194 protein-coding genes, 2 pseudogenes and 1 riboswitch (1 of these 197 only partly in view) are annotated in these 224,160 nt (G+C 74.8%); of the genes and pseudogenes, 84 read left to right on the top strand and 112 right to left on the bottom strand.

Going from position 1 to position 224,160, the window contains the following annotated elements; all coding sequences use genetic code 11:
* On the top strand, positions 1-369 hold the 3' end of the coding sequence (locus tag HCN08_RS10990) for an FtsW/RodA/SpoVE family cell cycle protein (protein ID WP_167982786.1). It extends 1,020 nt beyond the left edge of the window; only the last 369 of its 1,389 coding nucleotides appear in the window; its start codon lies off the left edge, out of view; its stop codon occupies positions 367-369.
* Complete coding sequence (locus tag HCN08_RS10985; RefSeq protein WP_322974372.1) at positions 366-1,835, top strand: penicillin-binding transpeptidase domain-containing protein; 1,470 nt, start codon at positions 366-368, stop codon at positions 1,833-1,835. The genes HCN08_RS10990 and HCN08_RS10985 overlap by 4 nt, the downstream gene beginning before the upstream one ends.
* A gap of 24 nt (positions 1,836-1,859) precedes the next feature.
* Here HCN08_RS10985 and HCN08_RS10980 read toward each other — a convergent pair whose 3' ends face one another.
* The 3 genes from HCN08_RS10980 to HCN08_RS10970 form a co-directional block, all read right to left on the bottom strand.
* Positions 1,860-2,726: a polysaccharide deacetylase family protein gene (locus HCN08_RS10980; RefSeq protein ID WP_167982785.1), complete on the bottom strand. Its 867-nt coding sequence runs from the start codon at positions 2,724-2,726 to the stop codon at positions 1,860-1,862.
* A gap of 148 nt (positions 2,727-2,874) precedes the next feature.
* Positions 2,875-4,059: a CapA family protein gene (locus tag HCN08_RS10975; protein WP_167982784.1), complete on the bottom strand. Its 1,185-nt coding sequence runs from the start codon at positions 4,057-4,059 to the stop codon at positions 2,875-2,877.
* A 23-nt stretch (positions 4,060-4,082) separates the two neighbouring features.
* Positions 4,083-5,189: a ferritin-like domain-containing protein gene (locus HCN08_RS10970; protein ID WP_167982783.1), complete on the bottom strand. Its 1,107-nt coding sequence runs from the start codon at positions 5,187-5,189 to the stop codon at positions 4,083-4,085.
* A 258-nt stretch (positions 5,190-5,447) separates the two neighbouring features.
* On the opposite strand from HCN08_RS10970, the gene HCN08_RS10965 reads away from it, so the two are divergent.
* Entirely contained in the window at positions 5,448-6,350 is a 903-nt protein-coding gene (locus tag HCN08_RS10965; RefSeq protein WP_407648735.1) for an AurF N-oxygenase family protein, read from the top strand.
* 71 nt (positions 6,351-6,421) lie between these two features.
* On the opposite strand, the gene HCN08_RS10960 is transcribed toward HCN08_RS10965, so the two are convergent.
* Both HCN08_RS10960 and HCN08_RS10955 read right to left on the bottom strand, forming a co-directional pair.
* Positions 6,422-7,132 (bottom strand): TetR/AcrR family transcriptional regulator, encoded by a 711-nt coding sequence (locus tag HCN08_RS10960; RefSeq protein WP_167982871.1) that lies wholly within the window; start codon positions 7,130-7,132, stop codon positions 6,422-6,424.
* A 99-nt stretch (positions 7,133-7,231) separates the two neighbouring features.
* Positions 7,232-7,681, bottom strand: coding sequence for a hypothetical protein (locus tag HCN08_RS10955; protein ID WP_167982781.1), 450 nt, complete (start codon positions 7,679-7,681; stop codon positions 7,232-7,234).
* Between the two features lie 296 nt (positions 7,682-7,977).
* Here HCN08_RS10955 and HCN08_RS10950 point away from each other — a divergent pair, with 296 nt between their 5' ends.
* Together HCN08_RS10950 and HCN08_RS10945 are read left to right on the top strand one after the other, a co-directional pair.
* Positions 7,978-9,330, top strand: a complete 1,353-nt coding sequence (locus HCN08_RS10950) for an AAA family ATPase (RefSeq protein ID WP_167982780.1) — start codon at positions 7,978-7,980, stop codon at positions 9,328-9,330.
* 59 nt (positions 9,331-9,389) lie between these two features.
* Positions 9,390-9,950 (top strand): RloB family protein, encoded by a 561-nt coding sequence (locus HCN08_RS10945; RefSeq protein ID WP_167982779.1) that lies wholly within the window; start codon positions 9,390-9,392, stop codon positions 9,948-9,950.
* A 133-nt stretch (positions 9,951-10,083) separates the two neighbouring features.
* On the opposite strand, the gene HCN08_RS10940 is transcribed toward HCN08_RS10945, so the two are convergent.
* From HCN08_RS10940 to HCN08_RS10930, 3 genes are all read right to left on the bottom strand, one after another.
* The gene (locus tag HCN08_RS10940; protein ID WP_167982778.1) at positions 10,084-10,674 is read right to left on the bottom strand and encodes an AAA family ATPase; all 591 of its coding nucleotides are present in this window, start codon (positions 10,672-10,674) and stop codon (positions 10,084-10,086) included.
* 166 nt (positions 10,675-10,840) lie between these two features.
* Positions 10,841-11,164, bottom strand: coding sequence for a hypothetical protein (locus HCN08_RS10935; protein WP_167982777.1), 324 nt, complete (start codon positions 11,162-11,164; stop codon positions 10,841-10,843).
* Positions 11,165-11,823: 659 nt separating this feature from the next.
* A complete protein-coding gene (locus HCN08_RS10930) occupies positions 11,824-13,566 on the bottom strand; it encodes a hypothetical protein (protein WP_206318617.1) in 1,743 nt (580 codons plus the stop codon).
* On the opposite strand from HCN08_RS10930, the gene HCN08_RS36905 reads away from it, so the two are divergent.
* A complete protein-coding gene (locus HCN08_RS36905) occupies positions 13,565-14,059 on the top strand; it encodes a Scr1 family TA system antitoxin-like transcriptional regulator (protein WP_407648734.1) in 495 nt (164 codons plus the stop codon). The two genes, HCN08_RS10930 and HCN08_RS36905, sit on opposite strands and share 2 nt — an antisense overlap.
* A gap of 52 nt (positions 14,060-14,111) precedes the next feature.
* Positions 14,112-14,324 carry a DUF397 domain-containing protein gene (locus tag HCN08_RS10925; RefSeq protein WP_167982776.1) on the top strand — a complete coding sequence of 71 codons (213 nt, stop codon included), beginning with the start codon at positions 14,112-14,114 and terminating at the stop codon, positions 14,322-14,324.
* A 286-nt stretch (positions 14,325-14,610) separates the two neighbouring features.
* Here HCN08_RS10925 and HCN08_RS10920 read toward each other — a convergent pair whose 3' ends face one another.
* From HCN08_RS10920 to HCN08_RS10910, 3 genes are read right to left on the bottom strand one after another with little or no spacing between them, the layout of a single operon-like run.
* A complete protein-coding gene (locus tag HCN08_RS10920; protein WP_167982775.1) occupies positions 14,611-15,003 on the bottom strand; it encodes a DUF742 domain-containing protein in 393 nt (130 codons plus the stop codon).
* A gap of 34 nt (positions 15,004-15,037) precedes the next feature.
* Positions 15,038-15,460, bottom strand: coding sequence for a roadblock/LC7 domain-containing protein (locus HCN08_RS10915; RefSeq protein WP_167982774.1), 423 nt, complete (start codon positions 15,458-15,460; stop codon positions 15,038-15,040).
* Entirely contained in the window at positions 15,457-18,027 is a 2,571-nt protein-coding gene (locus HCN08_RS10910) for a sensor histidine kinase (RefSeq protein WP_167982773.1), read from the bottom strand. Before HCN08_RS10910 ends, HCN08_RS10915 begins: the two co-directional genes overlap by 4 nt.
* 131 nt (positions 18,028-18,158) lie before the next feature.
* Between HCN08_RS10910 and HCN08_RS10905 the strand changes: the two genes are divergently transcribed.
* A complete protein-coding gene (locus HCN08_RS10905) occupies positions 18,159-18,596 on the top strand; it encodes a hypothetical protein (protein ID WP_206318616.1) in 438 nt (145 codons plus the stop codon).
* On the opposite strand, the gene HCN08_RS10900 is transcribed toward HCN08_RS10905, so the two are convergent.
* The 3 genes from HCN08_RS10900 to HCN08_RS10890 form a co-directional block, all read right to left on the bottom strand.
* Complete coding sequence (locus HCN08_RS10900) at positions 18,585-23,306, bottom strand: hypothetical protein (protein WP_240969977.1); 4,722 nt, start codon at positions 23,304-23,306, stop codon at positions 18,585-18,587. The two genes, HCN08_RS10905 and HCN08_RS10900, sit on opposite strands and share 12 nt — an antisense overlap.
* Positions 23,307-23,387: 81 nt before the next feature.
* On the bottom strand, positions 23,388-24,323 hold the full coding sequence (locus HCN08_RS10895) for a hypothetical protein (protein ID WP_407648732.1): 936 nt from the start codon (positions 24,321-24,323) through the stop codon (positions 23,388-23,390).
* Positions 24,320-25,858: a hypothetical protein gene (locus HCN08_RS10890; protein WP_240969976.1), complete on the bottom strand. Its 1,539-nt coding sequence runs from the start codon at positions 25,856-25,858 to the stop codon at positions 24,320-24,322. The genes HCN08_RS10895 and HCN08_RS10890 overlap by 4 nt, the downstream gene beginning before the upstream one ends.
* 130 nt (positions 25,859-25,988) lie before the next feature.
* On the opposite strand from HCN08_RS10890, the gene HCN08_RS10885 reads away from it, so the two are divergent.
* From HCN08_RS10885 to HCN08_RS10875, 3 genes are all read left to right on the top strand, one after another.
* On the top strand, positions 25,989-26,777 hold the full coding sequence (locus HCN08_RS10885) for a LamB/YcsF family protein (protein WP_167982771.1): 789 nt from the start codon (positions 25,989-25,991) through the stop codon (positions 26,775-26,777).
* 135 nt (positions 26,778-26,912) lie between these two features.
* Positions 26,913-27,536: a 5-oxoprolinase subunit B family protein gene (locus HCN08_RS10880; protein ID WP_167982770.1), complete on the top strand. Its 624-nt coding sequence runs from the start codon at positions 26,913-26,915 to the stop codon at positions 27,534-27,536.
* A gap of 163 nt (positions 27,537-27,699) precedes the next feature.
* On the top strand, positions 27,700-28,581 hold the full coding sequence (locus HCN08_RS10875; RefSeq protein ID WP_167982769.1) for a 5-oxoprolinase subunit C family protein: 882 nt from the start codon (positions 27,700-27,702) through the stop codon (positions 28,579-28,581).
* On the opposite strand, the gene HCN08_RS10870 is transcribed toward HCN08_RS10875, so the two are convergent.
* The 4 genes from HCN08_RS10870 to HCN08_RS10855 all read right to left on the bottom strand — a co-directional run bounded on the left by HCN08_RS10870 (position 28,470) and on the right by HCN08_RS10855 (position 33,498).
* Positions 28,470-29,465: an SGNH/GDSL hydrolase family protein gene (locus tag HCN08_RS10870; protein WP_167982768.1), complete on the bottom strand. Its 996-nt coding sequence runs from the start codon at positions 29,463-29,465 to the stop codon at positions 28,470-28,472. The genes HCN08_RS10875 and HCN08_RS10870 overlap by 112 nt on opposite strands.
* Positions 29,466-29,555: 90 nt before the next feature.
* The gene (locus tag HCN08_RS10865) at positions 29,556-30,704 is read right to left on the bottom strand and encodes a glycosyltransferase (protein ID WP_167982767.1); all 1,149 of its coding nucleotides are present in this window, start codon (positions 30,702-30,704) and stop codon (positions 29,556-29,558) included.
* Entirely contained in the window at positions 30,701-31,819 is a 1,119-nt protein-coding gene (locus tag HCN08_RS10860) for a glycosyltransferase family 4 protein (RefSeq protein ID WP_167982766.1), read from the bottom strand. Before HCN08_RS10860 ends, HCN08_RS10865 begins: the two co-directional genes overlap by 4 nt.
* A 251-nt stretch (positions 31,820-32,070) precedes the next feature.
* A complete protein-coding gene (locus HCN08_RS10855) occupies positions 32,071-33,498 on the bottom strand; it encodes a HEAT repeat domain-containing protein (RefSeq protein WP_167982765.1) in 1,428 nt (475 codons plus the stop codon).
* 404 nt (positions 33,499-33,902) lie between these two features.
* Between HCN08_RS10855 and HCN08_RS10850 the strand changes: the two genes are divergently transcribed.
* Positions 33,903-35,369, top strand: coding sequence for a PP2C family protein-serine/threonine phosphatase (locus HCN08_RS10850; protein ID WP_167982764.1), 1,467 nt, complete (start codon positions 33,903-33,905; stop codon positions 35,367-35,369).
* A gap of 51 nt (positions 35,370-35,420) precedes the next feature.
* Here the strand turns inward: HCN08_RS10850 and HCN08_RS10845 are convergent, their stop codons facing one another.
* The gene (locus HCN08_RS10845; protein WP_167982763.1) at positions 35,421-36,899 is read right to left on the bottom strand and encodes a DNA-binding protein NsdB; all 1,479 of its coding nucleotides are present in this window, start codon (positions 36,897-36,899) and stop codon (positions 35,421-35,423) included.
* Positions 36,900-37,135: 236 nt separating this feature from the next.
* Between HCN08_RS10845 and HCN08_RS10840 the strand changes: the two genes are divergently transcribed.
* Entirely contained in the window at positions 37,136-38,218 is a 1,083-nt protein-coding gene (locus HCN08_RS10840) for an aminoglycoside phosphotransferase family protein (protein WP_167982762.1), read from the top strand.
* A gap of 74 nt (positions 38,219-38,292) precedes the next feature.
* Here HCN08_RS10840 and HCN08_RS10835 read toward each other — a convergent pair whose 3' ends face one another.
* From HCN08_RS10835 to HCN08_RS10825, 3 genes are all read right to left on the bottom strand, one after another.
* Positions 38,293-38,793 carry a hypothetical protein gene (locus HCN08_RS10835; protein WP_167982761.1) on the bottom strand — a complete coding sequence of 167 codons (501 nt, stop codon included), beginning with the start codon at positions 38,791-38,793 and terminating at the stop codon, positions 38,293-38,295.
* Between the two features lie 22 nt (positions 38,794-38,815).
* Positions 38,816-41,503 carry an ATP-binding protein gene (locus HCN08_RS10830; protein WP_167982760.1) on the bottom strand — a complete coding sequence of 896 codons (2,688 nt, stop codon included), beginning with the start codon at positions 41,501-41,503 and terminating at the stop codon, positions 38,816-38,818.
* Positions 41,504-41,752: 249 nt separating this feature from the next.
* Positions 41,753-42,481, bottom strand: coding sequence for an ABATE domain-containing protein (locus HCN08_RS10825; RefSeq protein ID WP_167982759.1), 729 nt, complete (start codon positions 42,479-42,481; stop codon positions 41,753-41,755).
* Between the two features lie 48 nt (positions 42,482-42,529).
* Between HCN08_RS10825 and HCN08_RS10820 the strand changes: the two genes are divergently transcribed.
* Together HCN08_RS10820 and HCN08_RS10815 are read left to right on the top strand one after the other, a co-directional pair.
* Complete coding sequence (locus HCN08_RS10820; RefSeq protein WP_167982758.1) at positions 42,530-43,183, top strand: pyridoxine/pyridoxamine 5'-phosphate oxidase; 654 nt, start codon at positions 42,530-42,532, stop codon at positions 43,181-43,183.
* Positions 43,180-43,905 carry a maleylpyruvate isomerase family mycothiol-dependent enzyme gene (locus tag HCN08_RS10815; protein ID WP_322974371.1) on the top strand — a complete coding sequence of 242 codons (726 nt, stop codon included), beginning with the start codon at positions 43,180-43,182 and terminating at the stop codon, positions 43,903-43,905. The genes HCN08_RS10820 and HCN08_RS10815 overlap by 4 nt, the downstream gene beginning before the upstream one ends.
* Positions 43,906-44,070: 165 nt before the next feature.
* Here HCN08_RS10815 and HCN08_RS10810 read toward each other — a convergent pair whose 3' ends face one another.
* The 3 genes from HCN08_RS10810 to HCN08_RS10800 all read right to left on the bottom strand — a co-directional run bounded on the left by HCN08_RS10810 (position 44,071) and on the right by HCN08_RS10800 (position 46,485).
* A complete protein-coding gene (locus HCN08_RS10810) occupies positions 44,071-44,310 on the bottom strand; it encodes a DUF397 domain-containing protein (RefSeq protein ID WP_167982756.1) in 240 nt (79 codons plus the stop codon).
* A 172-nt stretch (positions 44,311-44,482) separates the two neighbouring features.
* Positions 44,483-45,793, bottom strand: a complete 1,311-nt coding sequence (locus tag HCN08_RS10805; protein ID WP_206318615.1) for a HAMP domain-containing sensor histidine kinase — start codon at positions 45,791-45,793, stop codon at positions 44,483-44,485.
* A 23-nt stretch (positions 45,794-45,816) separates the two neighbouring features.
* Entirely contained in the window at positions 45,817-46,485 is a 669-nt protein-coding gene (locus tag HCN08_RS10800; protein ID WP_167982754.1) for a response regulator transcription factor, read from the bottom strand.
* 137 nt (positions 46,486-46,622) lie between these two features.
* Between HCN08_RS10800 and HCN08_RS10795 the strand changes: the two genes are divergently transcribed.
* From HCN08_RS10795 to HCN08_RS10775, 5 genes are all read left to right on the top strand, one after another.
* Positions 46,623-47,075 (top strand): hypothetical protein, encoded by a 453-nt coding sequence (locus HCN08_RS10795; RefSeq protein ID WP_167982753.1) that lies wholly within the window; start codon positions 46,623-46,625, stop codon positions 47,073-47,075.
* A 127-nt stretch (positions 47,076-47,202) separates the two neighbouring features.
* Positions 47,203-47,790 carry a TetR/AcrR family transcriptional regulator gene (locus HCN08_RS10790; RefSeq protein WP_240969975.1) on the top strand — a complete coding sequence of 196 codons (588 nt, stop codon included), beginning with the start codon at positions 47,203-47,205 and terminating at the stop codon, positions 47,788-47,790.
* Between the two features lie 158 nt (positions 47,791-47,948).
* On the top strand, positions 47,949-48,536 hold the full coding sequence (locus HCN08_RS10785) for a DUF4865 family protein (protein ID WP_167982751.1): 588 nt from the start codon (positions 47,949-47,951) through the stop codon (positions 48,534-48,536).
* The gene (locus tag HCN08_RS10780) at positions 48,533-48,979 is read left to right on the top strand and encodes a carboxymuconolactone decarboxylase family protein (RefSeq protein ID WP_322974370.1); all 447 of its coding nucleotides are present in this window, start codon (positions 48,533-48,535) and stop codon (positions 48,977-48,979) included. Before HCN08_RS10785 ends, HCN08_RS10780 begins: the two co-directional genes overlap by 4 nt.
* Positions 48,976-49,911, top strand: a complete 936-nt coding sequence (locus HCN08_RS10775; RefSeq protein WP_167982750.1) for a phosphotriesterase family protein — start codon at positions 48,976-48,978, stop codon at positions 49,909-49,911. The genes HCN08_RS10780 and HCN08_RS10775 overlap by 4 nt, the downstream gene beginning before the upstream one ends.
* A gap of 19 nt (positions 49,912-49,930) precedes the next feature.
* Here the strand turns inward: HCN08_RS10775 and HCN08_RS10770 are convergent, their stop codons facing one another.
* Positions 49,931-50,692: an alpha/beta fold hydrolase gene (locus HCN08_RS10770; protein ID WP_167982749.1), complete on the bottom strand. Its 762-nt coding sequence runs from the start codon at positions 50,690-50,692 to the stop codon at positions 49,931-49,933.
* Between the two features lie 261 nt (positions 50,693-50,953).
* Positions 50,954-53,206 carry a serine/threonine-protein kinase gene (locus HCN08_RS10765; RefSeq protein WP_167982748.1) on the bottom strand — a complete coding sequence of 751 codons (2,253 nt, stop codon included), beginning with the start codon at positions 53,204-53,206 and terminating at the stop codon, positions 50,954-50,956.
* A 311-nt stretch (positions 53,207-53,517) separates the two neighbouring features.
* Here HCN08_RS10765 and dhaK point away from each other — a divergent pair, with 311 nt between their 5' ends.
* The 3 genes from dhaK to HCN08_RS10750 all read left to right on the top strand — a co-directional run bounded on the left by dhaK (position 53,518) and on the right by HCN08_RS10750 (position 55,693).
* Complete coding sequence (gene dhaK, locus HCN08_RS10760; RefSeq protein WP_167982747.1) at positions 53,518-54,510, top strand: dihydroxyacetone kinase subunit DhaK; 993 nt, start codon at positions 53,518-53,520, stop codon at positions 54,508-54,510.
* 116 nt (positions 54,511-54,626) lie between these two features.
* Positions 54,627-55,289, top strand: a complete 663-nt coding sequence (gene dhaL, locus HCN08_RS10755; protein WP_167982746.1) for a dihydroxyacetone kinase subunit DhaL — start codon at positions 54,627-54,629, stop codon at positions 55,287-55,289.
* Positions 55,286-55,693, top strand: coding sequence for a PTS-dependent dihydroxyacetone kinase phosphotransferase subunit DhaM (locus tag HCN08_RS10750; protein WP_167982745.1), 408 nt, complete (start codon positions 55,286-55,288; stop codon positions 55,691-55,693). Before dhaL ends, HCN08_RS10750 begins: the two co-directional genes overlap by 4 nt.
* Positions 55,694-55,750: 57 nt before the next feature.
* Here the strand turns inward: HCN08_RS10750 and HCN08_RS10745 are convergent, their stop codons facing one another.
* From HCN08_RS10745 to HCN08_RS10735, 3 genes are all read right to left on the bottom strand, one after another.
* Positions 55,751-56,041, bottom strand: a complete 291-nt coding sequence (locus HCN08_RS10745) for a hypothetical protein (RefSeq protein ID WP_167982744.1) — start codon at positions 56,039-56,041, stop codon at positions 55,751-55,753.
* Positions 56,042-56,205: 164 nt separating this feature from the next.
* A complete protein-coding gene (locus tag HCN08_RS10740) occupies positions 56,206-57,252 on the bottom strand; it encodes a questin oxidase family protein (protein WP_167982743.1) in 1,047 nt (348 codons plus the stop codon).
* A 168-nt stretch (positions 57,253-57,420) separates the two neighbouring features.
* Entirely contained in the window at positions 57,421-57,930 is a 510-nt protein-coding gene (locus HCN08_RS10735) for an NUDIX hydrolase (protein WP_167982742.1), read from the bottom strand.
* Positions 57,931-58,119: 189 nt separating this feature from the next.
* Here HCN08_RS10735 and HCN08_RS10730 point away from each other — a divergent pair, with 189 nt between their 5' ends.
* A complete protein-coding gene (locus tag HCN08_RS10730; RefSeq protein WP_167982741.1) occupies positions 58,120-59,208 on the top strand; it encodes an O-antigen ligase family protein in 1,089 nt (362 codons plus the stop codon).
* Positions 59,209-59,279: 71 nt separating this feature from the next.
* On the opposite strand, the gene HCN08_RS10725 is transcribed toward HCN08_RS10730, so the two are convergent.
* The gene (locus HCN08_RS10725) at positions 59,280-59,816 is read right to left on the bottom strand and encodes a hypothetical protein (RefSeq protein ID WP_167982740.1); all 537 of its coding nucleotides are present in this window, start codon (positions 59,814-59,816) and stop codon (positions 59,280-59,282) included.
* A gap of 45 nt (positions 59,817-59,861) precedes the next feature.
* A complete protein-coding gene (locus HCN08_RS10720) occupies positions 59,862-60,632 on the bottom strand; it encodes a glutamate racemase (RefSeq protein ID WP_167982739.1) in 771 nt (256 codons plus the stop codon).
* Positions 60,633-60,709: 77 nt separating this feature from the next.
* Between HCN08_RS10720 and HCN08_RS10715 the strand changes: the two genes are divergently transcribed.
* A complete protein-coding gene (locus HCN08_RS10715; protein WP_167982738.1) occupies positions 60,710-61,879 on the top strand; it encodes a glycosyltransferase in 1,170 nt (389 codons plus the stop codon).
* Positions 61,880-61,910: 31 nt separating this feature from the next.
* Here the strand turns inward: HCN08_RS10715 and HCN08_RS10710 are convergent, their stop codons facing one another.
* Positions 61,911-62,912 carry a TerD family protein gene (locus tag HCN08_RS10710; RefSeq protein WP_167982737.1) on the bottom strand — a complete coding sequence of 334 codons (1,002 nt, stop codon included), beginning with the start codon at positions 62,910-62,912 and terminating at the stop codon, positions 61,911-61,913.
* Between the two features lie 257 nt (positions 62,913-63,169).
* Between HCN08_RS10710 and HCN08_RS10705 the strand changes: the two genes are divergently transcribed.
* From HCN08_RS10705 to HCN08_RS10685, 5 genes are all read left to right on the top strand, one after another.
* A complete protein-coding gene (locus HCN08_RS10705) occupies positions 63,170-63,787 on the top strand; it encodes a DUF6643 family protein (protein WP_167982736.1) in 618 nt (205 codons plus the stop codon).
* 38 nt (positions 63,788-63,825) lie between these two features.
* A complete protein-coding gene (locus HCN08_RS10700; RefSeq protein ID WP_167982735.1) occupies positions 63,826-64,650 on the top strand; it encodes an MOSC domain-containing protein in 825 nt (274 codons plus the stop codon).
* 104 nt (positions 64,651-64,754) lie between these two features.
* Positions 64,755-65,405 (top strand): Rv1733c family protein, encoded by a 651-nt coding sequence (locus HCN08_RS10695; protein ID WP_167982734.1) that lies wholly within the window; start codon positions 64,755-64,757, stop codon positions 65,403-65,405.
* Positions 65,406-65,624: 219 nt separating this feature from the next.
* Positions 65,625-68,036, top strand: a complete 2,412-nt coding sequence (locus HCN08_RS10690; RefSeq protein WP_167982733.1) for a right-handed parallel beta-helix repeat-containing protein — start codon at positions 65,625-65,627, stop codon at positions 68,034-68,036.
* A 165-nt stretch (positions 68,037-68,201) separates the two neighbouring features.
* Positions 68,202-69,026: a DeoR/GlpR family DNA-binding transcription regulator gene (locus HCN08_RS10685; RefSeq protein ID WP_167982732.1), complete on the top strand. Its 825-nt coding sequence runs from the start codon at positions 68,202-68,204 to the stop codon at positions 69,024-69,026.
* 164 nt (positions 69,027-69,190) lie between these two features.
* On the opposite strand, the gene HCN08_RS10680 is transcribed toward HCN08_RS10685, so the two are convergent.
* The 5 genes from HCN08_RS10680 to HCN08_RS10660 all read right to left on the bottom strand — a co-directional run bounded on the left by HCN08_RS10680 (position 69,191) and on the right by HCN08_RS10660 (position 73,626).
* Entirely contained in the window at positions 69,191-69,568 is a 378-nt protein-coding gene (locus HCN08_RS10680; protein WP_167982731.1) for a hypothetical protein, read from the bottom strand.
* A 111-nt stretch (positions 69,569-69,679) separates the two neighbouring features.
* A complete protein-coding gene (locus HCN08_RS10675; RefSeq protein ID WP_167982730.1) occupies positions 69,680-71,089 on the bottom strand; it encodes a hypothetical protein in 1,410 nt (469 codons plus the stop codon).
* 156 nt (positions 71,090-71,245) lie between these two features.
* Positions 71,246-71,920 (bottom strand): cytochrome b/b6 domain-containing protein, encoded by a 675-nt coding sequence (locus HCN08_RS10670; protein ID WP_167982729.1) that lies wholly within the window; start codon positions 71,918-71,920, stop codon positions 71,246-71,248.
* Positions 71,904-72,737, bottom strand: coding sequence for a molybdopterin-dependent oxidoreductase (locus HCN08_RS10665; RefSeq protein ID WP_167982728.1), 834 nt, complete (start codon positions 72,735-72,737; stop codon positions 71,904-71,906). The genes HCN08_RS10670 and HCN08_RS10665 overlap by 17 nt, the downstream gene beginning before the upstream one ends.
* A gap of 52 nt (positions 72,738-72,789) precedes the next feature.
* Complete coding sequence (locus HCN08_RS10660; protein WP_167982868.1) at positions 72,790-73,626, bottom strand: alpha/beta fold hydrolase; 837 nt, start codon at positions 73,624-73,626, stop codon at positions 72,790-72,792.
* A gap of 171 nt (positions 73,627-73,797) precedes the next feature.
* Between HCN08_RS10660 and HCN08_RS10655 the strand changes: the two genes are divergently transcribed.
* Complete coding sequence (locus HCN08_RS10655) at positions 73,798-75,141, top strand: aminotransferase-like domain-containing protein (protein ID WP_167982727.1); 1,344 nt, start codon at positions 73,798-73,800, stop codon at positions 75,139-75,141.
* A gap of 270 nt (positions 75,142-75,411) precedes the next feature.
* Positions 75,412-75,978, top strand: coding sequence for an ATP-binding protein (locus tag HCN08_RS10650; protein ID WP_167982867.1), 567 nt, complete (start codon positions 75,412-75,414; stop codon positions 75,976-75,978).
* Positions 75,979-76,084: 106 nt separating this feature from the next.
* Here HCN08_RS10650 and HCN08_RS10645 read toward each other — a convergent pair whose 3' ends face one another.
* Both HCN08_RS10645 and HCN08_RS10640 read right to left on the bottom strand, forming a co-directional pair.
* Complete coding sequence (locus HCN08_RS10645; RefSeq protein ID WP_167982726.1) at positions 76,085-76,399, bottom strand: SHOCT domain-containing protein; 315 nt, start codon at positions 76,397-76,399, stop codon at positions 76,085-76,087.
* Positions 76,400-76,528: 129 nt separating this feature from the next.
* Positions 76,529-77,752 carry an ROK family transcriptional regulator gene (locus HCN08_RS10640; RefSeq protein WP_167982725.1) on the bottom strand — a complete coding sequence of 408 codons (1,224 nt, stop codon included), beginning with the start codon at positions 77,750-77,752 and terminating at the stop codon, positions 76,529-76,531.
* A gap of 17 nt (positions 77,753-77,769) precedes the next feature.
* Between HCN08_RS10640 and HCN08_RS10635 the strand changes: the two genes are divergently transcribed.
* Positions 77,770-79,173 (top strand): MFS transporter, encoded by a 1,404-nt coding sequence (locus HCN08_RS10635; protein WP_322974369.1) that lies wholly within the window; start codon positions 77,770-77,772, stop codon positions 79,171-79,173.
* 80 nt (positions 79,174-79,253) lie between these two features.
* On the opposite strand, the gene HCN08_RS10630 is transcribed toward HCN08_RS10635, so the two are convergent.
* A complete protein-coding gene (locus HCN08_RS10630) occupies positions 79,254-79,655 on the bottom strand; it encodes a MarR family winged helix-turn-helix transcriptional regulator (RefSeq protein WP_240969974.1) in 402 nt (133 codons plus the stop codon).
* 85 nt (positions 79,656-79,740) lie between these two features.
* On the opposite strand from HCN08_RS10630, the gene HCN08_RS10625 reads away from it, so the two are divergent.
* Positions 79,741-81,324, top strand: a complete 1,584-nt coding sequence (locus tag HCN08_RS10625; RefSeq protein ID WP_167982723.1) for an MFS transporter — start codon at positions 79,741-79,743, stop codon at positions 81,322-81,324.
* A 236-nt stretch (positions 81,325-81,560) separates the two neighbouring features.
* Here the strand turns inward: HCN08_RS10625 and HCN08_RS10620 are convergent, their stop codons facing one another.
* From HCN08_RS10620 to HCN08_RS10610, 3 genes and pseudogenes are all read right to left on the bottom strand, one after another.
* Complete coding sequence (locus HCN08_RS10620; RefSeq protein WP_167982722.1) at positions 81,561-82,226, bottom strand: response regulator; 666 nt, start codon at positions 82,224-82,226, stop codon at positions 81,561-81,563.
* Positions 82,223-83,488, bottom strand: a complete 1,266-nt coding sequence (locus HCN08_RS10615) for a sensor histidine kinase (protein WP_167982721.1) — start codon at positions 83,486-83,488, stop codon at positions 82,223-82,225. Before HCN08_RS10615 ends, HCN08_RS10620 begins: the two co-directional genes overlap by 4 nt.
* Before the next feature lie 202 nt (positions 83,489-83,690).
* Positions 83,691-84,434: pseudogene (locus tag HCN08_RS10610) on the bottom strand (TetR/AcrR family transcriptional regulator); the annotation flags it as partial.
* A 151-nt stretch (positions 84,435-84,585) separates the two neighbouring features.
* On the opposite strand from HCN08_RS10610, the gene HCN08_RS10605 reads away from it, so the two are divergent.
* Positions 84,586-85,077, top strand: coding sequence for a nitroreductase family deazaflavin-dependent oxidoreductase (locus HCN08_RS10605; protein WP_167982719.1), 492 nt, complete (start codon positions 84,586-84,588; stop codon positions 85,075-85,077).
* 21 nt (positions 85,078-85,098) lie between these two features.
* On the opposite strand, the gene HCN08_RS10600 is transcribed toward HCN08_RS10605, so the two are convergent.
* Positions 85,099-86,349 carry a geranylgeranyl reductase family protein gene (locus tag HCN08_RS10600; protein WP_167982718.1) on the bottom strand — a complete coding sequence of 417 codons (1,251 nt, stop codon included), beginning with the start codon at positions 86,347-86,349 and terminating at the stop codon, positions 85,099-85,101.
* Between the two features lie 160 nt (positions 86,350-86,509).
* Between HCN08_RS10600 and HCN08_RS10595 the strand changes: the two genes are divergently transcribed.
* A complete protein-coding gene (locus HCN08_RS10595) occupies positions 86,510-87,883 on the top strand; it encodes a dipeptidase (RefSeq protein WP_167982717.1) in 1,374 nt (457 codons plus the stop codon).
* Positions 87,884-87,946: 63 nt separating this feature from the next.
* Here HCN08_RS10595 and HCN08_RS10590 read toward each other — a convergent pair whose 3' ends face one another.
* A complete protein-coding gene (locus HCN08_RS10590; protein ID WP_167982716.1) occupies positions 87,947-89,077 on the bottom strand; it encodes an NUDIX domain-containing protein in 1,131 nt (376 codons plus the stop codon).
* A gap of 23 nt (positions 89,078-89,100) precedes the next feature.
* The gene (locus tag HCN08_RS10585) at positions 89,101-89,679 is read right to left on the bottom strand and encodes a winged helix-turn-helix transcriptional regulator (protein ID WP_167982715.1); all 579 of its coding nucleotides are present in this window, start codon (positions 89,677-89,679) and stop codon (positions 89,101-89,103) included.
* Between the two features lie 141 nt (positions 89,680-89,820).
* Between HCN08_RS10585 and HCN08_RS10580 the strand changes: the two genes are divergently transcribed.
* On the top strand, positions 89,821-91,338 hold the full coding sequence (locus HCN08_RS10580) for an MFS transporter (RefSeq protein ID WP_167982714.1): 1,518 nt from the start codon (positions 89,821-89,823) through the stop codon (positions 91,336-91,338).
* Between the two features lie 177 nt (positions 91,339-91,515).
* On the opposite strand, the gene HCN08_RS10575 is transcribed toward HCN08_RS10580, so the two are convergent.
* A complete protein-coding gene (locus HCN08_RS10575; protein WP_167982713.1) occupies positions 91,516-92,484 on the bottom strand; it encodes an ROK family protein in 969 nt (322 codons plus the stop codon).
* A 497-nt stretch (positions 92,485-92,981) separates the two neighbouring features.
* Here HCN08_RS10575 and HCN08_RS10570 point away from each other — a divergent pair, with 497 nt between their 5' ends.
* Positions 92,982-93,968, top strand: a complete 987-nt coding sequence (locus HCN08_RS10570; protein ID WP_167982865.1) for a LacI family DNA-binding transcriptional regulator — start codon at positions 92,982-92,984, stop codon at positions 93,966-93,968.
* A 118-nt stretch (positions 93,969-94,086) separates the two neighbouring features.
* Here the strand turns inward: HCN08_RS10570 and HCN08_RS10565 are convergent, their stop codons facing one another.
* The 7 genes from HCN08_RS10565 to HCN08_RS10535 all read right to left on the bottom strand — a co-directional run bounded on the left by HCN08_RS10565 (position 94,087) and on the right by HCN08_RS10535 (position 100,450).
* On the bottom strand, positions 94,087-95,049 hold the full coding sequence (locus tag HCN08_RS10565) for an electron transfer flavoprotein subunit alpha/FixB family protein (RefSeq protein WP_167982712.1): 963 nt from the start codon (positions 95,047-95,049) through the stop codon (positions 94,087-94,089).
* 54 nt (positions 95,050-95,103) lie between these two features.
* On the bottom strand, positions 95,104-95,889 hold the full coding sequence (locus tag HCN08_RS10560) for an electron transfer flavoprotein subunit beta/FixA family protein (RefSeq protein WP_167982711.1): 786 nt from the start codon (positions 95,887-95,889) through the stop codon (positions 95,104-95,106).
* Positions 95,890-96,132: 243 nt separating this feature from the next.
* Entirely contained in the window at positions 96,133-96,459 is a 327-nt protein-coding gene (locus tag HCN08_RS10555; protein WP_167982710.1) for a TlpA family protein disulfide reductase, read from the bottom strand.
* 34 nt (positions 96,460-96,493) lie between these two features.
* Positions 96,494-97,090, bottom strand: a complete 597-nt coding sequence (locus HCN08_RS10550; RefSeq protein ID WP_167982709.1) for a transglutaminase-like domain-containing protein — start codon at positions 97,088-97,090, stop codon at positions 96,494-96,496.
* Positions 97,091-97,152: 62 nt separating this feature from the next.
* Positions 97,153-98,274: a threonine aldolase family protein gene (locus HCN08_RS10545; protein ID WP_167982864.1), complete on the bottom strand. Its 1,122-nt coding sequence runs from the start codon at positions 98,272-98,274 to the stop codon at positions 97,153-97,155.
* Positions 98,271-99,029 carry an SDR family oxidoreductase gene (locus tag HCN08_RS10540; RefSeq protein ID WP_167982863.1) on the bottom strand — a complete coding sequence of 253 codons (759 nt, stop codon included), beginning with the start codon at positions 99,027-99,029 and terminating at the stop codon, positions 98,271-98,273. Before HCN08_RS10540 ends, HCN08_RS10545 begins: the two co-directional genes overlap by 4 nt.
* Positions 99,030-99,052: 23 nt before the next feature.
* Positions 99,053-100,450, bottom strand: a complete 1,398-nt coding sequence (locus HCN08_RS10535) for a DUF6421 family protein (protein WP_167982708.1) — start codon at positions 100,448-100,450, stop codon at positions 99,053-99,055.
* Between the two features lie 225 nt (positions 100,451-100,675).
* Here HCN08_RS10535 and HCN08_RS10530 point away from each other — a divergent pair, with 225 nt between their 5' ends.
* The gene (locus tag HCN08_RS10530) at positions 100,676-101,344 is read left to right on the top strand and encodes a glycerophosphodiester phosphodiesterase (protein ID WP_167982707.1); all 669 of its coding nucleotides are present in this window, start codon (positions 100,676-100,678) and stop codon (positions 101,342-101,344) included.
* 24 nt (positions 101,345-101,368) lie between these two features.
* On the opposite strand, the gene HCN08_RS10525 is transcribed toward HCN08_RS10530, so the two are convergent.
* Positions 101,369-101,902: a GNAT family N-acetyltransferase gene (locus HCN08_RS10525; RefSeq protein ID WP_167982706.1), complete on the bottom strand. Its 534-nt coding sequence runs from the start codon at positions 101,900-101,902 to the stop codon at positions 101,369-101,371.
* Positions 101,903-102,229: 327 nt separating this feature from the next.
* Here HCN08_RS10525 and HCN08_RS10520 point away from each other — a divergent pair, with 327 nt between their 5' ends.
* The 8 genes from HCN08_RS10520 to HCN08_RS10485 all read left to right on the top strand — a co-directional run bounded on the left by HCN08_RS10520 (position 102,230) and on the right by HCN08_RS10485 (position 109,225).
* Positions 102,230-102,781, top strand: coding sequence for a DUF5134 domain-containing protein (locus tag HCN08_RS10520; protein ID WP_167982705.1), 552 nt, complete (start codon positions 102,230-102,232; stop codon positions 102,779-102,781).
* Between the two features lie 193 nt (positions 102,782-102,974).
* Positions 102,975-103,916 (top strand): M56 family metallopeptidase, encoded by a 942-nt coding sequence (locus HCN08_RS10515; protein ID WP_167982704.1) that lies wholly within the window; start codon positions 102,975-102,977, stop codon positions 103,914-103,916.
* Between the two features lie 88 nt (positions 103,917-104,004).
* Entirely contained in the window at positions 104,005-104,703 is a 699-nt protein-coding gene (locus HCN08_RS10510) for an HAD family hydrolase (RefSeq protein ID WP_167982703.1), read from the top strand.
* 190 nt (positions 104,704-104,893) lie between these two features.
* Complete coding sequence (locus HCN08_RS10505; RefSeq protein ID WP_167982702.1) at positions 104,894-105,562, top strand: TetR/AcrR family transcriptional regulator; 669 nt, start codon at positions 104,894-104,896, stop codon at positions 105,560-105,562.
* Between the two features lie 66 nt (positions 105,563-105,628).
* Entirely contained in the window at positions 105,629-106,306 is a 678-nt protein-coding gene (locus HCN08_RS10500) for a uracil-DNA glycosylase (RefSeq protein ID WP_167982701.1), read from the top strand.
* A gap of 26 nt (positions 106,307-106,332) precedes the next feature.
* A complete protein-coding gene (locus HCN08_RS10495) occupies positions 106,333-107,175 on the top strand; it encodes a phospholipid scramblase-related protein (protein ID WP_167982700.1) in 843 nt (280 codons plus the stop codon).
* A 7-nt stretch (positions 107,176-107,182) separates the two neighbouring features.
* Positions 107,183-108,151 carry an N-acetylglucosamine kinase gene (locus tag HCN08_RS10490; protein WP_167982699.1) on the top strand — a complete coding sequence of 323 codons (969 nt, stop codon included), beginning with the start codon at positions 107,183-107,185 and terminating at the stop codon, positions 108,149-108,151.
* A gap of 183 nt (positions 108,152-108,334) precedes the next feature.
* Positions 108,335-109,225: a sirohydrochlorin chelatase gene (locus HCN08_RS10485; protein WP_167982698.1), complete on the top strand. Its 891-nt coding sequence runs from the start codon at positions 108,335-108,337 to the stop codon at positions 109,223-109,225.
* Positions 109,226-109,327: 102 nt separating this feature from the next.
* Here HCN08_RS10485 and HCN08_RS10480 read toward each other — a convergent pair whose 3' ends face one another.
* Entirely contained in the window at positions 109,328-110,368 is a 1,041-nt protein-coding gene (locus HCN08_RS10480; protein WP_167982697.1) for a lactonase family protein, read from the bottom strand.
* A 241-nt stretch (positions 110,369-110,609) separates the two neighbouring features.
* Here HCN08_RS10480 and HCN08_RS10475 point away from each other — a divergent pair, with 241 nt between their 5' ends.
* Positions 110,610-111,149, top strand: coding sequence for an Lrp/AsnC family transcriptional regulator (locus tag HCN08_RS10475; protein ID WP_167982696.1), 540 nt, complete (start codon positions 110,610-110,612; stop codon positions 111,147-111,149).
* A gap of 22 nt (positions 111,150-111,171) precedes the next feature.
* Here the strand turns inward: HCN08_RS10475 and ligD are convergent, their stop codons facing one another.
* Positions 111,172-112,185, bottom strand: coding sequence for a non-homologous end-joining DNA ligase (gene ligD, locus HCN08_RS10470; protein ID WP_167982695.1), 1,014 nt, complete (start codon positions 112,183-112,185; stop codon positions 111,172-111,174).
* 67 nt (positions 112,186-112,252) lie between these two features.
* Between ligD and HCN08_RS10465 the strand changes: the two genes are divergently transcribed.
* Entirely contained in the window at positions 112,253-113,329 is a 1,077-nt protein-coding gene (locus tag HCN08_RS10465; protein WP_167982694.1) for an ATP-dependent DNA ligase, read from the top strand.
* Between the two features lie 24 nt (positions 113,330-113,353).
* Here the strand turns inward: HCN08_RS10465 and HCN08_RS10460 are convergent, their stop codons facing one another.
* A complete protein-coding gene (locus HCN08_RS10460) occupies positions 113,354-113,776 on the bottom strand; it encodes a YjbQ family protein (protein WP_167982693.1) in 423 nt (140 codons plus the stop codon).
* A 191-nt stretch (positions 113,777-113,967) separates the two neighbouring features.
* Between HCN08_RS10460 and HCN08_RS10455 the strand changes: the two genes are divergently transcribed.
* The 5 genes from HCN08_RS10455 to HCN08_RS10435 all read left to right on the top strand — a co-directional run bounded on the left by HCN08_RS10455 (position 113,968) and on the right by HCN08_RS10435 (position 119,126).
* Positions 113,968-114,810, top strand: coding sequence for a glycoside hydrolase family 3 N-terminal domain-containing protein (locus HCN08_RS10455; RefSeq protein ID WP_167982692.1), 843 nt, complete (start codon positions 113,968-113,970; stop codon positions 114,808-114,810).
* Positions 114,807-115,916, top strand: coding sequence for an NAD(P)-binding domain-containing protein (locus HCN08_RS10450; protein ID WP_206318612.1), 1,110 nt, complete (start codon positions 114,807-114,809; stop codon positions 115,914-115,916). The genes HCN08_RS10455 and HCN08_RS10450 overlap by 4 nt, the downstream gene beginning before the upstream one ends.
* A 200-nt stretch (positions 115,917-116,116) precedes the next feature.
* Entirely contained in the window at positions 116,117-116,947 is an 831-nt protein-coding gene (locus HCN08_RS10445; RefSeq protein ID WP_167982691.1) for a (Fe-S)-binding protein, read from the top strand.
* Positions 116,944-118,458, top strand: coding sequence for a lactate utilization protein B (locus HCN08_RS10440; RefSeq protein WP_167982690.1), 1,515 nt, complete (start codon positions 116,944-116,946; stop codon positions 118,456-118,458). The genes HCN08_RS10445 and HCN08_RS10440 overlap by 4 nt, the downstream gene beginning before the upstream one ends.
* Positions 118,455-119,126, top strand: a complete 672-nt coding sequence (locus HCN08_RS10435; protein WP_407648731.1) for a LutC/YkgG family protein — start codon at positions 118,455-118,457, stop codon at positions 119,124-119,126. The genes HCN08_RS10440 and HCN08_RS10435 overlap by 4 nt, the downstream gene beginning before the upstream one ends.
* Before the next feature lie 16 nt (positions 119,127-119,142).
* On the opposite strand, the gene HCN08_RS10430 is transcribed toward HCN08_RS10435, so the two are convergent.
* Positions 119,143-120,957, bottom strand: coding sequence for an ABC transporter ATP-binding protein (locus HCN08_RS10430; protein ID WP_167982688.1), 1,815 nt, complete (start codon positions 120,955-120,957; stop codon positions 119,143-119,145).
* A gap of 99 nt (positions 120,958-121,056) precedes the next feature.
* Here HCN08_RS10430 and HCN08_RS10425 point away from each other — a divergent pair, with 99 nt between their 5' ends.
* The gene (locus tag HCN08_RS10425; RefSeq protein ID WP_167982687.1) at positions 121,057-121,515 is read left to right on the top strand and encodes a MarR family winged helix-turn-helix transcriptional regulator; all 459 of its coding nucleotides are present in this window, start codon (positions 121,057-121,059) and stop codon (positions 121,513-121,515) included.
* 26 nt (positions 121,516-121,541) lie between these two features.
* On the opposite strand, the gene mscL is transcribed toward HCN08_RS10425, so the two are convergent.
* Positions 121,542-121,982 carry a large conductance mechanosensitive channel protein MscL gene (gene mscL, locus HCN08_RS10420; protein WP_167982686.1) on the bottom strand — a complete coding sequence of 147 codons (441 nt, stop codon included), beginning with the start codon at positions 121,980-121,982 and terminating at the stop codon, positions 121,542-121,544.
* A 95-nt stretch (positions 121,983-122,077) separates the two neighbouring features.
* A complete protein-coding gene (locus HCN08_RS10415; protein WP_167982685.1) occupies positions 122,078-123,814 on the bottom strand; it encodes a carbohydrate-binding module family 20 domain-containing protein in 1,737 nt (578 codons plus the stop codon).
* 338 nt (positions 123,815-124,152) lie between these two features.
* Between HCN08_RS10415 and HCN08_RS10410 the strand changes: the two genes are divergently transcribed.
* Positions 124,153-126,024, top strand: coding sequence for an ABC transporter transmembrane domain-containing protein (locus tag HCN08_RS10410; RefSeq protein WP_167982684.1), 1,872 nt, complete (start codon positions 124,153-124,155; stop codon positions 126,022-126,024).
* Positions 126,021-127,802 (top strand): ABC transporter ATP-binding protein, encoded by a 1,782-nt coding sequence (locus HCN08_RS10405; RefSeq protein WP_167982683.1) that lies wholly within the window; start codon positions 126,021-126,023, stop codon positions 127,800-127,802. Before HCN08_RS10410 ends, HCN08_RS10405 begins: the two co-directional genes overlap by 4 nt.
* A 20-nt stretch (positions 127,803-127,822) precedes the next feature.
* Here the strand turns inward: HCN08_RS10405 and HCN08_RS10400 are convergent, their stop codons facing one another.
* Positions 127,823-128,617, bottom strand: a complete 795-nt coding sequence (locus tag HCN08_RS10400) for a metal-dependent hydrolase (protein ID WP_167982682.1) — start codon at positions 128,615-128,617, stop codon at positions 127,823-127,825.
* Between the two features lie 136 nt (positions 128,618-128,753).
* Between HCN08_RS10400 and HCN08_RS10395 the strand changes: the two genes are divergently transcribed.
* The gene (locus HCN08_RS10395; RefSeq protein ID WP_167982681.1) at positions 128,754-131,267 is read left to right on the top strand and encodes a DEAD/DEAH box helicase; all 2,514 of its coding nucleotides are present in this window, start codon (positions 128,754-128,756) and stop codon (positions 131,265-131,267) included.
* Between the two features lie 90 nt (positions 131,268-131,357).
* Here HCN08_RS10395 and HCN08_RS10390 read toward each other — a convergent pair whose 3' ends face one another.
* The 3 genes from HCN08_RS10390 to HCN08_RS10380 form a co-directional block, all read right to left on the bottom strand.
* Positions 131,358-132,587, bottom strand: a complete 1,230-nt coding sequence (locus tag HCN08_RS10390) for a DUF6397 family protein (RefSeq protein WP_167982680.1) — start codon at positions 132,585-132,587, stop codon at positions 131,358-131,360.
* A gap of 180 nt (positions 132,588-132,767) precedes the next feature.
* Positions 132,768-133,169 carry a roadblock/LC7 domain-containing protein gene (locus tag HCN08_RS10385; RefSeq protein WP_167982679.1) on the bottom strand — a complete coding sequence of 134 codons (402 nt, stop codon included), beginning with the start codon at positions 133,167-133,169 and terminating at the stop codon, positions 132,768-132,770.
* Positions 133,170-133,287: 118 nt separating this feature from the next.
* Positions 133,288-133,623 carry a YnfA family protein gene (locus tag HCN08_RS10380; RefSeq protein ID WP_167982678.1) on the bottom strand — a complete coding sequence of 112 codons (336 nt, stop codon included), beginning with the start codon at positions 133,621-133,623 and terminating at the stop codon, positions 133,288-133,290.
* Positions 133,624-133,794: 171 nt separating this feature from the next.
* Between HCN08_RS10380 and HCN08_RS10375 the strand changes: the two genes are divergently transcribed.
* Complete coding sequence (locus tag HCN08_RS10375; RefSeq protein ID WP_167982677.1) at positions 133,795-134,652, top strand: hypothetical protein; 858 nt, start codon at positions 133,795-133,797, stop codon at positions 134,650-134,652.
* A gap of 25 nt (positions 134,653-134,677) precedes the next feature.
* Here HCN08_RS10375 and HCN08_RS10370 read toward each other — a convergent pair whose 3' ends face one another.
* The 4 genes from HCN08_RS10370 to HCN08_RS10355 form a co-directional block, all read right to left on the bottom strand.
* A complete protein-coding gene (locus HCN08_RS10370; protein WP_167982676.1) occupies positions 134,678-136,066 on the bottom strand; it encodes an FAD-dependent oxidoreductase in 1,389 nt (462 codons plus the stop codon).
* Positions 136,067-136,215: 149 nt separating this feature from the next.
* Positions 136,216-136,779 (bottom strand): NADAR family protein, encoded by a 564-nt coding sequence (locus HCN08_RS10365; protein WP_167982675.1) that lies wholly within the window; start codon positions 136,777-136,779, stop codon positions 136,216-136,218.
* An 84-nt stretch (positions 136,780-136,863) separates the two neighbouring features.
* Entirely contained in the window at positions 136,864-137,046 is a 183-nt protein-coding gene (locus HCN08_RS10360; protein ID WP_167982674.1) for a hypothetical protein, read from the bottom strand.
* Between the two features lie 139 nt (positions 137,047-137,185).
* A complete protein-coding gene (locus HCN08_RS10355) occupies positions 137,186-139,555 on the bottom strand; it encodes a Tex family protein (protein ID WP_167982861.1) in 2,370 nt (789 codons plus the stop codon).
* 291 nt (positions 139,556-139,846) lie between these two features.
* On the opposite strand from HCN08_RS10355, the gene HCN08_RS10350 reads away from it, so the two are divergent.
* Positions 139,847-140,890 (top strand): acyl-CoA desaturase, encoded by a 1,044-nt coding sequence (locus HCN08_RS10350; RefSeq protein ID WP_167982673.1) that lies wholly within the window; start codon positions 139,847-139,849, stop codon positions 140,888-140,890.
* 43 nt (positions 140,891-140,933) lie between these two features.
* Here the strand turns inward: HCN08_RS10350 and HCN08_RS10345 are convergent, their stop codons facing one another.
* Positions 140,934-142,361, bottom strand: a complete 1,428-nt coding sequence (locus HCN08_RS10345; protein WP_322974368.1) for a M1 family metallopeptidase — start codon at positions 142,359-142,361, stop codon at positions 140,934-140,936.
* 105 nt (positions 142,362-142,466) lie between these two features.
* Between HCN08_RS10345 and HCN08_RS10340 the strand changes: the two genes are divergently transcribed.
* Entirely contained in the window at positions 142,467-143,195 is a 729-nt protein-coding gene (locus HCN08_RS10340) for a MerR family transcriptional regulator (RefSeq protein WP_167982672.1), read from the top strand.
* 94 nt (positions 143,196-143,289) lie between these two features.
* On the opposite strand, the gene HCN08_RS10335 is transcribed toward HCN08_RS10340, so the two are convergent.
* Genes HCN08_RS10335 through HCN08_RS10325 form a run of 3 tightly spaced genes read right to left on the bottom strand, consistent with a single transcriptional unit; the run spans position 143,290 to position 147,942 of the window.
* The gene (locus HCN08_RS10335; protein WP_167982671.1) at positions 143,290-145,467 is read right to left on the bottom strand and encodes a 3-hydroxyacyl-CoA dehydrogenase NAD-binding domain-containing protein; all 2,178 of its coding nucleotides are present in this window, start codon (positions 145,465-145,467) and stop codon (positions 143,290-143,292) included.
* 47 nt (positions 145,468-145,514) lie between these two features.
* Positions 145,515-146,729, bottom strand: a complete 1,215-nt coding sequence (locus HCN08_RS10330) for an acetyl-CoA C-acetyltransferase (RefSeq protein WP_167982670.1) — start codon at positions 146,727-146,729, stop codon at positions 145,515-145,517.
* Between the two features lie 43 nt (positions 146,730-146,772).
* Positions 146,773-147,942 (bottom strand): CaiB/BaiF CoA transferase family protein, encoded by a 1,170-nt coding sequence (locus HCN08_RS10325; protein WP_322974367.1) that lies wholly within the window; start codon positions 147,940-147,942, stop codon positions 146,773-146,775.
* Between the two features lie 219 nt (positions 147,943-148,161).
* Here HCN08_RS10325 and HCN08_RS10320 point away from each other — a divergent pair, with 219 nt between their 5' ends.
* Together HCN08_RS10320 and HCN08_RS10315 are read left to right on the top strand one after the other, a co-directional pair.
* On the top strand, positions 148,162-148,527 hold the full coding sequence (locus HCN08_RS10320; RefSeq protein ID WP_167982669.1) for a nuclear transport factor 2 family protein: 366 nt from the start codon (positions 148,162-148,164) through the stop codon (positions 148,525-148,527).
* Positions 148,528-148,603: 76 nt separating this feature from the next.
* The gene (locus HCN08_RS10315) at positions 148,604-150,061 is read left to right on the top strand and encodes an MFS transporter (RefSeq protein ID WP_167982668.1); all 1,458 of its coding nucleotides are present in this window, start codon (positions 148,604-148,606) and stop codon (positions 150,059-150,061) included.
* 114 nt (positions 150,062-150,175) lie between these two features.
* On the opposite strand, the gene HCN08_RS10310 is transcribed toward HCN08_RS10315, so the two are convergent.
* The 6 genes from HCN08_RS10310 to HCN08_RS10285 all read right to left on the bottom strand — a co-directional run bounded on the left by HCN08_RS10310 (position 150,176) and on the right by HCN08_RS10285 (position 154,979).
* Positions 150,176-150,616: a nitroreductase family deazaflavin-dependent oxidoreductase gene (locus HCN08_RS10310; RefSeq protein ID WP_167982667.1), complete on the bottom strand. Its 441-nt coding sequence runs from the start codon at positions 150,614-150,616 to the stop codon at positions 150,176-150,178.
* A 58-nt stretch (positions 150,617-150,674) separates the two neighbouring features.
* Complete coding sequence (locus HCN08_RS10305; protein ID WP_167982666.1) at positions 150,675-150,860, bottom strand: hypothetical protein; 186 nt, start codon at positions 150,858-150,860, stop codon at positions 150,675-150,677.
* A 196-nt stretch (positions 150,861-151,056) separates the two neighbouring features.
* Positions 151,057-151,614, bottom strand: coding sequence for a PspA-associated protein PspAB (gene pspAB / locus HCN08_RS10300; protein WP_167982665.1), 558 nt, complete (start codon positions 151,612-151,614; stop codon positions 151,057-151,059).
* Positions 151,614-152,516, bottom strand: a complete 903-nt coding sequence (htpX, locus tag HCN08_RS10295) for a zinc metalloprotease HtpX (protein ID WP_167982664.1) — start codon at positions 152,514-152,516, stop codon at positions 151,614-151,616. The genes pspAB and htpX overlap by 1 nt, the downstream gene beginning before the upstream one ends.
* A 130-nt stretch (positions 152,517-152,646) precedes the next feature.
* On the bottom strand, positions 152,647-153,600 hold the full coding sequence (locus tag HCN08_RS10290) for a quinone oxidoreductase family protein (RefSeq protein WP_167982663.1): 954 nt from the start codon (positions 153,598-153,600) through the stop codon (positions 152,647-152,649).
* 182 nt (positions 153,601-153,782) lie between these two features.
* Positions 153,783-154,979, bottom strand: a complete 1,197-nt coding sequence (locus HCN08_RS10285) for a citrate synthase/methylcitrate synthase (protein WP_167982662.1) — start codon at positions 154,977-154,979, stop codon at positions 153,783-153,785.
* 110 nt (positions 154,980-155,089) lie between these two features.
* Between HCN08_RS10285 and HCN08_RS10280 the strand changes: the two genes are divergently transcribed.
* The 3 genes from HCN08_RS10280 (at position 155,090) to HCN08_RS10270 (ending at position 159,322) form a co-directional block, all read left to right on the top strand.
* Positions 155,090-156,439: a citrate/2-methylcitrate synthase gene (locus HCN08_RS10280; protein WP_167982661.1), complete on the top strand. Its 1,350-nt coding sequence runs from the start codon at positions 155,090-155,092 to the stop codon at positions 156,437-156,439.
* A gap of 620 nt (positions 156,440-157,059) precedes the next feature.
* Positions 157,060-157,434 carry a thioredoxin gene (gene trxA / locus HCN08_RS10275; protein ID WP_167982660.1) on the top strand — a complete coding sequence of 125 codons (375 nt, stop codon included), beginning with the start codon at positions 157,060-157,062 and terminating at the stop codon, positions 157,432-157,434.
* 190 nt (positions 157,435-157,624) lie between these two features.
* Positions 157,625-159,322 carry a bifunctional 3'-5' exonuclease/DNA polymerase gene (locus HCN08_RS10270; protein ID WP_167982659.1) on the top strand — a complete coding sequence of 566 codons (1,698 nt, stop codon included), beginning with the start codon at positions 157,625-157,627 and terminating at the stop codon, positions 159,320-159,322.
* A gap of 33 nt (positions 159,323-159,355) precedes the next feature.
* On the opposite strand, the gene HCN08_RS10265 is transcribed toward HCN08_RS10270, so the two are convergent.
* From HCN08_RS10265 to HCN08_RS10220, 10 genes and pseudogenes are all read right to left on the bottom strand, one after another.
* Positions 159,356-159,568 (bottom strand): hypothetical protein, encoded by a 213-nt coding sequence (locus HCN08_RS10265; protein ID WP_167982658.1) that lies wholly within the window; start codon positions 159,566-159,568, stop codon positions 159,356-159,358.
* Positions 159,565-159,996, bottom strand: a complete 432-nt coding sequence (locus HCN08_RS10260; protein WP_167982657.1) for a hypothetical protein — start codon at positions 159,994-159,996, stop codon at positions 159,565-159,567. Before HCN08_RS10260 ends, HCN08_RS10265 begins: the two co-directional genes overlap by 4 nt.
* A gap of 58 nt (positions 159,997-160,054) precedes the next feature.
* Complete coding sequence (locus HCN08_RS10255; protein WP_167982656.1) at positions 160,055-161,545, bottom strand: sensor histidine kinase; 1,491 nt, start codon at positions 161,543-161,545, stop codon at positions 160,055-160,057.
* A gap of 197 nt (positions 161,546-161,742) precedes the next feature.
* A pseudogene (locus tag HCN08_RS10250) lies at positions 161,743-162,465 on the bottom strand (response regulator transcription factor); the annotation flags it as partial.
* A 281-nt stretch (positions 162,466-162,746) separates the two neighbouring features.
* Positions 162,747-164,054 (bottom strand): glycoside hydrolase family 16 protein, encoded by a 1,308-nt coding sequence (locus tag HCN08_RS10245; protein WP_167982654.1) that lies wholly within the window; start codon positions 164,052-164,054, stop codon positions 162,747-162,749.
* Between the two features lie 229 nt (positions 164,055-164,283).
* On the bottom strand, positions 164,284-165,261 hold the full coding sequence (locus HCN08_RS10240) for a lysylphosphatidylglycerol synthase transmembrane domain-containing protein (protein WP_322974365.1): 978 nt from the start codon (positions 165,259-165,261) through the stop codon (positions 164,284-164,286).
* Between the two features lie 276 nt (positions 165,262-165,537).
* Complete coding sequence (locus HCN08_RS10235; RefSeq protein ID WP_167982653.1) at positions 165,538-167,460, bottom strand: ricin-type beta-trefoil lectin domain protein; 1,923 nt, start codon at positions 167,458-167,460, stop codon at positions 165,538-165,540.
* 212 nt (positions 167,461-167,672) lie between these two features.
* Positions 167,673-168,698 carry a LacI family DNA-binding transcriptional regulator gene (locus HCN08_RS10230; protein WP_167982652.1) on the bottom strand — a complete coding sequence of 342 codons (1,026 nt, stop codon included), beginning with the start codon at positions 168,696-168,698 and terminating at the stop codon, positions 167,673-167,675.
* A gap of 152 nt (positions 168,699-168,850) precedes the next feature.
* Complete coding sequence (locus HCN08_RS10225; RefSeq protein WP_167982651.1) at positions 168,851-169,591, bottom strand: class I SAM-dependent methyltransferase; 741 nt, start codon at positions 169,589-169,591, stop codon at positions 168,851-168,853.
* Positions 169,592-169,683: 92 nt separating this feature from the next.
* Positions 169,684-170,721 (bottom strand): enoyl-CoA hydratase/isomerase family protein, encoded by a 1,038-nt coding sequence (locus HCN08_RS10220; RefSeq protein WP_167982650.1) that lies wholly within the window; start codon positions 170,719-170,721, stop codon positions 169,684-169,686.
* An 81-nt stretch (positions 170,722-170,802) separates the two neighbouring features.
* A riboswitch (ZMP/ZTP riboswitch) is annotated at positions 170,803-170,900 on the top strand.
* Positions 170,901-170,921: 21 nt separating this feature from the next.
* Between HCN08_RS10220 and HCN08_RS10215 the strand changes: the two genes are divergently transcribed.
* A complete protein-coding gene (locus tag HCN08_RS10215) occupies positions 170,922-172,367 on the top strand; it encodes a glycine hydroxymethyltransferase (protein WP_167982649.1) in 1,446 nt (481 codons plus the stop codon).
* A gap of 72 nt (positions 172,368-172,439) precedes the next feature.
* Here the strand turns inward: HCN08_RS10215 and HCN08_RS10210 are convergent, their stop codons facing one another.
* Positions 172,440-172,721, bottom strand: coding sequence for a DUF4190 domain-containing protein (locus HCN08_RS10210; protein WP_167982648.1), 282 nt, complete (start codon positions 172,719-172,721; stop codon positions 172,440-172,442).
* Between the two features lie 70 nt (positions 172,722-172,791).
* On the bottom strand, positions 172,792-172,944 hold the full coding sequence (locus tag HCN08_RS10205) for a hypothetical protein (protein WP_167982647.1): 153 nt from the start codon (positions 172,942-172,944) through the stop codon (positions 172,792-172,794).
* 107 nt (positions 172,945-173,051) lie between these two features.
* On the opposite strand from HCN08_RS10205, the gene HCN08_RS10200 reads away from it, so the two are divergent.
* The 4 genes from HCN08_RS10200 to HCN08_RS10185 all read left to right on the top strand — a co-directional run bounded on the left by HCN08_RS10200 (position 173,052) and on the right by HCN08_RS10185 (position 176,528).
* On the top strand, positions 173,052-173,726 hold the full coding sequence (locus HCN08_RS10200; RefSeq protein WP_167982646.1) for a TetR family transcriptional regulator: 675 nt from the start codon (positions 173,052-173,054) through the stop codon (positions 173,724-173,726).
* 317 nt (positions 173,727-174,043) lie between these two features.
* On the top strand, positions 174,044-175,150 hold the full coding sequence (locus HCN08_RS10195) for an AraC family transcriptional regulator (protein ID WP_167982645.1): 1,107 nt from the start codon (positions 174,044-174,046) through the stop codon (positions 175,148-175,150).
* Entirely contained in the window at positions 175,147-175,425 is a 279-nt protein-coding gene (locus HCN08_RS10190) for a hypothetical protein (protein ID WP_167982644.1), read from the top strand. The genes HCN08_RS10195 and HCN08_RS10190 overlap by 4 nt, the downstream gene beginning before the upstream one ends.
* A gap of 293 nt (positions 175,426-175,718) precedes the next feature.
* Positions 175,719-176,528, top strand: a complete 810-nt coding sequence (locus tag HCN08_RS10185) for a DUF6227 family protein (protein ID WP_167982643.1) — start codon at positions 175,719-175,721, stop codon at positions 176,526-176,528.
* A 15-nt stretch (positions 176,529-176,543) separates the two neighbouring features.
* Here HCN08_RS10185 and HCN08_RS10180 read toward each other — a convergent pair whose 3' ends face one another.
* From HCN08_RS10180 to HCN08_RS10115, 14 genes are all read right to left on the bottom strand, one after another.
* Complete coding sequence (locus HCN08_RS10180; RefSeq protein ID WP_167982642.1) at positions 176,544-177,500, bottom strand: carbohydrate kinase family protein; 957 nt, start codon at positions 177,498-177,500, stop codon at positions 176,544-176,546.
* A gap of 93 nt (positions 177,501-177,593) precedes the next feature.
* Positions 177,594-178,163, bottom strand: a complete 570-nt coding sequence (locus tag HCN08_RS10175) for a hypothetical protein (protein ID WP_167982641.1) — start codon at positions 178,161-178,163, stop codon at positions 177,594-177,596.
* Positions 178,164-178,328: 165 nt separating this feature from the next.
* Entirely contained in the window at positions 178,329-179,525 is a 1,197-nt protein-coding gene (locus tag HCN08_RS10170) for a glycoside hydrolase family 6 protein (protein WP_167982640.1), read from the bottom strand.
* A gap of 243 nt (positions 179,526-179,768) precedes the next feature.
* Positions 179,769-180,671, bottom strand: a complete 903-nt coding sequence (locus tag HCN08_RS10165) for a carbohydrate ABC transporter permease (protein WP_407648740.1) — start codon at positions 180,669-180,671, stop codon at positions 179,769-179,771.
* A 5-nt stretch (positions 180,672-180,676) separates the two neighbouring features.
* The gene (locus HCN08_RS10160; RefSeq protein WP_167982638.1) at positions 180,677-181,573 is read right to left on the bottom strand and encodes a carbohydrate ABC transporter permease; all 897 of its coding nucleotides are present in this window, start codon (positions 181,571-181,573) and stop codon (positions 180,677-180,679) included.
* A complete protein-coding gene (locus tag HCN08_RS10155; protein WP_167982637.1) occupies positions 181,573-182,913 on the bottom strand; it encodes an ABC transporter substrate-binding protein in 1,341 nt (446 codons plus the stop codon). Before HCN08_RS10155 ends, HCN08_RS10160 begins: the two co-directional genes overlap by 1 nt.
* A gap of 10 nt (positions 182,914-182,923) precedes the next feature.
* Positions 182,924-184,360, bottom strand: coding sequence for an aldehyde dehydrogenase family protein (locus HCN08_RS10150; RefSeq protein WP_167982636.1), 1,437 nt, complete (start codon positions 184,358-184,360; stop codon positions 182,924-182,926).
* Positions 184,361-184,574: 214 nt separating this feature from the next.
* On the bottom strand, positions 184,575-185,786 hold the full coding sequence (locus tag HCN08_RS10145; RefSeq protein WP_322974363.1) for an ROK family transcriptional regulator: 1,212 nt from the start codon (positions 185,784-185,786) through the stop codon (positions 184,575-184,577).
* A 265-nt stretch (positions 185,787-186,051) separates the two neighbouring features.
* Positions 186,052-188,895: a DUF5682 family protein gene (locus tag HCN08_RS10140; protein ID WP_167982634.1), complete on the bottom strand. Its 2,844-nt coding sequence runs from the start codon at positions 188,893-188,895 to the stop codon at positions 186,052-186,054.
* On the bottom strand, positions 188,892-190,013 hold the full coding sequence (locus tag HCN08_RS10135; protein WP_167982633.1) for an ATP-binding protein: 1,122 nt from the start codon (positions 190,011-190,013) through the stop codon (positions 188,892-188,894). Before HCN08_RS10135 ends, HCN08_RS10140 begins: the two co-directional genes overlap by 4 nt.
* 82 nt (positions 190,014-190,095) lie before the next feature.
* Complete coding sequence (locus tag HCN08_RS10130) at positions 190,096-191,658, bottom strand: vWA domain-containing protein (RefSeq protein WP_240969973.1); 1,563 nt, start codon at positions 191,656-191,658, stop codon at positions 190,096-190,098.
* Positions 191,655-193,043, bottom strand: a complete 1,389-nt coding sequence (locus tag HCN08_RS10125) for a hypothetical protein (RefSeq protein ID WP_167982632.1) — start codon at positions 193,041-193,043, stop codon at positions 191,655-191,657. The genes HCN08_RS10130 and HCN08_RS10125 overlap by 4 nt, the downstream gene beginning before the upstream one ends.
* On the bottom strand, positions 193,043-193,558 hold the full coding sequence (locus HCN08_RS10120) for a hypothetical protein (RefSeq protein WP_240969972.1): 516 nt from the start codon (positions 193,556-193,558) through the stop codon (positions 193,043-193,045). The genes HCN08_RS10125 and HCN08_RS10120 overlap by 1 nt, the downstream gene beginning before the upstream one ends.
* A 221-nt stretch (positions 193,559-193,779) precedes the next feature.
* Positions 193,780-196,488, bottom strand: coding sequence for a glycoside hydrolase family 3 C-terminal domain-containing protein (locus HCN08_RS10115; protein ID WP_407648729.1), 2,709 nt, complete (start codon positions 196,486-196,488; stop codon positions 193,780-193,782).
* Between the two features lie 626 nt (positions 196,489-197,114).
* Here HCN08_RS10115 and HCN08_RS37065 point away from each other — a divergent pair.
* Together HCN08_RS37065 and HCN08_RS10105 are read left to right on the top strand one after the other, a co-directional pair.
* On the top strand, positions 197,115-200,204 hold the full coding sequence (locus HCN08_RS37065) for a galactose-binding domain-containing protein (protein WP_167982631.1): 3,090 nt from the start codon (positions 197,115-197,117) through the stop codon (positions 200,202-200,204).
* Positions 200,205-200,347: 143 nt separating this feature from the next.
* Positions 200,348-201,400, top strand: a complete 1,053-nt coding sequence (locus tag HCN08_RS10105; protein ID WP_167982630.1) for a LacI family DNA-binding transcriptional regulator — start codon at positions 200,348-200,350, stop codon at positions 201,398-201,400.
* A 117-nt stretch (positions 201,401-201,517) separates the two neighbouring features.
* Here HCN08_RS10105 and HCN08_RS10100 read toward each other — a convergent pair whose 3' ends face one another.
* The 4 genes from HCN08_RS10100 to HCN08_RS10085 form a co-directional block, all read right to left on the bottom strand.
* On the bottom strand, positions 201,518-202,282 hold the full coding sequence (locus tag HCN08_RS10100) for a 4'-phosphopantetheinyl transferase family protein (protein ID WP_167982629.1): 765 nt from the start codon (positions 202,280-202,282) through the stop codon (positions 201,518-201,520).
* A complete protein-coding gene (locus HCN08_RS10095) occupies positions 202,279-203,145 on the bottom strand; it encodes a metallophosphoesterase family protein (RefSeq protein WP_167982628.1) in 867 nt (288 codons plus the stop codon). Before HCN08_RS10095 ends, HCN08_RS10100 begins: the two co-directional genes overlap by 4 nt.
* Before the next feature lie 134 nt (positions 203,146-203,279).
* Positions 203,280-204,470 carry a thiolase family protein gene (locus HCN08_RS10090; protein WP_167982627.1) on the bottom strand — a complete coding sequence of 397 codons (1,191 nt, stop codon included), beginning with the start codon at positions 204,468-204,470 and terminating at the stop codon, positions 203,280-203,282.
* 18 nt (positions 204,471-204,488) lie between these two features.
* Positions 204,489-204,980, bottom strand: coding sequence for a MarR family winged helix-turn-helix transcriptional regulator (locus tag HCN08_RS10085; RefSeq protein WP_167982626.1), 492 nt, complete (start codon positions 204,978-204,980; stop codon positions 204,489-204,491).
* A 60-nt stretch (positions 204,981-205,040) separates the two neighbouring features.
* Here HCN08_RS10085 and HCN08_RS10080 point away from each other — a divergent pair, with 60 nt between their 5' ends.
* Positions 205,041-205,496 carry a VOC family protein gene (locus HCN08_RS10080; protein WP_167982625.1) on the top strand — a complete coding sequence of 152 codons (456 nt, stop codon included), beginning with the start codon at positions 205,041-205,043 and terminating at the stop codon, positions 205,494-205,496.
* A 35-nt stretch (positions 205,497-205,531) separates the two neighbouring features.
* Here the strand turns inward: HCN08_RS10080 and HCN08_RS10075 are convergent, their stop codons facing one another.
* Positions 205,532-206,527: a tellurite resistance/C4-dicarboxylate transporter family protein gene (locus HCN08_RS10075; protein WP_167982624.1), complete on the bottom strand. Its 996-nt coding sequence runs from the start codon at positions 206,525-206,527 to the stop codon at positions 205,532-205,534.
* A gap of 162 nt (positions 206,528-206,689) precedes the next feature.
* Between HCN08_RS10075 and HCN08_RS10070 the strand changes: the two genes are divergently transcribed.
* The 4 genes from HCN08_RS10070 to narI all read left to right on the top strand — a co-directional run bounded on the left by HCN08_RS10070 (position 206,690) and on the right by narI (position 213,547).
* Entirely contained in the window at positions 206,690-210,409 is a 3,720-nt protein-coding gene (locus HCN08_RS10070; protein WP_167982623.1) for a nitrate reductase subunit alpha, read from the top strand.
* Positions 210,409-212,097: a nitrate reductase subunit beta gene (gene narH, locus HCN08_RS10065; protein WP_167982622.1), complete on the top strand. Its 1,689-nt coding sequence runs from the start codon at positions 210,409-210,411 to the stop codon at positions 212,095-212,097. The genes HCN08_RS10070 and narH overlap by 1 nt, the downstream gene beginning before the upstream one ends.
* Before the next feature lie 68 nt (positions 212,098-212,165).
* On the top strand, positions 212,166-212,831 hold the full coding sequence (narJ, locus tag HCN08_RS10060) for a nitrate reductase molybdenum cofactor assembly chaperone (protein ID WP_167982855.1): 666 nt from the start codon (positions 212,166-212,168) through the stop codon (positions 212,829-212,831).
* Positions 212,828-213,547 carry a respiratory nitrate reductase subunit gamma gene (gene narI / locus HCN08_RS10055; RefSeq protein ID WP_167982621.1) on the top strand — a complete coding sequence of 240 codons (720 nt, stop codon included), beginning with the start codon at positions 212,828-212,830 and terminating at the stop codon, positions 213,545-213,547. Before narJ ends, narI begins: the two co-directional genes overlap by 4 nt.
* A 13-nt stretch (positions 213,548-213,560) precedes the next feature.
* Here narI and HCN08_RS10050 read toward each other — a convergent pair whose 3' ends face one another.
* Positions 213,561-213,971: an RNA-binding S4 domain-containing protein gene (locus tag HCN08_RS10050; protein WP_167982620.1), complete on the bottom strand. Its 411-nt coding sequence runs from the start codon at positions 213,969-213,971 to the stop codon at positions 213,561-213,563.
* A 138-nt stretch (positions 213,972-214,109) separates the two neighbouring features.
* On the opposite strand from HCN08_RS10050, the gene HCN08_RS10045 reads away from it, so the two are divergent.
* The 6 genes from HCN08_RS10045 to HCN08_RS10020 all read left to right on the top strand — a co-directional run bounded on the left by HCN08_RS10045 (position 214,110) and on the right by HCN08_RS10020 (position 224,057).
* Positions 214,110-215,024: a LysR family transcriptional regulator gene (locus tag HCN08_RS10045; RefSeq protein WP_322974362.1), complete on the top strand. Its 915-nt coding sequence runs from the start codon at positions 214,110-214,112 to the stop codon at positions 215,022-215,024.
* A 192-nt stretch (positions 215,025-215,216) separates the two neighbouring features.
* Complete coding sequence (locus HCN08_RS10040; protein WP_322974361.1) at positions 215,217-216,488, top strand: EfeM/EfeO family lipoprotein; 1,272 nt, start codon at positions 215,217-215,219, stop codon at positions 216,486-216,488.
* Positions 216,485-217,738 (top strand): iron uptake transporter deferrochelatase/peroxidase subunit, encoded by a 1,254-nt coding sequence (gene efeB / locus HCN08_RS10035; RefSeq protein ID WP_167982618.1) that lies wholly within the window; start codon positions 216,485-216,487, stop codon positions 217,736-217,738. The genes HCN08_RS10040 and efeB overlap by 4 nt, the downstream gene beginning before the upstream one ends.
* Positions 217,739-218,004: 266 nt before the next feature.
* Positions 218,005-219,924 carry an alkaline phosphatase family protein gene (locus tag HCN08_RS10030; protein WP_240969984.1) on the top strand — a complete coding sequence of 640 codons (1,920 nt, stop codon included), beginning with the start codon at positions 218,005-218,007 and terminating at the stop codon, positions 219,922-219,924.
* 226 nt (positions 219,925-220,150) lie between these two features.
* Complete coding sequence (locus HCN08_RS10025; RefSeq protein ID WP_167982616.1) at positions 220,151-220,849, top strand: maleylpyruvate isomerase family mycothiol-dependent enzyme; 699 nt, start codon at positions 220,151-220,153, stop codon at positions 220,847-220,849.
* Positions 220,850-221,426: 577 nt separating this feature from the next.
* Positions 221,427-224,057: a discoidin domain-containing protein gene (locus HCN08_RS10020; RefSeq protein ID WP_407648727.1), complete on the top strand. Its 2,631-nt coding sequence runs from the start codon at positions 221,427-221,429 to the stop codon at positions 224,055-224,057.
* Positions 224,058-224,160 lie beyond the last annotated feature (103 nt).

Below are 224,160 nucleotides of genomic sequence, written 5' to 3'. Positions count from 1 at the left end.
TCGGAGCTGATCGGCTTCGCCGCGAAGTCCGACTTCATCCTCGCCACCGCCGGCGAGGAGCTGGGCCTGGCGGGGCTGTGCGCGCTGCTGGCGCTCTACGCCCTGCTGGTGGCGCGCGGCCTGCGCGCCGGGCTCGCGCTGCGCGACCCGTTCGGGCGGCTGCTCGCGGTGGGCCTGGCGACGATCGTGGCGCTCCAGGTCTTCGTCATCACCGGCGGCGTCACCGACCTCATCCCGCTGACCGGCATGGCGATGCCCTTCCTCGCGCAGGGCGGCTCGTCGGTCGTGACCAACTGGATCATCGTGGCGCTGCTGATCCGGGTCAGCGACAGCGCCCGCCGCCCGCCGCCCCCGGAGGACCCGCCGTGACCCGCTGCATCCGCCGCTGCGCCGCGCTGACCGCCCTGCTGCTGGTGGCGCTGCTGGTCAACGCGGTCCGGGTGATGGTCGTGGAGTCCGGCACGTACGCGAAGGACCCGGCCAACCGGCGGATCGCCATCGCCCGCTACGACCGCCCGCGCGGCGGCATCCTGGTCGGCGCCCGCCCGGTCACCGGCTCGCGCGACACCGGCGGCCAGTTGGCGTACACCCGTACGTACCGCGACGGGCCGCTGTACGCGCCGGTCACCGGTTTCGCCTCGCAGACGTACGGCACCTCGCTGCTGGAGGGCACCGAGGACGGGCTGCTGGCCGGGACCAGCCCGCAACTGGCGTCGGTGCCGCTGTGGTCGGAGATCACCCGCGACCGGCAGCGGCCCGGCGACGTCCACACCACCATCGACGCCGCCGCGCAGCAGGCCGCCTACGCGGGGCTCGCGGGCCGGCGCGGGGCGGTCGCGGCACTGGATCCGGCGACCGGGCGGATCCTGGCGCTGGTGTCGTCGCCGTCGTACGACCCCGGGCTGCTGGCCGGCACCGGGCCCGAGGTGGCCGAGCAGTGGCGCAGGCTCAACGACGACCCGGCGCAGCCCATGCTGGACCGGGCGATCCGCCAGACGTACCCGCCGGGCTCGACCTTCAAGGTGGTCACCGCCGCGGCGGCGCTGGAGTCCGGCGCGGTGACCGACCTCGGGGCGCCGACCCGCTCGCCCGACCCGTACCGGCTGCCGGGCACGACGTGGTCGCTGACCAACGAGGGCCGCGGCTGCGCGGACGCGAGCGTGCTGGACGCCTTCCGGGTGTCGTGCAACACCGTCTTCGCCAAGCTCGGCGCGGACGTCGGGCTGGCGGCGATGGTGCGGCAGGCGGAGGCGTTCGGCTTCAACGACACGCGGCTGCGCATCCCGCCGGGCGTGGCCAAGAGCAACTTCGACCGCACGATGAGCCCGGACCAGGTGGCGCTGTCCTCGATCGGGCAGTTCGACACGACGGCGACGCCGCTGCAGATGGCGATGGTGGCCGCCGCGGTCGGCAACGGCGGCGAGCTGATGCGGCCGTACCTGGTGGACCGGGTCACCAACCACGGCGGCGCGGTCGTGCAGCACACCCGGCCGCAGCCGCTGCACCGGGCGGTGTCGCAGGGCACGGCGGCGCGGCTGCGGCAGCTGATGGAGGCGGTGGTCAGCGACGGCACGGGCACCAACGCGGCGATCCCGGGCGCCGTGGTGGGCGGCAAGACCGGTACCGCGCAGCACGGCGTGGGCAACAAGGGCACGCCGTACGCGTGGTTCATCAGCTACGCCCGGCCGCTGGGGTCCAGCCGGGCGTCGGTCGCGGTCGCGGTGGTGGTCGAGGACGCGGAGGCGGCCCGGGCGGACATCTCCGGCGGCGGCAGCGCGGCGCCGATCGCCCGGGCGGTGATGCAGGCGGTGCTGGCCGCGCCGCCGCGGCCGTAGCGGGCCGGGCCCCCGCAGGCCGGCTCAGTCGACCTTGGGGAAGCTCGTGGCGTAGTGCTGCTGGGCGAGCCAGGTCAGCGTCTGGTCCAGCGCTTCGACGGTCTGCGAGCGGTTGCCGCCGCCGTCGTGGAAGAGGATGGTCGGCCCGTTGTGGATCTCGGCCTTGACGGTGCCGACGATGGCGCCGACGCCGGGCCGGGAGAAGTCCTTGGTGTCGACGTTCCAGCCCAGCGGGCGCATGCCGTGCTGCGCGGCCAGCTCCCGGCTCGCGGGCGTGAAGGCGCCGCCGGGCGCCCGGTAGTAGCGCACGGGCGCGCCGCCGGACGCCTGCTCGATCATGGCGTACGCGTCCAGGATCTCCTTCTGCTGGTACGCGAACGGCTTGTGGTCCATCGCCTCGTCGTGGTGGACGGTGTGGTCGCACAGCCGGTGCCCCTCGGCGACCACCCGGCGCACCAGGGCCGGGTTGGCCTGGGCCTGCGGGCCGATCATGCAGAAGGTGGCGTGCACGTGGTGCTTCTTGAGCACGTCGAGGACCTTGGGCGTCCATATCGGGTCGGGGCCGTCGTCGATGGTGATGTTGACGGCCTTGCCGCCGGACTCGGTGGCGTGCTGGATGGAGGCGGGCACCGGCGGGACGGCGGGGGTCGCGGAGGTCGGCGTGACCGTGGGCGCGGCGGAGGGGCTGTGCGGGGTGGCGCTGCCGGTCTGCCCGAGGTTCTTGCCCGAGGCCGCCGCGGCGGTGCCGTCACCGCCGCCGCCGGGCGCGACGAGCGCGGAGACCAGCGCGGCGACCACCACGACAGCGACCGCGATGCCGATCGCCGCGGCGCGCGGCGCCGCCTTGAGCCGGGCCGAGAAGCGCCCGCCGGATATCCGCCAACCCGTCATGATCTGTGACCGCCCGCCCAGTTCGCTGCCGACCCTTGCCCGCGGACCCACCGTCCGTACAGGCTCTGCGCACGGATAGATGCGGGGGTCCACGGTACGGTTCCGCCGGCGGGGCGCGGCCGGGGGGTCGTTACACGTTCAGGACATATCAGCGCGGAGCGGTCGCCAGGCCCGTGCAGGTGCGCAACTGCCCGTACCGGTCGGCGATCTGCTGCCCGGCGGCGCCGGTCTGCGGCTGCGGTACGCCGTTGCCGTCGACCAGGGCGGGGGTGAAGACCGCCTTGGTGACCTTGCCGCCGGTGACGGTGAGGGTGGTCACGCCGGTCTGGTCGGAGTGCGGGTAGGGCGAGGAGCCGTACCAGAGGAAGTTGCCGAAGCCGTAGGCGACGTATGTGGGGCCGAGCATGCCGGAGCCGAGCATGACGTGGGCGTGGGTGCCGACGACGGCGGTGGCGCCGGCCTGCGAGAGGTCCGCGGCGATGGATTTCTGCTCGGGGCCGGGGCAGCTGCGGCCCTCGGTGCCCCAGTGCAGGTAGACCACGACGACATCGGCCTCCCGCTTGGCGGCGCGCACGGCTTTCAGCAGCTCGGCGCGGTCCAGCGCGGAGGCGATGCCGGGCTTGCCGGGGCCGGCGCGGAAGACCTGGTTGGTGTAGTCCTGCACCTGGCTGGCGGCGACGACGGCGAGGCGTACGCCGTTGATCGTGGTGACGTACGGGCGGTAGGCGGCGGTGTCGTCGGGGCCGATGCCGACGACGGGTATCGGGGAGGTGCGCTGGGCGGCGAGGCTGTCGGTCAGCCCCTGCGGGCCGTAGTCGACGGCGTGGTTGTTGGCCATGGTGACGGCGTCGATCCCGGAGCGCTGGAGGGCGCCGAGGGCGTCGGGGGTGGTGCGGAAGTGGTACTTCTTCGGCTGCGGGGTGCCGCGGGTGGTGATCGCGGTCTCCAGGTTGACCATCGCGAAGTCGGCGGCGGTGAGCTGCTGCGCCAGGGGGCCGAGGGCGGGGTCGGTGCGCAGGCGGTTCGCGGTGCGGTCGGTGAAGTGGACGTCGCCGGCGAAGGCGAGGGTGAGGGTGCCGGGCGGCTCTTTCGGGGCCGCGGTGCCGGCCGGGGTGCCGGTCCCGGCGGTGGCGGAAGGTTTCTGCGCCGGGGTCGTGGCGGAGTGCGGCCCGGACGCCGCGGCCGGGCTGCCCCCGCGCCCGTAGCCGGCCCACGCGGTGACCGCGGCGGCGAGCACCAGCACGGAAAGGCCCACGGCCGCGTTCCTGCGGCGCCGGCGGCGCGCCCTGGCCCGGCGGGCGGCACGCCGCGATATGGGCCCCTCGTTCGTCATCGGACAAGCGTACGATCCAGCTGCTACGTATCCGCCCCCTGGGTGATGGTTTCGGTGACTTCGGCCACCCGTGCCTGTTCCTCGGCCGCGAAGCGCTCGGCGTCCAGCCGCTCGGCGACCTCCTCGTCCTGCGTCATGAGCAGGTCCAGGTTGGAGTCGCCGAGCTCGAAGACGCCGAGGTCCACGTACGCCTTCTGCAGCCGCGGCCCCCACAGGCCGATGTCCTTCACGCACGGCACGATGCGGGAGAACAGCAGCTTGCGGAACAGGTGCAGGAACGGCGACCGCTCGGTGATCTTGGCGGCCTCGGCCGCCGGCACGCCGAAGTTCTCCAGCACCTCAAGGCCGCGCAGCCGGTCGCGCATCAGGTAGCAGCCCTCGATCACGAACTCCTCGCGCTCGCGCAGTTCGGCGTCGCTGAGCTGCCGGTAGTAGTCGCGCAGCGCCATCCGCCCGAAGGCGACATGCCGGGCCTCGTCCTGCATGACGTAGGCCAGGATCTGCCGGGGCAGCGGCTTGTCGGTGGTGTCGCGGATCATCCCGAAGGCGGCGAGCGCCAGGCCCTCGATGAGCACCTGCATGCCGAGGTAGGGCATGTCCCAGCGCGCGTCGCGCAGGGTGTCGCCGAGCAGCGCCTGGAGGTTGTCGTCGACCGGGTAGAGCATGCCGATCTTGTCGTGCAGGAAGCGGCCGTAGATCTCGGCGTGCCGGGCCTCGTCCATGGTCTGCGTCGCGGAGTAGAACTTCGCGTCCAGGTCGGGCGCGGACTCCACGATGCGGGCGGCGCACACCATGGCGCCCTGCTCGCCGTGCAGGAACTGGCTGAACTGCCAGGCGGTGTAGTGCTGCCGCAAGCGCCCCCGGTCCGCGGCGGACATCGCGTCCCAGTAGCGGGTGCCGTACAGGGCCATCGCCTCGTCCGGGGTGCCGAGCGGGTCGTACGGATCGACCTCCAGGTCCCAGTCGATCCGCCGTACGGCGTCCCACTGCTTGTCCTTGCCCTTCTGGTACAGCGCCAGCAGCCGGTCGCGGCCGTCGTCGTACTCCCACGTGAAGCGGGCCGCGCCCTGCGCGGGCACCTCCCACGTCCACTCGGCGGGCGGTGTGGTGTAGCGGCCTTCGGTGGACATACGCGGCTCCCCTTTTTCCCGCTCACTCGCCTCCGGGCGCTTCTATCCGGTGTCGACGGTCGACCATGCTCGGTTCCTCGTTCCTCGTTCCTCGGAACCTCCGCGTGCTCTCCCTTTCGACACCGGCGCGCCCTTTGGCTCGTTCGCTGCCATGGCCTGCCCAATCGTTCGCGCACAGGGGCTTGACGGCCTTGTTGACACAGAGTCTCATAAGAGGCGTACCGCTGGTAACCCTCGTGCACCGGAGGCATGTTCGCCATGGACGCCACACTGACCGACCGCGAGAAGACCGCGGAACGCCTGCTCGCGGCGTCCGCGAAGCACTCCTTCGACCCCGACAAGGAGCTCGACTGGGACGCCCCCTTCGAGGAGGGCCGCTGGTTCTGGCCGCCCGAGCTGCTCTCGCTCTACGACACGCCGCTGTGGCGGCGGATGGGCGACGAGCAGCGGATGGAGCTGAGCCGCCACGAGGCCGCGTCGCTGTGCGCGATCGGGGTGTGGTTCGAGACCATCCTCATGCAGCTGCTGCTGCGCCACACCTACGACCTCGACCCGACCAGCGGGCATGTCCGCTACGCGCTCACCGAGATAGCCGACGAGTGCCGGCACTCCAAGATGTTCGCCCGCGCGGTGACGAAGATGGGCACGCCGGCGTACCGGCCGAGCCGGCTGGACCGGCAGCTCGGGCGGATCCTCAAGACCGTCTCCACGACGCCGGGTTCCTTCACGGGGACGCTGCTGGCCGAGGAGATCCTGGACTGGATGCAGCGGCTGACCTTCCCGGACGAGCGGGTGCAGACGCTGACCCGCGGCATCACCCGTATCCACGTGGTGGAGGAGGCCCGGCACATCCGCTATGCCCGCGAGGAGCTGCGCCGCCAGATGGCGACGGCGCCGCGCTGGGAGATCGAGTTCACCCGGCTGACGTCCGCGCAGGCCGCGCGGGTGATCTCGCGCTCGCTGATCAGCCCGCGGGTCTACGCCGAGGTCGGCCTCGACCCGAAGGAGGCGGTCGCGGCGGCACTGGCGAGCCCGCACCGGCAGGACGTGATGCGGCAGTCGGCGAAGCGGCTGACGGACTTCTTCGACGAGATCGGGCTCATCCGCGGGCCGAGCCGCCGGGTGTGGCGGGCGTCGGGTCTCATGCCGCTGCCGGCGTGAGGAGGCCCTGGCGGCGCCGGACGCGGCGGCGCTGAGTGCGGGACGGCCGGCGGCCGGCGGCTGGCGGAACGTTACGGCTTGGTCGCCGTCGGGTCGAGCAGGTGCGCGGTGGCCGGGGCGAGGGCGGCCAGGCGGGCCAGCAGCGCGCCGGCCGGGCTGTCCGCGGTCTCCTGCGGCAGCGCGCGGGCGGCGGCCTCGGCGGCCTCCGGGTCGGTGGTCGCGGTGACCAGCAGCAGCCCGGTGAAGTGGTCCACGAGCCAGTCCCGCAGCTCCCCGCGCGGCGGCTCGCGGCCCTCGTCGATCCAGATGAGGGAGACCGCCTCGACGCAGGCGATCCACGACCGCACCATCATCGCCAGCCGCGGCCCCGGCGCGCTGACCCCCAGATGCGCGAGCACCTGCTCCGCCGCCCGCCGCCGCACCCCGTCCACGATCGCGTCCGTCCGGCTCGTCTCGGCGACACTGCCGCCGCCCAGCAGCGCCCCGTACGCCGGCGCGTGCTCCTCGACGTACGCGAGGTAGCGGTCCAGCGCCGAGGCCAGCCGCCCGGTGGGCGGCCCCTCCGCGGGCACCGCGAACCGCCCGATCAGCTCCTCGGCGGCCCCCAGCACGGCGGCCTCGTACAACTGCTGCTTCCCGCCGGGGAAATACCGGTACACCAGCGGCCTGGACACCCCCGCGGCGGCGGCCACGTCATCGATCGACACATCCTCCGGCCGCCGATGCCCGAACAGGTCGACCGCCGCCCCGAGCAACTGCGCCCGCCGCGCCTCGACACCCATCCTCCGGTAGCCCACGGCCCCACCTTATGACCTCCGGTCCGGATACATGTTCGGCCGCGGACCCGTATCCGGGTGCGCAGGTGCGGGCCTCTCGAAACGTCAGCCGAGCGTGACGGACGGCGACCACAGCAGGGAGTACTGGGGACCCTTCGCCAGACCCTGCACAGAATGTCCGGCGGCACCGGCCTTTGTCGGCGTGAAGCACGCCTTGTCCGTGCCCGCCGCAATGACGCCTGCACAGTACGCGTCATACTGAGCTTGTCCGGACAAAATACTGATGGTGTCGATGTGGTAGTTGCCCGCCTGGGAAGCCCTGACCACGGTGACCGCCTGGTAGTTGGTGCCGCTGACGACAATGCACTCCTGCGCAAGCAAGCCGGGCTCTTCGTCGATACCGGCCGTTCCGGAACAGTGCCAGTTTGACCCGATTCCGTAGAAATTATCCCAACTACCGAAGTCGGCCTGGGCGGTTCCGGCCGCACCGAGTACGGCACTCCCCGCGAGCACGAGACCAGCGCCGACCGCACTCCAGATCCTGCGAAAGTTCATGATTTCCCTTCCGTCCGCCCGCAAACGCCACGGAGTGGCGTCCGAGCCACGAACCCATCTTGCGCACAGCGGGGGTGAATTGCACGCGCGGACCAGGGCCATCGACATCGACGACGTGGCCGCGGCACCGCCCCTGTCGATCTCGGAGCCACGAGGACTGCGCCCGGGGCGCGTGGCACGAGAGCGGGGGCCAGCCGGGGGTGCGGCCTCGGCGAAAGATCAGGCCACGTCCTCCAGATGGGTTACCACCTGGCATCATGCTTGATATAGCGCAGGTTTCCTGCAAATATTGCCGTGTGGACAAGGTCGATGAGTCACTGAACGCTTCGGTCCTTCTGTCATTCCAGGCAGAGAACGTCCGGTCCTTCCGTGGTGACTGGGAGTTGTCCCTGCTTGCCACAAGCCTGGCCGAGAAGCCAGTGGTGCGAAGGGTGGTCTGGCGATCGGGCGGCCGGACCATCGGTGTCCTGCCGGTCGCGTGCATCTACGGTGCCAACGCCTCCGGCAAGTCGAACATACTCAGGGCCATGGCCGACATGCGGGAACTCGTCTTGCAGTCCTTCCGCCTGGGCTCCCCCGGCGGAGGAGTCCCTCGGCGGCCGTTCCTCTTGGACCCAGAGGCAAGGCGGACACCATCCCGGTTCGAGGTCGACCTGGTGGTGGACGGCGTCCGTCACGGCTACGGCTTCGTAGTGGACGACCAGCGGGTCGTGAGCGAGTGGGCTACTCGATACCCACACGGCCGCGCCGCGCTTCTATTCAATCGCACCGGCGACGAGGTGGAACTGGGAGCCGGTAACCGGGCCCGCGGGCAAGCGGTTAAGGCGCTGCTGCGCCCGAATGCCCTGTTTTTGTCCACAGCTGCGTCGGCGGCCCACCCGGACCTCCTGCCGCTTTACACATGGTTCGAGCGGAACTTGCTACTCGCAGATGCACGCACCAGGACTTTCCGACAGGCGGTGACTCGGCAGCTGCTCGACGATGAGGCACGCCGTTCACAAGTCCTGGCCCTCCTACAGGCAGCAGACCTGGGAATCATCGGAGCCAACCGGCATGAGATGGATCCGGTGATGCAGGAGCGAATGCAGCGCGCCGTCCGTATCCTGTCCGGTCGCGAGGACGATGACAGCAGCCCAGCCGACATTCTGGACTTCGAAACCCTCGACTCGAACCTGGTCCACCGAGGCGCCGTCGACGACATCGAAATGACCGCAGACGACGAGTCGCTGGGCACCCTTGTATGGTTTGGCCTCATCGGTCCAGTGCTTCAGGCCCTTGCCCAGGGAACGGTGCTCCTGGCTGATGAGCTTGACGCGAGCCTGCATCCAGCGCTGGTCTCCCAGCTGGTCCAACTCTTCCAGGACCCGGAGACCAACCCGCGTCACGCCCAACTCATCTTCAATTCCCACGACGTGACCTTGATGGGGGACTCCGTCACCGAGCGTCTGATCGGGCGTGACCAGGTGTGGTTCACGGAGAAGTACAGTGACGGCAACACGCACCTGTTCGCCCTTGCTGACCTTGATCCGCGCAAGGAGGAGGCAATCGCCCGACGCTACCTAGCAGGGCGCTACGGAGCGATTCCGATCCTGTCCTCGGAGGACTTCGCCGCCGCAACCGCGCCCGCAACCTCTGGCAGGCCCACGTGAGCCGTGGCAAATCCGGCCCTCCACGTAGAACCCCGTCGGTTTCCGCCCAACGCCTGAGCTTGCTTGTCATCGCGGAGGGCCAGGCTACCGAAAAGCAGTACCTGACCGACTGGCACCGCCGGTACCGGCACCGCGTGAATGTCGAGTTCTCTCCCGTTCACGGCACGCCGTTCCACCTCGTGGAGGAAGCCGTCCGGGTCAAGCAGCAAGAGGCCCGGGAGGAGAAGAGAGGGCGCGGACGAGCCCACGACCAGATCTGGTGCGTTTTCGACCGCGATGAACACCCCCTCCTGCCGGAGGCTTTCAAGCTTGCGCAGGACCACGGCGTGCGAACGGCGTTCTCCAACCCATGCTTGGAGCTGTGGTTCCTGTGGCACTTTCAGGACCAGACCGGACACATAGAACGTCACGATGCACAGCGTGCCGCCCGCGGCCATCTGGGCTGCGATAAAAATCTCACCGCGGCGGCGCTAAAAGCCCTCGCCCTCCCCGAACGGTTCGCCGTGGCCAAGAAGCGTGCGCTCGCACTCGAAGCCAAGCATCTGGGCGATGATTCACCCGCAGCGAGCAACCCCAGCAGCGATGTGTGGCAGCTCATTGACGAGATCCAGGGAAATTGACCCCGCCCTGCGGCCGGCGTGCTTTCGCGGTACAGAACCGGGGTGCCTTCTGCGACCCGCCGTGTGATCAGTCGCCTACTGGACGACGCGATACGCGCGAAGCGGCGTCGGCCCGGTGTTCACGGCGAGGACGTTACGTGATCGAGTCGGCCGGGTTGAGGAGATAGGCGCCGCGCTCCACGCCTTGGAGGACGGTGGCGGCGGTCGCCTCGGAGGTCAGGGCGGTGGAGTCCAGGGCGTGGGGCTCATAGCTGCCGAGGTCGGTGAACTGCTGGTGCAGGGAGCGGATCGGCTCGGGGTCGGTGAGGGCGTCGTCGCCGGTACGGGTGGTCGCCCGGTCCAGGATGGTGCGCTCGTCCGGGCGGAGGATGACGTAGCTCAGTGGCAGGGCCTGCTCGTGGGCCGTCGTGCGGAAGAGGTCGATGAACCAGGGGCCGACGATGCCGTCGCAGATCACCTGGTAGCCGCCCGCCGCGTAACCGAACGCTGCGGAGACCAGCACCTGGAGCACGACCTCGTTCTGCCGGTGCGCCTCGGGCAGGTAGGGCGCGACCCGGCCCCGCTTGATGTACTGCCAAAAGTCATCGCTGTGCAGGTGCACGCTGGGTTCGAGCCGATCCGCCAACAGCCGCGCGACGGTGCTCTTTCCGGCCCCGGGCGGCCCGGTCAGGACGATCACCTGCCCGCGCCGAGCGGACAACAGGGGCTGGGGCGACTCGTTCATCCCGCCACCGTCCCACGCCCGGCCGGCCCGGCGCTGCCGAATTTCCCGCCCGCGCGCCCAACTGCCGCCGGGTGGGCGCACGGCGGACCCGGTGAATTCGGCGGGTTGCCGAGCGGGCCGGCGGGGAGGAACCCCGCCGGCCCATCGGTGTAACGGGAAACCACCGTCAGCAGTGGTTGACCGTGCCGGACACCAGGACCAGATAGTCCGCGGCGTATATCCACCGGCCGGTGCCGACGTTCACCCAGTAGTTGCCGTAGTAGTTGTAGGTGTAGCACCAGGCGTTGAGCTTCACGAGGCCCTTGATGCTGGCGCTGTCCGTGCACTCCCCCGCGGGTTCCAGGTGCGCGAGCGCACCCGTGCGCACCGTTTCCACCACCCCGTTGGACTTGTCCGACACCGCGACGTGCGAGCACGGCGAGGACGCGGACGCGCTCGTGGCCCCGACGCCGACGGTCAGCGCGGCGGTCGCCACCAGGGCTGCGGTCAATGCGGTGACGGTTCGTGTACGAGTCTTCATTTCCCCCCTCTGGTTGATCTGTCCGGCGTTACGCAATCACGGGGCGTCGATTATCCGACAGGCGGTTTCCAGCCAAAGGCCGGGCCCCAGCAGTGGAATTCATAATTCCAGGGAAAGCGGACGACCCGGAAGGGGAAATTCCTTGAGAACCGGACACCGGTATTCCCGTTCCGACGGAACACCGGAATGCCTTTCCCGCAGCACGGCACCGCCTCACACCGACCCACGCCCCCACGACACCCTCGACCCGCCTGGTGCGGGAAACGGACCGACCTGGTCAGTTCCGGTTTGCCGCCGCGGGCTTCACCTCGCCCGCCCCGCGCGGAAGCGGGACCACGCCGCGAACCTTTCGGCGTTCGCCTTCTGCGTGGGGACGGCGTTCGCTGTCGCGTGGTCCACAAGCTCGTCCAACCGGGCACTGGGGCCGTCCTCGGCGATCAGCAGAGCCTCGGCCGTGCTCGACGAGAACGATTGCACCGTCACGACCGCCAGTTGCCCTCCCGGTTCACCGATCGCCAGGGCGCCCCGAGCCCTTGAATCCCCCGGCGCGCGCCGCGGGTCCGACGATGTCCCTGAGCGCGGCCTTGAAAGACACCTGCGCTGTCACACGGTCACCTCGCCCCCGAGTCCTACTCCGCCACACCGGTCAGCGCCTCGGGTCCGGGCCGGTCCAGGGGGTCGGGACCGGTGCTGGAGTCCCTCGTGCCCGCGTCCAGCGAGGCGTGCAGCGGCTGTTGGAGCCGGATCCGTTCCTCGTCAGGAAGGTTCATCGACTCGGCCAGCACGGCGGCGAGCGCCGCGACCTCCGCGCTGTCGACATCGGGGTCGAAGAGCCACCGGATGTTCTCCTCGGACGTGATGAGGTCGATCACCGCGCGTCCGCTCGCGTCCCGTGCGGCCGGAGCTCGTACGTAGCGCACGCGGTCGAGGGGTATCTCCTGACCGATCTCGCCCTGCCCGAGGAACGCGTTCGACTTGGCGGTGATGATGCGGCGATCCGTGACCGCCACCAAATTCCTCGCCGCCGCCTTGTCGATCGCCGGCGCCACCTTCTCCTTTGCGCCGTCGAGGATCGCACCGATCCGGTCGGGGGCGTCGAGGCCAAGAGCCCGAAGGATCTCACCCTCCTCCATAAACCACTGCAGGATGCGCAGATAACGCTTGGGACTCCATGACTTGGGCGCACAGAGGACGCCGGGCGCCGCCAACTCGGCGGCCGGCGGATGAAGGGCGTCGGCAAGGGGCCGGATCGCCTCCAGCAGGAGGGCGCCGGCGGAACGGGCCTTCTTCGCGTCCTTCCACTTCCCCAGCAGGGGCAGTGCGGCGGGGCCCGGGAGTTCAGCGATGATGCGCAACTCCCGTGCCAGCGAGTCAACAAGGCGCGTGGTCTCAGCGAGCGCGGAGTTGAACTCCTCGGCGGTCTCGCGCTCGATGATCTCGACGAGCCGCGCCTCGTCGCCCTCCTCGCTTCCAACGAGTCTCGCACGCGCGGCATGGAGCGTCTGGTATCCGGTCCACGCTTTGAGCGAGGCCAACAGGGCGTAGGCGTCGAAGACGATCGTCTTGGCGTTGATCTCCAGGTATTGACGGCGGCCTTGAGCGTCGAGCTGACCGAGATGCCGGATGTGCTCGCCGACGTGCAGCCGGTACGTTTCACGCTGCTTACGCAGGGCGTCCTCTTTGGACGCGACCTTCTCCCACTCGGTCGTCGTGACCGATTGAAGTTCCCGCGCGCGGCTGAGTGCGCGATCGACGGTGTCGACAAGTCCCGTCACCTCGGCCCACTGCTCTTGGCGCACGGCCGTGAGGACTTCGCTTGTCAGCGCGATGTTGGTCCGGACAAGGCCCGTGACCTGGGTCAGCATCGCCTGGAGGGCGATCATGGCGAGTGCCGGGCCGATTCCGGCCGCGGAATCCGCAGCGTTCGCTCGAGTCACGCGATGCCAGCGAACCTGGTGGACTATGCGGCCGTCCATGAAGACCGCTCCGAGATTTGCCCCGTCCTTGACGGCAAGCGTTCCGCCGGCGTTCAGCAGCGCCTGCGCCGTGTGCCCGATCTGGTAGACGCCCTCCACGTTGGCGAAGGCGTTCGCGAGGTTGCCGCCCAGGGTCGCCGCGTTACCGATCGAGGCGAGGGCAGCCGAAAGACGAGTACGGTCACCGGGCGCCAAAAGGCCCATGTCCAGCGGGTCGAGCTTGAGTTCCGCCGCTAGTTCCGCCGGGACCGCACCAAGGGCGACGGCAATTCCCGGTCGCACCTCCACCAGGTCCGTCGACGCCTCCGGAGAGTCCTCGGCACGTGAGTCGGCGGTATCGCTCCCGCCTTCCTCCTCGGGCTCGGGGGTCTTCGTCGAGTCCGAAGAGTCCTGCATGCGATCTCCTCCCGATGGGCTTCCAACGGCCCTGTGCAAATACGGGCTTTACTGCCGAAGAGTACGGCAGGCGGCTACACGGCGAGCGGGTCTTCGCCAGGCCCGGCCTCTCGTACGAGCAGAGGCCGCGCCCGCCTTCCGCGTCGAGGATTGTGGGGCGGCGGCGAGCCGGACGCCGGACCACGCATGCACGTTGATCCGCGAGGACAACCCCGGCGGCGCGGACGAGGAGATCAAGCGGCGGGTGCATGTGCGGATTGCCCGGCAAGCGCTGCTGACCCGGCGACCACGCCGCTTAGCATGGAGGTGGCCCTCAACGAAGCCGTCCTGCATCGCCTCGGTCGGTGGCCGGGAGACCATGGCTGCACAGCTTGATCACCTGGTCCGACGTAGCGGCTCTGCCGCATGTTCTTGCACCACGGCCCGGCCGTCGGGGTCGTTCACGGTGCTCCGTTTCCTCTCAACAGTGAGGCGGTTTGGGGCCGTTGCCTGAACCGCGAGGGAACAAAGCGCCTCCTTCAGCAAGCAACAAGGGAGCTAGGGCAGTGAAGAGTTCCGACCTGGTCGGGGCGGTGTGGCGCAAGTCCAGCCGCTCGGCGAACAACGGGCAGTGCGTCGAAGTCGCCTTTCTCGGTGACGGGCGGGTCGCGTTGCGCGACAGCAAGGACCAAGGGCACGGGCCCGCGCTCGTGTTCACGGCGGGCGAGTGGGCCGCGTTCCACGGTGGGGTCGTGGACGGCGAGTTCGCGGCCGAGTAAGGGTGGTGCGGCGGGAGCGCCCGACCGTTGCGGCGGGGCGGGGGGCCCCCCCGGGGCCGCGGGGGGCGGGGGGCCTGGGGGGGGGGGTTTTTTCCCTCTCCCGGGGGTGGGGGCCCCCGAGACGCCCCCCCGGGCGGGGGGGGGGGGGGGGGGGGGGGGGGGGGGGGGGGTGTGGGGGGGGGGGGGGGGGGGGGGGGGGGGGGGGGGGGGGGGGGGGGGGGGGGGGGGGGGGGGGAAGGGGGGGGGGGGTGCTGGGGGGCGGGGGCGGGGCGGGACCCTGCGGGCGCTACAGCGCCCGCAGGCCGTTGATGACCTCGCGCAGGATGCTCTCGTCGGGCAGCTCGGCGGGCGGCACCGGCTGGTGGACCGTCACATGCCCGGCCTCCAGCAGGTCCCCGATGAGCACCCGCACCACGCCGACCGGCAGGTCGACCTCGGCGGCCAGCTCGGCGACCGAGGTGGCCTGCTCCCGACACAGGTGGACGATGTCGATCTGCTCGGGCGACAGCGTGCGGTCGGCTTCGAGATCGGTGTCGCCGTCCTCGGTCAGCGACACCACCAGGGCGATCAGGTCGAGCTTCGCCTCGGCCGCGTGGCTCGTACGCCCGCGGGTCATCGCGTAGGGCCGTACCACCGGCCCTGCCGCGTCGTCGTACCAGCGGTCCGATTCGGACGTCATGTCACCGTGTCACCCCAACCCCGTATCTCGGCTGTCAGCCGCTCAGCGCCGTACCGCCGCCGTGCCGCGGCGCGGTCGCCAGATGGGCGCCGACCCGCTTGACCAGCAGCGCCATCTCGTACGCCACCTGTCCGACGTCGGAGTCGGCGTCGGCGAGCACGGCCAGGCAGCTGCCGTCGCCGGCGGCCGTGACGAACAGGAAGGCGTCGTCGAGCTCGACGATGGTCTGCCGGACCTGGCCGGCGTCGAAGTGCCGCCCGACACCCTTGGCGAGGCTGTGGAAGCCCGAGGCGACGGCCGCCAGGTGCTCCGAGTCCTCCCGGGTCAGCCCTTCCGAGGCGCCGGTCGCCAGGCCGTCGCCGGAGAGCACCAGCGCCTTGCGGATGCTGGCGACACGCGTCACCAGGTCGTCCAGCAGCCAACTCAGCTCACGTGTCGGGCTCGATGGTGCGGTCATCGACCGTTCCCCTCAGGTGTCGTTCCTCGTGCTGTCGTCGAAGAGTCCGTCGCGTCCGCCGCGGTGCCGTCCGCCGCGGTGCCGTCCGCCGCCTCCGCCGCGTCGGGGCCGGTCTCGGCCGCCCGGCGACCGCGCTGCCAGCCGCGCTGGATCGACGACATCCGGGCGCGGACCTCGTCGGCGGAGCGCTCGCGCCCGCCGCCGTGCTCCGGCTCCCCCGCCGCCTCGGGCCGCTGCGCGTCGGTGCGCAGCTGGGCGGCGAGGCTGGCCTGCCGCACCCGGCGCGGCAGGGCGCCCCCGCCGTCGGTGCCGTCCGGATCGTCGGGCCCGCGGTCGATGGGGCGGCGGGCCCGGTCGGAGATCAGCACCGGGGCGGAACCGGACCGCGGGCGGCGGCGCGGCAGCGGCACCGGGTCCGCGGGCGACTGCTCCGGCGTCCCCGGCGCGGCGCCGGGGGGCAGTTCTGCGGGGTCGTCGAGGGCGTCCAGGCCCCGGCCGAAGGCCGCCGACAGCGGCTCCTCGGCATGCGCGGCATGCTCCTTGCGGCGCTCGCCGCCGATGTCGTCGACGCCCTCCAGGCCCCACTGGCGGAAGGTGTGCTCGGTGTCGCCCGCGGTGTCCTTGCCGCCCTGCTGGGGCACCCGGGGCGCGGGGGTGGCGCCGGTGTCCTCGCCGCTGTCGCTGAGCAGGGTGTCGGGGATCATCACCACGGCGGTGGTGCCGCCGTACGGCGACTGGCGCAGCGAGACCCGCACGTTGTGGCGCTGGGCGAGCCGGCTGACCACGAACAGGCCGAGCCGGTCGGTGTCGGACAGCTCGAACTCGGGGGTCTCGGCGAGCCGCAGGTTGGCCTCCAGCAGCGCGTCGGGCGTCAGGCCCAGGCCCCGGTCGTCGATCTCCAGGACAAAGCCGTTGGCCGCGGGCTCGCCGTGCAGCTTGACGGTGGTCTGCGGCGGGGAGAAGACCGCGGCGTTCTCGATGAGCTCGGCGAGCAGGTGGGTGAGGTCGGCGACGGCGGCGCCCGCGACGGCCAGCCGCGGCAGCCGGCGCACCTCGATGCGGTCGTAGTCCTCGACCTCGGCGATCGCGGCCCGGACCACGTCCATCAGCTGCACGGGCTTGCGCCACTGCCGGGACGGGGTGGCGCCGGACAGGATGACCAGGCCCTCGGCGTGCCGGCGCATACGGGTGGTCATGTGGTCCAGCCGGAAGAGGTCGGCCAGTTCCTCGCTGTCGTCGGTGCGGCGCTCCATGGCGTCCAGCAGCGTCAGCTGGCGGTGCAGCAGCACCTGGCTGCGGCGGGCGAGGTTGACGAAGACCTCCGAGACGCCCTTGCGGAGGTTGTTCTGCCGCACCGTGGCCTCGACGACGGCCCGCTGGAGGGTGTTGAGGGCCTTGCCGACCTGGCCGATCTCGTCGTCGGGGTACTCCAGGCGGGGTACCTCGGTCTCGACGTCGATCTGCTCGCCGGCCGCGAGCCGCCGCATGACCTGCGGCAGCCGGGTGCCGGAGACCTCCTGGGCCTCGCGGCGCAGCCCGGTCAGGTCGCGGATCAGGCCGCGCCCGATGCGTACCGACACGAACAGCGTGGCGATCACCGCGACCAGGCCGATGCCGCCGACGAAGATCGCCTCGATGATCGCGGTGGTGGCGATGGGCTGGTTGTGGTCGCTGAGCTGGTTCTCGGAGGTGGTGCCCAGCCGGTTGAGGTCGTCCAGGGTGGTCGCGGCGAGCGACGGCCAGGACTGGTGGGCGGCGACGATCGGGGCGTCGTCGACGCCGGCGGCGATGACGGCGTCCTCGGCGGCGCGCAGCGTCTTGCCGCTGCTGTCGCGCCAGTAGGCGTCGTAGGGCGCCCGCTCGTCGTCGGTCAGCAGCCACAGGCTGGAGGTGTAGTAGTTGCGCTGCTCGGCGACGGCGAAGGTGAAGGACTTCAACTCCGCGGCACTCATGTGGCCGGTGCTGATCGCGGCGGCCATCAGCGCGTCCTCGCGGCTGACCTCGTCGCGGGCCAGGCTCAGCTGGACGACGGCGTGGTGCTCGTCGTCGAGCCGGAAGTCGTTGTGCGGGTTGAGCGCGTCGAACATCTGGAAGGCCGGCGCCGTCATGTCGTTGTACGCCGTGTAGACGTCGTTGCGGCTGATCCGGCCGTTGTCGGCGCGCTGGCGCAGCGAGGGCAGGCCCTCGACGGTGCTGAGGAAGGTGTCCAGGCGGCTGCGGGAGGTGGCGTCGAGGTCGCCGCGCACCCCGGAGGCCGAGATCCGGGTGCGCATCTTGGCGATGGAGGCGTCGGTGACCTGCTGCTGCTTGGTGTAGCCGATCCTGGCCTGCGAGTCGCGGGGGTTGGCCACGTAGATCATGGCGGCCCTGCGCTCCTGCTGCAGGCTCTGCACCGCGTCCTGGCCGGGGAACCCGACGTTGTCGACCACCCGCCGGACGTCCGGCCGGTCCAGCAGCGCCTTGCCCGTCACGACGGCGGCGAACGCCCAGATGACGGTCAGGGACGCCAGCGGGATCAGCAGCAGCGCCACGATCTTCCGGCGGATCGTCGTACCGCGAAAGCTCATGGCCTCCCCAACGGTCTCCCCCGCGGCGGGGGTGTGTCGCGTGTAAACGGCGTGAGCCTACTACCGCCCCAGACGTAACTCGAAAGCATGTATGTGAGTTGGGCAGATCTGCGACGAAACGTACCCCCGGAATGCACCGGGCCTTTTCGGGGCAGCCGTTCTTCATGGAGTTGCAGGAGCGGACCGTGTGGGTGGAGGAGCCCGCCAGGAGGCCGCGGATGGCCGATCCGGTGCGGGACGCGGCGGTGCGCGCGGGACTGCTCAGCGCGGTGGCGCTGGTGCAGGCGCTCGTCGGCGTGGTGCTCGCGGCCGGGCACTCGTGGCTGGCGGCGCCGGTGCTGGTGACCACGGTGGTGACGTCGGTGGTGGCGTCGTGGGCGGTGCTCGACGTGTGGGTGACGCGGCAGGTGTGGGCGCAGCGCGACGGGGTGGTCTCCAGTCCGAGCAGCGCGGCGCGCGAGCGGCGGGCGGAGCGGCGCAGGGCCAGGCGCGCGGAGCGCGGCAGGCGGGCGGCGGGGTCGCGGGGCCGTGTGGGGCGGCCCCACATACCGCGGCATCTAGGGGTGTGAGGGCTCGGGCGCGGCTGCCGGCGGTCGGTCCTCCCGGGGTACGGCCTCCCGGGGTACGGCCTCCCCGGGTGCGGCTGCCGGCGGTACGGCCTCCGGTGGGCGGCGGAACATCCGGGTGGCGGTGATCTCGCCGTGCACCTGCTCGCCCTGCGGGTCCTGGACGGGCAGGCCGGGCCGGAGGTGCTCCTCGACGCTGATGTACTTCAGCCCCGCCCGCAGGTCCGCGTCGTTGCGCAGCCGCACCACGAGCGGGAACTCGGCGAGCGCGGTGGTGTCGAACAGCCCGGTGGTGTAGAGCAGTTGCACGCCGAGCGCGTCGGCGACGGCCCGCTGGAGCTCCAGCAGGTATGTGGCGTTGGCGCGGCCGATGGGGTTGTCGAGGAAGAGCGTGCCGGCGTGCCGCTGCCGGTCCCGGCCGCGGTCGTTGCTGCGCAGCGCCGCCATCGTGCAGTAGAGGGCGATCGCTGCGGTGAGCAGCTGGCCGCCGGAGAAGACGTCGCCCATCTGCCCGACCGGCACCCGCTCGGCGCGCAGCACGGCGTCGGGCTTGAGGATCTCCACGGCGACGCCGCGCGGCTGCAGGGCGGCGGCGACCGCGCGCAGCAGCAGCGACATGCCGTCGCGGCGCAGGTCGGCGTTCTTGCGCAGCGCGGACCTGGTGGCCTCGTCGATGACCTCGCCGAGGCGTTCGGTGAGCACCGCCTGGTCGGGGTCCTCGAAGCGGATCCGCAGGAATTCCTGGCCCGACCATTCGCCGAGCCCTTCGGGCAGCCGGGACAGCCGCTGGGCCGAGCGCAGGGTGGCCAGCGCCGACTCGACCAGTCCGCGCAGCCGGTCGACGATGATCTCCCGGTTGCGCTCCAGCTGGCCGAGCTCGTCGGTGAGCACCCGCAGCCGGGGCGCGAACGCCGCGGCCCAGGCCGCCGCGTGCTCGGGGAGTGCGGCGGCGGGCAGTTCCCGGATCTGCTGCCGGGCCGGCGTCCTGACCTGCTCGAAGCGCACGGCGTTGGCGTGCCGGACGAGCACGTCGCCGGCCTCGCGCAGCCGGGCTTCGGCGGTCGACAGGTCCGCGGCGCAGCCGCGCAGGCTGCGCCGGGCCTCGGCGGCGGCCTGCCGGGCGGCCTCCTGGCTGCCGGGGTACGGTTCCGGCTCGTCGTCGTCGGGCGCGGCGGGGCCGGTGTCCCGCAGCAGGTCGCGCAGCAGCGCCGCGGTCTCGTCGAAGCCGCCCGCCGCGTCCTCGGCCGCCCGGTGCGCGGCGACGAGGCCGGCGTGCGCGGCGGTGGTCTGCTCCAGCGCCTCGGTGCGGGCGGCGAGTTCGGCGGTGGCGGCGCGCAGCAGCTCCTGCGCGTGGCCGGCGTCGCGGGGGCGCAGCGCCTCGGGCAGCTCGGTGTGGTGCGGGGCGTCGCCGGTCGGGGCCAGCCGCTCGGCCTCGCCGCGCAGCCGGCCCAGTTGCTCGCTGGCGGCCGACGCGCGTGACTCCAGGGTCTGTACGAGCTCCTCGGCGCGGGCCGCGGCGGCCTGCCGGGAGGGGCCGTCGGCGCCGTCGGGGCCCTCCAGCAGCTGGGCGGCGCGGCTGCGTACCTTGTTGGTGAGCCGGTCCAGTTCGACCAGGGCGGCGTTCTCGGTGCTCTCGGCGCGGGCTTGCTCGGCGCGCAGGTCGGCGCCGACGCCGACCTTCTCGTAGACCTCGGAGGCCGCGCGGTAGGCCTCGCGCAGCGCCGGGAGGGCGGCGGTGGGGGCGCCAGCCCCGGGGTCGGCGGCCGAGGCGCCGTCGTCGGGGGCGCCGGCGATCTCGGCGCGTTCGGCGCGCAGCACCCGGGCGGTGCGGCGGGCGTCGTCGGAGGCGCGCTGGGCGGCCCTGCGGTCCTCGTCGGCGGCGCGGGCCCTGGCCAGGCAGGTCTCGGCGCGGGCTTCGGCCTCGGCGGCGTCGGCGGCCAGCTCCCGGGCCCTGCGCTGCCAGGTGGTGCGCTCCCGCAGCCGGTGGGCGAGCCCTGACAGGGCGTCGGCGGTGCGCCGGGCCTGCTCGGCGGCGGCCCTGCGGGTGTCGCTGTCCTGCGCGGCCTCGGCTGCGGCGGCCTCGGTCTCGGCGCGCTCGGCGCGGGCCCGGGCCAGCTCGGCGCGGGTGCGCTCGACGGTCTCGCGGGCGGCGGCGACCTCGGCGTCCAGCTCGGCGAGCCGGCCCTGCGGGCAGGCGGCACGCCAGGAGGCCAGCCGCGCGGCGAGCGTACGGTCGTGGGCCAGGCGCCCGGCCAGCACCCGGATCTCCTCCTCGCGGGCGGTGGCCCGGGAGCGCAGCGCCTGCCGTTCGCCGTCGGCGGCCAGTTCGTCGTGCATGGCGGGGTTCGGCGGGACGAGGAAGACGTCCGGGGCGGCGGCGGACGCGGGCGGCGGGGCGAGCAGCGCGGCGGCGGTGCCGACCGCGACGGTGGAGCGCGGCAGCAGCGCGGCCTGCTCCAGGACGTCCTTGGCACGGCGGTACGAGCCGGGGTCGGTCACCACGACGCCGTCGACCAGCTCGGGGCGCGAGGCGAGGACCAGCGCGTGGTCGGCGGGGTCGACGGCCTGGGCGAGGTAGCGCCAGCCGGGCAGCGCCGGGATGCCGTGCTCGCCCAGGTACTCGACGGTGGCGAGCACGTCGGGGCCGGGCGGCAGCAGTCCGCCGTCGCCGAGGGCGCCGAGGATGCGGGCGTCGTCGGCGGCGGCGGTGCGCAGCTCGAACAGCTGGCGCTCGGCGGCGGCGACGGTGGTGTCGAGGAGTTCACGCAAGGGCTCGGCGAAGTCGTCGAGCAGGGCGGGGGTGATGCCGTCGCCTGCGGCGGGTGCGAGCGGGCCGCGGGGTTCGGCCGCGGAGTCCTCCGTACGGGGCGCGGGCAGGCTGAGCAGCGCGGTCAGCCGGGGGTCGGCGGCCAGCGAGGTGGCCGCCAGGGTCGCGGCGGCCAGGGCCGACTCGGCGGTGGACAGGGCGTCGGCGGCGCGGGCGGCGGCCAGTTCCGCGCGGGTCTCGGCGCCGGCGGCGTCCCGGGCGCGGGCGGCCTGCTCGCGGGCGGCCTCGGCGGCGGCGCGGGCGAGGTCGGTCGCGGTCTCCTCGGCGTCGGCGGCGGCGAGCGCGGCGCGGGCCGGGTCGGCGTCCGGTGCGGAGTCGTCGAGCCACCCGGCCCGTACCGCCTGCGCGGTCTCCTGCTCGACCTCGGCGAGGCGCTGGGCGAGGTGGCCGGCCTCGCTGCGGGCGCGCTGGGCCTCGGTGGCGGCGGCGGTGGCGTCCCGGTGGGCGGCCTCGGACTGCGCCTGGAGCGCGGCGGAGCGCTCCTCCTCGCTGTCGGCCTGCCGTTCGGCGCGGGCCGCGGCGGCGTGCAGGGCGCGTACGAGGTCGGCGGCGGCGGTGGTGCGGGCGGCGAGCGCGGGGGCGGCGTCTCGTTCGGCCTCGCGGATCGCGGCGGTGACGCGTTGCAGGCGGTCCTCGGCGGCGCGCTGGCGCAGCACGGTCTCGGCGGCCTGCCACGCGGCGTGCAGGGTGCGGGCGTCGCCCAGTTCGCGGCGCAGCGCCGCGGCGTCCTTCTCGGCGGCGGCCAGGGCGAGCGAGGCGTGCCGGTAGGCGATCTCGGCGGCGGTCAGGGCGCTGCCGGCGCGGGCCTGGCGGGCGTCGGTGACGGCGTGCGCGGCCTGCGCCACGTCCTGCGCGATGTCGGCGGTCCTGGCCCGCTCCTGGCGGGCGCGGGCGGTGAGCCGGCGGGCGAGCAGGCGGGCGCGGCGCTCGGACCCGGCGTGCACGGCGCGGGCCTGGTCGCGGGCCTCGGCGCCCTCGGCGATCCGCTGGAGCAGGTCGAGGGAGCCGGCGGTGAAGTCGCGTTCGGCGGTGAGCTCGGCGCGGCGGCCGAGCTTGCCGGCGAAGCCGTGGACGAGGTCGGCGAGGCCGTCGGTGTCGCGGGTGTCGGTGACCGCGCGCAGCAGCAGGTCGGTGAAGTCGGAGTCCTTCTTCACCGCGAAAAGGCCCGCGGCCTCGCCCTCGTCGGCGTTCATCTCCCGCTGGTAGCGGAAGAGCTCGGGGTCCAGGCCCAGGTCGCCGAGGTGCTCGTTCCAGCGGTCGTGGATCTCCTCCCACACCACGTCCAGGTGCGGGTACGCCTTGCCGGCCTCGGTGAGCGCGTCACGGAAGCCCTTCATGGTGCGGCGCCGGCCGCGGGCGCCCGAGGTGCCCTCGGCGGGCGGGCGCACCGCGGTGGACTCGGCGACGGGCAGCGAGTCCAGGCTCATGCCGGGGCCGGGACGGAAGGAGTACCAGGCCTCGGCGAACTTGCGCGGGTCGGCGGACACCTGACGGCCGCGCCACTCGCTGACCTTGCCGACGACGACCAGTTCACCGGTGAGGGTGTGCTGCCATTCCAGGGCGACGTGGCCGCAGTCGTCGGCGAGCAGGAACTTGCGCAGCACGCCGGAGCTGGCACCGCCCAGGGTGTTGCGGTGGCCGGGGAGCATGACCGAGAAGATCAGCTTGAGCAGGACGGACTTGCCGCCGCCGTTCTCCAGGAAGAGCACGCCCGCGGGGGCGGGGCGGCGCGGCGGGCCGGCCGGTTCGTCCGCGAAGAAGTCGCCCTGGGCCGGGGCCGGTTGCGGCACCGGTTCGCCGACGCCGCGCAGGTCGAGCACGGTGTCGGCGTACCGCGCGCCGGCGGGCCCGATGGAGTAGAGGCGGAGTCGGGAAAGCTCGTACATGCGGCGGACTCTCGTGGCTGGTCGGCGGGCGGGTGCGGGGGTCGTACGGGCCGGGTGCGGGCCGAGTGCGGTGGGGGGCGGTCAGGTGGCGGTGTGGAAGGGCAGGCCGGCGTCGGGCACCAGGTCGAGGCCGTCGTCGGAGGCGGCGGGCAGCAGGCTCGCGGTGCCGTCGGCGACCGGGACGACGCCCAGCTCCAGCAGCTCTGCCATCGCGGCGCTGCCGGCCATGTCGCGGACCTGGAGCTGGTAGCGGGCGGTGGTGCGGTACGTGCCACCGGCCTCGTCGCCGGTGCGCTGCAGGAAGCCGGAGTCGACGAGGAAGGCGACGGCCTTGCCGATGATGCCGGTGGTGGAGCCGGCCAGCCGGCGGGCGTCCTTGGTCGCGCCGGTGGCGCTGCGCCGGCTGTAGACCCGCCAGGCGGCTTCCAGGCCGGGGGTGTCGCTGGCCGGGTCGGTGACCTCGCCGGCCTCCTCGGCGCGTTCCTCCAGCCGGCGGCACGCCTGCCGGACGAAGGCGTCCACCCCGTTGACGGTGATCCGGCCGATGTAGCCGTCGTCGGCGAGGTCCTCGGGGCGCGGGAAGGCGAGCGCGGCGGCGGCCAGGTGCGCCAGGCCGTGCAGGAAGCGGTCCCCGGCGTCGGACGCGGCGCGGCGGGCGTAATCGCCCATGCGGACGGCGAAGACGGAGTCCTCGGCGGCGGCCACGGCCATGCCGGCCCGCGGCGAGACCTCCAGCACGATCAGGCCGAGGCCGGCGGCGACGGCGTCGGCGGTGCGGGCGAAGCCGGGGTCCTCGCGGTGCCGGCGGACCAGCTCGGCGTATTCGGCGTCGCGCGCGGGCAGCAGCTTGGGCTGCAGGGCGAAGCCGACCAGCCGGGCGGCGTCCGCGACGTCCCCGGCGGTCAGCGCGCCGCCGTCCCGGTCGCGCAGGGCGTCGCGGGGCTGCTCGCGGGACGGCTCGCGGGGCTGCTCGGCCGGGTGGCCGTCGGGGGCCCGCTCGTCGCGCTCGTCGGTCACGGCGTCCTCTCCTGTCGTGCCGCGGGGTGCGCGGCCAGCCGGGCGGTGCCGAGGACGAGGTCGGCGCCGCCGAATTCCGGGTCGTCGAGTGCGGTGCCGTCGTCCACGGCGAACAGCAGCTGCGGCTCCCCCTGGCGTACCGCGGTGCCGACCGGCGGGGAGGCGGCGTGCAGGGCCAGCAGCGCCACCAGGTAGGGCAGGTCGGGGTCGGTGCGGCGGGCCTGGGCGAGCAGCCCGGACAGCCGGCGGGGCGCGTCGTGCGGCAGGTCGAGCAGGTCGAGCGCGGCCTCCAGCTGCTCGTCGGAGAAGCGGCTGTCGTCGGGGGTGGCCACCAGGTCGGGCTCGGGCATCTCGGCGCCGAGGTGGTCGCGCTCCAGCGGCGGGGTCAGCAGCAGGTCCACGAGGTCGGTGACGCGGACCGCGCCCGGGGTGCGCAGGCCGGTGCCGCGGGCGAAGAAGGCGTCGGTGACCCGGACCGCCCGCTCCACCGGGAGCGGCAGCAGCGGGGCAACCAGCTGGCCGTACAGGTCGAGTCCGGCGCGGGCGGGCGGGGTGGCGAAGGCCTGCCGGTCCTGCTCGGCGCGGAAGAGCGGGCCGGCCTCCAGCAGCCGGGACTGCAGCTGGGTGTGCCGGCGGATGCAGTCCTTGACGATGTCGACGAGTTCGGCGGCGCGCCGCTTGTGCTCGGGTTCCTCCGCCTCGTCGCGCGCCTTGCGGATGTTGGTGAGGATCGCGTTCTCGTGCCGGTAGCGGTCGGCGACGTGGTCCAGGGCCTCGGCGATGAGGTCGGGGACCTGTTGCAGCCAGTCCACCGCGCGGACGTTGCGCCGGGTGGCCTCCAGGGTGCGGCGCAGCGTCTCGGCGTACTGCACGGTGCGGTAACGGGCCTGCTCGGCGGCGAGTTGGGCGTCGGCGAGCCGGCCGCGGCTGATCAGCACCTCCAGCTTGACCTCGGCGGCGATCTGGGCGCTGGTGACGTCGGTGTCGAGGGCGCCGACCAGTACGTTGACCGCCTCGTCGGTGGCGCGCAGGTAGACGCTGCCGCCGGGGCCGGGCACCTCCTCGATCAGCTTGAAGTCGTAGTCGCGGCGGACGTAGGCGCCGTCGGGGCCGAAGGTGCCGTAGACGGCGCGGAATCCGCGGTCGGCGCTGCCGACGTTGATCAGGTTCTCCAGCACCCAGCGGGCGACCCGCTCGTGCTCGGCGTGGCTGCGGGTGGGGGTCTGGGCGGCGACGCGGGGCAGCAGCCTGGCCACTATCTGGTCGTGGTCGGCGCCGGTGTCGAAGTCCATGTTGAGGGTGACCAGGTCGATCGCGGCGAGCGCGACCTCCGCCATCGCGTACACCGAATACTCCCCCGCGAGGTTGGCCTTGCGGGCGTCGAGGTCGTGCAGCGGCGCGGTGCAGGCGAGCGCCTTGAGCCGGCGCGCGAGGCCCTCGTCGGCTGCGGGGCCCGGCGCCGGCCGGGCGGCGCCCGGCAGCGGGTAGGGGACGGTCGTGGTCACGCCCCACACATTAGGCGGTGCCACCGACATCGAACGAAACGGCACGGATCGGCATGGGACGGGCGCCCGTTGTCGGTGCGGGATGCCATGATCGGTTCACGGGCATCGTACGGCAGGTACGGGCGCCCTCCGGTCGCGGCGGTGGTGAGGGGTGGTCGGCATGGCGGGCGAGGCGGACGGCGCCGGGGCCGGCGGTGCGGTCGTGGACCTCAACGCGGATCTCGGCGAGGGCTTCGGGCGCTGGCATCTCACCGACGACGAGGCGCTGCTGGACGTCGTCACGAGCGCGAACGTCGCGTGCGGTTTCCACGCGGGCGATCCGGTGACGATGCGCCGGGTGTGCGAGCGGGCCGCGGCCGGCGGGGTGCGGATCGGGGCGCAGGTGTCGTACCGGGACCTGGCAGGTTTCGGGCGGCGGTCGATGGATGTGCCGCCGCAGGAGCTGGCGGCGGAGGTCGCCTACCAGATCGGGGCGCTGGCGGTCTTCGCCGCGGCGGCGGGCGCGCCGGTGGCGTACGTCAAGCCGCACGGGGCGCTGTACAACCGGGCGGTGCACGACGAGGAGCAGGCCGCCGCGGTCGTGGAGGGCGTGCTGCTGGCGGGCCGGCTGCCCGTGCTGGGGCTGCCCGGTTCGCGGTTGCTGGCCGCGGCCGAGCGGGCGGGGCTGCCGGCGGTGCCGGAGGCCTTCGCGGACCGGGCGTACACGGCGCGGGGCACGCTGGTCGCGCGCCGCGAGCCCGGCGCGGTGGTCGGCGAGCCGGCGGCCGTGGTGGAGCGGGCGGTGCGGATCGCCTCGGGCGCCGGGGTGACGTCGCTGGACGGGCAGCACGTGCCGGTCGCGGCGCGCTCGCTGTGCGTCCACGGGGACACACCGGGCGCGGCGCGGCTCGCGGTGCGGGTGCGGGCGGCGCTGGAGGCGGCGGGCGTGCGGGTGGCGGCGTTCGCATGAGGGCGGCGGATCGGGAGCGCGCGAGCTTTACGGGCGCGGGGCGGGCCGGCGGACCGGCCGGGCGGGATGCGGGGGGACCAGGGGCGCAAGGCGCAAGGGCGTACGGGACGGGCGAGGTGACAGGGTGACGGGTCCGTGAAGTGCAAGGTGATGGCCATGGGGCGCGGCGCCGTGCTCGTGGAGACCGAGGACGGCGAACGGGCGCAGGCGCTGCACGCGGAGTTGCTGCGGCGGCGCGCGGCGGGCGAGTTCGCGCAGGTGCGGGAGATCGTGCCGGCCGCGCGTACGGTCCTGGTCGCCGGCCTCGACGATCCGAAGGGCTTCGCCGCGGCGGTCAGCGCGTGGGAGGTGCCGCCGGTGGCGGAGGCCGGCGGCGAGGCGCGCGAGGTGCCGGTGCGGTTCGACGGTCCGGACGTCGAGGAAGTGGCGGCGCTGTGGTCGGTGCCCGCGGCGGAGCTGCCGGACATCGTGACGGGGACGGACTTCCGGGTGGCCTTCTGCGGCTTCGCGCCGGGTTTCGCGTATCTGACGGGCCTGCCGCCGCAGCTGCACGTCCCGCGGCGCCCGACACCGCGCACCGCCGTGCCGGCGGGCTCGCTGGGCCTGGCGGGACCGTACGCGGGAATGTACCCGCGGTCCTCCCCGGGCGGCTGGCAGCTCATCGGCACGACGGACGCCCCGCTGTGGGACCCGGCCCGCGATCCTGCCGCCCTGCTCACCCCGGGCACCCGGGTCCGCTTCACCCGGGCGACGGCATGACGCGGCCGGGGCGTACGGCGAAGGCGACCGGCCGGGCGGGGGCCCGGGGCACAGACGGCCCCTGCGGACAGCTGGGTCGTACGGCACGGAGCGCCGGCCGGGCGGTGGGCGCGGGCGGCGCCCGGAGTCGGGTCGGGGCGGCGCGGGTGGTCGGGAGGGTGTCGTGAGTGGGGTGACGGTGGTGCGGGCCGGGGCGTTGACGACCCTGCAGGATCTGGGGCGGGCCGGTTACGCGCATCTCGGGGTGCCGCGGTCGGGGGCGCTGGACCTGCCGGCGCACCGGCTGGCGAACCGGCTGGTGGGCAACGCAGAGGGCGCCGCCACGCTGGAGACGACGGTGTCGGGGTGCACGCTGCGGGCGGCGCGGCCGTTGCTGGCCGCGGTGACGGGCGCGGCGTGCGCGGTGCGGGTGGACGGGCGGCCGGCGGCGTGGGGCGCGCCGGTGCGGGTGCCGGGCGGCGCGCTGCTGGAGGTGGGCGCGGCGGCGGTGGGCCTGCGCAGCTATGTCGCGGTGGCCGGCGGCTTCGCGGTGGAGCCGGTGCTGGGCAGCCGCGCGACCGATCTGCTGTCCGGGCTCGGCCCCGCGCCGCTGGCCGACGGCGACGAGCTGCCGGTCGGCGCCGGACGCGGCGCCGCCGCGGCGGTGGACGTGCTGCCGTACGCGTCGGCGGGCGGCGAGCTGGTGCTGCCGTTCCTGCCGGGGCCGCGGGAGGACTGGTTCGAGCCCGGCGCGCCGGCCGCGCTGGTCACCGGGGAGTACGCCGTCTCCCCCGCGTCCAACCGGATCGGGCTGCGGACGGACGGCCCGGCGCTGCGCCGGGCGGCGGGCCGGGAGGGCGAGCTGCCGAGCGAGCCCATGGTGCCGGGCGCCGTCCAGGTGCCGCCGGACGGGCGCCCCGTCGTCTTCCTCGCCGACCATCCGACCACCGGCGGCTATCCGGTGATCGGCGTCGTCCCGGAGGAGTCGCTGCCGGCCGCGGCCCAGTCCGCGCCGGGTACGAGGATCCGCTTCGTCGCGCTGCGCTCGGGGCGGCCGGAGCTGTGAAGGAGGTCGGCGCCGGGCCCGGGCGGCGGGATCGCGGGGTCCGGGCGCAGGCCCAGTGACTCCAGGGCCAGCGCGGTCGCCTCGCGGGCGGCGTGGTCGAGCAGGGGCGCGGTGCCGCGGGCGGCGTGCCGGTATTCCTCGGCGGCCAGCCGCAGCAGGTCGGGCAGCAGGTCGGTGCAGCGGTCGGCGATCCACCGGGTGCCGCGGGTGGCCATCCACCACACGGACGCGGCGCGGCCCGGGGCGGGGCCGTCGGGGGTCGGCCGCGGGCCGGGGCCTGCGGCCAGGGCGGCGTCCGCGGCGGCGAGCAGCAGATGGAAGTCGCGGGCCATCATGCGGTGTCCGGCCTCGCTGGGGTGCAGCCGGTCCGCGCTGAGCACGCCGGGGCTGGTGGTCCATGGCAGCCGGGCGGCGTGCAGGTGCACGGTGCCGTGGTGCGCGGACAGCGCGTGGACGGTGTCGTTGAGCGCGGCCATCCGGCGGCCCAGCGGGTGGGCCAGCGGCCAGGGCAGGCCGAGGACGGTGCCGGGGTCGGGCAGGCACGCGGTGAGCACATGGGCGCCGCTCGCGCGCAGCGTGCCGATGGCGGTGTGCAGGTCGGCGGCGACCTGCGCGATGTCGAAGCCGCCGCGCAGCGTGTCGTTGCCGCCGACCACGACCGAGGCGAGCTGCGGGCGGTGCCGCAGGGCGGCGGTGAGCTGGCTCCCGGCGACGTCGCCGCTGCGGGCCCCGCTGCGGGCGAGGTTGAGCAGCTCGCCGCGCGGGGTCAGGCTCTCGCCGAGCAGGGCGGCCCAGCCGCGCCAGCCGCCGCCCGGCAGCGGGTCGCCGACCCCTTCGCTGAGCGAGTCGCCGAGCACGGCGAACCGGACGGCCCCGTCAGCCACGCCGTCCACCTCCCCGCCCGCGCGGCGCCGCCCCGTACGCCGGCCGCGGCCGGCTGCCGTACGGGGCGGCGGGCCGGGGCGCGGGGCGGTTCACCGGGGGATCCCGGCGGGGGCGGTCGCGGCGCCGTGGGCGGTGAGGAAGGCGTGGACGGCCGCGGGCCAGGTGTAGAGCTCGGCGCGGCGGCGGGCCCGTTCGCGGCGGGCGGCGGCCGGCACGGCGAGCAGTTCCCGTACCGCGGCGGCGAAGTCCTCCGGGGTGGTGCCGCAGCCGCCGGCCGGTCCGACGATGTCGGGCAGCGCGGAGCGGGCGCTGACGACCACGGGCGTGCCGCAGGCCAGCGCCTCCAGCGCGGCCAGGCCGAAGGTCTCGACGGGGCCGGGGGCGATCGCGACGTCGGCGGTCGCGAGGACGGCGGCCAGGTCGTCGCGCCGGGCGACGTGGCCGAGGAAGGTCACCGGCAGCCGGGCGGCCTTGGCGTGCTGGGTGAGCCGGGTGCGCAGCGGGCCGTCGCCGGCGACGACGAGCGCGGCGTCGAGTCCGGCCCGCCGCAGGTGCGCCAGCGCCTCGATCGCGTCGTCGGGCCGCTTCTCCGGGCTCAGCCGGGAGCACAGCACGAGCATGACGGCGGCGCCGTGCGCGTACCGCTCGCGCAGCCGCGGGTCGTGGTGGCCGGGGTGCAGCCCGGACAGGTCCACGCCGAGCGGGGCGCGGACGACGTTGCGGGCGCCGATCCGCTCGAACTCGGCGGCGGCCCACGCGGTGGTGCACAGCACCCGGGTGTAGGAGTGCGCGGTGCGCCGGTTGAGGGCGTCGGCGGCGCGGCGGGCGGCGCGGGAGGGGACGCCCCAGGTGCCGAGCACGCCGTCGGCGCTCTCGTGCGAGACCATCATCGCGGGCACTCGGTGCCGGCGGGCCCATTCGCCGGTCCAGCGCAGGGTGGTGCGGTCGGAGACCTCCAGCCGGTCGGGCGCGAGCCGTGCCAGGAGGTCGGCGACGGGGGTGCGGCGGGTCAGCACGCGGTAGCCGCCGGTGCCGGGGATCTCGGGGCCGGGCAGGGTGATGACCCGGCCCTGCGCGGAGGTCTCGTCGGACGCCTCGGGGCCGGGGATGACGAGGACGGGTTCGTGCCCGGCCGCCGCGTAGCCCTCGCCGAGGTGGCGCAGGGCGGTGCGCAGGCCGCCGGAGACGGGGGTGACGAAGTTCGCGACGCGGACGATCCGCAGGCCGGCGGCGCTCATGCGACGGCCGCCGCGCGCTCGTAGAGGACCTGGTCGTAGTGGGACAGCAGCTGGTCGCCGACGGCCTCCCAGCTGCGCTGCGCGACCGTCGCGCGGGCGGCGGCGCCGTAGCGGACCCGCAGCCGGGGGTCGGCGTGCAGCAGCTGGACGGCGGTGCGCACCGAGAGGTCGTCGCCGGGCGGCACGAGCAGGCCGGTCCTGCCGTGGTCGACGAGGTCGAGGGGGCCGCCGGCGGCGGGGGCGACGACGGGCACGCCGCTGGCCATGGCCTCCTGGACGGTCTGGCAGAACGTCTCGAAGGGCCCGGTGTGGCAGAAGACGTCGAGGGAGGCGAAGATCCGGGCGAGGTCGTCGCCGGTCCTGCGGCCGAGGAAGACCGCACGCGGCATGGCCTGCCGCAGGCCCGGCTCGCTGGGTCCGTCGCCGACCACGACGACGCGCACGCCCGGCAGTTCGCAGGTGCCGGCGAGCAGCTCGACATGCTTCTCGGCGGCGAGCCGGCCGACGTAGCCGACGATCAGCTCGCCGCGCGGGGCGAGTTCGCGGCGCAGCGCCTCGTCCCGGCGGCCGGGGTGGAAGCGGACGGAGTCGACGCCGCGCGGCCACAGGTGGACCCGCGGCACGCCCTGGTCGGTCAGGGCGGTGACCGAGGCGCTGGAGGGCGCGAGGGTGCGGGCGGCGGCGGTGTGCACGGCGCGGATGCGGCGCCAGGCGGCGGCCTCGCCGGCGTTCAGGTACGTCTTGGCGTAGCCGGCCAGGTCGGTCTGGTAGACGGCGACGGCCGGGATGCGCAGCCGGGTGGCGGCGGCCTGGCCGCGGACGCCGAGCACGAAGGGGCTGGCCAGGTGGACGATGTCGGCGTGGTGCGCGGCGATCGCGGCGGCGGTGCGGCGGCCGGGCAGCGCGACGCGGACCTGGGGGTAGCCGGGCAGCGGCAGCGAGGGGACGCGGACGACCGGGCAGGGGTCGTCGGCGAGCTGGTCGTGGGGGCCGGCGGGCGCGATGACCAGCGGTTCGTGGCCGGTCCTGACGAGGTGTTCGACGGTGCGCAGCGCGCAGTGCGCCACTCCGTTGACGTCGGGCGGGAAGGACTCTGTGACGATGGCGACTCTCATACCGAGGTTGTCGCCGCACCGGACGTTATAAGGGCCACGAGGATCTTTCCCGAAGGATAACGCCCCGTGAGCGTTGGCCTGCGCCCTACGCTCCGGCCTGGACAAGCGCGGCGGAATGCCGCCTTCCGGCCGTGCCCGGCCGACCCGGCCGGTCCGCTCCCGGCGTCCCGTGCCGCGCCGGCGCCCTTCCGCGCGCCGCGCCGCCGCGCCGGTCTCCGGCGCGGCGGCGGGCGGCGGTCAGCGGGCGGCGGTCAGCGCGAGCCGCCGCCGGAGCTGAGCCTGCCGCGCACGGCGGTCTGCACCTCGGCCTCCTCGGCGGGATCGGCGGCCAGCCGGCGCAGCTGCGTCAGGACGCGTACGTCGCCGGAGGCGGCCCGGCGCGCGGCCAGTTCCCGGGTGGCCTCCTCGCAGTCCCACAGGCACTCGACGGCGAATCCGGCGCCGAAGCCGGGGTCGGTGCCGGCCAGGGCGTGGGCGGCGGTGCCGCGCAGCTGGGAGGAGGACGTCTCGCGGTACAGGTGCCGCAGCAGCGGCGCCGCGCGGCATTCGGCGAGCCTGCCGACGCCTTCGACGAGCGGTTCGATGCCCTCGGCGTCGGCGCCGTCTGCCTGCACGGCGCGGCGCAGGGCGGCGAGCACGAGTCCGGCGTCGGCGGGTCCGCCGTGCCGGGCGAGGATACGGGCGGCTGCGGCGCCGAGCCGGTCGGTGCGCACCGCCCAGGCGCGGGCGCGGTCCAGGGCGGCGGCGTCGCGCATCCGCTCGAAGGACTCGACGGCGGCGCGCACGACCCGGTCGTCGCCGTCCTGCGCGGCGGCCTCGACGAGGTCCAGGCAGCGCGGGTCGCGGCGGTCGGCGAGGTGGCGCAGGGCGGCGGCGCGGGCGGCGGTGGGGCCGTGCTCGGCGGCGGCCAGCAGCGCGGGGCGGTCCTCGGGGCCGGCGACGGCGGCCAGGCACCGGGCGGCGGGCTGGTCGCGCTCGACGGCGGGGTGGGCGTCCAGGCCCTGCTGGGCCCATTCCAGGACGGCGGCGACGCCCCAGCCGGGCGTGGGTCCCGCCGACCTCATCTGGCGCTGCCACCGGTCGAAGCTCACCTGCTCGGCGGCCTTGCGGACCCGGGCGGCGGTGCCGGGGTGCGCGCCGTCCTCGGCCCACAGCTGCCACGGCCGCGGCTCGTACGCCTCGCGTACGGCGCGGGCGAGCGCGGCGTCTCCCTCGGCGGTGGCGGGGAAGCGAGCGACGACCGACGGGCCGAGCGCGCGCAGGCCCGCCTCGCCGTCGCGTACGGCCAGTTCGTCCAGCGCCCATTCCCAGCAGCCGCCGGCCGCGGCGTACCGGCGCAGCAGCCGCAGCGCGTCCCGGCGGCCGTATCCGGCCAGGTGGCCCAGGACGGACAGGGCCAGGCCGCAGCGGTGCTCGTCGGGGGCGAGGATGTCGTCGGGGTGGAAGAGGTGCTGTTCGATCCCGTCGAGCGGGCCCTCCAGGTCGGAGTAGAGGCGCGCGTAATAAAGGGAGCGCGACTCCACCCGCCAGTCCAGCCGGGGGTCGCGCAGCACGCAGTGCTCCAGGGCGGCGAGTGCCTCCGCCCGCGGCGCCGCGAGGGCGTGCAGGGGCCCGTCTCCGCGCCCCCGCTGGAGGAGGCCGAGAAGGGTGCCGCTGGGCGCTATGTCTGGGTCGAACATGAGGTCAGCATCCGGTGCGGGGGGTTCCATGGCAACGGGATTTCCGCTGCTGATGCCCGGCATCCTTACCTTCCGCCGGGCGTTTCATGCCTGGCGGCAGGGGTGGACCGCTGGGGGACGGGCGGGCCGCAGCCTACCGACTCGGCGGCCCGCTGTCGCTTCCGGTCCACCTCGAAGGGGGCAAGGTGGCCCCTGTTGAGCGTGAACATGACCGGCCGGAAGCAATTGCACGACACCCGGGTGGCCGGAAAATCACCAAGCACTTGGCATATGCCACAAGCACCACCGGATCGGGTATCGCGGAAACACTTACGACCCATCGCTCACTGTGCAACAGTCGTTACCGGCCCCTTCCGTCCGCCCCGGCCGCAAGCGCCGACCAGCAGACACGTTCGGAGTGCGTCATGCCGTCCCCCCCGCACGCGGATCACCCCGCCGCGCAATTGCCCGACCCCGGGGTGGTGGACGCCCTGATCACCGAAGCCCGCGGGCTGCGGAGCAGGGTCGACGCCATGCTGCGCGACGGCGACGCCGTCGAGGACCCGCAATTGCGCTGGCAGCGCGCGCTGTGCGACCTCGCCGTGCACCAGCTCGACGACCTCGGCGTGCACCTCGGCCAGCTCAGGGACGGCCTCGGCGACCTCGGCGCGGGCGCCGAGCGCCCGCTGCTGCTGGACGTGCCGTTGCAGAACCCCGGCCCGGACGCCGCAGCCGTGGGCGCGCTCGGCAGGGCCGGCAGCGCCCAGTGGGACCTGCTCACCGACACCGCGCTGTGGTCGGACGAGCTCTACCGCATCTTCGGCCGCTCGCCGCAGGACGGCCCGCTGACGCTGGACGAACTGCCGTCGTGGCTGTTCGCCGAGGACCAGGCGCTGCTCACCGAGATGGTGACCGGCTGCCTGGTGGACGGCCGGCCGATCGACGGCGAGTTCCGCATCGTGCGCGCGGACGGCTCGGTGCGCACCGTGCACATGGTCGGCGAGCCGGTGCTCGGCGCCGACGGCGGCACCGAGTCGATGTGGGCGGTGCTGCGGGACGTCAGCGACCTGCGGCGCAGCCAGCGCACCCTCCGGGAGACCCGGGAGTCGCTGCAGCGGCAGCGGCAGATCGCGCAGACCGAGCGGCGGATGGCGGTCGAGTTGCAGGAAGCCGTGCTGCCCCCGTGGCGCGGCGCCCAGCGCTTCCCGCAGGACGGGGGGCCGACCACGATGGACCTGGCGGCGCACTACCTGCCGTCCGCGACCAGCGCGCTGATCGGCGGCGACTGGTACGACGCGATGCAGCTGCCCGACGGCTCGTCCTTACTGACCGTCGGCGACCTGACCGGGCACGGCGTCGCCGCGACCTCCGGCATGGCGATGCTGCTGGGCGCGCTGCGCGGGATGGCCGTCGCCGGCCTGCAGCCCGGCCCGCTGATGGGCTGGCTCAACGAGCTGCTGGACACCTCGCCGCAGCCGGCCCTCGGCAGCGCGCTGTGCTGCCGCTACGACCCCAGGACCCGGGTGCTGCACTGGGCGCAGGCCGGCCACCCCGCCCCGCTGCTGTTCCGCGACGGGGTGGGGCGGCTGCTCGATCCGCCGGACGGCGTGCTGCTCGGCGCCACCTCGGGCGCGCAGTACGCCCAGGCCCACGAGCAACTGGCGCCCGGGGACCTGCTGGTGCTGCACACCGACGGCCTCGTGCCGCGCCGGGCCGCCCTGGACGGCACGGGTGCGGCGACCGCCGACGGCGGCGGCAACCGGCTGCTGGCCATGGCACCGCTCTTCGCCGCCGCCAGGACCGCGCAGGACTGCGTGCGGCTGGTGGCGGAGGAGTTCGGCACCCCGGACCGCGAGGACGACGCGTGCGTGCTGATCGCCCGGATCGCCTGACCGTGCGTCCGTGAGGGGTGTCGGTGAATACGCGGGTGCGGCCCGCCGCCGTCAGACGCTCCGGTAGCGCCCGCCTCCCATGCCCTTCTGCCGCGGCAGCGTCGCCTCGATCTCCCGCCGCAGGTCCTGCACCCGGGTGTAGTCCGCGTAGCGCCCGGTGAGCCGGTACATCTCGCGCAGCCGGTCCCAGGTGCGGTGCGAGGACGTCTGGCCGATGGTCAGCAGCGCCATCCGGGCGTAGGTGTCGGCCTGGTCGGGGTCGTTGGCGATGAAGCACGCCGAGGCGAGCGAGAGGTAGTCGAAGATCGTCGACCGCTCGTGTCCCGCGGTCCGCAGGCTCAGCGCCTTCTTGGCGTGCGCCTGCGCGAGCGCCGCGGCGGACGGGTCGTGCTCGGCCAGGGTGCGGTAGGCCAGCGCCTGCATGCCGTGCAGGTCGGCCTCGTCGAAGTTCTGCATCCAGTCGGGCGCGGGCGCGTCCGACCTGTCGGTCACGAACAGCTCCTCGGCCTCGCCGAGGGTGCGGCGCATCGCCTGGCCGCGCCCCATCGACGCCTGCGCCCACGCCTCGATGGTGTGCAGCATCGCCCGGGTGCGCGGCAGCGCCCGCTCGCCCGAGCCGGACTGGGCGAGCTTCATCAGGTCCAGCGCCTGCTCGGGCTGCCCGAGGTGCACCATCTGCCGGGCGGCCCGGGAGAGCGCCTCGCCGGCCCGCGGCCGGTCGCCGCCCTCGCGCGCGGCGTGCGCGGCGATCAGGAAGTACTTCTGGGCGGTGGGTTCCAGGCCGATGTCGTGGGACATCCAGCCGGCCAGCACCGCGAGGTTGGCCGCCACGCCCCACAGCCGCCGCTGCAGGTGTGCCGGGTGCTGGTAGGAGAGCATCCCGCCCACCTCGTTGAGCTGCCCGACGACCGCCTTGCGCTGCAGTCCGCCGCCGCGTGAGGCGTCCCAGGCGCGGAAGACCTGCACCGAGGCCTCCAGCGAGTCCACCTCCTGCGAGCCGACCGGGGCCGCCTCGTAGCGGTCGTAGTCGGCGGGCGCGGCGCGCAGCGGGTCGTCCAGGACCGGCGCGTCGGCGGTCAGGGCCGGGTCGGAGTGGAGCCAGTCGTACATGGCGTTGCTGATTACGGTGCCTGAGGCGAGCGCGGCGCCCGCGTTCACCAGACCGCGTCGGTTGAGCATGAGGTCCATTCCCGTGAATTCGGTGAGGACCGCGGCGGTTCTGTCCGGCGCCCACGGAAGGCCGTCTCCGGTCTTTTTCCCGCCCGTCTGCCTGCGCCGGTCGAACCCGAGGTCCTCGATGGTCACGACACGGCCGAGACGCTCGGTGAACAGCGCTGCCAGCACCTTCGGCACGGGATCGCGCGGCGACTCACCGGTGTCGATCCAGCGGCGCACCCGCGAGGTGTCGGTCGCCAGCTGCGGGTGGCCCATGGCCGCCGCCTGCCGGTTGACCAGCCGCGCGAGTTCGCCCTTGGACCATCCGGTGAGCGCGAACAGGTCCGCGAGTCGGGTGTTGGCCTCATTGCCCACGTCAAGCCCCCAGGTTCCTCGGCGCTGTTGACACTATTCCCCGAGGCATCCCCCCGACATGGGCCGAGCGGATATTCGCCAGGGTTCGCCAGGGTCCGCCAGATGGTCTGCCACGGTCCGCCGGGTGTCAGGTAGGAACGCGCCACCCCGCCCCGGCGCCGCATTCCCCAGGGTGCGACCGCGGGGGCGGGGGCGGCGCCCCGAATCGCTGGCACACGAAGGGATCTGCTTCTCCCATGTATTCGGCATCGTCCTCCGTGTCCGCCCTGCCCCGTCCCGTCTACCCGGCCGTCGCGGAGCCGCCCGTCAGAGCCCGGCCCGCGGCCGGCCTGCGGCGCGGGACGCTCGGCGGCACCCATCCGCTCAGCGGGAGACTCGACTTGACCGGCCCGCAGGGGGCCCAGCTTCGTACCGCGGTCGCCGCGGTGCAGCGCATCTGCCCCGAGTTCACCCCTGTCCAGCTGCTGCGCCGCGGCGGCCGGACCGCGCTGCTGATCGGCTCCTCGGGACGCTCGCCGGCCGTGGCGAAGTGCCTGCTGGACCACTCCCCCGCGTGGGCGGATCGTTTCCGCCACGAGATAGCGGCCTACCGCACCTTCGTCCGGCACCGCCCTCCGGTACGGGTGCCGCGGCTGATCGCCGCCGACCCGGAGAGCTGCGTGCTGGTGATGGAGCGGATGCCGGGCCGGGTGGTCTGCCCGCAGCGCCATCCCTCGCACCCGCCGGCCCGCGGTGACGTACGGGCGGCGCTGGCGGCGTACGCGCGGATCAACATGTGGCGCCCGCCGCCGGGGTCGTTCGACGCGCCCGTCGACTACGGGGCCCGGATCGGGCGCTACCACGAGCTGGGGCTGCTGACCGACCGGGACATGGGCGACCTGCACAAGCTGCTGCACGGACTGTCGCACGCGCAGGGGCAGTTCAACCACGGCGACGCGCTGCTGTCGAACGTGCTGCTGTCGCCGGCCGGCCCGTCGCTGGTCGACTGGGAGCACGCCGGGTGGTATCTGCCCGGTTACGACCTGGCGGTGCTGTGGTCGGTGCTCGGCGACGACGAGGCGGCGCGCCGGCAGATCAGCCAGCAGGCGCAGGCGCCGGGGCCGGCCGCCAGGGACGCGTTCCTGGTGAACCTGATGCTGGTGCTGACGCGGGAGATCCGCACGTACGAGACGGCCGTGCAGCGCACGATGCGCTCCACCGCGCCGGTGCTGCCGGGCGCGGCCGAGACGGGTGAGGAGCAGCGGCTGCTGCTGCGCCGGCTGCACGACGACTGCGGGCTGGCCCGCAGGGCGGTCCGCGCCGCGGTCGGCACCCGCTGAGCGGGCCGGGCTGAGCGCGGGGGCTCAGCCGGCCTGGAACGGCCCTCCCCGGGCGGATACGGACCCGGTGCGGCTCAGCCGGCCTGGAACATCTCCGCGGGCAGCGGCTTGAGCAGCTGGTACAGGTCGTCGCTGATCGGCCGGTCCCAGGTGGCGATGGTGACCTGCACGCCGTCGCTGCGGTCGAACTGCGCGCACGCCACCCGGGTCTCCGAGATCTTGATCCGCCGCACGATGAGCAGGCCGTCGCCCTGCCACACCGGGATGTCCTCGACGCCGGTGACGGTGGCGGGCTCGTCGTTGCCGAGCGCGGCCAGCAGCTGCGCCACCTCGAAGGGCACCTGGCCCTCCTCCAGCTGGCGCGCGGGCGAGCCCTCCGGCAGGTTGCCGATGAGCATCGCGGGGCCGCGCCCGCCGAACAGGTCGTAGCGCAGGTAGATGCCCTCGCAGCGGCCGTCGGGGCCGGGCAGCAGGCCCGCGCCCAGGTCGCCCGGCCAGTCCCCCGGGTCCATCGCGAGGACGTCGAAGTCCGGGCCGGTGGGCGTGGCCGAGCTGCGGCGGCGGAGGAAGGACATGCGGCCATGGTACTGGCCACGATCAGGCCCCGGCGCCCCGTGCGGCGCTGATCGGCGCCAGTTCGTCGCGGGCCCGGCGCGCCAGGCCGTCGGCGGCGCACGTGCGGGCGGTGGCCAGGCCCCGCTCCAGCCGTTCCGCGGCCTCCTCGGTACGGCCGGCGGCCCGCAGGGCGGCGCCGTGGGCGACGAGCGCGTGGGCGAGCTCGTACGCGGCGGGGGACGCGTCCAGGTAGGTCACGGCCTCCTCCAGCAGCCGCAGCCGCTCCTGGCCGGCCGCGACCTCGCCGGCGACCCGCAGGGTGTGGCCGACGGCCGAGCGCGCCCCGAACTCCCGGGCCCGGTCGACGGCCTGCAGCGCGGTGGTCAGCGCCCGCTCCGGCGCGCTGACGTGCTCGGCGAGCGCGAGGTTGGCCTGCCAGGCGCACCACGCGGGGTTGCGGATGCCGCGCGCCTCCAGCCGCCGCCCGACGGCGGCCAGCTCGTCGGCGGCCTCGGCGTGCAGCCCGCGGGCCAGCAGCAGCTCGCCGTGCACGGACTGGGCGTCGGGGAAGGTCACGGCGGCCGGGAAGGGCGCCCGGAAGCCGTGGTCGCCGGCGACTTCGGTGGCCTGCCCGGTGTCGCCGCGGGCCAGCAGGACCTGGACCAGCACGGAGACGGCGTACCAGTGCCCGGGGGTGCCGTGCCCCATCCGCTCGGCCAGCCGCAGCCCGTCGCGGGCGAGCTGCTCCGCCTCGGGGAGCCGGCCCTGGCGGTAGCGGACGTGGCCGAGCAGCAGCATCGCGAAGCCGAGGTGCAGGCCGCGCCAGCCGAAGCGCTCGAAGTCGGCGATGCCGGAGGCGAACAGCTCCTCGCAGACGTCGGCGCGGTCGGTGTAGGAGTACGTCATCGCGACCAGCACCGGCACTTCGAAGCCGCGGCCCTCGTCGGCCCACGGCAGCCCGCCTTCGAGGGCGCGGGCGGCGTGCCGCTGCACGGTGGCGACGGGCTCGCCGCGCAAGGTGGCGTCCCAGGCGCGCAGCCCGATGATGAAGCGCTCGGTGAGGTCGCGTCCGGTGAGCCGGTCGGCGAGCAGCGTCAGGCGCCGGGAGCGGCCCTGCGAGTCGGGTTCGTCGGCGCGGAACGCCTCCCACATGAACTGCTCGGCCTGTATCCGCAGCCGGGCGCGGGCGCTGGTGGCCCCGCGGGCGGCGCGGGCGATGACCTCGGCGGCCTCGGAGGGCTGGTCGCTGTGGGCCAGCGACTGCGAGAGGCGGAAGACCACGTTGTCGCGCAGCGCCTGGTCGCCGGCCGGCTCCTCCAGGGCCGCCTTGAGGTGCCCGGCGGTGACCGACGGCTCCAGCAGCTGGGAGGTGTTGGCCAGTTCGTAGAGCACGGCGGCGCGGTCGGCCTCGTCCGGGGGCTCGCGCAGTGCGCGGCGCAGGTAGCTGCGGGCGGTGTCGGGGGCGCCGGCCCGTACCGTCTCGCGGGCGGCGGCGCGCAGTTGGGTGACGACCCACGGGTCGCCGGCCGGCCGGGTCTCCAGCAGGTGCCGGGCGGCGGCGCCGGGGCCGAGTCCGGCGTCGACGGTGGACCATGCGGCCTGGGTGTGCAGCCCGACCCGTACCGCGTCGGGGATGGCGCGGTAGACGGCGGCGGCGATCAGCGGGTGGGCGAAGTCCAGCGTGGTGGTGCCGGTGAGGATACGGGCCTGGCGCAGCCGTTCGGCGCAGTCGGCGGCCTCCTCGTGGCCGAGCCCGGCGACGTCGGCGGCCAGTTCGGGCGGGATGCGGGTGCCGAGGACCGCGGCGGCCCAGGCGAGCCGCACGGTGGAGGGGCCGAGCCGCTCCAGCCGGCGCACCAGGCCCGGGCCCTTGACGGCGGCGGCGAGGTCGCGCAGCAGCGGGATGCCGGAGGCGTCGGGGGCGACCTTGCGTTCGGCGACCTTGGCGGTGAGCTCGACGGCCTCGAAGGGGTTGCCGGAGGTGACCTCGAAGCACTCGCGGCAGAAGGCGTCGTCGGCGTGCTCGCCGACGGTGTCGCGCACGATGCGGGCGACGCCGTCCTCGGTGAGCGGCGGCAGCCGGATCGGCCGGTGCCCGGCCCTGCCGGGCAGGTTGCGGAACGCCTCGGCGTCCGGCGGGAGTTCGTCGGGGCGGTAGCCGATGACGATGAGCATGCCGAGGTCGTCGGCGCGCGGCGCGAACGCGGCGAGCCAGTTGAGGGACTGCGGGTCGGCCCAGTGGGCGTCGTCCAGGAGCAGCAGGACCGGTGCGCGGCGCACGGCGAGGTGGGTGAGCACCCAGTCGAGCCCGTCGCGCATGGCCTGCGGGGCGGGCGGTTCGCCCTCGGGGGCGCACAGGCCCAGCGCCGGGCCGACGACGCCGTACCAGCCGCCGAGCGCGGACCTGATCCCGTCCTCACCCGATGCGGCGAGCGGGGGTTGCAGCAGTTGACGTGCCACGTGGAAGGCGACGTGCTGCTCGTGCTCGCCGCCGCGGGCGGACAGCACGGTGCAGCCGCGGTCGGCGGCGAGCTGCCGTATTTCGCCCAGCAGCGCGGTCTTGCCGAGCCCGGCGGGGCCGGCGAAGGCGAGCAGCCCGCCGCGCCGGCCGGCGCCCTCGTACTCCCCGCCGTCGGCACGCCGTCCGGTCAGTTCGCCCAGCGCCTCCTCGGCGGCGAGCAGATGGGACTCGCGTTCCAGCAGCGCACGACGGGTGTCGCGCTGCGGCATGGTGCACCCCCTGACGGCGGGTGCGGCGCGGGCCGGTCGTGCCCGGCCGTCGGCTCCCGCCTGTCGACCTCACGTGGCCTCACAGCGTACGCCGTCAGGTGCGGTGTGTGAGCGGGATCGGCCGTGCCGATCGGCCACTGGCAGGGGACCTGACCGGCACGGCGCGGCACGGCGGCGGCGTGTGCGGGAGGCAACCGTCCGGCCGGCCACCGCGGAGCCTGCCACGCCGGCCGGTCCGCGGGCCACCGCTCACGCCTCGCGCGCCAGGTCCGTTCCTCCGTGCGCCCCTGATGCGCCCCCGCCGCCGCCCCCGTCACCGCCTGTAGCGCCGCCCGCGTCCGGCGCGGCTGCGGCAGCGCGTTGCGCGGCGGTGGCCCGGTGCCGGGCGTGGTGGCGGGCGACCCGGGCGCGGTTGCCGCAGGAGGGCTTGCACCACTCCTGGCGGGCGTGCTCCTTGACGAAGTAGCGCACGCAGCGGGGCGCCGGGCAGGCGCGCAGCCGCTCCCGGTCGGGCCCGGTGAGGAAGGCGATGGCGTGCCGGGCGAGCGCGGCGGCGACCAGGTCGGCCGCGCTGGGGGCGCCGGCGACGGTGCGGCCGGCGGTGGGGGCGGCGTCGTGCGGCCAGTCCAGGCGGGGGGCGTACGGCACCCGGGCCGCGGCGGCGTTGAGCCGGTCGGCGGCCTGCGCGGCGGACGGCAGCCGGCCGGCGTCGGCGGCGCTGGGCGGGCCGGGCAGCACCGCGCGGGCGAACAGCGCGCGGACGGCGGTGCGCACCTCGACGGCGGCGGCGAGCGCGGCGGCGTCGGCGGTGAAGCCGGCCGCGCCGCCGGCCGGTTCGAGGTCGGCGGCCAGCACCCCGGCGTGCGCGCGGACCCACCCGGTGAGCCCTTCGGGTGCGGCCAGGTCGTCGGCGATGCCGTCGTGCCCGTCGTGGCGGACGGTGACGGCGAGGTCGACCGCGAGATGATCAGCTGCCATGGGCTAATGCTATCGTGAGCGAAAACCGTTAATTCGGAGGGGGTGTCCGTGTCAGACCTGCGCGAACTGCTGCGGGAACTGGACGTGTTCGCCGGGTACCTGCCCGGGTTCGACGTCGCCTCGCTGCCGGCGGACCCGCACGAACTGTTCGTCGAGTGGCTGCTGGCGGCGGTACGGGCGGGGGTGCGCGAGCCGCACGCCATGACGCTGTCGACGCTCGGGGAGGACGGCGACCCGTCGGCCCGGGTGCTCATCGTCAAGGACGTCACGCCGGACGGCTGGCACTTCGCCGCGGACTCCACCGGGCGCAAGGGGCGCGAGCTCGCCGCGCACCCCGCCGCGGCGCTCACCTTCTACTGGTCCCCGCTCGCCCGCCAGGTCCGGATCCGCGGCCGGGTGAGCCCGGGGACCGCGGACGCGGGCGCCGCCGACTTCCTGGCCCGCTCCCCCGGCGCCCGCGCCGAGGCGCTGCTGGCCCGGCAGTCCACGCCGCTGGCCGACCTCACCGCCCGGGACGCGGCCATCGCCTCGTCCGCCGCGCGGCTGGCGGCCGAGCCGGGGCTGGTCGCGCCGGGCTGGACCGGCTACACGCTGCGGGCGCAGAGCGTCGAGTTCTGGCAGGGCGACCGGGACCGGCGGCACACCAGGGTGGTCTACACACACACCGACGAGGGATGGAAGCGGGGTCTGCTGTGGCCGTGACGGAGCCGGTGGCAACCGGGCAGGCGCACGAGGACGACGACCTGCCCGCCGCGTTCGCCGCGGGCCTGGCCAAGCTGCGGGGCCTGCTCGACGGCCTCGGCGACGAGGCGCTGCGCGCGCCGAGCGCGCTGCCCGGCTGGACGCGCGGGCATGTGCTGACGCATGTCGAGGGCGTCGCGCTGGCCCTCGCGCGGCAGGCGCGGTACGCGCTGCGCGGCCGGACCATCGAGGTCTACGACGGCGGCAGGGCGTCGCGGGACGCGGCGATCGAGGCCGGGCACCGGCGCTCGGCGGCCCAGTTGGGCCCGGCGCTGGAGGCGGCGCTGGAGGAGGCCGAGGCGTCGTGGGCTGCGGTCCGCGCCGAGGACTGGGCGCGCCCGGTGGCCTACCGCGGCGGCACGCTGCGGACGGCGGGGCTGGCCTGGTGGCGGGAGCTGGAGATCCACACGGTGGACGCGCGGCTGGGCGCGGGCCCGTCCAGCTGGCCGCCGCGGTTGTGTACCCACCTGCTGGACTTCCTCGCGGTACGGGTGCCGGACGATGTCGTCCTGACGCTCACCGCGGTGGATTCCGGCAGGGTCTGGACGTACGGGCGGTACGGCGGCGGCGCGCCGGTCGCCGCGGAGGGCCGGCTCACCGACCTCGCGGCGTGGCTCGCGGGGCGGCGCCCCGAGGGGGAGATCACCGGCGGTCCGCTGCCGGGGCTGGGCAGCTGGCCGTAGGCCCGGCCGCGCGGACCGGCCGGGCCGCCTGCGGCGTACCCGGGGCGCCGGGCGTACGGGGGCTCCGTACGCCCGGCCCCGCCGCCAGGTGGGCGCCGTCGGACGAGGGCGCGCCGGTCGGGGGGCGGGGTGCGGGCCGCCGGGCGGGCTGTCGGGTGAGGGTCGTCAGGTGAGGTCGAACTCGCCGTCGCGGGCGCCGAGGACGAAGGCCCGCCACTCCGCGGGGGTGAAGATCAGCGCCGGGCCGTCCGGGTGCCGGCCGTCCCGCATCGCGATGTACCCCTCGACGAAGGCGATCTGCACATCCCCGCTGCCCTGGCTGCTGGACAGCCACTCCGCGCCCGTCAGATCGACCTGCGGCTTCTTCCCGTTGGCTAACGGCTGCCCTGCGGTGCTCTCCGCCACGTCCGCTCTCCTCCCGCTGCGTGCTTGGCGTCCACCCTATCGGCCGCGGCCCCCGGCGCCGCAAAATGGCGAAAGCCGCCCGCGGCAGGGCCGGTTGTGCTCGCGACCGCGCCGGGCCCGGCCGCCGCGCCCCGGCATCGAGGTGCCGGCGGCGCGGGTGTGCGTCACCGCGTCATGAGCCGCCCCCGCTGAGCGGGAGGACCGCGCGCAGCGTCGCGCCGGGGCGGCGGTCCGGGACGACGTGGAGGCTGCCGCCGTGGGCGGCGGCGATGTCGCGGGCAATGGGCAGGCCGAGCCCGGAGCCGCCGGTGTCGCGGGTACGGGCGTGGTCCAGCCGCGTGAAGCGGTCGAAGACGGCGGCCCGGTGCTCGGCGGGGATGCCGGGCCCGTCGTCGGCGACGTCCAGGCGGGCCAGGCCGCGCGCCTCGTCGCGGGTCAGCGTCACGGTGACCGTGCCGCCCGCGTGGCGTACGGCGTTGTCGACCAGGTTGGCCACCAGGCGGCGCAGGTGGTCGGGCGAGCCGTCGACGAGCACGTCCGGGGTGAGCCGCATCGCCACCGCGACGTCGGTGCGCGGCCGGGGCCTGGCGGCCTCCTCGGCGACGATCTGCGCGAGGTCGGTCTCCCGGCGGCGGACCGGCTCGCGGGCGTCGAGCCGGGCGAGCAGCAGCAGGTCCGCGGTCAGGGCCTGCAACCGCGCCACGTCGGCCAGCGCCTCGCCGGCGAGTCGCCGTTCGGCGGGCCGGGCGAGCTCCAGCCGGGTCCGCAGCGCCGCGAGCGGGCTGCGCAGTTCGTGGGCGGCGTCGGCGACGAACTGCCTGTGCGCCCCGACCGCGGTCTGCAGCCGGTCCAGCGTGCCGTTGACGGTTTTCGCCAGGGCGGCGACCTCGTCGTTCCCGGCCGGCTGCGGCACCCGCTCGTGCAGGTCGCGCGCGGTGATGTCGGCGACCTTCGCCCTGATCGCCGACACCGGGCGCAGCGCCCGGCCCGCGGTGAACCAGGTGAGCAGGGCGACCAGCGCGAGCAGCGCGGGGACGCCCGGCGCCAGCACCATGACCAGGGTGCGCCGGGCGGCGCGCACCGGGGCCAGGGACGCCGTGCCCTGCACGGTGACCGGCCCGGCGCCGGTCTGCACCTGCTCGGTGACGACGTAGAGGCTGGGGAACGCCTTGGGCAGCGCGCACCTTTCCAGGTCGAGGACATTCCGGCCGGCGGCGTCCGGCGGGCCGGCCGGGGGCGTCGAGGCGGCCGGCGCCGCCGAGAACGTCGAGAACGTCGAGACGGGCCGCCGTGCCAGAGCGATGCCGAAGGAGCAGAGCGGGGACCTCCCGGTGGCCGCCGACCGGACGGCGGTCGCCTTCACCCCGGCGTCCTTGGCGGCCAGCTCGCGCGCCGAGCGGGTCAGGCCCGCGTCGAGGGACGCGAAGAGTGACGCGCCGGTGAGCGCGAGGGCCGCGGCGACCACCGCCGTCGCAGCAAGCATGGTGCGCAGCCGGACGCCCATCCTCACGGCTCCAGCCGGTAGCCGGCGCCGCGCACGGTGGTGAGCGTGCTGCGGCCGAAGGGCCGGTCGATCTTGCGGCGCAGGGCGCTGATGTAGACCTCGACGACGTTGGAGTCGCCCTCGTAGGCGAAGTCCCAGGCCCTGGCGAGCAGTTCGGACTTCGGCACGACCTCGCCCGCGCGCCCGGCCAGGCAGTGCAGGATCGCGAACTCCTTGGGGGTGAGCGCGATCAGCACCTCTCCCCTGCTGCACCGCAGCCCCGCCGGGTCCACCCGCAGGTCGCCGACCGTGAGCACGGCGGGCCGCTCCCGTACCCCGCGGCGCACCAGCGCCCGCAGCCGGGCGAGCAGCACGACGTAGGAGAAGGGCTTGGCGAGGTAGTCGTCGGCGCCGGTGTCCAGCGCCTCGGCCTCGTCGTACTCCCCGGCCATGGCGGTGAGCATCAGGATCGGCGTCCAGACGCCCGCTTCGCGCAGCCGGGCGCAGACGGTGTAGCCGTCGAGCCCGGGGAGCATCACGTCCAGCACGATGACGTCGTAGGGCTGCTCGGTGCCCATCCACAGCCCCTCGCGGCCGTCGTGGGCGAGGTCGACGGCGAAGCCCTCGCCGGTGAGGCCGTCCCTGAGCAGCTCGGCGAGCCGGTGTTCGTCTTCCACCACGAGTATGCGCACGCCCTCAGCGTGGGGCGTGGAACCTAAGGCGAACATGAAGATCATCCGACGGGCCTTCAGGTGCGCTTCAGCCTCCACGGGCGAGTCTTCCGTTCGCCGGGCCGGCCGGCCCGGCGCCACTTCGGAAACGGGAGATCATGAACAACAAGAGAATCCTCGCGGGGATCGCGCTCACGGCCGGCATCGGCCTCGCGGGCGTCGCGACGGCGCCGGCCAGCACGGCTGCGGCGCCGCAGTCCGCGACGGTCGCAGCGGGACACCGCGCGGGGCAGCAGCTGTCCATCTGCGTCGTGTCCGTCATGGAGCCGGTCGGCAAGGGGGAGAAGGTCACGTCGCAGGTGCTGCCGCGACGGCCCGCAGCACCCGGGAAGGTGGCGGGGCCGGGCCAGGGCGTGCTCCTGTGGGCAAAGGCCGCAAAGCCGCCCCACGACGTGAAGCTCTACCTCCACAAGATCTACACGATCGGCCCCGGCCCGTTCCGGGGCGCCCGCGGTTGCCCTCCGCTGCCCAAGCTGCCGAAGGGCGCCACCGGGATCGTGACCTCCGCGCCCTGGTTCCTCGCCAAGGACTTGCCGGCCTGGCGCCGGTGAGGCGGTACTGACGACGGCCGCGCCGCGGGCCTGACCGCGCCGCGGACCGACCGGGGCGGCCCGCCGACGAGGACGGGCCGCCCCGGCTCACTGGACATCTGTACCAACTAGTATGTACAGTGACGGCATGGAGACGTCGGAACGGCTCATCGAAAGCACGCAGGAACTGCTCTGGGAGCGCGGCTACGTCGGCACCAGCCCCAAGGCCATCCAGGAGCGGGCCGGCGCCGGCCAGGGCAGCATGTACCACCACTTCAAGGGCAAGCCCGACCTCGCGGTCGCGGCGATGCGGCGCAGCGCCGAGCAGCTGCGGGCACAGGCCGAGGCGCAGATCGCCGGCGGCGGCACGGCGGTGGAGAAGGCCACCGCCTACCTGACGCGCGAGCGCGACGCGCTGCGCGGCTGCCGGGTCGGGCGGATGGCGCAGGATCCCGACGTCATCGCGAGCCCCGAGCTGCGGGCACCGGTGCAGGAGACCTTCGGCTGGCTGACCGGCCACCTCGCCGCCGTCCTCGCCGAGGGCGTCGCGTCCGGCGAACTGCACCCCGGGCTCGACCCGGAGGACACCGCCGCGATGATCGTCGCCGTCGTCCAGGGCGGTTACGTGCTCGCCCGCGCCGCCGGCAGCCAGCAGCCGTTCGACGCCGCCGTCCGCGGCGCCGTGGCCCTGCTCGCCGCGCAGGCCGCACCCGCGCCGGGGCCCTCCGGCGCCTGAGCCGCACCGGCCCCGCCCGCACCGCCCCGCCCCGCCCGCAGCGACCCTTCACGTACGTACGCGACGGCGCGTACGACGCGACCACTTGCCGACACACCGATATGACGACGTGTCGATTTCCCGTCCGCATCCCGCGGCCGACCGAGGAGCACGTAACCGTGCACGCGATGAACTACCGGATCACCCTGCCCGCCGACTACGACATGGGGATCATCCGCCACCGGGTGGCCGCCAAGGGTCCGCTGCTCGACGACTTCCCCGGGCTCGGCCAGAAGGCGTATCTGATCAGGGAGCGTGGTGTCGACGGCTCGCCGGTCAACCAGTACGCGCCCTTCTACCTGTGGAACACCCCCGAGGGCATGAACAGCTTCCTGTGGGGTCCGGGCTTCCAGGGTCTCGTGAACGACTTCGGGCGGCCGGTCGTCGAGCACTGGACGGGGCTCGGCTTCTTCCGCGGCCCGGCCTTCGACGCCGCGCCGCGCGCCGCGGGCCGCCGGGCCCGGCCGATCGCGCCCGGTACGGAGCCGGCGGCGGTGATCGCCGGCGCGCTGGAGGAGGCGGTGGCTCTCGCGGCGCTGCCCGGGCTGCACTCGGCGGCGCTGGTCGTGGACCCGCGGCACTGGGAGCTGCTGCGGTTCACCCTGTGGGAGGACGAAGCGCCCGACGAGCCGGGCGAGGAGCGCCACCAGGTGCTGCATCTGTCCCGCCCCGGACTGGACACGCTCCCCACGGGGAGGCAGTGGTGAGGCACAAGGCCGTGATCGACCGCGCCGCCGGCTACCGCCTGATGGGCGAACTCGCCGGCCCGGAGACGATCGAGGGCACGCTGGCCCGGCTGGACGCGCTGGCGCCGGGCTTCGCCGACTGGATCGTCACCGCCCTGTTCGGCGGCACCTACCAGCGCGAGGGGCTGGCGCTGCGCGACCGGCAGATCGCCACCATGGCCGCGCTCACCGCGCTCGGCGGGGTGGAGCCGCAGCTCGACGACCATGTCCGCAACAGCCTGCGGATCGGACTGGAGCCGAGGGAGATCGTCGAGGTGATGGTGCACCTGGCGCCGTACGTCGGGGTGCCCAAGGCGCTCGCCGGGCTGCGGGTGGCCGCGGCGGTGCTGGGCGAGACGGCGCAGGAAGAACCGGTGGAGAAGGCGGGCGGGGAGCCGGACGGGGCGGAGGTGGCGGCGTCATGACGGCGGCCCGCACCGTCCGTACGGTCCTCGGCGACATCGACCCCGCCGGGCTGGGCGTATGCGACGCCCACGACCACCTCTTCCTGCGCTCCCCCGCGCTGCCCGGCCCGCCGCTCGACGACGTGGCCGCCGCGCACGCCACGCTGACGGCCTACCGCGACCTGGGCGGCGGGGCGATGGCGCACTGGACGCCGTTCGGGATGGGACGCCGGGCGGAGCAGCTGGTCGCGGCCTCACGCGCCACGGGGGTGCGGGTGATCGCCGCGACCGGGCTGCACCAGCAGGTCCACTACGACCCGGAGCTGCTGCGGCGGCTGCGCCGCGGGGACGCGCTGGCGGAGCTCTTCGTCGCCGAGCTGACGCACGGCACGGCCGCCGGCGACGACCCGGACGGGCCGCGGACGGCGGTGCGGGCCGGGATGATCAAGGTCGCCGGGATGTTCCACGGCCTGGACGACCACACCCGGTGGGTGATGACCGCGGCGGCCGACGCGCACCACGCGACGGGCGCGCCCATCGGCATCCACCACGAGATGGGCACCGCGGCGGCCGATGTGCTCGCGCTGCTGCACGGCGAGCTGGGCGTGCCGGCGAGCAGCCTGCTGCTCGGCCACCTCAACCGCTTCCCCGACCCCGGGATGCACCGCGAACTGGCCGCCGCCGGGGCGTTCCTGGCCTTCGACGGGCCGAGCCGCGCGCATCACGCGACGGACGCCTGGACGGTCGGCTCGCTGGTCGCGCTCGCCTCGCACGGGCACACCGGGCAACTGCTGCTCGGCGCGGACACCACCGCGCCGGGCGCCGGGCCGGGGGCGCCCTACCTGCTGCGGGTGATGGGGCCGCGGCTGGTGCGCGAGCTGGGCGAGGCGGCGGTGGACGCGCTCCTGCGGACGAACCCCGCACGGGCGTTCGCGGTGGCCTGGGCGTCCTGACGGGCCGGCACCGGGGCCGTCAGCCGCGAGCCGCCGGTCCCGCGCCCGGTGCCTGGCCGCTGTCCCTGTCCTCGTCCTCGTCCTCGTCCTCGGCGAGGAAGGCGCGCAGCACCGCGAGGAATTCGGCGGGGCGCTCGTCGTGGACCATGTGGCCCGCCTCGATCGTGGTCAGGCGGGCGCCGGGGATGAGGGCGGCGACCTGCGCGAGCTGGTCCTGCGGCACATGGCTGCTAGGGCCGCCCGCGACGAGCAGCGTCGGGGCGGTGATCTCCGCGAGGCCCTCCAGATGGAGGGCCGCCGGCGCGTTGCGCTGCCGGGCCACCGCGGCCACGACCCGCCAGTCGAAGTCGACCGGCTCGGGGAAGGGCCCGGTCGGCACCGGCCGGGGCGGATCGGCAGGGTAGGGCAGCGGGCCCTCTTCGAGGACCATCCGGCGGACGGCGGCCGGCCGGTCCATGGCCACCAGCGCGGCCACGAACGTACCGGCCGAGTGGGCGACGAGCGTCACCTCGCCGAGGCCCAGCCCGTCCAGCAGCGCCAGGACGTCGTCCCGCATGGCCTCGAAGGGGTAGTCCCCCGGGTGGTCGCTCCCGCCGTGGCCGCGCAGGTCGAGCGCGTACGTACGCCACCCGTCCGCGGCGAGCGCCGCCGCGACCCGCGCCCAGGAGCCGCGGTTCTCCCCGAGTGCGTGCAGCAGCACCACCGCGGGACCGCCCTCGGGCCCGTCCGCCTCGTACACCAGCCGCACGCCTCCGGCGTGGAAAGCCCGCACGTCACCCATACCCGCGACCCTAGGGGGTGTCTGACAAGTAGCGTCGTCCCGCCCGTAAGGGCGGGGGCTGGCGGGGCTGGGTGCGTGCGATTGCAAGGCGGAGAGAGGAGAGCGCTGGGGGTACCTCCCGCCGAAGGCAGGGGGAGGGCTGCGCCGACGACCGACAACGCAGCTGGGGGCACCCCCACGCGCAGCCGTGGGGGAGTGCGTGCCCAGCCCCGCCAGCCAGACGGGATTTGTCAGACACCCCCTAGTGCGGGCGGGGCGCCCTCACAGCTGCTGCGGCGCGTTGTGCTGCTGGGCGGCGACGCGGTCGTAGATGGCCTGGGCCTCGGCGGTGCGGCCGAGTTGGAGCAGGCACTGGGCCTCGTCGTTGCGGCTGGTGAGGGTGTCGGGGTGGGTGGCGCCGAGGACCTGCTCGCGGGCGTCGGCGACCTCGTGGTAGACGGTGAGCGCGTGCGACCAGCGGCCGAGCCAGCCCAGGCCCACGGCTATCTCCCGCTTGCTGACCAGCGTGTCGGGGTGGACGTGGCCGAGGACGCGCTCCCGTACGGCCGCCACGTCGCGGGCCTCGGCGAGGGCCCGCTCCCAGTGGCCGAGCCGGCCGAGGTTGACGCCGAGGGCGTGCCGGGCGCGCAGCGTCTCGGGGTCGGTGGAGCCGGAGATCCTGGTCCTGGCCTCGACCAGCGACTCGTAGAGCTCCAGCGCCTCCGCGCTGCGGCCTAGCCGGCCCAGGCAGATGCCGCTCTCGTAGTGCGCGGCGAGCGTGTCGGGGTGGTCGGGGCCGCACACCCGGGCGCGGGCGTCGGCGACCTCGCGGTAGACGTCGAGCGCCTCGGCCCAGCGGCGGGACTTGCCGAGCATGTGGCCGACCTCGAAGCGCGTTATCAGCGTCTGCGGGTGGTCCGCGCCGAGCACCCGGGCGCGGGCCTCGGCCACTTCGGCGGCGAGTTCGTACGCCTCCCCGGTGCGGCCGAGGCGCCCGAGGTTGTAGGCCAGGTTGTGCTTGCACTGCAGGGTGTCGGGGTCGTCGGGGCCGGCCGCGCGCAGCCGCGCGGCCAGCACCTCCGCGTACTCCTGGTGGGCCTCCAGGTGGCGGCCGAGCACCCCGAGCGCGTAGGCGGCCTCGTGCCGCGCGGCGAGCGTGTCGGGGTGGTCGGGGCCGAGGACCCGGGCCCGGGTCTCGCCGACGTAGGCGTACAGGCCCAGCGCCTCCTCGGTGCGGCCGAGGCCGGTCAGGCAGTACGCGGCCTCGTAGCGGCTGCTCAGCGTGTCGGGGTGCTCGGGGCCCTGGGCCTGGTCGCGGGCGGCGGCGACGGCGGTGTGCAGGTCGTACGCCTGGCGCCAGTTGCCGATCCGGGCGAGGTCGAGGGCCTCGGCGTGCCGGCCGGCGAGTTCGGCGAGCACGCCGGGCGCGGGGGCGGGCGGCCCGGCGCGCATGCCCCGGGTGGACCAGGCGCCGGTGATGCGGTGGGGGGAGGCGGGCGCGGTGTGCCGGAGGCGGGTGGAGGCGGCGGGGATGCCGGTCGTGAGCTGCCGCGCCCAGCCCGGCAGCTCCCCGCCCTGCGTGCCCGGCTCGCCGGCGGCGGGGGCGGGCGGCGCCGGGTGCGGCGGGCCGCCGGTGCCGGCGCGCAGCGCCTTGAGCCGGCCGCCGACGTCCGCGGCGTCCTGCGGGCGGTCGTCGGGCTCCTTGGCGAGCAGGTCGAGGATGAGGCGGTCGAGCTCGGGCGGCAGTTCCGGCCGCCGGGCGCGCGGCGGCTCCGGCGCGCTGTCGCGGTGGCCGACCAGGATGGACCAGGTGTCGCCGAGGTCGAACGGCGGTGCGCCGGTGGCCAGTTCGTACAGCACGCAGCCCAGCGAGTACAGGTCGCTGCGGTGGTCGACCTCGCCGGAGGCGCCGATCTGCTCGGGCGACATGTAGTGCGGGGTGCCCATGGCGACGCCGGTGCCGGTCAGCCGGGAGGTGAAGCCGATGTCGTGGCCGAGGCGGGCGATGCCGAAGTCGCAGATCTTCACGCCGCCGTCGCTGAGCCGGATGATGTTGGCCGGTTTCAGGTCCCGGTGGACGATGCCCTGCGTGTGGGTGTACGCCAGGGCCGCGGCGACCTGCTCGGCGATGTCGATGACGTCCGGGACGGGCAGCGGGTGGCGCTGGGCGTCGTCCAGGATCTGCAGCAGGTTGCGGCCGTCGAGCAGTTCCATCACCAGGAAGAGCACGCCCTCGTGCTCGCCGAAGTCGTGGACGACGGTGATGCCGCGGTGCTGGAGCGCGGCGGCGACCCTGGCCTCGCGGCGGAAGCGCTCCTGGAGGATCCGGGTGAAGCCGGCGTCCCTGGCCTGGCCCGCGGGCTTGAGGCACTTCACGGCGACCCGGCGGCCCAGCGACTCGTCCAGGGCGCGCCACACCTCGCCCATGCCGCCGCGGCCGATCAGCTCGTGCAGCCGGTAGCGGCCCTGTATGACGGTGCCGTGCTCGCCGCCGTCGCCCGGCGCGTGGTGGTCCCCGCCCTGTCCCGCCGCCATCGCGTACCGCCACCCCCGTGGTCCTCGGTGCTTCCCGGTCCTCAGTATGGCCGCGCGGAGCCGCGCACGGCACCTCGCATCAGGGCATACCACCCCAGGAGCGGCGGCTGCGGTGCCGGACGCGCCGGCGGCGCCCGGCGGGCGGGCGGCGCGCGCAGGACGCCGGGCCGCCGGGCCGGACGGGGGCGCGGAAGGGGGCGGGTGCGGCCGAAGGGGGTGTGGTGGGGGGCGGGCCCGGTCGTTACGGGTGCCTGCGGGGCGGTGGACTCGTAGGCTGGAGATCTCCAGGGGCCGTGCGGACGGAGTAGCAGATGAAGATGCTGATCAACGTCGCCGAGAACGTGGTCGCCGACGCGCTGCGCGGAATTGCCGCCGCGCATCCCGAACTCGTCGTCGATGTGGAGAAACGGCTGATCGTACGGCGTGGCGCGCCGTTCGAGGGCAAGGTCGGCCTGGTCTCCGGCGGTGGTTCGGGGCACGAGCCGCTGCACGGCGGCTTCGTCGGCAGGGGCATGCTGGACGCGGCCTGTCCCGGCGAGGTCTTCACCTCCCCGGTGCCCGACCAGATGGTGCGGGCCGCGGCGGCCGTGGACAGCGGCGCCGGCGTGCTGTTCATCGTGAAGAACTACACCGGTGACGTGCTGAACTTCCAGATGGCCGCCGAGCTCGCCGAGGACGAGGGCGTGCAGGTCGCGACCGTCCTGGTCAACGACGACGTGGCCGTCATCGACAGCACCTACACCGCCGGGCGGCGCGGCACCGGCGCGACGCTCTTCGTGGAGAAGATCGCCGGCGCGGCTGCCGAGGAGGGCGCCCCGCTGGACCGGGTCGCGGCGCTCGCGCGGCAGGTCAACGAGGCGTCGCGGACGTTCGGCGTGGCGCTGAGCGCGTGCAGCACGCCGGCCAAGGGCGGGCCGACCTTCGACCTGCCCGAGGGCGAGCTGGAGCTGGGCGTCGGCATCCACGGGGAGCCGGGCCGGGAGCGGCGCGCCATGATGACCTCGGGCGAGATCGCGGACGTCTCCGTCGAGGCGGTCGTCTCCGACCTGCGGCCCGACCGCCCGGTGCTGGTGCTGGTCAACGGCATGGGCGGCACCCCGCTGCTGGAGCTGTACGGCTTCAACGCCGAGGTGCAGCGGGCGCTGGCCGAGCGGAAGGTCGCCGTCGCCAGGACCCTGGTCGGCAACTATGTGACGTCGCTGGACATGGCGGGCGCGTCGGTGACCATCTGCCAGGTCGACGAGGAGCTGCTGCGGCTGTACGACGCCCCGGTGGCGACCCCGGGCCTGCGCTGGGGCATCTGAGCCCGCCGGGGGCCGGCCCGTCGGCGCCGGCCCCGCCCGCACCGCCGCTTCACGCTCCCGGCGGCATCCCATGGCACCAATTTCCGCACCACCGGCGAAAGGACCGCGCGACCGCAATGAACGCAACCCCCGATTCCGAGGCGCCGGTCGACGCGGCGTTCGTGCGGCGCTGGCTGGCGGCGGCCACCGACGCCGTGGAGCGCGACGCCGCCCATCTGACCGAGCTGGACTCCCCGATCGGCGACGCCGACCACGGGACGAACATGCGCCGCGGTTTCCTGGCCGCGCGCACCGCCGTCGAGCAGGAGCAGCCGCAGACCCCCGGCGCGGTGCTGGTGCTGGTGGGGCGGACGCTGATAAGCACGGTCGGCGGCGCCTCGGGGCCGCTGTACGGCACGCTGATGCGCCGGGCGGGCAAGGAACTGGGCGAGGAGCAGGCGGTGCCGGCGGACCGGCTGCGGGACGCGCTGCGGGCCGGTGTGGACGGCGTGGCGCAGCTGGGCGGCGCGGCGCCGGGCGACAAGACGATGCTGGACGCGCTGGTGCCCGCCCTGGAGGCGCTGTCCGGCGCCCTGGACGGGGGCGAGGACCTGGCGCGGGCGCTCGCCGCGGCGGCGGCAGCGGCGCGGGAGGGCGCGCAGGCGACGACGCCGCTGCGGGCCCGCAAGGGCAGGGCGAGCTATCTGGGCGAGCGCAGCATCGGGCACCAGGACCCGGGCGCGACCTCCTCCGCGCTGCTGGTCGCGGCGTTCGCCGACACCGCGCGGGAGGGCGCATGAGCTCCCCCTCGCTGGTGGGCATAGTGCTGGTCTCGCACAGCGCCGAGGCGGCCCGCGCGGTCGCGGGGCTGGCCACCGGGCTGACCGGGGCCGGCACCGACGTGCCCGTGGAGCCGGCGGGCGGCGGCCCGGACGGCGGCTTCGGCACGAGCTCGGAGTTGATAGTGGCCGCGGCGCGTGCGGTGGACCGGGGCGCGGGCGTGGCGGTGCTCGCGGACCTGGGCAGCGCGGTGCTGACCGTCAAGGCGCTGCTCGCCGACGAGGAACTGCCCGCGGGCACGCGGCTGGTGGACGCCCCCTTCCTGGAGGGCGCCGTCGCGGCCGTCGTGACCGCCTCGACGGGTGCGGACCTGGACGCGGTGTCGGCCGCGGCGGCGGACGCGTACACCTACCGCAAGACCTGACCGGCCGGCCGCGGTCCCCTTCCGCCGGGTGCGGGAGGGGACCGCGGCGCGCGCGGCTCAGCGGCCGTAGACCAGCAGCCTGCGCACCATGTGGCAGGTGGTGTCGGACGGCTCGTGGACGCCGATGCGCTCGGCGGCGTCGCGTATCCGCCCGTTGCCGGCCTGGGCCGGCTCGTAGACGCCCGAGTCGAGCAGGGCGATCACCAGGCGCATGGACTTCAGCCGCCGGTTGTGCGCGATGTACCAGGCGCGCGGGTGTCCGGCGGGCAGGGGCTTCTTCGGCAGCGCGGGCCGGGCGGCGATCCCGGTCGGCGGGCTCGTGGGCGGGGAGAGTACGGCAGCGGGCATCGGCAACCTCCTGCGGCGTCGGCCGATCCTTGCGAACAGCTCCCATTTTACCGCCGGGCACTGACAAAGTCCGCTGGCCAGACGGTATATGACGAATGCTTGTACGACTTTCCGGCCGGGCCGGGACGCGGGTCCGCGACGGCCCGCCGACGGCCGCGCCGCCGTCACCCCGGCGACCCGCCGAGCAGCGTGACGGCGTGGTGCGCGGCGGCGAAATACCGCGGGTCGGGGTGGTCGGCGAACTCCCGGCGGGCGGCCTCGGCGATCTTGATGCCGTGCTCGTCGCCCAGCTCCACCGCCGCGTCCAGCACCCGCCGCTGCACCGCGGGATCGGCGCCGTCCACCGCGGGCTCCGGCACGTCGTCCGGGCCGCCGGCGGCGAACAGGTTCAGCAGCGTGCCGCACACGTCGCGGATCGCCTCGTACGACCGCGGGCCCAGCTCCGGCGGCAGCAGCGGCAGCATCAGCCGCAGCGCGGCGGGCGCGGTCACGGTGTGGATCGCCGGGACGGGCACCCGGCCGGGCACCTTCAGGTAGTGCGCGGCGCTCACCGCGCCCAACTCCGCGACGGCGGCGTCCACCGACCGGCCGATCAGGGCGTCGGCGTCGGCGAAGAGCTTGTCGGCGGGGCGCCGGCCCAGGGTGCGCACGGTGCCGATGGCGCGGGCGCCGCGGGCCATGGCGCTGCTGGGCAGCTGGTACATCGCCGCCCAGAAGGCCAGCCCGTTGGCGATCTCGTGCAGCTGCAAGGGGGTCGGCTCGGCGACGGCGGACGCGCTGCGGACGGCGTGCGCGGTGCGGATCAGGCCGTGCGTCAGGCCGGCCATCATGCCGGGCGCCAGCCGCGGCCACCAGGCGACCAGCGTCGCGTGCCAGCCGGTGTCGTCGATCTGCCGGCGGAAGAGCGCCGCCCAGTCCGCGAGCCGACGTGTCCGGCCGAGCGCCTCCCGCCAGGACGCCGGGTCGTCCCCGTCGATCGGGGCGAAGGGGTCGGGCGGCGCGCCGAAGCCGCGGCGCACCGCGTAGCCGTCGACCCATCCGGGGACGAGGTCCCCGTGCCCCAGCGCGGCCAGCGCCTCGGCGCCCATGGGGGCGTGGAGGGCGAAGCCGCGCAACTGGTTGCCGGGGCCGCCGGCGCCCAGGAAGAACCCCGCGTGCGCGAGGCGTTCCAGCGCCTCGTTGACCGCGGTCTCGTACGGCACGTCCGCCATGGCATCCCCTCGTCGTGGAGTCACGCGCTCGAGTACGGGCTGCTCACGTAACGCTCGGCGGACGCCCCCGCCCGCGGCGCGGGGCGCTGACCCCTCCAGTGTGCCATCGCGCGGCGCGGCGCCGTACGCGCGCGTTGCCCTGCGCGCGGGCGCGGGCCGGACGGGCCGTCAGGGGGCGCGGTAGCCGGGGTCGGTCAGGCCCGGGGCGGTGGCCGGGGCGAACCAGGTGGGGTCGTCGCGCAGCGCCAGCTCGATGCGCCCGCGGGCGATGGGGCCCAGCGGCGGCAGCTCGTCCACCGCGAACCATCCGACGTCCAGCGACTCGTCGTCGTTGACCCGGGCCTCGCCGCCCACGGCGCGGCAGTGCAGCACGATGTCCATGTACTGCGCGCGGTCCCCGTTGGGGTAGACGACGGGGACGTTGGTGAAGATGCTCAGCACCCGCTCGACGATCGCCAGGACCCCGGTCTCCTCCTCGATCTCGCGCACCGCCGCCTCGGCGGGCTGCTCGCCGGGGTCCGGGATGCCGCTGATGAGGGCCCAGCGGCCGGTGTCGGTACGGCGGTTGAGGAGGACCCGGCCGCGGTCGTCGAAGACCACCATGGCCACGCCGGGCAGGAACAGCAGGGTGTCGCCCGCCTTGGCGCGGATGTCCTGGATGAATTGCGGAGTCGCCATGGGCCGAGCCTACGCGGCGCCGGGTGAACGCCACATCCGCACCAGGTTTCCCAGCGGCGACATCGTTGGTGCCAGGCGGTCCCCACCGGCCCGATCAGCCGTTACGGTGACCCCGAGCAGGCGCCCGCGCGGGGATACGCGGGTGTCGCGGGGCCGTCGCGTACGCGGGGCGTCAGGGGGTGCCGGGGCATGGACACGACGGCGGGCGGACCGCCGGGTACCACGACCGCGCCGCGTGCCGGCGGACGGCAGCGGGCGCGCGGCGGAGTGCGGCGCGAGCGCGGCACGTTCACCGACGCCGCCGGGATCGTCGTGCTGAGCTGCGCCTCGGTGTGGGCGCTGGTCGCGGCGGCGGGCCGCCCGGCGCGGCCCGAGGGCACGCTGCTGGCGGTGCTGGCCGTCACCGCCGGTTACGCGCTCGGCCGCATCCTGGGGTCGCTGCTGCCGGCGCTGGCGCCGGGGGTGGCCGCCGGGGCGGTGCTGGCGCTGGTGCTGGGGCCGCCGGGCCGGCTGGCGGGGCGGCCCGACGCGCCGCCGCTGGGCTATCCGAACGCGGACGCCGCGCTGCTGGTGCTGGCCGTGGGCGCGGCGTGCTGCGCCGCCTGGGCCGTACGGGGTACGGCGCTGCGGGCCGCGCTGCTGGCGGTGGGCGCCGGGGCGGCGGTGGCGGCGCTCGCGCTGGGCTCGGCGGCCGGGTTCGCGGCGGGCGTCGCGATCGTGCTGTGCTCGCTGGCCGCGGCCCGGATGCGGCACCGGCTGCCGGCCCTGGTGTGCCTGGCGCTGGCCGCGGCCGTCGCGGTGGGGGTCAGCTGGTCGGTGGCGGTGGGCGCGCTGCCCGCGGGCCTGTCGGCGTCGCTGACCGGGCAGCTCACCCAGCCGCGGGTGAACCTGTGGCACCAGGCGGTCACGCTGGCCGGGCACCATCCGCTGCGCGGGGTCGGCCCGGACCGCTTCGCCGACGAGGCGGCGCCCGCGGCGGACCTAACGCCGGCCGCGCCGTCGCCGCAGTCGGCGCCGCTGCAACTGGCCGCGGAGCAGGGGATCCCGGGGGTGGCGCTGCTCGCGGTCTCCTTCGGGTGGCTGCTGACGGCGCTGTGGCGCTCGCCGCGCCCGACGCCCGTGGTGCTCACCGCCGCCGCCACGCTCACCGGGCTGGCGATGCTCGCGACGGTGGACCACGTGCTCAGCTATGCCGCCGTCACCGCGGGGGCCGGCTTCCTCGCCGGCGTGGCGACCGCGCGCCCGTTCGCGGCCGAGGCGCTGCCCCCGGCGGACTGAGCCCGGGCACGGCCCGGCCCCCGTCGATGGGCCGCGCGGGACCGTACGGGGGCCGGGGGGAGCTCAGGGTGTCAGGGGCTGGTGAGGGGGTGCCGCAGCCAGGCGGCGATGGCCTGCACCGCGCCTTCGGGGTCGTCGACGGTGACGGTGAAGCGGTGGCCGCCGCCGAGGTCGATGACGATGCCGGGGCCGCGCCGTACGACGACGGCGGTGCCCTTCTCCGGTCGCCAGCGGTAGCCCCAGCCGCCCCAGCTGCGCGGGCTGATCAGCGGGGCGAGCGCGGCGCCGCTGACGTCGGCGAGCGGGATACGGCGGCGCGGGACGCCGATGTGGCCGCAGCGCACCTCGACGCACTCGCGGTCGACCTGCACCTTGACGTGGGTGAAGGCGAGGGTGCCGAAGATGATGAGCAGGCCGACGGCCAGGCAGCCCACGATCGACATCACCAGGGGCGCGAGCGCGGTGGTGGCGGGCTGGTCCACGGCCAGCTCGACACCGAGGGCGAGGCAGGCGGCCCCCGCGGCGGCGAGGACCCATTGCATGCGGTTGCTGGCGCGGCCCGTCCACACCTGAGGCGCGACGGACTCCGGTCGGGGAGCGTGCGTCATGCTCGAAGCGTACTCATACCGTGCCCGATGGGCAGCCCCAGGCGGTCAAGCCGTGGCGGGAGTCACGGTGAGCGCGGCGCCCTGCCGGTAGCCGGCGGCGACCGCGGGCAGCTCGGCCGCGACCCCGTCGAGCAGCACTTCGAGGCCGCCCCCGCCGGGCGGTACCGGCCGGCCCGCCGCGGTGATGCGGCGCAGCGCCTGGGCGGCGACGGCGTCGGCGGAGCCGAAGAGCTCCGCGCCGGGCACGGCGGCGGCGATGCGGTCGTCGACGAGTTCGTAGTGCGTGCAGCCGAGGACGACGGCGCGTACGCCCGTCGGAGTGAGTGCCGCCGCGGCCCGCACGGCGGAGTCGACGGCCGCCTCGTCGCCGGCCTGCACGGCGTCGGCCAGGCCCGGGCAGGGCACCTCGGTGACCTGCGCGGCGCCGCCGTGGTCGGCGATGAGCGCCCGCTGGTAGGCGCTGCCCGTGGTGGCCGGGGTCGCCCAGATCGCGATCGCGCCGCCGCCGGCCGCCGCGGGCTTGACCGCGGGGACGGTGCCGACCACCGGCAGGGCGGGCTCCAGGGCGGCCCTGACCGCGTCCAGCGCGTGCACGGAGGCGGTGTTGCAGGCGACGATCAGCGCGTCGGGCCCGCGTTCTGCCGCGTCCAGGGCGCAGCGCAGCGCGCGGTCGCTGACGTCCTGCGCGGTGCGTGGCCCCCAGGGCATGCCTGCCGGGTCGCACGACAGCACCAGGTCGGCGTCCGGCCGCAGCCGGCGTACGGCCGCGGCGGCGGCGAGCAGTCCGATCCCGGAGTCCACGAGTGCGATCTTCACGCCCTCACTTTATGCGGCGCCGGGGTCGGGCCCGCGCCCGGCACCCGGGGTGCGGCAGACTGCGGCGGGTGACGGTGATGACAGTGATCGCAGGGCTGTCCCTGCTGGTGTGGGTGTGGCTGCTGCTGGGCCAGGGCTTCTTCTGGCGCACCGACGTGCGGTTGCCGCGGGTGTCCGGCGAGCCGGCCCGGTGGCCGTCGGTGGCGGTCGTGGTGCCGGCGCGGGACGAGGCGGAGGTGCTGGGCAGCAGCCTGCCGTCGCTGCTGGCGCAGCGGTATCCGGGGCGGGCGGCGGTCTTCCTGGTCGACGACGGCAGCACCGACGGCACCGGGGACGTCGCCCGGGAACTGGCCGCGCGGCACGGCGGGCTGCCGCTGACCGTCACCTCGCCCGGCGAGCCGCCGGCCGGGTGGACCGGCAAGCTGTGGGCGGTGCGGCACGGGATCGCGCTGGCCCGCGAGCGCACCGGCGCGCAGTACCTGCTGCTGACCGACGCCGACATCGCGCACCACCCGGACAGCCTGCGCTCGCTGGTGGCCGCCGCGGCCGGCGCGAACCTCGACATGGTGTCGCAGATGGCGAGGCTGCGGGTGGAGACCGGCTGGGAGCGGCTGATCGTGCCGGCCTTCGTGTACTTCTTCGGGCAGCTCTACCCCTTCCGGTGGATCAACCGGCCCGCCTCGCGCACGGCCGCGGCGGCGGGCGGCTGCGTGCTGATCCGCGCCTCGGCCGTCGACGCGGCCCGCGTGCCCGACAGCATCCGGCAGTCCGTGATCGACGACGTGGCGCTGGCCCGGGCGGTCAAGCGCTCCGGCGGGCGGATCCACCTGGGGCTCGCCGAGCAGGTGGACAGCGTCCGCCCCTACCCGCACCTGGGCGAGCTGTGGCGGATGGTCGCCCGCAGCGCCTACGCGCAGCTGCGGCACAGCCCGGCGCTGCTGGCCGGCACGGTGCTGGGGCTGGCGCTGATCTACCTCGTGCCGCCGGTCGCGGCGGTCGCCGGCGCGGCTGCGGGCGGCTGGGCGGTGTGCGGGCTCGGCGCGGCGGCGTGGCTGGTGATGACGCTGACGTACCTGCCGATGCTGCGCTATTACGGCCAGCGGTGGTGGCTGGCGCTGACGCTGCCGTACACCGCGGCGCTGTATCTGCTCATGACGGTCGACTCGGCCGTGCAGCACTACCGGGGGCGGGGAGCGGCGTGGAAGGGGCGCACGTACACCCGCCCCGACCCGGACGTGACGGGCTGAGGCGGCGCTCCGGGCGGGGCCCCGCGCGGGCTCAGCTCTGCGCGGGGGTCCAGCGCAGGCCCCAGCCGTAGGCGTAGTCGACGGTGCGCTGCGGGCTCAGGCCGGGCAGCGCGGGCAGGTGGCGGGCCTCGCGGCGCATCCGCAGCGTGTCGCCGTCGCGGCTGAGCAGCAGCAGGGCGCAGGCCGCGCTGTCGCCGCCGCGGGGGGCGAGGTCGAAGTCCTGGGGCATCCCGTACTCGGGGCGCACCGCGACCTGCCCGGCGAGCCGGCCGAAGCCGCCGCCGCGCACCGCGAGGAAGACCAGGACGCGGCGGAAGAGCGGCGCGTGGTCGAGGTTGACGGTCAGCAGGGGGCCGGTGAAGTCGCCCGCGTCGTCCCCTTCGCCGCCGCAGCCGTCGTCGTCCAGCCGGACGTAGGGCGGCAGCCACAGGGCGCCGCGGGCGCCGCCGAGCGGCTGCACGACCCCCTTGCGGCCGTCGGCGAGCTCGAACAGGGCGCACAGGTCCACCTCGTCCGGTGCCCCGAAGGCGACCCGCAGCAGCCCCGGGCCGACGCGTACGCCCTCCGGGCGCGGGAGGGGCGCGGGGGCGGCGGGCCGCGGGGTGTCCGGCAGCGGCGGGGCGGCGCGGGACAGGGCGCGCAGCCGCCAGCCGTCGCCGTCCCGGTAGCACTCGCCGACCGCGGTGCCCGGGCCGCCGGTCGGCCCCGGCCAGTCCAGCCGCGCGGGCGGGCGGCCCTCGGTGAGGGCCCGCAGCCGTACGGCCGGGATGCGGCCGGCGGGCCCGCCCTCGGCGCGGATCACCAGCAGCACGGCGGTCACGGCTCTTTCGAGTGACGCCAGGTCGAGGACGAGCGTGTCGACGACCCGGCCGCCGGGGCCGGCGTGCCGGGTGTGGGTGACGGCTCCCGAGGGGTGCGCGGACGCGCCGGCGCGTACGACACCGGCCGGCTGCGGCGGCCCCTCACCGGTGAGCACGAGTGCGCACAAATCAGCCCGCGGTATGCCGTAACCGGTGCCCCGTTCAAACTCCAAGCGGACTTCCGCGGTCGGCAACCGGACACTTTCCCCCCTGCGCAGCAGCACCGCTCCCCCTCCCCCGGCGCACAGCGCCTCCCCGACAACCCCTCCGACGCACGCCTTTTACCTGATCACACCACTGGCGGGTGACCGGTTTCCGGGGATTCGCTCAGATTGGGGACATCAGGGCTCTCGCGACCCGTCAAACACCCGTCAAACAACCCTCTAATCGGTCTCCCCAACGACCACATCGTGGGCTTAACTTATGGCTCATGACCACCCCCCGCGGTTCGTACGGTGGCGGCTACGGCAGCTACTCCCCCTCGTCTTCGTCCTTTCCGGACACCCCGATCTACGACAGCCTCGTCGCCGAGCGCGGCACGCCGCAGATCGCCCCGATCCGTGTGCCGTCGGCGTACACCGGCTACGACTCGGGAATGAGCAACGGCTACGGCGGCAGCAACCTGCCGGCGCTGCCCGCGCTTCCCGCGCTGCCGTCCGGTCCTTCGTCGCCGTCGTACCAGCAGCCGCAGCCGGCGCCGCCGGCCGGCTACCAGGGCGGCGGCTACCCGCAGCAGCCGGCGCCGTACATCCCGCAGCAGGCCGCGGCGCCCCGCGGCGGCTACGGCGGCAACGGCTTCCCGGGCGGCTTCCAGAACGGCGGCGGCCTCGCGCCGGCCGGCGGCGGCTTCCCCGGCGGCTTCCAGAACGGCCACCCGGCCGGCGTCCCGCAGGGCATGCCGCAGCAGCCCGCGCCCGCCGGCTACGAGGCGGCCCGCCCGGTCCCGCCGCGGCCGATGCCGCCGCGCCAGGTGCCCGGCGGCCACCCCGAGGAGCCCTACCAGCGGCGCAACCTCGGCACCGGCGGCGGGGGCTACTACCAGGGCTGACACCGTTGTCCCGGGCGCCCGGCTGGCACGATGGCGGCATGACCACGCCGACGCTGAGCGCCCTGCACATCCATCCGGTCAAGTCGCTGCGTGCCGTCGGCGTGGCGGAGGCGGTCGTGGAGCCGTGGGGGCTCGCGGGGGACCGCCGCTGGATGCTGGTCGACGCCCGTACCGACACCGCCGTCACCCAGCGCGAGCAACCGCGGCTCGCGCGGGTGGCGGCGCAACTGCGGCCGGGCGGCCTGCGGCTGTCCGCGCCCGGCCGGCCGGCGCTGGACGTCGCCGTGCCCGCTCCCGGCGCGCTGCGCACGGTGCGGCTGTTCGCCGGCAAGGTCGACGTGGTGCCCGCGGGGGACGCCGCCGACGCCTGGCTGTCGGGGTGGCTGGAGGCGCCGGTGCGGCTGGTGCACCTGGACGAGCCCGCCGTGCGCCGGCCGATCGACCCCGCCTACGCGCGCCCCGGCGAGACCGTGAGCCTCGCGGACGGCTTTCCGCTGCTGCTGACCACCACCGGCTCGCTGCGGGCGCTCAACGAGCTGATCGCCGCGGGCGACCACCCGTCCGAGGGCCCGCTGCCGATGGACCGCTTCCGGCCCAACGCGGTGGTCGACGGCACCGCGCCCTGGGCGGAGGACGACTGGCGGCGGATCCGGATCGGCGAGGTCGTCTTCCGGGTCGCCAAGTCCTGCGGGCGCTGCGTGGTGACCACCACCGACCAGGTCAGCGGCGTGCGCGGCAAGGAGCCGCTGCGCACCCTCGCCCGGCACCGCAGGGCCGGCTCCCGCCTGCTGTTCGGGCAGAACCTGGTGCCCGAGCATCCCGGAACCCTGCGCGTCGGCGATCCGTTGACCTTGGTGGAGTGACGCGTCGGCGCCGTTCCCGCGGCCCCAGCGGGAACTGACGTGGGCCCTGAGGGTGTCGACCGTGCCGTGTGCGGTAAGTGGACGGGTGAAGGGGGTGGTCGGCCGTGGCTCGTCGTACCAGGCTCGGCAAGGCCGGGCGGCGCAGGTTCGGGTGGCGCTGGCGGCGCAATCCGCTGCGCCGGCGTTCCGATGTCGTCGAGGCGTGGCTCGGCGTGGTCACCGTGGTGCTCTTCTGCGCGGTGCCGGTCATCGGCTGGTGGGCCGGCCAGTCCGTGGACCGCGCGCTGCAGCGCGTGGCGCGGGTCCAGCGGTCCGAGCGCAGCCTGGTGCCGGCCACCGTGGTGCCGCAGGGCGGCGGCCCGGCCGCGAAGGCGGCGCCGGGAGCGGCGGGCTCCGCGGCGGCCGGCGAGGACCGGGACGCCGACGCGCGGGAGGGCGAGGTCCTGCGCTGGACGGCGCCCGACCGCAGCACGCACAGCGGGAAGGTGCCGGTGGGCCTGGAAATGTGGCGCGGCAACCGCATATTGCTCTGGACGGACCACAAGGGCGCCCTCGTCCCGCCGCCGCTGGACGGTACGACGGCGGCGACCCACGCGACCCTGGCCGGCATGGCGGCGGGCAGCGCGGCCGGCGGGGCGCTGCTGATGTCGCGCCAGGTCCTCATGTGGCACCTCATGCGGCGCAGAATGGACTCCTGGGAGCGCGCGTGGGCCCGGTTCGACCAGGACTGGGGCCGGGCGGGCGCGGGCGGCTGAGCGGGGCGCGAGCGGGTCCGCCGGGGGCGACTCGGACGCGCCGGCGGGCGCGTGCGCCGGAGCCCGATCCGGGGCATACGCGAGTCATGCGGCGCACGCTCCGGCGGATCCCGCGTACGGCGGCGTCCGCCTGACGGGTCGTCGTCAACGGCCACCCGCGGCGCACGCTACGGTTGGTCCCCGGTCGGCCGACGCAAGAGGTGGGGGCAGAGCAACCCGATGGCACATGGCGTGGTGCAGGTGACCAACCCCGGCAGTTCGCGGTGGCGCCGCCGCACAGGCGAGTACGGCACCCTGGCCGCCGCGCTGGCGGCGGCGGGCGACGGCGACGTGCTGTCGGTGGGCCCCGGCACGTACCGGGAGAACCTGGTGATCGACCACGCGGTGACGCTGCGCTGCGCCGACGGCCCCGGCACGGTGCGGATCGCGCCGCCCTCGGGTGTCGCGCTGACGGTGCGGGCCGCGGCGGCGGTGCACGACGTGGTGGTCGAGGGCCAGGACAGCACGGCCGCCGCGCTGCTGGTGGAGACCTGCGCCCCCGAGCTGACCGGTGTACGGGTCAACGCCCGCTCCGCGGTGGGCCTGGAGGTGCGCGACGGCGCCCGGCCGACCGCCCGGCGGCTGACCGTCGACAACCCGGCGGGCGTCGGCATCAGCGTGCTGGACGCGGCGGGCGGGGTGTTCGAGGACTGCGAGGTCGTCGCGGCCGGCCAGAGCGGCGTCGCGGTGCGCGGCGGCGGCAGCCCGCGGCTGGAGCGCTGCCGGGTGCACCACGCCTCGGGCTCGGGCGTGTCCGTCACCGGGGACGGCAGCTCGCTGGAGGCGGTGGGCTGCGAGGTCTTCGAGGTGCACGGCACCGGCCTGCACCTGTCGCAGCGCGCCACCGGCCAGCTCACCGACTGCCGGGTGCACCGCACCACCGGCGACGGCATCACGCTGGACTCCGACGCGGTGCTGGCGATGTCCGACTGCGAGCTGCACGACATCCCGGAGAACGCGGTGGACCTGCGGGCCCGCGCGGTGCTCACCCTCACCCGCTGCACGGTCCGCGGGTTTGGCCGCAACGGCCTGTCGGTGTGGGACCCGGGCACCAGGGCGGACGCCAACTCCTGCGAGATCCACGACAGCACCGGCGACTACCCGGCGGTGTGGGTCAGCGACGGCGCGGTCGCCGTCATCGACTCCTGCCGGGTGCACGACGTGCCGGACGCGCTGTTCGTGCTGGACCGCGGCTCGCGCGCGGACGTGGTGGACAGCGACTTCACGCAGATCCGCAACACCGCGGTGTCGGTGAGCGACGGCGCCAATGTGCAGCTGGACGACTGCCGGATCAAGGAGGCCGCGACCGGCGCCTGGTTCCGCGACCACGGCAGCGGCGGCACCTTCGCCCAGGTCACCATCGACGACACTGCGACCGGCGTCATCGTCACCAAGGGTGCGGACCCGGCGCTGGAGCGCTGCACAGTGACCAACGCGACCGAGTCCGGGGTGTACGTCTCGGCCGAGGGCCGCGGCACCTTCACCAGCGTGCGGGTCACCGGCAGCAAGGGCTACGGCTTCCACGTCATCGACGGCTGCCGGTCCACCCTCACCCGCTGCCGCACCGAGCGCTGCGCCCGCGGCGGCTACGAGTTCGCCGAGCCCGGCCCGGTGACCGAGGACTGCACCAGCGACCGGGCCGCGACCCCCGACCCGGCGCCGGTGACCGCCCCGGTGGCCCCCGCGCCCGAGCGGCAGCCCGCGGGGGCCTCGTACGGGCTGCTCGGCGGGGTGCCGCAGCAGCGGCCCGCGGACAGCGCACCGCCCGCGGCGCCCGCCGCGCGCGACAGCACCGAGGTGCTGGCGGAGCTGGACGCGCTGGTGGGCCTGGACAGCGTCAAGCGCGAGGTGCGCACGCTGATAGACATGATCGCGGTGGGCCGCCGCCGGCAGCAGGCCGGCCTCAAGGCCCCCTCGCCGCGCCGCCACCTGGTCTTCACCGGCTCCCCGGGCACCGGCAAGACCACCGTCGCGCGGCTGTACGGCGAGATCCTCGCCTCGCTGGACGTGCTGGAGCGCGGGCACCTGGTGGAGGTCGCCCGGGTCGACCTGGTCGGCGAGCACATCGGCTCCACGGCGATCCGCACCCAGGAGGCCTTCGAACGGGCCCGCGGCGGGGTGCTCTTCATCGACGAGGCGTACGCGCTGGCGCCCGAGGACGCCGGCCGGGACTTCGGCCGGGAGGCCATCGACACGCTGGTGAAGCTGATGGAGGACCACCGGGACGCGGTGGTGGTGATCGTGGCCGGCTACACCGCCGAGATGGAGCGCTTCCTCGCCTCCAACCCCGGTGTGGCCTCCCGCTTCTCGCGCACCATCACCTTCGGCGACTACACCGCCGACGAGCTGCTGCGGATCGTGGAGGCGCAGGCCGCCGAGCACGAGTACCGGCTCGGCGACGACGCCGGCGAGGCGCTGCTCAAATACTTCACGGCGATGCCCAAGGGGCCCGCCTTCGGCAACGGGCGGGCCGCGCGGCAGACGTTCGAGGCGATGGTGGAGCGGCACGCGGTGCGCCTGGCGCATGTCGCCGAGCCCACCCACGACGAACTCCAGCTGCTCTACCCCGAGGACCTTCCCGAACTGCCCTGAGCCGGGCCGGCCGGTCCGGTGGCGGGCCGGTACCGGGGGGCGTGCGCCGGGGCGTTCCACCTGGCGGTCCCCGGGGCGCGCGGGAGTGCGGCGTGGAAGGATGGCCCGAGCGCGCTTCGCAGGGCATCGCGCGACGAGACGGACGGATCGGATACGAGGTCACGGGTGAGCGACAACCAGAACCTCCTCGCAGAGCAGCGCCGGGCACTGATCCTGGACGAGGTACGCCGCCGCGGCGGGGTGCGGGTCAACGAGCTGACCCGCAGGCTCAACGTCTCCGACATGACGGTGCGCCGCGACCTGGACGCGCTCGCCCGGCAGGGCGTGGTGGAGAAGGTGCACGGCGGGGCCGTGCCGGTTGTGGAGGCCAGCAGCCACGAGCCGGGCTTCGAGGCGAAGTCGGGCCTGGAGCTGGGCGCGAAGGAGGCCATCGCGACGGCCGCCGCGGCGCTCGTGCCGCCCGGCAGCGCCATCGCCCTGGCCGGCGGCACGACCGCGTACGCGCTGGCGCACCATCTGCTGGACGTGCCGGACCTGACGGTGGTGACCAACTCGGTGCGGGTCGCGGACGTCTTCCAGAACGGCCAGCGGCGGGCCGGCGCGGGCGAGGGCTCGGCGACCGTCGTGATCACCGGCGGGGTGCGCACGCCCTCGGAGACGCTGGTCGGCCCGGTGGCCGACCGGGCGATCCAGGCACTGCACTTCGACCTGCTGTTCCTCGGCGTGCACGGCATCTCGGTGGAGGCGGGCCTGTCGACGCCGAACCTGGCGGAGGCCGAGACCAACCGGCACTTCGTGCGCTCCGCGCGCCGGGTGGTGGTGATCGCCGACCACACCAAGTGGGGCACGGTGGGCCTGAGCTCGTTCGCGGCCCTGGAGGACGTCGACACGCTGGTGACGGACGCGGGCATCCCCGAGGTGCTGCGGGCGGAGATCGCCGAGCACCTGTCGGACCTGATCGTGGCGGGCGAGCCCGCGACAGAGGGCTGACGAGCGAGCGCCCGCAGTGGCCGGCTGAGGAACGAGGCCGTCCGCGCAGGACGCGAGGAGGAAGACCGACCGGACTCACAGCGCGGGCTGACGAGCGAGCGCCCGGACGGACTGCGGGCTGACGGGGCCGGGTGCGTATACGTCCCCGCGCGGGGGCGGCTGGCTCAGCCGATCCAGTCCCAGGCGCGGCTCGGGGCCAGCAGGAAGAGGGCGACGGCCGCCACCAGGACGACGCCGGCCACCGCGCGCAGCCGGCGTATCGCCGGTGACAGGGGGCGGCGCGGCGGGCGGTTGTCGGGGCGCCACGCGGCGGCGTGCTGCGAGGGTGTGTGCGGCTGGTCGCGGCGCCGGTTGCGGCGGCGCGGTTCGTCGGCGGAGCGCTGCTCCTCCTCGCGCAGCCGGCGCGCGACGATCCTCGCCCGGGCCGACGGCTCCTTGGGCGCGGTCGCGCGTATCGCCCGCTCCGAGTCGTTGGCGAACTGCTCCCAGACGTCGTCCGGCAGCGACGGCTCGTCGGCCGCGGGTGGTGGTTCGGTCGTCACGTCTGCGCTCTCGTCTCGTCCGGCGTCCGGTCCAGGCAGCGCCGGGCTCCCCCCGGCACCTTCCACGGTACGGCAGCCGGGGCGGCGGCGAGCCGGGGGTGGCCGGGTACGTCAGCGGTATTCGGCGAGCCGCGGCCTGACGCCGAGCACGACCAGCACCGCGGCGAGTCCCAGGGCGCCGGCGGGGACGGCGGGCCAGCCGTCGAGGGCGGCGTGGGCGTCGCCGGCGTGCGCGGTGAAGTCGTCGAGCTGGCGGCCGGCGAGGCGGTCGAGGGTGGTGGCGAAGTCCCAGAAGTCGAAGGCGACGTCACCGCGGCCGACCTCGGTGAGCACGGCGGCGCCCTGCTCGGTGTCGCCGGACGCCTTGAGCGCGCGCAGGTGCCGGTCGTCGGCCCGGAAGTGGCCGTAGCGGGTGAGGACGTCCTGGTAGGCGGGGCGTTCCTCGGCGGTGGCGTAGCCGTCGGGGGTCAGCAGCTGGTCGAGCCGTCCGACGAGCGTGTCGAAATTCTGCTGGTCGGCGACGCCGAAGCCGCTGTCGTGCACGAACCAGCGGCTCTCGGTGGCCGCCGCCTGCGCGGCGATCGCCCGGGCCTCGGCGAGCCTGGCCCAGGGGGTCAGGCCCTGGGTCCCGGCGGTGTCCACCGCGCTCGCGGCGGCGCTCATGGCCAGCGCGCCGGCCAGGGTGACGGCGAGGGCGGCGGCGGTCGCGCCGAGCAGCGCGGGGTTGAGCCGCCGCCGGTAGTCGCGGGCAAGGCCCCGCTGCCACCACAGCAGCAGCACGACCGCGACCGCGCCGAGTACCGCGGTGGCCAGGCCCCAGCGGACCGCGGAGCGGTGGGCGGCGGCGCGCTGGTCGTCGGCCTGCTTCTGGTAGGCGGCCGAGAGCCCGTCGGCGGCGGGCAGCAGCTGGTTCCGCATGACGGTGCCGGCCTGGACGTTCATGGCGACGGCGAAGGCCGGCGGGTGGCCGGCGAGCTGGTCGGGCTCCCGTTCGGCGACGTAGGCGGCGCGCCCGCTGAGGTCGTCGTAGCGGCCGAGCCCGTCGAGCAGGGTGCGCACCCGGTCGCCCTGGGCCTCGTCGCCGCCGAGCTGCCGCAGCAGGTCGCTGACCTGGGCGCGCCGCTGCTGGCCGGTGATCAGGGCGTTGAGCTGGTTGCCGACGATGACGTTCTCGTCGCCAGCGGACCTGCCGGGCGCGAGGGTGTCGGCGCGCTGGGCGTCGAGGTCGGCGAGCGCGAAGCGCAGTTGCGCGGCGACCGCGGCCCGCTGCGCCACGGTGGTGCCGAAGCGCGCGGTGGCGTCGCGTACCGCGACCGCGCCGGTCACGGCGACCGCGCACAGCACGCCGAGCGCCAGCAGCGCCGCGACCGTGCGGACGGCGAGCCGGCGCGGTCCCGAGCGGGTCGGCCGCAGCCGGCGGCGGGCGCGGTACGTCTCCGTCCGTGGTGCGGTCGCGGGAGGTGCCGGAGCCTGGGCCTGGGCCTCCTCCTGCGCCGGCGGGGCCGTCTGAGACGTCGTCATATGGCGACGCTAGGCGCGGGCCGGGAAACGCCGGTGGCCGCTCGGCGACCGGCGGATGTCCTCGGCGTAACAGAACTGCCGCGAAAATGTGGGCCGTCGGCGGAACCGTACGGCGGTGGGGCCGTCGGCGCGGTTACGGCTCCAGGGCGGTTCGGGTCAGGGTGTCCGCGAATGCCGGCCCGTGGGCTGCCCGGCGGGCGGGTCGTGCGGCTCCTCCGGCTGCCACAGGGGGTGTTCGGCGCGGGCCCACCAGCGCGGTACGTAGCCGGTGCGCAGGCCGCGGCGCGCGTCGGGGTCCTGGGCGGCGAAGTAGACGTGCCCGGTGATGGCGGCGGCGAAGAGGAGGGCCAGCCAGTCGTGCACGAAGGTGGAGCCGGTGCGCCAGACCAGCGGGGCGAGCCGCGGGAACCACATGAGCACACCGGTGCCGGCCATGACCAGCAGCGCCCCGACGCTGAAGGCCGCGTAGAGCTTCTGGCCGGCGTTGAACTTGCCGGCCAGGCTCGGCTCGCGGCGCCGGCGGCGCAGCGCCACGCCCACCCAGCGCCAGTCGTGCGGGAAGAAGCGTCCCAGGCGCCCGGCGTCGGCGCGGAAGGCGCGCGAGGCCAGGCCCAGCAGGACGGGCACCGGCACCAGGATGCCGGACCACTCGTGGACGGTGACCACCAGGCGCCGGCGGCCGACGATCTCGGCGAGCTGCGGCACGTACAGGGCCGCGCCGGTGAAGACGCACACGCCCATCAGCCAGGCCACCGAGCGGTGCACCCAGGTCTCGGTGCGGGTGAAGCGGCGCAGGCCCCGGGCCGCGCGGGGGTCAGGAGGTGGGGTCATCGTGCCGGCCGTTCGACTTGCCGACCCATCCGTCGACGTCGTATCCGTAGTGCTCCCAGTAGCCGGGCCGCACGTCCTTGGTGACGGTGATGCCGGACAGCCATTTCGCGGACTTGTAGAAGTACATGGGCGCCACGTAGAGGCGTACCGGGCCGCCGTGGGCGGCGGTGACGGGCTTGTCGTTCATGGTGAGGGCGACCAGGACGTCGGCGCGGCGGGCCTGGTCGAGGGTCAGGCTCTCGGTGTAGACGCCGTCGAAGCAGCTGAAGCGGACGGCGGCGGCGCCGGAGCGTACGCCGGCGGTCTCCAGCAGGGTGGACAGCAGCACCCCGGAGAAGGCGGTCTTGGGCACCCGCCAGCCGGTGACGCACTGCACGTCGCGCACCAGCCGGGTCTGCGGCAGGGCGCGCAGGTCGGCGAGCCGGTAGTCGGCGCGGTGGTCGACCAGGCCGTCGACGGTGAGCCGGTAGTCGGTCTCGCCGCGGTGCGGGATGGAGTCCGAGACCGAGTAGAAGCGGAATCCGCCGCCGCCGGGCAGCAGGCCGGTCACGCCCGTGGGGTCCTTGGCGCTGACCGAGGCCAGGACGGAGTCGAGCCGGTCCTGGACGGCGCCGCCGACGCCCACGCCGACCGCCCCGAGGCCGAGCATGCCGAGCACCAGCCGGCGGCCGACCGGGGTGCCGCGGCCCTGGTCGGACGGTTGGGCCGGTTGGGCCGGTTCGGCCGGTTCCGGTCCGGGGCCGGCGTCCGGGCCGGGGTCCGGGTCGTGTGCGGGGTGCTGCTCCGGTGTGCCCACCGGTGGCGTGCGGTCGTCCATGGGCCGATTCGAGCACGCCGGCGGCGCTCTGGCCAGGGCCGTGGGTGAGCGCTCAGGATTCCGTAAGATCTCCGGGATCTGCGGCCCGCAGCCGTGCCTGCCGAGTGTGCGGGAGGCGGGCGAGGAAGCCGGCCAGGGCGTCGTTGAAGGCGTCGGGGCGCTCCAGGTTGGGCAGGTGGCCGGCGCCGTCGACGACGGTCAGCGTCGCTCCGGGGATGCGGTCGTGGAGGAACTGGGCGTCGGCGACGGGCGTGAAGACGTCCTCGCTGCCGACGACGACCAGCGTGGGGACGGCGACGACCGGCAGCATCGGGGTGTAGTCGGGCCGCTCCGCCCGGCCGCGCAGGGCCGCGGCGGCGCCCTGGGGCGGCGCGGCGAGCATCATGCGCAGCACGTGCGCGGCCACCTCCGGCTGCCGGGCGACGGTCGCGGGCGCGACCATCGAGTCCAGCACCTCGTGGGCGTAGCCGGCCATGCCCTCGCTCAGCAGCCGGTCGGCGCGGTCGTTGCGTTCCTTGCGGCCCTGCTCGGTCTCGCCCTGCGCGAAGGTGTCGGCGAGGACGAGGCCGGTGACGCGGTGCGGGAAGAGCCGGTAGAACTCCAGGGCGATCTGGCCGCCCATCGACAGGCCGCACACCGCGGCGGTGCGCACCCCGAGGTGGTCGAGCAGGGCGGCGAGGTCCTGGGCGAAGGTGCTCAGCAGCGTGCGCCCGGGGACGACCTGGCTGCCGCCGTAGCCGCGCAGGTCCGGGGTGATGACGCGGTGGCCGGGGGCCGCGTCCGCCTGCGGGTGCCACATGGTCCGGTCGAAGGGGTGGCCGTGCACCAGGAGCAGCGCCGGGCCGCCCCCGCCGGTGTCGCCGGTGTCGCCGGTGTCGCCGTACGCCATGCTGATGCCGTTGATGAAAGCGGTGTCCACCTGCGGTTATCCCCTCGTCCGTGGCTGTTCCCCGATGCTATGGGCGGAGCAATCAGCGGAGCAATGGCGCTCTTTGATCTCGGTGCAATATGCTGGCCGCCGCTTGCGGTGGCGCGACCGGAGGACGGGAGGCGGTGGCGGATGGCGCGGGACTTCCGGCGGGCGGCGGACGCGGTGGCGGCGCAGATCGCGGCGGGGCGGCTGCGGCCGGGCGACCGGCTGCCCACGCAGCGGGCGTTCGCGCGCCGGCACGGGATCGCCGAGTCGACGGCGAGCCGGGTCTACGCCGAGCTGACCCGGCGCGGCCTGGTCGTGGGCGAGGTGGGGCGGGGCACCTTCGTCCGGGCCGCGCAGCCCGCGCCGGACCCGGCGCTCGCCGAGCCGGGCGGCGCCCCGGTGGACCTGGAGCTCAACTACCCCGTCGCCGAGGGCCAGTCGGAGCTGCTGGCCGCGGGGCTCGCCCGGCTGGCCCGGCCCGATGTGCTGGCCGCCGCGCTGCGCCCGTCCGGCGCCGCGGGCACCCCGCAGGCGCGGGCCGCCGTCGCGGCGCTGCTCGCCGGGCCGGCCTGGGCGCCGGACCCGGAGGACGTGCTCTTCGCGGGCAACGGCAGGCAGGCCATCGCCGCGTGCCTGTCGGCGCTGGTACGGCCCGGCGGGCGGCTGGGCGTGGAGGCGCTGACGTACCCGGTGGTCAAGGCGATCGCGGCGCGGCTCGGCGTGACGCCCGTGCCGCTGGAGTGCGACGGCGAGGGCCTGCTGCCGGACGCGCTGCTGGCCGCGCACCGCTCGGCGCCGCTGGGCGCGCTGTACGTCCAGCCGACGCTGCACAATCCGCTGGGCACCACGATGCCGGACCGGCGGCGGGCCGAACTCGCCGCGGCGCTGCGGGAGTCGGGGCTGTACGCGGTCGAGGACGCCATCTGGTCCTTCCTGCGCACCGACGCGCCGCCGCCGCTGGCTGCGTACGCGCCGGAGCGGGTGGCGCTCGTCGACAGCCTGTCCAAGCGGCTTGCGCCCGGCCTCACCGTGGGCTTCGCCGCGACCCCGCGGGAGCTCACCGCGCCGGTGGCGGCGGCGCTGCGCTCGTGCGGCTGGTCGGCCGCCGGGTACGCGCTGGCCGCGGCGACCGGCTGGCTGGCCGACGGCACCGCCGCCGCGGTCGCGGCCGGCAAGCGGGCGGACGCCGCGGCCCGGCAGCGCATCGCCGCGCAGGCGCTGGCGGGGCTCGCTGCGCGGTCCGGGCCGGGCGCGTACTTCTGCTGGTGGGAGCTGCCGCAGCCGTGGCGGGCCGACACCTTCGTGGCCGCCGCCGCGCGCCGCGGCATCGCCGTCACGCCGGCGGCGTCGTTCGTGGTGGGCCCGCACCGCGCGCCCGCCGCCGTGCGGATCGGCCTTGCCTCTCCCCCGCCGCCGGTGCTGCGGCGGGCGCTGGAGTCGCTGGCGGAGCTGGCGCGGACCGGGCCCGACGACGTCGCGGCGGAGTAGCCGCGGGGCCCCGGGGGCCGCGGGTGTGCGCCGGTCGGCGGTGCGCGGGGACCGGCGGGCGCGGACCTGGCACGTAAAGCCGCCGGGGGGCGCCGCGACGCGCGACAAGTTGCGACATTCCCCACATCGGGTGACGCTGTTATCGCATCACGGAGTGCTGAAGCAGTCACTCTACGAAGTTTCGCTCTGATGTTCCCATCGGTGCGGTGTACGGCCGGTTCCCGCAGGTGCGGGGCCCGGCCGGCCGCGGAGGGAGTCGCAGCCGTGATCATGCAAGTCGACCAGAACGACCCGACCCACCGAACCACCCGGGAGTGCGCGCTCGAACTCGACGCGCACCCGTACCGGATCCAGCAGATCCGCCGCATCGTGGCCGCGCAGCTGCGCTACTGGCGGCTCGATCCGCTGATCCAGCCGGCCGCGAGCGCCACCAGCGAGCTGCTGGCCAATGTGCACCGGCACGCCAAGCCCGACAAGAAGTGCCGGGTGCGGCTGACCCTCGCCGACGACCGCCTGACCGTCGCCGTCACCGACAGCGACCCGCGGCTGCCGCAGCTGCGCCCCGTCGAGCCGCTGGCCACCACCGGGCGAGGCCTGACGATGGTCGAGGCGCTGAGCGACAGCTGGGGCACCGACCTGCTGCCCGAGGACGCGGGCAAGACCGTGTGGTTCGTGCTGCGGACCCCGGTCGCGGTGCCGACGATGCTGCCGGTGCGGACGGCGCTGCCGTTCGAGCGCGCCATGGTCGAGCCGCTGCCCGGCCCCTTCGCCGAGCCCGTCCCCGAGCCGCTGACCGGCTCGGTCCCGGAGCCGGCCGCCGTCGCCGCGGCGGCCTGACCCGCGGCGCCGCCGGTGTGGGCGCCGGCGGACCGCGGCCCGGCGCCGCCTCCCCCGCACGGGGAGGCGGCGCCTTCGTACGTCCCGGCGGCCGGGCCGGCCGCGCTCACAGCGCGGCGCCGCCCCTGCCGCCGCGCCGGTCGCCCGGGGCGCGGGCGAAGTGCTCCTCCAGCACCGACATACGGCGCCAGTACTCCTCCTCGTCGATCTCGCCGGCCGCGAACCGCCGGCCCAGCACTGCCAGCGGGCCGTGCTCGCCGCCGGGCGGGGCCGGCCGGAACTGCTGCCAGGGCGCCCCGCGCCCGCGCCACGCCGTGCGGCGCAGCAGGGTGATCACGGTGGCCGCCGCGGCCACCCAGACCAGCGGGAGGAAGAGGATCCACGGGCCGGGCCCGCCGCCGTGCCACGCCAGGGTGTTCATCGTCCGTCATCTCCTCGGTCCGGCCGGGTTGTCCCGACACCACCGAGCCTGGCTCCCGCGCCGGCCGCAGTCGTCGTACGGCCGGCGGCAGCGGGGCTGCTCCGGGGGGAGTACCGGCGGCCGGCGGGCTCAGCCGCCGAGCGCGGTCAGCGGGTCGTCGAGGACCGGCTGCCAGGCCAGTTCCGCCGCGCCGACCAGGCTGTTGTGGTCCAGCGCGCAGGCCAGCACCGGGACGCTGCCGCTGCGGCCCCACAGGCTGTGGTCGGCCACCACGGCACGCAGGGCGTCGGGGTCGGCGTCCAGCAGGTGGCGGTGCAGGCCGCCGAGGAGGATCCGGTCGGGGTTGAGGACGTTGACCATGCCGGCCAGGCCCCGGCCGAGCCGGTCGATGAGCAGCAGCGCCGCCGCCTTGACGGCCGGGTCGGCGTACTGCGTACGGAGCAGGTCCGCGCTCTGCTGGAGCAGCGACACCTCGGGGCCGGGGGCGCGGCCGGCCGCCTCCAGGAAGGCCAGCGGGTCGGCCTCGACGTCCAGGCAGCCGCGACTGCCGCAGTAGCAGGGCCGCCCGTCGGGCCGCACGGTGAGGTGGCCGACCTCCAGGGCCAGGCCCGAACTGCCGGTGTGCAGGCGGCCGTCCAGCACCAGCGCGCCGCCGACGCCGCGGTGGCCCGAGGCGACGACCAGCAGGTGCTGGGCGCCGCGCCCGGCGCCGTGCCGGTGCTCGGCGAGCGCGGCGACGTTGACGTCGTTGCCGACGAAGGAGGCCACCGGCGCGCCGTCCGGGCCGAGGACGCCGATCCGGGCGATCTGCTCGGCGAAGACCGCGGCGACCGGTGTGCCGGCCGGCCACGCCAGGTGCAGCGGGTTGAGCGCGGTGCCCTCCGGCTCGGCGACCGCGGACGGCACCGCGAGCCCGGCCCCGACGCACACCCGCCCCGAGGCGCGCAGCAGTCCGGCCCCCGCCTCGACGACCGCGCCCAGCACCTCGGCGGGGTCGGCCGGCACCGGCATGACGCCGGGGGCGGTCGCCACCAGCTCGCCGCCCAGGCCCACCAGCGCGGCCCGGAAGCCGTCGGCGTGCACCTGCGCGGCCAGCGCGACCGGCCCCTCGGGCGCCACGTCGAGCCGGTGCGAAGGGCGGCCCTGGGCGCCGGCCGGTCCGTTCGGCCGGGTGTCCACCCGGATCAGCCCGAGCGCCTCCAGTTCGGCGGCGACGGCGCCCGCGGTCGCCCGGGTCACCCCCAGCTCCGCGGTGAGCAGCGCGCGGGTCGCCGCGCGGCCGGTGTGCACGAGCGAGAGGGCGGGGCCGAGCGCGCCCCGGCCCCGCTCAAGCCTTGTCCGAATCTGTGTCACCCCCCTATTCTCACTTTGTGCCGACACTGAACAAAATAGGGACGATCCTGAGTCGATCTTCCCGTACTCCCACCACCGACCCGGCCCTGCGCCGGCTGCGCCTCGCCCTGACCGTCTTCTTCGCCGTCGACGGCTTCCTCTTCGCCGGCTGGGTGGTGCGCATCCCCGCCATCAAGGCCCAGGTCGGCGCCTCGGCGGGCCAGCTGGGGCTGGCGCTGCTCGGCGTGTCGGCGGGCGCGGTGGCCACCATGGTGCTCACCGGCCGGCTCTGCCGCCGCTTCGGCAGCGACCGCGTCACCGTCGGCACCGGCGTCCTGCTGGCCCTGAGCATCGCGCTGCCGCCGCGCACCCACTCCGCCCTGGCGCTCGGCCTGGTCCTGCTGGTGTTCGGCATAGCGTACGGCGGTCTGAACGTCGCGATGAACAGCGTCGCGGTGGATCTCGTCGCGGCGCTGCGCCGCCCGGTCATGTCGTCCTTCCACGCCGCCTACAGCTGCGGCGGGCTGATCGGGTCGAGCCTGGGCGGCCTGCTCGCGCCGCACCTGTCGGCGGGGACGCATCTGCTGCTGCTCACGCCGGTCGGCCTGCTCACCGTGGCGCTGGCCGGGCGGGTGCTGCTGGGCACACCGTTGGAGGCGCCGCGGGAGCGGATCACGCACGTCGCGCCGGCCGGGCGGGGCGAGCGGGGGGCGCCCGCGGGGCGGGGCGAGCGGATCGAGCGCGTCGAGCGGGGCGAGCGGGTCGCGCCGCGGGTCCTGGCGGCGGAGGCCGCCGGGGCGGCAGGGGGCACGCAGGCCGCTCCGGCCGCCGCCGTGCCCGTACCGCGGGAACCCGCGAAGGACGCCGGGCCCGCGCCCGGGACGGCCGCCGTGGGCTCGGGGCTGCTGGTGGCGCTGCTCGGGCTGATCGCGGCGTGCTCCTCGTACGGGGAGGGCGCGCTCGCCGAGTGGGGGCCGCTGCACGTCCAGCAGGACCTGCACCGCGGGCCGGGCATCGCGGCGGCCGGCTACGCGGCGGTGACGCTGGCGATGACGATCGGCCGGATGTCCGGCACCACGCTGCTGGAACGCCTCGGCCAGACCCGGGTGCTGGTGCTCGGCGCGCTCACCGCCGCCGGCGGCATGCTGCTGGCCGCGCTCGCGCCGCTGCTGCCGCTGGTGGTACTGGGCTTCGCGCTCACCGGGCTGGGCCTGTCCAACAGCTTCCCCACCACGATCGCCCGGGCCGGTGCGCTGACCGGCCCCGGCGGGGTGGCCACCGCCTCGACCTTCGGCTACGGCGGGATGCTGATGGGCCCGCCCACGATCGGCTTCCTCACCGACGCGGTGGGCCTGCCGGTCGCCCTGACGACGGTGTCCGCGCTCGCCGCCGTCGCGGCCGTGATCGCCTTCTCCGTACGCAACATCGGCCGGCCCGCCTGAGGTCCGCGCCGCGCGCACGGCGAAGCCCCGCGGGTCGGTGACCTGCGGGGCTCGGTCGAAGCGGGTGCGGGCGCCGCTGCTCAGGCGCGGGCGGGCTTGGGGAGCATGCGCTCCAGTACGGCGCGGTGGCCGGGGCGGGCCTCCTCGTAGCGCCGCCGGCCGTCGTCGGTGAGCGCGACGTAGACGCCGCGGCGGTCCTCCGCGCAGATGCCGCGGTCGACCAGGCCCTCCTTCTCCAGCCGGGCCACCAGCCGGGACAGCGCGCTCTGCGTGAGGTGGACGCGGTCGGCGAGCTCCTGCACGCGGAAGGTGCAGCTGCCGTCCGCCGGGCCGTCCGCGAGCACGTCCAGCACCTCGAAGTCGCTGGCGCACAGGCCGTGCTTGTGCAGCTCCCGGTCGAGCTCACACGCCGTCCGCGCGTGGACGGCGAGGATCTCCCGCCACTCGCGCTCCAGCGCACGCTCGTCGTTGTCGGCTCCCATGACCGCAGGGTAGCAGAAAACGGACCCCGATGCACGGGCATTAAATGCACTTGCATTCGATGCACCTGCATGTAATCTACGGGCCATGACCTCTCCGTCGTCCCCGACGTCCCCGGCGTCTCCGGCATCCCCGCCGGCCTCTGTCCCCCGCGCATCCGAACGATGGAGCGCCCTGCAATGGGGCACGCTCTTCGTGCTGTGCGCCGCGCTCTTCCTCGACGCACTCGACGTCTCGATGGTCGGCGTGGCCCTCCCCTCCATCGGCTCCGACCTGCACCTGTCGACGACCTCGCTGCAATGGGTCGTCAGCGGCTACATCCTCGGCTACGGCGGCCTGCTGCTGCTCGGCGGCCGGGCGGCCGACCTGCTCGGCCGGCGCCGGGTCTTCCTCATCGCGCTCGGCGTCTTCGCCGTCGCCTCGCTGCTCGGCGGCCTGGTCGACTCCGGCTCGCTGCTGATCGCCACGCGCTTCGTCAAGGGCCTGAGCGCCGCGTTCACCGCGCCCGCGGGCCTGTCGATCATCACCACGACCTTCGCCGAGGGCCCGGTCCGCAACCGCGCCCTGACCATCTACTCCAGCTGCGGCGCCACCGGCTTCTCGATGGGCCTGGTGCTGTCCGGCTTCCTCACCGAGGCCGGCTGGCGCTGGACGATGCTGCTGCCCGCGCCCGTCGCGCTGATCGCGCTGGTCGCCGGCCTGAAGCTCATCCCGCGCACTCCCAGGGAAAGCACGCAGGGCCGCGGCTACGACCTGCCGGGCGCGGTGACCGGCACCGCCTCGATGCTGCTGCTGGTGTTCACCGTGGTGTCGGCCTCCAGCGCGGGCTGGGCCTCGGCACGCACGCTCGGCTCCTTCGCGGCCGTCGCCGTGCTGCTGGTGGCCTTCGTCGCGATCGAGAGCCGCTCGGCCTCGCCGCTGGTCCGGCTCGGCGTGCTGCGCTCCTCCACCCAGGTGCGCGCCAACCTCGGCGCCGCGACCTTCTTCGGCTCGTACGTCGCCTTCCAGTTCCTGGTCACGCAGTATTTGCAGAACGTGCTCGGCTACAGCGCCATGCAGACCGCGCTCGCCTTCCTGCCCGCCGGCTCGCTGGTGGCGATCCTGTCCACCCGGATGGGCCCGGTCGTCGACCGCTTCGGCACCCCGCGGGTGATCGCGTTCGGCTTCCTGTCGCTGGTCGTCGGCTACGTCCTCTTCCTGCGGATCGATCTGCACCCCAGCTACGCGGCGTTGATCCTGCCGTCGATGCTGCTGCTCGGCGGGGCCTTCGCGACCGCCTTCCCGGCGCTCAACATCCAGGCCACCAACGGCGTCAAGGACCAGGAGCAGGGCATGGTCTCCGGCCTGCTCAACACGTCTTTCCAGGTCGGCGGCGCGATCTTCCTCGCCGTCGTCACGGCCGTGGTCACCGCCCACGCCGGCGGGCCCGGCGGCGGCAAGCAGGCGGTGCTGGACAGCTACCGGCCGGCCCTGTGGGTCGTGACCGGCATCGGCGTGGTCGGCCTGCTGATCACCCTGACCGGGCTGCGCACCCGGCGCCCCTCGTACGGCATCCTCGTCGCCTCCTCCGCGCAGGACGAGGCGGCGCGGGCCGCCGCCCCGCAGGACGCGGTCGTGCCGGCTGCGACGGCGTCGGGCCCGGCTCCCGAGGGCGGCGCCGACCGCGGGTGAGCCCGGCGTGCCCTCCGCACGGGGGCGGGCACGCCCACACCGCCGGCCCCGCGCGTACGCCCGCGCGGGGCCGGCGCTTTGTGCTGACGTACGTGCGGGGCCGGCGGTGTGGGCGGAGGTACGTGCGGGGCAGGCGCTTTCGCGCGGGGCAGGCTCGGGCCGGCGCTTGTGCGCGGGGCCCGCGGGGCCCTTGGGGCGCCCGTACGGTACGGGTCCCGGTCCGCGCGGGGTGCGGCTCAGCCCAGCCAGCCGGGCCGGACCAGGCCCGACTCGTAGGCCAGGACGACCAGTTGGGCGCGGTCGCGGGCGCCGAGCTTGACCATGGCGCGGCTGACGTGGGTCTTCGCGGTGAGCGGGCTGACCACCAGGCGGCGGGCGATCTCCTCGTTGGACAGGCCGATGCCGACCAGGGCCATCACCTCCCGCTCCCGCTCGGTCAGCCGGTCCAGCCCGCCGGCCGCCGCGGGCTCCTTCGACCGGGCCGCGAACTCCGCGATGAGCCGCCGCGTCACCCCGGGCGACAGCAGCGCGTCGCCGGCGACCACCGCCCGTACCGCGCGCAGCAGTTCCGCGGGCTCGGTGTCCTTGACCAGGAAGCCCGAGGCGCCCGAGCGGATCGCCTCGAAGACGTACTCGTCCAGCTCGAAGGTGGTCAGCACGACGACCTTGACGTCCTGGAGCGCCGGGTCCCCGGTGACGGCCCGGGTGGCGGCGAGGCCGTCCATGACGGGCATGCGGATGTCCATCAGGACGGCGTCCGGGCGCACCTCCCGTACCGTGCGCAGCGCCTGCTCGCCGTCGGCCGCCTCGCCGACCACCTCGATGTCGCGCTGCGCGTCGAGCAGCGCGCGGAAGCCGGCGCGTACGAGGACCTGGTCGTCGGCCAGTACGACGCGGATCACGGAAGCTCCTGTCCGGTGGTCGGGCGGCCTGCGCGGCCGGTGGGGTGCCGGGGCGGCGGGGTGTCGTGCCGGCCGCCGCCGAGCGGCAGCCTGGCCCGGACGCGGAAGCCGCCGTCCCCGCGCGGGCCGGCCTCGACGGTGCCGCCGAGCGCTGCGGCCCGCTCGCGCATGCCGACCAGGCCGTTGCCGCCGCCGCTCTCGCCGCCCACCGCGGCGGGCCCGTCGTCGTCCACCCGCAGGTCGAGCAGGCCGGGCCGGTAGACCAGGCGTACCCGCGCGGTGCGCGCGCCGGAGTGCCGTACGACGTTGGTCAGGGCCTCCTGGACGATACGGAAGGCGGCGAGGTCGGCGCCCGGTGGCAGCGGCACGCGCGCGCCCTCGACGGCCAGGTCGGTGCGCAGCCCCGCCGCCGCGGCCTGGTCGAGCAGTTCGGGCAGCCGGTCGAGCCCGGGCGCGGGGGCGCGGGGCGCGTCGCCGGGTGCCCGCAGCGCGCCCAGCACCTGGCGCACCTCCCCCAGCGCTTCCTTGCTCGCCGCCTTGATGGTGGTCAGCGCGGTGCGGGCCTGCTCGGGCCGCTCGTCCATCAGGGCCAGGGCGACCCCGGCCTGCACGTTGATCAGCGAGATGCTGTGCGCCAGCACGTCGTGCAGCTCCTGGGCGATCCGCAGCCGTTCCTCGCCCGCCCGGCGCCGCTCGGCCTCGGCGCGCTCCCGGTGCTCGCGGGCGATCCGCTCGCGCCGCACCCGGAAGAGCTCGGCCGCGGCGAGCACGGCCAGCAGCCAGGCGGCGGCGCCGGAGAGCTCGGTCCAGGACGCCGGGCCGTCGCCGGCGGGCGGCAGCCGGCGGTAGAGCCACAGGCCGACCAGGGCGTGCCCGGTGTACGCGGCGGCGGCCACGATCAGCACGCCCTTGCGGTGCCCGGCGGCGACCGCGCTGAAGAACGCGACGACCAGGCTCGCGAAGACCGGCCCGTACGGGTAGCCGAGGACGGTGTAGAGCAGCGTCACCGCGGCGACACCGGCGGCCACGGCGACCGGTTGCCGGCGGCGCAGCAGGAGCAGGGCGGGGCCGGCGAGCAGCAGGGCGTAGCCGAGTCCGTCGAGGGCGACCCGGCCGCTCTGGTGCCGCCCGGCGGCGCCGGAGCCCGCGACCTGGAGGACGGCGAGCGCCACCGCGGGCCCCCACAGCGAGACGGCACGGCGGCGCGGCCCGGCGGGGTGGTGCCCGCGCCAGGGCGGCCCCGGGTGCGCCTCGTACGTCATGGCTCCACGCTAGACCGCGGCCCGGCGGCGTCGCGTCCACCGCCGGGGGGCGGCGGGGCTACTTCGCCGGGAGTACGCGGCCGGCTTCCGCGCCGGTCCGGGAGTCGTCGGCGGCGGGGGCCGCGGGGGCGGCGCGGGTTTCGGGGTCGGCGGGGTTTGCGGGTTTTACGGGGTCGGTCGGGTCGGCGGCGTGGTCGACCTCCAGGCCGACCTGGGCGGCGAGGGTGAGCGCGGCGTGGTCGAAGAAGGGCCCGCGGGCGTCCACGACCCGGTTGAACTGGCCGAACAGCTCGAAGCTGAGCAGGCCGAAGAGCTGGGCCCAGCCGGCGACCAGCGCGGCGACGACGCGTATCGGCAGCTCGGGGGCCAGTTCGGCGGCGAGCCGCGCGAGGTCGGTGCGGACCGGCTCGGTGAGCGGCCGGCCGGTGGGTTCGTTGAGCCGTCCGGCGGCGTGCGCGTCGCGGACGACCGAGACGAGGGTGAGCGGGACGCGGGAGGCCGGGCCGACGGTGGCCTGCGGGGCGGCGTAGCCGGGCACGGGCGAGCCGTAGATCAGGGCGTATTCGTGGGGGTGCGCGACGGCCCAGCCGCGGACCGCGCGGCAGACCGCCGTCCAGCGGTCGGCGGGGGCGGCGCCCGGTATCCGCACACCGGCGATGGCGGCGGCTGCCGCGCCGTCGCGGGCGTGCGCGTCGGCGGCGGCCAGCGCCTGCTCCGCCGCCTCGCCGACCGCGTCGTACGCGTCGATGATGAGGGCGGTGAGCAGGTCGTCCCGGCTGGGGAAGTAGCGGTAGAGGGCCGAGGAGGCCATACCGAGCTCGCGGGCGACCGCGCGCAGCGACAGCCCGGCCGACCCCTGGTCGGCGAGCTGCCGGCCGGCCTCCTCCTTGATCGCCGCGGTGATCTCGGCCCTCGCCCGTTCCCTTGCTCCTCTGATGGCACTCATGTCCCCCAGTGTGCCATCGAAGGAGAGCGATGACCAGGAACGAGATCGGCGAAAAAAAGAGAGAGCGGCGCTCTTGCTTTTGGTGCCCCGCGTCGGGCACACTGTTCTCAAGCGAGAGCACCGCTCACACTTCGGATCGGGAGAGGTCATCATGTCGGAGCAGCAGCACGAGCAGCAGCAGGTCCAGCAGGCGGGCGGCGACCGGGAGCACGTCCAGAAGCCCGGCTGGCTCACCGTCAACGTGTTCAACCGGGCGGTCGCGTTCCTGACCCGCCGCGGGTTCAGCGTCTGGGGCTCGCGGGTCCTGGCGGTCAAGGGCCGCAAGAGCGGCGAGTGGCGGACGACCCCGGTGAATCTGCTGACGCTGGAGGGCGAGCGCTATCTGGTGGCCCCGCGCGGCCACGTCCAGTGGACGCACAACATGCGGGCGGCCGGCGGCGGCGAGCTGCGACTGGGGAAGAAGGCCGAGGAGTTCACCGCGGTGGAGGTCGCCGACGACGACAAGACCCCGATCCTGCGCGCCTACCTCAAGCGCTGGAAGGCCGAGGTCGGGGTCTTCTTCGGCGGGGTCGGCCCGGATTCGACGGACGAGCAGCTGCGCGCGATAGCGCACAAGCACCCCGTCTTCCGGATCCAGCCCTGACCCGGCGTGCGGGCGCGGGGGTCAGCTCATGCTGTCCAGTGCCCGGCGGGCGATGGGGTGGGTGCGGACGAGTTCGGCGAGCGTGCGCTTGCCGCTGGTGATGCCGGCGAAGGCCCGCCAGGCCGGCGGGAAGGTGGTGAGCGCGGCGTGCAGCAGCCCGGGGCGCCGCTCGAAGAGGGTGAGCATCCGGCGGCCGACGCCCATCTCGACGCCGAGGCCGGCCTTGACGGCGAAGGCGTAGTTGAGGGCCTGGCGCCGGGCGTCCACCGCGTCGTGCGCCTCGGCGATGCGGACGGCCCACTCCCCCGCGAGGCGGCCGGAGCGCAGGGCGTAGGAGATGCCCTCGCGGGTCCACGGTTCGAGCAGGCCCGCGGCGTCGCCGCAGACGAGGACCCGGCCGCGGGAGAGCGGCGAGTCGTCGGCGCGGCAGCGGGTGAGGTGCCCGGTGGAGACGCTGGGCTCGAAACCGGCAAGGCCCAGGCGGGCGATGAAGTCGTCCAGGTAGCGCTTGGTGGCGCCGCCGTCGCCGCGGGCGGAGATGACACCGACCGTGAGGGAGTCGCCCTTGGGGAAGACCCAGCCGTAACTGCCCGGCAGCGGGCCCCAGTCGATGTGGACGCGGCCGGACCAGTCCTCGGCCACGGCCGCCGGTACCGGGATCTCCGCTTCCAGGCCGAGGTCGACCTGGTCGAGCTTGACCCCGACGTGCGCTCCTATCCGGCTGGCACTGCCGTCGGCGCCGACCACGGCCCGGGCGTAGACGACCTCCTCGTCGCGCTTGCCGGGTCCGCCGCTGCTGGTGCCGTTCAGTATCACCGCGACCGTGCGCCGGTCGGGCACCCCGGGGCCGTGCTGCTCCACCCGGGAGACGGTGACACCGGTGCGGACCACGGCGCCGGCCTCGCGGGCGGTGTCGACCAGGGCCGCGTCGAACTCGGGGCGGTTGATGAGCCCGAAGAGCATCTGCCGGGAGCGCTTGGTGCGGGTGAGCCGGCCGTTGAGGCTGAAGGTGACGGCGTGGACGCGGTCGCGCAGCGGCAGGTCGAAGCCGGGCGGCAGGGCGTCCCGGGAGGGTCCGATGATGCCGCCGCCGCAGGTCTTGTACCTGGGGAGTTCGGCTTTCTCCAGCAGCAGCACCCGGCGTCCGCCGACGGCCGCCGCGTGGGCCGCCGACGCTCCGGCGGGGCCCGCGCCGATCACCACGACGTCCCACACCGCCTGGCTCTCGCCGTCCCGTGCTCCGCTGTCCTGCGCCGCCTGCTCACCGCTCACGTCTGATTCCGCTCCCGCTCGGCCGTCCGGCTGTCGTCGCTGCTGCTCAGCGCATCCTATTGCGCCCGTCGCCCGCCGTCGGCTGTGGCACCATCGGCAGCGACCCGTTGCGTGCGCCGGCGCGCCGCGCAAGCCGCCCCTTCCCCCGAGGAGCAAGCCCATGCCGTCCGTTCCGCTGTCCGAGACCGTGGCCTCGCTGATGCCCCGCGCCCGCACCGAGCTGGCCGAGCTGGTGTCGTTCGCCTCGGTGGCGGACGAGCGCCAGTACCCGCGTGAGGAGAGCGAGAAGGCGGCGAACTGGATCGCGGCGGCGCTGCGGGCCGAGGGCTTCCAGGACGTGGCCCTGCTGGACACGCCCGACGGGACGCAGTCGGTCTACGGGCTGCTGCCCGGCCCGCAGGGCGCGCCGACGGTGCTGCTGTACGCGCACTACGACGTGCAGCCGCCGCTGGACGAATCGGCTTGGCTGACACCGCCGTTCGAGCTGACCGAGCGCGGCGGGCGGTGGTACGGGCGGGGCGCCGCCGACTGCAAGGGCGGTGTGCTGATGCACCTGACGGCGCTGCGAGCGCTGGCCGCGCACGGCGGGACGCCGGTGAACGTCAAGGTGATCGTGGAGGGTTCGGAGGAGCAGGGCACCGGCGGCCTGGAGCGGTACGCCGAGGCGCACCCCGACCTGCTGACCGCCGACGCGATCGTGATCGGCGACGCGGGCAACTTCCGGGTGGGGCTGCCGACGGTGACCTCGACGCTGCGCGGCATGGTACTGATGGCGGTTCAGGTGGCCACCCTGGAGGGCAATCTGCACTCCGGTCAGTTCGGCGGGGCGGCCCCGGACGCGCTGGCGGCGCTGATCCGGATGCTGGACTCGCTGCGTGACGCGTCCGGCGCGACCACCGTCGAGGGCCTGGACGGCTCGGGCGCCTGGGAGGGCCTGAGCTACCCGGAGGAGGACTTCCGGCGGGACGCCCGGGTGCTGGACGGGGTGGAGCTGGTGGGCACCGGCACGGTCGCCGACCGGCTGTGGGCGCGCCCGTCGGTGACGGTGGTGGGCATCGACGCGCCGCCGGTCATCGGCGCGACGCCCTCGGTGCAGGCGACGGCGGGCGCGCTGGTGAGCGTGCGGATCCCGCCGGGCATGACGGCGGAGCAGGCCGGGACGGCGCTGCGCGAGCATCTGCTGGCGGCGGCGCCGTGGGGCGCGCGGGTCGAGGTGACGCAGCGCGGCAGCGGCCAGCCCTTCCAGGCCGACACCGACAGCCCGGCGTACGCCGCGATGGCCGAGGCGATGCGCGAGGCGTACGGCCGGGACCTGGCGATCGCCGGCCAGGGCGGCTCGATCCCGCTGTGCAACACGCTGGCGACGCTGTATCCGCAGGCGGAGATCCTGCTGATCGGCCTGAGCGAGCCGGAGGCGCAGATCCACGCGGCCAACGAGAGCGTGTCGCCCGAGGAGCTGGAGCGGCTGTCGCTGGCGGAGGCGGTCTTCCTGCAGCGTTACGCGGAGTCCAAGCGCACCGCCGCGGCCGGCTGACCGGCGGGCGGCGCGCCGCGGGGTTTTCCCGGCCCGCCCTGTGCGGGGGCGGGCCGGGGCGGGTCACTGGGCGGGGTGGCCGGCTTCGAGGTTGAGGGGGCGCCCCTGTTCGCGGGCGCGCAGGGCCCAGCGCAGGCGGTCGCGGCGGACCGGGGGCAGCAGGGTGGCGGCCTCGTCCTCGGTGACGAAGCGCCAGTCGCGCAGTTCCGCGGGCGGCAGCAGCAGCCGGCCGATGTCGGCGGCCTGCACCCGGCCGCCGTCGAAGATCAGCCGCAGGCCGCCGTGGCCGGTGGGGTGCGGCGGTTCCCAGTCGACGACGAGGAGTTCCAGGCCGCCGGTCAGCTCGATGCCGAGTTCCTCGGCGACTTCGCGGTGCCCGGCGCTGGCCGGCGACTCGCCGCGTTCGACGACGCCGCCGGGGAATTCCCAGCCGGGCTTGTAGGTGGGGTCGACCAGCAGGACGCGGTCGGCCTCGTCGAAGAGCAGGACGCCCGCCGCGACGGTCTCGGCCCGCGGCGCGGGTGTCTGCACGATGCCGCAGGCCCCCTCGCCCCGGGCGACCGCCTCGGCGAGCCGTACCGCGATCTGCCGGGGTGTCAGGCCCGCGGTGCGGATGACGTGGGCGTCCAGCGCCAGCCACTCCTGGAGGTCGTGCCGGTCGGGCACGCGCTCCGGCGCCGGGAGCCGGACGCCCACGGCCGGGGCGCCTTCGGGCCCGTCCGACAGGGCGGTGGCCGCGGCCGGGGCCGTACCGGCGGCGTCCGGGCCGCCGGCCGCCTCCGGCCGCCCCGGGCCGTCCGGTTGGCCCGCCGGGAGGGCGGTGTGCTCGGCCATCCGCCCACGCAGGATCGTTTCTCCCTGGTCGAGCAGCAGATGCCGGACCTCGATCCCGCGCGCGGCGAGCCCGCCGAAGATCTCGTCCCGGTAGTCCTGGCGCCGCAGCGTCATCGGGACCACGAGCACCCCGCCGACCTCGGCGAGCAGCGCGGCGGCGGTCTCCACCACCAACCGCCGCCAGATGGGCAGGTCCTGCTGGTCGGCGACCTCCTGGAGCCGCCTGCCGGGCAGCAGTTGCCGCAGACAGCCGCCGAGGACGTCGGGGTCGTACAGGGTACTGTCCGGTATGAGGTCGAGCAGTTCGCGCGCGGTGCTGGTCGTGCCCGCGCCGAACGCCCCGTTCACCCAGATGATCACGGTGCCCCCTTCTCCGTAGACGCCTACGAATTGCCCGGATCATCGGAACCGGTAAACGCGTCGCCTCCTGCGGCGGGGCCGCGCAGCGGGCGCAGCAGCCGGTGCGGGACGGCGATCGCGGCGGCGACCGGGTCGTCGCGGCGGGGGCGGCCGTCGGGGGCGGGGGTGCGCATCTCGACGTCGGCCGGGGCAACCTGGGAGAGCCCGCAGGCCGGGCAGCCGCCGGTCATGTCCAGCCGGGTGCCGCACACGGCGTGGTGGAAGGTCCTGCTGGGCGGGCCCTGGCTCGCGTGCTCGCCGCCCCACCGCACGAGGGCGTGCAGCGGTGGCCACAGGCCGATCCCGGCGTCGGTCAGGACGTAGTCGTAGCGCGGCGGCGCCTGCTGGTAGGCGACCTTCCGCAGCACCCCGGCGTCGGTGAGCGCGGCCAGCCGCGCGGTGAGCACGGCCCGCGGGATGTCGAGGTGGACCAGGAAGTCGTTGAACCGGCGCACGCCGTAGAAGGCGTCCCGCACGATCAGCAGGCTCCAGCGCTCCCCGATCACCTCCAGGGCGCGGGCGAGGGAGCAGTCCTGCTTGGCGTAGTCCGTACCGAGTGCCATGGGGCCAGCGTACTGCCGGGAACGATGTCAGTTCAGTGAACAGACTCACGTGCTACGCTGCGGCCGAGTCGTAGGTTCAATGACCAGACTCACCACTGCTCGGCATCCCACGGACCGACCGCACCCCAGCGGAGGAACCCCATGAACGCCCAGGCCGCACCCGGCAGCCCCGCCCCGCCCGCCGTCCCCGGTGAACCCCCGCGCCGCCCCGGCGGTGAGCCGCCCCCGGCCCCCGCCGCCCACCGGGCCCCCGCCCACGGCGCCGGGGCGACGCTGCTGACGGTGTGCCTCGGCACCCTCCTGACGCTGATGGCCTTCACCGCCCCCGCCACCACGCTCGGCGCCACCGCGCACGGGCTGCACTCGGGGCCCGTCGCCCAGACCTGGATGCTCACCGGCACCCCGGTCGGCCTGGCCGCCCTGCTGCTGACCATGGGCAGCGTCGCGGACGCGCGCGGCCGGCGCCGTACGTTCGCCTCGGGCACGGTCGTGCTGCTGCTGTCCACCGCGCTGTCGGCCGCCGCGCCCGGCACCGCCTTCTTCCTGGCCGGCCGCGTCGTCCAGGGCGCGGCGAGCGCGGCCGTGCTGGCGGCGGGCCTGGGGCTGATCGCCGCGACACACCCGGCGGGCCACCAGCGGGTGCGGGCGCTGGGGATGTGGGGCGCGACGGTCGGCGCCGGGGTCGCCGTCGGCCCGGTCTACGCGGCGGTGCTGACGCAGGTCTGGGGCTGGCGCTCGATCTACTGGGGCCTGGCGCTGCTGGCCGTGCCGGTGGCCGCGCTCACCGCGGCCGTCCCCGAGTCACGTGCCGCCCGGCCCCGCCGGCTGGACCCGGCCGGCGCGCTGACCCTGAGCGCCGGCGTCGGCGCGCTGGTCGCCGGCTTCGGCGAGAGCCGCAGCGGCTGGCTCCAGCCGGCGGTGCTGGTGCCGGTCGCCGCCGCGGCGGTGGCGCTCGCCGTCTTCGCCGCGGTGGAGCGCCGGGTCGCCGAGCCGATGCTGGACCCGCAGCTGTGGCGCAGCCCCGCCTTCCTCGCCGCGGAGCTGGGCGCGCTCACCAACGGCCTCGCCCTGGTCGGGGTGTTCAGCTACCTGCCGACCATCGTGGAGGGCGTGCTCGGCACCGGCGCGGTGGCCACCAGCATGCTGTTCGTGGTGTGGTCGGGCGTCTCGGCCCTGTCCGCGCTGCTGGCCCGCCGGCTCGCGCCGTACGTCACGGCCGGCGCGCAGGCCGCGCTGGGCCTGACGATCGCCGCGATAGGCCAGGGCGCGCTGTACGGGCTGCACGTCGGCGGCTCGTACGGCAGGCTCTTCCCGGGCCTCGCGGTGGGCGGCGTCGGCAGCGGCATCCTCAACGCCGCGCTCGCCCGGCTCGCGGTCTCCAGCGTGCCGGCCGACCGCAGCGCCATGGGCTCGGGCGCCAACAACACCGCCCGCTACGTCGGTTCGGCCCTCGGCGTGGCGCTCACCGTCGCCGTCGTGACCGCCGCCCACGCCTCCTCCCCCGCCGCCGCCCTCGCCGCGGGCGGCAACCACGCCTTCCTGCTCAGCGCCGCCGCCTGCCTGGCCGGCGGCGCCGCGGTGTGGCTGCTCAGCCGCCGCGCCGCCACACCGGCGACGCGCCGCGAGGTCGCCGTCCCGGCGGGCGGCGAGGGGGCGTAGGCCCGAGCGGGCGCACCCGGCCGTACGACCGGGGCGCCGGTCACAAGCAGGCCCGGGTGGGGCCCCGGGGGCAGCTCGGGGCGACCGTACGGCCGGGGGCGCCGCCCGGACGGCCTCACCCGGCCGTGCGCCGGGGCGCGTGCGCCGGGCGGCGCGCCCCGGCGTACGGCCCGCGGCTCAGCCCGCGACGAAGCCCGCGAGGCCCAGGCCCTGGGCGGCTGCCGCGGCGGCGCCCACCAGCCCCGCGTCGGTGCCCAGCTTGGCCGGGACGACGTCCACGCCGGCCGCGAAGGACAAGGTGGCGTAGTGGGTCAGGTGCTCGCGCAGCGGGTCGAAGAGCACGGGCCCCGCGCCGGCGACCCCGCCGCCTATGACGGCGACGTGGATCTCGACCAGCGTCGCGGTCGCCGCGATGCCCGCCGCGAGGGCCTGGGCGGCGCGGTCGAAGGAGGCCAGCGCGAGCGGGTCGCCGGCCCGCGCGGACTCCGCGACGGCCGCCGCGGTGGGCGCGGCGCCGGCCGGCGGCGTCCAGCCGGACTCCACCGCGCGGCGGGCGATGTTGGGGCCGCTGGCCAGCCGCTCGACGCAGCCGCGGGAGCCGCACGGGCAGGGGTCGCCGTCGAGGTCGACGCTGATGTGGCCGATGTGCCCGGCGTTGCCGGTCGGGCCGGGCAGCAGCGTGCCGCCGAGCACCAGGCCGCCGCCGACGCCGGTGGACACCACCATGCACAGCGCGTTGTCGTAGCCGCGGGCGGCGCCCTGCCAGTGCTCGGCCGCGGTCATCGCGACACCGTCGCCGGTGAGCACCACCGGCAGCCCGCCGGCCGCGCCCGCGACCCGGGGCACGAGCGGGAAGTCACGCCAGCCGGGGACGTTGACGGGGCTCACGGTGCCGTGCACGGCGTCCACCGGCCCGGCGCTGCCGATGCCGACGGCGACCGCCGCCCCCCACTGCGGGGCCGCGCGCAGCTCGCCCAGCACCTCGGCGACGGCGCCCATCACCGTCTCGCCGTCCCGGCCGGCGGGCGTCGGCCGCAAAGAGCGCGCGACCAGCCGCCCCTCGGTGTCGACGAGGGCGCCGGCGATCTTCGTGCCGCCGATGTCCAGTGCGGCCACCAGTGGACCGGTCGCGCCGTGCACGTGCATCGTTTTGTCGATCTCCTTCGTGCGGGATGGTGCTCGGGTGGTACGGCGGTCTGGCCGCCGCATGGTGCGGGGGTGGTGCCGGGTCGTGCGCGGTGGTGCAGGTGGTGCGGGGGTGGTGCCGGGTGGAGCTGGGTCGTACGGGGTCGTACGCGGTGGGACGTGGCCGTACGGCGCTGCCCTCCAGTAAGTACGGAGGTGGAACGGCGGCCTCGCCCCGGTCGTGCCCTGACTGTGTTCAGGTCGTGCCCGGGTCGTGCCGTGGTGGTGCTTGGGTGCTGCTCGGGGTTGCTTTCGCGCCGCGCCCGGGCCGTTGTGCGGCCCGTGCCGGCCGGTGGCCGGCCCCGCTCGGGCAGAGCTTCGGCCGCCCTCGGCCGCCCCGCTTCCACGGCGCGGGCCCCGGGGGTAGTCTCGCCTGATCGTGACAACGTTGTCCATCTCTTGCCGCAGGGAATACTACGACCGTGACCCATACTCCAGGACGCGTCCCCCGGCCCACCATGAAGGATGTCGCCGCCCGGGCGGGTGTCGGCCTGAAGACGGTCTCCCGGGTGGTGAACGAGGAGCCGGGCGTCACCCCCGACACCGCGGCCCGCGTCCAGGCCGCGATCGACGCCCTCGGCTTCCGCCGCAACGACAGCGCCCGGCTGCTGCGCACCCGCCGCACCGCGAGCGTCGGCCTGGTCCTGGAGGACCTCGCCGACCCCTTCTACGCCTCCTTGAGCCGGGCCGTGGAGGACGTGGCCCGCGCGCACGGCGCGCTGCTGTTCACCGGGTCCAGCACCGAGAACCCGCGCCGCGAGCAGGAGCTGGTGCTGGCCTTCTGCGCCCGCCGGGTCGACGGGCTGGTCGTGGTGCCGGCCGGTGACGACCACCGCTACCTGGTGCCCGAGATCGACGCCGGCGTGGCGACGGTGTTCGTGGACCGCCCCGCGGGCCGGATCGACGCCGACGTGGTGCTCACCGACAACGCCGGCGGCACCCGGGCGGGCGTGGCGCACCTGATCGCGCACGGCCACCGCAGGATCGGGTTCATCGGCGACCAGCCCGGCATCCACACCGCCGCCGAGCGGCTGCGCGGCTACCGCGAGGCGATGGCCGACGCCGGGATCGACGTACGCCCGCAGTGGTACGCGATGGGCCCGACCACCCCGCAGCGGGTGCAGGCGGTGCTCGCCTCCATGCTGTCAGGACCCGAGCCGGTGACCGCGCTGCTGGCCGGCAACAACCGGGTGACGGTGACGGCGGTACGGGTGCTGTCCGGCCGCCCGGAGCCGGTCGCGCTGGTGGGCTTCGACGACTTCGAGCTCGCCGACCTGCTGGACCCGCCGGTCACGGTGGTCGCCCAGGACGCCCCGGGCCTCGGCCGTACCGCGGCCCAGATGCTCTTCCGGCGGCTGGACGGCGCGGCGACGGGCACCAGCCGGGTCGAGCTGCCGGCCCGGCTCATCCCGCGCGGCTCCGGCGAGATCCCGCCCTCGTCCTGACCTGCTCCCCCGGTACGCCGGCCGGTACGCAGCCGGGCGCGCCGCCCGGGAGTGCCGCGGCCCCCGTGCGCGTGAGGCGTACGGGGGCCGCGGCGTGCTGCGGGGCCGGGGCGGCGGGTCAGCCCTTGCGGGCCTTGACCTCCGCGGTGAGCTGCGGGACGACCTGGAAGAGGTCGCCGACGACGCCGTAGTCGGCGAGGTCGAAGATCGGGGCCTCGGCGTCCTTGTTGACCGCCACGATGGTCTTGGAGGTCTGCATGCCGGCCCGGTGCTGGATGGCGCCGGAGATGCCGTTGGCGATGTAGAGCTGCGGGGAGACCGACTTGCCGGTCTGGCCGACCTGGTTGCTGTGCGGGTACCAGCCGGCGTCCACCGCGGCGCGGGAGGCGCCGACGGCCGCGCCGAGGGAGTCGGCGAGCTCCTCGATGATCGAGAAGTTCTCCGCGCCGTTGACGCCGCGCCCGCCGGAGACCACGATCGCGGCCTCGGTCAGCTCCGGGCGGCCGGTGGACTGGCGCGGGGTGCGCGAGACGACCTTGGTGCCGGTCGCCAGCTCCCCGAAGGAGACCTCCAGCGGCTCGACGGTGCCGGCGGCCGGGGCGGCCTCGACGGGCGCGGAGTTGGGCTTGACGGTGATCACCGGGATGCCGCGGGAGACCCGGGAGCGGGTGGTGAAGGCGGCGGCGAAGACGGACTGCGTGGCGACCGGCCCCTCGTCGCCCGCGGTCACGTCGACGGCGTCGGTGATGATGCCGGAGCCGAGCCGCAGCGCCAGCCGGGCGGCTACCTCCTTGCCCTCGGCGGAGGACGCCACCAGCACGGCGGCCGGCGAGACGGCCGCGGCGGCGGCCTGCAGCGCGTCCACCTTCGGGACGACGAGGTAGTCGGCGAACTCGGGCGCGTCGGCGGTGAGCACCTTGACGGCGCCGTGCTCGGCCAGGACCGGGGCGGCGGTGTCGGCGCCGGGGCCGAGGTGCACGGCGACCGGGTCGCCGATGCGGCGGGCCAGGGTGAGCAGTTCGAGGGTCGGCTTGCGGACGGCGCCGTCCACGTGGTCGACCAGGACGAGGACTTCAGCCATGGGAATCGTTCTCCTGCGGAAAATGGGAGGCGGGGGCGGGCGAGCGGTCGCGGCTCAGATGAACTTCTGCTCCGCGAGGTAGGCCGCGAGCTGCTTGCCGCCCTCGCCCTCGTCCTTGACGATCGTGCCTGCGGTGCGCTCCGGGCGCTTGGCGGCGTCCTGCACCGCGGTCCAGGCGCCGGCCAGGCCGACCTCGGCCGCGTCGATGCCGAGGTCCGACAGGTCCAGGGACTCCACCGGCTTCTTCTTGGCGGCCATGATGCCCTTGAAGGACGGGTAGCGGGCCTCGCCGGACTGGTCGGTGACCGACACCAGCGCCGGCAGCGCCGCCTCCAGCTGCTCGCTCGCCGCGTCGCCGTCCCGGCGGCCGGTCACCGTGCCGTCGGCGACCGCGACCTCGGACAGCAGGGTGACCTGCGGGATGCCCAGCCGCTCGGCGAGCAGTGCGGGCAGGACGCCCATGGTGCCGTCGGTGGAGGCCATGCCGGTCACGACGAGGTCGTAGCCGATGTGCTCGATCGCCTTGGCGAGCACCAGCGAGGTGCCGATGACGTCCGAGCCGTGCAGCGCGTCGTCCTCGACGTGGACGCCCTTGTCGGCGCCCATGGACAGCGCCTTGCGCACCGCGTCCTTGGCGTCCTCGGGGCCGACGGTCAGGACGGTGATCTCCGCGTCGTCGGCGGCATCGGCGATCTGCAGCGCCTGCTCGACGGCGTATTCGTCCAGTTCCGACAGCAGGCCGTCGACCGCCTCGCGGTCGGTGGTCAGGTCATCGGCGAAGTGGCGGTCGCCGGTGGCGTCGGGCACGTACTTCACAGCGACTACGATCCTCAAGCTCACGCCTGCTCTCCTACTGCTTCGTCCTGCACGTCTTCGTCAACTGCCCTGGCAGCGCCCTGGCAAGTGCCCCGGAATTGGCAGCATAGGCGCCAGTGGCCGCGGCTCCCCGCCGCGGTACGCCCTGCGTCCCCGGCGAGTCCCCGGCGTTTATATTACTCGCCAGTACATCCGCTGTGCGGCTGCTTAGCAAGGCCCGCCGGCTGTGACCTGTCCGACGCCGCCGCGTGCGCGCCGCGGGCGCCGTCAGATCGCCGCGCCGAGTGCGGCGATCACGTCGGCCCGGCGCGGCTGCCCGGCCGCGCGGCGGACGACCGCGCCCGACGCGTCCAGGACGAGCACCGTCGGGGTGCGCTCGATGCGCAGCCGGCGCATCAGCGCGAGGTGCGCCTCGGCGTCGATCTCCACATGGCGTACCCCCTCGACCATGTCCGACACCTCGGCGAGCACCCGGCGGGTGGCGCGGCAGGGCGCGCAGAAGGCGCTGGAGAACTGCACCAGCGTGGCGCGCTCCCCCAGCGGCCCGCCCAGGTCGGCGGCCGTGAGCCGCGCGGCGTCGTCCGCGGCACCCATGCGCGGTCCTCCTCGGGACGGATCGGCCGTACGGTCACGGCAGTTCGGTGAGCAGCACGATCCGCGCGCTGCTCGGCGCCGCGCGCAGGCTTTCCACGACCTGCGGCAGCGGCGCGGCGTACACGGTGGGATAGTCGCACTCCCCGAGCTGCGGGCGCACGGGGAAGGCGAGCTGCTCCACGTCCAGCGAGAAACCGGCGTCCACCCCGGGTTTGTTCCCCCGGGCGTCCAGCCGGCTCCAGCGGTCGGTGCCGGGCAGCCGCAGCGCGACCAGGCCGTGCAGCGCGGGGTCGGAGCCGTCGTCGGCGGTCAGCCGCTGGTAGCACAGCCCGGCGGGGATGCCGCGGGCCCGCAGCAGCGCGGTGAGGGCGTGGGATTTCGCGTAGCAGATGCCGTTGCGCTGCTCCAGGACGTCGGAGGCCCGCCAGGTCACGCGCGGGTCGCCGGAGTCGAAGGAGTGCGGGACGGCGTCCCGGACGTATTCATAGGCCGCTTGCGCATATTCATGCAGGCTTCCGGTGTCCTCGGCGAGCAGTGCCGCCGTCTCGGCCACCAGCGGGTCGTGGTGGTCGATGACGTCGTCGGCCGCGAGATACGCGGACAGGTCGGTGGTCTCCGGTGTCGGTTCCATGCGCCGACCCTAGGAAACCACCGGCCCGCGATCAATCGAATTACCGATCTCCGTATATTTATTCAGCCACGAGCGGCGGCCATCTCCTCGGCGAGGGCCGCGGCGAAGGTGTCGACGTCCCGCTCGGTGGTGTCGAAGGCGCACATCCAGCGCACCTCGCCGGTCGCCTCGTCCCAGAAGTAGAAGCGGTGGCGCTTCTGCAGCCGCTCGCTCACCTCGCGCGGCAGCACCGCGAAGACCGCGTTGGACTGCACCGGCTGCGTCACCCGCACGCCCGCGACGCCGCTCACGGCCGCCTCCAGCCTGCGGGCCATCGCGTTGGCGTGCGCGGCGCTGCGCAGCCACAGGTCGCCGGCCAGCAGCGCCTCGAACTGCACGGACACGAAGCGCATCTTGGACGCCAGCTGCATCGAGAGCTTGCGCAGGTACCTCAGCCCGCGCACCCGCTGCGGGCTGAGCACGACGACGCACTCGCCGAGCAGCAGCCCGTTCTTGGTGCCGCCGAAGGACAGCACGTCGACGCCCGCGTCGGTGGTGAAGGCGGCGAGCGGCACCCCGAGGGTCGCGGCGGCGTTGGCGAGCCGCGCGCCGTCCATGTAGACGGCCATGCCCCGCTCGTGGGCGTGCTCGCAGATCGCCCTGACCTCCTCGGGCGTGTAGCACGTGCCCAGCTCGGTGGTCTGCGTCAGCGCCACGACCTGCGGCTGGGCCCGGTGCTCGTCCTCGAAGCCCCATGCCTGCCGGTCGATCAGCCCGGGGGTGAGCTTGCCGTCCGGGGTCGGGACGGTGAGCAGCTTCAGGCCGCCCACGCGTTCGGGCGCGCCGCACTCGTCGACGTTGATGTGCGCGCTCTCGGCGCACACCACCGCGCCCCACCGCTCGGTGAGCGCCTGCAGCGCGGTCACGTTGGCGCCGGTGCCGTTGAAGACCGGGAAGACTTCGGCGGCGGGGCCGAAGTGCCGCCGGAAGAGGTCCTGGAGGCCGGCGGTGTACGCGTCGCCGCCGTAGGCGACCTGGTGGCCGCCGTTGGCGAGGGCGAGCGCAGCCAGCACCTCGGGGTGGACCCCGGCGTAGTTGTCGCTGGCGAAGCCGCGGACGTCGGGGTCGTGCCGCCGTACGGCGTCGGTGGCGGCGGGTGCCGGCGGCGCGGGGGGCTCCGCGCGCTCGTCGGCGGGGTCGGTCACGGTTGGGGCGTCAGCCACTGGCGGGTTCCGTTCACTTGCGCTGCGGTGCCGTTCCACACGTCCGCGATCGCGTCGGCGAGGTCGCGTACGTCGGTGAAGCCGGCGAAGGTCGACTGCGGGCGCTCGGCCCGCAGACCATCGTGCACCAGCGCCTTGATCACCAGGACGGTGGCCGCCGCGGTGGGCCCGTCGGGGCCGCCGAGCTTGCGGAAGGAGTCGCCGAGCGCGAGCGTCCATGCCTCGGCCGCGGCCTTGGCGGCGGCGTAGGCGGCGTTCCCGGCGGTGGGCTTGCTCGCGCCGGCCGCGCTGATCAGGACGTAGCGCCCGCCGGGGCTGCGCATCAGCCCGTCGTGGAAGGCCAGCGAGGTGTTCTGGACGGTGCGGATCAGCAGCTTGTGCAGCACGTCCCAGTCGGCGAGCTCGGTCTCGGGGAAGGACGCCGAGCCGCGCCAGCCGCCCACCAGGTGCACCAGGCCGTCGACCCGCCCGTGGTCCTTCTCGATCCGGCCGGCCCAGTCCTGCGTGGCCTCCAGGTCGAGCAGGTCGACGATCTCGCCGGTGATGTCCGCGCCGCCCGCGTCGTAGCGCGCCGCGTCCACGGCCTCGGCGAGCCGCTCGGGGTCTGCGTCGGCGGCGACGACGTGGCTGCCCGCGCGGGCCAGCCGCTGCAGGACGGCGCGGCCCGCCGGTCCCCCGGCGCCCGCCACCGCGATCACCGCTCCGTCCAGCCCGCCCGTGTACGTGTCGGTCGTCATCTGCGCCTCCTCGGCCGCACCGGTCACGCGGCCCTCCTCGCCGCGCTGTCGCCGACGATGCCGCGGGTCGAGGCGATCACCTCACGCAGCTTCCTGGCAAGGGCCTCGTAGAACATGCTGAGCGGAAACTCGTCCGCGAGCACGTCGTCGACCAGTTTGCGCGGCGGCAGCGTCAGGTCCAGGGCGTCCGGACCCTTGGCCCAGACCGAGCCGGGATGCGGCGACAGGTAGTGCGCGACCAGGTCGTAGGCGGCGAACCAGTGCACGAGCTTGGGCCGGTCGATGCCGTCGCGGTACAGCGTCTCGATCTCCGCGCAGAGCTGGTTGGTGACCTGCGGTGCGCGTTCCCAGTCGATGTGCAGGGTGTTGTCCGTCCAGCGTACGGCGTCGTGCTTGTGCAGGTAGGAGAACAGCAGCTGCCCGCCGAGCCCGTCGTAGTTGCGCACCCGCGCGCCGGTGACCGGGAAGCGGAAGAGCCGGTCGAAGAGGATCGCGTACTGCACGCCCAGGCCCATGGGGTGCCCCTCGGCCTGGAGCTTGACCGCCTCGCGGAAGGTGGTCAGGTCGCAGCGCAGCTCTTCCAGGCCGTACATCCAGAACGGCGCCCGCTGCTTGATCATGAACGGGTCGAACGGCAGGTCGCCGTGGCTGTGGGTGCGGTCGTGGATCATGTCCCAGAGCATGTACGTCTGCTGTGCCAGGTCCTGGTCGGCGACCAGCCGGGCGGCCTCCGGGGGCAGGTCGAGGCCGAGGATGTCCACGGCCGCGGCGGTGACCGCGCGGAAGCGGGCGGCCTCGCGGTCGCAGAAGATCGCGCCCCAGCTCCAGCGGGCGGGCGGTTTGCGCACCGCGACGGTCTCCGGGAAGAGCACCGCGGAGTTGGTGTCGTAGCCGGGGGTGAAGTCCTCGAAGGTGATCGGCACGAACTGCGGGTTGTCGTACCGGGTGCGCTCCAGTTCCGCGAGCCAGTCGGGCCACATCACGCGCAGCGCGACGGCCTCCAGGTTGCGGTCCGGGTTGCCGTTCTGCGTGTACATCGGGAAGACGACCACATGGCGGCGGCCGTCGGCGCGGTCGGCGGCGGGCTGGAAGGCCAGCAGCGAGTCGAGGAAGTCGGGGACGCCGAAGCCGTCGCCGGCCCAGCGGCGCAGGTCGGCCTCCAGTGCCCGGTGGTAGGCGGCGTCGTGCGGGAGGAGGTCGGTGAGCCGGCCCACCGCCTCGGCGATCCGGTCGAGGGTCCGCGCGGCCTGCTCGCGGGTCGGCGCGCCCTCGGCGTCGAAGTCCACGGAGCCGTCCGGGCGCTGCCAGGGCCGTACCGTCTCGACGGCCTCCTTCAGCTCCGCCCACGCGGGGTGGCCGATGACGTCGGGACCGGATATGCCACGGGCTTGCGCTGCCGTCGACGAAAGAATGTCAGCCATGACCCCTCCTCCGCAGAAAAAATTACCGTGCGACCACCGTATCCGGGTCCCTCTTGCCCCTTCAAGCGGACCAGGGGCGGATCTTCCGGCGGGTGGGCGCGGAAACGGCGGTTCTTACGGCAGCTGCCCCGATTTGCGGCGGTCCATTCCGGAATCCGCTCCGTGGCGCCGGGTCGTCACGGAGTGTTGGGCCGCGTGTCGCCCGGGCCGCTTAGGGTGTGCGGTATGAGCTTCCTCACCGTCGGCCACCGCGGCGTCATGGGCGTCGAGCCGGAGAACACCCTGCGGTCCTTCCGCCGCGCCGAGCAGGCCGGGCTGGACCAGGTCGAACTCGACCTGCACCTGAGCAAGGACGGCGCGCTGGTGGTGATGCACGACGCGGACGTGGACCGGACCACGGACGGCAGCGGGCCGATCCGCGACCTCACGCTGGCCGAGATCCGCGGCCTGGACGCCGGGCTCGGGGAGCGGGTGCCGGTCTTCGAGGAGGCGCTGGAGGCGGTGTCGGGGCCCATCCAGGCCGAGATCAAGGACGTCGCGGCGGCCCGGGCGCTCGCCGACACGCTGCGCGAGCGCGGGGCGACCGGGCGGGTCAGCGTGCTGTCGTTCCACGACGAGGCGCTGGCCGAGGTCCACGCGCTGCTGCCGGACGTGCCGACCGTGCTGGTCGCCGGCGAACCCGGCCCGCGCATCGTGCCGCGGGCGCAGGCGGTGGGCGCCCGGATGGTGAGCCTGGACCTGACCCGGCTGAGCCTGGACGTGGTACGGCGCTGCCAGGCCGCCGGCATCGCCGTCATCGCCTGGACGGTGAACACCGCGCAGGACTGGGCGCTGGTGCGCGCGCTGGGCCTGGACGGCGCGGTCACCGACCTGCCGGCGGAGCCGGCCGCCTGAGGCCGGGCGCGGGGCGCCCCGCGCTCAGAGCCGCTTGGTCAGCACCTCGAACTCCAGGTCGTCCCGGGTGGGCAGGCCGAACCGCTCGTCGCCGTACGGGAAGGGCCGGGTCTGCCCGGTGCGGGCGTAGCCGCGGCGCACGTACCAGGCGATCAGGTCCTCGCGCAGGGAGATCACCGTCATGTGCATCTCGGCGACCTTCCACTCCTCGCGGGCGAAGCGTTCCGCCTCGGCGATGACGAGCTTGCCGAGGCCGCCGCCCTGGAGCGCGGGCCGCACCGCGAACATCCCGAAGTAGGCGTGCGTGCCGCGGTGCTCCAGCTGGCAGCAGGCCACCAGCTCGCCGTCGCGCTCCACCACGACCAGCCGGCTGTCGGGGCTCTCGACGACCGCGAGCACGCCCGCGGGGTCGGTGCGCTGGCCCTCCAGGATGTCCGCCTCGGTCGTCCAGCCCGCCCGGCTGGCGTCGCCGCGGTAGGCGGACTCCACGAGCGCGACGAGGGCGGGCACGTCTGCCGCGGTCGCGGCACGGAAGGTGGGCGGGGCGGCGGTGTCCATGCGCCACAGGCTAACCGAGGGTGAGCCCTGCGCGGCGGGGATCCGGCGGGCGGCCCGGCTGCCGGTGCGGCGGCAGGAGAGGGGCGGGAGGCAGCCGGGAGGCATGCGGGCGGGCGCCGGGCAGGCAGCCACCCGGACGGGCGGGCGCGTACGGGCCGGGCGCGCTCCCCCGGGCACCTCCGTGCGCTTGGGTGTGCGCTGCCGGGACCGGGCAGGCTCCGGACGAGCCGCCGTTCCCGCGGGCGCTCGGGCCGCGGGGACGGGGCGTGAGCGCGAGGGGGCTCGCGAGGTGAGGGGCACGAGGGAGCGCGAGGGAGGGGGGACGCCGTGCACGGACCGCCGGTGGTGGCCTGGCTGCTGGTGGCGCTGAGCGTCGCCGCCGCGCTGATGTGCGTCCTGCGCGGGGGCGCGCGGGCCGAGGCGCTGCTGGGCGCCGGGATGGCGCTGATGGCCGTGCCGATGTCGGTCTTCGACCCGCCGCGCTGGGGCTCGGCCGTGCTCGCCGCGGTGTTCGCCGCAGCCGCGCTGGAGGCGGTGCGCCCGTCGCCGCACCGGCCGGCCCACCGGATGCACCACTCGGTGTGCGCCGGTGCGATGGTCTACATGGCGGCGGCGATGGCCGCGGCCGGCCCCGTCCACGAGGGGCACGCCGGTCACACCGGCGCGGGCGGCGGCGCCCCGCTGCTGACCGGGCTGCTGCTGGCGTATTTCGCGGCGTACGTCCTGCGCTCGGGCGCCCGGCTGGTCGCGGTGGCCGGTGCCCCGGCGCCGCTGCCCGCCACCGGCGGTGCGATACGGCTGCGGCACGCGCCCGAGGTCGCGGCGGCGTGCCGGGTGGCGATGGCGCTGGCGATGTTCGCGATGCTGCTGACCCTGTGACGCCGTGGCCCGGTGATCCCGCGCGGCCCGTGGCTCGGCGGTGGCGTGCGGCCCGCCGCGCGTGGCCCGGCGGTGGCGTGCGGTGCACGGTGGGGCCCTTGGGGTGCCTGGTGCCGGTGCGCTCGTGTGAGTGATGCGTCACATCCCGTGCGGCCCGCCCCGCCGTCCCCCGCGCGCTCCTAGAGTGATCGTCATGACGGTCCCGTTCGTGCTGCTGTTCCTCGGCGCACTGACGGCGGCGATGGCGCCGCGACTGCTGTCCCGTGCCGACTGGCCGGAACGCGAACCGGTGCTGGCCCTGTGGGTCTGGCAGTGCGTGGTCGCCGCCGTGCTGCTGTGCTGTCTGTCCGCGCTGGCGCTGACCGCGTCGGCGGCGTGGTCGGCGGTGCGCGGCCATGTGTTCGCCTTCGCGCCGCACGGCGTCGTGGACGCCTACGGGCTGTCGGAGTACGGCCGCGGCGCCGCGGCGCTCGCGGTGATGCTGGCGCTCGGCGGCCTGTGGACGGTGGCGATGCTGACCCGCGAGGTGCGGGCCGCGCGCGGCAGGCGGCGCAGGCGGCGGGCCGAGCTGCGGGTGCGCGCGCCCCAGCTGCCGGGCGAGGACCTGCCGCCCGGCGAGCGGCTGGTCGTGCTGGAGGACCCGCGCACCGACGCCTGGTGGCTGTCCGGCGCCGAGCCGCAGCTGGTGATCACCACCGCCGCGCTGCGCCGGCTCAAGGGCCGGCAGCTGGACGCGGTGCTGGCGCACGAGCAGGGCCACATGCGGGCCCGGCACGACGTCCTGCTGCACTGCTCGGGCGCGCTGGCCGGCGGCTTCCCGCAGGTGCCGGTCTTCGCGGCCTTCCGCGACCAGGTGCACCACCTGGTGGAGCTCGCCGCGGACGACACCGCCTCCCGCCGGGTCGGCCGGCTGACGACGGCGCTGGCGCTGGTGGAACTGAACGAGGAGCGCGGGGTGTTCGGCGCCGCCCCGGCGCAGCTCGCCGAGCTCCCCGGGCGGGTCCACCGGCTGCTCGACCCGGCGCCGCGGCTGCCGCTGGCCCGCCGGGTGCGGATGAGCGCGTGCGCGCTGCTGGTCCCCGCGGTGCCGCTGCTGATCGCCTTCGGGCCGGGCCTGGGCGCCCTGACCTGGTGACGCCGGCCGCCCCGCGCCATCCCACCCCCCGGCCCGGCGGCCCGTGGACGCGTGGCCGCCGTACGACGCGAGCAAGGTGATCGAGGCGATGACGGTCAAAGGCTGCATGTTCGACTTCTCCGGCACCCTCTTCCGTATCGAGCCCGCAGCGGACTGGCTCCGCGGCGGGCTGGAGGCCGCGGGCGTCGCGGCGTCCGCGGACGAGGTGGCGTACTGGTCGGCGCGGCTGGAGGCGACGGGCGCGCAGCCGGGCGGTACGCCGCCCGCGCGGGAGCCGGCCGGCGAGGCGGCCGGGGCCGAGTGGGCGCTGCGCGACCTGACCGCGGAGCGGCACCGGCGCGCGTACACGGGGCGCTCGCGGGCGGCGGGGCTGCCCTGGGACGTCCACGACCTGCTGTACGACCGGCACATGGCGCCCGAGGCGTGGCGCCCGTACCCGGACGCCGCCGAGGTGCTGGGGGCGCTGCGGGAGCGCGGCGCGCCGGTCGCGGTGGTCAGCAACATCGGCTGGGACCTCAGGCCGGTGTTCGCCGCGCACGGCCTGGACGTCCTCGTCGACGCCTTCGTGCTGAGCTACGAGGTGGGCGCGCAGAAGCCGGACCCGGCGATCTTCCGGGCCGCCTGCGCGCAGCTCGGGCTGGCGCCGCAGGAGGTCGCGATGGTCGGCGACAACCGGGAGGCGGACGGCGGCGCGGCGGCCCTGGGGTGCCCGGTGCTGCTGGTGGACCACCTGCCGGCCGAGCGCAGACCCGGCGCCCTGCGCGGGGTGCTCGACCTCGTGGGCTGAGGCCGGCCCCGGCCGGGGCCGTGTGCCGCGCGCGGCGGCCCGCAGGCCGGGGCGTGCACGGCGGGCGCCGTTCCCGGCGATCCCCCGCGTCGCCGGGAACGGCGCCCGTCCCCCGTAAACCCGTACGGGCCATGGCCCGCCGGGATGCGCTGAGTATATTGGCTCGCAGCCAGTCAACGCAGGAGTAAGCATGTCCCCTCGGAGCGCTTCGGTCAATGAAGCGATGCGCAGGCGTTCCCGGGAACGGCTGCTGCAGGCCACCGTCGAGCTGGTGGAGGAGCGCGGGTACGAGGCGACCACGCTCGCCGACATCACGCAGCGCGCCGGGTCGGCCCGCGGCCTGGTCTCGTACTACTTCTCCGGCAAGCGGGCGCTGCTGCAGTCCGCGGTGCACCGGCTGATGGCCGACGAGCTGGCCGCGGCGCTGGAGAGCGAGCCGCGCACCGCCGACGGGCAGGAGCTGCTGGCGCGGGCCATCGACGGGATGCTCGGCATCAGCGTCCGGCACACCACCTTGATGCGCACCCACATGGCGTCGATCCTCCAGGAGGAGGGCTTCATCCAGTGCCCGGAGCAGCAGCGCCTCGCGGAGCTGCTGCGCGACACCGTCGCCGCCTGGGGGGCCGACGACCCCGAGGAGGAGTACAAGCTGCTGCGGGCGCTGCTGATGGGCGCGACGGTGGCCATGCTGCTGCCGGGCGCGCCGATGCCGGTCTACCGGCTGCGCGCCGAGCTCTTCCAGCGCTACGGGCTGGACTGGGCCGCCGGCCTGCCCCCGGCGGGCGCCGAGGACTGCGACCCGGCCACCGGTGTGCGGCTGCCCCCGTCTGCCCGCCCGGACCCCGCGCTGCGCCCGTGAGCCGGCCGGCTCCGGGGGCCGATCGCGGTGCGTGGCACGGGTGTTGAGCCAGTAGAGTGACGGACCGTGACAGCACGACCGTTGAACGAGATTGTCGAGGCGGGGTGGGCGAAGGCGCTCGAACCCGTGGCGGACCGGATCGCGGCGATGGGGGACTTCCTCCGCGCGGAGATCGCCGCGGGCCGCACCTACCTGCCGGCCGGCGCGAACGTCCTGCGGGCGTTCCAGCAGCCGCTGGACGAGGTGAAGGTGCTGATCGTCGGGCAGGACCCGTATCCGACGCCCGGTCACGCGGTGGGCCTGAGCTTCTCGGTCGCCCCCGACGTACGGCCGCTGCCCGGCAGCCTGGAGAACATCTACCGCGAGATGTGCGCGGACCTCGGGGTGCCGCGGCCGTCGAACGGCGACCTGACGCCGTGGACGCGGCAGGGCGTGCTGCTGCTCAACAGGGCGCTGACCACCGCGCCGCGGCGGCCGGCCGCGCACCGCGGCAAGGGCTGGGAAGAGGTCACCGAGCAGGCGATCCGGGCGCTGGCGGCGCGCGGACGGCCGCTGGTGTCGGTGCTGTGGGGGCGGGACGCGCGCAATCTGCGCCCGCTGCTCGGGCAGTTGCCGGCGATCGAGTCGGCGCACCCGTCGCCGATGTCGGCCGACCGCGGCTTCTTCGGCTCGCGCCCGTTCAGCCGGGCGAACGACCTGCTCGTACGGCAGGGGGCCCAGCCGGTGAACTGGCAGCTTCCGTAGCCGCCCGGCCACGGTACTCTGCCCGGGTGACAACGCATTCGAATACCCCGGCGGGCTGGTACGCGGACCCGCAAGGCACTCCGAACCTGCTCCGCTACTGGGACGGCACCCGGTGGACGGAGCACACCAACCCCGGGCAGGTGCCCCAGCAGCAGCAGCCCGGCGGGGGCAGTGCCTGGGAGCTGAACGTCAGCCGGCCGGCGGACCCCTCGAAGGTCCAGCACCAGGTGCAGCAGCAGGCCGGGGTGTCGCCCACGGCCTACGGCGGCGGCACGCTGTTCACCGAGCCGGTGCTGGTGGTGAACCAGAAGGCCAAGCTCATCGAGCTGGTCAACGAGTACAGCGTGTTCGACCAGCACGGCAACACGCTGGGGTCGGTCGTCGAGGTCGGGCAGAGCACCGCGAAGAAGGTGCTGCGCTTCGTCTCCAGCGTCGACCAGTTCCTGACCCACAAGCTGGAGGTCAGGGACGCGCAGGGCACGCCGCACCTGGTGCTGACCCGGCCGGCGAAGTTCATCAAGTCCAAGGTGCTGGTGCAGCGCGCCAACGGCGAGCCGCTCGGCGAGATCGTCCAGCAGAACGCCTTCGGCAAGATCCGCTTCGGCTTCATGTACAACGGCCAGCAGATCGGCGCGATCAAGGCGGAGAACTGGCGGGCCTGGAACTTCGCGATCGTCGACCACACCGAGACCGAGATCGCCCGGATCACCAAGACCTGGGAGGGCCTGGCCAAGACGCTGTTCACGACGGCGGACAACTATGTGCTGCAGATCCACCGGCAGCTCCAGGACCCGCTGCTGAGCATGGTCGTCGCCTCCGCCCTGACCGTGGACACCGCCCTCAAGCAGGACTCCCGCGGACTGGGCTGAGCCCGCGATGACGCAGTGGGTCCTCGGCGTCGACTCCGGCGGCTCCGGTGTGCGGGTGGCCCTCGCCCCGGCCGGCGGCTCCGGCGGCCCGGCGCCGCGCACCGACGAGCGGCCCGCGGTGACCGGCGAGCGCGGCATCGACGCGGCGAGCCTGCTGGAGCGGGTGCTGCCGCTCGCGACCGGCCTGATGCGCGAGGCCGGCGCCGACGCGCTGCCCGCGGCCTGCGTCGGCGCCGCCGGAATGGCGACGCTCGGCGACGACCTGCGGGCGGTGCTGCCCGGCGCGCTCGGCGAGGCCCTGGGGGTGCGGTCGCTGGCGCTGGCCGGTGACGCCGTCACCGCGTACGCCGGGGCGCTGGGCCTGCGCCCCGGCGTGGTCGTCGCGGCCGGCACCGGCCTGATCGCGCTCGGCACCGCGGGCGACGGCTGGCGGCGCGCCGACGGCTGGGGCCATCTGCTGGGCGACGCCGGCGGCGGCGCGTGGATCGGCCGCGCCGGCCTCGACGCGGCGATGCGCGCGTACGACGGCCGGGCCGGCGGCTCGCCCGCGCTGCTGGCCTGCGCGCGGGACCGCTTCGGGCCGCCCGGCGGGCTGCCGGGGCGGCTCTACCCGCGCGCCGACCGGCCCGCGGTGCTGGCGTCGTTCGCGCCGGACGTGGCGCGGTGCGCCGCGCAGGACCCGGTGGCGTCCGGGATCCTGCGGCAGGCCGCCCAGCACATCCTGGAGTCGGCCGCCGCGGCCCGCCCGCCGGGCGCCGGGCGTACCGACGTGGGCCTGGCCGGCGGGCTGTTCAAGATGGGCGAGCCGCTGCTGGGGCCGCTGCGCGACCAGGCGGAGTGGCTGCTGCCGGACGCGACGCTGGTGCCCGCGGCGGGCGACCCGCTGGACGGCGCCCTGCGGATCGCCGCGGCGCTCGCGGAGGGCCGGCTGACGCTGCCCTGCGACGGGGCGATGCTCACCGTCGGCGGACGGTAGCCGCCGGGCCGCCGCCGCGGTCTCCTCGGGGCCGGGGAGCCGCCGCCCGGACGCGTACGATGACCGCCGTCCGACGGTCGGTGACGGCCGTCGCGCCCGGGGAACCGGACAGTTCAGGACAGGCCCGGCCGTCTCGCACCCGGTTGAACAACCGTGCGCCGCAAGGCGTTAGCATGCGTCGCCATGAGCACTACCACAGGCGGTCCCGCCTCCGGCCTCCCTGTTCGCATGCCGCGCCCGCGCCAGACCGGACGCCACCGCCGACCCGAGGCGCTGTCCGCGCCCGAGGGCGCCCCGGTGCTGGTCCTCGCCGTTCCCGGCACTCCGTCGAGCGCCGCGCTGAGCCTGGCCGAAGAAGTCGTCAGCATCGCCCGCTCCGAGCTGTCCGGACTCGATCCGCGGATCGGCTTCGTCGACGCCGAGGGCGACCACGACAGCGAGTTCCCGTCGCTGCGCAGCGTGCTGGACCAGGTCGCGGAGGACAGGGCCGGCGAGGACACCGCCGCGGTCGTGGTGCCGCTGCTGGCCGGGCCCGAGGCGTCGGTGCTGCGCCGGGTGCGGCAGGCCGTCGCCGACAGCAAGGCGCAGGTGGAGCTGACCGAGGTGCTCGGCCCGCACCCGCTGCTCGCCGAGGCGCTGCATGTACGGCTGTCCGAGGCGGGGCTGGCCCGCGCCGACCGCGCACGGCTGTTCACGGTCGCGACCGCCGCCGACGGCATCATCCTGGCCACGGTCGGCGGCGAGGAGGCCGCCCAGGCCGCCGGGGTGACCGGGCTGCTGCTGGCCGCCCGGCTCGCGGTGCCGGTGCTGGCCGCCGCGTTGGACGAGGACGGCGCCATCGCGGGCGCCGCCGAGCAGTTGCGCGCCTCGGGCTCCACGACGCTGGCGCTCGCGCCGTGCCTGATCGGCCCGGAGATCGCCCCGCAGCTGCTGCACACCGCGGCGGCGGAGGCCGGCTGCTCGGGCGCCGACGCGCTCGGCCCGTACCCGGCCGTGGGCAAGCTGGTCGTCACGCAGTACGCGGCGGCGCTGGGCCTGCCGATGCAGCAGCCGACCGGTGCGCCGATGCACTGAGCGCACGCGACGCCGACGGCGGGCGGTCCCGGTGGTCCGGGGCCGCCCGCCGTGCGTGTAGGCCGTGCGTGTGCGCCGTCCGTATCAGGCCGTGCCGGGGCGTCAGACGAAGAGCACGCAGGACGCGGCCGGCACGTCGAGGGAGCCGGCCTGCTTGGGGATGCCGGTGGCCGGGTCGACGTCGAACCAGGTGACGTCGCCGGAGCGCTCGTTGGCCGCGTAGAGCCGGGTGCCGGCGGGGTCCAGGGTCAGGTGCCGGGGCCAGTCGCCGCCGCAGCCCACGGTGTCGAGCAGTTCCAGCCGCTCGCCGCCGTCGTGGACGGCGAGCACCGCGATGCTGTTGTGGCCGCGGTTGGCGGCCCACGCGAAGCGGCCGTCGGCGGCGATCACGACTTCCGAGGGGTAGTTCTCGCCTTCCGTGCCCTCGGGCAGCACCCGGGTCTCGGACAGCGGGCGCAGGCTGCCGCGTTCGGGGTCCCACGCGCAGACGGTGACGACGGAGTCCAGTTCGTTCATCACATAGGCGTGCCGGCCGTCGGGGTGGAAGGCCAGATGGCGCGGGCCGATGCCGGAGCGCAGGCCCAGTTCCCGCTCGATCTCCAGCTCGCCGCTGCCGGGGTCGAGTTCGCACACCCGCACCGAGTCGGTGCCGAGGTCCACGCTGACCGCCCAGCGCCCGGTGGGGTCGGTGAGCACCGCGTGCGCGTGCGGGGCTTCCTGGCGTTCGGCGTGCGGGCCCTCGCCCTCGTGCTCCAGCAGCGAGCGCAGTTCGCCGAGGCTGCCGTCGGGCCGGATCCGCAGCACGCTGACGCTGCCGGGGGCGGCGTAGTTGGCGGTCAGCAGGTGGCCCCGGTGGACGGCGAGGTGGGTCGGCGAGCCGCCGTGCACGCGTACGGGCGCGCCGAGCAGCTTGGGGGCCGCGGGGTCGGCGAGCGAGAACGCGGCGGCGGCGCCGTCCGGCGCGGTCTCGCTGACGGTGTAGAGCGTCCCGCCGTCGGGGGACGCGGTGAGGAAGGACGGGTCGGCCACGTCGGCCGTGGCGCCGAGCGCGGTGAGTGCTCCCGTCCGCGGGTCGACGGTGGCCGTGGTGAGCCCGCGCCCGCCCGCCGAAGTGAACGACCCGATGTAAACGTGCCCGGCCACTGCCGTACCTCTTCCGCCTGATGTCTGTACGGCGGCTGAGAGTAGTGCCTGGCGCGCCGCGCGTCCTCTCCGGGGCCGGTGTGGCGCCGCCAGTGGCCCTCCCGGGTGGTGCCGGGCGGGGGCCGTTGGGTGGCGGCGACGGCCGCTCGCTGCGGTGATGGCTCAAAGTAGCCGGTCGGCCGTTGGGCCATCAGTACGGTGATCATGAGATCCCCGACGACCGCGAGGAGACGTCCGGCCCATGCCCTTCGACGCCCTGGACGCCCGCATACTGCGGCTTCTGCTGGACCAGCCGCGCACCAGCGTCCGCGGGTACGCCCGTATCCTCGGGGTGGCCCGCGGCACCCTTCAGGCCCGGCTGGAACGGCTGGAACGCGACGGCGTCATCACGGTGGCCGGCCCGCGGGTCTCCCCCGCCGCGCTCGGCCATCCGGTGCTGGCCTTCGTGCGGATCGAGGTCGCCCGCGGCCATCTGGACGAGGTGGGCGGCGCGTTGGCGGACGTGCCGGAGATCGTCGAGGCGTTCTCGGTCGCCGGCAGCGGCGGCGACCTGCTCACCCGGGTCGTGGCGCGGGACAACGCGCATCTGGAGTCGGTCATCCAGCGGCTCGGCCGGCTGCCCGGCGTGGTGCGGATCCGGACCGAGATAGCCCTCAGCGAACGCGTGGCCTACCGGGTGCTGCCGCTGGTCGAGGCGCTGGCGGTGGAGGCGGGGGCGGAGAGCCGGGCGGCAGCCGGGGCGGAGACCGGAGCGGAGCCCGGGCGGCCCGAGGCGAGGTAGCGGCGGCCGGGCGGGTCGCTGCTCAGTCCGCGGTCTTCCTGGCCCTGCTGGGCTGGACGCGCTTGGGCTCGCCCTTCATCTTGGGGTGCTCGGGCGGGTAGGGCAGGTCGCCGAGGCCGTGGTCGCGTTCGTCGCGGGCGGCGAGGTCGAGGGCGGCGTCGAGGCGGAAGGCGTGGTCGTCCATGTCGGCGTGCAGGTCGCCGGTCTCGGCGTAGCGGGCGGGCATGGTGACGATGTCGAAGTCGGCGGGCGCGATGTCGGCCAGCTCCTCCCAGTCCAGCGGGGCGGAGACGGGGGCGTGCGCGAAGGGGCGCACGGAGTAGGCGCTGGCGATGGTGCGGTCGCGCGCGGTCTGGTTGTAGTCCACGAAGATCTTGCTGCCGCGCTCCTCCTTCCACCAGGCCGTGGTGATCCGCCCGGGGTCGCGGCGCTCCAGCTCGCGGGCCACCGCGATGGCCGAGCGGCGCACCTGGGTGAAGGTCCACTCCGGCGCGATGGGCACGAAGACGTGCAGGCCCCGCCCGCCCGACGTCTTGGGCCAGCCGCGCAGGCCCAGGCCCTCCAGCACCTCGCGCAGCTGCCCGGCGGCGCGCACCGCGTCGGCGAAGCCGGTGCCGGGCTGCGGGTCGAGGTCGATGCGCAGTTCGTCGGGGTGCTCGGTGTCGCCGCGGCGCACCGGCCAGGGGTGGAAGGTGAAGGTGCCGAGGTTGGCGGCCCAGAGCACCGCGGCGACCTCGGTGGGGCAGATCTCGTCGGCGTAGCGCCCGCTGGGGAAGGCGATGCGGCCGGTCGGGATCCAGTCGGGCAGGTTCTTCGGCGCGCGCTTCTGGAAGAACGACTCGCCCTCGACGCCGTCGACGTACCGCTCCAGGGTGGTGGGGCGGTTGCGCAGGGCCCGCAGGATGCCGTCGCCGACGGCGAGGTAGTAGCGCACGAGGTCGGCCTTGGTCAGGCCGCGCTGCGGGAAGTAGACCTTGTCCGGGTGCGACACCCGCACCGTGCGGTCGCCGACGGTCAGCTCCAGCGTCTGTGCCATGCCCCCCACGCTAGGCCGGGCGGCCCGCCGGCGCGCCCCGTGCGGCCCCGGCGCGCACAATCGGGGCATGGACCTGCCGGTGATGCCCCCAGTGCAGCCGATGCTCGCCAAGACCGCCCGGGCCATCCCGCCGGGGATGCAGTACGAGGCCAAGTGGGACGGCTTCCGGGCGATCGTGTTCCGGGACGGCGACGAGATCGAGCTGGGCAGCCGCTCCACCAAGCCGCTCACCCGCTACTTCCCCGAGGTCGTGGCGGCGCTGCGCGAGCACATCCCGCGGCGGTGCGTGCTGGACGGCGAGATCGTCATCACCCGCGGCGGGCGGCTGGACTTCGACGCGCTGCTGGAGCGTATCCATCCGGCGCAGTCGCGGGTCCGCCATCTGGCGGAGGTGACACCGGCGAGCTTTGTCGCCTTCGACCTGCTGGCGCTCGGCGACCGGTCGCTGATGGACGAGCCGCAGAGCGAGCGCAGGGGCGCGCTGACGCGGGCGCTGCGGGACGCCGGCGCGCCGGTCTTCACCGCGCCGGCGACCGGCGACCCGGCGCTCGCCGGGGACTGGTTCGACCGCTTCGAGGGCGCGGGGCTCGACGGCATCGTGGCCAAGCCGCCGCAGCTGCCGTACCGGCCGGGTGAGCGGGCGCTGGTGAAGGTCAAGCACGAGCGCACCGCGGACTGCGTGGTGGCGGGTCTGCGGCAGCACAAGAGCGGCCCGGTGGTGGGCTCGCTGCTGCTGGGGCTGTTCGACGGCGGCGGGCGGCTGCAGCACGTCGGGGTGTGCGCGTCCTTCCCGATGCGGCGGCGGGCCCAGCTGATGGAGGAACTGGCGCCGCTGCTCATGGAGTCGGTGGCCGGGCACCCGTGGGAGGCGTGGACCAGCGAGGAGGCGCAGGCCGGCGGGCGGCTGCCGGGCGGGCCAAGCCGGTGGACGGGCAAGAAGGACCTGTCGTGGCTGCCGCTGCGCCCCGAGCGGGTCGTGGAGGTCGCCTACGACCATATGCAGGGCGACCGTTTCCGCCATACGGCGCAGTTCCGCCGCTGGCGGCCGGACCGCGAGCCGGAGCAGTGCACGTACGCCCAGCTGGAGGAGCCGGTGCGCTACGACCTGGCGGGCTTCCTGACGTCGGGGCAGGTCGGGGGCTGACGCCCGGGGGCCGGGGGCGCGCGGTCAGCCGAGGAAGCTCAGGCGCACCTGGCGGCGGGGGTTGTCGCCGTTGGTGTCGACCAGGACGACGGACTGCCAGGTGCCGAGCTCCAGTTCGCCGCCGAGCACCGGGAGCGTGGCGTGCGGGGGCACGAACGCGGGCAGCACGTGGTCGCGGCCGTGGCCGCGGCTGCCGTGCCGGTGCCGCCAGCGGTCGTCGGCGGGCAGCAGGTCCCGTAGCGCGGCGAGCAGGTCGTCGTCGCTGCCGGCGCCGGTCTCGATGAGCGCGACACCGGCGGTGGCGTGCGGCACGAACACGTTGAGCAGCCCGTCCCGGCCGGCGGCCTCCTCGCGCAGGAAGGCGGCGCAGTCCGCCGTCAGGTCGTGGACGTTCTCTGCGGAGCCGGTGGACACGTCGATCAGCCGGGAACGGAAACGGTCAGCCATGGGCCCATTGTGCCCCGGGGGCCGTTTCCCGCCATGCGCGCACGGGCGTGTCGCCTTGTGCGTGGCCGGAGTTCGCCGTGCGGTCCTGGCCGAGCGAGGGCTCGTTGCCGGGGACGGGGATTGGTCTGTACCATTCAGCGGGCCCGGACCACCGTCCGGTTCCCGCCCGCGGCCCGGAGGGGGCGAACGCGTTGCGCCGGCTCACCGCACTGGTCGACTCCTGTCTGCTGCCCACCGTACGGGGCCGGGAGGGCCGGCTGCCCGACTGGATCCTGCGCAGCCTCGAAAGCGGCTCCCCCGGCGCCGCCGTGGCCGCGCACGGCACCGACGAGGCGCGGGCGACCGCGGAGGCGCTGAAGGCCGCGCTGCCCGACGCGCTCACCGGCCACGCCGGGCCGCCGCCGCGCGGCTACGGCGACGGCAGCGCGGCGGCGGCCGAGCTCGTCGCGGCGGGCGCGAACCTCCATCTGGCCGTACGCCCCGGGCCGCGTGCGGACGACACCCGGGTCTTCGTCACCGACCTCCAGACGCACGGCGTGGCCGCCGCCCTCGGCCCGTTCACCGCCGGCGGCAGCTACAGCCTGCGGCCCTTCGCCGAGGGCGCCGCGGCGGGCGTCCGGGCGATCACCGCCGGGCACGCCCCGGTGCCCGGCGGCCGGCCGTGCCCCACGGTGTTCAGCGCGCGGGCGGTCACGGGGGTGCTGCGCGGCGAGCTGGGCTACGCCGGGGTGGTGCTCAGCGACACCCTGGACGCGCCGGCGATCGTCGAGGGCTGGGGCGTGCCGGGCGCCGCCGTGCTGGCCTGGATCGCGGGGGTGGACCTGGTCCGGCTCGGGCCGTCCAGCGGCGCCGGGGTACGGGACGCGATCCACGCCGCCGCGGCCCGCGCGGTGGCCGACGGCGACCTGCCGCAGGGCCGGCTGGAGGAGGCGGCGGAACGCGTGGCCCGGCTGCGCCGCTGGGCGTCGGAGCCGAGGATGCCGGCGGCTGCCCCGGGAAGCAATACCGGGCCCGCGTCGTTGCCGGGTGCATGAGCAGCGATGCGGTGCGCGAGGTCGAGGTCGCGGTGGTCGGGGCGGGGCAGGCGGGCCTGTCGGCCGGGTACTTCCTGCGCCGGGCCGGTCTCGGGCCGGGCGCCGGGTTCGCGGTGCTGGACCACTCCCCCGGCCCGGGCGGCGCGTGGCAGTACCGCTGGCCGTCGCTGACGTACGGCAAGGCGCACCGCGTGCACGACCTGCCCGGGATGCCGCTCGGCGAGGCGGACCCGGGGCGGCCGTCGGCCGAGGTCGTGGCCGGCTACTTCGCCCGCTACGAGCGCGCCTTCGACCTGCGGGTGCACCGCCCGGTGGACGTCACCGCGGTACGCGAGGGCGGCGGCGGGCGGCTGCTGGTCGAGACGGACGCGGGGACATGGGCGGCCCGGGCGCTGCTCAACGCCACCGGCACCTGGGACCGGCCCTTCGTGCCGTACTACCCGGGTCAGGAGACCTTCCTCGGCCGCCAGTTGCACACCGCCGGCTACCGGGGCGCCGCCGAGTTCGCGGGCAGGCACGTGGTGGTCGTCGGCGGCGGTACGTCCGCGGTGCAGCTGCTGATCGAGCTGGCGGAGGTGGCCCGCACCACCTGGGTGACCCGCCGGCCGCCGGTCTTCCGCGACATGGCCTTCGACGAGGACTGGGGACGTGCGGCGGTCGCGCGGGTGGAGCAGCGGGTGCGCAGGGGGCTGCCGCCGCAGAGCGTGGTGAGCGTGACCGGCCTCGCGGCGACCGAGGCGGTGCGGCAGGCGCGTGCCCGCGGCGTCCTGGACCGCCGGCCCATGTTCGACCGGATCACCCCGCAGGGCGTCGCGTGGGACGACGGGCGCACGCTGGAGGCCGACGTGATCGTGTGGGCGACCGGCTTCCGCGCCGCCCTGGACCACCTCGCCCCGCTGCGGCTGCGCGAGCCGGGCGGCGGCATACGGGTGGAGGGCACCCGGGTGGTCAAGGACCCGCGGGTGCACCTGGTCGGCTACGGGCCCTCGGCGAGCACGATCGGCGCCAACCGCGCGGGGCGCGCCGCGGTCCGGGAGATCCGGGCCCTGCTGGCGGGCGCGCCGTCGCCGGGCGCGCAGCCGCGCGAGGCGTCGCTCGCCGGGTGAACCCGCCGCCGGGGGGTGAACCGGCCGGCCGGCTGCCGGGGCTCGGCATATGGCACCGGGTGATTCTCCCGTGGCTTACGCAGCGCCGGACGGAACAAACATCCGATGTCTACCTTCCCTAACCGCGGTCGATTGCGGCAGTATGAGCGCATGCGTGATCGAGATCAGCCCGGCCCGCGCCGGAGCGGCGCGGAGGACCCATGCGCGTAGCGCTTTTCGTGACCTGCGTGAACGACCTGCTCTACCCCGGCACGGGGCAGGCGACGGTGCGCCTGCTGGAGCGGCTGGGCGTGAGCGTGGACTTCCCCGCCGCCCAGTCGTGCTGCGGGCAGCCGCAGTTCAACACCGGCTACCGGCACGAGACCGAGCCGCTGGTGCGCCGGATGGCGGCGGCGTTCGAGGGCTACGACCACGTGGTCACCCCCTCGGGCTCCTGCGCTGCCATGGTGCGCGACAACTACCCGCGGATCGGCGCGCGGGCGCAGGGCGAGGGCCGCGGCGGCGAACTGGCGCGGGCCGGCGCGTCGCTGGCGGCCAGGACGTACGAGCTGACCGAGTTCCTGGTGGACGTCCTGGGGGTCACGGACGTCGGCGCGTACTTCCCGCACCCGGTCACGTACCACCCGTCCTGCCACGGACTGCGGATGCTGGGGCTCGGCGACCGGCCGCGGCGGCTGCTGGAGGCGGTGGAGGGGCTGGAGCTGCGGGAGCTGCCGGGGGCCGATGAATGCTGCGGCTTCGGCGGCACCTTCGCGGTCAAGAACCCGGACGTGTCGGCCGCGATGGGCCGGGACAAGACCGGCAACGCGCTGAGCACCGGCGCCGGGCTGCTGTGCGGCGCGGACAACTCCTGCCTGATGCACCTGGACGGCATCCTGCGCAGGACGGCGGCGCCGATGCGCACCGTCCACCTCGCCGAGGTCCTGGCCTCGACCCGCGAGCACCCGTACGCCGTGCCGGAGGCGGCGACCGGGGCCGATACGGCAGCGGCTGCGCATATTGCCACGGAAAGTGCGGGAAAGATCCGATGAGCACCACATATCTGGGCCTGCCGACCTTCCCGCAGGCCGCCGCGTCCGCGACGAAGGACACGCAGCTGCGGGCGAACCTGCGGCACGCCACCCACACCATCCGCGCCAAGCGCGCCGCCGCGGTCGCCGAACTCGCCGACTGGGCCGAGCTGCGGGCGGCGGGCGCCGCCGTCAAGGACCACACGCTGCGCCACCTGGACCACTACCTGCTCCGGTTGGAGGCCGCGGTCAGCGCCGCGGGCGGCACCGTGCACTGGGCCGCCGACGCCGACGAGGCCAACGCGATCGTCACGCGCCTGGTCCAGGAGACCGGCGAGAGCGAGGTCATCAAGGTCAAGTCGATGGCCACCCAGGAGATCGGCCTCAACGAGGCGCTGGCCGAGGCGGGCATCCGCGCGTACGAGACGGACCTGGCCGAGCTGATCGTGCAGCTCGCCGACGACCGGCCCTCGCATATCCTGGTCCCGGCCATCCACAAGAACCGCTCGCAGATCCGCGACACCTTCCGCGACCGGATGGCGCAGTGGGGCCGCCCGGCGCCCGAGGGCCTGTCCGACACGCCCGGGGACCTCGCGGAGGCCGCGCGGCTGCACCTGCGGGAGAAGTTCCTGCGGGCCAAGGTCGCCGTCTCCGGGGCGAACTTCATGGTCGCCGAGACCGGCACCATGGTGGTGCTGGAGTCGGAGGGCAACGGGCGGATGTGCCTGACGCTGCCCGAGACGCTGATCACCGTCGCCGGGATCGAGAAGGTCGTGCCCACCTGGCAGGACCTGGAGATCTTCCTGCAGACGCTGCCGCGGTCCTCCACCGCCGAGCGGATGAACCCCTACACCACGACCTTCACCGGGACCACGGACGGCGACGGCCCGCGCACCTTCCACCTCGTCCTGCTGGACAACGGCCGCACCGACACCCTCGCCGACGAGGTCGGCCGGCAGGCGCTGCGGTGCATCCGCTGCTCGGCGTGCCTGAATGTGTGCCCGGTGTACGAGCGGGCCGGCGGCCACGCGTACAACTCCGCCTACCCCGGGCCGATCGGCGCGATCCTCACCCCGCAGCTGCGCGGCACCGGCACCCCGCTGGACGCGTCGCTGCCGTACGCCTCGTCGCTGTGCGGGGCCTGCTACGAGGTCTGCCCGGTCGCCATCGACATCCCCGAGGTGCTGGTGTCGCTGCGCGAGCGGGTCGTCGAGGGCGGCGAGGTCACCCGCGCGGGCGTACGGACCACGATCCGGCCGGCCAAGGGGCACGCGGCCGAGCGCGCCGCGATGCGGGCCGGCCGCTGGGCCCTGGACCACCCGGCGGCGTGGGGCGCCACCCAGCGGCTCGCGACGCGTACCCGCCGGCTGCACCCGCGGCGGCTGCCCGGCAAGGCCGCCGGCGCCTGGACCGGCAGCCGGGAGCTGCCGGAGCTGCCCGCGCGCTCCTTCCGCGAATGGTGGCGGCAGCGCGAGGAGCAGGCGGGCGGTACGGCCGGACGCGGCCCCGGAGCGAAGGACGGGCAGCAGTGAGCAGCAGCGACGGCGGGAGCCGGACCGACAGCCGTACGGAGGTGCTGCGCCGGGTGCGGCAGGCGCTCGGCGGGACCTCCGACGGCGGGGCGCCCGGCGAGGGCCCGGCGCGCGGCTATCTGACGGTGCACGCGCAGCGGACGCCGCAGGAGCGGGTGGACCTGCTCGCCGCGCATCTGGCGGACTACCGCGCGACGGTGCACCGTACCGATGCCGCCGGGCTGCCGGCCGCGGTGGCGCGGCTGCTGGCCGAGCGCGGGGCGCGCAGCGCCGTGGTCCCGCGGGGCGTGCCGCGGGAGTGGCTGGCCGGGCTCGCGGACGTCGAACTGCTCGACGACGCCGTGCCGCTGACGGCACGCCGGCTGGACGGCGTGGACAGCGTCGTGACCGGATGCGCGGTGGCGATCGCGGAGACCGGCACGATCGTGCTGGACGCGGGCCCCGACCAGGGGCGGCGGCTGCTCACCCTCATCCCGGACCACCATGTGTGCGTGGTCCGGGCCCCCGAGCAGGTCGTGGACTCCGTGCCGCAGGCGCTGCCGCGGCTGGACCCGGTCCGGCCGCTGACCTGGATCTCCGGTCCCTCGGCCACCAGCGACATCGAGCTGACCCGGGTCGAGGGCGTGCACGGTCCGCGGGTCCTGGACGTGCTGCTGGTGTCGCCGTAGCGGCTGCCGTCGGCCCTCAGGGCGCGGTGGCGGCCAGTTGGGTGTCGCGGCGGACCAGTGCGGCGTAGCGTCCGCCGGCGGCGAGCAGTTCGTCGTGCGTGCCGCGCTCGGCGATCCGCCCGGCGTCCAGCACCACGATCTGGTCGGCGTCGCGGATGGTGGACAGCCGGTGGGCGATGGTGATCGTGGTGCGGCCGGCCGACAGGGTGTCGATGGCGTCCTGGACGGCCTGCTCGGTGCGGGTGTCCAGGGCGCTGGTGGCCTCGTCGAGGATCAGCACTGGCGGGTCGCGCAGGATGGTGCGGGCGATCGCCAGGCGCTGCTTCTCCCCGCCGGAGAAGCGGTAGCCGCGCTCGCCGACCAGCGTGTCGTAGCCGTCGGGCAGGCTCGTGATGTGGTCATGGATCTGCGCGGCCTTCGCGGCGGCGTGGATCTCGTCGTCGGTGGCGTCCGGCTTGGCGAAGCGCAGGTTCTCCGCGACGGAGGCGTGGAAGAGGTACGTCTCCTGGGAGACGACGCCGACGGCGTCCGCGAGGGTGTCGAACGTCAGGTCGCGCACGTCGGTGCCGTCGAGGGTGACCCGGCCGGCGGTCACGTCGTACAGCCGCGGCACGAGGTAGCTCAGGGTGCTCTTGCCCGATCCGGTCGCGCCGACCACGGCCAGGCTGCCGCCGGCGGGCACGCTCACGTCGATGCCGCGCAGCGTGGGCTCGGCGCCGGAGTCGGGGTCGTAGGAGAAGTCGACGCCCTCGAAGGCGACGTCGCCGCGTACCGGCTCCAGGCTGCGGGCGCCGGGCCGCTCGGTGATGTCGATCGGCAGGTCGAGGTATTCGAAGATGCGCTGGAAGAGCGCGAGCGAGGTCTGCACCTGCACGCCGGTGGCCAGCAGCGAGATGGTGGGCCGGAACAGGCCCTGCTGGAGCGAGACGAAGGCGACCAGGGTGCCGATGGAGACGGCCGGTCCGCCGTGGCCGCCGGTCAGGCCCGCCGCCCAGTACAGCAGCGCCGGCATCGCCGACATCACGATGCCGATGACGGCCATCCGCCAGCGGCCCTGCATGTTGGAGCGCACCTCCAGGTCGACCAGCCGCTCGGACTCGGCGGAGAAGTCGCTGGTGAGGGATGCGGCGCGGCCCATGGTGCGGCCGAGCAGGATGCCGCTGACCGACAGCGACTCGGTGACGATCGCGGACATCGAGGCCATCTGCTTCTGCCGCTCGGTGGCGATCTTCTTGCGCTCGCGGCCGACCCGGCGGGCGATCCACACGAACACCGGCAGCAGCAGGAGCGAGACGATCGTCAGCCGCCAGTCCAGGGCGATCATCGCGACGACGGAGGCGATGACGGCGGTGGCGTTGGAGACCAGCGAGGTGGCGGTGGAGGTGACGGTGGCCTGCATGCCGCCGATGTCGTTGGCGATCCTGGACTGCACCTCGCCGGTGCGGGTGCGGGTGAAGAACGCCAGCGACATGCGCTGCAGCCGGGCGTAGACGGCGGTGCGCAGGTCGTGCATGACGCGCTGGCCGACGGTGGTGGAGATCAGGGTCTGCAGGACGCCGAAGACGCCGTTGGCGACGGCGGTGGCGATCATGCCGAGCGCGAGCAGGCTCAGCAGGCCGGTGCGGCCCTGCGGGATCGCGGTGTCGAGGATCGACCGCAGCAGGAACGGCGAGGCGACGGACACCAGTGAGGACAGGGCGACCAGTACGCCGACCACGGCCAGCCGGCCGCGGTAGGGGCGGAAGAGCCGCATGATGCGGCGTACGTCGGTGGGTGTGGCGGGTTTCTTCTTCGGTGGCGTCCACCGGGAGGTGAGATCGTCGGGGCGCAAGGGTCTCCTCGGGGCGTGGCGGCATGGGGCACTCGACAGAGAGTGTAGGTCATTGTTACCTATGCTCACAATGAACGTCGCTCTGCTAGGCTGTATTCCATGGACACCCTTGCCGACGAGCTCACCGGGCGGCTCGCCGACCAGCTGCTGGGCCTGAGCCGGCGGCTGCACCGGGCGCAGCGCCGGCGGCTGGACCCGCTGGGCATCACCCCCGCGCAGGCCCGGCTGCTGCGGGCGCTGTCGCACTGGGATCACCACGGCGGCGAGCCGCCGCGGATGGCGGACCTGGCGCAGCGGCTGGACGTGGTGCCGCGCGCGGTGACGACGCTGGTGGACGCGCTGGAGGAGCAGGAGCTGCTGCGCCGGGCGCCCGACCCGTCGAACCGCCGGGTGATCAGGATCGAGCTGACCGAGGGCGGCCGGCGGGCGGTGGCGGAGCTGCGGCAGGCCCGGCGCGCGGCGGCGGCCGAGATCCTCGCGCCGCTGGACGACGGCAGCCGCGCCGCGCTGACCCGGCTGCTCGCCGTGCTGGACCGGGACGACGAGGCGCACGGCTGAACGCCGCCCCCTCCCGGGCCGAGGGGCTACTTCTCCAGGTCGGCGGGGCCGCCCTGCGGGGTGACGGTCTGGCCTATCGGCGCGGTGCAGGCGCTGCACCGCTTGGCCGCCGCAGGGACGGCGGTCAGGCACTCCGGGCACTCGCGCATGGGGGCGCTGGCGGCCTTGGGGAAGAACCGCTCCTGCATGCGGTTCATCGGCAGCACGACCAGGAAGTAGATGACGGCGGCCACGATCACGAAGCTGATCGCCGCGTCGATGAACACCCCGTACGGGAAGGTGACCCCCGAGGCGTGGAAGGTGCGGGCGCTGAAGTCGCCGGTGGCACCGCTGACCAGGCCCACGATGGGGGTCAGGAACGCCTTGACGAAGCCGTTGACCAGCGTGGTGAAGGCGGCGCCGACGACGATACCGACCGCCAGGTCGACGACGTTGCCGCGGAGCAGGAAGGCGCGGAAGCCCTTCATGGGTGGGGGTCCCCTCTGTGATCACGTTCGGTGGAGGACCACAGTGTGCCCCTTCCTGCTCCGTACGGGTGAATCGGCACCCGGTCGGTAGTGGATCAGTTGCGCCAGGTGTCGTTCAGCACGGCCTTGCCGCTCGCCGGGACGGTGGCGGTGCGGTTGCCGCCGGACTCCCAGGTGACGTTGCCGCTGCCGTCCTTGCGCAGGTACTTGTACTGGAACGCGGTGCCCGCGGGCAGCGAGACGTCCAGCTTCCACACCGGGTAGGCCGCCGAGGACAGCGGCAGCGCGCTGCCGGTGCTCCAGTTGCCGAGGGCGGCGTTGTCGCCGGTGACGTAGATGTTCTGGCCCCAGGTGGTGGTGGCGTTCACCGCGAAGGACGCGCCGGTGGCGGGGGTGGTGCCGCCGGTGCTGCCGGTCGTACCGCCGGTGCTGCCGCCGGGCGCGGTGCACGGGCCGCCGGTGTAGAGGGCGACGGCGTCGTTGGCGCCCACCGTGGCGGTGAAGGTGCCGCCCGCGGCGACGGAGTAGGTGGCGCCGGCGTGCTGGACGTCGCAGTAGGTGCCGGCGGGCAGTGACGTGGTGAAGGTGCGGGTCAGGGCGCTGCTCTCGTGGTTGATCGCGACGAAGCCCTTGCTGCCGCGGCCGAAGGCGATGGCGTTGTTGCCGTCGTCCCACCAGTTGGTGACCGCGGTGCCGGAGACGGCGTTGCGGAAGCCGACCATGCCGGCGATCTGCGGCCAGGCGTGCTGGCACTTCCAGCCGTCGGTGTAGCAGGCGTTGACGGTGCCGCCGTCCGGGGCGCCGGCGTCGTTGTCGGAGAACTCGTAGCCGGAGTAGACGTTGGGCGAGCCGTAGGGCCAGGCGAGCAGGTAGACGTTGGCCAGGGTGTAGGTGGCGTTGTCCTTGTAGCTGAGGGTGGAGCCGTTGCGCTCGGTGTCCCAGTTGTCGACGAAGGTGCGGGCCTTGTCGCTCGCGGTGTAGCCGGCGCCCCAGGAGGCGCCCCAGTTGCTGAGGTAGGCGAGTTTCTCGCCGGTGAAGATCCGCTTGAGGTCGAAGGCGCCCTGGAAGGCGTCGACGTCGCCGGTGCCGGTGTACTCGCCGGGCTGGACGGCCTCGCCGGCGCCGTAGATGACCTCCTGCGCCCAGTAGACGCCCGGGTTGCTGAGCTTGGCCTTGATGGCGGCGAGGTCGGTGGCGGCGATGTGCTTGGCGGCGTCGATGCGGAAGCCGTCGACGCCGTCGGCGATGAGGTGGTTGAGGTACCCGGCGATGGTGCTGCGGACGTAGTCGCTGCCGGTGTCGAGGTCGGCCAGGCCCACCAGCTCGCAGTTCTGGACGTTGGAGCGGTCCTGGTAGTTGGTGATGTCGGTGCGGCAGGTGTGGAAGTCCTGGTCCTGGTAGTAGCCGGGGTAGTTGTACTTGCTGTAGACCGTGCCGCCGGTCCCGGTGCCCGAGCCCGCGGACATGTGGTTGATGACGGCGTCGGCGACGACCTTCACGCCGGCGGCGTGGCAGGTGCTCACCATCGCCTTGAAGGACGACTCGTCGCCGAGGCGGTTCTGCAGCTTGTAGCTGACCGGCTGGTAGGAGGTCCACCACTGGTCGCCCTGGATGTTCTCGGTGGCCGGGGACACCTCGACGTAGCCGTAGCCGGCCGGGCCGAGCTGGTCGGTGCAGGCTTTGGCGACCGAGTCGTAGCGCCACTGGAAGAGCGTCGCGGTGACGTCCTTGCTGCCGGGCGGGGTCGCGTGCGCCTGCGGGGCGGAAAGGGCGAACAGTCCGGCTGCCGCGACGGCGGCGGCCAGCGAACCGTTCAGGACACGGGATCTCATGGGCGGCTCCTTCGGTGAGCGGGCACGGGTGCCGTGCCCCTGCGAAGGCAGCCACGCGCCTGGCCGCCGGGTGGGGGGATGCCGGGGGCCACCGTCCCGGTGGTCCCCGCCCAGGAGCTTCCCGCCGCCGATGCGTACACGTCAAGACGGTGGCGGAAGGAGTTTCGTCGGCTTGCTGAAAGAGGTTGCCGCGGCGGGCGCCGGGGGCCGGAAAACCGGTTGACCGGGCGCTCGGCCTTCGCGAGAGTTGCACGGCTCAGGGCCCGCACTTCGTACGCTTTCCGCCGTTCCGCCGGAAAGGTCCGCCTGTCCGCCGCCGCTTTCGATCCCAGGACACCATGACGTCCCTCCGCGACCTTCCGCTGTCCGATCCCGGCGTCCCCGACGTCCGCTCCGGCTTCCGGTTCCTGCTGTGGCTGGAGATACGGCAATGGCGCGGGCAGGTGCTGGCCGCGGCGTGGGGCACCCTGCACCTGGCGGCCGTCGCCGCCTCGCCGGCCGCCGTCGGGATGGCCGTCCAGGCGGTGGTGGACCACTCGGGCCGCCGGCTGGCGCTGACCGGGGCCCTGATGCTGCTGCTCGGGGCGCTCACCGCGCTCGGGGACACCATGCTGCACCGCACGGCCGTCACCAACTGGATCAGCGCCGCCGCCCGTGTGCAGCAGCTGCTGGCCGGCAAGGCGGTGGAGCTGGGGGCGGTGCTCACCCGGCGGGTCGCGGCGGGCGAGGTGGTGGCCGTCAGCACCGGCGACGTGGAGAAGATCGGCTGGTTCGTCGAGGCGCTGGCGCGCTTCACCTCGGCGCTGCTGGCCACCGCCGGCCTCACCGTCGCGCTGGTCCTCTACCAGCCCGCGCTGGGCGTGGTGGTGGCCGCCGCCGTGCCGGTGCTGGCGCTCGCGGCGCTGCCGCTGCTGCCGGCCGCGACCCGGCGCGCCGACCTCCAGCGGGAGAAGGCGGGCAAGGCCACCGAGCTGGCCTCGGACACCGTCGCGGGGCTGCGGGTGCTGCGCGGCATCGGCGGTGAGGAGCTGTTCCTGGACCGCTACCGGCGGGCCTCGCAGCAGGTGCGGGCCGCCGCGGTGCACAGCGCCCGGATGTGGGCGCTGATCAGCGCCGTGCAGGTGCTGCTGCCCGGGCTGCTGCTGGTCGCGGTGGCCTGGTACGGCGCCCGGCTCGCGCTCGACGGGCGCATCTCGGTGGGCGAACTGGTCACCGTCTACGGCTCGGTGGGCTTCCTGATGCTGCCGCTGCACAACTTCGAGGAGATCGCCATGTCCTGGTCCTTCTCCCGCCCCTCGGCCAAGCGCGCGGCCCGGGTGCTGGCGCTGACCCGGTCGGCCCCGGAGCAGGGCGCGCCGGCCGCCGGCGCCGCGGGCACGGCGGCGACCGGCGTCCCGGAGCCGGCCGGTGAGCTGCACGACCCGCTGACCGGGCTGCGTGTCGCGCCGGGGCTGCTGACCGCCGTGGTGTGCGGGGACCCGGACGCCGCGGGGCGGCTCGCCGACCGGCTGGGCGGGCACAGCCCCTCGGCCGCCGGGACGGAGCCGTCGGCGACGCTGGGCGGGCACGCCCTGGACGCGCTGCCGCTGGCCGCGGTCCGCGCGGCGGTGCTGGTCCAGGACAAGGACCCGGTGCTGCTGTCGGGCACGCTCGCCGAGCTGCTGGCGGTGCCGTCCTCGGGCCGGGTCACGCCGCGGGAGGCGCTGGCCGCGGCCCAGTGCGCCGACGTCCTGGAGGCGCTGGCGCAGACGCTGCCGGCCGCGCGGGAGGACGGTGCGGACGGCGCCGGGTCCGCCGATCCGATGCGGGCCACGATCACCGAGCGGGGCAGGTCGCTGTCCGGCGGCCAGCGGCAGCGGCTGGCGCTGGCCCGCTCGCTGGTCGCCGACCCGGTGGTGCTGGTGCTGGACGAGCCGACCTCCGCGGTCGACGCCCATACCGAGGCCAGGATCGCCCGCGGCCTCGCCGCGGTCCGGGCCGGCCGGACCACGGTGGTGCTCACCTCCAGCCCGCTGGTGCTCGACTGCGCCGACCGGGTCGTCCTCGTCGACCACGGCACCGCCGTCGCCGCCGGCAGCCACCACGACCTGCTGCGTACCGAACCGCGCTACCGCGCCGTCGTCACCCGGGAGCCCGACGCCGGCTCGGGGCCGGTGCCGGCGCCCGCGGGGCGCGCCCGACCGGCCGCCGCGATGGAGGAGTCCGCATGATCGGCGTGCGACCGCCGCAGTACGACCCTGCCGCCCCGCAGCAGACCACGACCTTGCCGGTGGGCTCCCCCGCGACGGTACGAGCCTACGTCCGCGAACTCGCCCGCCGGCACCGGCGCCCGTTCGCGCTGCTGGTGGGCGTGAACACGGTGTCGGTGCTGGCCTCCATGACCGGCCCGTATCTGCTCGGCGGGGTCGTCCAGGACCTCTCGGACGGCAAGCGGGACGTCCACCTCGGGCGGACGGTGGCCTTCTTCCTGCTCGCGCTCGCGGTGCAGGCGTTCTTCGTGCGCCTGGTCCGGCTGCGCGGGGCGATGCTGGGCGAGCGGATGCTCGCCGACCTGCGCGAGGACTTCCTCGTCCGGTCGGTGGCACTGCCGCCGGGCGTGCTGGAGCGGGCCGGCACCGGCGACCTGCTCTCCCGCATCACCACCGACATCGACCGGCTCGCCAACGCCATGCGCGAGGCCGTCCCGGAGCTGGCCATCGCGGTGGTGTGGGCCGGGCTGCTGCTCGGCGCGCTCGTGGTGACCGCGCCGCCGCTGGGCCTCGCGGTGCTGGTCGCCCTGCCGGTGCTGCTCGCGGGTGGCCGCTGGTACTACCGCCGGGCGCCGCACGCCTACCGCGCCGAGGCCGCCGGCTACGCCGCCGTCGCCGCGGTGCTCACCGAGTCCGTCGACGCCGGCCGCACCATCGAGGCGCACGGCCTCGGCGGGCGCCGCGAAGAGCTGTCGCAGACCCGGATCGGCCAGTGGGTGGCCTGGGAGCGCTACACGCTGTGGCTGCGCACCGTCTTCTTCCCGGTCATCAACGCCACCCACGTCCTCGTGCTGACCTCGGTGGTGACGATCGGCGGCGCCTTCGCGCTGCACGGCTGGGTGACCGCGGGCGAGCTGACCACCGGCGCCCTCTACGCCCAGATGCTCGTCAACCCGGTCAACATGATCCTGCGCTGGTACGACGAGCTGCAGGTCGCCCAGGTGTCGCTGGCCCGGCTGGTCGGGGTGCGCGAGGTCGAGGCGGAGGTCGGCGACGCACGGATCGCCCCCAGCGGCCGGGACGTCGCCGCCGACCGGGTGCGGTTCGGCTACCGCGAGGGCAGCGACGTGCTGCACGAGGTCAGCCTGCGGGTCGCGCCCGGCACCCGGCTCGCCCTGGTCGGCCCGTCCGGCGCCGGCAAGTCCACACTGGGCCGGCTGCTCGCCGGGATCTACGCACCGCGCACCGGCGAGGTCACCCTGGGCGGCGCCCAGCTGGCCCGGATGCCCGCCGAGCGGGTCCGCGAGCATGTCGCCCTGGTCAACCAGGAGCACCACGTCTTCGTCGGCTCGCTGCGCGACAACCTGCGGCTGGCCCGCGCGGACGCCGCCGACGACGAGCTGTGGGAGGCCCTGCGCGCGGTCGACGCCGACGGCTGGGCCGGGGCGCTGCCGGCCGGCCTGGACACCGAGGTCGGCTCCGGCGGCTCGGTGCTCACCCCCGCGCAGGCCCAGCAGCTCGCGCTGGCCCGGCTCGTGCTCGCCGACCCGCACACCCTGGTGCTGGACGAGGCGACGTCGCTGCTCGACCCGCGGGCCGCCCGGCACCTGGAGCGCTCGCTGTCGCGGGTGCTGGACGGCAGGACGGTCGTCGCGATCGCCCACCGGCTGCACACCGCGCACGACGCCGACGTGATCGCGGTGGTCGAGGACGGCCGGATCAGCGAGCTGGGCAGCCACCACCAGCTGGTCGCCGCGGACGGCGCCTACGCGGCGCTGTGGCGGTCCTGGCACGGCTGACGGCCGCCGGCCGGCGGCGGTCAGCCGATGAGGCCCAGGGCGCCGATGGCGCAGCCGCCGCCGACCACGAAGAAGACCGGGGTGAGGACCTTGATCTCCACCCAACTCCCGGCCCGGAAGCGCATGAACTTCGGCGGGCCCACCGGATACCAGCGGCGCCGTCCGAGCGGGATCGGCCACAGCACCGGGCAGCCGGAGACGGTCAGCGCGTCGCCGATGCAGTGCACGAGCGAGCCCAGCACGATCGGCAGGCCGATCCACAGATAGTGCTGGCCGGGCTGGGTGAACAGCCAGTCCTTGCCGTTGCCCGGGTCGTCCAGCACGTCGGCGAGCATCCAGGCGCTGGTCGCGCCGAGCAGCCAGACCAGCACATCGCTGGAGACCCTGGCCTGCCGCCACAGCAGGCCCTCGACGGCCAGCACCATGTGGATGAACAGGATCACCAGCACCGCCCAGCGCCCGCCGTAGACCGCCGCGGCCGAGAACCCGGCGCCGATCAGCACCGCCCACAGCCAGGTGTGGGTCAGGGTGCGGTGGCCGCCGGCCCGGCGCGGGTCGCCCGCCTTGCGGGTCGCCTTGTACGTGGCGTGCGCGATCCCGTCGACGATCTTGCACAGCGCCCGGGAGAACGGCCCGAAGGCCCGTGAGATGGTCGCCGCCTGGTGGTCCAGGTCGGGTGCGAGGGCCGCGCCCGCGCAGATCAGTGCGCCGACCAGCACGGTCGGCCAGGGCATCGGGTGGTCGAGGCCCGCCGCGATCGCACCGACGGCCAACCAGGCCGCCGCCCCCGACAGTGAATGCGCAGGTCCCATCATCTGGCTGCTCCGTCCCCCTGGAACTGCCGCCCGCAGGCGGAGTTGACGCTTGGTATGACGGCACACCATATCGCCGGCGATCTTCGGCTTCGCCTCCGGTTCCGCCTGTGACGGCTGGGGCAGGCAAGATGGTGTGGTGACCCTTATCGATCAGATGCCGACCGACACCGATCCCGACGCGCTCTTCGAGGCGTTCTCGACGTGGGCGCAGGAGCAGGGCATCACGCTCTACCCGGCCCAGGAGGAGGCCCTGATCGAGGTCGTCTCGGGCGCGAACGTGATTCTTTCCACCCCCACCGGCTCGGGAAAGAGCCTGGTCGCAGCGGGTGCGCACTTCGCCGCGCTGGCCCGCGACGAGGTCACCTTCTACACCGCGCCCATCAAGGCGCTGGTGTCGGAGAAGTTCTTCGACCTGTGCAAGCTCTTCGGCACCGAGAACGTCGGCATGCTCACCGGCGACGCCTCGGTGAACCCCGACGCGCCGGTCATCTGCTGCACCGCGGAGGTGCTGGCCTCGATCGCGCTGCGCGACGGGCGGGACGCGGACGTCGGCCAGGTGGTCATGGACGAATTCCACTTCTACGCCGAGCCCGACCGCGGCTGGGCCTGGCAGATCCCGCTGCTGGAGCTGCCGCAGGCGCAGTTCCTGCTGATGTCGGCGACGCTCGGCGACGTGTCCCGGTTCGAGGAGGACCTGACCCGCAGGACCGGGCGGCCCACCGCGGTGGTGCGCTCGGCGACCCGGCCGGTGCCGCTGAGCTACGAATACCGCACCACGGCGCTCACCGAGACGCTGACCGAACTGCTGGAGACCCGTCAGTCCCCCGTCTACATCGTGCACTTCACCCAGGCCGCGGCCGTGGAGCGGGCGCAGGCGCTGATGAGCATCAACATGTGCTCGCGGACGGAGAAGGACGCCATCGCCGAGCTGATCGGCAACTTCCGCTTCACCACCGCCTTCGGCCGCAACCTCTCGCGCTTCGTCCGGCACGGCATCGGGGTGCACCACGCCGGCATGCTGCCGAAGTACCGCCGGCTGGTGGAGAAGCTCGCGCAAGCCGGGCTGCTGAAGGTGATCTGCGGGACCGACACGCTCGGCGTGGGCGTGAACGTGCCGATCCGCACGGTGCTCTTCACCGCCCTGACCAAATACGACGGCCAGCGGGTGCGGGTGCTGCGGGCCCGGGAGTTCCACCAGATCGCCGGCCGCGCCGGGCGGGCCGGCTTCGACACCGCGGGCTTCGTGGTGGCGCAGGCGCCCGAGCATGTCATCGAGAACGAGAAGGCGCTGGCCAAGGCGGGCGACGACCCGAAGAAGCGCCGCAAGGTGGTGCGCAAGAAGGCGCCCGAGGGATTCGTCAACTGGTCGCAGAACACCTTCGAGAAGCTGATCGCCTCCGACCCCGAGCCGCTGACCTCGCGTTTCCGGGTCACCCACGCGATGCTGCTGTCGGTGATCGCCCGGCCGGGCAACGCCTTCGAGGCGATGCGCCGGCTGCTGGAGGACAACCACGAGGACCGCCGCTCCCAGCTGCGGCACATCCGCCGGGCCATCGCCATCTACCGCTCGCTGCTGGACGGCGGGGTGGTGGAGCGGCTGCCCGAGCCGGACGCGGAGGGCAGGATCATCCGCCTCACCGTCGACCTGCAGCAGGACTTCGCGCTGAACCAGCCGCTGTCGACCTTCGCGCTGGCCGCCTACGAGCTGCTCGACCCGGACTCCCCCTCCTACGCGCTGGACATGGTCTCGGTCGTGGAGTCCACCCTCGACGACCCGCGGCAGATCCTGGCCGCCCAGCAGAACAAGGCCCGGGGCGACGCGGTGGCCGCGATGAAGGCGGACGGCGTGGAGTACGAGGAGCGCATGGAGCGCCTGCAGGACGTGTCGTACCCCAAGCCGCTGGAGGAGCTCTTGCTGCACGCCTACGGCGTCTACCGCAAGAGCCATCCGTGGGTCGGTGATCATCCGGTCTCCCCCAAATCCGTGGTGCGCGACATGTACGAGCGCGCGATGACGTTTTCCGAGTTCACCTCGTACTACGAGCTGGCCAGGACCGAGGGCATCGTGCTGCGCTACCTCGCGAGCGCCTACAAGGCCCTCGACCACACCGTGCCGGACGACCTGAAGTCCGAGGACTTCCAGGACCTCACCGCCTGGCTCGGCGAGCTGGTGCGGCAGGTGGACTCCAGCCTGCTGGACGAGTGGGAGCAGCTGGCCAACCCCGAGGTCGAGACCGCGGAGGAGGCCGCCGAGCGCGCCGACCAGGTCAAGCCGGTCACGACGAACGGCCGGGCCTTCCGGGTGCTGGTACGCAACGCCCTCTTCCGCCGCGTGGAGCTGGCCGCGCTGGAGAAGTACGAGGAGCTGGGCGCGCTGGACGCGGAGTCCGGCTGGGACGCCGACGCCTGGGCGGACGCGATGGACGCGTACTGGGACGAGTACGACGACCTCGGCACCGGCCCCGACGCCCGGGGGCCGAAGCTGCTGATGATCGAGGAGGAGCCGCAGCACGGCCTCTGGCGCGTCCGGCAGACCTTCGCCGACCCCAACGGCGACCACGGCTGGGGCATTTCGGCCGAGGTCGACCTCGCCGCCTCCGACGAGGAGGGCCGCGCGGTCATCAGGATCACCGACGTCGGCGAGCTCTGACCTGCACGCCGCCCCGCCGGCCCGGCGGTCGCACCGGCCGGCAGCCTCGCACCGGCCCGCCGCCTCGCACCGCGCCCGGCCCCGGCGGCCTCACCCGCCCTCCGCCGGTCGCCGGCCGAGCAGCCGCAGCAGGCTCCGGCGGGGCCGCTCGGCCAGGGCCCCGACCGCCGCGGACAGCAGCGGGGCCGGCGCAAGGGGCGGCGCAGCCGCCTTCACCGGCGCTCCCCCGTCCGGCAGGAGCACCGGTACCGGCAGCTCGGCGTCCTGCGCGGGCGGTGGCGGCGGCCCTGGCACCGGAACGGGCGGGCTCTCGTGTGTGCGGGCGCGGTGGAGGGCGTCGGCGAGGGCGAGCAGGGCGAGGCTGATCTCGTCCGGGTGGTCGGCCACGGTCAGCCGTCTGATGAGTGCCGCGTCGGCCAGCGGACCCGGGCGGCCGTAGGGGAGCACCGTCCGCAGGGTGCGCAGCCGCGAGCGTTCGTGCGGGTCGGGCACCACGCTGTCGGTAACCTCGGGGCCGAGCAGGGCGGCCCAGGCCGCGGCCTCCTCCCAGGGACCGGCGGCGTCCCGCACCACCTGGGCGACCCGGCGCGAGCGCCAGCCGCGCGCCCGCCGGTCGTCGCCCTCCGCCTCGGCCGCGCGCACGGCGTCCGGGAGCCGGCCGGCCAGCAGCGCCGGGCTGCCGGCGGCGAGCTCCTTGATCTCGCCGGCGAGATAGAGCCAGACCAGGGCCCGGTAGCGGTTGACGTACCAGCGCACCGGGCGGACGCAGCCGGCCTTCGTCAGCCGCAGCATCCGGTCGCGGCCGATGCCCAGCAGCTCCGCCGCCGCCGTGGTGTCGACCAGCTCGATCCGGGAGAGCAGGGCCGCCTTGCCGCCGGGTGCGTCCAGCACCCGGGCGATCTCGGCGGCGGGCACGCGCGGCCGGTCCGCGCCGCCGGCCGTGACGGTGCTGATCTCGCCGAGCTGCAGCGCCAGCTCGAACTCGGCGTAGGTCAGGTCCAGTTCCTCACGCGCGCGGTTGAGGGTGAGCGGCGGCGGCGCGCCCGGTGGCAGCCCGGCCCGCGGCCCCGACGACTTCAGCGCCGCCCTCCTGCGCGCCGCCGGCCGGCCCGGCGGACTGGCCGTCGCAGCCGCCGCCCCGGTGGCGACCGGCTCCGCGGCCGGTACGGTCGCCGCCGCTGCCGTACGGGCCTTCGGTCCCTTCCGGTCCGCCGGGCGGTTCCTCGGTGCCTTCCGGGCCTGCGCGCCCCTGCGCGCGGCCGTGGCCCGCGCCGCTTCCGCCGTCCCGGCGTCTCCCGCGGGCGTCCTGGTCGTCGCCATCGTCATCACTCCCTGTCGCGATCAATCACTGACAGTGATGACTCTAGCCGCTCCCACGAACACCCGTTCCCGCCCCTGTGGATAACTCCCGTCCGCGCAGCTCAGCCCGCACGCGGGCCGCCACGAGACCACCCGGGGCCGCACCGGCTCCCGGCACCCGGCACCCGGCACCCGGCTGCGTCAGTACGGCGAACCGGACTGGCGGGCCGCGACCCCCAGGTGCTCGCCGACCCGGTGCACCAGCAGCGTCATCTCGTACGCCACCCGCCCGACGTCCGCCTCCATGCCGCTGAGCACCGACAGGCAACTGCCGTCGCCCGCGGCCGTCACGAACAGGTAGCCCTCGTCGAACTCGACCATCGTCTGCCGGACCCCGCCCGTGCCGAACTGGCGGCCCGCGCCGCGCGCGAGGCTGTGGAAGCCGGAGGAGACCGCGGCGAGATGCTCGGCGGTCGGCCGGTCGAGGCTGCCGCTGGCGCCGGTGACCAGCCCGTCGTTGGAAAGGACGAGGGCGTGCTGCACATGCGGCACCCGCTGTGTCAGATCGTCGAGCAGCCACGCAAGCTTGTTGCTCACCGTCATCGCCCCTGCCTCCCGTCTCCCCTGCCGTAGAGCCTGTCGCGCCGGGCGCGCTTCGGCAACCCCGCCTCGGCGCGCCGCGGGGCCCGAAAGGCCCGGCGGGGCCGGGGAACGGCGGGTTTCAGCCGCCGCGCGGCGCGTACATGATGACGCCCACTCCGACCAGGCAGATCACCGCTCCGGCGAGGTCGAAGCGATCCGGGCGGTAACCGTCGGCGACCACGCCCCACAGCAGCGAGCCGGCCACGAACACCCCGCCGTACGCGGCCAGGATGCGGCCGAACTCGGCGTCGGGCTGGAGGGTCGCGACAAAACCGTAGAGGCCCAGGGCCACGACACCGGCGCCCATCCACACCAGGCCCCGGTGCTCGCGCACGCCCTGCCAGATCAGCCAGGCGCCGCCGATCTCCAGCACGGCGGCGAGCACGAAGAGCGCGACGGAACGCAGGGTGATCATCGCCCCATGATGCATGGCCGGTATCGGCGGAATACGGGCGGGGGCCCCGATACCGCGCCCCGGCCCGGCCGCCCGCGCCCCGGCCGGCAGCCGGCGACCGCCGCGACCTCTCGACGCGGCGGTTACCGGCTGGTTAAGGTGCGCGCACCGGAACGAGAGGGAGGGCGGCCCATGACCGCGGCCGAGCATGAGGAGAACGCCGGGGACGACGACGCGCTGTTCGTGCTGACGGCGGCGATGCTGACACCCGAGCGATTCCCCGGTGTGCTCGGCGACGACTACCCGGCCGCCTGCGCGCGGCTGGAGCTCGATCCGCTGCCGGACGGCTACGGGATGATGTTCGGGCAGGACGGCCGCGGGGCGCGCTGGACGGTCGTGACGACCGACACCGCCATGGTCGCCTGCGCGCTCGCCGCGTGGGACTGCGGTCTGGAGTACGACCTCTCCCCCGGTGAGGACACCCTCGCCGCGTCGCTGCCGGGCTGGCCGCTGCCGGTCGCGGTGTCGGTGCCCGGTATCCCGGCCCCGCACGACCCCGCCGACGAGGAGGCGGGCGCCCCGCTGACGCCGCCGGACGTGTCGGTGTGGGGCCCGCCGCAGCGCCGGCTCGGCGCCGACGAGATCGCCGTGCGCTGGCACGAGTGGCGCGGCCGGCTGCCCGCCTCGGCGGCCCCGGAGCCGCAGCAGGAGACGCACGCGGAAGCGGAGCCCGGCGCGCCCGAGGCGGCGGCTCCCGAGGCGGAGACCGGGGATGCCGGCCCCCGCCCCCTCTCCCATCCCGGTGTGCGCCGGGCGCTCGCCGAGGCCCAGGGCTATGTGCGCACTCCCCCGCCGCCCGGCCGGGTCCGCACCACGGCGGGCACGCTGCGGGCGGACGGCCCCGGCTGGAGCCTGGTCGCCAGGACCGACGACATCGCTTTCGTCCTGCTGGACGAGGCACCCGGCGAGGTGCTGCCGGTCGGCCGCGGCCCGTCGCTGCCGCCGCTGCTCGAAGCCCTCGGCAGGCTGGCCGCCGCCGCCCCGTCCTGACCCGACCCGACCCGCGCCGCCGGGCTCAGCCGGCCGCGAGATCCGCGGCCACCGCGTCCGCGGCCTTGCGGGCGGCCACCAGCACCGGGTCCCACACCGGGGAGAAGGGCGGGGCGTAGCCGAGGTCCAGGGCCGTGATCTGCTCGACGGTCATGCCGGCGGTCAGTGCGACCGCCCCGACGTCGACACGCTTGGCCGCCCCGTCGCCGCCGACGATCTGCAGGCCGAGCAGCCGCCCGGTGCGGCGCTCGGCGAGCACCTTGACGGTCATCGGGGCGGCGCCCGGGTAGTAGCCGGCGCGGCTGGTGGACTCGATGACGGCGGTCACGAACTGCAGCCCGGCAGCGCGCGCCTGGGACTCCTTCAGCCCGGTGCGGGCGATCTCGACGTCGCACACCTTGCTGACGGCGGTGCCGACGACGCCGGGGAAGGTGGCGTATCCGCCGCCGATGTTGATGCCGATGACCCGTCCGTGCTTGTTGGCGTGCGTGCCGAGCGCGATGTGCTGGAACTCGCCGGAGACGAGGTTGAGCACCTCGACGCAGTCGCCGCCCGCCCAGATCCGCTCGCTGCCGCGCACCCGCATGGCCTGGTCGGTGAGCAGCCCGCCGTGTGCGCCGAGCGGCAGCCCGGCCGCGGCGGCGAGCCCGGTCTGCGGGCGCACGCCGAGGCCCAGTACGACCACGTCCGCCCGGTGTTCGGCCGTGTCGGTGGCGACGGCGCGGACCCTGCCGTCCGCGCCGGTGAGGACCGCGCGGACCGGGGCGCCGGAGACCACCCGCACGCCCAGCCCTTCGAGGGCCGCGCGCACCAGCCGGCCCATGTCCGGGTCGAGGGTGGTCATCGGCTGCGGGTTGCGGTCGATGAGCGTGACCTCCAGGCCGCGCCGCAGCATCGCCTCGGCCATCTCGACGCCGATGTAGCCGCCGCCCACGACCACCGCCCGCCGCGCCCCGGGGCGTTCCAGGCCGCGCAGTACGGCCTCGCCGTCGTCGAGGGTCTGGACGCCGTGGACGCCAGGCGCGTCGATGCCCGGTACCGGCGGGCGCACCGGCTCGGCGCCGGTGGCCAGGACGAGGTGGTCGTAGCCGGTCCACTCCTCGTGCCCGGCGGCGTCACGGCTGCGGACCCGGCCGCGCTCCGGGTCGATCTCGACGACCTCGGTGCCGAGCCGCAGGTCGATATGGCGCTCCCGGTGCTCCTGCGCGGTCCTGGCCACGAGGGCGCCGGGACCGGCCGCGTCACCGGCGATCCAGTACGGGATGCCGCACGCGGAGTACGAGGTGTGCCGGCCCCGTTCGAAGGCGACGATCTCCAGCTCGGACGGTCCCTTGCGGCGGCGCGCCTGGGACGCGGCGGACATCCCGGCGGCGTCGCCCCCGACGACCACCAGACGCTCGGTAGGCGCTGTCATCTTCCCCGACCACCCTTCACGGCCACCGCCGCCCGGTCCTCCGCGGTCCGGCCGGGACCCGGGCCGGAGGGGTACGCCCCCGGGCCGGAGGGGTACGTTCCCGGGCCGGACGAGTACGCCGGGCGCCGGGCGGGCGCGGGACAGGGCGGTCAGGCCAGGGCGTCGCGTGCGTCCATCAGAGCGAAGCCCAGCAGATTCAGCCCCGGCCAGCGTGCCGGATCGGCGGCCCGCTCGTCCCCCGCGGCCAGCCCGATGCCCCAGATCCGGTCCAGGGGGCTCGCCTCGACCAGGACCCGGCCCTCCGTGGCCAGCAGATACTCGCGCAGCTCGGGATGCGCGCCGAACTTGTGCCTGCTGCCGGCGACGACCAGCCGGTAGCGCTCACGCCGCCACGTCTGCTCGTCGAAGCCCCGTACGGCCCGGCCCGCGGCCTTGGCCGCGCCGGGTCCGCCGGCCGCGAGGACCCGGCGCTCGGCTTCGGCGTCGCCGAAGAGCCGCGCCTTGCCGGCCATCATCCAGTGCTCGGCGGTGGCGTACGTGACGCCGTCGACGGTGAAGGGCGCGGGCCACCACTGGCTGAGGCAGCCGGGCCCGACACTGCCGTCGCGGCGCGGGTGGTGGCCCCAGAAGTGCAGGTACTTCACCCGGGCGCCGGTCGCGGCGTACGCGACCAGCGCCTCGACGGACCGCACCGGGGCGGGCGGACGGGACATCGGCACGGGACCCTCCGGCAAGGGGACGGCTGCCCTGCCCGGACGGGCGGGACGGCCGGTCACCCTACCGAGCGGCCGGGAAGGTCAGCGACCTATTTGCCGGCGGGTGACGCGGCGCAGCCGGCGGCGCTGCGAGGAGTCCAGCGTCAGGTAGGCCGCCGCCGGGATGCCGATGATGATCAGGAAGAAAAGCCACAGCGGGATGAAGGCGAGCAGGATCAGCCCGACCACCACGCCGCCGATCGCGACCTTCGTACCGTTCGACATAACCCCGCCTCCGTTCACGGCGCCCGGCGGCCGGACGCCGCTCACCGACATGCTTGCCGCCTACTGACGACAACGCAATGCGGGCCGTCCTGGTTCCCGCCGGTCCTCCGGGATCGGGACGGCCCGCGGCCGGTCCTCGTCAGCGCCCTCCGGTGAGCCCCGCGCGGCGCAGCGCGTCGGCCATCGCGCCGCCCGGCTGCTGCGGCGGGGGCCCGCCGCGCCGGCCGCCGCCCTGGCCCTGGCGCCCGCCCTGGCCCTGCCTGCCGCCCTGCCGCGGCGCGGACCCGCGGCGCTCGCCGCCTGCCCCACCGCCGGCGCCGGCACCCGCGGCCTTGGGCTCGTCGTCGAGCCGCAGCGTCAGCGAGATGCGCTTGCGCGGCAGGTCGACGTCCAGCACCTTGACCCGGACGATGTCGCCGGGCTTGACGACCTCGCGCGGGTCGGAGACGTACTCGTGGGAGAGCGCCGAGACGTGCACCAGCCCGTCCTGGTGGACACCGACGTCGACGAACGCGCCGAAGGCCGCCACGTTGGTGACGACGCCCTCCAGCAGCATCCCCGGCCGCAGGTCCTTCATCTCCTCCACGCCCTCCTTGAAGGCCGCGGTCTTGAACGCCGGACGCGGGTCGCGGCCGGGCTTCTCCAGCTCGGCGAGGATGTCGGTGACGGTCGGCAGGCCGAAGGAGTCGTCGACGAAGTCCTGGGGCCGCAGCCGCCGCAGCACGGTGCCGTTGCCGATCAGCTCGGCGATGCCGGTGCCGGCGCTCTGGCCGATCCTGCGCACCACCGGGTACGCCTCGGGGTGCACGGCGGAGGCGTCCAGCGGGTCGTCGCCGCCGAGGATGCGCAGGAAGCCCGCGCACTGCTCGTACGCCTTCGGGCCGAGCCGCGCGACGTTCTTGAGGTCCTTGCGGGTGCGGAAGGGGCCGTTGGTGTCGCGGTGGTCGACGATGTTGGCGGCCAGGCCCTCGGTGATGCCGGAGACGCGGCGCAGCAGCGGCACGGACGCGGTGTTGACGTCCACGCCGACGCCGTTGACGCAGTCCTCGACGACCGCGTCGAGGGAGCGGGAGAGCTTCACCTCGGACAGGTCGTGCTGGTACTGGCCGACGCCGATGGAGCGCGGGTCGATCTTGACCAGCTCCGCGAGCGGGTCCTGCAGGCGCCGGGCGATGGACACCGCGCCGCGCAGCGACACGTCCAGGCCCGGCAGCTCGGCGGAGGCGTAGGCGGACGCGGAGTAGACCGAGGCGCCGGCCTCGGAGACCACGGCCTTGGTGAGGTGCAGCTCGGGGTGCTGCTTGATGAGGTCGGCGGCGAGCCGGTCGGTCTCGCGGGAGGCGGTGCCGTTGCCGATGGCGATCAGGTCGACCCGGTGGGCGGCGGCGAGCCGGGCGAGGGTGGCCAGGGAGTCGTCCCAGCGGTTGCGCGGGGCGTGCGGGTAGATGGTGTCGGTGGCCACGACCTTGCCGGTGCCGTCGACGACCGCGACCTTGACGCCGGTGCGCAGGCCCGGGTCCAGGCCCATGGTGGCGCGGGTGCCGGCCGGCGCGGCCAGCAGCAGGTCGCGCAGGTTCGCGGCGAAGACCCGTACGGCCTCGTCCTCGGCCTCCTGGCGCAGCCGGACGCGCAGGTCGATGCCGAGCCGGACCAGGACGCGGGTGCGCCAGGCCCAGCGGACGGTGTCGAGCAGCCAGCGGTCGGCGGGCCGGCCGCGGTCGGCGATGCCGAACTGCTGGGCGATGCGCCGCTCGTAGCTGGTGGGGCCCTCGGCCGGCTCCTCGGGCTCCAGGGTGAGGTCGAGGACCTCCTCCTTCTCGCCGCGCAGCATCGCCAGGACGCGGTGGGAGGGCAGCTTGGTGAAGGGCTCGGCGAAGTCGAAGTAGTCGGCGAACTTCGCGCCCGCCTCCTCCCTGCCCTCGCGGACCTTCGCGACGAGCCTGCCGCGGCTCCACATGCGGGTGCGCAGTTCGCCGACGAGGTCGGCGTCCTCGGAGAAGCGCTCGGTGAGGATGGCGCGGGCGCCCTCCAGGGCCGCCGCCGGGTCGGCGACGCCCTTGTCGGCGTCGACGTAGGGCGCGGCGGTGGTGTGCGGGTCCAGGCCCGGGTCGGCCAGCAGCGCCTCGGCGAGCGGCTCCAGGCCCGCCTCGCGGGCGATCTGCGCCTTGGTGCGCCGCTTGGGCTTGTAGGGCAGGTAGATGTCCTCCAGGCGGGCCTTGGAGTCCGCCGCCATGATCTGCGCCTTCAGCGCGTCGTCGAGCTTGCCCTGCGCCTCGATGGACTCCAGTACGGCGGCGCGCCGCTCGTCCAGCTCGCGCAGATAGCGCAGCCGTTCCTCCAGCGTGCGCAACTGCTCGTCGTCGAGGGTGCCGGTGGCCTCCTTGCGGTAGCGCGCGATGAACGGCACGGTCGCCCCGCCGTCGAGCAGGTCGACGGCCGCCCGCACCTGACCTTCGCGTACGCCCAGCTCCTCGGCGATCCTGCGTTCGACCGAAACGTTGCCGCTGATGATGGCGCTCCCTCAGACCTGGCCAAGACACCTGCCGCTTGGCGGTTGCCCAGCATCGTAGACGCCGCCGGGCCGCGGCATGCGGCAAGGCGCCGCGGGCGGGCGCGCGTCACCGGGGGCCGGCGCGGCGGCCGGCGGGCCCGGTGGGGATATCCCCCCGTCCGCGGGGGGACTGGCACCCCGGCAGGCCGGGTGATGGCGCCATGGTCCGCGGCGGGCGGTGGTTCGTAGCGTCGCAGTACGGCCCGCCCGGGCCGTAGGCCAGACACCGCCCGTCACCGAGGAGCGCCCATGGCGACCGTCCTGACCACCGTCGAACCCTCCGAGCGGGCACCGGGAGGAGAGGCGAGCGAGTTCACGCCGCTGCTGCGCATAGTGCGCCGGTCGGGGCTGCTGCGGCGGCGCCGAGGGCACTACGTGGTGTCGATCGCGGTGAACCTGCTGGCGCTGGCGGCGGTGTGGGCGGCGGTCGTCGCGGTCGGCGGCGGCGGGTCGTGGTGGGTGCTGGCGCTGGCGCTTCCGGCGGCGGTGCTCTCCGCCCGCAGCGGCTTCGTCGGGCACGACGCCGGGCACCAGCAGATAGCGGCGAGTCGCCGCACGAACCGTGTCATCGCCCTTTTCCACGGCAATCTGCTGCTGGGCATGGGCGCCGGCTGGTGGACGGACAAGCACAACCGGCACCACGCCAACCCCAACCATGTGGGCAAGGACCCGGACGTGGAGGTCGGCGCGCTGGTGTGGACGCGGGCGCAGGCCGTCGAACGGCAGGGCTTCGCGCGGTTCCTGACCAAGCACCAGGCGCGGCTGTTCTTCCCGATGCTGCTGCTGGAGGGGCTGGCGCTGAAGGTGGCCAGCTTCCAGGACCTGCGGCGGCTGGACCGCCGGGGGCGGCTGGTGGAGGGCTCGCTGCTGACGGCGCATGTGATCGGGTATGCGGCACTGCTGCTGACGGCGCTGCCGCTGCCGCAGGCGGTGGCTTTCGCCGCGCTGCACCACGCGCTGTTCGGCCTGCACCTGGGGTGCGCGTTCGCGCCCAACCACAAGGGCATGGAGATGCCGGAGGAGGGCGCCCGCTGGGGGCATTTGCGCCGCCAGGTGCTGACCTCGCGCAATGTGCGGGGCAATCCGGTGGTGGACTTCCTGCTGGGCGGGCTGAACTACCAGATAGAGCACCACCTCTTCCCGAGCATGCCGCGCCCCCATCTGCGCCGGGCGCGCCCGCTGGTGAGGGCACATTGCGCCCGGGTCGGCGTGCCGTACACCGAGACCGGCCTGCTGGACTCCTATGCGCAGGCGCTCGGCCATATGCACGCGGTGGGCGCGCCGCTGCGCTGACCGGACCGGCTCGCCGCGGCCGGCCGGTGGGCCGTCCGCGCGGTCACAGCCGCGCGGGCTTGGCGGTGCCGTAGAGCCAGGTGGCGAACAGCGGGGCCAGGTCGCGGCCGGTGGAGCGGTCGCAATAGGCGGTGAAGTCGGCGGTCGAGGCGTTGCCGTGGGAATGGGCGGCGGCCCAGCCGCGCAGCAGCTTGCCGAAGGCGGCGTCGCCGAGGGCCTGGTGCAGTTCGTACAGGACAAGTGCGCCGCGCGCGTAGACGGGCGGCGCGGAGACGTCGGCGGCGGTGGGCGGGGCCGCGGGGGGAAATTGCCAGGTGGTGGGGTCGGCGAAGGCCCGGGCGGCGCTGGTGGCGAGCGGGACGCCGGAGTCGTGCAGGCGCCACAGCCACTCGGTGTAGGTGGCGAAGCCCTCGTTGAGCCACATGTCCTGCCAGTCGCGCGGGGTGACGGAGTCGCCGAACCACTGGTGGGACAGTTCGTGGACGAGCGTCACGACGTCCACTGCGGGGCCGTCGCGGTCGCCGGGGAAGAAGGGGCGGTTCTGCGTCTCCAGGTCGTAGCCGACCCGCCCGGCCGGCAGGTGGTCGACGATCGCGCCGGCGGAGCCGAAGGGATACGGGCCGAACTGGCCGGTCTCCCAGTCCAGGATCTCCGGCAGCCGGGCCAGCGCGGCGGTGGTCCCCGGGTCGGCGGAGCGGGGGTCGACGGCGGTGTAGAGCGGGATGCCGGCGGGGGTGCGGGAGCGGGCGACGGTGTAGTGGCCGATGCCGACGGTGGCCAGATACGTGGCCATGGGCGCGGTGCTGCGCCAGTGGAAGGCGGTACGGCCGCCGGAGGTGACCGTAGCGGCGAGTTCGCCGCCCGAGACGACGGTGAGGCCGGCGGGGACGCTCATGGTGAGGTCGAAGGCGGCCTTGTCGGAGGGGTGGTCGTTGCCGGGGAACCAGGCCATGGAGCCGACCGGCTCGCCGAGCGCGAGGGCGCCGTCGTCGGTGCGGAACCAGCCCTCGTGCGAGCCGTCGGGGTCGGTGAGCAGCCGCGGTACGCCGTCGTACGTCACGGTCGCGGTGAAGTGCGCGCCGCGGCGCAGCAGGTCCGGCGGGCGGACGGTCAACTCGGTGCCGGAGCGGCCGGTGCGGGCGGTCCGGCCGTCGACGGTGGTGGCGCGGACGGTCATTCCCGCGAGGTCGAGGGTGAAGCGGCTCAGGTCCTGCGTGGCGGTGGCGGTGACGGCCGCGGTGCCGGACAGCCGCCCGGAGCCGGGGTCGTAGGACAGGTCGAGGCCGTAGTGCGTGACGTCGTAGCCGCCGTTGCCCGCGGCGGGGAAGAGCCGGTCGCCCAGGCCCGGGGCGCCGGCGGTGGCGGGGGCGCCGCCGCCGGAGCAGGCCGCCAGGCCCGCGGGGAGCACGGCCGCGAGGCAGGCCGCGGCGAGCCGCAGGCGGGCGCGGGCGGGGCGGCGGCGGAGGGGCACGCAGGCCAGCGTACGAGGTGGGGCGGGGCGGCGGCGCCGGGCGCGGGTCCACGGCGGCGCCCGCGGCGCCTTTCACAGCGCCGGTGTCGCAGCAATACTGTTGCGGTGCCGCAGAACGCCCTGACCATCGACGAGCTGGCCGCCCGCGCCGGGGTGACCGTCCGCACCGTCCGCTTCTACGGCGCGCGGGGGCTGCTGCCGCCGCCGCAGATCGGGCCGCGCCGGGTCGGGCACTACGGGCCGGGGCACCTGTCGCGGCTGGCGCTGATCGAGGAGCTGCGGCGGCAGGGGCTGACGCTCGCGGCGATCGAGCGCTATATGGCGCAGCTTCCGCCGGACGTGGGCGAGCACGACCTGGCGATCCACCGGGCGCTGGTGGCCTCGTGGCTGCCGGAGGGCAGCGCGAAGGTCGGCCGGCAGGAGCTGGAGCGGCGGGCGGGCAGGACGCTGGGCGAGCCGGACGTGGAGCGGCTGGCGGCGATGACGGTGCTGGAGCGCACCGCGGACCCGGACGTCTTCGTCGTGGACCCGGGCCTGCTGCACCTGGGGGTGCGGCTGCTGGACCTCCCCGTGCCGCTGGAGGCCATCGTGGCGGCCCGGGAGGCGCTGCAGAAGCACGCGCGCGCGGCGGCGGGGGCGATCGGCCGGATCTTCCGCGAGACGGTACGGGAGCCGGGCGCGGACCCCGACGCGGGGGCGGTGCCCGACGCGGCGGCGCGGACGCTGTCGGCGCAGATGCAGCCGCTGGTGGTGCAGGCGCTCGTGACGGCCTTCCAGCGGTCGTTGAAGGAGCAGTTGTGGGCGTGGCCCGCGCCGGCCGCCGAGAAGCCCTGAGCGGGCCGCTGGGCGGCGCGGCGGGGGCCGGACGGAGGGCCGCCGGCCGGCGCGGTACGGGCGGGGGCCCGCACCGCGCCGGCCGGGGTCGGCGTCAGCGGTCCTGGTCGGTGAACGTCCCGCCTCGCTCGGCGGTGGCCACCAGCAGCGCCGGCGGGGTGAAGCGCTCGCCGTAGGAGGCGGCCAGTTCGCGGGCGCGGGCGGTGAAGCCGGCAACGCCGCCCGGATACCCGTTGACGTACTGCAGGACGCCGCCGGTCCAGGCGGGGAAGCCGATGCCGAGGATGGAGCCGACGTTGGCGTCGGCGACGGAGGTGAGCACGCCCTCCTCCAGCAGCCGCACGCTGTCCAGGGCCTCGGCGAACAGCATCCGCTCCTTGAGGTCCTCGAACGGGATCTCCACGCCGGGCTTGGCGAAGTGCTCGGCCAGGCCCGGCCACAGCCCCGTCCTGCGCCCGTCGGCGTAGTCGTAGAAACCGGCGCCGCCGCTGCGGCCGGGGCGGCCGAACTCCTCGACCATGCGGTCGATGACGGCTTCGGCCGGGTGCGCCCGCCACTGGCCGCCGGCCGCCTCGACGGCCGCCCGGGTCTCCCGGCTGATCCGCACGAACAGGGTGAGCGTCAGCTCGTCCAGCAGCGAGAGCACCTTGGCCGGGTAGCCGGCCTGCGCCGCCGCCTGCTCGACGGAGGCGGCGGGCACGCCCTCGGCGATCATCGCGACGCCCTCGTTGATGAACTGGCTGATCACCCGGGAGGTGAAGAAGCCGCGTGAGTCGTTGACGACGATCGGGGTCTTGCGGATCTGCCGCACCAGGTCGAAGGCGCGGGCCAGCGCCTGCTCACCGGTGCGCCCGCCCTTGATGATCTCCACCAGCGGCATCTTGTCGACCGGCGAGAAGAAGTGCAGGCCGATGAAGTCGGCGCTCCGCTGCACGCCCTCGGCGAGCTCGGTGATGGGCAGCGTCGAGGTGTTGGAGCACAGCAGGGCGTCGGGCGCCACGATGTGCTCGATCTCCTGGAAGACCTTGTGCTTGAGCGCGGCGTCCTCGAAGACCGCCTCGATGACCGCGTCGCACCCGGCGAGGTCGGCGGGCTCGGCGGTGGGGGTGATCCGGGCGAGCAGCGCGTCGCGCTTGTCCGGTGTCGTACGGCCCTTGGCGAGGGCCTTGTCGAGCAGGCCCGCGGAGTACGCCTTGCCGCGTTCGGCGGCCTCCGGGGTGACGTCCTTGAGGACGACGTCGATGCCGGCCCGGGCGCAGGAGTAGGCGATGCCGGCGCCCATCATGCCGGCGCCCAGGACGGCCACCTTGGTGACGGTCCGGGCGGGTACGTCCGCGGGGCGGCCGGCGCCGGAGTTGACGGCCTGCATGTCGAAGAAGAGGGCCTGGATCATGTTGGTGGACGTCTGCCCGCAGGCCAGCTCGGTGAAGTAGCGGGCCTCGATGAGCTGGGCGTTGTCGAAGTCCACCTGGGAGCCCTCGACGGCCGCGGCCAGGATGTTGCGCGGCGCCGGGTAGGGCGCGCCGGCCAGCTGCTTGCGCAGGTTGGCCGGGAAGGCCGGCAGGTTCGCGGCGAAGGCGGGGCTCTTGGGGGTGCCGCCGGGGATCTTGTAGCCGGGGGTGTCCCACGGCTGCTTCGCCTCGGGGTGGGCGTCGATCCAGGCGCGGGCGGCGCCGAGCATGGCGTCGCGGTCGGTGGCGACCTCGTGGATCAGGCCGGCGGCCAGGGCGCGCGGCGCGGAGTACTGCGTGCCCTGGAGCAGCACCTTGAGCAGCGCGTCGGCGATGCCGAGCAGCCGTACGGTCCTGACCACTCCGCCGCCGCCGGGCAGCAGGCCGAGGGTGACCTCGGGCAGGCCGATCTTGGTGCCGGGGGTGTCGAGGGCGATGCGGTGGTGGCAGGCCAGCGCGATCTCGTAACCGCCGCCGAGGGCCGCGCCGTTGATGGCGGCGACGACGGGTTTGCCGAGGGTTTCCAGCTGCCGCAGCCGGCGCTTGATGCGCATGGTGCCGGCGAGGACCTGCTCGGCGTCCTCGGGGGTGGCGCGGATCAGGTCGCGCAGGTCACCACCGGCGAAGAAGGTCTTCTTCGCGGAGGTGACGATGACGCCGCGAATGGTGCCGGCTTCGGCGGTGAGGCGGTCGGCGACGGCGTCGAGGGAGTCGGCGAAGGCGGCGTTCATGGTGTTGGCCGACTGGGTGGGGTCGTCCAGGACGAGGGTGACGACGCCGTCCGCGTCCTGCTCCCAGCGGATGGTGGTGGGCTCGCTCATGTCGGGTTGGCTCCGTAGCGGCGGGTGGGTGCGGGGATGCGGGCGGGTCAGAGGCGTTCGACGACGGTGGCGACGCCCATGCCGCCTCCGACGCACAGGGTCACCAGGCCGTAGCGCAGGTCGCGGCGCTCGAGTTCGTCGACGACGGTGGCCAGGAGCATCGCGCCGGTGGCGCCGAGCGGGTGGCCGAGCGCGATGGCGCCGCCGTTGACGTTGACCTTGTCCAGGCCGATCCCCATGTCCGCGGCGAAACGCAGGACGACGGCGGCGAACGCCTCGTTCATCTCGACCAGGTCGATGTCGTCGATGGTCAGGCCGGCCTTGGCGAGCGCCTTGCGGCTGGCGGGTGCGGGGCCGGTGAGCATGATGGTCGGCTCCGACCCGGACACGGCGGCCGACACGATACGCGCGCGGGGCGTCAGCCCGTGGCGCTCGCCGGTCTCGCGGTTGCCGATGGCCAGCAGGGCGGCGCCGTCGACGATGCCGGAGGAGTTGCCGGCGTGGTGGACGTGGTCGATCTTCTCGACCCAGTGGTATTTCTGCAGGGCGACGGCGTCGAAACCGCCGAGGTCGCCGATGTCGGCGAAGGACGGCTTGAGGCCGGCCAGCGTCTCGGGGGTGGTGCCGGGGCGTACGTGCTCGTCGCGGTCGAGGACGACCAGGCCGTTGCGGTCGCGCACCGGCACGACGGTGCGGGCGAAACGGCCCTCCTTCCATGCCTCGGCGGCGCGTTCCTGCGACAGCGAGGCGTAGCTGTCGACGTCGTGGCGGGTGTAGCCGCCGAGGGTGGCGATGAGGTCGGCGCCGATGCCCTGGGGGACGAAGCCGAGCTCGTAGTTGGTCATCGGGTCCATCATCCAGGCGCCGCCGTCGGTGCCCATCGCGACGCGGGACATCGACTCGACGCCGCCGGCGAGGACCAGGTCCTCCCAGCCGGAACGCACCTTGGCCGCGGCCAGGTTGACCGCTTCGAGCCCGGAGGCGCAGAAGCGGTTCTCCTGGACGCCGGCCACGGTGTCGGGCAGGCCGGCGGCGACGGCGGCGATCCGGGCGATGTCGGAGCCCTGGTCGCCGATCGGGCTGACGACGCCGAGGACGATGTCGTCGATCGCGGCGGGGTCGAGGTCCGGGTTGCGCTCGCGCAGCGCGTGGATGAGGCCGACGACCAGGTCGACCGGCTTGGTGGCGTGCAGGGATCCGGTGGCCTTGCCGCGCCCTCGCGGGGTGCGGACGGCGTCGTAGACGTAGGCGTCGGTGCTCAACGTCGTGCCTTTCTGTACGGGTGGGGGCGGCGGCGGGGTCGGGTCATGCGGGGTCGTGCCGTAGGGACGTCAGGGCGGGGGTGTCCCAGTCGCGGGCCACTTCCGCAGTGTGCTCGCCCGGGAGCGCCGGCGGGCGGCGCAGCGCGGCGGGTGTCGCCGAGAAGCGGGGGGCGGGCGCCGGCTGGAGGGTGCCGTACGCCTCGGTGAAGGTGCCGCGGGCGGCCAGGTGCGGGTGCTGGGGCGCCTCGGTCAGCGACAGGACGGGCGCGGCGCACGCGTCGGTGCCGCTGAAGACCTGCGTCCACTCCTCGCGGGTGCGGGTGGCGAACCGGTCCGCGACGGCCGCGCGCAGGTCCGGCCAGCGGGCCGGGTCGTCGCGCAGCGCCGCCTGGTCGGGGGTGAGGCCGAGCAGCGCGGCGAAGGTGTCGTAGAAGCGCCGTTCGAGGGCGCCGACGGCCATGTGGCCGCCGTCGGCGGTGCGGTAGACGCCGTAGAAGGGCGCGCCGCCGTCGAAGAGGTTGGCGGCCCTGCGGTCCTGCCAGGCGCCGGCGGCGAGCAGGCCGTGCAGCAGGGTGCTCAGGTGGGCGGTGCCGTCGACGATGGCGGCGTCGACGACCTGTCCCGTGCCGTGCGCACGGGCGTGGTGCAGGGCGGCGAGCACGCCGGTGACCAGGTAGAGGGAGCCACCTGCGTAGTCGCCGAGCAGGTTGGCGGGGGCGGCGGGGTCGCCGTCGGCGGGGCCGGCCAGGCCCAGGGCGCCGGTGACGGCGATGTAGCCGATGTCGTGCCCGGCGCTCGCGGCGAGCGGCCCGTCCTGGCCCCAGCCGGTCATCCGGCCGTAGACCAGCTGCGGGTTGCGCGCCAGGCACGCCTCCGGGCCGACACCGAGGCGTTCGGCGACGCCGGGGCGGTAGCCCTCGACGAGGATGTCGGCGCGCTCGACGAGGTCGAGGACGGCCGCGGGGCCCTGCGGGGCCTTCAGGTCGACCAGGACGGAGCGCTTGTTGCGGTTGGTGAGGTCGCAGGCCGGGTCGACGCCGAAGTCCGGGCCGCCGGGCCGGTCGACGCGGACGACGTCGGCGCCGAGGTCGGCCAGGAGCATCGCGGCGAAGGGGCCGGGGCCGATGCCGGCCAGCTCGACCACCCGCACTCCGGCCAGCGGGCCGGGCCCGGAGGGGGCCGGCGCGGGCCGGTTTGACACTGATGATGTCACACCCGTGATGGTAGGAACGTGTTCCAGTTTTCGCAAGGGTTCGGCTGAGCGGGCGCTTAGCGGACGGCGGGCCGGAGCGGGCCCGGGCGGCGTGACCGGTGACCGGCCGCACAAGTACCTAACGATGACTGATTCCGCTGTACATCCCGCTGCGTAACTTCTTGACCTGCAAGGACACGGCGCAACACGGCGCCGCAGACAGCAGGGAGACACACCGTCATGAGCGACATCCAGCAGCTGGCCGAGCAGTACATCGCCGTCTGGAACGAGACCGACCCCGCGGCGCGGCGCGCCGGGATCGACGCCGTGTTCGCCGCCGACGGCCGCTACACCGACCCGCTGGCCGACGTCACCGGGCGCGACGCGCTCGACGCGGTCATCGGCGCGGTGCAGGCGCAGTTCGCGGGCCTGGTCTTCACCCTCGGCCCGGTCGACGCGCACCACGACATCGCCCGCTTCACCTGGGAGCTGGGCCCGGCCGGCGGCGAGTCGCTGGTCGTCGGCTTCGACGTGATCACCACCGGCGAGGACGGGCTGGTGCGCAGCGTCCTCGGCTTCCTCGACAAGGTCCCGGCCGGCGCCTGAACGGCCCCGGTGGCGGGCCGGTCCCCGGCCGGCCCGCCACCGCCCCTCCGCCCCGCTTCGTGAAAGGAATCCCGCCATGGCCTCGGCCACCTCCACCCTCCCCTCCGCCACCCCGGCGGACCCGCCGGCGGTCGCCGGGCGGTCCGGCCTCGGCCTGCTGGTCCTGCTGGCCGCGACCTTCATGACCTCGCTCGACGTCTTCATCGTCAATGTGGCGATACCCGCCCTGCAGACCGACCTGCACGCGGGCAGCGCGGCGATCCAGTGGGTGGTGGCCGGCTTCGGCCTGGCCGTCGCCACCGGGCTGATCACCGCCGGCCGGCTCGGCGACATCCACGGCAGGCGGCGGATGTTCAGCGTGGGACTGGCGCTGTTCACCGCCACGTCGGCCGCCTGCGGCCTCGCGCCGACCGCCGGGACCCTGGTGACCGCGCGGGTGCTCCAGGGCCTGTCCGCGGCGCTGATGGGCCCTCAGGTACTGGCGATCCTGCAGACGGCGTGGTCCGGCAAGGCGCAGGCGCGGGCCTTCGGGATGTACGGCATGACGATGGGCGTCGGGGCGGTGTTCGGGCAGCTCATCGGCGGGCTGCTGATCAAGGCCGATGTGCTGGGGCTCGGCTGGCGGGCCTGCTTCCTGATCAATGTGCCGATCGGGCTGGCGGCGCTGGCCGCGGTGCCGCGTGCGCTGGGCGAGTCGCGGGCGCCGCGCCGGCCCCGGCTGGACTTCACCGGTGTGGCGCTGTCCACCGCCGCGACGGTCGCCCTGGTGCTGCCGCTCATCCAGGGCCGTGAGCTGGGCTGGCCGGCGTGGACGTGGGCGTGCCTGGCGGGCTCGGTGGTGCTCTTCGCGGTCTTCACCGCGCACCAGCGCCGGCTGGGCGCCGCGGGCGGCGACCCGGTGCTCGACACGACCCTCTTCCGGCAGCGCGGCTTCGCCACGGGTGCGTTCGCGCAGCTGGTCTTCTGGACCGGGCAGGGCTCGTTCTTCCTCATCCTCGCGCTCTACCTCCAGGCGGGCCGCGGCCTGGACGCGCTCGGCTCCGGTGTGGTCTTCCTGGCGATCGGCGCCGGCTACCTGCTGACCTCGACCGGCGCGCACCGGATCGCCGAGCGCCTGGGCAAGGTCACCGTCCCGGCCGGCGCGCTGTTCATGGCGGCGGGCCTGGGCGCCCTGTGGGCGGCGGTGCACGCCTCCGGCACCACCGGCACCCTGTGGGGGCTGGTGCCGGGCCTCTTCCTGGACGGCGTGGGAATGGGCCTGGTGATCGCGCCCCTCACCCACACCGCGCTCGGCACCGTCCCGGCCCACCTGGTCGGCGCCGCCTCCGGGGTCGTCGCGACGATCCAGCAGGTCAGCGGGGCACTGGGCATCGCCCTGATCGGCATCGTCTTCTACGGGGCGGTCGGCGCGGGGGCCCCGGCGCGCTACCCGCACGCCTTCGGGCTCGGCCTGCTCTTCCTGCTCGGGCTCGAACTGCTGCTGGCGGCGCTGACCACCTGGCTGGCGGTCGCCCGCGGGGCGGCGAAGCGGTAGGCGCACGGTGGCCGACAGGCCGACGGGTAAGGGGCGCTCATCCTGGATGAGCGCCCCTTACCCGTGGTATGTACGCCTGCCCGTCCGTGCGTACGCCGTCGGGGCCCGGGGGCGTCAGATGCGGGACAGCCGGACGACCGGGATCTCCCGGCTGGTGCGCTCCTGGTACTCCGCGTACGGCGGGTAGACGTCCAGCAGGTCGGACCAGACCTCGGCCTTCTCCTCGGGCGTGAGGACCTCGGCGCGGGCCGGGAAGCGCTCGCCGAGCACCCGGACGTGCACCTCCGGGTTGGTGATCAGGCTCTTGAACCACAGCGGGTGCTCGGGCGCGCCGCCCTTGGAGGCGACGATGAGGTAGTTCTCGCCTTCTCGGGCGTAGATCAGCACCGTGCGGCGCCACTCGCCGCTGCGCCAGCCCTGGTAGTCCAGCAGCAGGCAGGGCGAGCCGTTCATGTCGGTGCCCTCGGTGCCGTTCGACTCCTCGTAGCGGGTGGCCTGCTCGGCCACCCACGACTCGGGGCTGAGCTTCACGTTCGCGGGATCGTAGTCCGTCATCAGCGTGCCTCCTGGATGGTGTTCGGCATCTCCCACCCTAGATCGCCGGGGCTGCCGCTCAGCGGCGGCGGCGCCGTCGCGTCGAGTACGACCACCCGGTGCCGACCCCCGCGAAGTGCAGGGCGACCAGGCACAGGCCGGCGATCACCAGGCTGAACGGGGTGAAGGCCGCGTCCGTGTGGGTGCTCGTGACGTTGATCAGATAGGCGATGGCGAAAACGACCGCGCCCGCTGCTGCCAGCATGGGTCCGCTCCTCGGCGTCCTGCGGCCCGTACGGCGGGCCGTTCCCGGCCGGGCGCCCGGCGGCGCCCGTCACCGGCCGTCTGCCCGCGGACGGCGCCTCGACGCACGCCGGTTCGATTCCGCGGCGCCGGGCGGAGGGATGCGGCGCGCTTCAGCCGGCTCGGTCGGCTCAGTTGGCTCAGTCGGCCCGGTCGGCTCAGTCGGCGAGGCCGGGCGCGCCCCAGACCGGGAACCAGCGGGCGAGGTCCTGCTCCAGCCGCAGGTCGTCGGCGACCAGCGCGCGGACCTGCAATTCCAGGGCGTGGTCGCGCTTCTCGCCGGGGAGCGGGGCGAACGGGTAGAACGAGCCGCGCTTGTAGAGGTAGACCAGGGCGATGCGGTGGCCCTGCGGGTCCTGGAAGGCGACCAGGGAGCACAGCAGCTGCGGGCCGAACCCGCTGGACTCCAGCGCCGAGTTGACGGCGTGCAGGTCGGTGACGAGGTCGGTCATCTCGTCGGGCCGGCGGCGGGACTCCAGCCAGGTGTAGCCGTAGTCGTCGCGGCTGGACTCGATGGTCAGCAGTTCGTGCAGATCCTGCTGGACCTCGGCGAAGGCGCCGCCCTCGACGGCGGCGAAGCACACCGCGCCGCGCCCGGTCGGGCGCAGCTCGCTCGCCGCTTCGAGGGTCAGCGCGGCCGAGGCCAGGCCGAAGAGCTGGTCCAGGTCGGGCTTGACGGGTTTGCTGCGGCCGAGCAGCACATCGAGCAGGCCCATCAGCGGCGGTCCAGTTCGACGGTGATCGCCGCGAGCTGCGCGAGACGCTGTTCGAGGCTCGGGTGGGTGGCCAGCAGCTTGGAGACCGTGGCGTTGGAGGTCAGCGCCGGGGCGAAGTAGAAGGCGTTGAACGGCTCGGTGGCGCGCAGGTCCTTGGTGGGGATCGCGGCCAGCTCACCGCTGACCTTGGTCAGCGCCGAGGCGAGCGCGGAGGGGCGGCCGGTCAGCAGCGCGGCGCTGCGGTCGGCGGACAGCTCGCGGTAGCGCGACAGCATCCGGGTGAGCAGGAAGCTGATGACGTAGACGACAGCGCTGACCAGCGGGACCAGGACGACCAGGGCGGCGGTGCCCGGGTCCCGGCCGCCGCGGCGGAAGCCGCCCCACAGGCCGATCCTGGTGATGACGCCGGCCAGGACGCCGAGGAAGGACGCGATCGTCATCACCGCGACGTCCTTGTGGGCGACGTGCGACAGCTCGTGCGCGACGACGCCCTCCAGCTCCTCGGGCTCCAGCCTGCGCAGCAGGCCGGTGGTCACGCACACCACGGTGTTCTTGTGGTTGCGGCCGGTGGCGAACGCGTTGGGCACGTCGGAGTTGGCGACGGCGACCTTGGGCTTGGGCAGGTCGGCGAGCGCGCAGATCCGGTCGACCACACCGTGCAGCTCCGGCTGCTCCTGCGCGGTGACCTCGCGGGCGCCCATGCTGAAGGCGGCGATACGGTCGCTGAACCAGAACTGGGCCACGAACAGCAGCCCGGCGACGACCAGGATGATCGGCCACGAGCCGCGCAGCAGCGCGAGCAGCACGCCGGCGAAGACGACGTAGAGCAGCCCGATCAGGAACATCGTGACGACCATCCGGGTCGTCAGGCCGCGGTCTGGTGCGAAGCGGTTGCGTGGCATGTGGCCCCTCCGGACTGTGCGGGGCGCGGGTCGCGGGCGGCGGCCCAGCGTGCTCCACTGATGGTGATTGTGCCTGCAAACTCCCACTCTTGCACCGATGCAACGACCGGGGTGCCCCTTGCGGTTCCGCTCAGCGGGTCACATCGAGCACCAGCTTGCCGACCGTGCGCCGGGCCCGCAGCTCGGTGTGCGCCGCGGCTGCCTGCCCGAGGGCGTAGACGCCGCCGACCTGGGGCCGCAGCCTGCCCTGCGCGGTCATCGCCAGCAGTTCGGCCAGCGGCTCGTGGTACATCCCGGGCCGGCCCAGGCAGTGCGCGAGCCAGAAGCCGATCACGCTGCGGGAGCGGCCCATCAGCTGCGCGGGCTCCACGGGGGTGGCCGGCGTACGCGAGGCCATGCCGTAGGCGACGAGCCGGCCGAACGGGGCGAGGGCGGCGAGCGAGGCGTCGAAGACCGGGCCGCCGGTCATCTCCAGCACGATGTCGACCCGGCGCCCGCCGTTGGCCTCGGTGAGCCGCTCGGTGAGGCCGTCCGGGTCGGCGTCGACAGCGGCGTGGGCGCCCAGCCGCAGCGCGAGGTCGCGCTTGTGCGCGGTGGAGGCGGTGGCGATGACCCGGCCGGCACCGAACTCGCGGGCGAGCTGGACGGCGAGCGAGCCGGTGCCGCCGGCCGCGGCGTGCACGACGACGCTCTCGCCGGGCGTGAGCCGGGCGCAGGTGCGCAGCAGGTGCCAGGCCGTCAGGCCCTGCACGACCAGGGCGAGCGCCTGCCCGTCGGTGACCTCGTCCGGCAGCTCGTGCGCGAGCGCCTGCTGCGCGACGGCCTTCTGGGCGTATCCGCCGTTGTCGACGAGCGCGACGACGCGGCGGCCGTCGCCGGTGCGGCCGACGACCTCGGAGCCGGGCACCAGGGGCAGGGTGGAGCGGGAGAGGTAGGAATCCTCGACCGTGTGGGTGTCGGCGAAGTTCACCCCGGCGGAGTCGACGTCGATCAGCAGCTGCCCGTCCCCCGGGACGGGATCGGGCAGCTCGCTCTCCTTCAGGACCTCCGGTCCGCCGAACTCGGTGATCTGGATCGCGCGCACGGCACTCCTCGGGCATCGCCTCGCGCCGGGGCCGTCCCGGCACCCGGCCAGTATTACCAACTGGTCGGTATGGAGTACAGCCGTCGCCATGTGCCACGCCGTGGCAAGAGGCCGCGCCGTGGCAATGGGCCGCGTCGGGTGTGCCCGCGCGGGGCCGGCCGGGCGCCGGGGCGGGGCCCGGGTCAGGCCGCGGGGACGGGGTGGGGCGGGGGCGGGCCCACGTAGCGGGCCGACGGGCGGATGATCTTGCTGTCCTCGGCCTGCTCCAGGATGTTGGCGCTCCAGCCGACGACCCGGGCGGCGGCGAAGGTGGGCGTGAACATCTCACGCGGCAGCCCGCACAGCTCCATGACGACGCCCGCGTAGAACTCCACGTTGATGTGCAGCTCGCGTCCCGGTTTCAGCTCGGCGAGCAGCGCCTCGGCGCGGGCCTCCACTTGGACGGCGAAGTCGACCAGGTCGCCGCCCATGTCCCGGGCTATGCCCTTGAGCATCCGGGAGCGCGGGTCCTCGGTGCGGTAGACGGGGTGGCCGAAGCCCATGATCCGCTCGCCCGCGGTGATGTGCTCGCGCAGCCAGTCGTCGATACGGTCCGGGGTGCCGATCGCGTCCAGCGTGTCCAGGGCGCGGCTCGGGGCGCCGCCGTGCAGCGGACCCGACAGCGCGCCCACCGCGCCGACCAGGCAGGCGGCCAGGTCCGCGCCGGTCGAGGCGATGACGCGGGCGGTGAAGGTGGAGGCGTTGAAGCCGTGGTCGACGGTGGAGATCAGATACCGCTCGATCGCCCGCGCCCGGGCGGGGTCCGGCTCCTGGCCGGTGAGCATGTACAGGTAGTTGGTGGCGTACGGGAGGTCGTCGCGGGGCGCGACCGGCTCCAGGCCGCGGCCCAGCCGGTGCAGGGCGGTCAGCAGCGTGGGGACGGCGGCGCTGGCCGCGAGCGCGTCCGCCCGGCGGGCGGCGGGGTCGATGTCGTACAGCGGCCGGAAGCCGGCCGCGGCGCCGGTCAGCGACAGCGCGGTGCGCAGTCCGGCGAGCGGCCCCGAGCCGGCGGTGGCGCGGGCGATCGCCGGAAGGGCCTGCGAGACGTCGGCGGGCAGCCGGCGCAGGGCGGCGGTCCGCCGGGTGAAGGCGTCGCGCTCGGCGGGGGTCGGGAGCGTGCCGTGGAGCATCAGGTGCCAGACGTCCTCGAAGCTGCGGTGCTCGGCGAGCTCGACCGCGGAGAACTCCCGGTAGTGGTAGAAGCCCTCGGCGCCGCGGACGTCGCCGAGGGCGGTGTCGGTGACGATCACGCCCTTCAGGCCGCGGGGGACGGTGACCGGGGCGGTCGCGCCGGTCGGCGCGGTGGTAGGCGCGGTGGTGGGCGGCTCGGTGGTGCGCATGGTTTCCTCCTTGACCTCTTGACTTGACTGTCCATGATTGATTCGTAGGCTGTCAATGTTGACTGGTCAATGTGGACGAGGGTTGAGGCGGGGTGGGTACGGTGGCGCCCATGACGGACGGGGCGGCGGGCGAGGCCGGTGGGCGGATCAGCACGCGGGAGGCCGCGCGGCGGCTCGGGGTGAAGCCGGAGACGCTGTACGCGTACGTGAGCCGCGGGCTGCTCGGCAGCAGGCGCGTCCCCGGGGGCCGCGGCAGTACGTACGACCCGGCGGAGGTCGCCGCGCTCGCCGCGCGGGGGCGGGCCGGGGCGGAGGCCGCGGGCGCGGCCGGGGCCGGGGCGGCGGGGTCCGAGGCCGGCGGGCCCGGCGCCGGCGGGCCCGGCGCCGGCGGGCCGGACGGCGGCTGGGGGCGGATGCGTACCGCGGTGACCCGCATCGACGCGGCGACGGGGGCGTACGCCTTCCGGGGCGTCGACGCGGTCGCTCTCGCGGAGGCGTACGCGTACGAGGAGATCGCGGAGTGGCTGTGGACCGGCGAGTTGCGCCCCGGGATGCGCTTCACCGCGCCGCCGGCGCATCTGGCGGCGGCCTCCGCCGCGGCGTCCGCGCTGCCCGCCGACGCGGGGCCGCTGGACCGTATGCGGGTCGCCGTCACGGCGGCGGGCGCGAGCGATCCGCTGCGCTTCGACCTCGCTCCGGAGTCGGTGCTCGGCTGCGCCCGGGGGCTGATCCCGACCCTGATCGAGGCGTTGCCGCTGGCGGGCGGCGGGGCGGGTGCGGGTGCGGGTGGTTTGGGTGCGGGTGTGCCGGTTGCCCGGCGGTTGTGGGGGCGGCTGAGCCCGCGGGAGCCGGACGAGGCGTCGTTGCGGGCGCTGGACACCGCGCTCGGGCTGCTCGTCGACCACGGGCTCGCCGTCTCGACGCTCGCGGTACGGGTCGCGGCGTCCGCGCGAGCGCATCCGTACGCGGCGGTGTCGGCGGGGTTGGGGGCGCTCGACGGGCCGCTGCACGGCCAGGCCGGGACGCTGGCGCACAGGATGCTCGTGGAAGTGCTGGAGCGCGGAAGCGCCGGGCCCGTGGTCGCGGCGCACCTGCGGTCCGGGCGGCGGGTGCCGGGGCTCGGCCACCGCCTCTACCGCGGGGAGGACCCGCGGGCCCGGCTGCTCTTCGCCCGGCTCGCAGAGGTCCCGGCGGCACGGGACGCGCTCGCCGCGGCGCGCGACACCCTTGCCACCGCGGCACGGCACCAGCCCTTGTACGCGAACGTCGACCTCGCGCTTGCGGTGCTGAGCGTGGCCGGGGGGATGCCCGCGGAGGCCGGCGAGGCGATCTTCGCCGTGGGGCGGACCGCCGGGTGGGTCGCGCACGCGCTGGAGGAGTACGCGGAGGAGCCCCTGCGGTTGCGTCCCGCGGGGTTGTACGTGGGGCCCGGCGATGCGCCCTTGCCGGGCGCGAAGTAGGTGGGGGTGGGCCGTGCCCCTTGCGGTGGCGTGGCCTTGTGCCGCGCCGTCGTGGCTGGGCGCGCAGTTCCCCGCGCCCCTGGGTGAGTGCCCCTTACGGTCGCGTGGCCATGTACCGCGCCATCGTGGCTGGGCGCGCAGTTCTCCCCCAGAGCTTCGCCTGGGAGGTACCCCCACGCGCCCCCAGGTGGGTGCCCCTTGCGGTGGCGTGGCCGTGTGCCGCGCCGTCGTGGCCGGGCAGGCATTTGCCGCGGCGCCGGAGTTTCGCCTGGGGTGGCGCTCAGCGTTCGCTACTGGGTGGGGGGATGTGGGCCGTGAGGGCGGACCATTCGGGGTCGGATTGGCCGGGGACCATGCGGCCGGCGGAGCGCCATTGGGCGGCGAGGGCGGCGAAGACGGGGGGTTCGGGGGTGGGGTGCAGAACCGTTCCGGCGTGGGGGGACGGGTCGTCCGGGCGCGGCCTTTGCCATTGCGTCTGCGTCGGTGCCATGTACCGAGCAACGAGCGGGGCGCGGCCCCCGGCGTGGACGGACGGCTCGCTCCACCCGGACGAGTGACACCGGGGCGCCGCCCGCCGCGCGGGGCGGAATTTCCCGGCGGCGCCGCCCGTTGTGGACGGCATGAGCACTGTGGAGCTGACCAAGGAGAACTTCGACGAGGTCGTGTCCTCCAACGACTTCGTCCTCATCGACTTCTGGGCCGCCTGGTGCGGCCCGTGCCGGATGTTCGCACCGGTCTACGACAAGTCGTCGGAGAAGCACCAGGACCTGGTGTTCGCGAAGGTCGACACGGAGGCCCAGCCGGAGCTTGCCGCCGCGTTCCAGATCCAGTCGATCCCGACGCTGATGATCGTTCGCGACAAGGTGGCCGTCTTCGCGCAGCCGGGCGCGCTGCCCGAGCCCGCGCTGGAGGACGTCATCGCCCAGGCCCGCGCGCTGGACATGGAGGAGGTCCACAAGTCCGTGGCCAAGGCGCAGGCCGAGCAGCAGGGCTGACCGCTCCCGTCCGGCCGTCCGCCGGCCGGGGTCGGTCCCAGGACGGACCCCCGCACCGCCTTCCCCCACCCGCCCGGAGAGCCCGGCGAGCGCCTCGCGCCGCCGGGCTCTTCCCTGTCCGCCGCGGGGCCCGCCACCTGCGGGCATGCCGTCCGGGGGCGTTGTCAGTGGTGGGGCATACGCTCGCCGTATGGAGGGAGCCGTGGACGCCGGAGCCGGGCGGGTGGCCGTTGTGGCCGACCCGGTGGGCGGTGGTGGGCGGCTGTGCGGGCTCGCGGAGGACGGCGGGCCGGTCGGGGGTACGGAGACGGTCGCGGATCTGGCCGCCGCGGTCCGGGCGATCGAGCGGGAGTGGGCGCCGCGCTGGGTGTGGGCGAGCACCGACGAGGTCTATCCGGGGCTGCTGGACCGCGGCGGCATCCGGGTCGCGCGCTGCCATGACGTGAAGCTCGTGGAGACGCTGCTGCTCGGGCGGGACGGCCGGCACGGCAGGCCGCGCTCGCTCGGGGCGGCGTGGGCGCGGCTGCACGGGCTGGCGGAGCCGCCGGACGCGCCGGAGGGCGGCGCGGAGGGCCAGCCGGTGCTGTTCACCGCCGACCGCCAGCATCTGCCGCCGGGTACGGATCCGCTCGCGGCGCTGGTGGAGGTGCACGCCGCCCAGCAGCGGCGGATCGCCGAGGGCGAGCACCCGGAGCGGATGCGGCTGCTGTGCGCGGCGGAGTCGGCGGGCGCGCTCGCGGCAGTGGAGATGGGGCGGGACGGCCTGCCCTGGAGCGCCGGGGCGCATGACGAGCTGCTGACCGCGCTGCTCGGCCCGCGCCCCGCGCCCGGTGTGCCGCCGGCCAGGCTCGGTGAGCTGGCCCGGCAGATCCAGGAGGCGCTCGGCCGCCCCGTCAACCCGGACTCCCCCGCCCAGTTGCTGCCCGCCTTCGCCCGGGTGGGCGTCTCGCTGGCCTCGACCCGCTCGCACGAGCTGCGCAAGGTGGGCCATCCGGCGGCGGAGCTGCTGCTGCGCTACAAGGAGCTGTCGCGGATCCATGCCGCGCACGGCTGGGCGTGGCGCGAGGCGTGGGTGCGCGGCGGGCGGTTCCGGCCGGAGTACGTGGTCGGCGGTGTGGTGTCCGGCCGCTGGGCGACCAGGGGCGGTGGTGCGCTGCAGATTCCCCGCCCGCTGCGGGCCGCGGTGCTGGCCGACCCGGGGTATCGCCTGGTCGTGGCGGATGCGGGGCAGTTGGAGCCGCGGGTGCTGGCCGCGATGTCCGGCGACCCGGGCCTGGCCCGCGCGGCGGCGGGCGGCGACCTGTACGCGGCGGTGGCGCGGGACGCCTTCTCCGGCGACCGCCCGCGGGCCAAGATCGCCCTGCTGGCGGCGATGTACGGGCAGACCAGCGGTGAGGCGGGGCAGTTGCTCGCGGTGATGCGCCGCCGCTTCCCGGTGGCGCTGGAGCTGGTGGAGTCCGCGGCCCGTACCGGCGAGGCGGGCGGCATCGTACGGTCGCAGCTGGGCCGTACGTCCCCGGCGCCGTCCGCGGAGCGGTTCCTCGACGACGCGGCGGACCCGGCGGACGGGGCGTCGCCCGACCGGCGGGCCGCACGGTCCTGGGGCCGTTTCACCCGCAACTTCGTGGTGCAGGCGAGCGCGTCGGACTGGGCGCTGTCGATGCTCGCGGCGCTGCGCCGCGAGCTGACGGCGATAGGCCCGGCTCCCCGCCTGGTCTTCTTCCAGCACGACGAGGTCGTGGTGCACACCCCGGCGGAGCTGGCCCCCGCGGTCGAGGCCGCGGTGGCCTCGGCGGCCGACGAGGCCCGCCGCCTGGTCTTCGGGGCCACCGCGGTGCCCTTCCCGCTGGAGACGCATGCGGTGGAGCGGTACGCCGACGCGAAGTAGGGCGGGCCCGCCGCAACCGGCGGCGGGTCCAGGTCACTTGTCGGCGGCGGCGTCGGAGTCGGCGACCGCGGCGGCGGAGTCGGCGTCGTCCACGAGCTTCTGCATATGGGCGAGGTCGGCGGGCGCCGGGGCGGGCGAGGTGCTGCCGGGAGAGCCGGCGGCGCCGGAGTGGCCGCCGCAGGCCGTCAGGAGCAGGGCGGCGAGGGCGGTGGCCGGGAGGAGCGCGAGGGCGCGGGCGCGCGTCACTTGGAGGTGTCCTTCGCCTTGCCCTCGGCCTTGGCCGGGAAGTGCTGCGCGCCGCACCAGGTGCGGACCGCGTCCAGGTCGGTGGAGCGCTGGTTGAGGGTGGGGACGAGGGAGGTGCGGAAGGTCAGCCGGTCCTTGAGGTAGTCGGCGACGGCGGTGTCGCCCTTGGCCTGGGCGTTGGTGACGCGCTGCTGGAGGCGGGCGATCGAGCCGCGTTCGGTGGCGGGGCCGTTGAGGCGGGCCAGCGCCCGGTCGATGCGCGCGTCGACGGCGGGCAGCCGCTTGCACAGGGCGCGGGCGCCGTCCGACGTCGGGGCCTTGCCGGGCGCGGTGGGCGCCGCGGTGGTGTCGGCCGCCGCGGTGCCGGCCGCGGCGAGCAGGGCCACGACCGCAGCGGCGGCCGGGACGGCAGTACGGGTGGTGCGCATGGATGACCTCCTCCGTGGCGGCACCGCCGTGCTGCGGTGCCATGTGTCGCCGGGGAGGTTAGGGGCGCTCTTTGTGGAAATCTTGTGGCGCCGGGGAGCCGGCCGCGCCGCCCTCCGCGGCGCTGAGCCAGTCGCGTTGCCGCGGCAGGTCGGGGCCGTGCGGGCGGCGCGGGATGTCCAGGACGAAGTACGCGCCGGGCCGGCCGTCGGGGCGGTCGGTGACCGTGGCCGTGCCGCCGTGCAGCGCGGCCTGCTGGCCGACCAGGGCGAGGCCCAGGCCGGCGCCGGGGCTGCCGGTGCGGCGCTGGAAGCGGGCGAAGACGCCTTGCCGGGCGGCGGGCGGGACGCCGGGGCCGTGGTCGGCGACGGTGACGCGTACGGCGGCGCCGTCCGCGGCCGGGTGCACGGCGGCCCGGACGGGTCCGGCGCCGTGGACGAGGGCGTTGACGAGCAGGTTGTCGACGGCGCTGCGCAGGCCCGGCGGCCAGCCGCGTACCCCGCACGGCCCCTCGGCGGTCACGGTGACGTCGGCGGCGGGGTGGTCGCGGCGCAGGTCGCGGACGGCGGCGTCGAGCAGGTCCGCGAGGTCGACGGGCACGAAGGCGTCGGCCTCGACGAGGTCGCCCTGCGCGAGGGTGCGCAGCATCACCAGCAGGCCCAGCAGCCGTTCGTGCTCCGCGCGCAGGTCGGCGACGACCTCGGCGCGCTCGGCGCCCTCGGGCGCGGGCTCGCCGGCCAGCACGTCGAGGTTGATGCGCATGCTCATCAGCGGGGTGCGCAGCTCGTGGGAGGCGGCGGCGGAGAAGGCGCGGGCGGTGGCGAGCGCCTCGGCGGTGCGGGCGGCCTGCTCGTCGTAGCGGGCGAGCACGGTTTGCAGGGTACGTGCCAGGTCGTCGACCTCGGGCACGCCGGTGGGGGTGTGGTCGAGGCGGGCGGCGCTGGTGCGCGGGTCGATGCCGGCGGCGCGGCGGCGCAGGGCGAGCAGCGGCCGGGCGAGCCGGACGGCGGCGAGCCAGGCGGCCAGGCCGGCGACCGGGGCGGTCAGCACCGCGACGGTGAGCACCCGGCGGCGTACCTGCCTGATCTGCCGCTGCCCGGCGGTGTCGGCGGAGAACAGCCACAGGGTGCCGCTCGCGGCGGGCCGCACCGCGGTGAGCGGCACGGCGAGCACCCGCCAGCTCTGCGTGCCGGCGCTGAGGGTGACCGGCCGGGCGGCGCCGGCGGGCGCGGGCAGGGCGAGGGAGCCGGGCGGTTGCGGGCCGCCGCTGACGGTGCCCTCGGGTCCTGTGACGCGAATGCCGACGTCCAGCGCTGCGGTGAACACCCGGCGCTGCCGGGCCTGTTCGACGCTCGCGGGGCGGTCGTTGGCCATCGCCCGCAGCAGCCCGAGGGCCTCCGGCCGTACGGCGGCGGCCCGTTCGCGCAGGTGGGCGTCACCGGCGGCATGCACGTCCCGCGTGACGAGCCGGACCATGACCCAGCCGGACGCCAGCACGAGCAGCGGCACGACGAGCCCGACGGCGAGCGCGATCCGCGCACTGAGCTTCACGCGCCGCTCCCCCCGCCCCGCGAGCCGTCCGCGCCGCCGCTCAAGCGAGCACCGCCCGGCGCCGGGCCCCCGTCGGCCCGCCCCTCGCGGGAGCGGCCCCCACCCCGCCCGCCGCGCGGGCTCCCCGTACCACCGCCACCGCCCGGCCCGGCGTCCCCGGCGGAGTGGTCGCCGCTCCCCCCGGTCCCCGGCGTGCCGGGCTCCGCCGGGCGGAGGACGAAGCCGACACCGCGGACGGTGTGGAGGATGCGGGGGCGACCGGCGGCCTCCAGTTTGCGGCGCAGGTAGCTGACGAAGGTGTCGACGGCGTCGCTGCGGACGTCGAAGTCGTAGCCCCAGACGCGGTCGAGGAGCTGGTCGCGGGTCAGGACGATGCCGGTGTTGCGGGCCAGGGTCTCCAGCAGCTCGAACTCGCGCCGGGTCAGGTCGAGGGGGGTGCCGTCGCGGGTGGCGGTCCTGGCGGCGGGGTCGAGGACCAGGCCGCAGGCGCGCACCTGGCCGGCGGGGCGGGGCGGGCGGCGGCGCAGCAGGGCGTCGAGGCGCAGCACCAGCTCGTCGAGGGCGAAGGGCTTGACGAGGTAGTCGTCGGCGCCGGCCTGGAGCCCGGCGACGCGGTCGGCGACCTCGTCGAGCGCGGACAGCACCAGCACGGGCAGGTCGTTGCCCGCGGCGCGCAGGGTGCGGCAGACCTCGATGCCGTCGACGTCCGGCATGGAGATGTCCAGCACCAGCACGTCGGCCGGGTCGTCGCCGGCGAGCCGGCGCAGGGCGGCGGCGCCGCCGTCGGCCTCGGCGACGGTGAAGCCGCGCAGGCGCAGGGCGCGGCCGAGGGAGCGCAGGATCGCGGCGTCGTCGTCCACCACCAGGACCCGCCCGCGCGGCTGCCCGCCTCCTGCGCCGCCCGCGCTGGTGCCTGTCATGTCCGTCCACGCCTCCGCTCCCCGGCCGCCGTGTGCGCCCGCGGGATCGCGGACGCCGCATGGTGCATCGCGGGAACCATGCCTACACGGCCGGGGAGCGGAGTGCCATCGCCGGGTCGGTACCCGGGGTGTGCGGCGGGCACGGGCGGCCGGGGAGAGCCGGCCGCGCGTGCCCGCCGGGCGGGGCCGGGCGGAGCGCGGGTCCGGTCGGGCCGGCCGGCTGCGCCCGGGTCGGCGGCGGGCCCGGGGGGATCCCGGGGCCCGCCTGCCGGGTGGCGCGGTCAGCCCGTCACGGTCCACTTCTGGTTGGCCCCGCCGGAGCACGTCCAGATCTGCAGCCGGGTGCCGTTGGCGGAGCTGTTGCCCGTCGCGTCGAGGCACTTGTTCGCCGCCGGGTTGACGATGTCGTGCGCGGCGGTGACGGTCCACTTCTGGGCCGCGGTGCCGTTGCAGTCGTACAGCTGCACCTTCGTGCCGTCGGCGGTGCCCGCGGCCGTCACGTCCAGGCACTTGCCGAGCGCGCGGATCGTCCCGTCGGAGCCGACGGTCCAGTTCTGCGCGGCGGTGCCGTTGCAGTCGTACAGCTGCACGGCCGTGCCGTTGGCCGGGTTCGCGCCCGCGACGTCGACGCACTTGCCGGCGATGCCGGTGATGGGGTGGCCGCCGCCGGTGCCGCCGCCGGAGGTGTCGGAGGTGGTGACGTGGACGTAGTCGACGACGAGCTGCTGCGGGAAGGAGGTGCTGCCGTCGGGGTCGCCGGGCCAGTAACCGCCGACCGCGAGGTTGAGGATGATGTAGAAGGGGTGGTCGAAGACCCAGCGGTTGCCGCCGAGGTCGGCGGGGGTGCGGGTCTCGTACGCGTGGCCGTCGACCGACCAGGTGATGGAGTTGGGCGACCAGTCGATGGCGAAGGTGTGGAAGGCGTCGGAGAAGCTCTGCCCGTTGGGCAGGGTGTAGCCGGCGCCGATGCCGGCCGAGCCGGAGTAGCCGGGGCCGTGGATGGTGCCGTGGACGCTGCCGGGCTCGAAGCCGACGTTCTCCATGATGTCGATCTCACCGCTGTTGGGCCAGCCGACCGAGCCGATGTCGTTGCCCAGCAGCCAGAAGGCCGGCCACATGCCCTGGCCTCGCGGCAGCTTCATCCGGGTCTCGAAGTGGCCGTACGCCTGGGTGAACTTCTGCGGGGTGGACAGCCGCGCCGAGGTGTACTGGCAGGTTCCGTACCAGCACTGGTAGTTGGCGGGGTTCTCCTTGCGGGCGGTGATGACGAGGTCGCCCTGGCCGTCGAGCGCGGCGTTGTGGTTGCCGCTGGTGTAGTACTCGCGCTCGTGGTTGTTGACGTTGTCGCCGGTCTCGTAGCCCCACTTGGAGCCGTCGACGGCGCTGCCGGCGGCGCCGTTGAAGTCGTCGGTGAAGGTCGCGGTGGCCGCGGCGGGCGCGAGGGCCGGTGCGGCGGCGGGCGCGGCGGCAGCGGCGTGGCCGGGGGCGGCGGTCTGCTGGAGCAGGGCGCCGAGCAGCAGCGCGGCGGCGGCCAGCAGCGGGAGGGGATGGATGCGTCTGGTGCGTCGGGTGGGGGGTGATGCCGACATGCCGGACTCCTCGGTAGGGGCGGCGGGACACGGAACGCCGGGGGCACGCGCCACGGATACGTTTCCGGCGCCATGCCCCTGACAGACGAGTGAGCAGCACGAAACGGACGGCGTCCACCACCCGGGGGCGCTTCGCTCACGTCTTAGTTCAGGACGTGATTTAAATGGCGCGGCGAAGGGCCGTCAAGACTTCTGGCACACATTGGTCCGGACCAATTTCGGGCCGGCCTCACAGCTCGCCGCGCCGCACCAGCAGCGCCAGCACGAGCACGCCGGGCACCAGCGGCAGCCAGGTCGTCACGAGCCGGTAGCCCAGCACCGCGGAGGTCGCCGTCACGCCGGAGGCGCCGGCGCTGATCAGGGCGAGCGCGAGGGCGGCGTCCAGCGAGCCGAGGCCGGCCGGCGTCGGCATCCACCCGGCGGCGGTGCTCGCGAACAGGTACGCCACCACCGCACCGCTCACCGGCACCGGCGCGTGCACCGCCCGTACCACCGCGACCACGACCGCGGTGTGCATCGCGGGGAAGGCCAGCGAGCCGCCCCACAGCGCCGCGACACGGGCCCGGTTGTGGTGCAGTACGCGCAGGTCGCGCACCACCGAGCCGAAGACGTCCCGCACCCGGTCCCGCAGCCGCCGCACGCAGCGCGTCAGGACGAGGGCGGCGGCCAGCACCAGCGCGGCCACCAGGCAGATCAGCAGCGGGTGGACCGGCAGCCGGGGCGCGCCGCCGGTCAGCCGGTGCAGGTGCAGGGCGCCGGGGAAGAGCGCGAGGACGGTCAGCAGCAGCGTGATCCGGCCGGCGACGGCGGCGCAGGCCCGTACCGCGAGCGCGGCCAGCGCCCGGGTCGGGGTCAGGCCGCGGCGCATCAGGAAGCGGAGATTGACCGCGTTGCCGCCGACGCCCGCGGGCAGCACGTGGTTGGCGGCGGAGGCGGCGAACTGGGTGGCCAGCAGCACACCGGGCGGCAGCCGTTCGACGACCGCGCCCTGCTGGGCGGTGGCCGAGGCCACCCAGGTCAGGAAGGCCGCCAGGCACGCGACCGCGAGCCATCCGGTGTCCGCGTTGCCGAGCCGCCCGGCACTGGAGTTGATCATCGTCCACTTGCTGGTCACCACCAGCGCGACGGCGGCCACCGGCAGCAGCATCATCGTCGACCGCAGCGACGTTCGCTGCCAGCCGGCACCCTCGTTGCGGGCGATGGACACGCGGACTCCTCGTCGCATGGGGCACTGCAGCGGGGCACGACCGGAACCGGGCGCTCCACCAGGTTAGGCGGCGCGGGTGGCCACGTCCCGCCAGCACACGGCCGGGTGGGTCAACGTCTGACAAACACCAGTCGACACCGGCCGGCGCCATGGCCGGAAAACGGCGGACCGCCGGGCCCGCGCTGCTCGCGCGGACCCGGCGGTCCGTCTCTCTTCCTTCAGCGCGGCCGGCCGCGGTGAGAGGGCCGCGGCCGGCCGTTCATGGGGTGGGCGGCGTCAGGGTGCGGGCGCGTTCCACTGCTGGTTGGCCGCTCCGGTGCAGTCCCAGATCTGCAGCCGGGTGCCGTTGGCCGAACTCGGCCCGGTGGCGTCCAGGCATCTGCCGGACTGCGGGTTGACCAGCGTGTTGCCGGACCCGCGGTTCCACACCTGGGAGCCGGTGCCGTTGCAGTCGTAGAGCTGGACCTTGGTGCCGTTGGCGGTGCCGGCGGCGCTCACGTCCATGCACTTGCCGAGCGCCTGCAGCGTGTTGCCGGAGGCGGTCCAGGACTGCGCGGCCGTGCCGTTGCAGTCGTAGAGCTGCACCGCGGCGCCGTTGGCGCTGCTGGCGCCGGCGACGTCGACGCACTTGCCGCCGTAGCCGGTGATCGTGCCGGTGTGGCCGGTCCCGGTGCCGCCGCCGGTGCCGGGCGTGCCGGACCAGGTGAAGGTGGCCGAGGCGCCGCCGGGCAGTGAGTAGGAGAAGTTCTCGTTGCCCCAGTTGACCCGTAGCGTCTGCGCGGACGACGACTCGTTGTAGGCGATGAGCGCCTTGGAGCCGTCGGGGTTGCGCCAGGCGACGTTGCGGATCGTGGAGTTGTCGGTGGAGGCGATACGGGTGGCGCCGGGCTTCACGAACTTCGTGAGCTGGCCCATCGTGTAGTACTCGATCGTGTAGTCCACCTGCCCGCTGCGGCTGTCACCGTTGTGCACGGTGATCAGGCCGGTGCAGGTGCCGCAGCCGCCGTTGTGCGGGCCCATGTTCTGATCGACCGCCAGGCTCCACTTGACCCAGCTCTGGCCCCAGTTGCGGGTGTAGTCGATCAGGTTCTCCATGTCCTCCTTCTGCTGGTTGCCGATCCAGGTGCCGCCGGAGTGCTCGGTGTCGAAGGCCGGCAGGTCGGGGTACTGGTTGTGGACGGTGGTCTGCTCCGAGACGTTGCCGCCGTAGCCGTGCCAGGCGATGCCGCCGAAGTTGGGGTCGGTCCGGATCGAGGCGTCGGTGACGGTGGGCGCGGCGTAGCTGTCGTAGGTGTCCCAGTTCCAGTCCAGCGCCAGGACCTTGGTCGACAGGCCCGCGGCGTGCAGCGCGGGCAGCAGGTTGGTCTTGGTGAAGTACGCCAGGCCCGAGCCGTTCCACTGCGCCGACGGGTAGCCGGAGCAGCAGGTGGGCTCGTTCTGGACGGTGACGTAGTCGACCGGGACGCCCTGCGCCTGGTACGCCTGCAGGTACTTCACGAAGTACTGCGCGTAGGCGGCGTAGTACTGCGACTGGAGCCAGCCCTGGCTGTAGGCGTCGTTGTCCTTCATCCACGGCGGCGGCGTCCACGGGGTGCCCATGACCTTGACGTTCGGGTTGAGCTGCCGCGCCTGCTTGGTGAGCGGCACGACGTCGGCGAGGTCGTGGGCGATGGAGAAGTGGGCGAGTGTCGGGTCGGTCTGGCCGGCCGGCATGTCGTCGTAGGTGTAGCTGTTGCGGGCCAGGTCGGAGGCGCCCATGGGGTTGCGCAGGAAGCCCAGGCCGATCCCGTTGACCGGGTCGAAGAGCTTCTGCATGACGGTGTTGCGGGTCGACGCCGACAGGGCGCCGCTGCTGTTCATCAGCCAGGCGGCGGTGTCGGTGAAGGACGCGCCGCCGCCGGTGAACTTCTGGTAGGTGGTGCCCTCGTCCACCGTGACGTTCTGCCCGGAGCCGCCGGTGCCGGCGCCGAAGGCCAGCGGGGCCTGCTGCTCCAGGCCCTTGACGACGTTGCGCCCGCCGGAGTCGTTGGTGGTGGTGAGGTAGACCTGGACGCTCTCGCCCGCGGCGTGCGCGGTCACCGGGACCGCGAGCACCGGGACGATCGCCGCCGCGGCGGCGCTCAGGATGCCGACGACGACACGTCGCAGTCGTCGGGCGGTGGAGGATCTGCCCGTGTGGGGCCGGGTGGTTGCGCTCATGATTCGTTGCCTTTCTCGGCACGATGGCATGGGCCTGACAGGGGCAACCGCACGGCGAGGGGGTCCGTACGCTTGTTTCACCCCTTGTTTCACGACTTATATCGCGACGTGATTTAACTAGCCGGTCTCTGGCCCGTCAAGGGATGGCGCGGCGGCCGTGGGCATGAAACACCCTGTAACAAGCGGGGGTCGGAGGGAGCGGCCCGGCGCCGCTACGCCCCGCAGGGCGCGGTGCTGCCGCGCGGGACCAGGGCCGGCGACGGGAGCAGGATGTCGGGGACCGGCCCCTCGTCGATGAGCGAGAGCAGGGCGGCGGCGGCCCGCTCGCCGTACTCGGTCACCCGGCGGCTGACCGCGGTCAGCGCGGGGTGCACCAGGCGGCACAGCTCGCTGTCGTCCCAGGCGACGAGCGACAGCTCGCGGGGGACGTGGACGCCCATCTCCTGGGTGACGCTGAGCGCGGCGACCGCCATGACGTCGTTGTCGTAGACGATCGCGGTCGGCCGCAGCGAGCCGGACAGCAGCCGCCGGGTGGCCCGCGCGCCCTCCTCGCCGGAGTAGTCGGTGTAGAGGCACGGCACGCCTTCGAGGCCGAGCTCGGCCGCGGCGGCCTCGAACGCCTCGCTGCGCTCGCGGGTGTGCACGAAGTCGGCGGGGCCGGCGACCCGGGCGATCCTGCGGTGGCCCATCGCGGCCAGGTACGCCAGCGTCTCGCGCACGGCGGCGGCGTCGTTGATCCACACCGACGGCACGCCCGAGGTCTCCGAGGCGTGGCCGATCACCACCGCCGGCAGGCCGAGCTCGGCGACCAGGCCCAGGCGCGGGTCCTGCTCGCGCAGGTCCACCAGCAGCACGCCGTCGACCCGGCGCTCGCCCCACCAGCGGCGGTAGGCCGCCTCCTCGGCACGGGCGTCCTCGGTGACCTGGAGCAGCAGCGCGGTGCCGGTGGCCGCGAGACCGGCCTCCACGCCGGAGATCAGCTGCATGAAGAACGGCTCGATGCCCAGCACCCACGCCGGGCGGTCCACGACCAGGCCGATCGCGCCGCTGCGCCCGTCGGACAGCGCGCGGGCGGCGCTGCTGGGGTGCCAGCCCATGCGGGCGGCGATCTCCAGGATCCGGCTCCTGGTCTGCTCCGAGACCCCCGCCTTGCCGTTGAGCGCGTAGGAGACGGCACCCTTGGACACGCCGGCGGCCTCGGCGATGTCGGCGATGGTGGGACGCTTCTTGGGGCTCATGGCGCCTCGATACGGCGGGACGGCCCGCCGCGGGGCGGGTGACGGGCTGGTCGGCGTGACGGGTCGGCTCGGCTGGCTGTCGGTCGATCGGTCGGTCGGTGCTTCACCGATCGGGTGATCGGCCCGCATACCTTAACAACGCGGGCGCGCTGCTAAGCGCGGACCGCGGAGATCTCCAACCGGGTGTAGTCCACGACCGGTTCGGCGAGCCGGCCGGCCACCGCGGTGACGAACGGCTCGCGGTCGGCCTCGGGCATGGTGTCGAGGTGGGCGCCCAGGATGACGGTGGCCAAGAACGCCTCCAGCTGCTCGCCGGGCTCGAACCGGGCGGGGTCCGGCCGCAGTCGCACCTCGATGTCGGTGAAGCCGGCGGCGGCCAGCCGGGCGCGGGTGTCCTCGGTGCCGGCGAACTCCCAGGTGCCGGGCGCCTCGCCGCGGACCTCGGCGACGGCCGCGTTGACCGTGGCGATGTTGCCCCGGCCGCCGCACTCGGTGACCAGCCGGGCGCCCGGGCGCATCCGCTCGGCGAGCGCGGCGAAGAGCGCGGCGTGGTCGTCGATCCAGTGGAAGGCGGCGACGCTGAAGACCGCGTCGACCTCGCCCTCGAAGGGCAGCGGCTCGGTCAGGTCGGCATGCACGACCTCGACCCGGTCCAGCCGGCCGGCCAGCCGCGCGCGCAGCTGCTCCAGCATCCGCGCCGACCCGTCCACGGCGACCACCCGGCCGTCCGGCAGCAGGTCGAGCAGGCCCTCGGTGTCCCGCCCGGTGCCGCAGCCCGCGTCGAGGACCCGCTCGTCGCCCTTGAGCGGCAGCCGGGCCAGTGTGCGGCGGCCCCAGTTCAGGTGCGGCAGCGGCAGCGAGTCGTAGGTCTTGGCATCCCATTCCCGAGGCATGGCGCGGGGCTCCCGTCCGTCATGTCCCGCCGTGACTCGGCGGGTCCGACGGCAACGCTACGCGCGCCGGTCCGCATCCTGAAACCACAATCTCACATATTGGACAGTACGGACTCCGCCGGGGTCGACCACACGGGCCTGCGGTCCTTGTCCACCAGCGCCGCCCGCACGCCCTCGTGGAAGTCGGCCGTGCGGGCGGTACGGCACGCCAGCTCCAGCTCGCGGGCCAGGCACTCCTCCAGCGCGGCGTCCGCGCCGGCCCGCAGCAGCGCGGCGGTCGCCACCAGGCTCGCCGGCGAGGCCGCGTCCAGCAGCGCCAGGGTCTCCTCCGCCCACCGCGGTTCACCGGACTCGGCCGCGAGCCGGGCCCGTACGGCGGCCACGTCCCGTACCGGGTCCGCGCCCGCGCCCGGCTCCCCCGGCGTGAAGCAGCGCTCCACCGCCGCCGCGTGCGCCGGCCGCGCCGGTACGGGCCGGGCGAAGCGCCGCAGCACCGCGTCCGGCTCGCCGCCCTGCGCGGTCAGCGCGTCCCGCAGCGCCGGCAGGTCGGCCGACGGGAGGTGGTGGGTGGCCAGCCCGCACGCCACCGCGTCGGCGCCCGCGGTCCGCGCGCCGGTCAGCCCGAGGTACCAGCCGTAGCCGCCCGGCAGCCGGGGCAGGAAGTGGCTCGCGCCGATGTCGGGGAAGAAGCCGATGGCGGTCTCCGGCATGGCCAGCACCGCGCGCTCGGTGACGACCCGCGCCGAGCCGTGCACCGAGATGCCGAGGCCGCCGCCCATGGCGAAGCCGTCGATCAGGGCGGTGTACGGCTTGGGGTAGCGGGCGATCAGCGCGTCCAGGCCGTACTCGGCCGTGAAGTACGTCCGCACCGCCGCGTCGTCGCCGGCCGTGCCCGCCGCGCGGACGGCCACGATGTCACCGCCGGCGCAGAAGGCCCTGGGCGAGGCGCTGACGACCAGGACGGAGCGTACGGCCGGGTCGTCGCGCCAGCGGGTGAGGGCGTCGGTCATGAGGCGGACCATGGCCAGGTCCAGCGCGTTGAGCGCCGCGGGGCGCGTCAGCTCGATGACGCCCGTGCCGCCCGGGTGGATGCGCGCCCGTACCGGCGCCTGCTGCGCTGCCTGGCTCATGCCGCTCCTCGTCGCTCGGGGTGCCGCGCGCCGCGCGCGGGCCCGACCCATGAAAACACCACCGCCGGGATTGATAGGCTCCGCGTGAGCCGTGACTGGCGCGCTGGGATGGGGTCAACCATCGGGGAGCGGCTCGCCGCGAGATGACGCGAAGAGAGCCGTGCGCCTGGGCCGTCCCGATGACGAACCGGAGGACCGGCATGGCCGAGCAGCCGTACAGCACGCAGTCGATCGCCTTCCGCAGCGCCCTGGAGGTGATCCGGGGCGTGGAGCCGCGGGTCGCCGACGCGATCGGCGCGGAGCTGGCCGACCAGCGCGAGATGCTCAAGCTCATCGCGAGTGAGAACTACGCCTCGCCGGCGGTGCTGCTGGCGATGGGCAACTGGTTCAGCGACAAGTACGCCGAGGGCACGATCGGCCGCCGCTTCTACGCCGGCTGCCGCAATGTCGACACCGTCGAGGCGCTGGCCGCCGAGCACGCCCGCAACGTCTTCGGCGCCGCGCACGCGTACGTACAGCCGCACTCGGGCATCGACGCGAACCTGGTGGCCTTCTGGGCGGTGCTCTCGCAGAAGGTGGAGACCCCGGGGCTGGCCCGGGCCGGGGTGCGGCAGGTCAACGACCTGTCGGAGCAGGACTGGGCGCAGCTGCGGGCCGAGTTCGGCAACCAGCGGATGCTCGGCATGTCGCTGGACGCGGGCGGCCACCTCACGCACGGCTTCCGGCCGAACATCTCCGGCAAGATGTTCGACCAGCGCAGCTACGGCACCGACCCGACCACCGGCCTGCTGGACTACGACGCGCTGCGGGAGACCGCCCGCGAGTTCCGCCCGCTGATCATCGTGGCCGGCTACTCGGCCTACCCGCGGCTGGTCAACTTCCGCATCATGCGCGAGATCGCCGACGAGGTCGGCGCGACGCTGATGGTCGACATGGCGCACTTCGCGGGCCTGGTCGCCGGCAAGGTGCTGACCGGCGACTTCGACCCGGTGCCGCACGCCAACATCGTCACCACCACGACGCACAAGTCGCTGCGCGGCCCGCGCGGCGGCATGGTGCTGTGCGACGACTCGCTCGCCGAGCATGTCGACCGGGGCTGCCCGATGGTGCTGGGCGGCCCGCTGCCGCACGTCATGGCGGCCAAGGCGGTCGCGCTCGCCGAGGCGTCGCGGCCGGAGTTCGGCCGTTACGCGCACGCGATCGTCGACAACGCGCGGGCGCTGGCCGAGGGGCTGCTGACCCGCGGGGCGAAGCTGGTCACCGGCGGCACCGACAACCACCTGGTGCTGATCGACGTGTCCGGTTACGGCCTGACGGGCCGGCAGGCGGAGGCGGCGCTGCTGGACGCCGGCATCGTCACCAACCGCAACTCCGTGCCGCAGGACCCCAACGGCGCCTGGTACACCTCCGGCATCCGGATCGGCACCCCGGCACTGACCACCCGCGGCCTGGGCGCGCCGGAGATGGACGAGATCGCGGGCCTCATCCACACCGTGCTGTCCGGTACGACGGCAGCTGCCGCGCCCAAGGGCGGGCTGTCCAAGGCGCACCACGTGCTGGACGCGGCCGTCGCCGACGAGGTCGCCAAGCGCGCCTCCGACCTGCTGGCGGGCTTCCCGCTCTACCCGGGCATCGACCTGAGCTGAGCTTTTCGAGCCCCGCACGGCGAAGGCCCGGCCGGTTCGGCCGGGCCTTCGCCGTATACACGTCCGGCGCGGCTAGTCGAAGGACCAGAGCACGCCGTGGCCGGCGACGACGAACGCCGCCTGGACGGCGAGGCCGGCCACCCCCAGGGCGAGGCCGAGCAGGGCGCGGCCACGGCGCCGGGTGCCGCGCGAGAGCGCGACCAGGGCCAGCACGATGGCGGCCGGGCCGAGCAGCAGGTTCATCACCAGCAGGCCGGGCAGGCCCAGCAGGAAGGACGCGACGGCCATGCCGTCGGCGTCGCGGTTCTTCGCGGCCGGCGAGCCGGCCGGGACCGGGTGGGCTGCGGTGTTCACGGTGTCCTCTCCGTATGCGGTGCGGTGTGCGGTACGGGCGAAGGGTGCGGCGGCGGTACGGGCGGGGCGCTCAGCCGCGGCGCCGGCCGGCGGCCTCGCGTACGGCGAAGCCCAGCAGCCAGACGGCGACGGCGGCGGACGCGGCGGCGAAGACGGTCAGCGGCATATGGGCAGCCGCACCCATCACGACGCCGATGCCCACAAGAAGGACGACAAGGCTCATGTCGGCGGCACCTCCGGGGAGTTGCGAACTCAGATAACACTTGTTCACTGACTGACGAGTCTAGCGTACGGTGGCGGAAGTCGGCGAACGGTTGTTTACTGAATGACATGAGTCACACATCAGGGGCGGCGGGCGCGCCGGCCCCCGCCCCGCTCCGGGTCCGGCAGGCGCAGAAGGAGCAGACCCGGCGGGCGCTGCTGGACGCGGGCCTGCGGCTGTTGGACCGGCAGAGCCTGAGCAGCCTGGGGCTGCGCGAGGTCACCCGGGAGGTCGGGGTCGCGCCGGCCGCCTTCTACCGGCACTTCCCCGACCTGGCGGCGCTGGGCGTGGCGCTGGTCGGCGAGGCGCTCGGCAGCCTGCACACGGTCGTCCGGGACGCCCTGGCGGGCGGCGCGGCGGGCGCGGACGCCGCCGAGCTCATCGACCGCACGGTGGCGATCACCGTGGCCTACGCCGACGAGCACCGGGCGCACATCCGCTTCATCGCGCGCGAGCGGTACGGCGGGGTGCGGCCGGTGCGCGAGGCGATCGCGGCGGAACTGGCGCGCTTCACCGAGGAGGTGGCGACCGGGCTCGCCGCGCAGCCCGCCTCGGCGGGCTGGAGCCCGGCGGAACTGCGGGTGCTGGCGGGCCTGTACGTCGACCACATGGTGCAGACGGCGGCGGCCGTCATGGAGGCGCCGCAGGACGACCCGGCGGCCCGCGACACGATCGTGGAGACGGCGCGGATGCGGATGCGGATCATCAGCCTGGGGCGCGCGCACTGGCTGGACGGGCGGTAGCGGCAGGGGCCGCCCCCTCCCCGGGGCGGGCCGCCCGCGCCGCAGCGGACTTCCGCCGGCACGGACGGTGCACACCGTCCGCGCCGGCGCCACCCCCCGGTGGTGCCGCGTCTCCCCCTGCGCGGTCCCTCGGTACCTGAGAGCACCGTTGCCCCAGATCATGGTGCCGGTCATTCCGCATAGGGAGGACGCAACGCGCCACTCGGCGGACCGAACGCGCCGGATACGGCGTAGGCTGCGGGAACGCCGCAGGCTTGCCCTGGACAGGTGCGTGTCCCTGCCGTCACCGCCGACCGCGGACTTGCGAGGTGCCCGGTATGTCCGTAGCCACGACCGCAGAACCGCCGCCGATCGCCGCGCTCACCGAGTGCGTCGTGGTGCCGCGCTTCATCGCCAGGGCGTCCTCGCGCAGCGGCGCCGAGGCCGAGTCGCTGGTGCGGGCAGCCGGGGTGCCGAGTGTGCTGCGGGACCCGGACACCGCGCGCAGCCCGTCGTCCGGGACCTTCCAGCTGTGGCGCGAGGTGCTGGGCCGCACCGGGCGGGCGGACGCGGGGCTGCTGGCCGCCGGGCAGTTCCGGCACGGGCAGTTCGACCTCGTCGACTATCTGATGAGCACCGCGCCGACCCTGGGTGAGGGGCTGGCGCTCGCCGCCTCGCATCTGCACCTGCTGAGCAGCAGCTCGACGCTCAGCGTGCAGGAGGACGGCGACGAGGTGACCGTCACCTACGGCATCCTCCGGCCGGACAGCGAACTGCGCTGGGTGGTAGCCGAGTTCGTCCTCGGAGTGCTGGTGGAGCAGATGCGGAACAGCACCGGGAGAGCGCTCTCCCCACTACGGGTGACCTTCGCGCACGCCGCGCCGCCGCGCACCACGGCCCACACCGACCGGTTCGGCACCGCGCAGGTGGAGTTCGGGGCCGGGGCCGACACCGTCACGTTGCACCGCAGCGCCCTGCGCCTGCCGACGGCCACCGCCGATCCCGCGCTCGCCGCGATCATCCGGCGCAACGCCGCGGCCTTCCCGCCGCCGCGGACGCCCGCCGCCGGGCCGGTGCCGGGGCTGCGGCCCGCGATCATGGCGCAACTCGCCGAGGGCCGCCCGTCGTTGGCCACGACCGCACGCCGGCTCGCGGTCAGCCCGCGCACCCTCCAGCGGCGGCTCGCGGAGTCCGGCACCACCTGGCGCGCCGAACTGGACGCCGTCCGCCGGGAGTGCGCGGCCGGCCTGCGCCACGCCGGCACCGGCTCGGCCCAACGCGCCGCCGCCCGGCTGGGATTCGCCGAGTCGCGGTCGCTGCGCCGGGCGATGAGCCGCTGGAACGCGCAGGAGGCCGGCCGCACGGCGGGCGCAGCGGCGCGGACGACCGCGCCGCCGGCCGGGCAGCAGAAGCCGCAGCCGACCGAGGGGACGCCCACGCCATGAGCGACAGCCACGACGACCGGCCCGCCGCGTACGACCCTGCCGCTGAGCCCGGCCGGCCCGCGCGGCCTGCCCGGCCCGCCCGCGAGGAGCGCACCGAGGGCGGCGACCCGGTGTGCTGGCTGGACCGGGTCTGCGACGAGTGCGGCGCCATGCGCGAGGACATGAGGTCACCGGTGTGCGCCCGCTGCGGCACCCCCTTCCCCGGCGCGGAGGCGGACGCGGGCTCCGGCACCGCGCCGGCGGGCCGGGAGGGCGCGCCGCCGCCCGGCGAATGAGCCGCGCCAGCCGGCGCGGTAGGGCGTGAGGCGGTAGGGCGGGCGGCGGTAGGGCGAGCGGCGGTCACGCGGGTGGCAGCCGGGGGCCGCGAGGCCGGCGGGCGGCGGCAGGGCGGCCGGCAGATGGCGGGCGCGCGGCCGGCCGGCGCGGTGGCCCGTACGGCCCGATCCGCCGCCCAGGGGCGCGAAAACCGGCCGAGCGCCCGCAAATGTCGGCGTTCGCGGGCGCAATCGGCAACGGTCCTACTACCCTGAGTCGCCGGGGTTGGGACGGCGGAGGCCGGGAGGACCGTATGGACGGCGAAGGCGCGGACACGACGGAGCCCGAGCGCTCGGGCGGCACACCGGCCGACCAGCTCGCCCACCTGCTGGCCAGGGCGGGCAACGGGCTGGCGGCGGCACGAGAACTGGGCGCGGTGCGCTCCGCCCTGATGCACCACTGCGGGCTGCAGTCCTGCCGGCACACCAAGGGCCCGCCGCGGCGGATGAACCGGCGGACCTTCCGGCACAGCTTCCTGCTGCCGGACGGCGGGGTGCGGCTGGTGTGGGAGCTGGAGCACGACACGGATCCGGACGGCCGGGTGCGCCGCCAGGTCTTCACCCGGCAGGAGGAGGTGGCGCTCGCCGAGTGGGAGGTGGACCTCGCCTTCGGCGGGCCGCACGGTCCGCGCGAGGTCAGCTGCGACCCGCGGGCCGGCGCCGGCCGGGACCCGGAGCAGGAGGACCTGGACGCGCTGCTCGCCGCCGCGGCCCCGGAGAACGCTCTCCGGCGCACCTACACCGAGGGCGACTCCGCCGAGCACGCCCGCCGGCTGCTGCGCCGCGCGGCCAACGCCGGCGCGCCGGGCGACGAGGTCAGGGCCCGGTTGCAGGGCGCCATCGCGCACGACATCAGCATCGTCACCCGCCGCAGCACACTGGTGCACGGCCGGCAGGTGTCCTGGTCGCTGTACGAGCACGCGTTCTTATTGCTGGACGGCAGCGAGCTGAGCCTGTGGGAGATCGACCACACCCGCACCCCGAGCGGCGACCCGGTGTGCGAGGTCTACACCTCGCAGGACGCGGCCCTGGACACCGCGGTACGCCGTATCGAGGCGGGCTGACCGGGCGGCGGACGCTCAGGCCACCGGCGCGGCGGCTTCCCGGCGGCCGGCCGCGGCGCGGGCGACGGCGGCGGCCAGCGCCGGTGCGTCGATGAGCTGCTCGTGCGTGCCGGGGCTGCCACAGGCGAAGGCGCCCGAGACCGATCCGGCCAGCACGCAGTCCTCCAGCGCGGCGCCGGCGAAGCGGGCGTGCAGGAAGGCGGTCAGGAAGGCGTCGCCCGCGCCGTTGCTGTCGACCACGGGCCGCTCGGGTGCGACGGCCGGGAAGTGCCGGGGCGCGGTGCCGCCGCGCTCCAGGACGTGGCAGCCGGCGGCGCCGTCCGTGGCGACGACCAGGGCGGCCCGGCCGCCGTCCAGGATCTGCCGCATGACACCGGGAATGCGCTCTCCCACCGTGGCGGCGCTGAGGAAGACCAGGTCGGCGCCGTAGGCCCAGGGCAGGGCCGAGGCGTCCTCGCCGTCCCAGGCGTGCAGGTCGGTGGAGACGGTGCGGCCGAGCCGTATCGCGTCGGCGAAGACCGGTTCGGCGTGCGGGGAGCGGGAGATGTGCACATGCCGGGCCCGCTCGACGAACGGCAGGTAGAAGTCCCGCGGCAGCCGCAGGTCGCGCGGGTGCCGCCCGTCGTAGAAGGAGAAGCGGCGGCCCTGCCGGTCGACCAGGTTGACGCTGCGCGGGGTGCCGGCGGGCGCGGGCAGGTGGTGGAAGTCGAGACCGGCGGCGGCGTACCGCTCCAGGATCAGCCGGCCCTGCGGGTCGTCGCCCAGGAAGTCGATGAAGCCGGTGGCGAGCCCCAGCGCCCGGAAACCGAGCGCGACCCCGTTGCCGGTGTGCGCGGGGTAGTCCCTGATCGGCGGGACGGCGGCGAAGTCGCCTGCCGGTACGGCCAGTTCGTCGACCAGGACGATCGTGTCGACCCCCGCCCCGCCCACCACCAGCACGTCGTACGCCGGGCTCACGTCCGCGGTCGCCATTCGCCCACTCCCCCTCGCGTCCAGGTCCAACGCGAGTGGCCGCGCTGAAACTTGCAGCAAAATCTTACAGCGGCGGTGCGCTCGCGCACCAGGTCACGGCGGGGTCGGCCCCCGGTCGGTCCGGTCGCCGGGGCCGCCGGGACCGTCCGGGCCGCCGGGCGCCTTGTCGCCGGACAGCACGATCAGCGACATCCGGGACAGCGGTGGCACGGGCTCGGGGTGGCCGGCGTGGTGCCAGGCGATGGTGAGGGTGAGCCGGATCATCTTGCGGGCGGCGTGCAGCAGCAGCGCGGCGAGCGGGAGTTCGGCGACGCCGGCGGTGACCAGGGCGGCGGTGCGGTCGTCGCCGTGGTTCCAGTCCAGCACGATGTCGAACCAGGCGTCGCAGCACAGCAGGGTGGCGGTCGCGACCGCCCAGGGGATGAAGATCTGCAGCCGGCGCCAGGCGCACAGCGCGGTGATGCCGAGCACGACGATCAGCGCGCCGTCGAAGCCGACCCAGGCGTAGCGCCAGTTGCTCACCGTGCGGTGCGTCGGCAGGCTCACGTACAGATAGGCGATCCACGGGATGAGGAAGAGGAAGCTTCCGGTGATGACGGCCAGCAGCATCCGGCGCATGTGGCGCACATGCGGGTCGTTGGGCGACGGGACCTCGGGCAGCATGCCGCCCACTGTGCCCCATGGACCTGGGGCGGGCCCGTGCGCCCACGCCGTACGCCCGCGCAGCGGCAGCGCGCCGCGCCGGCGGCGGGCCGGCGCGGCGCGGGTCGGGCTAACGGGCCCGCGGTGCCCCGGGGCGGGTCGGGAGCGGCCCCGGGGCGGGCTCGGTTACGGCAGCAGCGCCGGGTCGGCGTTGTGGACCAGTTCCAGGGCCTGCTGCGGGAACCACTTGCCGGCGGCCGGGTCCTGGTAGCCGCGCTCGGGGTCGTCGGGGCCCGCGGTGCCGCGGGTGCACTGGCCGTCGGACTCGCCGGGGATCTTGACCCAGAGCTTGGCGTCCTCCAGCGGGTCGCCGGTGCGCAGGGTGGGCCGGGCGCCCAGGCCGCGGCCGGGCGGGTTGCACCAGTCCTGGGCGTCGCTGTAGACGCCGGCCGGCGGCGTCCAGGGGCCCTGGCCGTTGCGGCTGGTGTCGGCGACGTAGTGCTTCATCGCGGCGGGCGCGGTGTGGACGTTGGCCGCGAGCCACGCCTTCGCGTCGTTGACCGCCCACCACTGGTTGGGGCACGCGGCGGCGTCGCCGCCGGCGGAGACGTAGGCGAGGCAGGACGAGACGAGCGTGCCGTACCAGGCGATCTCGCTGTCGGCGCGGTAGTTGGAGATGTTGAGGTAGTAGCCGGTGGCGTCGTCGACGCCGCCGGCGACCAGCCGCGGCACGATGTCGTTGACGCTGTGCCAGCCGCTGTGGCCGGCGTCGATGTAGACCTTGGTGCCGGCGAGCGGTTCGAGGGCGTCGACGGCGTAGTGGATCTCGGCGTAGCGGGCGGCCGTCCTGGTCCCCTGGGCGTCGTCCATGCCGCAGTCGGAGGGGAGCAGGGCGAGCGAGTCGGGCTCCAGGACGATGTCGGCGGGGCGGTTGCCGATGCCGGCCTTCACCGCGTCGATCCACGCCTGGTATTCGGCGGTGTCGGCGGCGCCGCCCGCGGAGTACTGGGCGCAGTCGCGGCCGGGGATGTTGTAGAGCGCGAGGACTGGGAGCTGGTGGCGGAGGGCGGCGGCGGTCACCGTCTTGTCCACGGCGGCGCGGGTGGCGTCCGGGGCGGTGCCGCCGTCGAACCACACGGCCTGCGGGGTCAGGGTCATCGCGAGCACCCCGGCGGCGTCCTTGAGCTGCCAGTGCTTGACGAGGTCGAGGATCTGCTTGTTGGCGTCCTGGTTGGCCGGCGGCGTGAACAGCGTGGTGGGGGCGGACGCGTGGTGGCCGGGTGCGGTGGCGTGCGCGGGCACCACGGCGGTGACGGCGGTCAGGGCGGCGGTGGCCGCGGCGACGGTGAGCGTACGGGTACGTGCGCGGACGCGTGCGGTCATGCGGGCGGACTCCTCGGTACTCCTCGGGCAACGGACACGGGCACCGCACCGGGAGAGCGCTGTCCCGGTTGTCATGGCGCGGGCGTGGATCCGGGCCCGGGGATGGGAGCGCTCCCACTTGCGGCAGAAGGAATTAACTCCTCGCAGCGGGACCGGCGTCAATCCCCTGTGCGGGCTTCAAGAAGTGAACGTCTCGAAGCCCGCACAGGTTCGGGGCCGGGCACAGGCGCGAGCCGCGGTCCCCTACTTGAGGGCCCCCGTCACCAGGTCGATGCGCCAGAAGCGCTGCAGGGACAGGAACAGCGCGATCACCGGCAGCACGGACAGCAGCGTCCCGGTGATCACCAGCGAGTACAGCGAGGCCTCCGCGGCGCCGTGCCGCAGCAGGCTGTAGAGCCCCACGGTCAGCGGGAACTTGTCGTCGGAGGTGAGCATCACGAACGGCAGCAGGAAGTTGTTCCAGATCGCGATGAACTGCAGCAGGAAGACGGTCACCAGTCCCGGTCCCATGAGCCGCAGGCCCACCGAGACGAACAGCCGCCCCTCCCCCGCCCCGTCGATCCGGCCGGCCTCCAGCAGGGAGTCGGGGACGGCGGACTCGGCGTAGATCTTGCACAGGTAGATGCCGTAGGGGTTGAACAGCTGCGGCAGCAGCACCCCGAGGAGGCTGTCGGTCAGGCCCGCCTTCGACAGCAGCAGGTACTGCGGCACCGCGAGCACGATCTGCGGCAGCAGCACCCCGGCCAGGATGGTGTTGAACAGCGCGGTACGGCCGCGGAAGGCGTATTTGGCCAGCGCGTACCCGGTGGCGGCGGAGACCAGCGAGGCCAGCACGCCGCCGACGGTGGCGTAGAAGAAGCTGTTGAGCATCCAGTGCCAGAAGATGCCGTGCTGGTAGTCCGACAGGTCGCGGATGTTGTGCACCAGCCCGAGGTCGAGGGAGGGCACGTAGGTGTCGGTGGAGAAGAGCTTGGTGCGGGACTTGGTGGCCGCGACCAGGATCCACAGCGTCGGCACGACGCAGTAGAGCGCGCCGAGCACCAGCGCCGCGGTGGGCAGCGCCGCGATCCGCCGCGGGCGCGGGCCCGCGGGCGGCGGTGGCGCGGTGGCGGTACGGCCGCGGGGCGTGGCCGAGGTGCCGGCCATGGCGGTCATGCGGCCTCCTGCTGGACGCGGGACTGGATGAGGCGGGCGGTGCCGAAGGACACCAGGAGCGCCGCCGCGGTCAGCACGACGGAGGTGGCGGCGGCGGAGTAGATGTCGGAGTTGCCGAACGCGTCGTCGTAGATCTTCATCAGTGGCACCCAGGTGGACGACACCGCGTTGGACAGCGGCTTGAGGGTGTTGGGCTCGTTGAAGACCTGGAGGGCGGCGAGCACGGTGAACAGCGTGCACATCACGACCGCGGGCATCACCATCGGCACCTTGATGCGCCGGATGATCTGCCACTCCGAGGCGCCGTCGAGCCGCGCGGACTCGTAGAGCTCGGCGGGCAGGGCGCGCAGCGCGGTGTAGATGACGATCATGTTGAAGCCGACCGCGCCCCACACGGCGACGTTGCCGACCGAGAAGTAGACGGCGACCTGGCCGAAGAAGTCGACGCGGTCGCCGCCGATCGGGCTGGTCGCGGGCAGGTAGAGGAAGCCCCACATGAGCGAGGCGATCACGCCGGGCACCGCGTAGGGCAGGAAGATGGTCAGCCGGGTGACGCGGCGCAGCCGGGTGCCCTCGATGTCCAGCAGCACCGCGAAGAGCAGCGCGAGCAGCACGGTCGCGGGCACGGTGATCGCGCCGAGCAGCAGCATCCGCACGACGCCGGACCACAGCTCGGAGTCGCCCAGCACGTCGCGGTAGTTGGCGAGCCCCGCGAAGACGGTGTGGGTGCCGCCGCCGAGCAGGCCGCCGTTGACCTTGCGGCGCTGGAAGCTGAGCAGCAGCGCGTAGCCGCCGGGGGCCACCACGAAGGCGGCGAAGAGCAGCACGGCGGGCAGGACCAGCAGGTACGGGAAGGCGCTGGTCCTGCGCGCGGTGGGAGTGGGGCGGGCCATCAGCCGACCGTGAATCCGAGCTTCTTCATGTCCGCCAGCGTCGCGCTCTGCATGCTGTCGAGCGCGGCGGTGAAGGAGCCGCCGGACTGCAGGGCCTTGGCGAAGCCGTCGGTGTAGCCGGTGAAGGTGACGGTGACGTCGGGGCCCCACATCGGGAAGCTGCGGGCGGACGGGGCGACCTTCTTGACCTCGGCGTAGAAGTCGGGCTGGTTGGGGAAGAAGGCGGGCGCGGCCTGGAGCACCGGCAGCGAACGGCCGGCGGTCGCGGCGGGGTAGACGTTGATCTGCTTGACCTGCTCGGTCACGGCGGCGTCGTCGGTGTTGAGCCAGGAGGCGAACTCGGCCGCTTCCTCGGGGTGCGGGGAGTCGGAGGTGACGGTGGTGGCCGAGCCGCCCCAGATGCCGGTGGTCGGGTCGCCGGCGGTCCAGGCGGGCAGCTGGGCGACCTTCCACTTGCCCTTGGTGGCGGGGGCGATACCGCCGAGCTGGGCGGGCGCCCAGGCGCCGGAGATCCAGGTGAGCAGGGTGCCGTCGTTCATCTGCTTGTTCCACTGCGGGGAGAACGACGGGTTCTTGGCGATGCTGCCGCCGTCGACGAGCTGCTGCCAGTAGCCGGCGACCTTCTTGGTGGGCGCGTCGGCGATGTCGACCTTCCAGCTGTCGCCGCTGGTGGACCACCAGTTGGCGCCGGCCTGCTGGGCCAGGCCAGTGAACCAGCCCGGGTCGGCGGCGTCGAAGTTGGTCAGGTACGCCGAAGGGGCCTTGGCGCGCAGGGCCTTGGCGGTGGCGGCGAAGTCGTCCCAGGTCTTGGGCACGGTCAGGCCGTACTTGGCGAACAGGTCGGCGCGGTAGAAGAGCATCAGCGGGGCGACGTCCTGCGGGATGCCGTAGACCTTGCCCTGGAAGACGGTGCTCTTGAGCGTGGCCTGGTCGTACTTGGTGACGGTGTCCTTGGTGTAGTCGGTGATGTCGGCGACCACGCCCTTGGAGACCAGCGCGGGCAGCGACTGGTATTCGACCTTGGCGATGTCGGGGCCGTTCTTGGCCTCGTGCGCGGTGATCATCTTGGCGACGAGCTGGTCGCCGCCGGCCGGGTTGGAGAGCTTGACCTGGATGCCGGGGTGGCCGGCGTTCCACTTGGCCACGACCTTGTCGATGTTGGGGTCCCAGTCCCAGAAGGTCAGGGTGACCTTGCCGCCCGTACCCGTGCCGGCCTTGGTGTCGCCGCCCTTGGCGGTGGTGCCGGAGCCGCCGCCCCCGCAGGCCGCCACCGCCAGCAGCAGTCCGGCCGCCAGTGCCGCCGCGCCGGCCGCGCGCCGTCTTCTCGGTATCACGCTCATGGGGTTGTCCTCAGCTCTCTGTCGGGGCGGGCGCGGTGGCCCAGTCGGGGAGGGTCAGGGGGGTGCGCTGGAGGCCGATCCACTGCCGCCGGGTGAAGCCGGGCATCTGGTTCTCGGCGCCGTGCCGCGCGTGCGCGTCGTTGACGTGGACCTCGCCGGCGTGCAGCTGCTCGGCGACGCCGAGGCCGCGGACGAGGTCGCGGGTGAAGACGGAGTTCATCAGCATGGGCAGGCCGTTGGTGAGCGCCACGGCTTCTTCCTCGGTGTCGACGACGGTCACCGGGATGACCGGGCCGAAGATCTCCTCGCGGAAGGCGGGCATGTCGGGGGTGACGTCGGCGAGCACGGTGGGCCGGTAGAACAGCCCGTCGTAGCCGGCGCCGGTCAGTGCCCGGGCGCCCATGGCCAGGGATGGCTCGACGATGCCGTGGTGCACCCGGTCGCGCTGGGCGGCGCTGATGAGCGGGCCGAGCGCGGTGCCGGGGGTGAAGGGGTCGCCGACGGTGAGGGCGGCGGCCCGCCGGGTCAGGGCGTCGAGGTAGCCGGCGGCGACCTCGCGCTGGACGATGTGCCGGCTGGCGCTGATGCAGGTCTGGCCCTGGAACTCGAAGGAGGCGATCATCGCGCAGCTCGCGGCGAGTTCGACGTCGGCGTCGTCGAGGACGACGAAGGCGTTGCTGCCGCCGAGTTCGAGGCGGATGTCGCGCAGCTCGCCGGCGGCGGCGCGGTCGATGGCCAGGCCCACCTCGCGCGAGCCGGTGAAGTCCAGCATGTCCAGGCCCTGGTGGCGGGCGAGCGGCCAGCCGGCGTCGGGGCCGTCGCCGGTGACGACGTTGAGCACGCCCGGCGGGAGTCCCGCGTGGTCGGCGGCGGCGGCGAGGACCTGGCCGCCGATGACCGGGGTGAGCTCTGCGGGCTTGAGCACGACGGTGTTGCCGAAGGCCAGGCCCGGGGCGAGGGCCCGCATGGCGAGGTTCATCGGGTAGTTCCAGGGCGTGATGAGCCCGAGGACGCCGAGCGGCACGGCGCGGGACAGCGACAGCTTGCCGGCCTTGTAGGGCGGGAGGATGTCGCCGGCGTTCTCGCTGACCTGGACGGCGGACAGGGCCAGTTGCCGGATGCTGGTGCCGACCTCGTCCTCGGCCTTGGCCCGCACCCCGCCGGTCTCGCGCATGGACTGCTCGACCAGCTCGTCGTGGTGCGCCTCCAGGTAGCCCACCATGCCCCGCAGATAGCCCGCGCGTTCCGGTGCGGAGAGCGCTCCCCAGGCGGGTTGCGCGGCGCGGGCGGCGGCCACCGCGCGGTCGATGTCGGCGGCGCCGCCGAGGGCGTAGCTGCCGATCGGCCGGCCGGTGGCCTTCTCCTCGACGGTTCCGGTCGCTCCGGAGGCGGCGGGGACGAAGGCTCCGTCGATGTACAGCCGGCCGTCGCCGGGTTGGGAGGGCATACGTGCTCCAGGGTGCGGGAGGGTGACGGCCGCGCCGGTGACCGGGCGCACCGCTTTTTCCGCGACTTAAACTAAGTAGAAGCGGATGGGGGGTCAACGGTCGTGACGGAGAAATTTCCCCGAGGTTGCCGCGCGGCGGCGGCGCCGCGGCCGGACCGGGACATGACGGGCCGTCAGGACGCCCTGGCGGGGCGGTTCTTGCTCCGGGTGCGGCTCAGCGACCGCCGGCCATGAGCAGTTCGTGTACGGGCAGGGTCGCCGCGCCCAGCGCGACCTGCTCCGGGCCGAGCCGGCCCATGGCGAGCACCGTGCGCCCGGCCAGGTAGTCCAGGGTGTGCCGGCGCACCGCGTCGCGGACGGCGGGCAGCATCACCGGGCCCATGGCCGCGCTGACCCAGCCGGCGAGGATGACCCGGTCAGGGCCGAGCAGGTTGACGAGGTTGGCGATGCCGATGCCGAGGTATTCGGCGGTGCCGCGGACGGTGTCCGCCGCCGGGCCCGGCCGGGCCGCCGCGGCGACCAGCGCGGCCAGCCGCGCCTCGGTGTCGGCGCCGCCGCCGCGGCCGGCGGGGGCGCCGGGCGGCCGGGGCTCGCCGGCGAGCCGGGCGTACCGCTCCAGGATCGCGTCGGCGCCGACGTACGCCTCCAGGCAGCCGCGCGAGCCGCACCGGCACAGGGCGCCGCCGGCCTCGACGACGGTGTGGCCCCACTCGCTGGTGGTGCTGGTGACCCCGCCGGGCGAGCCGGTGGCGACCGCCGCGCCGACGCCGACCGCGAGCAGGCCGACGATGGCGCGCTCGGCGCCGCGGCCGGCGCCGAGCCACATCTCGGCCTGCCCGAGGGTGCGGGCGCAGTTGTCGACGTGCAGCGGGGCGGCGACATGCGGGCGCAGCCGGGCGGCGAAGGGCACGTCGGACCAGCCGAGGGTGGGCGCGTGCACCAGGCCGTCCGGCAGCACCGCGCCGGGCACCCCGACGCCGACGCCGAGCAGCGTGGCCGGATCGACGCCGGCCTTGGCGGTGACCTCCTCCAGCCCGGCCCGCACCAGCTCGGCGAGCACGGCGGGGTCGGGGCGGCCCTCGTCCATGGGGTAGGTGGCGGTCGCGACGGTGTCCAGCGTCCAGTCGAACAACCCGACCTGGACGTGGGTCTCGCCGATGTCGACGCCTGCGACCTGCGCGTATCCCGGGCGCACTTCGAGCAGCGTACGGGGCCGGCCGCCGTCGGAGTCCAGCAGCCCGGCCTCGGCGACCAGGCCGTCGGCCACCAGGTCGGTGACGACGTTGCTGACGGTCGCGGAGCTGAGCCCGGTGGCCTTCATCAGGTCGAAGCGGCTCGCGGGGCCGTGCAGATAGAGCCTGGTCAGCACGGAGGTGCGGTTGATCCGCCGGAGGTCCTTCGTCGTCCGGCCCACCTCGCGCGTCACCGGGCTCCCCCTCCTGCTGTCGGTCCCGGCGGTCCGTGCGTCCCGCCGGTCCTGCCGCGGGACCCGCCCGGCGGGACCGGGAGTGCCTGACGACTGCATCGGCACCCCCAGGGAATCGCTACGACATGGCACATAGTGCCAGATCGCGGCACTTCCGCCGCCCCTCGGTGAGCGCTCTCCCAGATTTTCCGCCAGGTCCGGCCCGGGCGCCCCGCCCCGCGGGAGGCCCGGGCCGGTGCCGGATGCGGCGCCGCGGCGGCCCGGCTCAGCCGTCCAGCAGGGCCGCGAGCGCGGTGGCCGTCGCGGGGTGCCGGGCGGCCAGGACGGCGCCGCCGGCGGCGGGCCCGGCCTGCGCCCACCCGCCGTCGCAGCCCAGCAGCCGCGCGAGGGCGTCGCAGGTGGCCGGGTGCGCGGCGAGCAGCGCGGCGCCCTGCTGCCCCGCCGCTCCGGGCGCCGCCGCAAGGGCCGGCGCCGGCTCCGCGAGCCACGGCGGCACCCAGGTGTCCAGCGCCGCGAGCCGCCCCGGGAAGATCCGCCCGGCCTCCCGGATCAGCAGCGGCGCCAGTTCCGCGCCGCCGGCCCGCAGCGTGCCGATCAGCGTCGGCAGCCAGGGCAGCAGCACCGGGTCGGGCAGCACCGCGAAGGCGTTCGACACCAGCTCCACCACGAAGTCCGCCAGCTGCGGCACCGGCTCCAGGGCGTGCAGGAAGCCGCTGAGGTAGCGCGGGTAGGCGGGCACGACCAGCGGGTTGCCGAGCAGCTGCCCGCACCGCGCCCGCAGCTCGGCCCGGCTCAGCCGCCCCAGATGCAGCTGCGCCGACCACAGCAGCGCGACCCGGGCCGGCTCGTCGGGGTGCGACTGCGCCACGGCCAGCTCCAGCTGCGTGCGGTCGCAGCCCAGCGACAGCGCCAGGCCCTCCATGCTGAACAGGAAGCCCAGCATCGCCGCGACCTGCCGTACGGTCGCGTCCTCGTCGGTGAAGGCGGTCGGCAGCAGCGTGCAGTAGTGCGCGTAGCCGGTCTTGACGAAGGACTCGATCCACGCCGGCAGCACCGGCTCGCTGGTGCGGTAGTACGCCAGCAGCCGGCGCACCCGGCGCAGCACCTCCGGCGCGCCGTCGACGGTGCGCTCGGTGGCCAGCACCTCCAGGGCCCGGGTGCCGAGCTCGTCGGCCAGCCGGCGGCTGCGCAGGTAGAGCGTGGCGTCCTCGACGGCCTGGAGCACCGTCGCGGTGGTCGCCTGCGGCCCGTACGCGGCCCGGCGCAGCCGCTGCTCCAGGACCTGCTCGATGCTGACGCCCTCGTAGCCCAGCTCGATCAGCGCCCGCTGGTGGGTGCCGAGCGCGACGTCCCAGGACTCCTGGATGGGCTGCTCGCCCAGCCGCCGCTCGCCCATGATGGGCCGGGCGGTGCCGGGCGGCATCAGGTAGCGCAGCATCCACAGCACGTCGGAGCAGGGCTTGAGCTCGGGTTGGGACGCCAGGTCCAGCAGCGCCCGCTGCACGCCGCGCTGCTGGAGCTTCAGGCCGAGCGGCGCGAGCCGGTCGTGGACGTCGCGGGCCAGCGGCGGCAGCGCGTCGTAGCCGACCTGGCCGATCCGGTCGCCGCCCATCATGATCTCCACCAGCCGGCGCACATCGCGCCTGCCGGGCACGGCGTCCTTCTCGATGCAGGTGATCGCCGCGTCCTGGAAGTCGTACGGCGTGGGGCGCGCGCGGTCGCGCATGCCGGCCAGCAGGATCGACGTCTCGAAGACGGCGATGGCGTCGGCGGTGGAGGCGAGGTAGCCGGCCCGCCGGGCGGCGCGCACGATGTCGACGCTCCAGCCGAGCAGTTCCGCCTCGTCCAGCGCGTCCAGGACGGGCGGGCGCTGCAGGAAGCCGCTGAGCCGGTCCGGCGGCGCGGCGCCGGGGGCGGCCGGCGCGGGGGCCGGGGCGGCGGCGGCCTTGGCGGACTTGGCGGTCTTCGCCGGTGCCTTCGTGCCGGCCTGGCCGGCGAGCCGGAACGGGCGGACCCGGCTGCGCTTGACGTTCTTCGCCCACTGCGTGGCGGCGATCGACACCGACCCCGGCGCGAGGCCGAACTGCGCCTCGATGGCGGCGTGGCTGGACGGGATGAGGCCGTACTGCCAGGTGCTGGCGCTGCGCGGGCCGATGGTGAACGTGTCGCTGCCGTGGACGCCGAACTCCGCGACGCGGCTGGCGGCGTGGAAGGCACCGCAGACGTACAGGCAGTCGGCCGGGTCGGTGCCGGTGGCGGCCAGGTGCTCGCGCATCCGCGTCCACATGTAGCGCTCGCGGTCCTCGTCGACGCCGACCCGGTCGGCGTCCCCGGGCGCCAGCCGCCGGAAGAGGCTGCCGATGAGCAGCATGACCTGGCGGTACGTGTCGTGGTCGCTGTCGCCCAGCGGCAGTTCGACGTACTGGTGCCACCACTCCGACCAGTGGCGCACCCTGCCGTGCCGCAGCAGGTACTCCTCCAGCTCGGCGAACCGCGGGCGCAGGTCGCCGACCTCGATGCCCACGGCGTCGCCGTGCAGGGCCGCCTCCTCCTCGGCGGGCGGCTGGTCGGGGTCGGCGTCGGCGGGACCTGCGGGACGGCCGCCGGGCTGCCACTGGAAGACGTGGTCGCTGGAGCGGTCGACCAGCACCAGCTCCACGCCGGGCGTCTCCAGCGCGTAGGCGATGGCCTGGTATTCGGCCGACGCCTCGGTGATCGGGGCGACGACCGACAGCGGCGCCCACTCGGCGGGGAAGCCGTCGACCTCGCTGGCGAACGCCTGCACCGCCACCGGCAGCCGGCAGTTGCGCAGCTCCGGCAGCAGCGGCGCCATGTCCTCGCACAGCTCCAGGTAGACGACCTTGGGCTGCTTCTCGCGCAGCCGCCGGGCCATCGCGATGGCGGAGGCCGGCGAGTGGTGGCAGACGGGGAAGATCTCCAGCGGTTCGCGCACGGCGCGGTCGACGTCGTCGACGATGCCCCGCAGGATGCCCTCCAGGGCGCCGGGGCCGTCGGCGAACGCCGCGGCGGCCTGCTGGAGCCGGCCGCGCAGCGCCTCGAACGGCGCCTGCGCCCCGGCCGCGGCGGGGACCCGGGTCGCGCCGGTCACGACAGGGTGGCTATCGCGTCGCGGCCACCCTGCAGGAACTCCGGCCAGTCGCCGCCGTGCTCCTTGCTGCGCGGCTCGACCACGCCGTGCAGATACTTGTTGAGTATCGCCAGGTCCTCGGGTTCGCGGCGGGCCAGCGACCCGACGAGCGAGCCGGCCAGGGTGTGGGCGGTCAGGGTGCGCTCGCCGAAGAAGGTGCTGTGCAAGATCGCGTCCTCCAGCACGCCGATCTGCTCGGCGGTGGAGAGCGCCGACTCCAGCTTCTCGTCGTCGCTGCCGGCGGCTGCGGCCGAGGCGCGCAGGTCGGCGAAGCTCTGCAGCAGCACGTCCAGCAGCGTCGGCGGCACGTCGAGGTCGATGGAGTGCCGGCGCAGCAGCTCCTCGGTGCGGAAGCGGACGATCTCCGCCTCGCTCTTCTTGTTGGTGACCACCGGGATGCGCACGAAGTTGAAGCGGCGCTTGAGCGCGGACGACAGGTCGTTGACCCCGCGGTCGCGGCTGTTGGCGGTGGCGATGACGGAGAAGCCGGGCTTGGCGAAGACGATGTTCTCGCCGTCGTCGCCGTCCAGTTCGGGCACGGAGATGTACTTCTCCGACAGGATCGAGATGAGCGCGTCCTGGACGTCGCTGGTGGCGCGGGTCAGCTCCTCGAAGCGGCCGATCGCGCCGGCCTCCATCGCCGTCATGATCGGCGAGGGGATCATCGAGGCGCGGGACTGGCCGGCGGCGATGACCTGCGAGACGTTCCAGGAGTATTTGATGTGGTCCTCGGTGGTGCCGGCCGTGCCCTGCACCACCATCGTGGAGTTGCGGCAGATCGCGGCCGACAGCAGCTCGGCCAGCCAGCTCTTGCCGGTGCCGGGGTCGCCGATCAGCAGCAGCCCGCGGTCGGAGGCGAGGGTGACGATCGAGCGCTCCACGAAGCTGCGGTCGCCGAACCACTTCGGGGCGATCTCCCGCTCCAGGCCGTCGGCGCGCTCGGAGCCCAGCACGAACAGCCGGACCATCTTCGGCGACAGCCGCCAGGTGAAGGGCTTGGGGCCGTCGTCGACGGACTCCAGCCAGTCCAGCTCCTCGGCGTACTTGATCTCCGCGGGCGCACGCAGCAGGTCGGACATGTCGGGCCTTTCTGAAAAGGATCTCTGAAAAGGATCTGGGGAAGAGCAGTGCTCAGAGGGGGGGAGGCGGTGGTGGCACGCCTCAGGTGAGGAACGTCTTCAGCTCGTGGACGAGCTTGCGTATGTGGCCGGAGAGCACCGGGGTGCCGAGGTCCTTGAAGCGTTCGCGGAACCACGGGTTGACGCTGCCGCGCCCGGAGCTGGTCACCGAGCCGACCGGGATGAACTTGGCGCCCGAGCGGTGGACGGCGGCCATCGACTCGAACAGCGGCTCGCCGCGCCACTCGTAGAAGTCGGAGATCCACACCACGACGGTGTTGCGCGGCTCGGCGATCTTCGGCTGGGCCAGCGCCATCGCGACGGTGCCGTCGGTGCCGCCGCCGAGGTTGGTGCGCAGCAGCGTCTCGAACGGGTCGTGCACCCAGGGGGTGAGGTCGAGGGCCTGCGTGTCGTACGCGATCAGGTGCACGTCGACCTTGGGCAGGCCGGCGAAGATGGAGGCGAGGATGGTGCAGTTGACCATCGAGTCGACCATCGAGCCGGACTGGTCGACCACCACGATCAGCCGCTGCGGTGTGGTGCGGCGCGCGGTGTGCCGGTAGTAGAGCCGGTCGACGTAGAGCTTGTCGTCCTGCGGGCTCCAGTTGGTGAGGTTCTTCCAGATGGTGCGGTCCAGGTCCAGGTTGCGGAAGACCCGCTTGGGCGGGATCGACCGGTCGATCGCGCCGGCGGTGGCCTTCTCGACCTGGGTGCGCAGCACCTCGGCGACCTCGTCGACGAAGCGGCGGATCAGCGCCTTGGCGTTGGCCAGGGCCAGGCCCGACAGGTTGTTCTTGTCGCGCAGCAGCTGCTCGATGAGCGACATGCTCGGGGTGAGCTGCGCGGCCAGCCGCGGGTCGGCCAGCACTTCGCGCAGCTGCATCCGGCGGACGAGGTCGGCTTCGAGGGCGGCGAGGTCGGGGCCGATGGCGGGGACGAGCCGGCTGAGGTCGGGGGTGCCGTGGCCACCGCCGGTGCCGGTGGGGCTGACGCCACCGCCGGCGCCGGTGGCCCCGGCCCGGCCGCCGCGCAGCTCGCCGGGGCGGCAGCCGAGGGCGCGCTCCAGCCAGCCGGCGTCGGACTGCCAGCGGGCGAGCTGTCCCGCGGTGACGTTGCCGCTGCCGGTGGCGAAGACGTTGAGCAGCACCTTGGAGACCAGCGCGGCGCGCCGGACCTCGGCGGCGCGGTCCCGGTCCTGCGGGTCGCCGTCCTCCCCCGCGCCGGCGGCTTCCGGCACCATCAGGCCGTCGAACTCGCCGGCGAGCCCGGGGTGGCGCTGCACGAGGGAGTCGACCGAGGTCTGCGGGTCGAGCAGCGCGGCCGGCAGGCCCAGGTCCTCGACGACGGCGAGGCTCGCGGACTCCAGCGCGGGCTGCTCCTCCGGGTCGAAGAGCCGGGCGAGCAGCCGCCAGTAGACGACCTGGCGCCGGGCGTCGTACGCGGGCGGCGCGGTGCCGGCGGGCGCGGGTGCGGTGCCAGCGGGTGCGGTGCGGGTGGCGGGCTCGGCAGGCTCCGGTGCGGCGGCGGCCGGTGCGGTGCCGGCAGGTGCGGTGCCGGCAGGTGCGGTGCGGGCGGCGGGCTCGGGTGCGGTGGGGTGGTCGGTCATTTCCGCAGCAGCCTTCCCGCGCGCTCGCGCAGCACCCCGGCCGCGTCGGTGGCGGCCTTCTCCGCCTTGACGCCCGCCTTGTCCGCCGTGCCCCCGGCCCATGCGCCGGCGTGCAGCGCGACGGGCTTCTTGCGTACGGCGGTCTCGACGGCCAGCGGCTGGACGCGGAAGGTGCCGGCGTCCCAGCGCAGCAGGCCGATGCAGGCGGCGGACTTGGCGACCGCCTCGGGGGTGAGCGGCCCGGCGAGCGGGACGCGGTCGGTGTCGACGGGCAGCGCGGTGCCGGCGACGGTGAACGTCAGCCCGGTCTCCGCCTGCGCCGCCGCGTATCCCTCCAGGAAGACCGGGACGGCGATACGTGCCGGGTGCCGGTCCAGCGGGGCGGTCGCCGGGTCGGCGGCGGTGGGCAGCGCGACCCGGGCGGTGCTGAAGGCGTCGGCGGACTCGCCCGGCCGGGCGCGTGCGTCGTCCCACACCAGGTCGCCCTCGGCGGTGAGCGGCATGCCGGTCACGTCCATGGCGCGGCCTTCGCTGACGGCGGTCAGCAGCGACATGTGCGGCCGGAGCAGCTGCCACAGGCCCGCGCCGACGATCGTCTCGGGCTTGGGCGCCGACACGCTCGCCCGCACCAGCAGCGGCGCCGCCCCGTCGGCGGGCTCGAACACGGCGTGCACCTGGGCCTGGACGGCGGTGGCGTGCTCGTGCAGGTCCACGCCGAGCGGCAGCAGCCGGCCGGTCGCCGTCCCGGCGGCGGGCGCGCCGGCCGCACCGGGGAGCGTCAGCAGCATGCCGCGCGACCACAGGTCGGCCCAGCGGCGGGCGGGGACGCTTTCCAGCGCGGAGCCCGGGCAGGAGGCGGCGAGTTCGTCGGCGAAGCCGTCGAGGAGGGCGGCGAGCCGGCGCAGCGCCGGGTCGGGCAGCATCGCGGAGACCACCGGGGCGGCGCCGGAGACCACGTCGTGGTCGATGCCGCGCCAGCCGCAGCGGGCCAGGTCCGCCAGCCAGGAGCGGGCCGCCGCCAGCACGTTGACGGCCGGTCCGGTACCGGCGTCCGCGGCGGGGGGCTCGGCGGCGGGCCGTCCGGTGGCCTCGGCGGCCCTGGCGGCGAGCGCGTCGTGCACGGAGCCGAGCAGGGCGGTGCGGGCGGCGGCGAGCGCCAGGAGGTGGTCCTCGCCCGCGGCCCCCTCGGCGGCCTTCGCGGCGGCTTCGGCGACGTTGGCGTGCAGCGGTGAGCCGGCGAGCGCGCCGGCCAGTTGCGCGAGGCCGGCGGCCTGGGCGGGCTGCGGGCGCAGCAGCCCGGTGGCCAGGGCCTCGTCGAAGGCGTCGACGGCGGCGAGCGCCTCGTCGAGCCCGTCGACGCTCTCGGCGAGCAGGTCGGCGCGCATCACGCCACCGCCCTGGTCGGCGGGAACCACTGCATCTCGGGCAGCGGGGCGGTGGTCGGCGCCATCTCCAGATACGCCAGCTGGCGCAGGAAGCGGCTGAAGACGGACGCGGCGGCCGACTTGTCGCCGGGCACCGGGCGGGTCTGGGCCATCGGGGCGATGACGGACTGCGCGGGCGAGTCGGCCTCGACCGGCTCCACGCGCATGTAGCGGGCGACGCGCCCGGCGCCGTACTGGAGGACCGCCTCGCCGATGAGGGCGCGGATGTGGTTGCAGAAGCCGCCGTACGCGCCGCCGCAGGGGCGGTTGTTGTTCGTGCTGCAGGTATAGGCGAACGTTCCGGCGGCGACCGACGAGACGTAGACCCGCGCGATGTCCGAGCCGCTGGACACCACGCCCTGCAACCGCCCGTCGGCCAGCTCGACGAACGGGACCTTGGCGAGCTTGCGCGGGCTCGCGGGTGCCACCACCCGCGCCGTGCTCGACCTCTGCCCGTCCGGCACCAAGTCAGACAACGCCCCATCTCCTTCGTACCCGTGGGGATGTACGCGCCACGTCGGCGCGACACCACTGAAGGTAGCGGCGGGGTCTGACAACGCCGATCTTGAGCGGACGCCGCGTCAGGCAGCGGGGCGGCCGGGAGGCGGGACGGGGCGGCGGGCGCCCCCTGCCGTCAGGAGCAGGGGGCGCCCGGTCCGGGGGTGGGGGGCTGTTTCGGCCCGCGGGTGCCGGGGCGTCAGGCGTCCAGCGGCCGGGAGAGCGGTTGCCGGGCGGCGGAGGGGCCGGCGTGCAGGGTGTACGGGCCCGGGCGCGGGATCCACCGCCGCTCGCCGGGTGACCAGCGTTGCAGGACGCGCGGCGCGATCCGCACCTCGGCGACCGCGGCGGCGCCGGGCGCCGCGTGCACGGCGGCGTAGCCGGCGAGCCGGGGGCCTCCGTCGTCGTGGTCGTCGGGCCCGGTCGTCAGGTACACCTGGACGACCTCCCGCCCGGGGCGCGCCCCGGTGTTGCGTACCGTCACCCGGGCGAGGGCGCCGGGCCCGCCGGCGTCACCGGGTTCCGGGGCGAGCGGACGGACCGTCATGGTCTCGTAGGCCCAGGTGGTGTAGCCCAGGCCGTGGCCGAACCAGTAGGCGGGTTCGGCGCCGGCGCGGCGCCAGGCGCGGTGGCCGACGTACGGGCCCTCGGTGTAGCGCAGCACCCCGGCGTCGGGCGTGGTGGAGGGCAGCGGGGCGCCGTCCGCGCGCGCGGGCCAGGTGGTGGGGAGCCGGCCGCCGGGTTCGGCGCGGCCGAAGAGCACGTCGGCGAGGCCGTGGCCGGCTTCCTGGCCGGGGAACCAGCACAGCAGCACTGCGGGAGCGCTCTCCCGCCAGGGCAGTTCGACCGGGCCGCCGCTGTTGACGATCACCGTGGTACGGGGGTTGGCGGCGGCGACCGCGGCGACCAGCTCGTCCTGCCGGCCGGGCAGCGCGAGCGAGACGCGGTCGCTGCCCTCGCTCTCGATCTCGTCGGTCGTGCCGACCACGACGACCGCCGCGTCGGCGCCGCGGGCGCACGCGACCGCCGCGGCGAGGGCGGCGTCCGCGTCGAGCCGCGGCGGGTCGGCGGCCAGCGCGACGGCGAGCCCGAGCCCCGGGGCGAGCTCCCGGGTCGCGACCAGGTGCAGCGGTTCGCCCGGCACGGCCTTGCGGGCGGCGGTGCGGAAGGACGGGGAGACGTGGACGTAGGTGGGGTCGTCGGACTCGGGGACGACCACGGTGTCGATCAGCGCCTCGCCGTCCGCGTGCAGCGCGACCGCGCCGAGGCCCACGACCGACAGCCGCCACTCCCCCGGCACGTCCGGCGTGAACAGCGCGCTGACCTCGACGCGGGCGGCGGTACGGGCGAGGCCGGGGGCGTCGCCGGGCTCCAGGACGCGCCCGCTGAGCCGGTGTTCCGCGCACACCTCGGTGCCGTCTGCGGCGAGGTAGCGCACCAGCACGCCGGGCTCGCCGGTGCGCGGGTCGCGGGCGTTGCCGGGGTGCAGCGGCGTCGGCCGGCCGGCGAGCCGCACCCCCTCGGCGTACACGACCTCGGTGCCGGTGCCGGAGAGCGCTTCCCGGATGCCGTCGAGCGGTGAGACGACGCCTGCGGGGAAGACCGCGGCGCTCCCGCCGCCCTGGACCCGCGCGGCTGCGGCATGGGGCCCGACCACCGCAAGCCGCCGCAACCCGCCACCCGGCGCCAGCGGCAGCACCCCGCCGTCATTGCGCACCAGCACGCACCCGGCGGCAACCGCCCGCCGCAACAACCCCCGCGCCCCGGCGGTTTCTGCCACGGCAGCGGCCGACGCGGCATCCCCGCCGGCAGACTGCGCGGCCACCGGCCCGGCGGAAAGCCCGGGCGCGGCACCGGCCGGCGCGGACGCATCGAAAGGGGGCCCCATTACCGCGGCCGACCCGCGCCCGGCCGGCGCGGCGGCAGCGGCCTGCGGCGACACCCCGGCCTCAGGCCCCACCACCGCGGCGGGCTCGGGCGCGGGCGCCGGGGCGGCGTCGAGGGCGCCGACGCGGGCGGCGAGGCGGAGGAGGCGGCGGACCTTCGCGTCGATCGCCGACTCCGGCACCCGGCCGTCGCGGACCGCGGCGAGCAGCGGTCCGCCCCACAGCGGGTGCGGGCCGGGCATCGCGAGGTCCTGCGCGGCGAGCGCGGCCGGCTCGGTGCTGCGGACCGCGCCCCAGTCGGAGACCACCACGCCGTCGAAGCCCCACGCGCCCTTCAACGGCTCGGCCAGCAGCGGGCTCTCGGACATCGTCACGCCGTCCACCCGGTTGTAGGCGGACATCACGACCCACACCCCGGCGCGTACCGCGGCCTCGAAGGGCGCGAGGTAGAGCTCGTGCAGGGTGCGCTCGTCCAGCCGGGCGTCGAGGGTGAGGCGGTCGGTCTCGGAGTCGTTGGCGACATAGTGCTTGGCGGTGGCGGCGACGCCGCCGGCCTGGACGCCGCGGACGAAGGCGGCGGCGGTGCGGCCGGTGAGCAGCGGGTCCTCGGAGAAGCACTCGAAGTGCCGGCCGGCGGCGGGCGTGCGGTGCAGATTGAGGGTCGGGGCGAGCAGCACATGGATCCGCTTGCGGCGGGCCTCGGCGGCGAGCAGCCCGCCGAGCGCGGTGACCAGCTCGTCGTCCCAGGCGGCGGCGAGCGCGGTCGGCGACGGCAGCGCGAGCGAGGTGTCGCGCTCGTCCCAGCGCTCGCCGCGGACACCGGCCGGGCCGTCCGAGACGCCCATCGCGCGCAGCCCCACGGCGGGTTCCGCGGCGGTGCGGAAGGTGTCCGCGCCGGACAGCAGCCGGACCTTGGCGGGCAGGTCGAGCCGGGCGACGAGCGCGTCGAGCCGCTCCTCGGTGATCGCCGGCGCGGCGGCGGACTGCGGCGCGGGCACGGACCCGGGGGTGATCATGGTCATCCCTTCATGGCCTTCCGTGCGGCGCCGCCCGCGGCGTGACGGTCCATCGGCCGGAAGGCCGCGGTGAGCGGCAGGCTGGAGACGAGCTGTCCCGGGGGCGGGGGCCCACAGAGCTGGGAGAGCGCTCTCCCAGGCGCTTACCTTCACCCTCGGGCCGACGCCCTGTCAAGCCCCGCCACCGGTCCGCCGGCCGCCCAACGGCCGCCATCCACCCGTCGACCGCCCGTCAGGCAGCCCGCACAGCACCGCTTCGACCCGCCACGACGCGCCCCGACCCGTCAGAAGCCATCCGGACCACCCACCGGCACCCCGCCCGTACCATCAGCTTCATCCGTCCCAACACCCAATCCACCGCATGACGGCACATCCCGCCCAACGACCCGGTGCGGTCACGGCCGTTCGCGTCCGATCCCTTGACACCCCGGAAACGTTGCCGCAACCATCGGGGCCACTGAGAGAGCGCTCTCCCGGCCCTCCTCCCCCACACCCGCGCACCACACCTCCACCGCCACCTCCCCGGCGCGCCCGCACCTCTTCCCCGCCGCGCCCTCCCCCCGCCTTCTCCCCCCTCCGTCCGTGCCGGGAGCGCGCCCTCCCCTCACCACCCCCCACCGCTGGAGTCCGCCATGGATGCGTCACCCTCGGCACGCCCGCGGGCCGGAGCCCTGCCTCCGCCGCTGCGTGCCGCGTTCCTGCTCCTGGTGGCCGTGGGCCTGGCGCTGTACGCGCTGGCCGTCCCGACCACCCCCGCGCACGCCGCCGACACCCTGCTCTCGCAGGGCAGGCCGGCCACCGCCTCCTCCACCGAGGGCGCCGGCTACCCCGCCTCCGCGGCGGTCGACGGCAGCGCCACCACCCGCTGGGCCAGCGCCTGGTCCGACCCGCAGTGGCTCCAGGTCGACCTCGGCGCCGCCTCCACCCTCAGCAAAGTGGTGCTCACCTGGGAGAACCCGGCCAAGGCGTACCAGATCCAGGTGTCAGACGACGCCACGCACTGGACGCAGATCTACGCCACCACCTCCTCCCCCGGCGGCACCGAGACCGTCACCGCGACCGGCTCCGGCCGCTATGTGCGGATGAACGGCACGGTCCGCAGCAACGGCTACGGCTATTCGCTGTGGGAGTTCCAGGTCTACGGCACGGCCGGCACCGGCGGCACGACCGGCGGCACCACGGGCGGCGGTGACGGCGGCGCGGACGGCGGCGGCAACGGCGGCGGCAACGGCGGCACCGGCACCCCGCCGCCCGGCAACTGGCAGACCCTGTGGAGCGACGACTTCAACGGCGCGGCCAACACCAGGCCCGACGCCAACAACTGGATCACCGACACCGGCACCGCCTACCCCGGCGGCCCGGCCAACTGGGGCACCGGCGAGGTCGAGACGGCCACCGACTCCACCGCCAACGTCGGCCTCGACGGCAGCGGCCACCTCAACCTCACCGCCCTGAAGTCCGGCACCGCCTGGACCTCGGGCCGGATCGAGACCAAGCGCGCCGACTTCACCGCCCCGGCCGGCGGCCAGTTGCAGATCTCCGCGACGCTCAAGCAGCCGCAGGTCGCCCAGGCGCTCGGCTACTGGCCGTCCTTCCGCGCGATGGGCGCCGCCTACCGCGGCGACCTCAACTCATGGCCGGCGGTCGGCGAGAGCGACATCATGGAGGACGTCAACGGCCGCAGCCAGGTCTCCGCGACGCTGCACTGCGGCACCGCGCCCGGCGGCAACTGCGCCGAGTACAACGGCCTGACGAGCGGCCTGGCGACCTGCACCGGCTGCCAGAGCGGCTACCACACCTACTCCGAGATCATCGACCGCACCACCTCCGACGAGCAGATCCGCTGGTATCTGGACGGCAACCAGATCTGGCAGGTCAGCGAGTCGCAGGTCGGGGTGTCCACCTGGAACGCCGCCGTGCACCACGGCCTCTACCTCGACTTCAGCCTGCGCATCGGCGGTTCCTACCCCAATGCGGTCTGCGGCTGCACCTCGCCGGCCGCCGGCACCTCCTCCGGCGGTGTGCTGAGCATCGACAACGTGACGGTGTCGCAGACCACCGGCACCGCCCCCGCGCCGCTGACCGACCCGCCGGTGCCGACCGCGCCGAGCAACGTCCACGTCACCGGCGGCCAGGGCAACTGGCAGCTCACGGTGGACGGCAAGCCCTGGCAGGTCAAGGGCATGACATGGGGCCCGGCGACCTCCACCGCCGACGCCCACATGCGCGACCTGAAGGCGATGGGCGTCAACACGCTGCGCACCTGGGGCACCGACGCGACCAGCAAGCCGCTGCTGGACGCGGCGGCGGCGTACGGGATGAAGGTCGTGAGCGGCTTCTGGCTCAACCAGGGCGCCGACTACGTCAACGACACCGCGTACAAGACCAACACCCTCAACGACATCAAGAACTGGGTGACCACCTACAAGAACCATCCCGGCGTGCTGATGTGGGACGTCGGCAACGAGGTCATCCTCACCACGCAGGACCACTACTCCGGCGCGGCGATCGAGCAGCAGCGCATCGCCTACGCGCAGTTCGTGGAGCAGGTCGCGCAGGCGATCCACGCGATCGACCCCAACCACCCGGTGACGTCGACCGACGCGTGGACGGGCGCGTGGCCGTACTACAAGCAGTACACGCCCTCCCTCGACCTCTACGCGGTCAACTCCTACGGGGCGGTGTGCAACGTCAAGCAGGACTGGATCAACGGCGGCTACACCAAGCCGTACATCGTGACGGAGTCCGGTGAGGCCGGCGAGTGGGAGGTGCCGAACGACGCGAACGGGGTGCCGACCGAGCCGACGGACACGCAGAAGCGCGACGCGTACGTCTCGGCGTGGAACTGCGTCGTGGGGCACACCGGCGTCGGCCTCGGGGCGACGATGTTCAACTACGGCGAGGAGAACGACTTCGGCGGCGTGTGGTTCAACGTCCGCCCGAGCGGCTGGAAGCGCCTGGCGTACTACTCGGTCGCCAAGGACTACGGCGGCTCGCCGCAGGCGAACACCCCGCCGGTGATCGGGTCGATGACGGTGTCGAACGCCACCGCGGTACCGGCCGGCGGGCAGTTCACGGTGTCGGCGCCGGCCACCGACCCCAACGGCGACACGGTCCGCTACCAGCTGATGTACTCCTCGAAGTACGTCGACGGCGGCACGGGGCTGCGCCAGGTGACCTTCACCCAGACCGGGAACGGGCAGTTCACGGCGACCGCGCCGACGACGCTCGGGGTGTGGAAGGTCTACGTCTACGCCTACGACGGGCACGGCAACGTCGGCATCGAGACCAAGTCCTTCCGGGTGGTCGCCCCGAAGGTCGACGGGACGAACGTGGCGCTGGGCAGGCCGACGACCGCCTCGTCGTACCAGACCGACCCGACCGGCGGCTGCCCGTGCACGCCGTCCATGGCCACCGACGGCAACATGAGCAGCCGGTGGGCGAGCGACTGGAGCGACCCGCAGTGGGTGCAGGTGGACCTGGGCGCGGTCACGGCCGTCAAGCACGTGCAGCTGGCGTGGGAGGCGGCGTACGGGAAGGCGTACCAGGTGCAGCTGTCGAACGACGCGAGCAACTGGACGACGGTGTACTCGACGTCGACCGGGGCCGGCGGTGTCGACACCTTCGACGTCAGCGGCTCCGGGCGCTATGTGCGGGTGCTGATCGGGCAGCGCGGCACCGCGTACGGCGACTCGCTGTACGAGTTCGGGGTGTACGCCTGAGCGGCGGGCCCGGCTGAGACCGGGGCGGGGTGCGGCGGGCCTGTGGGGGGTCGTCGCACCCCGCTCCTGTATGTCCCCCGGCCCCGCTGTGGCCTGCACCGAAGGCCGGAGAGCGCTCTCCGCCGCATGGTATAACTGCACCCATGACGAGCAGCCGTCCGCCGGGGCCGCGCCAGCCCACTCTGGAAGACGTCGCGCGGTCCGCGGGGGTGTCGCGCGCGACGGTCTCCCGCGTGGTCAACGGCACGCGCAACGTGGACCCGGAGATCCAGCGGATCGTCCAGGAGGCGGTCGAGGCGACCGGCTATGTGCCCAACCGGGCGGCCAGGACGCTGGTGACCCGGCGCACCGACTCGATCGCCCTGGTCTTCTCCGTCCCCGCGCACCGCACCCGCGACGACCCGTTCCTCGGCCAGGTCTTCAGCGACCCGTTCTTCGGCCGGGTGGTCGGCGGGCTGCTGACGGTGCTGCGGCCACGCGGGGTGCACCCGGTGCTGATGCTCGCCGACTCCGAGGACGCCCGGCACGCGCTGGTGGCCAACCTGCGCCAGGAGCACATCGACGGGGTGGCGCTGGTGTCGATAGCGCCGGGCGACTCGCTGCCGTTCCTGCTGACCGAGGCGGGGCTGCCGACCGTGCTGTTCGCCCGGCCGTCGACGGCGATCCCGATCAGCTACGTGGACGTGGCGCAGCAGGCGGGCGCGAAGCTCGCCGCCGAGCGGCTGCTGGCGCGCGGCTGCCGGCGGATCACCACGATCGCCGGCCCCTTCGACTCGCCGGCCGGGCAGGACCGGCTGGCCGGTTTCCGGGAGGCGATGGCCGAGCACGGGCACGCGTACGTGCCGAGCGTCGAGGGCAGCTTCACGCAGGTGGGCGGGGAGCGGGCGATGCGCGAGCTGCTGGAGTGCCATCCCGACACCGACGGGGTCTTCGTCGCCAACGACCTGATGGCGCAAGGGGCGTTGCACGTCCTGCGGGAGCAGGGGCGGCGGGTGCCGGAGGACGTCGCGGTGATCGGCTTCGACGACAGCAGCGCGGCCCAGGCGTCCCGGCCGCTGCTGACGACGGTGCGCCAGCCGGTGGAGGACATGGCGGCGGAGATGGCCCGGCTGCTGCTGGCGCTGATCGACGACCCGTCGCAGGACATCCGCTCGGTGATCTTCAAGACCACGCTGGTGGAGCGCGAGTCGGCCTGAGGCCCGGCCGCCGCGGGGCCGGTCTCCCGCGCGCGGCGTCCTGCGCCGGTCGTACGCGGCCGGTCGGTGCGCCGGCCGTAAGCGGCCCGCCGTACGTGACCGGTGGTCAGCCGGTCCTCAGCCGGTGGCCGCGGTGGTGCCGGGGTCGGCGGGGGCGGACGCGCCGGGGACGGCCGCCCGGGGGCTGCCGGCGGCGGTGCGTGCCGGGACGGCGATCGCGGTGACGAGCAGGCCGTCGCGCACGGCCCAGCGGCCGGTGAAGACGTCGGGGCCGACGCCGTCGGCGAGCAGCGGCCCGGGGATCAGCAGCCGGGCGGTGTAGCCGCCGCGGTCGGCGGCGTCCGGGTCGGCGGTGAAGAGCAGCTCGGCCTCGTGGAAGCCGAGCATGCGGTGGTGGTAGGGATACCACGCCTTGTAGACGGTCTCCTTGGCGCTGAAGAGCAGCCGGTCCCAGTGCACCTGGGGAGCGCTCTCCATGAGTCCGGCGAGCGCGGCGCGTTCGGCGTCGGTGGCGGTGACGGCGTCCAGCACGCCCTCGGGGAGCACGTCGTGCGGTTCCGCGTCGATGCCGAGCGCGAGGATGTCGGTCCTGCGGGCGACGGCCGCGGCGCGGTAGCGGTCGCAGTGGGTGATGCTGCCGACGACGCCGTCCGGCCACTGCGGGGCGCCGCGGTGGGCGTCGCGCAGGATCGGGCCCGGCGGCAGGCCGAGCCGGGCCAGGGCGTCCCGGGCGCAGGCGCGGCCGGCGGTGTACTCGCGCTGCCGCTTGGCGACGGCGCGGGCGACGGCGGCGGTCTCCTCGGGGTGCAGCGGCGCGAAGTCCAGCTCGTCGCCGTAGGCGGCGCGGTGGAACACGCCCTCGGGCAGCACGAGTTCGATCACCGGTGGGCCTCCTGCCGGCCGCGGGCGAGGATCCGGCGCGGGCCCGAGGGGCCGTTCGGGCGGCGGCCCCATTCGCGGGGGTAGCCGAGCGAGACCTCGGTGAAGCGGACGCCGTCGCGCCAGATGACCCGGGGGATGTGCAGATGGCCGTAGACGACCTCGGTGGCGCGGTAGCGGGTGTGCCAGTCCTCGGTCAGCTCGGTGCCGCACCACAGGGCGAACTCGGGGTAGTGCAGGATCTGGGTGGGCTCGCGGTGCAGCGGCCAGTGGTTGGCGAGCAGCGTGGGCAGGGCCGGGTCGAGGGCGTCGAGGCGGCGGGCGGTCTCGGCGACCCGGGCGCGGCACCAGTCGTCGCGGGCCGGCAGCGGGTCGGGGTGCAGGAACATCTCGTCGGTGCAGACGACGCCCGCCTCGCGGGCCCGGGAGAGCGCTTCCTCCTTGGTACGGGCGCCGGGGACGCCGTCGCGCCAGCTGTAGTCGTACAGCAGGAACATCGGGACGACGGCGACCGGTCCCTGCGGGCCCTCCCACAGCGGGTACGGGTCCTCGGGTGTGATGACGCCCAACTTCCGCGCCTCGTCGACGAGATGGCGGTAGCGGCGTTCGCCGCGCAGCTGGACCGGGTCGTCGGGCGGGGTCCACAGCTCGTGGTTGCCGGGCAGCCAGATGACGGTGGAGAAGTGCCGGGTGAGGGTGCCCAGCGCCCACAGGATGTCGGTGGAGCGCTCTCCCACGTCTCCGGCGACGAGCAGCCAGTCGTCCTCGTGCTCGGGCCGGAGGGCTTCCACGATCAGCCGGTTGGCCTGGTATCCGACGTGCAGGTCGCTGATCGCCAGCAGGTGCGCCCCGTCAGGGCTTGTCATGGCGACTCCGCCCGTCGAGGTGTCCGTAACAGCACAGACCCGATTCTCCCAGACCGGTGCCCCGCGGCCAACCCCTACCGATCATGCAAGGGTCGGCGGCCGGCGGACGCCCGGGGTGCCGGCCGGGCGCCGGTTCAGTCGCGGTCGACGAGCACCGCGCTGCCCTGCCCGACGCCGACGCACATGGTGGCAAGTCCCCGGCGGGCGCCGGTGCGGCGCATCCGGTGCAGCAGCGTGGTGAGGATGCGGGCGCCCGACGCGCCCAGCGGGTGCCCGAGCGCGATGGCGCCGCCGTCGGGGTTGACCAGTTCCGGGTCGAGGCCCAACTCCCGTACGCAGGCCACTGCTTGCGCGGCGAACGCCTCGTTGACCTCGATCGCGTCCAGGCCGTCGGTCGCCCGGCCGAGCCGGGCCAGCGCCCTGCGGGTCGCCGGGACCGGACCCATGCCCATCACGTCGGGGTGGACACCCGCGCTCGCGCCCGCCGCATACCGGCCGAGCGGTTCCAGGCCGAGGTCGTGCAGCGCGTCGTCGCTGACGAGCAGCAGCGCCGCCGCGCCGTCGTTCATCGGCGAGGAGTTGCCGGCGGTGACGGTGCCGCCGGCGCGGAAGGCGGGGGCGAGGGCGGCGAGCTTGCCGGCGTCGGTGTCCTCGCGGACGCACTCGTCGCGGGTGAACTCCGCCCCGCCGGGCAGCGGCACGGGCAGGATCTCGGCGTCGAGGTGCCCGGCCGCGCGGGCCGCCGCGGCGGCGCGGTGCGAGCGCAGCGCGAAGGCGTCCTGGTCCTCGCGGCTGATGCCGTACCGGGCGGCGACCTCCTCGGCGGTCTCGCCCATGGCCAGCACGCCGTGCAGGTCGCGCATGGCCGGGTTGGTGAGCCGCCAGCCGAGCCGGGTGTCGTACGTCTGGAGGGTGCGCGGAAGGGCCTCGTCCGGGCGGGGCAGCACGAAGGGGGCGCGGCTCATGGACTCCGAGCCGCCGGCGAGCACGATGTCGGCCTCGCCCGCGGCGATGGCGCGGGCGGCGCCGGTGACGGCCTCCATGCCGGAGGCGCACAGCCGGTTGACGGTGACGCCGGGCACGCTGTCGGGCAGTCCGGCCAGCAGCGCGGCCATGCGGGCGACGTTGCGGTTGTCCTCGCCGGCCTGGTTGGCGGCGCCCCAGTAGACGTCGTCGATACGGGCCGGGTCCAGGCCCGGCAGGTCGGCGAGCAGGCCGCGGACGGCGGTGGCCGCCAGGTCGTCGGGCCGTACGCCGGAGAGGCCGCCGCGCAGCCGCCCGATCGGGGTGCGGCGGGCGGCGACGAAGTGGATGGCGGGTCGCATGCCCACAAACTAGCAGCGCTAGTCGAGGGGTGGGCCCTGCCGGGCCGTCAGCGGCGTGAAGACGCGCAGCAGCAGCGCGTGCAGCGTGGCGCGTTCGGCCGGCGACAGCGGGGCCAGCAGTTCGGCCTGCACCTCCTGCGCCCGGCCGACCTGCGCGGCGAGGGCGGCGCGGCCGGCCGGGGTCGCGGTGACCCGCACCCGGCGGCGGTCGGCGGGGTCGCGGGTGCGGGTGACGTGGCCCGCGGCGGTGAGGTCGTCGAGGACCTTGACCATGTCGCTGGGGTCGATGGACAGCCGCTCGGCGAGCGCGCGCTGGGCGTGCGGGCCGAAGTCCGCGAGGGCGGCGAGCACCGCCATGTGCCACAGCCGCAGGTCCTCCTCCGCCAGCCGGGCCGCGAGCCGGCCGCGGGCCGCCTTGCCGGTCCTGGACAGCAGATAGGCGGTCAGGGCGGTGAGCGTGGGCGGGGTGGAGGTCGGGGTCGCCGGTGCGGGCGTCGGGTCCGGGGCCATAGGGCATATTGTAGGCTCGCACCAATAATAGGTCCGCACCCATGAATTTCGGAGGTCGCGATGGACGCGCTCCATCCCCGCCTGCTCGTCGGCGACTTCGGCGCAGCCTTCCGCTTCTACGACGCCGTGCTCCCCGGGCTGGTCGGCGCGAGGCTCGCCCGCGGCACGGCGGACGGCCCGTACGCGAGCTGGGACGTGGGCGACCAGGGCGTCCTCGCCCTGATCCGCCGGGACGCCATGGCCGCGCTCGCCCCGGCCCCGGAGACGGGAAGCCCCGCCACCCCCACCGGCACCGGCAGCAGCCACGGCACCAGCACCGGCACCAGCACCCCCGCCGCCGACCGCGGCATGCTCGTCAGCCGCGTCCCGGACGTCGCCGCCGGCTACGAGCTGTGCCTGCGCCACGGCGCCGCCCCCGTCGCGGGCCCGGCCGACCGCCCCGAGTGGGGCCCCACGATGCGTACGGCCCACGTACGCGACCCGGAGGGCACCCTGTGGGAGCTCCAGTCGTACTGACGCCCCCGAGGGTCCGCGCCGGACCCCCGCAAAGCTCAGGCGCTCCCCGCCGCCCCACGCCGCCGCCCGCCCGCCACCCGCGCGGTGAAGCCCGCGGCGACGTACAGCCAGGCCGCCACCGCGATCCACAGCAGCACACTGCCGAGCCCGTGCAGCCAGCGGACCCGGGCGGCCTGCGCGGCGGTCAGCGAGGCGACCGCGCTCATGCCCAGCGGGAAGACCGTCGACCAGCGCCGCAGGTCGTAGCGCGGCCGGGGGCGGACCACCTCGCAGACGGCCAGCACCGCGTACCACGCCATGTCGAGCCCCAGCAGGACGAGCGTGAAGTCCCGCAGCACGCCGTGCCCCGAGCCGGTCCACAGCGGTGAGGCGGTGAGCTTGGCGGCGGCCAGCGCGGAGATCGCCAGCGCCCCGGCGGCGATCCACTGGTCGCCGTGCCCGGTGAGCACCTGGCGGAAGTCGAAGCGCAGCAGCGCCTCGACGTAGAGGAGCACCCCGAGCAGGCACACCACGAGCGCCGCCCAGGCCAGCCAGTCGCCCTGCCCGGCGAGCGCGAGGGTCGCGGCGAGCACGGCGAGGGCTTCGGTGGCCACGCAGACCAGGAAGGCGGCGCCCGGCTCGGGGCGCCTGAAGTGCCGCAGCACCGACAGCAGCAGCCACGGCCAGGCCAGGGCGCTGAGCGCCAGCAGCGCCAGCGCGGTGCGCTGCGAGCCGAACAGCGACAGCCGGGTGCCGAGTACGCAGGTCGCGGCGACCGCGGTGAGCGCGGGCGGGTTGGCGGAGGCCGCGACCCAGCCGGCCCGGTCGGTCAGCAGCCGCACCGCGAAGGCGACCGCGAGCAGCACCCACAGCGCGGCGGCGACGCCCAGGGCGATGCCCGACAGCACGGCGCGGCCGGTCAGGTGCAGCCCCACCGACACGATGCCGGTGGCCATGACGGCGGCCCCGGCCCCGGGCGGCACGGTGGCGAGCCATCCGAGGGCACGCGCGCCGGACAGCGCCTCGAAGGAACGGGCCCGGGATGTGGTCATCCCGGCATCGAAGCACGCCCCCGCCCCCGGCACGCCGAACCCCCGGCGCCGCGCGCCGCGCGCCCCGCCGAACGGTGGACGCCCGGCATGTCGGCGCCCGCGGGCCGCGCCCGGTTCCGCCCTTTTGCTAGCTTCCGAAGTCGTCGCCCGGGAAGGAACACCATGCGCGGCACATCCAAGGACACCGTCCCGCACGGCGGCAGCGCACCCCGGGAGGCCGGTGCCGCCCTGCTCGCCGCGGGGAAGTTCCTGCGGCGCGGCGAGACCGCCGCCGACCTGCACAGCGAGCACATCGAGGGCGGCCGGGACAGCGACCGCTTCTACCGGGACCGCTGGAGCCACGACTCGGTCGTCAACTCCACGCACGGCGTCAACTGCACCGGCTCGTGCCGCTGGAAGGTGTACGTCAAGGACGGCATCATCACCTGGGAGACGCAGGCCACCGACTACCCGACCGTCGGCCCGGACCGCCCCGAGTACGAGCCGCGCGGCTGCCCGCGCGGCGCCGCCTTCTCCTGGTACACCTACTCCCCCACCCGGATCCGCTACCCGTATGTGCGCGGGGTGCTGCTGGAGCTGTACCGCGAGGCGAAGGAGCGGCTCGGCGATCCGGTGCTGGCGTGGGCGGACCTCCAGGCGGACCCGCAGCGGCGCCGCCGCTACCAGCAGGCGCGCGGCAAGGGCGGGCTGGTGCGGGCGAGTTGGGACGAGGCGGTGGAGATCGTCGCCGCCGCGCATGTGCACACGATCAAGGAGCACGGCCCGGACCGGATCGCGGGCTTCTCGCCGATCCCGGCGATGTCGATGGTCTCGCACACCGCCGGGGCCCGCTTCATGTCGCTGATCGGCGCGCCGATGCTGTCGTTCTACGACTGGTACGCCGACCTGCCGGTGGCCTCGCCGCAGGTCTTCGGCGACCAGACGGACGTCCCGGAGTCCGGGGACTGGTGGGACGCGGCGTATCTGGTGATGTGGGGCTCGAACGTGCCGGTGACCCGCACCCCGGACGCGCACTGGATGGCCGAGGCCCGCTACCGGGGACAGAAGGTCGTGGTGGTCTCCCCCGACTACGCCGACAACACCAAGTTCGCCGACGAGTGGCTGCACCCGCATCCGGGGACGGACGCGGCGCTGGCGATCGGCATGGGGCACGTGGTGCTGCGGGAGTTCTTCGTCGAGCGGCAGGTGCCGTTCTTCACCGACTACGTGCGCCGCTACACCGATCTGCCGTTCCTGGTGACGCTCGCCGAGCGCGACGGCGCCTATGTGCCGGCGAAGTTCCTGCGCGCGGCGGACCTGGGCGGCGCGCACGCCGCGCAGGAAGCGGCGCAGTGGAAGACCGCGGTGTGGGACGAGGCGAGCGGCGGGCCGGCCGTGCCCGGCGGCTCGGTGGGTTTCCGGTGGGCCGAGTCGGGCAAGGGGCGGTGGAATCTGGACCTGGGCGCGATCAGCCCGGCTTTGACGCTGCTGGACGTGCCGGGCGCGCACCCGGCGCAGGTGCTGCTGCCGCGCTTCGACACCGAGGGCGGGCCGCACGGCCAGGGTCGCGGCGAGGTGGTGCGGCGCGGTGTCCCGGCGGTGCGGCTGCCGGGCGGGCAGCTGGTCACCACCGTCTTCGACCTGCTGCTGGCGCAGTACGGCGTGGGCCGCGGCGGCCTGCCCGGCAAGTGGCCGGCCGGGTACGACGACGCGGACTGCCCCGGCACACCGGGCTGGCAGCAGAGCCTGACGTCGGTGCCGGCGGCGGCGTGCGTGCGGATCGCCCGGGAGTTCGCGCGGACGGCGGAGCGCTCGCGGGGGCGCTGCATGATCCTGATGGGCGCGGGCACCAACCACTGGTTCCACTCCGAGACGATCTACCGGGCCTTCCTGGCGCTGCTGCAACTGACCGGGTGCCAGGGCCGCAACGGCGGCGGCTGGGCGCATTACGTGGGGCAGGAGAAGTGCCGCCCGCAGACCGGGTGGGCCGCGCTCGCGGGGGCGCTGGACTGGGCACGGCCGCCGCGGCAGATGATCGGGACGGCGTACTGGTTCCTGCACACCGACCAGTGGCGCTACGACCACTTCCGGGCCGATGTGCTGGCCTCGCCGCTGGGCGAGGGCCGGTTCGACGGGATGACCGGCGCGGACTGCCTGGCGTACGCGGCCCGCGCCGGGTGGATGCCCTCCTACCCGACCTTCGACCGCAATCCGCTGGAACTGGCCGAGGGCGACGACCCGGTGGCGGCGGCGGTCGCCGAACTGCGGGCGGGCACGCTGAAGTTCGCCTGCGAGGACCCGGACGCCCCGGCCAACTGGCCGCGGGTGCTGACGCTGTGGCGGGCGAACCTGCTGGGCTCGTCGGCGAAGGGCGCGGAGTATTTCACCCGGCATCTGCTGGGCACGCACCACTCGCTGAACGCCGCGCAGGCGCCGCCCGAGGTGCGTCCGCGGGACGTGGTGTGGCACGAGCGGGCGCCGGAGGGGAAGCTGGACCTGCTGGTGTCGCTGGACTTCCGGATGACGTCCTCGACGCTGCTGTCGGACGTGACGCTGCCGGCGGCGACCTGGTACGAGAAGCACGACCTGTCCAGCACCGACATGCACCCGTACGTGCACGCGTTCTCGCCGGCGATCGACCCGCCGTGGCAGGCGCGCACCGACTTCGACACGTTCCTGGCCGTCGCCCGGCGGTTCAGCGAGCTGGCGGTGGAGCACCTGGGCACCCGGCGCGACCTGGTGGCGACGGCACTGCAGCACGACACGCCCGGCGAGACCGCGCAGCCCGGCGGGGTCGCGGCGGACTGGCGGCGCGGCGAGTGCGCGCCGGTGCCGGGCGTGACGATGCCGGCCCTGGCGGTGGTGGAGCGGGACTACACCGCGGTGGGCGCGAAGATGGCGGCGCTCGGCCCGCTGGTGGAGCGGCTGGGCCTGCCAGCCAAGGGCGTGACGCTGCGGCCGGACGCGGAGGTGGAGAGCCTGCGGATGCTCAACGGCTCGGCGGCGGACGGGCCGGCCAGGGGGCGCCCGCTGCTGGACACCGCGGTGAAGGCGGCGAACGCGATCCTGGCGCTGTCGGGCACGACCAACGGGCGGCTCGCGGTGCAGGGGCTGCGCACGCTGGAGGCGCGCACCGGGCGGGAGTTGGCGCATCTGGCGGCCGACAGCGAGTCGCGGCGCATCACGTACGCCGACACGCAGCGGGCGCCGGAGCCGGTGATCACCTCGGCGGAGTGGTCGGGCAGCGAGTCCGGCGGGCGCCGCTACAGCCCGTTCACGCAGAACGTCGAGCAGCTCAAGCCGTGGCACACCCTGACCGGGCGGCAGCAGTTCTTCGTCGACCACGACTGGATGCACGAGGTCGGCGAGGCGCTGCCGGTCTACCGGCCGCCGCTGGACATGCACCGGCTGTTCGGCGAGCCGGCGCTCGGCGCGGACGGGCAGCGGGAGGTCACCGTGCGCTATCTGACACCGCACAACAAGTGGTCCATCCACTCGGAGTACCAGGACAACCTGTTCATGCTGTCGCTGTCGCGCGGCGGGCAGGTGATCTGGCTGGCGCCGCAGGACGCGGCGGCGATCGGGGTGCGCGACAACGACTGGATCGAGGCGGTCAACCGCAACGGGGTGGTCGCGGCGCGCGCGGTGGTCTCGCACCGCATGCCGGCCGGCACGGTCTACATGCACCACGCGCAGGAGCGGACGGTGGCCGTGCCGCGCGCGCAGGCCACCGGGCGGCGCGGCGGCGTCCACAACTCGCTGACCCGGCTGATCCTCAAGCCCAGCCATCTCATCGGCGGCTACGCCCAGTTGACGTGGGGCTTCAACTACCTGGGGCCGACCGGCAACCAGCGCGACGAGGTCACCGTGATCCGCCGCCGCACGACGGAGGTGACGTACTGATGCGGGTGATGGCGCAGGTCGCGATGGTGATGAACCTCGACAAGTGCATCGGCTGCCATACGTGCTCGGTCACCTGCAAGCAGACGTGGACCAACCGCACCGGCATGGAGTACGTGTGGTTCAACAACGTCGAGACCCGCCCCGGGCAGGGCTATCCGCGGCGCTGGCAGGACCAGGAGCGGTGGCGCGGCGGCTGGCGGCTCAACCGGCGGGGCGCGCTGACGCTGCGGGCCGGCAGCCGGCTGGCGCGGATGGCGAGCATCTTCGCCAACCCGGTGCTGCCCGGCATCAAGGACTACTACGAGCCGTGGACGTACGACTACCGCAACCTGGTGAACGCGCCGCTCGGTGACGACTACCCGGTGGCGGCGCCGCGTTCGCTCATCACGGGCCGGCCGATGGCGATCGAGTGGAGCGCCAACTGGGACGACGACCTCGGCGGCAGCGTCGAGCACAAGGCGGCCGACCCGCTGCTGGGCGGTGCGGGGGCGCGGGCGCGGGAGATCGCCGAGAAGGTGCGCTTCACCTTCGAGGAGACCTTCATGTTCTACCTGCCGCGGATCTGCGAGCACTGCCTGAACCCGTCGTGCGTCGCCTCCTGCCCGTCGGGGGCGATCTACAAGCGCGAGGAGGACGGCATCGTCCTGGTCGACCAGGACCGCTGCCGCGGCTGGCGGCAGTGCGTGACGGCCTGCCCGTACAAGAAGGTCTACTTCAACCACCGCACCGGCAAGGCGGAGAAGTGCACCTTCTGCTATCCGCGGGTGGAGGTGGGGCTGCCGACGGTGTGCTCGGAGACGTGCGTGGGGCGGCTGCGCTATCTCGGGGTGATGCTCTACGACGCGGAGCGGGTGGCGGCGGCGGCCTCGGTGCCCGACGACCAGGGGCTGTACGAGGCGCAGTTGGGGGTGTTCCTGGACCCGCAGGACCCGGCGGTGCGGGCGGCGGCCGAGCGCGACGGCATCCCGCGGGACTGGATCGAGGCGGCGCTCCGCTCGCCGGTGCACGCGCTGATCAGCCGCTACCGGGTGGCGCTGCCGCTGCACCCGGAGTTCAGGACGCTGCCGATGGTCTGGTACGTGCCGCCGCTGTCGCCGGTGGTGGAGGCGCTGACGGAGACCGGCTTCGACGGTGAGGACGCCGGGAATCTGTTCGGCGCGATCGACGCGCTGCGGATCCCGGTGGAGTACCTGGCGGGGCTGTTCACCGCGGGCGACCCGGGGCCGGTGCGGGCGAGCCTGGACAAGCTGGCGGCGATGCGCTCCCACATGCGGGCGGTCAACCTCGGTGACGCCGGCGGCGGCGAGACGTCGCAGGCCGCGCGGGCGGTCGGGATGAGCGGGCGCGAGGTCGAGGAGATGTACCGGCTGCTGGCGCTCGCGAAGTACGAGGAGCGGTACGTCATCCCGACCGCGGCCATCGGCGAGGCGCACGGCCTGGAGGAGTCGGTGGTGCAGGGCTGCTCGCTGGACGCCGAGGGCGGCCCGGGGATGGGCGGCGACGTGCACGCGGCGGGCCCGTTCGGCGAGGACTCCGGGCGCCGGCGGCTGCCGCTGGTGAGCCTGGAGAGCTTCCACGTCCTGCGCCGCCGGCAGACCGCCGACGACGAGGGCGCGGTGTCGGCGGCGTCCCCCACCAGCGGCCCGTACCGCTCCGACACCGCGGGCGACGACCGGGCGGAGCGGTGAGCGCGGTGGGCCGGCCGTGGCGCGGGCGGCGGGAGCGGCCGGGAACGGCGGACGGCGGCGCGGGACCGGTGCCGTACCGGACGGCGGTGGTCCTCCAGGCGGCGGCGCGGCTGCTGGGCTGGCCGGACCGGGAGCTGCGGGACGAGCTGGGGACGGTGCGGGCGGCGCTGCGGGAGGGCGGCGCGGACGGGCCGGGCGCGCTGCTGCTGCCGCTCGCCGCGCACCTGGCGGAGGGCGAGCCGGGCGCGCTGGAGGCGGATTACGTGCGGACCTTCGACTTCGCCAGCCGGCACTGCCTGCACCTGACGTGGTGGACCGACGGCGACACCCGGCGGCGCGGCGAGGCGCTGCTGCGCTTCCAAAACGCCTACCGGGCGCGCGGCTTCGCGGTGCGCGGCGGTGAACTGCCGGACTTCCTGCCGGTGGTGCTGGAGTTCTGCGCCGGCACCCGCGACGACACGCTGCTGCGGGCGCACCGCCCGGCGCTGGAGCTGCTGCGGCTGGCGCTCGCCGAGAGCGGCTCGCCGTACGCGGCGGTGCCGGCGGCGGTGTGCGCGGCGCTGCCGGGCGCCTCGCCCGCGGACCGGGCGCAGGCGCTGGCCATGGCCCGCGGCGGGCCGCCGCGCGAGGACGTCGGGCTCGCGCCGTACGGGCATCTGCGGCTGCTGCCGCTGCTCGCGCCCGATGCCGGACAACGACCCCGCGGACCGCGGGAGACGGAGCTGCGCCGATGAGGATCCTGCTGTGGGGCGCGCTGCCCTATGTCGCCTTCGCCCTGCTGGTCAGCGGCCTGGTCTGGCGGCACCGCTACGACCGGTTCGGCTGGACGACGCGCTCCTCGGAGATCTACGAGTCGCGGCTGCTGCGCCTCGCCTCACCGGTCTTCCACTACGGGATCCTGTTCGTGCTGGCCGGCCATCTGCTGGGTCTGTTCGTGCCGGCGTCGTGGACCGACGCGATCGGGGTGCGCGAGCGCGCGTACAACCTGCTGTCGCTGATCGGCGGGACGCTCGCGGGGGCGCTGGCGATCGCCGGGATCGCGCTGCTGGTCTACCGGCGGCGCACCAACGCGCCGGTGCTGCTGGCCACCACCCGCAACGACAAGGCGATGTACGTGCTGCTGGTCGGCTCGATCGCGCTGGGGATGTACGCCAAGCTCTCGCACGCGAGCTTCGGGCACGGCTACGACTACCGCGGCACCATCGCGGTGTGGGCGCGCAGCCTGTTCCGGCTGGATCCGCGCACCGACCTGATGGCGGGCGCGCCGGTGGCCTTCCAGGTGCACGCGGTCGTCGGGATGGTGCTGATCGCGGCGGTGCCGTACACGCGCCTGGTGCATATGTTCAGCGCGCCGCTGCCGTACTTCTTCCGCCCCTACCTCGTCTACCGCAGCCGCGGGCCGCTCCAGGAGCGACCGCAGCCGCGCGGCTGGGAGCGCATCGGGGCGTGAGGGCCCTCGGGCCTTAGCCGCGCCGGGGCCGGCCGCTCAGGCCGTGCAGCCGCTCCAGTTCGCGCCGGTCGCGCTTGGTGGGGCGGCCGGCGCCGCGGTCGCGCACGCCCATGGCGAGGGCGTCCTCGCGCGGCGGCGGGGGCGGGCTGTTGTCGACGAAGCACTCGGCGGCGACGGCGGCGCCGACCCGCTTGGTCAGCACCTTCGACACCACGACGACGCGCTCGCGCCCGGCGTGGTGCAGCCGCACCTCGTCGCCGGGCCGCACCGCCTGCGCGGGCTTGGCGCGCTCGCCGTTGACCCGCACATGGCCCGCCCGGCAGGCGGTGGCGGCCAGCGAGCGGGTCTTGGTCAGGCGTACGCACCAGATCCAGCTGTCGACCCGTACGCTCCCGGTGGTGCTCTCCTGTGCAGCGGCTGCCATGCCTGCGAGCCTAACGCGGCCGGTGGCCCGGCACACCGGCGTTTTCCCCGGCGGGGGCGGGTTTCACCGCCGGGCCCGGCGGCAAGATGATCAACGTCGTTCCCCTCGGCGACCGTCAGTACGATTTACGACGCACGGGTGGACGGGAGGCCGGCGGTGGAGCGGTACGAGATCGAGGCGTTCCTGGCGCTGGCCGAGGAGCTGCACTTCGGGCGGACCGCGGTGCGGCTGCGGATCACGACCGCGCGGGTCAGCCAGATCATCGGCAAGCTGGAGCGGCGGGTGGGCGCGCCGCTGTTCGAGCGCACCAGCCGCACGGTGGCGCTCACCCCGATCGGGCGGCGGCTGCACGAGGAGCTGCGGCCGGCGTTCGAGCGGGTGGAGGCGGCGTTCGCCGGGGCGGTCGCGGCCGGGCGCGGGGTGGGCGGGCGGCTGCGGGTGGGCTTCGTCGGGGCGGCGGCCGGGCAGCTGCTGGTGCGGGCGACCGACCGCTTCTCGGCCCGGCACCCGGAGTGCGAGGTGGACATCCACGAGGTGCAGATGGGCGAGGCGCTGGAGCGGCTGCGGGCCGACCGGCTGGATGTGCTGATCGCCTGCCTGCCGCTGTCGGGCGCGGACCTGGCGAACGGCCCGGTGCTGCTGTCGGAGCCGCGGATGCTGGCGGTGCCGGCCGGGCACGAGCTCGCGGCCCGTACGTCGGTGTCGGTGGAGGACCTGGCGCGCACCGAGCTGCTGCGGGCGCCGTGCTCGCTGCCCGACCACTGGCGCGAGCCGGGTTCGCCGCGGCTGACGCCGGCCGGGCGGCCGATCCCGGTGGGGCGCAGCGCGGCGACCTTCCAGGAGATCCTGACGCTGGTGGGCGCGGGGCTGGGGGTGTTCCCGGTGGGGGCGCACGCGGTGCGGTTCCACGCCCGGCCGGACGTGGCGTTCGTGCCGTTCCACGACACGCCGCCACTGGAGTGGGGTCCGGTGTGGCGGGCGTCCCGGGCGACCGCGCGGGTGCGGGCCTTCGCGGAGTCCGCGGCCGACACCGCGCGTACCGCGATGCCCTGAGGGCACGCCTTTCCGGCCCCGCGGAGGGCCCGGCAGCGGCCGGAAAACCGAGGTAAGGCTTCCCTTAGGTGGCCGGTCGGTGAACTGGTGCGGAATTGTGGATTCCCTGCCGCCGGCAGCCACATGGCCGCCCCACGCCGTGCTTAGAGTGAGCCGCACCCCGATCACATGCACGGAAACTGGAGGTCAGGTGTGTCCGCCGAACCTGACGGCATAGAACCGCCGCAGCCGCCCCCGTCCCCCTCCGGCCCGCGGGTCCGGTTCAGCCGGCGGTGGCAGGCGGGCGCCGCCGCCGTCGCGGTCGCGGCGGCCGTCACCGCGACCGTCCTGGTCGCCGGCTCCGGCGGGTCGTCCCGGCACGGCGCCGCGAGCGCGGCTGGCACGCCGGACGACGGGCTGCCGCACACCGCGATCGAGGTCTCCACCGGAACCTGCGGGCGCGGCTGGACAAAGCCGCGGCCCGGCCGGCAGGTGTTCGACCTGCACAACATCTCCGCCACCGCCTCCGAGGTCTACCTCGACGACCCGCGCACCGGGAAGATCTACGGCGAGGTCGACGGCCTCGCGCCGGGCACCTCGCGCCCGCTGACGGTGGACCTGGGCAGCGGCTCGTACGCCTTCAAGTGCCTGGAGAACGACGCCGACGCGGTGACCGGGCCGACCGTGGTGGTCGCCGGCGACGTCCCGCAGGGCCCGGCCGCGGCGCCGGTCAACCAGCACGACCTCATCCCGCCCACGCTGGCGTACCAGAAGTGGGTCGGGCAGCGTATCGGCGACCTCGCGGCCGGCACCGCGAAGCTGAAGGCGGACATCGACCACGGCGACCTGGCCGCAGCCCGCACCGACTGGCTGACGGCCCATCTGGTCTACGAGCGGATGGGCGCCGCCTACGACACCTTCGGCGACGCCGACGGCGCGATCAACGGCACCGCCGCCCGTACGCCGGGCGCGGTCGACGACCCCGGCTTCACCGGCTTCCACCGCATCGAGTACGGCCTGTGGCACGGGCAGTCCGCGGCGGCGCTGCGCGCGCCGGCCGCCGCGCTCGACGCCGCGGTGCGCGAGCTGCAGGGCGGCTGGTCGCAGCAGCGGATGGATCCGGCGGCGATGGGCCTGCGCGCCCACGAGATCATCGAGAACGCCGAGCAGTTCGAGCTGACCGCCCGCACCGACTACGGCAGCGGCACCAACCTGGCCACCGCGAGCGCCAACATCGACGGTACCCGGGCGATCCTGGTCCAGCTGCGTTCACTGCTGGTGCCCCGCTACCCGGACGTGGCCGCGCTCGACGCCGCCCTGGACCGCGCGCAGGCCGACCTCGCCGCGCAGCACCACGGCGCGGCCTGGACGCCGGTGGACAAGCTCACGCAGGCCCAACGCGAGCGGATCAACGCCGACTTCGGCGATCTGCTGGAACGACTCGCCCCGGTGGCGACGATCTTCGAAGTACGGAGGACGGCATGACCGACACCCAGCACGGCGGCGACCTGGCGCGGCGCGGCTTCCTGCGCAGCGCGGCCATCGGCGTGGGCGCGGTCGGCGCGGTGGCCGGCGGCGCGACCGCCCTCGCGGGGTCCTCGGCCGCCGCGGCCACCCCCAGCGCCTCCGCCGCGCCGAAGGCGGCCCCCTTCCACGGGGTGCACCAGGCGGGCATCATCGAGGACGTCCAGCCCTCGACCGCCTTCCTGTCCTTCGACGTCACCGCCACCGACAAGCGCGAGCTGACCGAGCTGCTGCGCACGATCACCGACCGGGCGCGCTTCCTGACCGCGGGCGGCACGCCCACCCCGCTGGGCATCACCGACACCCTCGCCGACAGCGGCACGCTGGGCCCGCAGGTGCCCGGCGACGGGCTGACGGTGACGGTCGGGGCCGGCGCGTCGCTGTTCGACGAGCGGTTCGGGCTCGCCGCCCGCAAGCCGCTGCGGCTGTCGGCGATGCCCGCCTTCGACGACGACGACCTGGACCCGGCGTGGTGCCACGGCGACCTCAGCCTCCAGCTGAGCGCCCCGCACACCGACACCGTGCTGCACGCGCTGCGCGACATCGCCCGCGCCACCCGCGGCGGGATGCAGGTGCGCTGGCGGATGGACGGCTTCAACAGCCCGCCGCGCCCGAGCGGCACACCGCGCAACCACATGGGCTTCAAGGACGGCACCGCCAACCCCGACGCCGGCGACCCCGAGGTCGCCGACCGCCTGGTGTGGGTGGGCGCGGGCGGCGAACCGGCCTGGACGGCGGGCGGCTCGTACCAGGTGGTGCGGCTGATCCGGATGCTGGTGGAGTTCTGGGACCGGGTCTCCCTCATGGAGCAGGAGCGGATGTTCGGCCGCCGCCGCGACACCGGCGCGCCGCTGGACGGCGGCAAGGAGTTCGACACGCCGAAGTTCGCCGAGGACCCGACCGGCGACGTCATCCCGCTGGACGCGCACATCCGGCTGGCGAACCCGCGCACGCCCAAGACCGACGACTCGCGCCTGCTGCGCCGCGGCTACAACTACGACCGCGGCATGGACAGCGACGGCAACCTCGACATGGGGCTGATCTTCGTCTGCTACCAGCAGGACCTGGAGCGGCAGTTCGCCGCGGTGCAGCAACGCCTGGCCGGCGAGCCGCTGGTGGACTACATCTCGCCCTTCGGCGGCGGCTACTTCTTCGCGCTGCCGGGCGTGCGGGACCGCTCCGACTGGCTGGGGCGCTCGCTGCTGGCCTGACGCCGGCGCGCCGCGTACGCGGGAGGCGGCCCGGGTGGGCCGAGCGGTCGGGTAAAGGGGTGGTCAAGTTTCCCCAAGGATTTACTGACCCGCTGTTCACCCGGGCGCCACCACCGGGCCGTTGTCATGTCGCGGATCGACCGGACGATCTCGTTCGACACCGTGCACGAATCCACAGCGGCACGCGTAAAGCGCCACGTAGCGGAGGCTGAGTAAGCATGAGCACCACAGGCCGTACGAGCAGGAGACGAGGGGCGGGTTCACGTATGCGCCCGGCGGCCCGCTGGGCCGCGTTCGCGGGAGCCGCGGCGCTCGTCCTGGCGGGTGGTACCTCGCCCGCGTTCGCCGACTCCAGCGACCACGGCAAGGGCGGCGGCTCGACGGCCACGCCGATCAAGCACCTGGTCGTGATCTTCGACGAGAACATCTCGTTCGACCACTACTTCGGCACGTACCCGGTGGCCGCCAACACCGACGGCACGAAGTTCACCGCGGCCAAGAACACGCCGAAGGACATCGACACCCTCAGCCACGCGGGCCTGCTGAAGAACAACCCCAACCAGTACCCGCCCAAGCGGCTGGGCCCGTCGCAGGCCGTGACCTGCGACCAGAACCACAACTACGGCCCCGAGCAGTACGCGGCCAACGGCGGCAAGGCCGACGCGTACGTCCAGAACACCGAGACCAGCACCTGCTCCGGCGGCCTGTTCGGCGAGCCGGGCCTGGTCATGGACTACTACGACGGCAACACCGTGCCGGCGCTGTGGAACTACGCCCAGCACTACTCGCTCGGCGACAACTCGTACAGCACCACCTACGGGCCCTCGACCCCGGGCGCGCTGAACCTGATCTCCGGCCAGACGCACGGCGTGGTCTCGGTCGACCCGGCCTCGGGCACCGAGAACCCGCAGCAGACCGCGACGCCCGACCCGTACACGGTGATCTCGCCGGACGCCAAGGGTGTCGGCACGGTCATCAACGACCCCGACCCGGCCTACGACGACTGCTCGGACAGCAGCCACACCAGCAAGAACGCGCTGGCCAAGCTGCAGGGCAAGAACGTCGGCGACCTGCTCAACAAGCAGGGCGTGACGTGGGGCTGGTTCCAGGGCGGCTTCCGGCCCTCCACCCCGTGGGACGGTAAGCAGGGCGACTACGCCAACTGCCAGGGCAGCACCCACACCAACGTGGGCGGCGCGTCCTCGGTGGACTACAGCCCGCACCACTCGCCGTTCCAGTACTACAAGTCGACGTCGAACCCGCACCACCTCGCGCCGAAGAACACCGCCGAGATCGGCCACAACGGCCAGGCCAACCACAACTACGACCTGACCGACTTCGACGCCGCGGTCAAGGCGGGCAACCTGCCGGCGGTCAGCTTCCTGAAGGCCGCGGAGTACCAGGACGGCCACGCCGCCTACTCCGACCCGACGGACGAGCAGAACTTCCTGATCAAGGAGATCAACGAGCTCCAGCAGTCGCCGCAGTGGAAGGACACCGCGGTCGTCATCTCCTACGACGACTCCGACGGCTGGTACGACCACGCGTACGCCAAGCCGCAGAACGGCTCGAAGGACACCACGGTCGGCTCCAACGGCAAGGCCACCGACAGCCCGGCCTGCCAGGCGGGCCCGAAGTCGGCCGGCGGCTACTCCGACCGCTGCGGCCCGGGCACCCGGCAGCCGCTGCTGGTGATCTCGCCCTACAGCAAGGTCAACTCGGTCGACCACACCCGCACCGAGCAGACCTCGATCACCCGGTTCATCGAGGACAACTGGCACACCGGCCGGGTCGGTGACGCCTCCTTCGACGCCCGCGCCAACTCGCTGAACGGCGCCTTCGACTTCGCGCACCCGAACAACAAGCAGGTGCTGCTCAACGCCGACGGCTCGGTGAAGTCGGTCAAGCCGATCAGCACCGGCGGCGGCAACGGCAACGGCGGCGGCAACGGCACCGGGGGCAACGGCGGTAACGGCGGCAACGGCAACGGCGGTGCGAACGGCGGCGGCCACGGCAACGGCGGCAGCAACGGCCAGGGCAACGACACCTCCACCCAGACCCTCGCGGAAACCGGTGGCAGCTCCCCGGTCCTGCCGCTGGGCATCACCGCCGGTGTCCTGCTGGTCGGCGGCGGCGCGCTCTACTACGCCCGCAAGCACCGCCGCCGGGGCGGCGCGGCGGCCTGACACCGCCTGAGCGGCTGATCCGGCCGGCACGGCCGGCCAGGCCGACGAGGTGAACAGCGGAACCGGCACCCCCTGACCCCGGTTCCTTCCGCAAGGCCGTCCCGGCACCGCCGGGACGGCCTTCGCGCGCTCGCCGCCCCCGACCCGCGGCGCCCCCCTGCGGCAGCCGGGTGGCGGCGCCGCGTCGCCGCCGGGCGGGGCGGCGGGGCGGGCGTAGGGTCGCGGCATGGAGACCGCCGGATACCTGCCCGCGCTGCGCCGCGAGACCGCCGCCTTCCGCGGCTGCCTGCTGGGCGGGGACCTGGGCGCGCCGGTCGAGCACTGCGGCTCCTGGACGCTGTACGAGCTGGCCGGGCACCTGGGCGCCGGGCACCGCACCGCGGTGAGCGCGGTCACCGCCCGCCGGCCGGCGCACCGCTCCCTCGCGCCGCCGCGCGAACCGGCGGCGCTGCTGCGCTGGTTCGACGAGCGCAGCGCGGCGGTGCTGGACGTGCTGGACGCCGACCCGGCCGGCCCCGCGTGGACCTTCCACCCGCCGCGGACGGTGGGCTTCTGGCAGCGCCGCCGCTGCCTGGAGACGCTGGTGCACCGCTGGGACGCCCAGCACGCGCTGGGCGCGGACCCCACCGCCTTCGACCCCGAGCTCGCCGCGGACGGCGTCGCCGAGGTGCTGGACACCCTCGCGCCGCGCCAGGTCGCGGTGGGCCGGGCGGCGGCGCCGCGGCACGCGGTGGGCTTCGAGGCGACCGACACCGGCGGCAGCTGGACGTACGGCCCGGGCGCGCCGCAGGCCGCGGTGGGCGGCCGGGCCGAGGACCTGCTGCTCATGCTGTGGGGGCGGCTGCCGGCCGACGCGCCCGGCCTGGTGTGGAAGGGCGACCGGCGGGCGGCGGACGCGGTGCTGCGCGGGCCGCTCGTTCCCTGAGCGTCCCTTCTCCGCCGTCCCACGGCTCCCGGCCGTTCGCCGTCGCTCGCCGGTATTCGGCCGGACTTCCGCCGGCCGTTCGCCGGCCGTTCGCCGGCCGTTCGCCGGTCTTTCGGGGCCAAAGGCAGCAGAAGGGGAGGCGCCGCTTCCGCGTTCACCATCTGAAGGCTTTTCACCCCTCCCCCGCCGTCCGGGCCTTGTCCGACCGAGGTGCGGCAAGGGCGGCGAGCGTGCCGGACGCCGAACACCCTGCGCGATACGCGCTGGTCAACGCGTCAAGTTCAAGCCCTGTCGCAAGTTACGGGCCATTTGCCGGACTTGTTGGGGCTTCACCTCTTCGCGGTCCCGGCTTTGTGCACAAGTCTTGACATGGATGAAACACAGGGAGAAACATCGCCGTGTGTGCCGGGAGAGCGCTCTCATCTCCACCGGGTTTCCCCGGCGGGAGCGCTCACGTACCCACACCGGGACGGCACCTGATCCACCGTCAAGACCGCGCGCACCGGCGTAGTCGTCGTTGCCGCCGGTCTTGATGCGCACCCTCTGCCCCCCACGTGTGGAACCAGGAGAGTTGCCCATGCTCGCTCCCCCCACCGGCCCGACCGCACTGAGATCCGCGGTGCTGTCGAACCGGCGCAAGACCGCCGCGGCGGTGATCACGGCGCTGATCGCCTCACTGCTGCTCTTCGTCCCCATGCGCTCCGCCCACGCGGCCGACACCCTGCTCTCGCAGGGCAAGACCGCCACCGCCTCGTCGACCGAGAACGCCGGCACCCCGGCGTCCGCGGCCGTCGACGGCAACACCGGCACCCGCTGGTCCTCGGCGGCCAGCGACCCGCAGTGGCTCCAGGTCGACCTCGGCGCCACCGACACCATCACCTCGGTCACCCTCAACTGGGAGACCGCGTACGCCAAGGCGTTCAAGATCCAGACCTCGGCCGACGGCTCGAACTGGACGGACATCTACTCCACGACGACCGCGACCGGTGGCATACAGAACCTCACCGTAAACGGTTCCGGGCGTTATGTCCGGGTCTACGGGACGACCCGTGCCACGCAGTACGGCTACTCCCTGTGGGAGTTCCAGGTCTTCGGCAGCACCGGCGGCGGTACCGGCCCGGGCGCGGGCACCCTGCTCTCGCAGGGCAAGACCGCGACCGCGTCCTCGACCGAGAACGCCGGCACCCCGGCGTCCGCGGCGGTGGACGGCAACACCGGCACCCGCTGGTCCTCGGCGGCCAGTGACCCGCAGTGGCTGCAGGTCGACCTCGGCGCCACCGACACCATCACGTCGGTCACCCTGAACTGGGAGACCGCGTACGGCAAGGCGTTCAAGATCCAGACGTCGAACGACGGCAGCAACTGGACCGACATCTACTCCACCACCACCGGCACCGGCGGCGTGCAGAACCTGAACGTCTCCGGCAGCGGCCGGTACGTGCGGGTGTACGGCACCGTCCGGGCCACCGGCTACGGCTACTCGCTGTGGGAGTTCCAGGTCTTCGGCACCGCGGGCGGCGGCACCACCACTCCGCCGACCACCCCGCCGACCGACCCGGGCGGCCCGATCCAGGGCGGCGGCGACCTCGGCCCCAACGTCAAGGTCTTCGACCCCTCCACCCCGAACCTCCAGGGGCAGCTGGACCAGATCTTCCAGCAGCAGGAGAGCAACCAGTTCGGTGACGCCCGCTACCAGGTGTTCTTCAAGCCGGGCACCTACAACGGGCTCAACGACCAGGTCGGCTTCTACACCTCGGTCTCGGGCCTGGGCAAGAACCCCGACGACGTCCAGATCAACGGCGACATCACCGTGGACGCCGGCTGGTTCAACGGCAACGCGACGCAGAACTTCTGGCGCTCGGTGGAGAACCTGGCCGTCAAGCCGGTCAACGGCACCGACCGCTGGGCCGTCGCGCAGGCCGCGCCGTTCCGCCGTATCCACGTCGAGGGCGGCCTGAACCTGGCGCCGGCGAGCTACGGCTGGGCGTCGGGCGGCTACATCGCCGACAGCAAGATCGACGGCACCGTCGGCCCGTACTCGCAGCAGCAGTGGTACACCCGCGACAGCTCCATCCAGGGCTGGACCAACGGCGTGTGGAACATGGTCTTCTCGGGTGTCCAGGGCGCTCCGGCGCAGGGCTTCCCGAACCCGGTCTACACGACGCTGAACACCACGCCCGAGTCGCGTGAGAAGCCGTACATGTACCTGGACGGCAACAACTACTCGGTCTTCGTGCCGAACCTGCGCACGAACGTCAGCGGCGTGTCGTGGCCCAACACCCCGGGCACGTCCCTCCCGCTGAGCCAGTTCTACGTGGCCCACCCCGGTGACACCGCGGCGCACATCAACGCCGCGCTCGCCCAGGGCCTGAACCTGCTGCTCACGCCGGGCATCTACCACGTGGACCAGCCGATCAACGTGACCCGCGCCAACACCGTGGTGCTGGGCCTGGGTTACGCCACGGTCGTGCCGGACAACGGCGTGGACGCGGTGAAGGTCGCCGACGTCGACGGCGTGCGGCTGGCCGGCTTCCTGATCGACGCCGGTACCGGCAACTCCGCGCAGCTGCTCCAGGTGGGCGCCCCCGGCTCGTCCGCGAGCCACGCCGCGAACCCGACCACGATCCAGGACGTCTTCGCCCGGATCGGCGGCGCGGGCCCCGGCAAGGCGGACACCGCGTTCGAGATCAACAGCAACGACGTGATCATCGACCACACGTGGCTGTGGCGCGCCGACCACGGCGCGGGCGTGGGCTGGACGACCAACCCGTCCAACATCGGCCTGAAGGTGAACGGCAACAACGTGCTGGCCACCGGTCTGTTCGTGGAGCACTTCGAGAAGTACGACGTCGAGTGGCACGGCCAGAACGGCAAGACGATCTTCTTCCAGAACGAGATCGCCTACGACCCGCCGAACCAGGCCGCGATCCAGAACGGCAGTATCCGCGGGTACGCCGCCTACAAGGTCGACGACAACGTCACCACCCACGAGGGCTGGGGACTGGGCAGCTACTGCAACTTCACCGCGGACCCGACGATCATCCAGGACCACGGTTTCGAGGCCCCGACCACGGCGGGCGTGAAGTTCCACGACCTGTTGGTGGTGTCGCTCGGTGGCATGGGCCAATACGCCCACGTCATCAACAACACCGGTCCGGGCACCTCGGGCACCAGCACGGTGCCGTCGACGGTGACCTCGTACCCGTAAAGCGCCGGGCTCCGGCCCGGACGCCTGAACGGTCGCGACAACCGGGGCCGCCGCCTCGTCACCACGGGGCGGCGGCCCTTCCGCGTACCCGGCGGGCCGGGCG

The sequence above is a fragment of the Actinacidiphila epipremni genome (genome assembly GCF_012034175.1).
Classification (GTDB): domain Bacteria; phylum Actinomycetota; class Actinomycetes; order Streptomycetales; family Streptomycetaceae; genus Actinacidiphila; species Actinacidiphila epipremni.
Note: the sequence above shows the minus strand (reverse complement) of the source record. Positions and strands in the feature narration are given on the sequence as shown.

Excerpts from the sequence above, each read along its gene's own strand:
- HCN08_RS10385 (WP_167982679.1), bottom strand. The coding sequence starts at position 133,169 with ATGACGGTGAGCAACAAGCTTGCGTGGCTGCTCGACGATCTGACACAG.
- HCN08_RS10310 (WP_167982667.1), bottom strand. The coding sequence starts at position 150,616 with ATGACGGACTACGATCCCGCGAACGTGAAGCTCAGCCCCGAGTCGTGG.
- HCN08_RS10050 (WP_167982620.1), bottom strand. The coding sequence starts at position 213,971 with ATGGCAGCCGCTGCACAGGAGAGCACCACCGGGAGCGTACGGGTCGAC.
- HCN08_RS10335 (WP_167982671.1), bottom strand. The coding sequence starts at position 145,467 with ATGAGCGAGCCCACCACCATCCGCTGGGAGCAGGACGCGGACGGCGTC.
- HCN08_RS10690 (WP_167982733.1), top strand. The coding sequence starts at position 65,625 with ATGGCACATGGCGTGGTGCAGGTGACCAACCCCGGCAGTTCGCGGTGG.
- HCN08_RS10570 (WP_167982865.1), top strand. The coding sequence starts at position 92,982 with ATGAAGGATGTCGCCGCCCGGGCGGGTGTCGGCCTGAAGACGGTCTCC.
- HCN08_RS10825 (WP_167982759.1), bottom strand. The coding sequence starts at position 42,481 with ATGGCAGCTGATCATCTCGCGGTCGACCTCGCCGTCACCGTCCGCCAC.
- pspAB (WP_167982665.1), bottom strand. The coding sequence starts at position 151,614 with ATGGGCCTGCTCGATGTGCTGCTCGGCCGCAGCAAACCCGTCAAGCCC.
- trxA (WP_167982660.1), top strand. The coding sequence starts at position 157,060 with ATGAGCACTGTGGAGCTGACCAAGGAGAACTTCGACGAGGTCGTGTCC.
- HCN08_RS10745 (WP_167982744.1), bottom strand. The coding sequence starts at position 56,041 with ATGCCCGCTGCCGTACTCTCCCCGCCCACGAGCCCGCCGACCGGGATC.
- HCN08_RS10715 (WP_167982738.1), top strand. The coding sequence starts at position 60,710 with ATGACAGTGATCGCAGGGCTGTCCCTGCTGGTGTGGGTGTGGCTGCTG.
- HCN08_RS10805 (WP_206318615.1), bottom strand. The coding sequence starts at position 45,793 with ATGCTTGCTGCGACGGCGGTGGTCGCCGCGGCCCTCGCGCTCACCGGC.
- HCN08_RS10215 (WP_167982649.1), top strand. The coding sequence starts at position 170,922 with ATGGCCGAGCAGCCGTACAGCACGCAGTCGATCGCCTTCCGCAGCGCC.
- HCN08_RS10155 (WP_167982637.1), bottom strand. The coding sequence starts at position 182,913 with ATGAGCGTGATACCGAGAAGACGGCGCGCGGCCGGCGCGGCGGCACTG.
- HCN08_RS10595 (WP_167982717.1), top strand. The coding sequence starts at position 86,510 with ATGCCGTCCGTTCCGCTGTCCGAGACCGTGGCCTCGCTGATGCCCCGC.
- HCN08_RS10555 (WP_167982710.1), bottom strand. The coding sequence starts at position 96,459 with ATGGGTGCCGCGGACGACGCCGCGCGGCTCACGGCCGCCGACCTGGGC.
- HCN08_RS10225 (WP_167982651.1), bottom strand. The coding sequence starts at position 169,591 with ATGCCTCGGGAATGGGATGCCAAGACCTACGACTCGCTGCCGCTGCCG.
- HCN08_RS10965 (WP_407648735.1), top strand. The coding sequence starts at position 5,448 with ATGGACGCCACACTGACCGACCGCGAGAAGACCGCGGAACGCCTGCTC.
- HCN08_RS10885 (WP_167982771.1), top strand. The coding sequence starts at position 25,989 with ATGGCGGGCGAGGCGGACGGCGCCGGGGCCGGCGGTGCGGTCGTGGAC.
- HCN08_RS10245 (WP_167982654.1), bottom strand. The coding sequence starts at position 164,054 with ATGTCGGCATCACCCCCCACCCGACGCACCAGACGCATCCATCCCCTC.
- HCN08_RS10465 (WP_167982694.1), top strand. The coding sequence starts at position 112,253 with ATGGACCTGCCGGTGATGCCCCCAGTGCAGCCGATGCTCGCCAAGACC.
- HCN08_RS10075 (WP_167982624.1), bottom strand. The coding sequence starts at position 206,527 with ATGACCACATCCCGGGCCCGTTCCTTCGAGGCGCTGTCCGGCGCGCGT.
- HCN08_RS10165 (WP_407648740.1), bottom strand. The coding sequence starts at position 180,671 with ATGGCCGGCACCTCGGCCACGCCCCGCGGCCGTACCGCCACCGCGCCA.
- HCN08_RS10770 (WP_167982749.1), bottom strand. The coding sequence starts at position 50,692 with ATGGGTGACGTGCGGGCTTTCCACGCCGGAGGCGTGCGGCTGGTGTAC.
- HCN08_RS10150 (WP_167982636.1), bottom strand. The coding sequence starts at position 184,360 with ATGCCCTCCCAACCCGGCGACGGCCGGCTGTACATCGACGGAGCCTTC.
- HCN08_RS10025 (WP_167982616.1), top strand. The coding sequence starts at position 220,151 with ATGGAGACCGCCGGATACCTGCCCGCGCTGCGCCGCGAGACCGCCGCC.
- HCN08_RS10450 (WP_206318612.1), top strand. The coding sequence starts at position 114,807 with ATGAGCAGCGATGCGGTGCGCGAGGTCGAGGTCGCGGTGGTCGGGGCG.
- HCN08_RS10320 (WP_167982669.1), top strand. The coding sequence starts at position 148,162 with ATGAGCGACATCCAGCAGCTGGCCGAGCAGTACATCGCCGTCTGGAAC.
- HCN08_RS10370 (WP_167982676.1), bottom strand. The coding sequence starts at position 136,066 with ATGACAGCGCCTACCGAGCGTCTGGTGGTCGTCGGGGGCGACGCCGCC.
- HCN08_RS10085 (WP_167982626.1), bottom strand. The coding sequence starts at position 204,980 with ATGGCCCCGGACCCGACGCCCGCACCGGCGACCCCGACCTCCACCCCG.
- HCN08_RS10830 (WP_167982760.1), bottom strand. The coding sequence starts at position 41,503 with ATGCCGCAGCGCGACACCCGTCGTGCGCTGCTGGAACGCGAGTCCCAT.
- dhaK (WP_167982747.1), top strand. The coding sequence starts at position 53,518 with ATGAAGATGCTGATCAACGTCGCCGAGAACGTGGTCGCCGACGCGCTG.
- HCN08_RS10615 (WP_167982721.1), bottom strand. The coding sequence starts at position 83,488 with ATGACGTACGAGGCGCACCCGGGGCCGCCCTGGCGCGGGCACCACCCC.
- HCN08_RS10920 (WP_167982775.1), bottom strand. The coding sequence starts at position 15,003 with ATGACGTCCGAATCGGACCGCTGGTACGACGACGCGGCAGGGCCGGTG.
- HCN08_RS10725 (WP_167982740.1), bottom strand. The coding sequence starts at position 59,816 with ATGACGCACGCTCCCCGACCGGAGTCCGTCGCGCCTCAGGTGTGGACG.
- HCN08_RS10705 (WP_167982736.1), top strand. The coding sequence starts at position 63,170 with ATGACCACCCCCCGCGGTTCGTACGGTGGCGGCTACGGCAGCTACTCC.
- HCN08_RS10650 (WP_167982867.1), top strand. The coding sequence starts at position 75,412 with ATGCAAGTCGACCAGAACGACCCGACCCACCGAACCACCCGGGAGTGC.
- HCN08_RS10765 (WP_167982748.1), bottom strand. The coding sequence starts at position 53,206 with ATGGCGGCGGGACAGGGCGGGGACCACCACGCGCCGGGCGACGGCGGC.
- HCN08_RS10125 (WP_167982632.1), bottom strand. The coding sequence starts at position 193,043 with ATGCGCGCCGACCTGCTCGCCGAGAGCGTCGACGGGCTCGACGAGGCG.
- HCN08_RS10285 (WP_167982662.1), bottom strand. The coding sequence starts at position 154,979 with ATGCGCACCACCGAGCCGCCCACCACCGCGCCTACCACCGCGCCGACC.
- HCN08_RS10605 (WP_167982719.1), top strand. The coding sequence starts at position 84,586 with ATGTCGGAGCAGCAGCACGAGCAGCAGCAGGTCCAGCAGGCGGGCGGC.
- HCN08_RS10030 (WP_240969984.1), top strand. The coding sequence starts at position 218,005 with ATGCGCCCGGCGGCCCGCTGGGCCGCGTTCGCGGGAGCCGCGGCGCTC.
- HCN08_RS10260 (WP_167982657.1), bottom strand. The coding sequence starts at position 159,996 with ATGCGCACCACCCGTACTGCCGTCCCGGCCGCCGCTGCGGTCGTGGCC.
- HCN08_RS10270 (WP_167982659.1), top strand. The coding sequence starts at position 157,625 with ATGGAGGGAGCCGTGGACGCCGGAGCCGGGCGGGTGGCCGTTGTGGCC.
- HCN08_RS10855 (WP_167982765.1), bottom strand. The coding sequence starts at position 33,498 with ATGTTCGACCCAGACATAGCGCCCAGCGGCACCCTTCTCGGCCTCCTC.
- HCN08_RS37065 (WP_167982631.1), top strand. The coding sequence starts at position 197,115 with ATGGATGCGTCACCCTCGGCACGCCCGCGGGCCGGAGCCCTGCCTCCG.
- HCN08_RS10700 (WP_167982735.1), top strand. The coding sequence starts at position 63,826 with ATGACCACGCCGACGCTGAGCGCCCTGCACATCCATCCGGTCAAGTCG.
- HCN08_RS10795 (WP_167982753.1), top strand. The coding sequence starts at position 46,623 with ATGAACAACAAGAGAATCCTCGCGGGGATCGCGCTCACGGCCGGCATC.
- HCN08_RS10505 (WP_167982702.1), top strand. The coding sequence starts at position 104,894 with ATGTCCCCTCGGAGCGCTTCGGTCAATGAAGCGATGCGCAGGCGTTCC.
- HCN08_RS10515 (WP_167982704.1), top strand. The coding sequence starts at position 102,975 with ATGACGGTCCCGTTCGTGCTGCTGTTCCTCGGCGCACTGACGGCGGCG.
- HCN08_RS10580 (WP_167982714.1), top strand. The coding sequence starts at position 89,821 with ATGAACGCCCAGGCCGCACCCGGCAGCCCCGCCCCGCCCGCCGTCCCC.
- HCN08_RS10575 (WP_167982713.1), bottom strand. The coding sequence starts at position 92,484 with ATGCACGTGCACGGCGCGACCGGTCCACTGGTGGCCGCACTGGACATC.
- HCN08_RS10440 (WP_167982690.1), top strand. The coding sequence starts at position 116,944 with ATGAGCACCACATATCTGGGCCTGCCGACCTTCCCGCAGGCCGCCGCG.
- HCN08_RS10400 (WP_167982682.1), bottom strand. The coding sequence starts at position 128,617 with ATGATGGGACCTGCGCATTCACTGTCGGGGGCGGCGGCCTGGTTGGCC.
- HCN08_RS10540 (WP_167982863.1), bottom strand. The coding sequence starts at position 99,029 with ATGACGACCGACACGTACACGGGCGGGCTGGACGGAGCGGTGATCGCG.
- HCN08_RS10510 (WP_167982703.1), top strand. The coding sequence starts at position 104,005 with ATGACGGTCAAAGGCTGCATGTTCGACTTCTCCGGCACCCTCTTCCGT.
- HCN08_RS10080 (WP_167982625.1), top strand. The coding sequence starts at position 205,041 with ATGGACGCGCTCCATCCCCGCCTGCTCGTCGGCGACTTCGGCGCAGCC.
- HCN08_RS10565 (WP_167982712.1), bottom strand. The coding sequence starts at position 95,049 with ATGGCTGAAGTCCTCGTCCTGGTCGACCACGTGGACGGCGCCGTCCGC.
- HCN08_RS10020 (WP_407648727.1), top strand. The coding sequence starts at position 221,427 with ATGCTCGCTCCCCCCACCGGCCCGACCGCACTGAGATCCGCGGTGCTG.
- htpX (WP_167982664.1), bottom strand. The coding sequence starts at position 152,516 with ATGCCACGCAACCGCTTCGCACCAGACCGCGGCCTGACGACCCGGATG.
- HCN08_RS10350 (WP_167982673.1), top strand. The coding sequence starts at position 139,847 with ATGGCGACCGTCCTGACCACCGTCGAACCCTCCGAGCGGGCACCGGGA.
- HCN08_RS10095 (WP_167982628.1), bottom strand. The coding sequence starts at position 203,145 with ATGACAAGCCCTGACGGGGCGCACCTGCTGGCGATCAGCGACCTGCAC.
- HCN08_RS10960 (WP_167982871.1), bottom strand. The coding sequence starts at position 7,132 with ATGGGTGTCGAGGCGCGGCGGGCGCAGTTGCTCGGGGCGGCGGTCGAC.
- efeB (WP_167982618.1), top strand. The coding sequence starts at position 216,485 with ATGACCGACACCCAGCACGGCGGCGACCTGGCGCGGCGCGGCTTCCTG.
- HCN08_RS10135 (WP_167982633.1), bottom strand. The coding sequence starts at position 190,013 with ATGTCCGACCTGCTGCGTGCGCCCGCGGAGATCAAGTACGCCGAGGAG.
- HCN08_RS10205 (WP_167982647.1), bottom strand. The coding sequence starts at position 172,944 with ATGAGCCTTGTCGTCCTTCTTGTGGGCATCGGCGTCGTGATGGGTGCG.
- HCN08_RS10735 (WP_167982742.1), bottom strand. The coding sequence starts at position 57,930 with ATGGCGACTCCGCAATTCATCCAGGACATCCGCGCCAAGGCGGGCGAC.
- HCN08_RS10975 (WP_167982784.1), bottom strand. The coding sequence starts at position 4,059 with ATGACGAACGAGGGGCCCATATCGCGGCGTGCCGCCCGCCGGGCCAGG.
- HCN08_RS10445 (WP_167982691.1), top strand. The coding sequence starts at position 116,117 with ATGCGCGTAGCGCTTTTCGTGACCTGCGTGAACGACCTGCTCTACCCC.
- HCN08_RS10835 (WP_167982761.1), bottom strand. The coding sequence starts at position 38,793 with ATGTCCTTCCTCCGCCGCCGCAGCTCGGCCACGCCCACCGGCCCGGAC.
- HCN08_RS10425 (WP_167982687.1), top strand. The coding sequence starts at position 121,057 with ATGGACACCCTTGCCGACGAGCTCACCGGGCGGCTCGCCGACCAGCTG.
- ligD (WP_167982695.1), bottom strand. The coding sequence starts at position 112,185 with ATGGCACAGACGCTGGAGCTGACCGTCGGCGACCGCACGGTGCGGGTG.
- HCN08_RS10970 (WP_167982783.1), bottom strand. The coding sequence starts at position 5,189 with ATGTCCACCGAAGGCCGCTACACCACACCGCCCGCCGAGTGGACGTGG.
- HCN08_RS10230 (WP_167982652.1), bottom strand. The coding sequence starts at position 168,698 with ATGAGCCCCAAGAAGCGTCCCACCATCGCCGACATCGCCGAGGCCGCC.
- HCN08_RS10460 (WP_167982693.1), bottom strand. The coding sequence starts at position 113,776 with ATGGCTGACCGTTTCCGTTCCCGGCTGATCGACGTGTCCACCGGCTCC.
- HCN08_RS10380 (WP_167982678.1), bottom strand. The coding sequence starts at position 133,623 with ATGATCACCCTGCGTTCCGTCGCGCTCTTCGTGCTCGCCGCCGTGCTG.
- HCN08_RS10890 (WP_240969976.1), bottom strand. The coding sequence starts at position 25,858 with ATGTCGGTGGCACCGCCTAATGTGTGGGGCGTGACCACGACCGTCCCC.
- HCN08_RS10955 (WP_167982781.1), bottom strand. The coding sequence starts at position 7,681 with ATGAACTTTCGCAGGATCTGGAGTGCGGTCGGCGCTGGTCTCGTGCTC.
- HCN08_RS10550 (WP_167982709.1), bottom strand. The coding sequence starts at position 97,090 with ATGGAACCGACACCGGAGACCACCGACCTGTCCGCGTATCTCGCGGCC.
- HCN08_RS10905 (WP_206318616.1), top strand. The coding sequence starts at position 18,159 with ATGCACCGGGCCTTTTCGGGGCAGCCGTTCTTCATGGAGTTGCAGGAG.
- HCN08_RS10645 (WP_167982726.1), bottom strand. The coding sequence starts at position 76,399 with ATGAACACCCTGGCGTGGCACGGCGGCGGGCCCGGCCCGTGGATCCTC.
- HCN08_RS10130 (WP_240969973.1), bottom strand. The coding sequence starts at position 191,658 with ATGACCGACCACCCCACCGCACCCGAGCCCGCCGCCCGCACCGCACCT.
- HCN08_RS10170 (WP_167982640.1), bottom strand. The coding sequence starts at position 179,525 with ATGACCGCACGCGTCCGCGCACGTACCCGTACGCTCACCGTCGCCGCG.
- HCN08_RS10485 (WP_167982698.1), top strand. The coding sequence starts at position 108,335 with ATGAGCACTACCACAGGCGGTCCCGCCTCCGGCCTCCCTGTTCGCATG.
- HCN08_RS10535 (WP_167982708.1), bottom strand. The coding sequence starts at position 100,450 with ATGGCTGACATTCTTTCGTCGACGGCAGCGCAAGCCCGTGGCATATCC.
- dhaL (WP_167982746.1), top strand. The coding sequence starts at position 54,627 with ATGAACGCAACCCCCGATTCCGAGGCGCCGGTCGACGCGGCGTTCGTG.
- HCN08_RS10840 (WP_167982762.1), top strand. The coding sequence starts at position 37,136 with ATGTATTCGGCATCGTCCTCCGTGTCCGCCCTGCCCCGTCCCGTCTAC.
- HCN08_RS10900 (WP_240969977.1), bottom strand. The coding sequence starts at position 23,306 with ATGTACGAGCTTTCCCGACTCCGCCTCTACTCCATCGGGCCCGCCGGC.
- HCN08_RS10730 (WP_167982741.1), top strand. The coding sequence starts at position 58,120 with ATGGACACGACGGCGGGCGGACCGCCGGGTACCACGACCGCGCCGCGT.
- HCN08_RS10415 (WP_167982685.1), bottom strand. The coding sequence starts at position 123,814 with ATGAGATCCCGTGTCCTGAACGGTTCGCTGGCCGCCGCCGTCGCGGCA.
- HCN08_RS10375 (WP_167982677.1), top strand. The coding sequence starts at position 133,795 with ATGACCGCGGCCGAGCATGAGGAGAACGCCGGGGACGACGACGCGCTG.
- HCN08_RS10195 (WP_167982645.1), top strand. The coding sequence starts at position 174,044 with ATGTCCGTAGCCACGACCGCAGAACCGCCGCCGATCGCCGCGCTCACC.
- HCN08_RS10105 (WP_167982630.1), top strand. The coding sequence starts at position 200,348 with ATGACGAGCAGCCGTCCGCCGGGGCCGCGCCAGCCCACTCTGGAAGAC.
- HCN08_RS10315 (WP_167982668.1), top strand. The coding sequence starts at position 148,604 with ATGGCCTCGGCCACCTCCACCCTCCCCTCCGCCACCCCGGCGGACCCG.
- HCN08_RS10160 (WP_167982638.1), bottom strand. The coding sequence starts at position 181,573 with ATGGCCCGCCCCACTCCCACCGCGCGCAGGACCAGCGCCTTCCCGTAC.
- HCN08_RS10360 (WP_167982674.1), bottom strand. The coding sequence starts at position 137,046 with ATGTCGAACGGTACGAAGGTCGCGATCGGCGGCGTGGTGGTCGGGCTG.
- HCN08_RS10775 (WP_167982750.1), top strand. The coding sequence starts at position 48,976 with ATGACGGCGGCCCGCACCGTCCGTACGGTCCTCGGCGACATCGACCCC.
- HCN08_RS10930 (WP_206318617.1), bottom strand. The coding sequence starts at position 13,566 with ATGCAGGACTCTTCGGACTCGACGAAGACCCCCGAGCCCGAGGAGGAA.
- HCN08_RS10115 (WP_407648729.1), bottom strand. The coding sequence starts at position 196,488 with ATGACCATGATCACCCCCGGGTCCGTGCCCGCGCCGCAGTCCGCCGCC.
- HCN08_RS10175 (WP_167982641.1), bottom strand. The coding sequence starts at position 178,163 with ATGCTGCCCGAGGTCCCGTCGCCCAACGACCCGCATGTGCGCCACATG.
- HCN08_RS10915 (WP_167982774.1), bottom strand. The coding sequence starts at position 15,460 with ATGACCGCACCATCGAGCCCGACACGTGAGCTGAGTTGGCTGCTGGAC.
- HCN08_RS10865 (WP_167982767.1), bottom strand. The coding sequence starts at position 30,704 with ATGAGCGCCGCCGGCCTGCGGATCGTCCGCGTCGCGAACTTCGTCACC.
- HCN08_RS10740 (WP_167982743.1), bottom strand. The coding sequence starts at position 57,252 with ATGGCGGACGTGCCGTACGAGACCGCGGTCAACGAGGCGCTGGAACGC.
- HCN08_RS10675 (WP_167982730.1), bottom strand. The coding sequence starts at position 71,089 with ATGACGACGTCTCAGACGGCCCCGCCGGCGCAGGAGGAGGCCCAGGCC.
- HCN08_RS10980 (WP_167982785.1), bottom strand. The coding sequence starts at position 2,726 with ATGACGGGTTGGCGGATATCCGGCGGGCGCTTCTCGGCCCGGCTCAAG.
- HCN08_RS10390 (WP_167982680.1), bottom strand. The coding sequence starts at position 132,587 with ATGGCGACGACCAGGACGCCCGCGGGAGACGCCGGGACGGCGGAAGCG.
- narH (WP_167982622.1), top strand. The coding sequence starts at position 210,409 with ATGCGGGTGATGGCGCAGGTCGCGATGGTGATGAACCTCGACAAGTGC.
- HCN08_RS10490 (WP_167982699.1), top strand. The coding sequence starts at position 107,183 with ATGACGCAGTGGGTCCTCGGCGTCGACTCCGGCGGCTCCGGTGTGCGG.
- HCN08_RS10090 (WP_167982627.1), bottom strand. The coding sequence starts at position 204,470 with ATGCGACCCGCCATCCACTTCGTCGCCGCCCGCCGCACCCCGATCGGG.
- HCN08_RS10790 (WP_240969975.1), top strand. The coding sequence starts at position 47,203 with ATGGAGACGTCGGAACGGCTCATCGAAAGCACGCAGGAACTGCTCTGG.
- HCN08_RS10625 (WP_167982723.1), top strand. The coding sequence starts at position 79,741 with ATGACCTCTCCGTCGTCCCCGACGTCCCCGGCGTCTCCGGCATCCCCG.
- HCN08_RS36905 (WP_407648734.1), top strand. The coding sequence starts at position 13,565 with ATGCGATCTCCTCCCGATGGGCTTCCAACGGCCCTGTGCAAATACGGG.
- HCN08_RS10200 (WP_167982646.1), top strand. The coding sequence starts at position 173,052 with ATGAGTCACACATCAGGGGCGGCGGGCGCGCCGGCCCCCGCCCCGCTC.
- HCN08_RS10305 (WP_167982666.1), bottom strand. The coding sequence starts at position 150,860 with ATGCTGGCAGCAGCGGGCGCGGTCGTTTTCGCCATCGCCTATCTGATC.
- HCN08_RS10410 (WP_167982684.1), top strand. The coding sequence starts at position 124,153 with ATGACGTCCCTCCGCGACCTTCCGCTGTCCGATCCCGGCGTCCCCGAC.
- narI (WP_167982621.1), top strand. The coding sequence starts at position 212,828 with ATGAGGATCCTGCTGTGGGGCGCGCTGCCCTATGTCGCCTTCGCCCTG.
- HCN08_RS10235 (WP_167982653.1), bottom strand. The coding sequence starts at position 167,460 with ATGAGCGCAACCACCCGGCCCCACACGGGCAGATCCTCCACCGCCCGA.
- HCN08_RS10280 (WP_167982661.1), top strand. The coding sequence starts at position 155,090 with ATGACGGACGGGGCGGCGGGCGAGGCCGGTGGGCGGATCAGCACGCGG.
- HCN08_RS10220 (WP_167982650.1), bottom strand. The coding sequence starts at position 170,721 with ATGAGCCAGGCAGCGCAGCAGGCGCCGGTACGGGCGCGCATCCACCCG.
- HCN08_RS10365 (WP_167982675.1), bottom strand. The coding sequence starts at position 136,779 with ATGTCCCGTCCGCCCGCCCCGGTGCGGTCCGTCGAGGCGCTGGTCGCG.
- HCN08_RS10530 (WP_167982707.1), top strand. The coding sequence starts at position 100,676 with ATGAGCTTCCTCACCGTCGGCCACCGCGGCGTCATGGGCGTCGAGCCG.
- HCN08_RS10185 (WP_167982643.1), top strand. The coding sequence starts at position 175,719 with ATGGACGGCGAAGGCGCGGACACGACGGAGCCCGAGCGCTCGGGCGGC.
- HCN08_RS10525 (WP_167982706.1), bottom strand. The coding sequence starts at position 101,902 with ATGGACACCGCCGCCCCGCCCACCTTCCGTGCCGCGACCGCGGCAGAC.
- HCN08_RS10190 (WP_167982644.1), top strand. The coding sequence starts at position 175,147 with ATGAGCGACAGCCACGACGACCGGCCCGCCGCGTACGACCCTGCCGCT.
- HCN08_RS10475 (WP_167982696.1), top strand. The coding sequence starts at position 110,610 with ATGCCCTTCGACGCCCTGGACGCCCGCATACTGCGGCTTCTGCTGGAC.
- HCN08_RS10860 (WP_167982766.1), bottom strand. The coding sequence starts at position 31,819 with ATGAGAGTCGCCATCGTCACAGAGTCCTTCCCGCCCGACGTCAACGGA.
- HCN08_RS10655 (WP_167982727.1), top strand. The coding sequence starts at position 73,798 with ATGGCGCGGGACTTCCGGCGGGCGGCGGACGCGGTGGCGGCGCAGATC.
- HCN08_RS10940 (WP_167982778.1), bottom strand. The coding sequence starts at position 10,674 with ATGAACGAGTCGCCCCAGCCCCTGTTGTCCGCTCGGCGCGGGCAGGTG.
- mscL (WP_167982686.1), bottom strand. The coding sequence starts at position 121,982 with ATGAAGGGCTTCCGCGCCTTCCTGCTCCGCGGCAACGTCGTCGACCTG.
- HCN08_RS10750 (WP_167982745.1), top strand. The coding sequence starts at position 55,286 with ATGAGCTCCCCCTCGCTGGTGGGCATAGTGCTGGTCTCGCACAGCGCC.
- HCN08_RS10910 (WP_167982773.1), bottom strand. The coding sequence starts at position 18,027 with ATGAGCTTTCGCGGTACGACGATCCGCCGGAAGATCGTGGCGCTGCTG.
- HCN08_RS10660 (WP_167982868.1), bottom strand. The coding sequence starts at position 73,626 with ATGGCGTACGGCGACACCGGCGACACCGGCGACACCGGCGGGGGCGGC.
- HCN08_RS10850 (WP_167982764.1), top strand. The coding sequence starts at position 33,903 with ATGCCGTCCCCCCCGCACGCGGATCACCCCGCCGCGCAATTGCCCGAC.
- HCN08_RS10070 (WP_167982623.1), top strand. The coding sequence starts at position 206,690 with ATGCGCGGCACATCCAAGGACACCGTCCCGCACGGCGGCAGCGCACCC.
- HCN08_RS10630 (WP_240969974.1), bottom strand. The coding sequence starts at position 79,655 with ATGGGAGCCGACAACGACGAGCGTGCGCTGGAGCGCGAGTGGCGGGAG.
- HCN08_RS10585 (WP_167982715.1), bottom strand. The coding sequence starts at position 89,679 with ATGGCACTCGGTACGGACTACGCCAAGCAGGACTGCTCCCTCGCCCGC.
- HCN08_RS10405 (WP_167982683.1), top strand. The coding sequence starts at position 126,021 with ATGATCGGCGTGCGACCGCCGCAGTACGACCCTGCCGCCCCGCAGCAG.
- HCN08_RS10180 (WP_167982642.1), bottom strand. The coding sequence starts at position 177,500 with ATGGCGACCGCGGACGTGAGCCCGGCGTACGACGTGCTGGTGGTGGGC.
- HCN08_RS10670 (WP_167982729.1), bottom strand. The coding sequence starts at position 71,920 with ATGACCCCACCTCCTGACCCCCGCGCGGCCCGGGGCCTGCGCCGCTTC.
- HCN08_RS10665 (WP_167982728.1), bottom strand. The coding sequence starts at position 72,737 with ATGGACGACCGCACGCCACCGGTGGGCACACCGGAGCAGCACCCCGCA.